The organism is Variovorax sp. GW821-FHT09B05 (genome assembly GCF_059418265.1).
In genome coordinates this window covers 56,518-281,624 of sequence record NZ_JBWKPN010000004.1, presented here as the reverse complement: position 1 = coordinate 281,624, position 225,107 = coordinate 56,518, and the positions used below count along the sequence as shown (strand labels likewise).

The window sequence follows — 225,107 nt, the reverse complement described above, 5'->3', positions numbered from 1 at the left end:
CCGCAGCGCGCCACTTCCTGCGCCACGTTGTCGAGCAGCACCGCGCGCGCCTGCGCCGCGTCCAGCGTCTGCAGGATCGCGACCCCGCCTGCCGTGGTGAACAGCGGCCGACGCGCGCCCGGGTAGAGCACCGAGCCGGTCAGTGGAAGCAGGCCCTGGCGCACGCTGCACACGTGTTCGTTGCCGCTGCGCAGCAGCAGCACCGCGATGCCGCGCATGCGGCGCGCGAAGGCCTCGAGCAGCACTTCGGCGCGGCGCTGGAACAGCAGGTGGTCGGGCAGCGCCAGTCCCAGTTCGTGCATCAGCGGGCCCGGCAGGTAGTGGCGGTCGGCCGCGCGCTGCGTCACCAGCCGCTCCTCGACCATGCAGGCCAGCATGCGGTGCACGGTCGCCTTGTCGAGCTCGCAGGCCACGGCCAGGTCGGACAGCCGCCAGCCGAACTGCGGCCGCGACGCGACCACGCGCATCAGCTTGATCGCGCGGCCCAGGCTGCGCGTGCCGGGTCGTTCGGGGGCGGCGGGCGCGTCGTCCTGGATGATCGGCTGGTCGGTGTCCATCGTCGGTGCTTCCTCGGGCAGATGCGGGGGAGGCCCACCGGACAGGGGCGCGGCGGGCGCGAACCACGCATTCTGCGATGGCGGGATGCGCGCGATCAGCGAAGACACCGCGGCCCGCTCCTCAGTCGCCGCCGAAGCCATAGAGCCGCGCCGGGTTGTCCACGAGGATGCGACCGAAGGTCCGCGCATCCGGCGACCACTGCCGCAACTGCGCGAGCACGCCGGCGTTGTCGACCTCGTGTGGCGCGCTGACCTCGGTGGCCGATCCGGCCGCGCCCGGCTGCGGATGCGGCCAGTCGCTGCCCCACAGCATGCGTTCGGGGTTGCAGCCGATGAAGCGGCGCGCCAGCGCTTCCATGTCGGCATGGCCGGGCATCGTGCTGCAACGGTAGGGCGCCGAGAGCTTGACGTAGGCCCGGCCCTCCTCGACGAGCGCGAGCACCGCGGCCAGCGCAGGCGTGTCGGGGCCGTCCACCGCCTGCGCGCCCGCGTAGTGATCGAGCACCACCGGCACCGGCAGTTCGCGGATCGCCGCGGCGCAATCGGCCAGCAGCGGCAGGCTCGCATAGACCTGCACATGCCAGCCCAGCGGCGCCACGCGTTCGGCCGTGCGCCGAAGCTGCGTGGTGGCGCGGCGGGCATCGCCCTCGCGATCGATCTCGAGGTTGACGCGCACACCACGAACGCCGGCCGCGTCCAGCGACTGCAATTGCGCGTTGGTGGTGGCGTCGTCGATCACCGCCACGCCGCGTGCCCGCGCCGGACCCAACTGCCGCAGCGCCTGCAGCGTCGCAGCGTTGTCGAGTCCGTAGACGCTGGGCTGCACGATCACCACGCGAGCGATGCCGAGCGCGTCGTGCCATTGCGCCAGGGCCTCGATCGATGCCGGCGGCGGCGTGTAGCGGCGCGCGGGCAGCAACGGAAACTCGCGCTCGTCGAGGAAGACGTGCGTGTGGCAGTCGCAGGCGCCGGGCGGAAGCTGCGGCGAAGGCCGCTGTATCGAGGATGTCGTCATGCTGTGGTGACGATAGCCGTCCGTTCCGCGCCCCGGCCGGATCGTGGGCAGCGGAATTTCATGGGTTGAACTTTCGCGCCCCGCCACGAGCGCACGCCGCGGGGGTGCTCGATATTCTGCGCAGGGCCCGGGCAAGCCCGCCGCGGACATCGCAGAACAACGGAGACGACATGCCACCCTTCATTTCGCGCAAGACCTTCCTTCGACGGCTGGCCGGATCGCTCGCGCTGGCCCTCGGGCCCGCTGCGGCGCTGGCTCAGGGTTTTCCCGCCAAGCCCGTGACCCTCGTGGTCCCGTTCGTGGCGGGCAGTCCGACCGACATCGTCGCGCGCGCCTTCGCCAGCGAGTTCTCGCTCGCGCTCAACACGCCGGTGCTGGTGGACAACAAGCCCGGCGCCAACCAGACCATCGCCGGCAGCTACGTGTCGCGCGCGGCGCCCGATGGCTACACCCTGTTCTTCGCCAACCTGCCGGCCGTGGTCGCGCCCTCGCTGCGCGCCAGCCTGCCCTACCAGGGCGTGGGCGACTTCGCGCCGGTGTCCGACGTGCTGACCATCGGCTTCATGCTCGTGACCGCGCCCCATGTGCCGGCCACCACGCTCAAGGAGTTCGTCGCGCTGCTCAAGGCCGATCCGTCGAAGTACTCCTATGGCTCCTCGGGCATCTCGACGCCGATCCACCTGATGGCGGAGATGTTCAACAAGGAGCTCGGCGTCAAGACCCTGCACGTGCCCTACAAGGGCGCCAACCAGGTCCAGCTCGACCTCATGAGCGACCGCGTGACCTACGCCTTCCTGCCGACCGGCACCATGGACTACGTGCGCGCCGGCAAGCTCAAGGCCTTCGGCCTGGCCGCCAGCCAGCGCGACCCGGCCTACCCCGAGCTGCCCACCATGGAGGAGTCGGGCATGCCCGGCTTCAAGGCCACGGTCAACTTCGTGCTCGTCGGCCCGAAGAAGACCCCGCCCCAGGTGTTGGCCAAGCTCAACGCCGCGGCCAACAAGGTCGTGGGCAGCGACGCCTTCTACGGCAAGGTCAAGCCCGTGGGCGGCGTCGAGCTGTCGCGGCCCGCGACCACGGCGCAGGTCGGCGCGCACATCGCGGCGGAGGAGGCGCGCTGGAATGCGCTGATCAAGCGGGCCGACATCCAGCTCGAGTGAAGTCGTGCCGCAGTCTTCAGAGCGTGAGCCCGCCGTCGATAGTGAAGCTTGTGTCGCTCACGTAGAGGGCTTCGTCAGGTGATAGACGCTCGCGTACCGATCAAGGAGGTGCGGGCCGTCACGACGCGCGCTTAGCCGAAGACTTGGCCGACACTCGTGCCGTTAGTGCCTTTTGGGAGGCTCATGTCGTTCATGGCGTGCCCCTTCTCAACGGCCCGCCGCCTCGACGATTACGCGCGTGACCACCTCGGGCTGCGAGGTCATCACCATGTGCGAGGCGCCCTTGACCACCACCGTCTTCTTCGCGTGCGCGCGCTCGGCAATGAAGGCCATCGCGGCCGGTGGAATGTTCTTGTCGCGGTCGCCATAGACGAACTACGAGGGCACCGACTTCCAGGCCGGCGCCTCCGCCGCCTCGTTGAGCGTGATTTCGCCGAGACACAGGCGCTGGTCGAGGCCAGCGTCGCCAGCGCGCGCATGCAGCGCAGTGTGGCCGAGCCGCTGCAGCGCGTTGATGTCGACGGCCTGCTCGACAACCTCGTGCGCGGCTACCGCGACGCCGGCCGCGCCATCGCACTCGACGGCCGCATCGGCCAGCCGGTGGTCGCCTGCCCACTCGCGCTGCGGCGCGTGCTGGCGAACCTGATCGACAACGCGTTGCGTTATGGCAGGGACGTGCGAGTGTGCGCGCACGTCGATGCGCAACGACTGGTGCTGGCGGTGGTGGACTCGGGGCCGGGGATCAAGCCGGCGCGGATCGATGCGGTATTCGCGCCGTGGGTGCGGGGGCGTCAGGGGCAGGAGGACAAGCCTGGGTCTGGGCTTGGGCTGGCTATTGCGCGGCGGTTGGCGCGGTCGATGCAGGGGAGTTGTTATTGCGGAACCGGCGCAGTGGGGGAGGCGCGGTTGACGTTGGTGGTGGCGTGAAGGGGGAGACGAAGCCTAGGCGGAAGGGGTTAATTACCGCGAGGATTGTTGTGGGGGAACGCGATGGTAAGTCCGCTTGAGACTGGGTGCAGCCGTTTGCTTGCGAACTGTGGATGACAGGCTTCGGCCCTTAGCAGACGGCCGAGGTTGCGAACATGCTGTCGGAAACTGACGTGGGTTCGCGAGAGCATGGCCTCGTGCTTGCACTGCATGGCGACCTTGATTCCTTCATACAACGAATCTGTGCGCAAGCAACGAGCGCCTACTTTGAGAGGCGTACGGAGCTGCGGCTGCTGGTCCCTGACTAACCGCCGGTCAAGCGACCGCATGGGCTCGAATATCCTCTAGAAGATTCACCAGCGTCGATACTTTCGTCGACGGGAAAATACCCAGCGGCCCCTGCGAGTTGATATCCGTGAACGGCGACTGAAACAGCCGGTCCGCCTCCATCACCCCGTTCAACGTCAGTTCCTGCACAACCAGCTCAATGAATTCGATCTGATCCGGCGTCGCGGTTGTTCCGCTCAGGAACTCGCTGAAGGCCTGCATCGCCGCCTCACGATCCAGACCAACCAGCGAGCGGATGAAAAGCCCGAGACCCTGGCTTTTCTCTTTCGCCTCGTCGATCAGCGCCTTCGTGCCACCGGCCTCGACCAACATCCTCTCCAGCTCGATCAGGTCGGCGGCCGTCAGCGCTTGATTCCTGCGAAGCCGCTGCAGTGACAAATGCGCCTCGTGTGCCTTCAAGAACTGCCTGGCCTTCTCTTTGAACTTGACCATGTTCAGGCCTGCTGTCACCTGCGGCAGGTCGACCTGGGTCGTTTCGCCGAGTTCATCTTCGAAGTCGGTATAGACGATCTTCTTCTGCCCCTTCGGAATCAGCTTGACCAGCGCGCGTAGTCGGCGCCGAACCGTCTCCAGCATCGGCACGGTCACATCGCCCCACCACTCGTCGCCCGCCACGGCGCTGATGAGCATGATCTCGGCCTTGATCGCCGGGATCGCTACCTGGTCTTCCAGCGCGCTGGCAATGGACTGGATCTTTTCCTTCAGGCTGGCGAAGTCGGGCAACGCCTGCAGGATGGACAACTGCGTGCGCAGCATCAGCATGTCGAAGCGCTTGGCCTCTTCGTCTTCGTCGGCCTGTTGCGACGGCAGATCGGCGACGCGGTGCCCCAGCTCCGCGTGGTCGTCGTCGCTCAGATGCTTCCAGGCCTTTGCCTCGACGTATTTCTCGACGAACTGACGCTGTGGCCGCACGACGAAGTTGTCGATGTTCATTGCGGCAACGCGCGCTCGCAGTAGTTCGGCCGTCTCGTTGCGCAGCTGCTCTTCGGTCGGATGCCCGAAGCCCTTGGGAAGCGCCTCACTGGCCTGCATGCCGTACTTCTGGCGCTTGTCCAGCTCGGCGATCATTCCCAGCCGCGCCTTGAAAAGCCGGGTGCTCAGCGGCTCGCTCGATACGCCATCTGAGGTGGCCGGGTTCTGGCTGAAAAACTCCAGGTTCTGGCAGAAGTCGAAGACGAAGAAGTTCTGCTTGTGCTCGCCCGGGCCGAAGAGGTCTTCGCACAGCCGCGTGCCGCGCCCCAGCATCTGCCAGAACTTGGTCTTGGATCGCACAACCTTGAAGAACACGAGGTTCACCACCTCGGGCACGTCGATGCCGGTGTCCAGCATGTCCACCGACACGGCGATATGAGGCATCTTCTCCTTGGCCGAGAAGTCGTCGATGATGCTCTGCGCGTACTCAGTCTTGTACGTCACGACCCGCGCGAAGTGGCCCTTGTACTGCGGGTAGTTGACGTTGAAGCGGTCGGCGATGAAGTCGGCGTGATCATTGTTCTTGGCGAAGACGATGGTCTTGCCCAGGCGGTCGCCGCCGGCCACCTTCTGGCCCTGCGTCATCAGAACTTCCAGCGCCTTATCGACGGTATCGATGTTGAAGAGCCACTTGTTCAGCTCGGCGGGGTCCACCTCCGTGGGCACGGTGCCGTCCTCGCTCCACTCCTGCGCGTCCCACTCCTCCTTTTCGTCCTCGGAGAGCTCGTCGTACCTGATGCCTTGCCGCTGGAACTTCAGCGGTACCGAGATGGCCACCGGCGGCACCAGGTGCCCATCGGCCACGGCTTCGTCCAGCCCGTAGGCATCGGTCGGCACGCCCGTTTCTAGGTCGAACAGGCCGTAGGTGTTCTTGTCGATCTCGTCTTTGGGCGTGGCCGTCAGGCCCACCAACAGCGAATCGAAGTAGTCGAAGATGGCCCGGTACTTCTGGTAGACCGAGCGGTGCGCTTCGTCGATGACGATCAGGTCGAAGTGGCCCACGCCGAAACGCCGCTGCCCGTCGAACGCCTCGTCGATCAGGCCCATCATCGTGGGGTAGGTCGAAACGAACAGCCGACCCTCGGTGCTCTTGTCGGTCACCAGATTCACCGGCGCCGAATCCGGCAGGTGTGCCTTGAAGGCATTGACGGCCTGGTTGACCAGGGCCACGCGATCGGCCAGGAATAGCACGCGCTTGGCCCAGTTGGCGCGCATCAGCACGTCGGCCAGCGCAATGACCGTGCGCGTCTTGCCGGCGCCGGTGGCCATCACCAAGAGCGACTTGCGGACGTTGTCCAGCTCGAAGCTGGCGCCCACGCGGCGCACGGCCCGCGTCTGGTAGTAACGCTCGATGATTTGCCCGTTCACCACCGTATGGGCCAGGGCCTTGCGGCTGCTGCGGCGCTGTACCAGTAGTTCCAGCTCCTGTTTCTTGTAGAAGCCCTGCACGGCCCGGGGGACGTACATGCGGTCGTCCCAGATCCAGTGTTCGTAGCCATTCGAGTAGAAGATGATGGGCCGCTGCCCGTACATCGCCTCCAGGCAATCGGCGTACAGCTTCGCCTGCTGCTGGCCGACCGTGGCGCTCTTCGTTGTGCGCTTAGCCTCTACCAGCATCAGCGGCTTGCCGTCGTCGCCCCACAGCACATAGTCGACGAAGCCCTTGTTTTGGCCGTTCGGCATGCCGATCACCTCGACCTCGAAGTTCTTCGCCGGGTGCAGCGTCCAGCCGGCTTCCTTCAGCAACAGGTCGATGAAGGCCTTGCGTGTCTCGGCTTCGGAGTAGTCGTGTGTATCGGGCTGCGCGCTGTTCGCCTTCTTGGCGGCCGCTACTTCTTCACGCAGCTTCTGCAGCTCGGCATCCAGCGCCGCCTTGCTGGCCAGCACATCGGTGAGTTTCTGGTCTTTTTCGTGCAGTTGCGCTGCCAGTTTCTGCAGTTGCTCTGCCGTCTGCGGCGTGGCTGCAGCGGCGGGCTTGTGCAGCAGCTCGGTCTTGAAGCTCAAACCCGGCTCGGGCCGCCCACTGCGGCCGTAGGTGCGGGCCAGCCAGTAGCCGAAGTGGAACAACTCCCGCGTGGCCGACAGCGCGTCGGTCGGCGCCACCTTCTTGGTGCTGTGCACCGCCAGATTGCCCAGGTCCTTGATGAGCCGGGCCTTGGTGAACAACGCGTCGCCCACCCCCGTGCGAAAAGTGGGTTCGTAGATCAGCGCGTTCAAGTTGTCCTGGTATGGCAGCTTGAAGGTCTTGTCATGCTTGTAGAGCCAGGTCACAGCCAGTTCCAGCGCCCGCCGCGCGTAGAAGCACGCGGCACGGGCGTCGCTGTGGGCACTGGCCTCGGCTCGGTGAGCCGCTTCGAACACCAGCGGCCATTCGGTCTGCAGGAAGGCGAAGTTGCTCATAGGTGAAGGCTACGAGAGTTGACCGGCGAAGGCTCGGTGCTGGAGGGATGCGAACAGGGCGTCGGATTCGGCCAGCGCGGCGCGGTGGTTGGCTTTGAGAGATTCGACGGCTTGGATTCGGGTGGCGAAGGATTGTTGCAGCGCCAGCGGCGGGACTTGAATCTTCAGCGGCGCTAGGTCTTGCTTGTTCAACTGAGGAACCGAACTGCCGCTTGAAATACTCGCCAAGTCAAAGCGCATGAACCACTGATAGAGGTAGCTCAGATTCAGAAGCGAATGTCGCGGCGCAATCGCCATCAGGTTGGGATCAAGAATTGTTGACCGTGTTGTGATGCGCTTCTTGTTTGTGCTGATCGCGCCACCCCGCTTAGGTACAACGACACTTCCTGCCGGACAAGTTGCTGAGCGAGCACCGTCGGCAGCCGTCCATGACTGGCATCGAGTGATGAACTGCTCGTTCTCAGAAAGGTTCATGTCAGACACCCTCATCAAGAAATGTCCGCCCACTTGTCGCTCGTATGGGGTGCCCGCGGGCAAAGAATTGCCCGCGAAGAAATCTGCGACGCTTCCCAAGGTTTCCACTTGCCAGCGCATCGTGTTCTGAATCGGATCGCCAAACATCTCGATGAAGATGGACTGCTTGAGGCTGTCCAGTTGCGCCAAGGCCTCCCCTCGCTTGGCTCTGATCGCATCGGCTTGGTCGAGGATTGCGGCGATTCGGCGCTGTTCGGGAAGGGGTGGCAGGGGAATCTTCAAGTCCTTAACTAGCGCCTGACTGATGTTCGGTTGCGCACCACCGACGCCCATGGCAATGATGGCTGGGACTTGACTTGCGATCGCTCGGTACAGGTATCGGGTGTCGGCTGCAGTGGCGTCCGGCACGATGTGACACACGGCTTGGTTTGTTGTGGCTTCGACGCCGAGAATGGCAAGCCGGCCCACGGTCGCTCCATACATGGCGAGTAATATCGCGCCCGAAGGTACAAGCTTGACGCTCGTTTCCTTCAGGGCGGCGTCGGTGATGTGCTCCTCCGTTCCAACGATGATGCCTTCACGGAGTTCGCCAGATTTCACCCACGGAATGGCTCCGCCCTCGTAGTAGCGTTCGAGCTGGCTACGCGAAGGTGTGCTGCCACTACCCGTTCGACAAAAGTCCCCGATGCGGGCAGTCGGATAACCAGTCATCTGAGCATCCCCTCAAGCTCCTTCATGCCCGCCTGAATCTCCGCCTCCAGTTCCGCCAGCCTCGCCAGAATCTCCTGGGGCAGGTCATGCTCAACCGCGTCGTGCACTGCCTCCTTGTACCGGTTGATCGACAGATCAAACCCATTGCCCGCAATCTCGGCTACAGGAACGCAAAAGCTCTGGTCCGTTCGCGCCCGGTGCAGCTCGGCATCGTCCTTCAAGCGCCAGCGCGCCAGCACATCCGGCAGATTGTTCTTCGCATGATCGGCCTCGCTCAAGCCCCGCGTCGGGTTCACGCCAAGCAGCTCGTCGACCAGCAGTGGCGCACGCTTGTCGTCCAGGCTCCAGCCATCGGCGCGCATGTCGTAGAACCACACGTAGTCGGTACCTCCGGAATTGGTTTTTGTGAAGAACAGGATCGCGGTGCTGACGCCGGCGTAAGGCTTGAACACACCCGAGGGCAGCGATACCACGGCGTCGAGCTTGTGGCCTTGCACGATCAGGCGGCGCAATTCTTGGTGTGTCTTGCTGCTGCCGAACAGCACGCCGTCGGGCACGATCACCGCCGCCCGGCCGCCGGGCTTGAGCAGGCGGATGAAGAGGGCTAGGAACAGGAGCTCGGTTTTCTTGGTCTTGACAATGGCCAGCAGGTCTTTGGCGGTGTTCTCGTAGTCCAAGCTGCCGGCAAACGGCGGGTTGGCCAGGATCAGCGAGTAGGCCTCTTCATCGTCGGCGTGGTCTTGCGCCAGCGAATCCTTGTAGCGAATGTCAGGGTTGTCCACCCCATGCAGCGCTAGGTTCATGCTGCCAATGCGCAGCATGGTGTTGTCGAAGTCGTAGCCGTGGAACGTGCGGTGGTGGAAGTGATCGCGCAGCGCAGCATCGCGAAAAATCTCGGGGTGCTTGTCGCGCAGGTACTCGCCCGCCACCACGAGGAAGCCGCAGGTGCCAGCGGCCGGGTCGCACATCACGTCTTTCGGCGTGGGCGCGGTCATCTCCACCATGAGCCGGATGATGTGGCGCGGCGTGCGGAACTGCCCGTTCTGACCGGCCGCCGCAATTTTGCCCAGCATGTATTCATAGAGGTCGCCCTTGGTGTCGCGATCGTCCATGGGCACGTGGTCGAGCAGGTCCACCACCTTGGCCAGCAGGGCTGGCGTGGGGATGGTGAAGCGCGCGTCCTTCATGTGGGTGGCGTAGGTGCTGCCATCGCCGCCCAGCGTGCGCAGGAAGGGGAACACGTGTTCGCCCACCACCTGGTGCATTTCCGCCGGGGCGAAGTTCTTGAAGCGCGACCAGCGCAGATCATTGAAGTCGCGGCCTTTGGCATCCTGGCCGGGCGGGAACACATGGTTCTCCATCGGGCGCTTGAGCGCCAGCGCTTTGCCTTCTTCCAAGGTATGCGCATCGTCCAGGCGGCGGATGAAGAGCAGATAGGTGATCTGCTCGATCACCTCCATAGGGTTGGAGATGCCGCCGGTCCAGAAGGCATTCCAGATGGCATCGACTTGGCTGCGGAGTTCGCCGGTGAGCATGCGGGGTTCTAGCTTTCGAAAGTGGGTTCAGATGGTGACGACGACGGGCACGGCCGCCTGCGCAGCCACCTGTTGGGCGATGGGGGTGTAGAGGTCCACGTCGGTCTCCGGTGTGCGGATGGAGACGACGAGGCTGTAGCGGGCGGGCAGGTCGTAGCGCTCTTGCGCCGGGCGCGTGCGCCACCAGCCTTTGGCAGGGTACACAGCGATGAAGCCACGGTTGGCCAGTTCGGCGGCGGTGCCGCGCCAGATGTCTTTGTGCAGCGATCCCCGGTGGCGTTGCCTGTCGCCCAGAAGCCAGTTCGGGTCGCGCGGGTCGATGGGGGCACTGTCGTCGTCCCGCTCAGCCGCCGCGTTGATGCGCGCGACGAAATCGTCGGTCGTCGCGTCGAGCGGGCGCTGCACATCGAAGCGCAGCCGATGTGACGGGTAGTGGAACTTCGACGATGTGCCGCGGGCCGATGGGTTGGGCTCGATGAAGTACGACAGGGTGACGCACAGCTCGACCTGGGTGTCTGGCGGCAGGGCGAGCAGTTGCTCCTTCGGCCAAGGCAGCGCGTGCAGGTTCATGTCGCGGCTGACGACGCCTTTGCCGGTGACCTTCTGGAAAGGGTGCACCATGTCCTCGACGACCAGCGTCAAGGAGTTGCCAGCGCTCCAGAGCGCGCGCTCCAGACTGGGCACGCCCCAACCGCAGTGACGGATCAAATTCACGTAGTCGGCTTTGTTGGCGTGGCCGTGAGCGGGCAGGTAGCCCGCCCGCATGGCGGTGGTCCATTCGGCCGAATGGACGATCAGCGCCCGGATCGTTTCGGGCCGCAACGTTGGATAGGCTGCCATCAGTTGAGCCGCCATGCGTGCGCCGAGTGCTGACGCAGCGCTGGTTGCATTGGTGGTCGTAAACAGGCGTTCCAGAGGCAGGTTGTGCGCCGTGAGAAGGTGGAGACTGGTGACGCCGATGGCACCGAGCGCATCCTTGCCGGCGTTGCCCCCTTCGAAGACCACGTCGGGCTTCAAGGGCCACGCCGAGTGCCAACCGTTCGATGTGCGGGTGTACGGGCTGAGGCCGCCACCCGGCGCAACCGGTACGAGGCCCTGTGCGTCAGGCTCGGTGATGGTGACCTTTTCTGTGCAGGCGCCGACCGTCAGTGCATTCCAGGCCTGGCCCGGGTCGCGAATGCCGCGCGAACCCAGGCTGATGGGGTAGGTGTTCCAGGACTGCGCGTCTTCGGTATTGCCAGCACACAAAACGAAGAGCCGAGGAAACTGGCCGTTGCCGTCGTAGTCACTGGCAAGTCGATCAACGGTCGCAGACCAGGCCGAAGGACGACCTCGGTCGCGGTCATCGTCGGACGTGACTGCCGACGTGAACACCCGCGGTCGATGGGGGGCCGTGACCTCGGGCCGCGAGACCGCCTCAGCAAACAGATAGCCGTGCTGCCGTGAGTCGCCAGGATTCGCGCCCTGCTCTGGCGTGAGCTTTACCGACTCAAGGCGGTGCGCGACCGCTATCGGGCCGTCCGTGGCAAGTGCTGCCGACAGATCACCCAGCGCCACGAGTCCGGCAAGGCCGGTTCCGTGGTTGGCCGTGTCGTCAACGCCCCAGGCAGGATCCACAGTATGCAAGTCTGCGCTGGCGATGAAGCGGGAGAGCAGCGGGTGGCCCCGGTTGACGCCCGAGTCCAGCAGGCACACCCGTGGCGTCGAGTCGTCATCAATCGCGACGGTCAAGCGGGCGAGAGTTTCGTCTGCCCACTCCTGCTGTTCGGGCGGCGTCATGCCGTCGAAGAAGTGGGCTGTTTCCTTGGCGCGGCGCAGCTCTGCCACGCAATTGAGCGTCATGACCGAGGTCGAAAACTGCTGTTCTGAGCCGAACATCAGTACGACGGTGCGCTCTGGGAAGCTGATGTGGTGTCCGCTGACCTGGCACTGGGCCAGCGCCGCCAGCTTTCGGAAGTCCGCGAGCACTGCCTGGCGATCGCCGCGCACGGGCAACCAGACTTCCCACCAGATGGCTTCAGTCGTGTCCTGCGGCAGCAGGGCTGGATCGTCGGTCCACAGTGCGCGGACCTCGGCGCGACGGATGGCCGAGATCGTGTTCAACAGCGCATGGTGATCGAGCGCATCGCCGTTGACCTTCTTGCGTTCGGCAAGATAGTCCTCGACATATTTCTCGAAGTGCGCCAGCTTGCCGTCTGGAACGAAGACATTGGCAGAGGTCGTGTCGCCGTCGACACGCACGCTCAGTACCTCGATCTTTTTCTGCGCGTCCTTACCAAGTTCGAAGCCCAGGCTCTCAAAGGCCAGCGCCGCGTCGGATTGCCCGACAAACTGAACCTGCAGGCCGAGTCCGCTTTCCAGCCCTTGCTCTTGTTGAGCGGCAACGGCCTGCTGAGACAAGGGGGCCAGCGCGCGCAGTTGGGCCTTGAGTGCATTGCCGTGTTGGGCACGGTCGAGTACCGGGACGACGCTCGCCCCTCCGCCAGACGACGGCGCTGTGAACGCCTGCGCGGTTGATGTGTTCGCTAGAACGAGGTGCGGGCGTCTATCGAGTGGCTGATCCGGCATGGACGGACGGGTGCTTCGAGTTTTGTGCCAACCTCGCACTGATCAGGCGGCGTTCCTCTAACGCCCGCCCCAACTCGGCTGATTGCACTTTCGTCTGGTCATGCAGGATCGCGTCTTTGATGGACGCATCGACTGCACGACATATCTCAGCGTGACTCAGGCTTTCGGCCTGCCCTTGCAGCGCTTCCTTTCGGAAGGGCTTGGGCGCGAAATGGCCCAGACGGGACCGTATGAGTTCGACCGCCTGGACTGGCGATGGCAGGTGGTACTCCACCACATCATCGAATCTGCGAAAGAGCGCATAGTCCAGGATTTCCACGTGGTTGGTTGCGGCGATGATCAAGCTGTTCGACATGTCCTGCTCGATCATTTGCAGGAAGCTGTTCAAGACCCTTCGAATCTCGCCCACGTCATTCGCCATCCCGCGCTGTGTACCAATGGCATCGAACTCATCGAAAAAGTAAACGCCACGAATATCCGTGATGGCGTCAAAGACCTGCCGGAGTTTGGACGCGGTCTCGCCCATGAATTTTGTGATGAGCGAATCCAGACGAACCAAGAAAAGGGGAATGCCCAGCTCTCCCGCCAACGCTGCAGCGGTCAACGTCTTGCCGGTCCCCGGCGGCCCAACCAGTAGCAGCTTGCGGCGAGGTGCCAGCCCATGTTCTTTGATTCGGGCAAGTTGGCGCTGTTCCTTGATCACGCGATGGAGCTGGGTCGAAGCTACTTCATCCAGCACCATGTCGCCGAGGCGGTTGGCAGGGTGCGACACCGTCAACAGGCTGGCCAGCTCGCCCCGTGGTTTGGCGACGCTGCCAATTGCGACCAGCTTTCCCGATGCATCCTGGCCGACACGCGCCTTGGCCGCATCGATCATGCCGCGCAGTTCCTGGGCCAGCTTGCCGTGCCCCAGCTTCGCCTCGTGCGCGGCCACCTGCATGGCGATCGACAAGAACTGCCCATCATCGCGACTGATGTGCGACTTGATGAGCGCCTTGAGTTGTTCAGAACTGGCCACGGGAGGTACGGTGTGTGATGCGGAAAGGTAAGGGGGTATTGTGCCCGTTGAATGCGACTTCACCCCCGGCACAGCTCTCAGCCGTGTTGCCTATAGGGCTGGCGTCCCGAACAAGGACGGTGCTCGAAGCAGCTCCTCGATCCGGACCCACACGCCACCACCTCTTCGAGCTCCGTGCCCCCGCATCGCAGAAGCTGCATTTATTGGCGCTTACCGCAACTTCATGCCAAACGGCACCGCACCCCGCCCACTTCTTCCCTAGAGTAGCTGCCCCTCTCACTCACCACCCCACTTAGGGGAGAAGAAAGGCGCAACACACCCAACCACACCGAGACGTTCAAAGACTGCCCGCCCCGCAGCAGGTCGTCATTGCAAAAGCAGCGACGCAAATGCGAGGTATCAAAAGGCGACGGCCAGGGCGTTACTAGCACCCCAGCCGTCTAACCAAGCTCGTGCAACACCCTAGAAAGGACCGCACAAAAATGGCTCCAAGACTATAGCCCGGCGTCGCACGCCGGTATCCCTCAGAGAGAACGTCCAAGCCCCGGCGGATCTCCTCGAAAACACCCTCTCCCAACTCGAAGCGCTTCTGTGGGCCTCCTACGGAAAAGACATCGACTGGTGCAGCGGTGACGGACCGCGCCACCTGGACAACCTGCTCTGGCTCGCGGCGGAACTCGCGCGCAAGGCCGGGGAGCTGTTTCAGTTGAGCGAGATGGCGCGACGTGGCGCGCTCGAGACTGGCGGGTAAGTGCTGGTCTGCGGGCCGCGGTTTCGCGGCCCGCCCTCTCAGGCCTGAACGCCCGAGGCGAGTACCGCCCCGGCATACGACGACAGCATCTGGATCGTCTCCCGCATGTCGCGTTCGGTGGCATCCGGATGGATCGCGCAAATTCGCAGCACGGTTCGATGTCGCAAGCGCGTCGTCAAGACCGTCGCAAAGCCCTCCTGAAGTGCCCGCGATGAAATCTCGCTGTTCAGCGCATCGAGCGCCTCCGGGCTCATGGCCGCATCCGTCATGCGAAAGGTGACGATGCCCAACTGCGCGGGCGACACGATGTCCCAGCGAGGATCCTTCTCGAGCTCGTCCTGAGCCCAGGTCGCCAACCGGCAACCATGCGCAATCGCCTCGCCCATGGCGTCCGACCCCAGCACCTGCAAGGTGAGCCACAGCTTCAGCGCGCGTGCCGGTCTGGTGAGTTCCACGCCGAGGTCCCAGAAATTGATCTGGTCGGCGTCGGTGTCGGCATGCGCATCGAGCAGGTATTCGGGTCGGGTATGGAAGACCTGTGGGAGGTGCTTGCGCTGACGCACGAAGACCATCCCGCAGCCGTAGGTCTGGAACAGCCACTTGTGCGCATCCCAGCTCAGGCTGTCGGCCTCGCCGATTCCGTCGAGCAAACCCCGATGCGATGGCGACAGCGCGGCGGATGCACCGTACGCGCCATCCACGTGCATCCACATGTCGTGTGCATCGCACAGCGCGCGAATCCGTCGCAGTGGATCGATGCTGCCGGTGTTCGTCGTGCCCGCGCTCGCAACCACGGCGAAAGGCCTGAGCCCATCGGATAGGTCCTGCTCGACCGCGGCCGCCAGGGCCGTCATGTCCATGCGGAACGCGGCGTCGGTGGGCATGCGGCGAATCTGATGCGGCAGAAGCCCGAGGATCTTCAGGCCCTTGGCAACGGATGAATGCGTTTGCTCCGAGACGTAGGCAACCCCTTGCAAGCGCTGCGCCGGCTCGAGCTTGAAATCACGCGCCATCGCGAGCGCCGTCAGGTTGGCCATGGAGCCCCCCGACACGAACAGGCCGCCAGCCGAAGGCGGGAGCCCGACCTGCGCTGCCAGCCATTGAATGAGCGCCGCTTCGATGACGCTGGCCCCCGAACTCTGCAGCCAGCTGCCGGCGTGGACATTGTGAACGGCGGTCAAGTAGTCGCCCAGGGCCGACAGCGGCGAAGACGGTCCCGGAATGAAGGCCAGGAACCGGGGATGGTCCATGCGCGCACGCCAGGGGTAGATCTCGTCCAGCATCTGGTCGATCACCTCTTCCAGCGGCCGGGCCCCTGCGGGCACGCCGATCGCGCGAAGCGACTCGGCGCTGGCGTGATCGATCACGTCCACGGGACGTTGCCCACGGGATGAATGGCCGATCGGGCTCATGCGAGACAGGACCCGTGCCCATGCTTCCGGTGTCACCTCTCCGAGCAGGCGGCTGGGTGGGACTCCATCTGATGCTGAGGGAGGAAGGGCGAGGTCCGAAAGTGCAGGCATGTTGTTCACCGAATGATGTTCTGTCTTTGGCTTATTCTCCCGAACATCATTCAGCCGCCCTAGCGCTTTCAGGACCATGGCCAAAAATACGAACCAGCTTCAACCGGAGAGCAAGGCACCCGCCCGCCTGGATGCTGTCGACCGAAGACTGTTAGGGCTTCTCGCGAACGACAGCACGCTCAGCTATGCCGCGCTGGGCGAATTGCTTCATCTGTCGGCGCCCGCGGTGCACGAGCGGGTGAAGCGGCTCAAACGCGACGGGGTGATCCTCGCGACCGTGGCGCGGCTGGATGGCGCGAAGCTGGGGCGGCCACTCTTGTGCTTCGTGCAGGTGATCACCAGCACCGTGAAGCGTGCCCGCCAGATCGCGGCGCTGGAATCGCTTCCCGATATCGAGGAGATCCACATCGTCACCGGCGACAGCGGCCTCCTGTTGAAGGTGCGCACGCGCGATGCGCAGGCCCTGGAAGTGCTGCTGGCGCGCATCCACGAGGTCGAGGGCGTGGAAGGAACGCGCACGCAGATGGCGCTGCGCACGCTGGTCGAACGCGGGCCCAGTCCGGACGCGGCGGATTGAACGCGATGGCGTCCGTCGCCGATGTCGGCCCGCCTACTGGAGCCGCACGGCCTCCACCGTCGTCGCCAGCTCCTGCAGCCGCCGCAGGCAGTCGCCCTCGGGATAGCCGAGCACCTTCCAGCGCGGCACGGCCAGCGGCAGCCGCTCGATCAGGTGGCCCGCATGCTCGGCGAAATGCGGCCACGCGACGATGGTCGGCGTTTCGCCCGCGACCTCGCAGAGAAAGACCAGGTCGGCTTCGGGCAGCCAGGTGTCGACGCCCTTGGGCAACACGGCATAGCTGATCACGGCGCCATCGGAGTCGCGCTGCAGCAGGCTGTGCTTGGCGACGAAGACATCGACGCCCGCCGCCACGTGGGCTTTCTCCAGCACCTCCTGCTGGTCGTTGTAGTCGACCGCTTTTTCCTCGCGCAGCAGCGCCGTGAGCTGCACGCCGGCCTGCCCCGGCGGGGTCCACAGCGACCACGCCTTGTCGCGCAGCCTGAACATCTCGGCGCTCAACGGGCGCGACTGTTCGCGCAGCACCCGGCGCGCGGTGGCGATCATGTTCTCGAGCGCGTCCGCATCGCCGGCACCGCAGACCAGCAGGCAGGTGCGGTTCGGCGCCATCGCCACCGGGTCGCCGTCGAGCGGCAGCTGCCAGGCCAGCTCGTGCAGGAAGATGCGGCCGGCATCGTAGTAGTCGCCGTAGTTCGAGACGTAGAGCCCGGGCGCGAGCTGGCCGAAGGCCGGGGCGGCCTTGTGGCGCAGGTTGTCGACCGCGATCTCGAAGGCCTGCTCGAAGCCGATGCCCCAGCGCTTGAGGTCGTCGGGGCTCACCTGCGCGATCGCATGGTCGCTGTCGATGGCGACGGCCGCGCCGAGCGTCGGCGAGAAGGGGGTCCACACCATGGTGTCCTCGAGCTTCTTCGAGAAGTCGCCATGCGAGATCCGCGCGAGGTCCACGCCGGCGAGACGCCGCAGGATCGGCAGCAGCCGCGGCCGCGCTTCGTCGAAATCGGCGGGCCGGTCGCTGCCGATGCCCGCGACCCCCAGCGCGAAGCGCGCGATCTGCTCGCGGCGCTCCGCCGGCCGGGCCTGGCAGTAGTCGGTGTAGAGGTTGTGCAGGTAGATCGTGCCGCCGTCGGCGCGGCGGATCAGGAACTGCTCGGGATCGAGGACCAGCTTCTCTTCGGGGAGAAGGCGTTGCAGCTCCTGCAGGAGCAATCGGGCGACCTGTTCGGTGCCGGGCTTCCGGTCGAAAAGGCGGCGGATGAATGACAGCATGTTCCCCTCCTGCGAACCAGTATAGGCAGCGCCCATGTCACGCCGGCACATCCTTCCGGGCGAGGGTCGATGCAACGAAACATGTATGATTCATATATGTTTCGTATATACGGCGGCTGAGTACCCATGGCATCCGGCATCCACATCAAGTCCCCCGAAGAGATCGAGAAGGCGCGCCAGGCCGGCCGGCTCGCGGCCGAAGTGCTCGCCATGATCGAGCCGCACGTGGTGCCGGGCGTGAGCACCGAAACGCTCGACCGCATCTGCCACGACTACATCGTGAACGTGCAGGGCCTCGTCCCGGCCAACGTGGGCTACCAGGGGTATCCGAAGACCATCCTCACCTCGGTCAACCAGGTGGTCTGCCACGGCATTCCCTCGCCCGACAAGATCCTGAAGAAGGGCGACATCGTCAACATCGACGTGGCCGTCATCAAGGACGGATGGTTCGGCGACACCAGCCGCATGTACTTCGTCGGCGCGCCCAGCGTGCTCGCGCGCCGGCTGGTGGAAACCACCTACGAAGCGATGCGCGCCGGCATCCTCGCCGTCAGGCCCGGCGCGACACTGGGCGATGTGGGCCATGCGATCCAGTCGGTGGCGCAGCGCGAGCACTTCGGCGTGGTGCGCGAGTTCTGCGGCCACGGCATCGGGCAGGTCTACCACGAGGACCTGCAGGTGCTGCACTACGGACGCCGCGGCGAGGGCCTGCGGCTCGTGCCGGGCATGGTGTTCACCATCGAGCCGATGCTCAACGCGGGCGGGCGCGAGATCCGGCACCTGCCCGATGGGTGGACGGTGGTGACGAAGGATCGGTCGCTGTCGGCTCAGTGGGAACACATGGTGGCCGTGACGCCCGAGGGCCATGAGGTGCTCACGCGCTGGCCCGACGGGACCGGGAGCTACCCACCGGTCTGAGGCGCCTGTCGAGGCGACCCGCAACCGTAGACATCGATGGCGGCCCGGATGCGCGAATCTCCTACTTCCGCCGCGCGCTATGGCTCCCAGTCTGTGCGTCTGTCTCTCAAGGAAACGACGCACATGGCAACCAGCAGCATCCTCGGCGGCGAGCACGCCCCGACCGCCCCCAAGGGCACCGACGCCGACGCCCTCGGCCCCAGCGATTCCAGCGACAGCGGCAGCGATGCCGCGGGCGACGACCGCGCCGTGATCGACGGCGGCGAGGAGCCGGCGACCAACGCGGACATCCTGCCCGACCGCGTGGGCGTCTTTCCGGACGCCGCGACGGAAGTCGCCGACGCCGTCGACGATCCCGAAGCGCTGAATCCCGAAGAACTTGCCGACCAGAACGACGGCGAGGACGACGGCGAGGACGACGACGAAGAGACCGCCTGATGCCGGGCGTTCCCGATGCGGCAGCGCGCCTGAAGCACACGCTGCGCCATGTGTTCGGCCATGCCCGCCTGCGCGCGGGCCAGGCCGAGGTTATCGAGCGTGTGATGGCCGGCCGCTCGACCCTGGTCGTGATGCCCACGGGCGCCGGCAAGTCGCTGTGCTATCAGCTGCCGGCCCTGCTGCTCGAGGGCCGCACACTGGTGGTGTCGCCGCTCATCGCGCTGATGAAGGACCAGTGCGACAAGCTGCAGGAACTGGGCATCGCCGCCGTGCAGGTCAACAGCGCACTGAGCGCCGACGAACTCGAGCGGGCCGAACAGGCGATCGACGACGGCAGCGCGTGCATCGTGCTGGTCACGCCCGAGCGTCTGTCGGACCCCGCGTTCATGCAGCGCCTGTCGGCGCATCCCGTGGCGCTGGTGGCGGTCGACGAGGCGCATTGCATTTCTCAGTGGGGCCACGACTTCCGGCCCGCCTTCCTCGAGATCGGCCCGGCCGTTCGCGCGCTGGGCGGCCCGCCGGTGCTCGCGCTCACGGCCACCGCGGGCGAGGAGGTGGCGGCGGACGTCATGAAGAACCTGGGCATTCCGCGCGCCGGCCTGATCGATACTGGCGCCTACCGCGCCAACCTGCAGTTCGCGGTCGAGCAGATGACGCAGGAGCCGGATCGCCAGCGCCGCATCGTCGAACTGGTGCGCGAGGAGGCCGGCAGCGGCATCGTCTACGCCGCCACGGTGAAGGCCGCGCAGGAGGCTTTCGACGCATTGAAGGCCGCCGATCAATCGGTCGCGCTCTACCACGGCAAGCTCGGCGCGCGCGAGCGCGGCGAGGCGCAGGAAGCGTTCATGGCGGGCAGCGCGCGCGTGATGGTCGCGACCAATGCCTTCGGCATGGGCATCGACAAGCCCGACATCCGCTTCGTCGTGCACTGCCAGATGCCGTCGAGCCTGCATGCCTACTACCAGGAGGCCGGCCGCGCGGGCCGCGACGGCGAGCGCGCACGCTGCGTGCTGCTGTTCCATGCCAAGGACCGGTCGGTGCAGCAGTTCTTTCTCGCGGGCCGTTATCCGCAGCTCGAGGACCTCGACGCCGTGTACCGGCAACTGCTCGCGGAGCCGCCCGCGTCCGAGGGCTGGACCGCCGCGAACCTGCTCGATGCGCTGGAGCGTCCGCGCACGCGCATGCAGGCCGCGATCGCCTTGCTGCGGCAGCAGAAGCTGCTGGCCATCGACCGGCGCGGGCGCATCGCGCTGCGCCAGGCGATGGCCGAGCGTGCCGACTTCGGCGCCATGCTCGACGGCTACAAGGCGCGGCGCGAGCAGGACCGCGAGACCCTCGAACGCATGCTGGCCTATGCGCAGTCGGGCCAGTGCCGCTGGCAGCTGCTGCTCGACGACCTCGATCCCTCGGCCACCGCGAAGCGCTGCGGCACCTGCGACAACTGCCGGCGCATCGCGGCGCACGAGGCCGCGATGGCGCGGCCCATCGTGGTGAGCGAGCAGACCGCGAAGGTCGCGAAGACCGCGACGCGCGAGCGCTTGCCCTTCGCCGAGAGCGATCCCGTGAAGGTCAAGCGCTTCGGCGCTGGCGTCGTCGTGTCGTCGACCGACGGGATGGTCACGGTGGCTTTCGAGGATGGCAGCCGGCGCTGCTTCCATCCCGACTACGTGAGCCGCCGGAGAGCGTCGCGCAAGGCGCCCGCCGCACTCGCGATGCCTGGCGCCGCTAGCTTCGCGGTGCCCGCGCCGGCCTGATCCGCCGCGTGCGGCGCATCGCCAGCGCCATGAACAGCGCGCCGCCGGCGAACATGGCCAGTGGCGATGCCAGCCTGCGCGGCGCGCGACGGACATCCTCGGGCGGCACGCTCCCGGTCGCGCCCTGGCTGTCCGTGCCTGCCTCCGCCTGCCGCGCGGCTTCCTCCGTGGCCGCTTGCGCCTTGCCCGCGGCCACCGAGCCATGTGCATTCGCATAGACCTTGGTGAACTCCGCGCCCAGCAGGAAGATCTGCGCCGCGTAGTAGACCCAGGCCAGCAGCACCACCAGCGAGCCCGCGGCCGCGAAGGATTCGTTGACGCCGCTCTTGCCCAGGTACAGGCCGATCAGCACCTTGCCGATCTCGAACAGCACGGCCGTCACGCCGGCGCCGATCCACACGTCGCGCCAGGCAATGGGCGCGCTCGGCATGAACTTGAAGATCATCGCGAACAGCACGGTGAGGATCGCGAGCGAGACGAGGATGTTGAGGCCCTGCAGCAGCGCCTCCCATCCCGGCAGCAGCGCGGCGCTCCAGCTTCCCAGGGCGGCCAGCGCCGCGCTCACCACGAGCGAGACCATGAGCAGGAACGCGAGGCCGAGGATCAGTCCGAACGACAGCACGCGCGCGCGCAGGATGCCCCACACGCCCTGCGGCTTCGCGCGCTCGGGCACATGCCAGATGCGGTCGAGCGCGCTCTGCAGTTCGGCGAAGACCGTGGTGGCGCCGACCACCAGCACGACGATGCTGATCGCGCCCGCCACCAGCCCGCGCGAGGGTTCGCTGGCGCTGCGGATCAGCCCCTGCACAGCCAGCGCGCCTTCCGCGCCGATAAGGCCCGAGAGCTGCGCCGCGATCTGCCCCTGCACGGCTTCGGCGCCGAACAGCGCGCCGGCCACCGCGATCACGATCACCAGCAATGGCGCCAGCGAGAACATCGTGTAGTACGAGATCGCCGCGCCCATGCTCGGCGCGAAATCGTCGATCCATGCCATCACGGCGTCCTTGCACAGGCTGAGAAGACCGGGCGAGCGGGCGGTGCGGGTCGAGGAAGAGGCCATGGCCGATACCGTGCCCGCGCCCTCGCTCGGCGGCCGTAGGAAACCGGCGGTTCATGGCGTGGGTCGCGCGGGATGCGCGTTGGCTGACAGGGGAGGGCGCGTATCCCCCACCCGGGCGGATGCGGCAAGGCGATTCATTGAAGTCTTCTCTTCACCATTTCAGGAAAGACTTCTTCATGAACCGAATCACCCGAATCCTTTGCGCGAGCAGTTTCGCGCTGGCCGTCGTGCCCGCCCTGGCTCAATCCGGTGGGAGCGGCGGAGGCGGCGGCGGGCCGGGCCTGAACAGCTCGGACAGCGTCGCGACGCAACCGAAGAATGGCGGCACCTCGGCCGCCACCCAGCCTTCCGCGACCAGCCAGGGCAATTCGATGTCCGGTGGCAACCTGAACCCGCAGGGCAAGGCGTCGAACCAGAAGACGCGCCCCGGCACGAGCTCGTCGATGGGTTCGAAGGCGGGCGAGAACCCCAACACGCAAGCCACGGGACAGGGCCGGACGACCAGCCCTCAGTAAGCGGGCGCGGAGGTCACTCAGGCTCGATGCCGGCGGCCTTGATGACTTCGCTCCACCGGCGCGACTCGCTGGCCTGGAACCTCGCGAGTTCCTCGGGCTCCGTGGTCCACGCGGACGCACCCGCTGCCTGCAGGAAGCCTTGGGTCCTGGGCCCGCCGACCGCCGCGGTCAACGCCTCGCGCAGCTTCGACACCACGGGCGCGGGCGTGGCGGCCGGCACATAGGCGGCGAACCAGTAACCGAGGTCGTAGCCCTTGATGCCCGATTCGTCGAAGGTCGGCACGCCGGCAAGCGCTGGCACCCTCTTGGCGGACGAGACGGCGATCGCGCGCAGGCGTCCGCCCTCGATCTGCGGAATGCCGGTCACGGTGTCGACGATCATCATGTCGAGCTGCCCGCCGATGAGGTCGGTCATGGCGCTGGGATTGCTGCGATAGGGCACGTAGAGCAGGTCCGTGCCACTCATCTGCTTGAACATCTCGCCGGCGATGCGGCTCGACGAGTTGCCGGCGCCGAACGAGAGCTTGCCCGGTGCCGCGCGCGCGGCGGCGATGACATCGGCGAGGGTCTTCAGGCGCGAATCCGGGCGCACCACCAGCACCATGCCGCCGCGGCCCAGGCCAGTCACCGGCTTGAAGTCCTTCACGGGGTCGTAGGGCAGCTTCTTGAACAGGTGTGGGTTGGCGACCTGCGTGGTGTTGGTCGTGATCAGCACCGTGTAGCCGTCGCCCGCGGCCCGGGCCACCTCCTGGCTTGCGATGAGCCCGCTCGCGCCGCCCTTGTTCTCGACGACGATCGGCTGCTTGAGGCGTTCCGCGACGGTGGCGCCGACCGCCCGCGCGAGCTGGTCGGTGGCGCTGCCCGCGCCGAAGGGAACGACGAGGACGATCGGCTTGCTCGGATAGGGGGCGGCTTGCGCCCACACGGTGGGCATCGCCATCGTCGCGGCCGCGAGGACGCAGGCCGAACGGACGAGGCGGAAAAGCTGGCTGGCGGTGTTGTTCATCTGCTTGTCTCCTGTCTTGCTCGTTCTCGATGGCTAGCGGGCGCCGCGCTCGTTCGCGAGAAAGCCGCGCACCGCGTTCTTGTGCTCGTCGCCGCACAGCAGGATGGCCTGCATCGAGGCCGCCTGCTCGAGCGCGCCGGACAGCGTCGATTGGCTGGCATCGCGAACGAGTCGCTTGGCCATGCGCATGCCATGCGGCGGGTTGGTCGCGATCCGCTCGGCGAGCTTGCGTGCTCCCTCCTGGAGCTGGCCCGCGCCGAACACCTGGGAAACGACGCCCAGGCGCAGGGCCGTTTGCGCGTCGATGAACTCGCTCGTCAGCGTGAGCTCCATGGCCTTCGACAAGCCGACGAGGCGCGTCAGGAACCAGGCGCCGCCGATGCCCGAAACGAGCCCAAGGCGCAGGAAGCTCTCGGAGAAGCGGGCGTCCTCGCTGCACAGCCGCACATCGCACATGAGCGCCAGGTCGAAGCCCGCGCCGATCGCGAGGCCGTTGACCGCGGCGATGACCGGCACCTCGATGCCGTGGACCGCATGCGTGATGCGATGCAGTCGCTTGAGCAGCCGTTCGCGCACCTGCGTCGTGCTGCCCGCCATCAGGTCGGTGCCGTCGCGCATGTCGTTGACGTTGCCGCCGGTGCAGAAGTTCTTGCCGCTGGCGCACAGGACCACGCAGCGGACCTCCTCGTGCGCATTGACGCGCTCGAGCGCATCGGCGAGCGCCGAGGTCATCGCGAAGTTCAGCGCGTTGCCGGTGGCGGCGGACTGCATGGTGATCGTGAGAACGGGGCCGTCGATGCGCGATGCGACGAGGTCGGAAGGGGAGGAGGTCATGCGGTGAGGCTTCGGGAGGGAGGGGTGGTGATGGCGCCGCAGCGAAGCAGCGCGTCGATTTCTTGCTGGGGGATGCCGTAGGCCGTGAGAACGGCCGCCGAGTGCTGCCCCACGAGCGGCGGCGGTGTGGCGCGTGCGCCCTCACCGCCTGCGTTTCCGATCGCGAATCCGGGCATGCGCACCGGTCCGGCGATCGGATGCTCGATCACGGTTTCGACGCCGCTGCCGCGGTACTGGAGCGAGGACGTGACTTCCGCATAGCCGGCGATCGGCGCGCAGAGGATGTCCACCGCTTCGAGCGTCGAGAGCCAGGCCTCGGTCGGCCGTTGCTGGAACGCCGCGGCCAGTTGCTGGAACAGCGCGTCGCGATGCCCGACCCGCGACACGTTGTCCGCGAACAGCGGGTCCTTCTCGAGCGCGGGCTGGCCGATGGCATGGCAAAGGGCGCTCCAGCGCTCGGGCTGGTAGGCCGCCACCATGATCCAGCCATCGGCGGTCGGAAAGGCTTCGTTCGGTGCCGCATACGGTGCGGCGCTTCCGCTCTGGCCGGGCTCGATGCCGCTGGCCAGGAAGGACGCGAGTCCCACCTGCTGGAGCATCAGCGTGGCGTTGTAGAGGCTGACGTCGATGTGCTGGCCCTCGCGTCCCTGCCGCACCGGAACGAGCGCGCCGAGGATCGCGATGGTCGCGAGGTAGCCGGTCGCCATGTCGGCGATGGGGCTCGGGACTTTCGAAGGCGGCGACCCCGCCGTGCCGAGGGTGCTCATCAGGCCCGCGACCGCCTGGATGATTCCGTCGACGCCGGCCTTGCCACTCGAAGGACCGTGCTGGCCGTAGGCCGAGATCGAGCAATAGACCAGCGAGGGATTGGCCTCGCGCACGCTGTCGAAGTCGAGGCCGAAGCGCTTCATCACGCCGGGCCGGAAGCTCTCGATGACCACGTCCGCGCAAGCCATCATGCGCCGCACGAGGTCGCGGCCTTGCGGTGTCTTGAGGTCGACCGCGAGGCCCTGCTTGTTGCGGTTCACGCTGAGCGAGATCACGCTCTCGCCGTGGATCCAGGGCGGGCCGATGCGCCGTCCCATCTCGCCCTCGGGCGACTCGATCTTGACGACCTCGGCGCCGAGATCGCCGAGCAGCATGCCGCACAACGGACCCGCGACGACGTGCGAGAAATCGAGCACGCGCAGCCCGGCCAAACTGGTTCCCAACATCTGTTCTTGCCTCTTGTTCTCGAAGCCGGCGGTATGCCGGCGCCCACCGTCAAAGGGGTGGTTTCAACGAGGCTCGAGAATAGAAATCGGCTGCCCTGCGGGCAAACGACATTTGCTGCCGAGGCTTTGACTTTTTGTTAAAGCGCCGAGGGCACCGCGGTGCTCGACGCGGCGACCGCGTCCGCCAGCCAGCGCCGGAATGCGGCCAGCTCGACCGACTCGTCGCGCTCGCGGGGCGAGGCGAAGTAGTAGGTGTGGTCGCCGCGATCGAGCGCGAGCCCGAACGGCATCACCAGCCGTCCCTCGGCGAGGTCCTTCTCGACCAGCGCCTTCTGCGCCATGGCCACGCCATGTCCCTCGACCGCCGCCTGGTAGGACAGCAGCGAGGTCTCGTACTTCATGCCCTGGTAGGCGTTGACGCCGGGCGCGCCGGCCGCGCGCAGCCACAGCGCCCAGTCGTCGATGCGCGCGAGCGAATGCAGCAGCGTCTCGGAGACCAGCTCGCGCGGCTCTCGCGGCACGGCGGCGCCCGCGCGCGGCGCCATCACCGGCACGAGTTCGTTCGGCACCAGCTTCTGCACGATCAGCCGCGGCCAGTGGCCGTCGCCGAGTTCGATGCCGGCGTCGATGTCCTCCCGGCTGAAGTCCAGCGGCGCCGCCGATGCGGTCAGCTGGACGTCGATGCCCGGATGCAGCTGATGGAAGCCCGCGAGCCGCGGAATCAGCCAGCGCACCGCGAAGGTGGCCGGCGAGCGGATCCGCAGCACGCGTCGGCGGTAGCCGCCACCCATCGCGGCGTTGGTGGTCTCCCGCAAGGCCATGAAGAGGGGCGTGATCTCCGACAGGTATTTCGCGCCCGCGGGCGTGAGCGACAGGCCGCCATGCTCGCGCCGGAACAGCTGGAAGTTCAGGAACTCCTCGAGCACGCGGATCTGCCTGCTGACGGCCGCCGGTGTCACGAACAGTTCCTCGGCCGCCTTCGAGATGCTCAGGAGGCGCCCCGCGGCCTCGAACATCTTCAGCGGGTTGAGCGGTGGAAGCGGCGTCATGGTCTTCAGTGCGCGGCCACGTACAGCGCATGCGGCGAGGGATCGGGCCGCGCGAACGCCTCGCGCATGCGCGCGGCCTCCTCGGCCGGGCCCCGGCCGAACATGCGCTTGAACTCGCGGCTGAACTGCGAGGGGCTTTCGTAGCCCACCTGCGCGCTGGCATGCGCGGCCGTGACCTGGTGCCGGGCCATGATCAGCCGGGCCTGGTGCAGGCGCGTGGTCTTCAGGTACTGGATCGGCGAGGTCGACGTGACGGCCTTGAAGTGCGCATGGAACGAGGTGGGGCTCATGCCTGCTTCGTCGGCGAGACCGTCGATGTCGAGCTTCTGGTCGAAGCGCGCATGGATGGTGCGGATGGCCTTCGCGATCTTGCCGAAGTGGCCCTGGCGCGTGAGCGAGGCCCGGATGGCGCTGCCCTGCTCGCCGGTGAGAACGCGGAAGTAGATCTCGCGAACCAGGTCGGGGCCGAGGATCGGCGCCTCGAGCGGCGAGTTCATCGCCTCGAGGAAGCGCAGCACGGCACGGGCCAGGCGTTCGTCCATCGGGGTCGACATCAGGCCCTTGGGCGCCGCGCCTTCGGCCAACCCGTGCTCGTCGAGCTTCATCATCAGTTCCGCGGCGACCTGGAAGTCGAGGCGGAAGTAGATCGCCAGCAGCGGCTCCTGCGCCGATGCGTCCGTGTCCATCGAGAAGGGAACGGGCACCGACACGGCCAGGTAGTGCTGCGCGTCGTAGAGATAGACCTCGTCGCCGAGGAAGCCGCGCTTGCGGCCCTGCAGCACGATGACGATGCCGGGCTCGTAGAGCACCGGCGCGCGGGCCAGCGGCCGGTCGGACCGGAGGATCCGGACATCGGGCAGCACGGTCAGGTTGTAGCCTTCGATCGGCGCCAGGGGCTGCACCAGATCGACCATCTGCCGCTGCACAGGGGAGACCTTGGGCGGTGCGTTGCGTGGACGAGCGTCGTTCATGGGAGCCGCGAATCTGCCACAGCCGGGCCGCCGGGTCCACGGCTTCGTAGTTTTAGGCAAGCCATGTGTGCGACTCGGCATATCGCGACCGTGCTGCGATTTCTACGATCGGTGCCTGATCTTCAAGGAGCCGACCATGACCCAGACCACATCCAAAACCTTCCTCATCACGGGCGTCAACTCGGGATTCGGAAAAGCCTTCGCGGCGGCCGCCCTCGCGCAGGGGCACACGGTGCTCGGTACCGTGAGGAATGAAAGCAACAAGGAAGCCTTCGAGCGCAGCGTGCCCGGGCGAGCGCATGCGGTGGTGCTCGACGTCACCGATTTCGACGCGATCGAGCGCTCCGTTCCCCAGCTGCTCGCCGAGCACGGGCCCATCGACGTGCTGGTCAACAACGCGGGCTACGGGCACGAGGGAACGCTCGAGGAGTCCAGCCTGGCCGAGATGCAGCGCCAGTTCGACGTGAACGTCTTCGGCGCGGTCGCGATGATCAAGGCCGTGCTGCCCTCGATGCGCACGCGCCGCCGCGGCCACATCGTCAACATCACCTCGATGGGCGGCTTCATCACCATGCCCGGCATCGCCTACTACTGCGGCAGCAAGTTCGCGCTCGAGGGCATCTCCGAGGTGCTCGGCAAGGAGGTCGCGGGCTTCGGCATCCATGTCACCGCCGTCGCGCCGGGCTCCTTCCGCACCGACTGGGCCGGGCGCTCGATGGTGCGATCGCAGCGCAGCATCGCGGACTACGACGCGCTCTTCGACCCCATCCGCGAGGCCAGGCAGGCCAAGAGCGGGGCGCAAACCGGCGACCCCGCGAAGGCGGCGCAGGCGTTGCTCGCGCTGGTCGAGGCGCCGAATCCGCCGGCGCATCTGCTGCTGGGCACCGACGCACTGGGGCTCGTGCGCGCCAAGCTCGCGGCGATGTCCGGGGAGATCGATGCCTGGGAAGCGGTGACGCGCTCGACCGATCACGCCTGAGGTTCGCGCAGCAGCGCATGCAGCGCCGCGGCCATGTGGGCCTGCATGGCGGCCGCGGCGCCGGCCACGTCGCCCTCGCAGATGCGGGCCACGAGTTCGGCGTGGCCATCCTGCACCTGCTGCAGGCTCTTGCGGGTCTTGCGCCGCTCCATGCCCTGGCGCGACAGCGATTCCAGCGACGCGCGGATCGAGCCGATCATCTGCCACAGCAAGGGGTTGCCGCTGGCGCGCGCGATCTCGACATGCAGCTCGGTGTCGAGCGCCGCATAGGTGGCCGGGTCGCGCAGGCAGCCCTGCATGCGGGTCACCAGCGCCGTCATGCGCTCGATCTGGGCCGGCTGCCGGCGCGCGGCCGCGAGCGCCGCGGACTGGCCTTCCAGCGCCGCGCGCACGGCCATCAGGTCCTCGGTGGAGTTGTCGAGCACCTGCAGCGCGCGCGCGAAGTAGATCGACATCGCGGTGGCGTCGAGGTCGCGCCGGATGATCGGGCTCTTGCCGTTGGCGATGTCGACCACCCCCATGCCCTTGAGCGTGCGCAGCGCCTCGCGCACCACGGGCCGGCTCACGCCGAGGATCTCGGCCAGCCGGCCTTCGCCGGGCAGCGCGGCGCCGGGCGCCAGCCGCGAGCGCTCGATGTAGCCCAGCAGGCTCTGCACGGCCTGCTCCGAGAGCGGCACGCGCTCGAGCTTGTCCAGGACGAAGGGGTGGGCGGTCATCGGCTACCTATCATATAGGGTGAGAGCTTGCGACCCAGGCGGGCGCCTCGTTCAATCAGGGCATTGATCGACTGACTGACCGAACGAACGAGACAAGCATGTGGAAAAACGATGACGAGCTGTTCCAGCTCATGAAGACCAAGCTGTTTCCCGCCGTGGTGGGCGACATCCTCGACACCATGGGGCTGCTGCGGCAGTTCCTGCCGCCCGCCATCCGGCCGGTGGAGCGCTCGATGGTGATCGCGGGCCGCGCGATGCCGGTGCTCGAGACCAACTGCTTCGCGCGCACCGAGCCCGAGGGCAAGACGCCGCTGAGCCGGCAGCCTTTCGGGCTGCTGTTCCAGGCGCTCGACGACCTGAAGCCCCACGAGGTCTATGTCGCGACCGGCTGCGCGCCGCAGTTCGCGCTCTGGGGCGGGCTCATGACGACGCGCGCCCAGCATTTGAAGGCCGCGGGCGCGGTGCTCGACGGCTACTCGCGCGACACCAACGAGGTGCTGGAGCTCGGCCTGCCGGTCTTCTCGCTCGGCGGTTATTCGCAGGACCAGGGCCCGCGCGGCAAGGTCGTCGACTACCGCGTGCCGGTGGAGATCCAGGGCGTGCGCGTTCGTCCGGGCGACATCGTCTTCGGCGACCAGGACGGCGTGCTGATCGTGCCGAAGGAGGCCGAGGTCGAGGCCTTCCGCCGCGCGCTCGAGAAGGCCAGCACCGAGAACGCGGTGCGCACCGCCATCCGCAACGGGATGAGCACGGTCGAGGCCTTCGAGACCTTCGGCGTGATGTGACGAGACCGCCTCGTCCTCTCATCGTGCCCTGCCGACCCATTCACAAGGAGACTCACATGTTCGATTCGATGTCGCGCCGGCAGCTGCTGGCGGTCGCGGCCGGCGCCGCCATGGCCGGCCTGTCCGGCGCCGCCGTGGCGCAAAGCGCCGCGGAAATTCAGAAGAAGGGCCAGCTCACGATCGGGCTGCTCGTGGACTTTCCGCCCTACGGCACCACCAATGCGCAGAACCAGCCCGACGGCTACGACGCCGACGTCGCGCGGCTGCTGGCCAAGGACCTCGGCGTCAAGCTCAACCTCGTGCCCGTCACCGGCCCCAATCGCATCCCGTTCCTGCTGACCAACAAGGTCGACCTGCTCGTGGCTTCGCTCGCGATCACGCCCGAGCGCGCCAAGCAGGTCGACTTCTCGGCGCCCTATGCGACCGCCACCGTGATCCTGTACGGCGCGAAGAAGGTCGACATCAAGAGCGCGGCCGACCTCAAGGGGCGGCGCATCGGCGTGGCGCGCGCGAGCGTGCAGGACGTGGCGCTGACCGCCATGGCGCCCGAGGGCACCGAGATCCGCCGCTTCGACGACGATGCCTCGGGCATGCAGGCGCTGATCTCGGGCCAGGTCGATGCGATCGGCTGCTCCACCACCGTCGCCGCGCAGATCGCCAAGCGCGTGCCGCCCGACACCTACGAGAAGAAGTTCACCGTACGCGAGCAGGTCATGGCCATCGCCATGCGGCCCGGCCAGGCCGAGCTGAAGAAGACGCTCGACGAGTTCGTCGCGCGCAACCGCGCGAATGGCGAGCTCAACAAGCTCTATCAGAAGTGGCTGGGGACGGACTTTCCGGTGATTGCAGCGTCCTGAGATCGTCGGGCCGCCGTCGACCCGGCGGGCGCGGCGCGCGCCGGTTTTGCGGTAGGGTCGAGGCATGAACCCAGCGTCGACCGCGCCCATCCTCGTCGTCAAGAACTTGAGCTTCGCCTACCCCCGTCGGCCCGCGCTCCTGTCCGCCTGGAGCGCCAGCGTCGGCGCCGGGCTGACCCAGCTCTACGGTGGCGACGGGAGCGGAAAGTCGACGGTCCTCCGGCTGCTTGCGGGGAAGCTTCGCGGCGAAGGCCAGCTGGACCTCGCGGGAGCGCGCCTGGACCACGACCCCGACACCTATCGTCGGAACGTGTTCTTCGTCGACCCGGAGACCGACGCCTTCAATGACATCTCGGCGACGCAGTGCACCGCGTCGCTGAGTGCCGGCGATCCAGGCTTCGATGAAGCGAAGTGGCGCGCCCTCGTGGAAGGCTTCTCCCTGACGCCGCACCTCGAGAAGCCGATGTACATGCTCTCCACCGGGTCGAAGCGAAAGGTCTGGCTGGCGGCTGCCCTCGCGTCGGGACGCGCACTCACCTTGCTTGACGAACCCACCGCGGCGCTCGATGCCAACTCGATCCGCTTCCTGTGGCGCACCCTCTCCGAGAGCGCTGGCCGGGACGACCGCGCGATCGTGGTCGCAAGCGCCGAGCGAATCGATGCCGTGCCGCTGTCGGGCTGGATCGAGCTGCCCTCATCGTGAGGCGACGCTCGGTGGTCGATGCAGCCCGAACACCGATCACGCGATTGGCAACCCCACCTTTGGGGGATACGGCAAAGAACATCGTGCCCCGGGCTTTTGCGAAAATCCGCGCATGCTTCTTTCTCCACCGAGCGGTACGGACCGCGTACAGGGCCTCGCGGCGCGGCTTGGCTGCACAGTGGCCGAACACTGCGAGCCCTATGGAAAATCCAAACCCGCCGTGTTGGGCAGCCTCTCCGGGCTCGCGTTGACGCTCAAGGAATTCGGTGGGCGCTGGGACCGGGTGGAACGGGTCTACGTGTTCGCCAACTGGCCCATGCTCGAGGCGGCGCTCGAGTACTGCGTGAGGCACAAGGACGAAGCACGCGTGCCGGTGTGAATGGCACGCGCCCTTGCCGCGCGGGAATGTCGAATCCGATCATGGTCCTGCCTCGGGAGGCCTCGGCAGAGGTCACCAGGAACTCGCGCGCCATCTCGGCGCGACGAGCACGCATCAGTTCTTCGGCGGATCGTTCTCGCGCTCGAAATGGCGCAGCGGCATGGCGGCGATGAAGGCCGCGATCGCCGCATCCGCGTCGGCGGCATCCGCGAGGACCAGCCCCGCATCCGCCGAACCGTCGGGTAGCGCCAGCGGGATCTGAGCCTCGGCCAGCAGGGCTTCCGAGGCGCCGAAGGCCAGGATCGTCTTGCAGTGCCAGTACTGCGCGCGCAGGAACTCGAGCGTGTGGGCATCGGCGTCCAGGGCTTCCACGGCCGCGGCGCCATCGGGCAGGACGAGCGCGTCGAACAGGAAGCCCGGCGAGTTCTCCATCGTGGCGTCCGCTTCGAAGCGCTCGCCCGCGGCACCGCTGTAGGTTCCGAGCCTTGCGGCAACGAGGCGCGGCACTGCACCAGCCTCGACCAGTGCGCTGATCAGCTTCGCGAGCGACGTTCCTTCCACGCCATGCGCGATCAGGACCGCCACCTTGCGCGTGCGGATGCCGCCATCGCCCGGCCGGGCCAGCAGGGACAGCGGCGGCGAGACCTCGACCTCGGGCTGGGGTGGGTTCTCTAGCGCCTTGGGCAGCGGCGCGGGCAATGCCATGCCCAGGTCCTGCGCGAGCCGCGCCGCCAGTTCGGGCGATGCATTCGCGAGGCTGGCGACCACGCGCTCGCGGATCGCGGGCACCGTCACCTTCGACAACTCGAAGCGGAACGCGTTGCCGATGTGGGCTTTCTCGACGTCCGACTGGCTCTCGAAGAACAACCGTGCCTGGGTGTAGTGGTCGGCGAACTTCTCGGGCTTGATGCGCACCTTGTCCGCGCTCTCCTTCGCATCGAGGCGCCGGGCGACGCTGGTGAAACCTTGCGCGGCGCCGGCCTGGAACGGGCAGCCGCCTGCGAGCGAGTTGGGCTCGTAGGCGACACGGCCGCGGTGGATGGCCTGCCGGTGCATGCCGTCGCGCTGGTTGTTGTGCACCTGCGCGATCGGCGCGTTGATCGGCAGCTCGTGGAAGTTCGGTCCGCCCAGGCGGCTGATCTGCGTGTCCACGTAGGAGTGGATCCGGCCCGCCAGCAGGGGGTCGTTGGTGAAGTCCAGCCCGGGCACGATGTGCGCTGTGCAGAAGGCCACCTGCTCCGTCTCGGCGAAGAAGTTGTCGGGGTTGCGGTTGAGCACCATGCGCCCGACGATCTGCACCGGCACCAGTTCCTCGGGGATCAGCTTGGTCGCATCGAGGATGTCGAAGCTGAACTGCTCGGCCTGTTCCTCGGTGAAGATCTGCAGGCCCAGTTCCCACTCCGGGTACTCGCCGGCCTCGATCGCCTCCCACAGGTCGCGGCGATGGAAGTCCGGATCGGCGCCCGAGATCTTCACCGCCTCCTCCCACACCAGCGAGTGGGTGCCGAGCTTGGGCTGCCAGTGGAACTTGACGAGGAAGGACTCGCCCGCGTCGTTGACGAGCCGGAAGGTATGGACCCCGAAGCCCTGCATCATCCGGTAGCTGCGCGGGATCGCGCGGTCCGACATCTGCCACATCAGCATGTGCGTCGACTCGGGCATCAGCGAGACGAAGTCCCAGAAGGTGTCGTGCGCGCTCGCTGCCTGCGGCATCTGGTGATGCGGCTCGGGCTTCACGGCATGGACGAGGTCGGGGAACTTGATCGCGTCCTGGATGAAGAACACCGGCATGTTGTTGCCGACCAGGTCCCAGTTGCCTTCGTCGGTATAGAACTTGACGGCGAAGCCGCGCACGTCGCGCGCCGTGTCCTTGGAGCCGCGTTCGCCCGCCACGGTCGAGAAGCGCACGAACACCGGCGTGATCTTTCCGGCCTCCTTGAAAGGCGCGGCCTTGGTGTACTTCGTGAGCGGCTCGTAGGCTTCGAAGAAGCCGTGCGCGCCCGAGCCACGCGCATGCACGATGCGCTCGGGGATGCGCTCGTGGTCGAAGTGCGTGAGCTTCTCGCGCAGGATGAAGTCCTCGAGCAGCGCGGGACCGCGCGCACCGGCCTTCAGGGAGTTCTGGTTGTCGGCGATCGGCACGCCCTGGTTGGTGGTGAGAACCTGGCCCGAGGAGTCCACCCGCACGCGGTCCAGCGTGTCGACTGTCGCGTTCACGCCCTCGAGCGCGGCACTGCCTGTCTTGGCCGAGGCATTGGCCTCCGAGAGCGTGCTGCCTGTGGGCAAGCGCGATGCCGGTGTGGCGGTCGCGCCGACGGGCGCGGACTGCGCATTGTTCAGGCCATGCTCGAGCGCCTTGTTCGGATTGGCGGGCAGGGCGGCGGCAAGCGCCTGTGCATCGATCATCTTCTGCGCGGGAAGGTCGTCCTTCCCCGCGGCCGCGGGCGCCGGTGCAGCGGGACCGCTGTCCGTGTTGCGTGCCGCCGCGCGCGCAGCATCGAGGTTGGCAACGGAAGGGGTGGCTTTTTTCTTGGACATGGGTCCTCGCTTGGGTTCGGTCGTGGTGGAGCGCGAACTCTGAGGACGGGCGATGCGCTCATTCGTAGGACAAAGGCCCCTTCCACGCCTGTTTGCACCGCACAGCCGATACAGGCTCAAACTTGATCCAGGTTAATGCGCCGTGCCGCGATGCGGGGCACCATCCATGACAAGGAATCTTCCATGCTGACCGAGAACGTATTTCGCAACCGTGCTGCGGAAATCTCCAACGCCGAACGCAGCCTGCTGGAAGGCGCGATCTCCCATACGCAGACCTACACGGCCGGCAGCCTGGTCGTTCGCCAGGGCGTGCCGGTCGACATCAGCACGCTGCTGGTGAAGGGACTCATGACACGCCATGTCGATGCGCCGGATGGCCGGCGCCACCCGGTGGCGCTGCATGTGCCCGGCGACTTCGTCGACCTGCATGCCTACGCCTTGAAGGAACTCGACCACGATGTCGCCGCGTTGACCGACATCACCGTCGCTGTCTTTCGCCACGCTTCGCTGGAAGCCATCCAGGCATCGGAGCCCGGCCTCGCGCGGCGGCTGTGGTTTCTCACGCTGCTGGACGCGGCGATGCACCGGCAGTGGATCTATCGCCTGTCGAGCCTCAACGCGCTGCAGCGCGTGTCGCACTTCCTGTGCGAGACCCATGCCCGCCTGTTGGCGATCGGCGCGGCCGAAGGCCACGCCTTCTCGCTGCCCATGACGCAGGCCGATATCGGCGAGGTCTGCAGCCTCACGAATGTCCATGTGAATCGCGTGTTGCGCGAGCTGCGCGAATCCGGCCTGTGCAATGTCCGCGGGGCCAACGTGCAGATCCTGGATCTGAAGGGCCTGGTCGACAGGGCGCGGTTCGATCCCCAGTATCTGTACCTCAACCCCCAGACCGCGGCACGCGCGGTCGGCCACACCGGGAATCCCCATGACTGATCGCCGCGCGATTCCCGGACCGCGCGAGGACGCCGGCCACGCCACCGCCGAGGATGGCGTGGTGATCCTGGATGGCCCCGATGGGGTGGCCGTGACGATGACGGCGGATGCCGCCGCCTTGACGGCTGAGCGTCTGCACGCGGCCGCGCTGCAGGCGCGAGAGCAGATGGCCGCCGCGAAGCCCGGCGCCGAAGGTCAGCCGCGTGCGTAGAAAGGCATTGAACGAGCGCGAGCTGCGCGTGCTGGCCAGCATGAAGCTGCTTTCATACTTCGGGCAGCAGCAGCTGCCCGCCGAATGCACGTCGAGGGACGACATCGAGCGGCTGCTCGGCCTGCATGCCGCCAGCCTCGTGAAGGCGAGCTTCGACGCGCCGGTGCGGGAGCGTTCGGGCGATGTCTACATCCCGCGCGCGATCGTGTCGGAAGTGACCGCGGAAGGGCATTCGGCCATCGCGCGCGCTCGACGGCAGCAGCCGGAGCATTTCGACGACATGCCGGCACGGCCGCCGCGTGCGAGGCGCGCTTCGAAGGTCGCGAGCGAGGGACCGGGAAGAGGCGGGGAACCGTCGCCGAGCGAGCGAAGTGATCCGGCCGCGCCGGCCGCGATACCGCGCTGAGCTACCAGTTGCGCAGCGAGGCTTCCTGCATGCGCGCGAACGAGCGCCTGGCCGCACCGATCTCCCGCGGTCCTTCGCGTACATCGCCCGCCAGGTCCATGAGCGCGGCCATGCCGTCGGTCAACGCATGGTTCCAATGCCTGCAAGGCCGCTGGCTCGCGAGCAGTTCGCGCCAGGTCAAGGGGTCGTCGCCTTGCTCGAGGAGCACCCAGAAGTAGCGGCCCGGGCCGGGTTCGATCACGTGGACGGAAATGCGCCGCAGCTGGCTCGCTGGCGCGTCGCCGGGTGTCGGTGGGCTGTCGTGTTCTGTGCCGTGGGCGGCATCGGCCATGCGTGTCTCTCGGGTCGTTGGGATGGAGCCGCAACACTTCGGCCTTTCATGGCCACGCGACGTAGGCGCTCCCCGCTTCGTGCCGCAAGGAAGTTGCGTGCTTGCTGCCGATCGGTGCGCACAGGCATGCCGTGGCGCCGACCCAGGCGTGGCCCACCGCATCCAGCCGGCAGGCGTGCTGATCAGCCCAGCAAGGCCGCGCGCACCGCATCGAAGCTCGCGCGGTCGGCGGTGCAGATCAGCCCGCCGTTCCGGTGCGCGGGCCGGTACGCCGAGCCGTCGTGATGCGCCGCGTAGCCGCCCGCTTCGCGATGCAGCAGCCAGCCCGCGGCATGGTCCCAGGGCATGAGCTTGTTGTAGAACAGGGCGTCGATGTCGCCCGCGGCCGCGAGCCGGTACTCGTGCGCGGCGCAGCGGAACCAGTTGGTCATGCCCAGGCGCGACAGCCGCGCGTTGACTTCGCTGCGAAGCGGCTCGGGCAGGAAGTTCGTGCCGACGATGGCTTCCATCTTCTCGATGGGCACGGCGGGCGCCACCTGCAGCAGGTGCTTCGTGCCCGAGGCCGATTCGATCCACGCGCCCTCGCCACGGATCGCGAAGGCCGTGTCGGCGCGCACCGGGTCATGGATCGCCGCCGCGACCACCTCGCCGCGCACGGTCACCGACGCCATCGTGCCGAACAGGGGCAGGCCACTCGCGAAGTTCTTGGTGCCGTCGAGCGGGTCGACGATGAACGCGAGCTCCGCGTCGTCGATGGCATCGAGCAGCGCGGGGTCGCGCGTGCAGGCCTCCTCGCCGATCAGCACGGCCTCGGGATGGCGCGCGCGCAAGGCAGCGAGCACCGCGGCCTCGCAGGCCTCGTCGGCATCGGTCACGATGTCGAAGGACGAGGTCTTGCGCCGGCGGTCGACGCTGTGGAGCGTCTGGAAGCGCGGCATGATTTCCTCGCGCGCGGCGGTCGCGAGCAGCGATCCCAGGAATGCGAGGTCGTCGGAAGTGAAAGGAGAGAGCGGCATATGGCGTGGCCAAGGTGCAATCTGAAGCGGCGGAAGTCGGCTCGATCGGGCAGCTTGCGGGTGAGCAAGCAACTTCGCCCGCCGCTACTCGGAAGAGCAACCCTGACTCGGTAAAAGTTCACCGCTGATGTAGTTGTGCTCCGAAGTAATTGTGGAAAGGTCGGTCATGTGCCGCAGCTCCACGCAAGTTCCGATCAGCATCTGCCCTTCGCCCGTCGCGCGAATCACTTTTCCGTCGCTTGTGCGGATGGTGTAGAGGTGTGAGCGTGTCGCCTTTGGTGTATCGACCGGCAAAGGCAGGATGCCTGAGTAGCCGGTAGCTGTCCTCCGCGCCTGGAGTCCGGCAGCCGTGGGCGTTTGCACCTCCAGAATCCGGCCCTTTGCGACATGACGCGTGTCTGGCTCCTGTGTAGCACAACCGGTCATCAACGAAATCAGCAGTGCCGAGAAAAGAACGTTCTTAGCGCTCGTCATGGAGGTGATGAAAAATCTAAGAGGGAGCGGCTGGAACATTGCATCACTCGCTTTCGCTCGTCTGCTTGAGCTCTATCTGTGCGATCTCGCGCTCGACCATGTCGAGCGATCGTGCAAACCTGTTTTTCTCATACATTCCGCCGTCGAGCATCTCGATGGTGTACCTGAAGAATTGCGCGGTGCCAGGTTGAACCACGACATCGACCGCAACAGGGCGTTTGCTGGAATCGATCCCGCCGTTCTTCAGCTCCACAACATGATGTCCAGGTGCGAGTTCCCGCCGTATGTAGCCGCCATTTCGAAGATTCGCGACCTCCTTGCCGTCGATGACCAGGATCGGCGCCGATGCGCCGGCAACGAAATTGGAAAGTCGGTAGACATAGATCGCCCCCGTGGAACTAGGTGGTGACTTGATCTCGGAGAACTTGGCGCCCGTTGCTCCACAGCCAGCGAGCAAACTCGAAATGAGCAACAGCGTGAAGTGCGGGAGTGCTTTCATGATGGATGTCGAATCGTTGCGGGTTCAGATTTGCCCCGATGTCCACGATCGTGCTGTCCTGGCCAATGCCTTCATCGGGGGGCGTGCGTTCGGAGTCTAAAGTCTATGAGAACGGACGGCACTGCGTTCAGCCCCGCTTGAGCACCGGCAACACCTCGTGCGCGAACAGCCGCATCCCCCGCATCGCCACCGCGCGGTCGAGCACCCCGTTGCCATTGAAGACGCAGCGCAGTTGCCGAATGCCGGTGCGCGCGACGAGGGCCTGTATCTGTTCCATGCACGAAGCCGGATCGCCGACGATCGCCTGCGTGCGCAGTACCTCGGCAGGATCGCGCATTGCCAGGGAGCCAGGGGCCTGCCCGCGCAGGATCGCGAAATGCTCGCGTCGGCGGTGGAGGAGGGGCAGCAGCGCATCGAACTGCTGCCGTGCCTCGGTCGGGGTCGCGCCGATGCAGACGTAGCGCGACAGCGACGAGCGCGCGAGGAATGAAGCACGTCGCTGCGCCACCGCTTCAGCGTCGAGCGAAGCGAAGGCCGCCTCCACATGCGCGAGCTGCGCCGACTCCGGTGGCTCCAGGCTTAGCAGCAGCGGCAGATCCTCGCTGACGGCGAATCGCATCGTCTCTTCGGTCGAACCCGCGATGTACAGCGGCGGTGCCGAGGTCGTGAGGTGGCGGATCTGCTGCGCCTCGAAGCGCCAGGGGCCGTCGCTCGATGACACGCTCTCGCCGCGCAAGGCCGCGATCACGAGGCGGCAGCCGTGCGCGAAGCGCTCGCGCGTCTGCTGCGGATCGATCTCGAGCGCGCGCAGGGTCGATGCGTCGGTGCCGCGCCCCAGGCCCGCATCGAAGCGGCCATCGCTCTGCAACGCCAGCTGTGCGATCTCCTCGGCCAGCAGCAGCGGATGGTGCAGCGGCACCACCAGCGCGGAGATGCCGATGCGCAGGCGCTCGGTGCGCGCGAGCAGCGCGGCGGCCAGCAGCAGCGGCGAGGGATAGGGGCCGCCTTCGGCCAGCAGGCGGAATTCGTGGAACCACGCGCCATCGAAGCCCAGCCGCTCGGCCTCCTCGAAGAGCGCGAAGAACTCGCGCGACGGGCCGAGCGTGGCCTCGCGCGACCAGCCGGCCAGGTCGATGCGCAGTGTGGGCGCGGTCATGGCGCGGGGGCGGCCGTGAAGAAGCGCAGGCCGCCGCTCGAGAAGGCGGCGATGCCCGGGCCATAGGCCTGCGCCAGGCGTTCGTCGCTCAGCACCTCGGCCGGCGTTCCGGTCGCCACCAGCCGGCCCTGGCCGAGCAGCGCGAGCCGGTCGCACCAGGTGCTGGCGACATGCAGGTCGTGCAGCACCACGAGCACGGCGCGCGTGCGGGCGCTGTCGCGCAGCAGGGCCATCAGGCGGTGGTGGTGCGGAATGTCGAGATGGGCCGCGGGCTCGTCGGCCACCAGCAGGCGCGGGTCGTGCGCGAGCGCGCGCGCCACGCCGACGCGGGCGCGCTCGCCACCCGACAGCGAGGCATGGCGGCGGTCGATCAGCGCGTCGAGCTCGAAGCGCGCGACCAGCGCGGGATCGGGCGCGCGGCCCGGGCGCTGCAGCTGCAGCATCTCGCGCACGGTCAGGTCCCAATGGCTCTCGCCGTGCTGCGCGACATAGCCGAGGTGGCGCGCGAGCTCGGCCGGCTTCCATTGATCGAGTGCGCGCCCGAGCAGCGCAATGCGGCCCGCGCGGGGCCGCACCAGCCCGAGCGCGGCGCGCAGCAGCGTGGTCTTGCCCGAGCCGTTGGGGCCGACGATGCCGAACAGGCCGCGTTCGGGGATCGCGAGGTCGATGCCGTCGAGCAGGGTGCGGCCCGAGGCCTGCACCCGCAGGCCGTCGAGGCGCAGGGCATCGGCCGTCATCCGCGCCTCCACAGCAGCAGCGCGAGGAAGAAGGGGCCGCCGATCAGTGCGGTCAGCAGGCCAGCGGGGATCTCGCTCGGAGCCATGGCCGAGCGCGCCAGCGCATCCACCAGCACCATGAGGCCGCCGCCCGCGATGGCGCAGGGAACGGTGAGCCGCGCATGCAGCGGGCCGATCCACCAGCGCATCACGTGCGGCACGATCAGGCCCACGAAGCCGATCAGGCCGCCCCAGCTCACCGCCAGCGCGGTCGCGAGCGAGGCCACGAGCACGGCACGCGCCGAGAAGGAGGCGGCGCGCACGCCCATCGCATGGGCCGTGTCCTCGCCCAGGCCGAGCGCGTCGAGGCCGCGGCCCAGGGCGCGCACCAGCAGCACCAGCACCAGCAGCACAGGCGCGAGCACGGCGATCTCGGTGCTCGTGGGCGTCTGCACGCCGCCGAGCTGCCACGAGATGATGGCGCGCAGGTTGGTCGACTCGTCGCCGAACACGATCACGATAAGGCTGCGCAGCGCGGCCAGGATCGCGGCCAGCCCGACGCCCGCGAGCAGCAGGCGGTTGCTCTGCCAGCCACCGCCGAGCCTGCCGGCCAGCAGCACCAGCCAGCTCGCGCCCCAGGCGCCCGCGAAGGCCAGCACCGGCAGGCTCAGCGCGCTGGGCACCAGCGCCGGCAGCAGCAGCGAGACCGCGGCGCCCACGGCCGCGCCGCTGGCGCTGCCGAGCAGGTAGGGTTCGGCCAGCGGGTTGCGGAACACGCCCTGGAACACCAGGCCCGCCAGCGACAGGCAGGCGCCGACGAAGAAGGCCCCGGCCACGCGCGGCGCGCGCCACACGCGCACCAGTTCGGCCTGCAGGGTGTCGGTGCCCCACCACTGGGTGGGCCAGACCGTGGCGGCGCCCACGCTCAGCGCGAGCACAACGGCCGCGGCCAGCAGCAGGAGCAGCACGAGCCACACCGTGGTCGCCGATGCGCGTCGGCCGTCGCTTGCGTGCCTCATGCGAAGCGCTCCGGATGCAGCGCGCGTGCGTACTGCTCGACGGCCTCGATCTGGCGCGGGCCGGGAATCAGCTTGTGGCCGCGCTCGAGCACGATCACGCGGTTCGTGCGCACGGCGCGCAGCGTGTGCCAGCCGGGGCGCTGGCCGATCAGCGCCGGATCGCGCGGCACCTGCTGCAATGAAATGATCACGTCGGGGTCGCGCGCGAAGATCGCTTCGGCGCTGACCTGGGCCGCGCCCTGGAGTTCGGCGAACACGTTGCGTCCGCCGGCCCAGCCCAGCGCGTCGTTGGCATAGTGGCCCGTGCCCACGGTCTGGAAGGCACCGCGCGCGGCGGCCGCCGTTTCGAAATAGACGCTGCGGCGCGGCGCGCCCTCGAGCCGGCGTTCGATCGCGGCCAGCCGCCCCTGCATGTCCTCTCGCACCCGGCGGGCCTGTTCGTCGGCGCCCGTCGCGCGCCCGAGCAGGTCGATGTTGCGGAACACCGAGGGCAGGTCGGGATGCGCGAGCACCATGCAGGGCAGCTTCGCGCGGTCGAAGGCATCGACCAGCGACAGCGCCGAATGGTGCGAGGGCGTGACCACGAGCAGGTCGGGCTGGAAGGCGGCCACCGCTTCTGCCGAGTAGCCGAGCGCGCCACCGATGCTGGGCTTGGCGCGCGCGTCCTCGGGCCAGCGTACGCGCCCGCCGATGGCCACCACGCGGTCGGCCAGGCCCAGGGCCCAGGCCAGCTCGACGTTGCTCGGGAACACCACGACGATGCGCCGCGGCGCGCGCGGCACGACGACGCGCCGGCCCAGCGCATCGACGAGCTCGCGCGGGAAGCCGCCCGATGGCGCCTCCTCGGCGCCCGCGGGCAGAACGGCCGTCATGCACACCATGCCGAGGATCGCGTCGCGCCGGTTCACGCTCAGAAGGTGTAGCGCGCGCGGGCGAACACCGTCCTCGGCGCACCGGCGTTGCCGGCTTCCTGCGCCGACAGGTCGTCGGCGATGTAGTACTTGTTCGTTAGGTTGTTCACCCCGGCCTGCAGTGTGAGCGAAGGATTGACGCGGTAAGCCACGGCGACGTTGAGCAGCAGGTAGCCGGGCAGCTTCTGCGGATTGACCGCATTGTCGCGGAGGTAGCGGCTGCCCACGTAGCTGGCCGTGCCGGTCACGGCCCAGGCGCCGTGCGCATAGGTCAGGCCCGCGCCCGCGATGTTGTGGGCCGACATGCGCACGCGGTAGCCGCCGAAGTTGGTGCTGCGCGCACCGCTGTCGGTGTAGGTCTGGAAGTCCTTGAGCCGCGCGTCCTGCCAGGTGTAGTGCAGGTAGCCGTTCCAGCGCGGCGAGAGCTGGAACTGCAACTGGGTTTCGATGCCCTTGGTGCGCGAGGTCGCGTTGCTGAAGACGAAGGAGTCGGGGCCGTTGCGGTAGGACCGTTGGCCGTCGATCTTCTCGGCCTCGAACAGGCTGAGCTGGTAGCTCCAGCGGTCGTCCGCCGCGCGGCCCTTCAGGCCCACTTCCTTGCTGCGCGTGATCTCGGGCCGCAGGATGTCGGGCACCACCACGCCGCCGCGCGTGTTGAGCGCCACGGCCTGCGGCCGGAAGCCTTCGCTCCAGTTCGCGAACACGGCGTGCGAGGAGGCATCGCCCTGCAGGAACAGCCAGTCCACGCCGGCGCGCGGGCTGGTGTGGCTGCCTTCCTGCGCCGAGATCACCTGCGTGCCCGTGCGGCCGAGCGTCTGCTCGAAGCGGTCGTGGCGCACGCCCAGCGTGAAGCCGACCGGGCCGTACTCGAAGCGGTCCTGCAGGTAGACGCTGCGCACCTCCTGGTCGAAGCGCGAGGAGGTGATGCTGCCGCGCACGCCGCGCGGATCGTTGCGCACGTTGCTCACGGGGATGTCGTAGAACGGCCCGCGGTAGGTGGGCGCGTTGCTGAAGCTCGGCGAGTCGAGGCCCTGCCAGCCGCGCTCGAGATTGAAGCCGGCCTGGAACTCGTTGCTCCAGCCCTTGCCCGCCATCAGGTGCGTGGCCGCGAGCTCGTGGTAGACGCCGCGGTCGGCGGTGTAGCTCTCGGAATAGCCCTTGCTAACGGCCGCGGGCGGCGGAACGATGGTGATGCCGCCGGCGAAGAAGCGGTTGTAGCGCGCGAAGCTGCTCAGGTGGTTGATCGACCAGCCGGCGCCGAGCTCGAAGCGGTTCTTCCACGAGAACGACTGGTAGTCGCCCGTGACGTAGGAGTCGGGAATGCCGTAGTTGTCGCGCGAGGTGATGCCGAAGATCGGCTTGCCGTTGACCAGCGGCACGATCGAGCCGCGGTCGCCGCGCACGCGCGTGTCGTAGAGCTGGAAGCCGGTGGTCCAGTTGCGCGTGACGGCGAAGTCGCCGCCGACCAGCAGGGCCGACTGCGCGCGGCCGGCATCGCGCTGGAAGCCGTTGTAGTCGCTGTTGGCCACGCCGATGTAGAGGTTGCCGCGCTCGAAGTCCCAGCGGTAGCGCAGGCTGCCGTCGAGGCGGCCGTAGCTGCCGATGGTGGCCGTGAGGCTGCCGCCCGCGCGCTCGGGCTTCATGAAGAACTGCGCCACGCCGCCGATCGCGTTCTTGCCGTAGAGCGCCGAGGCCGGGCCCTTGATGAACTCGAGCCGGTCCACCAGGTCGGGCGCGATCAGCGTGATGTCGGCATTGCCCTGCAGCAGGCGCAGCGGCACGCCGTCCATCAGCACCAGCACGTCCTGCGTGTCGCGCAGGCCGCGGGTCTCGAAGCGCGAGTAGTAGTTGCCCTGCGTGCCGTACTGCAGGCCCGGCACGCTGCGCAGCGTGTCCTCGAGCGTGACGGCGCCCACCGCGTCGAGCTGCGCGCGTTCGACCGAATAGGTGGCGAAGGGCAGCCGCAGCGTGTCGGCTTCCTGGCGCGTGGCGGTGGAGATGGTCTTGCGGTCGCTGACGGTGGTGGGTGGCAGCGAACCGGCGCCCTCGGCGTCCTGCGCCGAAGCGACCGAGGCGAGCAGCATGACGCCGGATCCGATGAGGGCTTGGTGGGGTCTGACGCGGCCGCGCCTGGAGATGTTGCGCACGTGGGCTTCCTTCGGGCCCGCGCTCCCGCGGGCCATGAGAACAAACCGGGCGCCGATGGATGCTGCAAGCGACCGGGTCCGCGCCCACGCGTGACCGGCCCGGCTTGCCTGCACTCCCGCAGCGACCGAACGAGGCGAAGGCCGGTATCCGGGCTTGCGGAGCGCAGCGAGGCATCGAGCGATGCTTCGCTGCCGCGATCCTCGCCTTCCCATGCCGAGGCACAGTGGCCGCCGGTGCCCGCGAAGGCATCGACTGTGAGGACCGCGAATCCGCCGACCGTTGCGGGGGCAGCGCAGGAATGGGGCCCTGGGGGCTCGTCACCTGCTTCCCGTTTAACGCCGGTCGAGGGACCGGCGCACCTTCGCGCACGCCGGCTTGGGTGATGCTTTCGTTTGCATCGGCCGGCGGGGCGGATTATAGGAGCGGGTCTTGCGCCGCCCGGCGCGAAAAGCTCAGGGCGTGGGCGTGTGTGGCAGCCGCACGGTGAACACCACGTAGCCGTCGTCGTGCGAATAGCCGATGCTGCCGCGGTGCGAGCGCACGATGGCCTGCGCGATGTGCAGCCCCAGGCCCAGTCCGCCCTTGTTGCGCTCGTTGGGCACGCTGCGCTGCTTGAAGGCGCTGAACAGGTCGGGCACCAGCGCGGCATCGATCGGCGGCGCGCGGTTGGCCACGCTGAACACCACGTGCGCGTCGACCTGCTCGAGCCGGATGCGCACCGCCTCGCCAGGCAGGCCGTGGTGGCGCGCATTGCTCACCAGGTTGCCGATCAGCTGCGCCATGCGGTCGGGGTCGGCCAGCACGTCCAGCGATCTGGGTGCCTTCAACTCGAGCTGCGAGCCGGGATAGGCGGTGCGCGACTCGTCGACCGCGTCCTCCAGCAGCCGTGCGAGGTCGATCTGCGCCGGCACCACTTGCAGGCCCATGCCGCTTTGCAGGCGCGAGGCATCAAGCACCTGGCCGATCAGCCGCGCCATGCGGCTGCTCGAGGTCTGGATGCGCTGGCCCAGCCGCGCGCCGGCGTTGCTGCCGTCGGGCAGGCTGCGCTCGAGCAGCTTGGCCGCCATCGTGATCGACTGCAGCGGGTCGCGCAGGTCGTGGCCCAGCACCGCCAGCAGCTCGGTGCGGGCCTTGAAGGTGTCGGCCAGCCGCGCCGCGCTGGCGCGGATCAGCTCGTCGCGCAACTGGCGCGCGAAGTCGAGGTCGTTGGCGCCCCAGGGCACGCTGGTGTCGCGCACCGTCTGCTTCCAGACGTCGAAGGAGCCGCGCGGCGTGAGCCGGGGGCCGAGCGAGCCGCTCACGTAGTGCTTCTCGGGCTTGCCGCCCCAGTTGATGGTCTCGATCTGTTCCTTGCGCGCGAGCACCAGCCAGCCGTTGTCGATCGCGTCGAAGCGCAGCGCGAGAAAGCCGCACCACACGCCGCTCAGCGAACGCAGGTTCTCGGGCAGTTGCTCACGCTCGTGCAGCGCCACGATCTCGTCGCCGTTCTTCGACGCGCTGAGCCACTGCATCAGCGCCGCCGCGGCCTCGCGCGGCATGTCGCCTTCCACGTGCAGCCGCGACTGCTCGGCGATCACCGCCGCCTGCGCGTCGAAGGCATCGGCCAGCGGACGCGCCAGGCCGATCAGCGCGCTGAAGGTGTCCTCGGCATGCAGCACGGCCTCGATCAGCGAGCCGCGCAGCTGCGCCGCGCTCGAGGCCCGGCCCGCCTGCTCGCGCGCCAGCAGGCTCTGCACGTTCGAGGCCAGCACCTGCGCGAGCACGTCGCAGGCCATGCGGATCGCGTAGGGCACCTGGTGGGCGCTGCGATGGTGGCAGGCCAGCATGCCCCAGAGCTGGCCGTTGATGACGATCGAGATGCTCATCGACGCGCCCACGCCCATGTTGCGCAGGTACTCGATGTGGATCGGCGACACGCTGCGCAGCGTGCAGTGGCTCATGTCCAGCGGCGGCAGCTGCGGATCGGCCACGTCGAGCCCGACCGGCGCGGACTGCACGTCGGCGATCAGGCGCAGGGTGTTGATCACGTAGAGCCGGCGCGCCTGGGCCGGGATGTCGCTGGCCGGATAGCGGCGGCCCACGAAGGGCTCGAGCGCCTCGTGGCGGCGCTCGGCCACCACCTCGCCGCTGTCGTCGTGGCGGAAGCGGTAGGCCATCACGCGGTCGAAGCCCGTGAGTTGCCGCACCGCCTCCACCGAGAGATTGAGCAGGCCGTCGATCGAGCCCTGGCGCTTGAGCCGGTCCATCGCGCGGTGCGCCTTGAGCGCGAAGTCCGACACCGCGTCCGCCGTGGCGTCGCGGGCCTCGAACTCGGCCACCAGCTCGTAGCCGACGCGGTGCAGGATCAGGTCGAAGCGGCGCTCGCCGAGCGTCACCTCGAGGTTGATCGGCGAGCCCTCGCCGGTATCGACCGCGACGCCGTTGGCCTCGTGCAGCGCCTCGTGCACCAGCGCGTCGCCCATGAAGTGGCCGGCCGACAGCCGTTCGCCCAGGGCGGGCGCCGTGTCGCCGAGCAGCGCGCGGGCATTGGCGCTGACGCGCGTCAGCGTGAGGGTCGAGGCGTCGAACGCGAACAGCGCGCCATGGTGCTGCACCAGGCCCGGGATGTGGATGGGCTCGCTGTCGCAGTTGGCCAGCGTGACGGGCTGCGTGGTCGTGGGTTGGGGCGGCCGTTCCAAGTGGCGGGAGGCGCTTTGCGCGTTGAGGGAGACGAGGGCCACGCTCGGTGCGTGGGCGGATGGAGGGCCGACATGGCATTTTGCCTGACGGCGCGGCGGCGCCAACCGGGCCTTCCCGGGCGAAAATGGCGCCGGGCCTCCCTCCGATGCCCGCACTCCCTGAAAGACAACCTGCATGCAATCTGCCGACGCGGCGACCTTCGACGAGGCCTACTACCGGCGCTACTACTTCGACAAGAAAACGAAGGTGGTCGACCCGCAGCACGCCGAGCGCCTCGCGGCCTTCGTCTGTTCGTACCTCAAGTACCTGCGCGTGCCCGTGCGGCGCGTGCTCGACATGGGCTGCGGCATCGGCCACTGGCGCGATGCCATCGCGTTGCATTTTCCGAAGGCCAGCTACCACGGCGTGGAGTTCAGCGAGTACCTGTGCGAGCGCTACGGCTGGGAGCGGGGCTCGGTGGTCGACTACCGCGCCAGGGAGCGCTTCGACCTCGTGATCTGCCAGGGCGTGCTGGCCTACCTCGAACCCTCCGACCTCAAGACCGCGCTGCGCAACCTGGGGTCGCTGAGTGCGGGCGCGCTCTACCTCGAGGCCGTCACGCAGGAGGACTTCGAGCAGGACGTGGTCGACGAGGACCTCAGCGACCCGCGGCTGTTCCGCCACCGCGCGCAGGTGTACCGGCGCGGGCTGACGCGCGGCTTCAAGGAAATGGGCGGCGGTGTGTGGCTGAGCCGCCAGGCGGAGGTGCCGACCTTCGCGCTGGAGTGCGCCGACGCCTGACCGTCAGCGCGCCGGCTCAGGGCTCGGCGAAGAACTGGCTCGGCGTCTGCCCGAAGTGCTTGCGGAACATGGTCGCGAAGGCCCCGGGACTGTCGTAGCCCAGGCGCAGCGCGATGTCGATGATCTTCTCGCCATCGGCCAGCAGCTCCAGCGCGCGCAGCAGCCGGGCCTGCTGGCGCCACTGGCCGAAGGTCATGCCGGTCTCCTTCATGAACAGGCGCTGGATGGTCTTCACGTCGAGCGACAGCCGCCCGGCCCAGTCGGCCAGGGTGGAGGCATCGTCCAGGCGCTGCTGCAGCCGCTCGCAGATGCGCAGCAGCCGCGGGTCGGCGGGCATCTGCAGGTGCAGCGGCAGCACCGGCAGGCTGCGCAGCTCGTCGAGGATGAAGCGCATCAGCCGGCCGTCGCGGGTGCCGGGCGCATAGGGCTGCTTCACCTCCATCGCCGCGCGGATCAGCTCGCGCAGCAGCGGTGGAATGCCCACGGCCTGCGTCGCGGTCAGGGTCTTCGGCGCCACCTCGGGCTTCACCAGCAGGCTGCGCATGTGGACCTCGCCGACGCAACGGATCTCGTGCGCCATGCCCGCGGCCATCCAGATGGCGCGCGTGGGCGGCACCACCCAGCGGCCGGCCTCGGCCTGCACCACCATCACGCCGCGCAAGGCATAGATGAGCTGGTGCTTGGTGTGCTGGTGCGACCGGATATGCCAGCCGGCGGGGTAGTCGGTGGCGCGGCCCGCGATCGGCGAGGACTCGCCCTCGATCTCGCGCAGCACCTCGGGCAATGACTTGGGACGGCGCGGGAGGTTCATGTCCTTTTTGCGAAAGGTGTTGGTCGGTTGGCGCAAGACAGGCGAGGCGCATCCTCCCATAATTCCGGGGCGCCGGCGGCCCGTTCCTCCCGAACTCGCGCCCCTCGTGCCGGCCGGTCCCGTCTCCCCAGTGTGAAAGTCCCCATGCCGCCTTCCGCGACCGCCCCCCTCGAATCCCAGGCCACGCCAGCGAGCGTTGCCGCCGCCAGCCTCGCGAAGGCCAAGCCCGCCTTCGGCATCCTGGGCGCCATCAGCAGCGCGCACATGGTCAACGACATGATGCAGTCGCTGATCCTCGCGATGTACCCGATCCTCAAGGGCGCGTTCTCGCTGAGCTTCGCGCAGATCGGCCTGATCACGCTGACCTACCAGCTGACGGCCTCGCTGCTGCAGCCGCTGATCGGCCTGTTCACCGACCGGCGCCCGCAGCCCTACTCGCTGCCCATCGGCATGACGGCCACGCTCATCGGCCTCTTGCTGCTGGCCTTCGCGCCCAGCTTCGGCATCGTGCTGCTGGCCGCGGCCTTCGTGGGGCTCGGCTCGTCGATCTTCCATCCGGAGTCCTCGCGCATCGCGCGGCTCGCCTCGGGCGGCCAGCACGGGCTCGCGCAGTCGGTGTTCCAGGTCGGCGGCAACCTCGGCACGGCCATCGGGCCGCTGCTCGCGGCCGCGGTCATCGTGCCCTTCGGCCAGCACAGCGTGGCCTGGTTCGGCCTGGCCGCGCTGCTGGGCATCGGCCTGCTGCTGCAGGTGAGCCGCTGGTATGCCTTCCATCACGTCACGGCCGGCGTGCGCAAGAAGGGCGCGGTCGAGTCGCCCTATCCGCGCCGGGTGGTGCTCGGCGCCATCACGGTGCTGCTGGTGCTGATCTTCTCGAAGTACTTCTACGTCGCGGGCATCAGCAGCTTCTATACCTTCTACCTGATGGACCGCTTCGGCCTCACGGTGCAGAGCGCGCAGCTGCACCTGTTCTTCTTCCTGTTCGCCTCGGCCGTGGGCACGGTGCTCGGCGGGCCGGTCGGCGACCGCATCGGCCGCAAGCCGGTGATCTGGGTGTCGATCCTGGGCGTGGCGCCGTTCGCGCTGCTGCTGCCGCACGCGGACCTGTTCTGGACCACCACGCTGACCATCGTCATCGGGCTGGTGCTGTCCTCGGCCTTCTCGGCCATCCTCGTCTACGCGCAGGAGCTGATGCCGGGCAAGGTCGGCATGGTCTCGGGGCTGTTCTTCGGCTTCGCCTTCGGCATGGGCGGCCTGGGCGCCGCGGTGCTGGGCCTGCTGGCCGACCACACCAGCATCGCCTTCGTCTACCAGGCGATCGCCTACCTGCCGCTGCTCGGCGTGGTCGCGGCGCTGTTGCCCGGAAAATCGCGCAAGTCATAGCTCCCCCTTGTCCGCTGCATGCCCTCCACCCGAACCTTTCGCGGCGCCGACGCGCTGATCGAATGCCTGCGCGCGGCCCGCGTCGCGCGCATCTTCACGCTCTCGGGCAACCATGTCATGCCGGTGTTCGACGCGGCCTTCGGCTCGGGCATCGAACTCGTGCACGTGCGCCACGAGGCCAGCACCGTGCACATGGCCGATGCCTGGTCGCGGGTGTCGGGCGAGGTCGGCATCGCGCTCGTCACCGGCGGTCCAGGCCATGCGAATGCCGTGGCCGCGCTGTACACCGCGCAGATGGCCGAGGCGCCGGTGGTGCTGCTGTCGGGCCATGCGCCGAACGACCAGCTGGGCCAGGGTGCGTTCCAGGAGATGCGTCAGGCCGACATGGCCGAGCCGGTCTGCAAGGCGTCGTGGCGCTGCGCCAGTGCCGACGCGGTGGCGGGCGATGTCGCCAAGGCCATCCGTATCGCGAAGTCGGGGCGGCCCGGCCCGGTGCACCTGAGCCTGCCGAGCGATGTGCTCGAGGGCGCGGCCACCGTGCCCGCTTTCGGTCCGGAAGCCTTCGCGCCCGAGCCGCGGTTGCTGGACCCGGCGCTCGCGACCGAGCTGGCCCGGCAGCTCGCCGAGGCCGAGCGTCCGCTGATCCTCGCGGGCCCGTCCTGCCTCACGCGCGATGGGCGCGCGCTGATCGCCGCGCTGGAGCAGGCCACGGGCGTGCCGGTCGTGGGCATGGAGAGCCCGCGCGGCATCGGCGATGCGAGCCTCGGCGCCTTCGCGCAGCTGCTGGCGCGCGCGGACTGCGTGCTGCTGCTGGGCAAACGACTGGACTTCACGCTGAAGTTCGGCGCCGCGTTGGCCGCCGATGCACGGGTCCACCAGATCGATTCCGATGCCGATGAACTCGCGCGCAGCCGCCGTGCCCTCGGCGAGCGCCTGCGCACCGAAGCGCAGGCCGATGCCTGGCCCGCGATGCAGGCGCTGACCGCGGCCGCGGAGGGCGCCAGGGATCCGTCGTGGCTGCAGGAGGCGCATGCGTGGCTGGCCTATCGTCCCGCCGCATGGAACGACGCGCGCGCCTCGCTGCCGCAGCGCCTGCATCCGGTGCAGATGCTGCGGCCGCTGCAGGCCCTGCTCGACAGCCATCCCGAGTCGGTGCTGGTCTGCGATGGCGGCGAGATCGGCCAGTGGGCCATGGCCTGCCTGAGCGCGCCGCACCGCGTCAACAACGGCGTGGCGGGCGCGATCGGCGCCGGGCTCGCCTATGCGCTCGGCGCGCGCTGCGCGCAGCCCGAGGCGCCGGTGATCGCCGTCATGGGCGACGGCACCGTGGGCTTCCACATCGCCGAGTTCGACACCGCCATCCGCCACCGCCTGCCCTTCGTGGCCGTGGTGGGCAACGATGCGCGCTGGAACGCCGAATACCAGATCCAGCTGCGCGACTACGGGTCCGAGCGGCTGATCGGCTGCGAGCTGCAGCCCACGCGCTACGACGCGGTGGCGCAGGCCTTCGGCGCGCACGGCGAACTCGTCACCGAGGCCGATGCATTGCCCGACGCGGTACGGCGCGCGATCGCGAGCGGCAAGCCCGCCTGCCTCAACGTGATGATCGAGGGATGGCCCGCGCCGCAGATCCGGCGCGAGGCTTGAGGCGGCGCGGGCCACGGGCGCCCGAAGTCATTCGATTGGCGCCGCAGGGATAGTGCGGTCCATTCCAGCGCGATCAAGAATTTCACGGCCTCTGGAAGAAGGCGTGGTCCCCGCTCCGGCTCAGGCGTGGGGTCTTGTGAATTCGAACCGATCACGTTGGAGACACATCTTGACCAAGACAGAGAACCTCGCGCGGTGGATCCGCTCGCTGCTCGTGGCGCTGGCCTGCGGCGCACTCGCCTCGTGGGCCCAGGCGGCCACCGACATTTCCAACACCCTCGTGCGCACCTGCTCGAACCAGCTCGATGGTTCGCAGTACGGGGACGCCGTGCTCGACGGCTTTCGCGGCAGCCGCTTTCCCTCGCCGAAGACCGGCGGCTTCAAGGTCACGTCCGTCCAGCAGGTCTGGCTCGCGCTGCCGGCCTACTGCCTGGTCAAGGGCACGATCCAGCCGACCTCGCCCGGCGGCGTCGACCCGGCCGTGAAGGACCCGAGCTACCGCGTGCGCGACATCAACTACCAGATCTACATCCCGGCGCAGTGGAACGGCAAGTTCGTGCAGCTCGGCGGCGGCGGCTTCGCCTGGAAGTCCGACGTGGTCGCTGCCGGCACGCAGACCAGCCAGCAGTTCGCGCTGCCGCTGCAGGGCGTGGCGCTGGCCAACTACGCCGTGGTGCTCAGCGACGCGGGCGCCGACGGCTCGAACGGCGCCTTCGACCCCGACTTCGTGCGCCCGGGCCGCAACCTCGCCGACGTCGCGAAGCAGGAGATGGTGAAGAACTTCGGGCAGGACTCGATCAAGAAATCGCTCGACGTCGGCCTTTACCTGCTCAAGAAGCTCACCGGCGTGGCGCCCACCGACACCTACTTCGTCGGCATCTCCACCGGCGGCCGGCAGGCGCTCAAGGCCATCGCCAACTGGCCCGATGCCTACGACGGCATCGTCGCGGGCGCGCCGCCGGTCGACGAAACCAACTTGCTGAAGACCTTGCAGGTGCCTGACACCGTCAACGACTGGACGACCAACTGGGCCAGCGCCTCCGCCATGCTCACCAGCCTGTTCGGCCAGGACGTGTCGCCCCAGACCATGAGCGACGGCCTGGGCGCGACCTCGCGCTACCTGGCGGACGTCGCGATCGAATCGGGCGCCGACTACGACGGCTATCACCGGCTGCTCGACCAGCTGGCCCCGGTGTGGAACGTGCGGCCCGACGAGCTCGTGCCCTTCCTGCGCATGTCGGCGCGGCAGAAGAGGGACGGCGGCAAGGGCAAGAAGATCGTGATCTACCAGGGCACCTCCGACTTCCTCGTGCCCTGCACGCAGGCCGGCGAATTCGTCAGGCAGCTGAACGGCCTGCCCGCGGGCGGACAGGTCGCGGCCGCCGACATCCGCAACACCGTGCGCGCCTATTTCGTCGAGGACTACAGCCACGGCTTCTACAACACGAATGCCGTGCTCAAGCGGCTCGGCCTCACGCCCCTGCAGCTGAACTGGAACGCGCTGGCCGATCTCGACCGCTGGGTGCACGACGACCAGGCGCGGGGCGGGGCGCCTTCGCTGGCGCGCAATGCTTCGGGGGAGATTCCTACGGCGCAGGCCTTGAGTGCTTGGAGGTGTGTCGCGGCGCCCTGAGGGGCGTCATCGGCTTACGCAACATTCTTTGACCACTGCGCGCGCAGCGTTGTTCAAAGTTCATGCGCTGAAAGTCAACTTCCTAGGATGTTGCTGGCCCATCGCCCTCCGCGCAGTTCCCTTTGCCACGGTCACTTTCGCGGATTGAAGTGCGAGCGATTGACGGTGCTGTTGTGATAGCAAAGGTTATTGCAATGGCAGAGTTCATCACTGCAGCAGCAGATGGGCCGACCTCGGCCCACCTGCTGTTGCCGCTGCTTCAGCGTAAGCCCGCGGCCATGTCATCGAAACCGAAAGCATGCGCACGCGGCTAGACTTTCGCCATCCGTCAACCGCGAGAATTCGAACCAGCCGCCCAACCGGAAAGAAGACGATGGGGTATGACCTGAACTTGTGTACCGTGAGCGATAGGCAGTTGGACCATTTGAGGATCAATACTTCGCACACGCGCGATTTCATCGACGGCAGGCGCCCGAGGATGGCCGCAACCGGGGAAGTCGATGTCGAGGCCGGATGCGCTTGGCCGGAATCGGCAGCCGCCCGCACGGAGCTGTACTCAAGGGGCGGGCTCTATTTCATCCTCAACGGAACTACAGCCAAGGTTGATGGCGTCACGAACTTTCCCAACGTTGGAGGGCGATACCGCGGAGAGATGCTTGGGCTGGCGGTCGAGCTTGGTGAAGTGGGGCTTGGGCATGCGCACGCGTTTCGGGCCGCACAGGTCGTCGAGCTCAGAGCAGCATTGCGCGACCTGGATGTGGCCACGGTGGAAGCGCGGGCGCGCGCCCACGCTTGCGACGTCGAAAGCGATGAGCAAGAGCTTGCGCGCGATGCCGTCGCAGACGTCAATGCTTTGCGCGAGTTTCTCGACCGCGCCTGCGGCACGCAACTCGGCATGATGTGGTTCTGGGCCTAGAGAGCCTCGCGGCCACGACCAGAAATTCAACCAGTCCCCTTAAACGTACGCTGGCGAAAGCGGACAAAGCCGAGGCCTCACCCCATGCTTTCAATCCGAATTGATCAGTTTGAGTTCGACTATCCAGACGCCGAAGAGAAACTCGAGATTGATGTCTCGAAACGATCAAGGTATCCACACCCGGATGTGAAAGCGTTTGCCGGGTCGACCATCGGTGTTCCAGCCGCCTCGGCGCTACCTGAGGCCGTCCCCTTCTATCGGGTGGTGGAACGAGGAAGCATCAGCGAATATCTCGAGCGTTTCGCCAGGATCGATGTACCCCGACACTGCGACTGGGCCACGCACATCCTTTCCGAGGAGTCATGGGATGAAGTTCATCTCATCATTTGCATGCCGGACGCATTTGTTCGCTATCACTGGTCCACAAGTGCATGAACGAGGAAGATCATTCGTTTGGCCGGTCGCTACAGAATGTGCGGCAGCCCCGGGATATGCGACTGGGAAGCTCCCAACAAAGCCCTGGAAGGCACTCGTGATCGAATCAGTTCGAATTCCCCACGGTCCTAAAAACGGCAGACCCTCATGAACCTCACGGAACACCAACAACGTTTGCTTGATGAAGCTGAGAGCTGGGTGAAACGGCTGCTGGAGACAAATGGCCGTCTCGACGTGTTCGGCATCGCGGAAATGCCCGGCGGAAGGATGTCCGTTGTGCAATCGCCCATCGAGAGTGACGACTGGGAACGGGCACTGAAGCGGACCGTCGCGGAACTGACCGGCCTTGCACTCCGGCGCGAAATCATCGCGAGCGTGGTCATCACTCCTCTGACTGATGACTCCAACGGCGTGGTGATGTTGGATGTCGAAAGCCGTGAGGACGGCCGGCTGACGGTTCGCCTCATGCTGAAGAAAAAAATGTTCGGCGGATGGACTTTGATCGACAGGAAATTCGAGGCGCAAGAGAGGGGTATCTTCAAGATTCAGGAGTCGACACGGGCGAGCAATCCTGATGTTCGGTCCTTCACACGCGACGATCTGAACCTCGTCTATCCCTACATAGTCCCCAAGTCCTGGGTTGACTACGCGGGCAAGGATGCGTTGGTGACATGGGAGTTCTCAGAGGATGTCCGCATGGTCCTTGTCGTGGACAGGTTGGGAACCGTGCAAAACGTCAGGCCTCAAGACCTTGAAAAGGTGCACGAAACGCCGGATAGCCTCTTCGAGATAGCTACGGAGAACTTGTCCAAATCGTTCCAACAGCAAGAGTTCGAGATTGGAGGCGCCACGCTGCTGGACGGGCGTGAGGTTGGCTATTCCCGCGGGAGCTGGATGGCGCCGGCCGGCGGATTGATGTTGAGCGCGCTTTATCAAGGCCTGCAGCAGCAGTTCAAGCAGGACGAATTTGCCGCAATCGCGGTCAATCAACAATTCCTGCTGGCCTTCCCCCTGGACGAAGACACCCTGAATTCGGACTCACTGCGACTGGCTGTCGATGACGAGTGGCGTGCACCGAAACCGATCTCTCAGTCTTGGCTCCTGCTGGACGGGCAGTGGCCTCGCGAGTATCCCTATACGCCGACCTTCGGGCCCAACAAGACCGCAATGCATTGAAAGCGGTAGATCTATTTCAGAACGTGCGGACTATCGACCAGAAGCGGGCATCCATGAACTACTCAAGACTACGCCCTAAATCGGAAAGAGAACTCAGGCAAGAAGAGTTGCTTGCACGGCTTAAACAGCGGGGAGGACCGGAGCCCGGGGTCTGCCTTACGCAGGACGCTCCCCTTGACGAGCAGGTGGCCATTAGAGAGCTGACGCTCGACGCTGAAGGCCGGGTTATCGGCGTCTCAGAGTTCGCGCTCTCTCCGAAGACTGGATCGGGTGAAACCAGCATTGCGGACCCGCTCAAACAAGAGCTTGAGCGCCTGCTGGCCGCGGCGGGCGATGAAGGTGTTGTGTGCGGCGACAACGGTCGCCGAGCCAGTCGAGAGGAACTCGAAGAATGGCTGTTGCTCATCGGCCTGCCAGTGTTCAGCTACTCTCGGGGCTGACGTTTGCTTTGGGCCCGCAGCAGTCCTTGCTAGCATGTCCGGTTTCGGCCAGTTGCTGACCTTGAGCTTCCTGAGCCGAATGACCGCCACTAGCTAAACCAGCCGTTCACGTTCCACAAGCGCGTCGGTCCGCTGTATATCCGAAACCGGTCAATCATGGACAACTCATTGCACCGCCTGCGGCCGTCCTGAGCCTTCGAGCAGTCGGGGCGGTTCACTTATGGATCTGAAAGCTACGGCGTGAGCGTCCAGCCGGCCCACCTTGATTCCTGCGAATAGCAAAGGATGCTCTTCTCCACCTAATTCTTGGTGGAGAAATGGACACTTCCATAGCCCTCAGTGAAGGCCGGCGTCGCCGACGAACGCACAGCGCTGAGTTCAAGGCGCATATCGTGGCCGCCTGCTGCCAGCCCGGCGTGTCGTCGGCTTCAGTGGCGATGGCAAACGGCATCAATGCAAACCTTGTCCGTCGATGGGTCAAGGAAGCCGAGGTCTGCGCGGACATCGAGCTGGGCAGCGCTGCGAGCGAGCCCCAGAAGGCTGGCCCGGCGACGACGCCCACGCCCACGCCCAAGTTCTTGCCTTTGCCGATCCCCACACCGGCGTCACCCGTGAGAGAAGAACGATGGGCCGGACTTGACCTGGACGGCCATCAGCCTACCGGTCGCCAAACCCTCTGCAGTCACGAATTCCAGATTCCCGTCGATGCCGACGTCGCCAGTGCCGGTCTCGCGCCAGATCTGCTGCGCCCGTGCGGCGTAGGTCTGCACTGCGGCGATTCCCGCGCGCTCGTGCGCGTAGTTGGTGCCTGGCTTGGGTAGGAGCATGGGTCTCTCTTTAGATTGGGCGCCCCGGATGTAAGCACGCCGCCAATGGTGCCCGAGAGCCGTGCCACTGGCTCGGATCGTTGACGACCCGGAGTTGTCGAACCAGATCCTGAACGTCACACGCCAGCGCATCACGAACCTGATCGACCTGTCACGCTCGCCGATCCAGGTGGAGGCGCCGGCGGAAGAGGCTTCGGACGAGTCCGTGGAAGAGCCGGCGGAAAAAGCCGCCGCGGCTGAAGCAGCCGACTAGGGCCCGGCGTGCAACGACGCCGGCGCCAGCGTGACCAGACAACAGGAGTCCGCAGACTCCTGTTTTTCATTCCGGCATCGGGACAAAACCTAACCCTGGACGAGGGCATCCCTCCGCACTTTTGGGGATGTGGCGCCCCCTTAAAGCTGAGATACTGACCTTCTCACAAGCGCCCAAGCATGATCCATCGACCTTCCAATCTGAAGGGCCGGATTCAGCCACGGCGAGGCGGTCGTGTGACGGGAGGTCTTCGTGGCAGATATCAGGCTCTCGGTGCTGTACCTCGCTCCGTATGCGCAACTGGTGGCGCCTGCCGTGCAGCATCTCGTCAGGGCTTACCAGCCGTTCGGCGTGAACCTGATCGTGGATCATCCGCCGGAGCTCTTGCCAAACGATCCAATGGATTCGGACGGTTGGCGTGACCTCGTCAACCAGTTGGCACAGCGATCAACGGGTGCAGCCTACGTGGTGTTCTCTGGGATTCCGCCGGGCTTTGACCGAAGCATCAACGGGCAGTTGATGACGCGCGATCGCGGTGTCTGCGCTCTCTTCCTGGGCGCCACCAGTTTCCAGACACCGTCGCCCGATGCTCGGGGCGATCTCGTCGCCCAAGTGCTGATCCATGAGGTGGGTCATGTCATGAACCTTACCCATGGCGACGCGTACAAGTCTGGCGGCTGTTCCGACGCAGTGATGCCCACCACGGACCGTCAAAGTCAGTTGCCTGAAGACGCGTGGCGTGAAGCTATCGAAGACGCAGCTTCACGCGGTGAACTTCCGTTGGTCGCGCCTGTGCCCACGCTCATCTACCCATTCGGAGCGCAATGCCGCGCGTGCCTTCGGGCCGCGGCGAAGGATCCTGCTTGGTGGCCGTGGCGCACGCCGTTCAGGGGCGATTTCAATGCGGGGTCGGAGGACCGCAGCCGGGCATTGACCTTGTCCATCCATAGGCTCGGACGAGGGCGACCGATTCACGCAAGGCACGGGGTGGATTTCACGCTGGAGATTCGCAACAACAGTTCCCAGCCAGTCCCCATGCCTGCGCACGTCGGTCCGGAATTCGGGACCTTGGTCGTCTCGAGCGTCGCAACTGCAGGCGGCGAGGAAGCGTTCTTTGCGCCGGACAACTACCGCTGCAGCAGCGCATTGCAGTCAGTTCTCCCCGGTGCTTCGGTCTTCAGAAGTTTCTCGCTCGTGCCCGGAGCAGATCAAGAATTCCTCGCCAGTGAAGGCGCTCATGTGTTGCGAGTTCGGCTGAGTGGCTCGAATGGCAAAAAGAAGCTCCAGCTGGGCTCCGTCGAGGTTGACATCGAGGTGCAGGGTCCGGGCGACGACCGGGAACCCATCGCAGTTGCGACTCGATTGATCGCAGCCGCCAAAGGCGCGGCCGACTTACCTTCACGCGCAGCCTTTGGACACCTGGACCGGTTGGCCGACCAGTCGAGTGCTGCGTTCCATGCCAAGTACAAGCTGGCCCTGATGCATGGCGGCGAAGAGCGCGCGCGCCTGCTGCGTGAATGCCTGCGCGCAGATGTTCCGGCAGCGATCCGCCACCGAGCGGGAAGACAGCTCGCGATGGACGACCTGAAGGCCGGTCGCATGAAGGCGGGTCCGTCAAAAGCGCTGCAGCGCGCTTTTGATCGGCCGGAAGACGCCGAATTCTTTGAAACCCTTCAACGGATGAGGGACGGATGGAACGCACTTTCACCCTTGACAAGGCGCTGAGCGCCGTTGCAGCGGCAGCGCTGCTTTTCTCGATCGTTGGCTGTACCAGCCTGGTTGGCGGCTCCTACGACTACAGCAAGAACACGGCGAAGCCATTGGAAGGCGTGCCGTTTACGCTGAATAAGCCGGTGCCCAAGGTCACGCACACCATCGCGGCGGACTCGGGCAAGGAGACCTACCAGGTTGGTTTCGATTGGGTCGCCGACAACACGAGGCGTTATACGCTGCAGATCAAGCCCAGCATGCTGGCCAGCGTCGATTTCTCAATGATGTTCGACGCCGGTGGATCGCTGACCGAAGCATCGGCCAAGTCGACCGACCAAACGGGGCAGTTGATCGCCACGGTCGGCAAACTGGCCCTCCTCACCATTGGCGACAAATCGAAGGACGACCCGCAGGCCTATAGCAACGTCTTGAGCCTTGGCGATGACTATGCCGCCAGGACAAACTCCGCAGCCGCCTGGGCACCCATTAAGGCTCAATTCCAGCAGCTCGGAACGACCAGCAAGATCCAGAGTGAATATGTCTATGACGACTCGCCGCAGCTGACCTTTCTGCGCGCCTTCTCAGCGGACCTCAAGATCTACGCGATCAACGCAAAGGGCGGCGCCGCACCTTTGGGCAGGAACACCGGCTACGACATCTTCAAAGCCGTCCTGGACAAGTTCAGGAACGATTTCACCGAAGGCCCAGACAAGAAATTCGCCAAAGAGATCGAGGACGCATTCGCCGCTGGGGACATCAAGAAGCTGAAGGACCAGAAGACGGAGCAGGTCGCAGCGCTGGCGACTCAACGCGCCGCTTTCGCGTCAAGCAAGACGCAGGAAACACAAGACCAGATCACTTCCACTCTTGAAAAGGTGAAGCTGCTGAACTCGGCGATCAAAAACACCCGACCCGAGATCGTGCTGATGGCCGAGTTGGCGGATATATCTCTGTCCGATTGGCAAAAGCGCGTGCTTGCGCCGATCGCCAAGGACATCACTGCGAAGCAGCAGCTATTGCGGGTTGCCGAAGCGTCAAGCCAGCCGCAGGGCGTTCTTGACGCCATGGGCCGCGGTCTCGAGTCCCTCATGCGTAGGAAGGCCTCCGTCCTAGGAGTGCTTCCTGAGTACGACCGCCGCCAGGCCCTAACGAAGCGCCTGGAAGGCGAGAAGACTGCGAAGGACTTGAAGCCTATCCGCGAGGAGCGTGACGCGCTCGACGTCACGATCGCAGCCGCTGAACCCGCAAAGGCAAAGGCAAAGGCCGCAGTCGCGGACGATCCAGCGGCGGCGGCCTACCTCGAAGACGTCCCTGGCACCACGACACCTTCGTCTGATCAGGTTCTCAACAAGCTGGACCGTGAGCTCAAAGGGGTTCGCCCCCGATATGTGATCGTCGTTCGAGACGCTCTTCCGGAGAAGGGGTCGAAGCCGGCGGCAGCCGTCGCTGCAGCTGCGGCCGTTGCCCCAGCGGCCGCCGAGCCTGCAGCATCGCAGCCCAATCCGCGGGCGAACCCGGGAGGAAGTGGTGGCGAGCTCAAGACTCCAGTTGCTCCAGCGCCTCCGCCCAAGGTGAACACCGGCAACGCATCCAACGACAAGAAGGACTGAGCATGAAGCCTCAAACCTCTTTGGCACTCGTACTGGTAGCCGTGTTCGGGCTGGCTGGTTGTTCCACGAAGCCAGTGATTTCCGAGATTGCGCTCAACACCGCAGCCCCGGCTGGCGTCCCGTTCCGTATGACGACCGACAAGGAAGTTCTCGTTTACAGGTTGAACGATGAGGCCGACACCTACACCTTGGTGGCCAAAGGCCAGCAGCGCCTCGCGGACACCACCAAGCTGTTTGTCATCAACTATGAAGGTATGGTTTTCGCGAGCAACTTCCTGAAGGTGTCGCAGAACCCGGACAACACGATGAAGTCGATGCAGGTCACGAGCGTCGACAGCACGGCGTCAACCATCGATGCGGCGTCGAGCGCTATCTCAAGCTTCCGAAACGCCGAGACGGCGCAGAAGAACGCTGCCGTTACCGCCGCCAAGGCCGTAGCTGACGCTGACAAGGCCGTGCGCGATGCGCAGAAGGATCTCGACGGCCTGCCAAGCAGCACGTCCGCCGAAACCAGGGCGCTGTACGAAAAGCTCCTCGAAAGCGCCAAGCAGCAGGCCGCCATGGCGAGAGCAGCCGCAGGCAGCTAATGCCACCAGTGCCGCGGCCACGTGCCGCGCCTTCAGTCTTTCGCGTCGCCTTGGCCCAGACGGTCGAGTGTGAATGCGAGCCTGATTTTTGCCATGCCAACTGTTGGCACAGCAACGCATGCGGCTGCGGAAGGCCGCATGCGGCGCCGACCCAGTTGGCGATGGTCTGTGCGGTCACATCGAACTCACGCGCCAGCTCTGCTCGCGTCCTGCCGGCTCGCGCCAGCTCCACCATCTGCTCCCGGAAGGCCGCCGGATCCGGCGGCCTTGTCTTGCCCATCTCGAACTCCTTGCTTTACAGCGCAAGGTGTCCGTCAAACCGGGGCAACTTCAGTTTCTGCAAAGGCAGTTGCGACGACGGGCTTCAAGCTTGACCCAGCACGCTTTGCAGCGCTTCAGCAGGATGTTGATTTCCAGTCGGAAACAATGTCCGAAGCAACAAAATTGAGAATGTTCGGTGTCTTTACTCGGCAGTTCTGGTGCGCGAGTCCAGCGACCGCTTTTGAGCGATCAGCGTGAGTTCGACCCGACGCAGTGACGCTACATAGCGGCCGTTCAAGTTCCCGGGGCGAGCGTCCGCAAGGGGGCGGCGGATTCAACCGGTCGACGCAACACAATAACCACTGCTGAGGCAGAAGGAGTGTTGCAGATGAAGTATCGGACGCGAACCCACTACACGGACGCCCAGAAGGCATTGATGTGGGAGCGCTGGAAGGAAGGCTGGACTCTGCATCAGATCGGCCATCTGTTCGACCGACCTCACACCTCGATCCACACCATCCTGTCGAAGACCGGTGGCATTCGACCACCGGACCGGCGGCGCAGCGCGAAGGCGCTGACCCCGGCGGAGCGAGAAGAGATCTCTCGTGCTCTAGTGATCGGTGAATCGATGCGCTCGGTGGCCGTCCGACTTGGCAGGGCACCGTCGACCATCAGCCGCGAGATCGGTGGCAACGCAGGGCAAGACTGCTATCGGGCGAGCGTCGCCGACGAAGCAGCCTGGAACCGTGCCCTGCGGCCGAAGCGCTGCAAACTGGTCAAGAATCGGGCGCCGGCTGGCGTCGTGGCAGACCTGCTTCGAATGCGGTGGTCGCCGGAGCAGATCGGCGGTTGGCTCAAGCATACTTATCCGAACGACCCGAGCCTTCATGTGTCACACGAGACCATCTACCGCAGCCTGTTCATTCAAGCGCGTGGCGCGTTGAAGAAGGAACTGCCGGAGCATCTCAGACGCACACGCGGCATGCGACGCTCTCGTTCCTACACACAGAAGACGGCGATCCATGGGCAGATTGCTGATGCCGTGTCGATCAGGGAGCGCCCTGCATCTGTCGAAGATCGGGCGGTGCCTGGCCATTGGGAGAGAGACTTGGTCTTCGGGAGCGGCAACAGCCAAATCGCCACGTTGGTCGAGCGACAGACGCGATACGTGATGCAGGTCAAACTCGAAGGCAAGGATTCGCAGTCGGTCGTCAACGCGCTGATCAAGAACGCACGCAAGTTGCCGCAGGAGCTCTACAAGTCATTGACTTGGGATCGAGGCACGGAGATGCACGGTCACAAGCGATTCACGATGGCCACCGACATCCAGGTCTACTTCTGTGACCCACAGAGCCCCTGGCAACGCGGCAGCAACGAGAACACTAATGGGCTGCTGCGGCAGTACATGCCGAAGGGCATCGACATCTCGGGCTACTCACAGCTCCAACTCAACGCGATCGCGCGACAATTGAACGAGAGGCCGCGCAAGACACTCGGCTTCCACACACCCGCTGAGATGTTCAGCGAATGTGTTGCGTCGACCGGTTGAATCCGCCGCTCGGTTCCGGCCATTGGTCGCATTTTGCCGTGCTCGGCACCAGCGATGCGGCAGCAGTTCGTCAGCCGGTGTCAGGTATGAGAGTGGATGCGCGCCAGCACGCTGCGCAGGCACGCCCACGGGTCCCGGCCATTGAGCTTGGCAGCCCGCACGAAGTTCATCATCGCCGCCGCGCGCCGCAGGCGACTTGTTGTCCACGAACAGCCAGTTCTTCGTGCCGAGTTTCCAGGGCTTGATCTATCGGGCGATCAGGTTATCGTCGATGAATACCGCACCGTCCTGCGAGTGCAGGACTTCCATGGGCCGGCTGACACGACAAGGCCCGAAAAAGATCCGCCCCGGATCGTCTCGGAAGCCGCATCGCCCACGCCCTCAGCGCACATCATCGAACGCCGCATCAATCTCTTCGACGTTCATCGCCGAATAGCTCGCCGCCGAGCCGCCCAGGTCCCACACCGCCTCGCCGCGCTCGACCGCGCGCGCCATCTCTTCCTCCTTGCGCATGCGCGCGAGCGCGGCCTCGACGACCTCGCCGGCCTCGCGGCGCGGCACGCAGACCACGCCGTCGCCATCGGCCATGACGAGGTCGCCCGGCTGCACCAGCACGCCGTCGCAGACCACCGGCGTGTTGACGAAGCCATGGCCGCACTTGTCGGGATGGATCGAGAGGACGTGGGTGGACCAGACCGGCAGGCCCAGCGCCTCGACCGTGTCGGTGTCGCGCACGCAGCCCTGCACCACCACGCCCGCGAGGCCCTTGCGCAGCGCATAGCGTGCCGCCATGTCGCCCCATTGGGCGCCCGAGGTCTCGGCGTCGCAGACCACCACGAGCACGTCGCCGGGCTGCGCGAGGTAGAGCGCGCGGTGCATCATCAGGTTGTCGCCGGGTGCGCAGAAGGCGGTGACGGCGGGGCCCGCGATGCGCGCGCCCTTCTGGATCGGCCGCATGCGGCTGGACATCAGGCCGCCGATGCCGCGCGGCGCGGCCGCTTCGTGCAGGTCGGACACCGTGGCCTCGCGCGCCTTCGCGCACAGGGCCGCTTCCACGCGATTGACGCGCAGGAACACTCTGGAGCTGTTCACGGTCGCTCCCCGTTCAGTGCGGCACGCAGTAGGCGTCGGCCGCGAGACGGAAGGTGGTGCGCTTCATCAGCCGCGGCTGGTTGAGCTGCATCTCGTCGCGACGGTGCATGGTGCAGCCGTTGTCCCACATCATCAGGTCGCCGTTGCGCACCTTGTGGCGGTACACGAGCTCGGCGCTGCCGCCGGCCTCGAACAGGAGCGGCAGCACGCGCGCGTTCTCGGCCTCGCTCAGGCCCTCGATCGCCACCAGCGTGGTCGGGTCGGCATAGAGCGCCTTGCGGCCGGTCAGCGGATGCGTGAGTACCACCGGGTGGAAGGCATCGGGCAGCTTCGCCATCTCCTTGGCCTGCGCGCTTTCCTTGTCCTTGAGCTCGAGCGTGTTCATGATCGCCATGCGCTTGGCATAGCGGTAGGTGCCGGTACGGCCGTCGATCAGCGCGCGCACCTCGGCGGGCAGCCGCTCCCAGGCGCCGTACTGGTCGGCCCAATAGATGTCGCCGCCGCCCTTGGGCACCTCGAGGCCGTAGAGCATGGCGCCGGTGGCGGGCTTGACGCGGAAGGTCTGGTCCGAGTGCCAGTCGACGTCGTCGCCGCCCGCGAAGCCGCCGACGAATCGGCCGTCGGCGTAGCGCAGGGTACTGAAGTAGATGATCTCGTCGTGGTAGGGCGACTGGATGTCCTTGCGGTTGGCGCTCTCGCAGTGGCCGAACTGCTCGGTGAAGCGCACCTGGTCGGCCTCCTCGAGCGACTGGCGCGGGAACACGATCACCGGCGCGTCCTGCCACAGGCGGCGCACCTGCTCGATGGCGTCGGGGTTGGCGAGGATGTCCTCGATGCGTTCGTCGATCTCGATCACGAAATCGGAATGCAGCGGGCGGACCTTGAGTTCTTGCGCGAGCACGGTCATGGGATGTCTCCTGGGTGTGTATGAAAGAAGAAAAGGGGAAAGAGGAGCGGCGCGTCAGTCGGCCTTCATGCCGGCGCTGCGGATGATCTCGGCGTCGGTCTGGCGCTCCGAGCGCAGCCAGGCGACGAGCTGGGCGTAGTCCATCGGCGGCGCGGGCTCGAAGCCGAGCTCGTGCAGGGCCTTGGCGGTCTCGGGCAGCGCGAGGATCTTGCGCATCTCGGCGGCCAGCCGCTCGCGCACCTCCACCGGCGTGCCGCGCGGCGCCATCAATGCGTTCCAGGCCACCACGCTGAAGCCCTCGAGGCCCTGCTCGGCCACCGGCCGGATCTCGGGCAGCGCGGTCATGGCCTTGGCCGAGGTCACGGCCAGCGGCTTGATCCTGCCGAACTGCGCGCGCGAGGCCGCCACCGTGTCGATCAGCACCGGCACCTGGTTGCCCAGCAGCGCGGTCATCGCCTCGCCCGAACCCTTGTACTTGATCGAGAACAGCGGCACGTTCTGGCGCCGGATCATCTCGAGCACCAGCTGCGCCGTGACGCTGGGCAGCGCCACGTCGACCTTGTCGGGCCGGCTGCGCGCGAGCTTGATGAGTTCGGGCAGCGTCTGCACGCCGAGCGAGGGATGCACCGAGATCACCATCGGGATGAAGGCGGTCGCGACGATGGGATCGAAGTCCTTCTCGGCGTCGAAGCCGATGTTGTCGTAGAGCGCTGGGTTCATCGCATGCGTGCCCGAGGCGCCCATGATCAGCGTGTAGCCGTCGGGCGTGGCGCGCGCCGCATAGGCGGTGCCGATGTTGCCGAAGGCGCCGGGACGGTTCTCCACCACCACGCCCTCGTGCAGCGCGGCCGAGAGCTTGGCCGCGAAGTAACGGGTGGCGATGTCGGTGCTCTGGCCGGGCGGGTAGGCCACCACGATCTTGATCGGCCGGTTCGGGTAGCCCTGGGCCAGTGCGCCGGCGGTCAGCGCGAATGCCAGCGGCAGTGCGGCGAGCCGCCGCGCGAGGCGCAAGAGTGAGGTCATCGCTGTCTCCTTCATGGTTGTGAGGTCGCCGCCCTGGGTGGATCGAAGGCGGTGCCGTTGGCCGCCGACATGGCGGGCAGGGGAGGGGATGGGTTCGCGAAGGCCTCGGCGCCCGCGCTGCGCAGATGGCGCGCGTCGAGCGCGTCGAACGAGGCGCAGCCGATCTGCGCGAGCACCATGTCGATCTCGTTGCGCACGATCTGCAGCGCCCGCGCGATGCCGCGCGCGCCGCCCGCGGCCGCGCCGAACAGCGTGGGCCGGCCGAACAGCGCGAAGCGCGCGCCGAGGCAGCGTGCGATCACGATGTCGGAGCCGCGGCGCACGCCGCTGTCGAGCAGCAGCTCCACGCGCTCGCCGACCGCCGCGCGGATCGCGGGCAGCATCTCGAGCGGCGTGGGCGCCACGTCGAGCTGGCGCCCGCCATGGTTCGAGACCACGATCGCATCGACGCCCAGCGCCGCGGCCTGGCGCGCATCGTCGGGATGCAGCAGGCCCTTCACGGCGAGCGGGCCGTTCCAGTCCGCGCGGATGCGCTCGAGCGTGCGCCACGTGATCATCGGCGCCGGTGTCAGCGTGCCGTAGAGGTCGGCGACCTCGGACGCCGAGGCGCCGGCGCGGCCATAGGGCGCCCAGTTGCTCATCATCGGGATGCCGCCGCTGCGCAGGTAGCGCAGCACCCAGGCCGGATGGCCGAGCGCCTCGAGCACCACGCCCGGCGTCATCCGGAAGGGGCGCGAGAAGCCGTTGCGCCGGTTGCGCTCGCGGTTGGAATTCACCGGCACGTCGACCGACACCACCAGTGTGCGCACGCCGGCGTCGCGTGCACGCTCGACGAGATCGGCGTTGATGCGCTCCTCGCGCGTGCCGTAGATCTGGAACCAGACATGCTCGGGCGCGAGCTTCGCGACCGCCTCGACCGAGGCATTGCTCGCGCTCGACAGCAGGAAGGGCACATCGGCCGCGCGCGCGGCCTGCGCGAGCAGCTCGTCGGCACCCGGATGGAACAGCCCGGCCAGCCCGGTGGGCGATATGCCGAAGGGGCTCGCGTAGCGCCGGCCCAGCAGTTCGGTGGACTGGTCGCGCTGCGAGACATCGACGAGGTAGCGCGGTACCAGCTGGAAGCGGCGAAAGGCTTCGCGGTTGCGCCGCATGCAGTCCTCGTCGTCCACGCCGCCGTCGATGAAATCGAAGGCGATCCGCGGCAGCTTGCGCCGTGCCATCGAGCGCAGGTCCTCGAGGTTGACGGCAGTGTCTACGTTCATTGTTTCTCGTCGTGAGTTGTCTCTGCGATCGAGAATATCGAGCGGTCTTTTCGCTGCCCATAGGGCTGGGCAGCGGAGTTTCACAGTCTGAACTTGTAGCGCCGTGCGCCGGTGCTCAAGGCTCGGCGCTCGCGCCCATGTGCCCCATGTGCATGACACCGCCGAGGAATTCGCGCGCATCCTGTTCCGCCGCCGCCGCCACTTCGTCGAGCGCCGCGCGGACTTCGGCCAGCTTCGGCTCGCCGAACTGCTCGGCCAGCCCGGTCAGGCACACCGCGGCCATCGCGCGCCCGTTGTTGGCGCACACCGGCACCGCGAAGGCATGCACGCCGGTGACCACGTCGCCGAGGTTGACGCCGAAGCCATGGCGGCGCGATCGGTCGCGCATCTTCTCGAGCGCGTCGAGGCGGCCGCTGCCGCGCTGCGCGATCTCCTGCTGCATGTTGTCGGCGAGGATGTTCTCGGTCTCGAGCGAGGGCAGGGTCTGCAGGATCGCGACGCCGCCGACCGAGGTGAACAGCGGCCGCCGCGTGCCCGCGTGCACCATCAGGCCGCGCAGCTCGAGCGAGCCCTGGCGCACCGCGCAGACGTACTCGTTGCCGCTGCGCAGGATCAGCCAGGCAATGGCCTCGGTCTGCGTCGCCAGCTTCGCCATGCGGCGCTCGCAGGCCTGCTGGAAGGCCGCGTAGCCGGGCAGCGAGAGGCCGAGCTCATAGAGCATCGGGCCGGGGAAGTAGTGCTTGTCGGTGCTGCGCTGCTGCACGAAGCGTTCGCGCACCAGGCACGAGAGCACGCGGTGCACCGTGCCCTTGTCGACCTCGCAGCGCGCCGCGAGGTCCGACAGCCGCCAGCCGAATTCGCCGCGCGCGGCCAGCTCGCGCAGGATGCGCAGCGCGCGCTCGATGCTCTGCGTGCCGTGGGAGGCGGGGGCCTGGGGGCTGCGCGAACTTTTCACCGCTCGTGTTCCTTCGATGCGCCTGCGCGGCGTTCCGGGCTGGACATCGATCGCGGCGAAGACGCGGATTATTCGCCGCGTGCCGCGTCAACCGGCGAAGAAGCGTTCGCGCACCTGGGGCGGCAACGCGACACCCGCGGCCTCGGCCGCGCGCAGCACGCTCCAAAAATAGCGGTAGCTCGCGCGGTCGTGCAGTTCGCCTTCGTGGCGTATCGGCCCCCACTGCGCCTCGCTCGCCGCCAGCAGGATCGCGCCGGCGCGCTCGGTCTGGCTCGCATCGGGCGCCATGGCCTCGACGATCGGCCGGATCTGCTCGGGATGCACGCTCCACATGCGCAGGAAACCGAACTCGTGCCGCGCGCGGTAGGCGTCGTTGCGCGTGGCCAGCGGATCGCGCAGCGTCAGTGACACGTTGTGCGCGGGAACAAGGCCGTTGGCGAGCGCCGCGGCCACGATGCGCGTCTTGGCGCGCACCAGCAGCGGATGCTCGAACTGGCCCGGGCTGCGCATGGCCTCGAAGCCGATCGCGCCCTGGTGGTCGCTGACGAAATCCATCAGCCCGAAGTCGAGCACCTCCAGGCTTGGCAGCGCCGCGATCTCGAACACGTCGCGCAGCGCGCCATGGGTCTCGACCAGCACATGGACCGGGATGGCGCGCCCGAGGCCGGCTGCCGCGCGGCGCCGCTCGATGTGCTCGAGCATGGCGATGACGTCGCCGGTGCGTTGTGCCTTGGGCAGCGTGAGGTAGGCCAGGCGGTCGCCGGCTTCGCCGACCAGCGTGTCGACGTCGGCGCGCCAGAAGGCCGACGAGGCATCGTGCACGCGCGCGCCGACCCGGCCATGGCGATTGGCATCCGAGGCGATGGCGCGCGCGGCCATCTCGGCGTGGGCCTTCTCCTCGCCCGCCGCGGCGCCGTCCTCGCAGTCGCAGGTCAGGTCGAAGACCGGCCCGAGCTCGGCCTGCAGCTGCAGCGCCTTGTGGATCAGCTTCTCGCTGCCCGCGTAGTGCTCGCAGGGCGCGAGCGCGGGAAGGAGCTTCTCTCCGGAGAACAGCGCGGCGGAGGGATGAACGGGCGTGGGATGCATGGGCACTTGTCGAATGAACGGAGACCGAGTCACAGCGCATGCGCGGCACGCAGCCGCGCCAGCGCCTCGGCATCGAGACCCAGCAGTTCGCCGAGCACTTCCTGCGTATGGGCGCCGAGCGCGCCGCCCAGGTGGCGCAACTGCGGCGGCGTCTTCGACATCCGCGGCACGGCGGCCGGCACCACGAGCTCGCCCACGCGCGGGTCCTGTACCCGCTGCAGGTTGCCGCGTGCCGCGTACTGCGGGTCGGCGAAGATGTCGTCGATCGCCATGATCGGACCGCAGGGCACGCCGGCCGCATCGCAGCGCGCCACCGCCTCGGCCAGTTCGAGCCGGCCGATCCAGCCCGCGATGGCGGCATTGATCTCGGCGCGGCCCGCGAGCCGCTGCGCATTGGTCGCGAAGCGGTCGGGTGCCACGAGGTCGGGCCGTTCCATCAGGTGGGCCAGGCGCTCGAAGATCTTGTCGCTCGAGCAGGCCAGCGCCACCCATTTGCCCTCGGCCGTCTGCCAGTGGCCATGCGGCACCACGTGCGGCACGTCGGCGCCGAGCCGCTGCCGCACCTCGCCGAACTTGCCGTAGGCCGGCACCAGTTCGTCGAGCAGCCGGAAGATCGATTCGTAGAGCGAGACGTCGATGACCTGGCCCTCGCCGGTCTGGTCGGCAACGCGCAGCGCCAGCAGCACGCCGAGCGCACCCCACAGGCCCGAGATGTAGTCGGCCAGCGAGGTCGAGCCCGGCACCACGGGCGGTCCGTCGCTCATGCCCGCGAGGTGCGAGAGCCCGCCGAAGCCGTGCGCCACGCGCGCGAAGCCGCGCTTCTCGCGGTAGGGGCCGGTCTGGCCATAGGCGCTCACGCGCAGCAGCACGATGCGCGGATTGGCTTTGCGCAAGGTCTCGAAGTCCAGCCCCCAGCGCTCCATGGTGCCCGGGCGGAAGTTCTCGAGCACCGCGTCGGACTGCGCCACCAGCCGGAGGAACAGTTCGCGGCCCTCGGGCACGCGCAGGTCCAGCGTCACGAAGCGCTTGTTGCGCGCCTCGCTGAGCCACACCAGGGTGTCACCGCAGTCGGTGGGCGTGCCGAACTTGCGCAGCGGATCGCCGCCCTCGGGCTGCTCGATCTTGATCACGTCGGCGCCGAAGTCCGCGAGGATGGTGCCGCTGAATGGCGCGGCCACGAAGGTCGCGATGTCGAGCACGCGCACGCCGGCCAGGGGGGCGGATGGAGCCTCTGCCATCTCAGCGCCGATCGGCGTTGCCGCCCGTGTGCCGGTCGATCGTGGCCTGGCGCTGCTGCAGCGAGCGCGCGAGCTTGGCATGGGCCAGGTCGATCAGCACGCCCTTCTCGCCGATGGCCCCGTTGCCCTGCGCGGCGGCCGCTTCGAGCGTGCCGAGCACCTTGTCGGCCCAGGCCAGTTGCCCGGCCGAGGGCGAGTAGACCTCGTTGGCGATCGCCACCTGCGAGGGATGGATGGCCCACTTGCCCTCGAAGCCGAGCGCCGCCGAACGCGTGGCCGAGGCGCGGTAGCCCTCGGCATCGCCGAAGTCGGTGAAGGGCCCGTCGATGGCGCGCACGCCATAGGCACGGCAGGCATTGGCGATGCGCGCGAGCGCGAAATGCCACTGGTCGTTCCAGTGCCGGTGGCGCAGGCCCTGCGCGTCGGGGGCGGTGAGCACCGCATAGCGCTCGCTCGGCGTGCCGAACACGAAGTCGTTGGTGCGCATGTCGACCGTGTAGTCGCCGACGCCGAAGATCATCGCCTCGAGCCGGTCGGACGAAGCGGCGATCTCCTCGGCATGCGCGACGCCCTGCGAGGTCTCGATCAGCACCTCGATGCCCACGCGCTTGTCGCGTCCCTTCTCGCGCTCGATCGCCGTCAGCACCTGCGCGACGAACTGCACGTCGAAGGCAGTGCCGGCCTTGGGCAGCAGCACCATGTCCAGCCGCGGGCACTCGCTCACGACGTCGACCAGGTCGCGCAGGGCCCAGGGCGTGTCGAGGCCGTTGATGCGCACGGCCATGCTCTTGCGGCCCCAGTCGAGCGCGTTGAGGGCCTCGACGGCCTGGCGCCGGGCCTGGTCCTTGAAGGCGTCGGCCACCGCGTCCTCGAGGTCGAGGAAGACGACGTCGGCATCGCTCGCGCAGGCCTTGGCGAAGAAGCGCTCCGAGGTGGCGGGCACCGCGAGTTCGGAACGTTGGAGGCGCTGGCGGCGCGGCGGGGTGAGGGTGGCGGACACGAAGGCTCCTGTGGCGGATGAAAGGGTGTGGGGGTGCGGCCGGCCTACTGGTCGACCTTGATGCCGTTGGCGACGATCAGCTCGGTCCACTTCGGGACCTCGGCCTTGACGAAGGCGCCGAAGGCACCGCCGCCGCGCAGGTCGGGCAACGCGCCGCGCTGCGTCATGGCCTCCTGGATCGCGGGGTCGGACATCACGCGGTGGATGCCCTGCTCGGCGGCCGCGACCACGGCCGGCGGCGTGTGCAGCGGCAGCAGGAAGCCGGCCCAGCCCACGGCCTCGACGCCCGGGAAGCCGCTCTCGGCGACGGTCGGCACGTCGGGCAGCTGCGGCACGCGCCTGGCCGAGGTGACGGCGAGCGCCTTGAGCTGCCCGCTGCGCACGTAGGAGATGGCGGCCGAGACCGTGTCCACGCCCAGCGTGACCTGTCCGCCCAGCAGGTCGCTGAGCATCACGCCGCTGCCGCGGTAGGGCACGGCCACCACGTCGATCTGCGCCTTGGCCTTGATCAGTTCGCCCGCGAGGTGCGGCGAGGTGCCCAGGCCGGCCACGCCCCATTTCTCGGCGCCGGGCTTGCGCTTCGCGGACTCGACCAGCTGCCTGAACGAGTCGATGCCGGCCGAGGGATGGGCGAGCACCACCAGCGGCGAGAGGAACAGGCCGTGCACCGGGATGAAATCGGCCAGCGGGTCGTAGGGCAGCTTCTTGCCGTAGAGCCCGGGGTTGATGGCCATCGGCCCGCTGCCGCCGACCGTCAGCGTGTAGCCGTCGGGCGCGGCATTGCGGCCCGCGAGCATGCCGGGGATGCTGGCGCCGCCGCCCTTGTTGTCGATGAACACCTGCTGCGGCCACAGCTTGCCGAGTTCGATCGCCACCATGCGGCCGAACAGGTCGGCCGACTGGCCCGTGGTGTAGGGCACGAGGATGCGCACCGGCTTGCTCGGGTAGCCGGCCTCGGCGCGCGCGCCGCCCGCGTGCATCAGCGGCCAGGCGGCCGCGGCGCCTGCCTGCAGCAGGGTTCTTCTCTTCATGGCTGTCTCCTGTTTTTTTGTCGTCGCTCGTCGTCGGATTCCCGGCGGGTTGCCGGGCGCATTCAGGCCGCGCAGGCCGCCGGCGCGCGCTCGCGCAGTGCGCTGAAGCTGCCGCGGAAATAGATCAGCGGATCGGCGCCGCCATCGCTGTGCACCTCGCGCACCAGTCCGATGAAGACCGAGTGCGTGCCGTGGTCGTGCGCCTGCAGCAGCTCGCAGTCCAGGCTCGCGAGCGCATCGACCATCACCGGCGCGCCGGTCTGCTGCACGGTCCAGTCGCTGCCCTCGAAGCGCTGCTCGCCCTTCAGGCCGGTCATGCCCGCGAAGCGCGCGGCGATGTCGGCCTGGCCGTCGCGCAGCAGGTTCACCGAGAAGGCGCGCGTGCGCTCGATCACCGGGTGCGCGCTCGCGCCGCGGTTGACGCAGATCAGCACGGTGGGCGGCGAATCCGACAGCGAGCAGAAAGCCGTGGCGGTGAGCCCGGTGCGTTCGCCGGGCCGGCCGGTGGCGATGACCACCGGCGCACCCGCGTGATGCTTCATGAGTTGCTTGTAGGCGCTGGCTTCCATGGGGTGCTCCTCGTGTCAGCGGTAGAGATGTTTCCAGTCGCCCGCCGCCGGGCGCGCCAGGCCGAGGTTGTCGCGCAGGGTCGGGCCCTCGTAGTCGTGGTGGAAGACGCCGCGGCGCTGCAGCTCGGGCACCACCAGCCGCACGAAGTCCTCGTAGCTGCCGGGCATGCTGGTGGCCGCGAGCACGAAGCCGTCGCAGGCGCCGGTGCGGAACCATTGCTCCATCTGGTCGGCGACGTCGGTCTTGCTGCCGACGAAGGTGGCGAGCTCGTCGGTGGTGCCGCGGCCGCTGAAGCGCAGGAAGTCCGCGAGCGTCGGCCGCGCCAGGCCGCTCTGCGCGATCACGCGGTCGAGGATGGCGCGCAGGCCGGTGATCGAGCTCAGCTCCTCGTCGGTGAAGGGCTCGTCGGGCCGCTTGGTCGCGAAGTCGAAGTTCAGCACTTCCGACAGCAGCGCGAGGCCGTCGACCGGTTTCACGAGCGCATCGATCGCGGCCTTCTTGTCCTCGGCCTCGGCACGGCTCTCGGCCGCGACCACGTAGACCGCGGGCGCCACCTTGACCTGCGCCGGATCGCGGCCGTGCGCCGCGACCTTGCGCTTGAAGTCGGCGTACGACCTGCGTGCCACGTCGATGTTCGGATAGATCACGAACACCAGCTCGCCCCAGCGCGCCGCGAACTCGCTGCCGCGCCCGCTCTGGCCGGCCTGGATCAGCACCGGATGGCCCTGCGCCGAGCGCGGCACGGTGAAGGGCCCGCGCGACTTGAACCACTTGCCGCTGTGGTCGAGGCGGCGCACCCTGGATGCGTCGGCGAAGCGGCCGTTCGCCTTGTCGTGCAGCACGGCGCCTTCCTGCCAGGTGTCCCAGTGGCCGAGCACCACTTCCAGGAACTCGTCGGCGCGCTCATAGCGCAGGTCGTGCGCGAGGTGCTCCTGCGCGCCGAAGTTCGCGGCCTCCGAGTTGTTGAGCGAGGTCACCACGTTCCAGGCCACGCGGCCCTGCGTCAGCAGGTCGAGCGTGGCGAACACGCGCGCCACGTGGAAGGGCTCGTAGTAGGTGGTGGAGTAGGTGGCGCCCAGGCCCAGGCGCTCGGTGGCCAGGCCCATGGCCGTGACCACCGAGATCGGATCGAGCTTGACCGCGCGCACGCCGTGCTCGACCGTGTCGCGGTGGTCGTCGCCATAGCGGTCGGGCATCGCGAGCCGGTCGTCGAAGAAGGCCATCTGGAACTTGCCGCGCTCCAGCGTGCGCGCGATGTTCTGGTAGTAGGCCGGCGTGCCATAGCCGAGCTCGGTGTCGGGGTGGCGCCACGAGGCGACCAGGTTCGAGCAGTTCTGCGCCTGCAGGAAGGCCACGAGCGTCATCTGGGGTGCGGTCATCGGATCTTGCCTCTCTCGCGACTCGTCGGAGTCATTGGGATGGCTCGAATGCTAGGTTTGACCTCGCACCACAACAACTCAAATAATCTTAGGCATTGTTCAGACTTTTGGAATGACGCAGGATCGCCCCATGAACATCAACTTCAAGCTGATCGGCACCTTCCTTTCGGTGGCGCAGAACGAGAGCTTCCGCAAGGCGGCCGAGGAGACCAACCGCTCGCTGCCCGCGGTCAGCATGCAGGTCAAGCAGCTCGAGGAGCAGCTCGGCGTGGCGCTGTTCCAGCGCACCACGCGCAAGGTGGCGCTGACGCAGGAGGGCGAGCAATTGCTGATCAGCGCGCGCAAGGCGCTGGCCGAGCTCGAGGTCGGGCTCTCGCACATCCAGCATGCGGCCGACGTGCAGCAGGGCCACCTGTCCTTCGCCTGCGTGCCCACGATCGCGAGCACGCGGCTGCCGGCGATCCTCACGGCCTTCGCGAAGAAGTACCCGGGCATCAGCGTGCACGTGCGCGAGCTCGCCAACCAGGACCTGCTGGAGGCGGTGCGACGGCGCGAGGTCGACTTCGCGATCGGGCCGGTGCCGGACAAGAAGGGCGAGCTCGAGTTCGCGCCGATCTTCGTCGACGACTATTGCGCGATGCTGCCGCGCGGCTACCAGGACAACGGTCGCGCGAGCATCTCGCTGCGCGAGCTGTCGAAGCTGCCGCTGCTCAAGCTGTCGAGCTCGACCGCCTTTCGCGACCATGTCGACAACGCGCTCAAGGCCAACGGCCTTTCGCACGAGAGCAACTACGAGTTCATGCAGGTCACGACGCTGGTCGCGATGGCCGAGGCGGGGCTCGGCATCGCGCTGCTGCCGCGCGTGGCGCTGCCGCGGCGCACGCCGCTCAAGGTGGTGCGCATCATCGGCCCGGCGTTGAGCCGCACCATCGCCATCGTGACGATCCGCGGCCATTCGCTCTCGCCCGCGGCGGCGCGGCTGGTGGAGATGTGCAACAAATTGATCGCGGCCGAGTAGCGAGCGGCCGAACATGGACAAACGGTAATGTTCGCGGCGCTCGCGCGCGCCCTATCGTTCCTATGATCCGAAGCGAGGGCGGCCCTGTCACGGGGTCGCCGTTCCGCTCGACATGAATACCGCACCCCGTCCCTCCCTGTCGACCTGCTTGCGGGCCGGTCTGCTGTGCGCGGGCCTGTTGTTCGGGCACGCGGCCGATGCGGCGCGCGGGCCAGCGCCCACCGCCTTCCAGACCAGCACCTACGCGGCCGGGCTCGAGCTGCCCTGGGGCATGGAGTTCATGCCCGACGGCCGGCTGCTGGTGACCGAGCGCGCGGGCCGGTTGCGCATCGTGGATGCGCAGGGCGACAAGGTCTCGATACCGGTGCGCGGCCTGCCGGCCGTCGACCGGCGCAGCCATGGCGGGCTGCTCGACGTCACGATCGATCCGGGCTTCGAGGCCAACCGGCTCATCTACCTGAGCTACACCGAGGTCGATCGCCGCCGCAGCCGCGCCGGGCGCAACGGCATCGCGGTCGCGCGGGCACGGCTCAGCGACGACGGCGCGCGCGTCGAGCAGCTCAAGGTGCTGTTCCGCCAGACGCCGAAGATCGCGATCGGCGAGAACCTCGGCGGGCGGCTCGCGGTCTCGGGCGACGGCCACCTGTTCCTCACGCTCGGCGACCGCTATGCGCCCGAGGACCGCATGCGCGCGCAGTCGCTGGGCTACTACCAGGGCAAGACGGTGCGCATCCGCACCGATGGCGGCATTCCGGCCGACAACCCCTTCGCGCAGCGCGCGGGCGCGCGGCCCGAGATCTGGAGCCTCGGCCATCGCAATCCGCAGGGCGCCTTCGTGCATCCGCGCACGGGCCAGCTCTGGGTGGCGGAGCACGGACCGCAGGGCGGCGACGAGATCAACGTGGTGCGCAAGGGCCGCAACTACGGCTGGCCGCTCGTCAGCTTCGGCTGCGAGTACAACACCTGCGCGCCGATCGGCGAGGGCACCGCCAGGGCCGGCCTCGCGCCGCCGCTCGTGCACTGGGGCCTGCCGGCGATCGCGCCGAGCAACCTGATCCTCTACACCGGCGACCAGTTTCCCGAGTGGAAGGGCAGCGTGCTCGTGGGCGCGCTGGCCGGCAAGGCCGTGTGGCGCATCGAGCTCGCGGGCGAGGACGCCGCGCCGCGCGTGGTGCGGCGCGAGCCGCTGTTCGCCGAGCTCGGCGAGCGCATCCGCGACATCCGCCAGGGGCCCGATGGCGGGCTGTACCTGCTGGTGGATGGGGTGCAGGGCCGCGTGGTGCGCGTCGCGCGCGCCGACGCGAGCCTGTAGCCCCGACAGCGGGCGGCAGCGGGCGGCACAATCGCAGGCGTGATCCATCCCACTCCCCTGTGGCGTTGCCTCATCGTCGAGGACGACGCCGACAACGCCCGCTACATCGCCGAGGGCTTTCGCGCGCTCGGCCACGTGGCGGTGATCAGCCGCGACGGCACCGATGCACTGGCACGCGCCACCAGCGAAGCCTGGGACCTCGTGATCCTCGACCGCATGCTGCCGAACGAGGTCGACGGCCTGTCGATCCTCGCGACCCTGCGCGCGCTCGGCAAGAAGACGCCGGTGCTGGTGCTCAGCGCGCTGAGCGCGCTCGACGAGCGCGTGCGCGGCCTCAAGGCCGGCGGCGACGACTACCTGGCCAAGCCCTTCGCGTTCTCGGAGCTGGCCGCGCGCGCCGAGGCGCTGGTGCGGCGCTCGCGCACCGGGCCCGAGATCCGCACGCTCGAGGTGGCCGACCTCTCCATCGATCTCGCGAGCCGGCAGGTGAAGCGCGCGGGCCGCCCCATCGCGCTGCAGCCACGCGAGTTCCGCCTGCTGGCCTACCTGATGATGCATCCGGGCCAGGTGGTCACGCGCACCATGCTGCTCGAGGCCGTGTGGGACTACCAGTTCGATCCGCAGACCAACGTCATCGACGTGCAGGTGAGCCGGCTGCGCGGCAAGCTCGACGCAGGCGGCGCGCCGACCCTGATCCAGACGGTGCGCGGCGCGGGCTACCGGCTGGCGCCGCCCGAGCCCGAAGCCGCGCCGGCCGCCGCGCCCGCGCGCCGATGATCCCGGCGCTGCGCCAGCTCTGGCGCTCGGTCGGCTTCCGGCTGGCCTTCTACTACGGGCTGCTGGTCGCGATCACCATGCTGGCCTCGCTGGCGATCGTCTACATGCAGACCGTGGGCGTGCTGCAGCAGCGCATGGTGCGCCAGGTGGCGGCCAGCGTGCAGCAGCTGGTGGTGCGCCACGAGGCGCGTGGCCTCGAGGGCGTGGCGGGCGAGATCGGGCATCTGCTGGCCGACGACCGCCATTCCGACAACGAGGTCTACCTGCTGGCGGACCGCGAGGGCCGCAAGCTCGCGGGCAACCTCGACCAGATGCCCTCGAGCGCGCCCGACGCGGGCGACGGCGTGCACCGGCGCGTGCTGCGCGGCGGCCAGGCCGCCATCGCCTACCTCGTGATGCGGCCGCTGCCCGACGGCGCCACGCTGGTGGTGGGGCACGACCTGCGCGACCAGGAGTCGATCGAGTCGCTGGTGGCGAGCGCCAGCGCCGCGGCCGGCATCGTCGCGGTGCTGCTGCTGATCGGCGGCACCTTCGTGTTCCGGCAGGAGCTCGAGCGCAGCGTGGGCGCGGTGCGGCGCACGGCCGCGCGCATCGCGGCCGGCGAGCTGCAGGAGCGTGTCGCGCCTTCGGGCGAGGAGGACGAGTTCGCACTGCTCGAGCAGGACATCAACGCCATGCTCGACCGCATCGAGTCGCTGATGGACGGCGTGCGCCATGTCTCCAACACCATCGCTCACAACCTGCGCACGCCGCTCACGCGCGTGCTGGTGCGGCTGCGCGCGGTGGAGCTGGGCCTGCCGCCCGATGATGCGCAGCGCGGCGCCGTGGCGACCGCGATCCGCGAGCTCGAGGAACTCGCGGTGGTGTTCGAGAAGCTGCTGCAGATCGCCGAAGTGGAGGCGGGCGCGCGGCGCCAGCAGTTCGCGCCGGTGGCGCTGCACGTGATCGCCGACGACGTGGCCGAGCTCTACGAGGCCGTGGCCGAGGTGCAGGGCATCGTGTTGCGGCGCATGCCGTGCGAGGCGGCCACGGCGCTCGGCGACCGCGACCTGCTCGCGGGCGCGGTCGCCAACCTGGTCGACAACGCGCTCAAGTACTGTGGCGCCGGTGCCGTGGTGTGCATCGGCACACAGACCGTGAACGGCCGCGCGCAGCTCTTCGTGCAGGACGACGGCCCGGGCATCCCGGCGGCCGAACGCGAGCGCATCGGTGTGCGTTTCCATCGGCTCGACCGCAGCACGCCCGGCCATGGCCTGGGCCTGGCCAGCGTGCGCGCGGTGATCGCGCTGCACGGCGGGCAGCTCGCGTTCGAGGATGCCGCGCCCGGGCTGCGCGCGCGCATCGACCTGCCCGGCGGCGGCGACTGAGGCGCGCCACATTGCCGAACGGCAATGTTGTGTTCACGCACAGCGCGGGCGCGAATTCCTAGGATCGGCGGCTCGCACTTTCACGTGCCAGCCGCATGGGCCGCGCCGCGGTCCCAGGCAATTCCCAGGAGACATCAACGGTGAGAATCAAGAGTCAGAGAGACTTCTGCTCGGGCGTGCTCTTCAGCGCCTTCGGCGTGGCCTTCGCATGGGGCGCCACGAACTACAACGTCGGCACCGGCGCCCGCATGGGCCCGGGCTACTTCCCGCTGATCGTCGGCATCCTCATCGCCCTGATGGGCGTGCTGATCACGCTCAAGGCGCTGTCGGTGGAGACCGACGACGGCGAGCCGATCGGGCGCATCGCCTGGAAGCCGCTGGTGTTCATCATCAGCGCCAACCTGGTCTTCGGCGTGCTGCTCGGCGGGCTGCCGAGCATCGGCCTGCCGTCGATGGGGCTGATCGTCGCGATCTATGCACTGACCTTCATCGCCAGCCTCGCGGGCGACAACTTCGGCTGGAAGGGCGTGACCCTGCTGGCCACCGTGCTCGCGCTCGGCAGCTACTTGGCCTTCGTGGTCGCGCTCAAGCTGCAGTTCCAGGTCTGGCCGACCTTCATCGCCGGCTGATTTCGCTACAAGAAGAACGAAAAGACAAGACAAGAGAACCATGGACCTGATCACCAACCTCTCGATCGGCTTCGGCGTCGCCTTCACGGCGCAGAACCTGGTCTACGCCTTCGTCGGCTGCCTGCTGGGCACCCTGATCGGCGTGCTGCCCGGCATCGGCCCGGTCGCGACCATCGCGATGCTGCTGCCCGCGACCTATGCGCTGCCACCGGTGTCGGCGCTCATCATGCTGGCCGGTATCTACTACGGCGCGCAGTACGGCGGCTCCACCACCGCGATTCTCGTGAACCTGCCAGGGGAGTCATCCTCGGTGGTGACAGTGATCGACGGCTACCAGATGGCGCGCAAGGGGCGGGCCGGGCCCGCGCTCGCGGCCGCGGGGCTCGGTTCCTTCTTCGCCGGTTGCGTGGGCACGCTGATCCTGGCCGCCTTCGCGCCGCCGCTGACCGAGCTGGCCTTCAAGTTCGGCCCGGCCGAATACTTCTCGCTGATGATCCTGGGCCTGATCGGCGCCGTGGTGCTGGCCTCGGGCTCGCTGCTCAAGGCCATCACCATGATCCTGCTCGGCCTCGCGCTGGGCCTGGTGGGCACCGACGTGAACTCGGGCGTGGCGCGCTACAGCTTCGACATTCCCGAACTCACCGACGGCATCGGTTTCATCGCCATCGCGATGGGCGTGTTCGGCTACGGCGAGATCATCGCCAACCTCGCGGTGCCCGAGCATGAGCGCGAGGTCTTCACCGCCAAGGTCAAGGGCCTGTGGCCCACCAAGGAAGACTTCCGCCGCATGACGCCCGCGGTGCTGCGCGGCACCGCGCTCGGCTCGGCCCTGGGCATCCTGCCCGGCGGCGGTGCGCTGCTGTCGGCCTTCGCGGCCTACACCATCGAGAAGAAGATCAAGCTCAAGAACGGCGAAGTGCCGTTCGGCAAGGGCAACATCCGCGGCGTGGCGGGCCCCGAGTCGGCCAACAACGCCGGTGCGCAGACCTCCTTCATTCCGCTGCTGACGCTGGGCATTCCGCCCAATGCCGTGATGGCGCTGATGGTGGGCGCGATGACGATCCACAACATCCAGCCGGGCCCGCAGGTGATGACCAGCAACCCGGAACTGTTCTGGGGCCTGATCGCCTCGATGTGGATCGGCAACCTGATGCTGATCGTGCTGAACCTGCCGATGATCGGCATCTGGATCAAGCTGCTGACCATTCCCTACAAGTGGCTGTTCCCCTCGATCGTGCTGTTCTGCGCGGTGGGCGTGTACTCGGAGAACAACAACACCTTCGACGTGTGGATGGTCGCGATCTTCGGCATCGTGGGCTACCTCTTCCTCAAGCTCAAGTGCGAGCCCGCGCCGCTGCTGCTGGGCTTCATCCTGGGCCCGATGATGGAAGAGAACCTGCGGCGCGCGCTGCTGCTGTCGCGCGGCGACTGGAGCGTGTTCGTCACGCGGCCGCTGTCGGCCGGGCTGCTCGCGGCGGCGCTGTTGCTGCTGGTGGTGGTGCTGCTGCCTTCGGTGAAGGCGAAGCGCGAAGAGGCGTTCGTCGAGGATTGATCTCTGGAGTGGCGGGGCCGCGCGGCCCCGCCTTTGTGCACTCACTTCGCCGCGATGCACTCCACCTCGATACGCGCATTGAAGGCCAGCGCGGTCGCACCGAAGGCACTGCGCGCCGGATACCGGCCTTCGGCGAAGTAGCCCTTGTAGACCTCGTTGAAGGCCCCCCACTCGCTCATGTCGGCCAGCATGGCGGTGCACTTCACCACGTCGGCCATGGTGTGGCCATGCGCTTCGAGCGTGGTCTTGATGTTCTCCATCACCTGCTTCGACTCGGGACCGATGCCGCCCGGTGGCAGCTTGAGGCTGCCGGGGAGGTTGCCGATCTGGCCCGACAGGTAGAGCGTGCGGCCGACCTGCACGGCCTCGGAGAAGGGCAGGGTGGTGGGCAGCACCTTGCCCGAGTTGAGGTGGCGCGGCGCGACGCTGCAGGCGCTGGTCGCGAGCACGAGGCAGGCCAGCGCGGCGCTGCCGAAGAGGGTGAGGCGTTTCATGGCGTTCCGATCGCGGCGAGGAATCTGGCGATGTCGTTCATGTCGTTGTAGACGGACGGCGAGATGCGCGCATGGTTGGCGCGCAGGGTGATCTCGATCTTTTCGGGCGCGAGCCGGCTCGCGAGCTGCGCGGCATTGGCATAGGCGAAGGTCACGATCGGCGAGCTGCTGTCGGGCGGCGTCACCACCTGGAAGCCCTTGGCGCGCAGGCCGGCCTGCAGCGCGTCGGTCATCGGCTTGCGCCAGGCCTGGATCTTGTCGACGCCCACGCTCTGGATCCAGTCGATGGATGCCGCGCAGGCCGCCTCGATCGAGGAGGCCGGGAACGAGCCGCTGAAGTAGCCCGACACCGAATCGATCTGCACGCTCTCGTAGGGCACGCTGCCGGGCGGGTCGAGCGGATAGACGTGCAGGATCGGCGCCGCGAAGTTGCGCGTCTGGCGGTAGCCGTACCAGGGGCGCTGCAGCTTGGGCAGCAGGCTCTTGCGCACGTAGAGGAAGGCGAAGCCGAAGTCGCCCATCAGCCATTTGTAGGTGCCGCAGCCCGCGAAGTCGACGCCCGCCGCCTTCACGTCCACCGGGACCGCACCGGCCGACTGGATCAGGTCGACGTAGACCAGCGCGCCGCGCGAATGCGCGAGATCACACACGGCCTTGAGGTCGTGCGTGAAGCCGTTGTAGAGCGACACGTGCGAGATCGCCACCAGCCTGGTGCCCGGCGAGATGGCCTTGTCGAGGTCGGCCAGCGCGATGCGATGGTTGGCGTCCATCGGCACCGTGAGCACGTCGAGGCCGCGCAGCCGGTACTGCTCGTACATGTAGAACGAGCCCACGAAGTGCAGCGCGTCGGTGACCACGCGGCCGCCCGATTCGGGCAGGCCGAGCGCGCGCGTCACGAGGTACTCGCCCATCGAGGTGCTGGGCACGTAGGCGATCTCGTCGGCATCGGCATTGATCAGCGCCGCGAACTTCGCGGTGGCAGTCGCGCTGCCGCTCGCGAGCGAGAGCTTGGACTGCGCGTAGGAACTCAGCGCGTCGGTGGCGTACTGGTTCCAGGGGTGGTCGGCCGCGCCGTTGAGGTACACGCGGTCGGCCACGCCGGGGAACAGCGCCTTGGCCGGCAAGGTGGGCGTGTCCCCCGGCGGGGCCGGCGGCGGCGCGGCCGAGGCGAAGGGCAGGAAACCGCCCGACGAACCCGAGCCGCCGCCGCAGGCGACGAGCTGGCTGCCGAGCACGCCCGCGACGGAAGCGCCGCCGAGGGACTTGAGCCAATGGCGGCGGGAGGTGACTGGCGGCGAAGCCGGCAGGGGCGCCGCGGTAGCGGCGGGATGGTTCGAACTCGGCATGATATGAACTCCTTGTTGATGTATCAACGAAATGTTGAATTTCTGGGCGCACCTTGCCCTACAGTTGCCGCGTCGTTTCGGGCGGCCCCCAGGGCCGGCCGGACCTGCAAGACATGTGCCAAAATCAACGCCAGATCAAGTATTCAACAATTTGTTGAAATCATGGATCAGGGCTTTCACTCCCCTTCGACCTTCCTTCGACTTCCGCGTCCATGCCAGCCACCCGCAAGACCGCCGAGATCTCCAGCACCCGTTCGACCGCGCAGCAGCCGCCGGCTCCGCGCGCACGCCAGCGCGCGGCCAAGCCCTCGAAGGCCGCGACGGTGTCGCCGGCCATCGCCGAGGAGCGCCGGCGCATCGTCGAGGTGCTCAAGCCCGTGGTGGAGATGATGGGGCGCATGCTCGGGCCGAACACCGAACTGGTGCTGCACGACCTGACGCAGCCCGATGCCTCGGTGGTGGCGATCGCCAACGGCCACGTGTCGGGCCGCAAGGTCGGCAGCACCATCCTCAGCGGCCCGAAGGACGACCGTGCCTTCGGCGCCGCCTGGTCGGCCGCCACCGACCTCTCGGGCAGCGGCCACTCGGTGGTCAATGTCTATCCCACGCTGACCGGCACCGGCACGCCGCTGAAGTCGGCCACCGTGATCTACCGCGATGCCGACGGCACGCCGTTCGCGGCGCTGTGCATGAACGCCGACCTCACCGTGTTCAAGCTCGCGCACGCCTGGCTCGAGCATGCGGTCCAGGGCGCGCCTACGCCCGCGGCCACGCCCGAGTCGCGCGAGGAATCACCCGACATGGACCTGCTGATGGGCGAGATCATCCGTTCGGCGATCCGCACCTTTGGCAAGCCGGTGCAGCTCATGAACAAGGAGGAGAAGGTGCACGCCGTCGAGGAGATGCTGCGGCGCGGCCTGTTCATCGTGAAGGGCAGCGTGGGCCGCGCGGCGGCGGCGCTCGACATGTCGCGCTTCTCGATCTACAACTACCTCGACGAGATTCGCAAGCGCGAGGGTTTCACGAAGTAGGGCCGAGCACTACGGCGCCACCACCAGCTTCCCCCCACGCACCTGATAGATCGTCACCGTGCCTCGCAGGTTGTCCCCGCGTGCATCGAACGCGATCGGGCCGATCAGGCCGGTGAGCGTCACGCCCGCGAGCTTCGGTCCGTACACCGCGGGATCGGTCGAACCGGCCTTCTTCATCGCTTCCACCAGCACCATCACCGCGTCGTAGGCATAGGGCGCGAACACGATCACGTCGGCGCCGAAGCGCGCCTTGTAGCGCTGATTGAAGGCCGCGAAGGCCGCCATGGCCTCGCGTGGCGCGCCGGCCTGCGAGCAGTAGGCGCCCTCGTTGGCGCCGGCCGCGAGCTTGCTCCATTCGCCGGTGCACACGCCGTCGCCCGCGATGAAGGTCGCGGTCAGGCCCAGCTGCTTCATCTGCCGGTTGACCAGCGCGGCCTGCGCGTCGGCGCCCGCGTAGACGATCACGTCGGGCTTGAGGCCGCGCAGTGTGGTGAGGATGGCCGAGAAGTCGGTCGCGCGGTCGGTGCCGAACTCGCGCTTGAGCACCTTCACCTGCGCCTTGCCGAGGTCGGCCACCACCTGGTCGGCAAGGCCCTGGCCGTAGGCGGTGCGGTCGTCGATCACGGCGGCGGTCTTCGCCTTCAGCGTGCGCGCGACATAGCCGGCGATGCCGTCGGCCTGCTGCACGTCGGTGGCCATGAGCCGCGCGGCGAACCGGTAGCCGGCGCGCGTGTACTGCGGGTTGGTCGCGGCCGGCGCGACCTGCGGGATGCCGGCGTCGTTGTAGACGCGGGCCGCGGGAATGGTGGTGCCCGAGTTGAGGTGACCGACGACGCCGTTGACCTGCAGGTCGGCCAGCTTCTGCGCCACGGTGGTAGCGCTGGCGGGATCGGCCCGGTCGTCCTCGACCACCGCCTCGAAGCGCAGCCGGCGGCCGCCGATCGCGAGGCCCTGCGCATTGAGGTCCTCGATGGCGAGCCGCGCGCCGTTCTCCATGTCCTTGCCGAGATGGGCGATGCCGCCCGTCAGCGGCGCGGCGATGCCGATGCGCACGGGCGCATCCTGCGCCTGCGCGGTGGTGGCGATGGCGACGACGAGGGAGGCGAGGGCGTGGCGTACAGCGGGATTCATGCGCGGCTCCGTGGGGCGGGTGGATCGGGAAGACCAGGAAGGGGCCCCGCCGCGAGGTCGCGAGGCCTCGGTTAGAGTAGGCCGTCCGGACGGAATAAATTTCGCTGTTTCGCCCGGCTGCGTACAGGGCGGGCGGACGAAACATGCGCGAGGCGCGGGTGTTTCGAACGAACCATTTTTCTTTTGCGGGCGATGCCGACATGGCCAGAACCAAATCCGAGAACTTCGACGACATCCGGGCCACGATCCTCGACGTGGCCGCGTCCCTCTTCGCCAAGAACGGCTTTCGCAATACCAACATCATCGACATCGGCGCCGCCTGCAACGCGTCGAAGTCGCGCATGTACCACTACTTCCCCTCGAAGGAAGCGATGCTCGCAGAGATGCTCGGCGAGCACGTGAGTGCGCTGGTGGCGATCGCCTCGGACCTGGTGTCGGCGCCGATCGATCCGCGCGCGCGGCTGCGCAACTACTTCCTCGCCCACCTCAAGTACTACTACGAGCAACGCGACCGCCACACCGTGCTGATCGAGGACGTCTACCACCTGCCCGAGGAGGTGCGCGCCCAGGTGAATGCCAACGAGCAGAAGCTGGTGGGCTTCCTGTGCGCGCTGCTGCGCGAGATCAACGCGCAGAAGTTCAAGGACCGCCAGGCCGCGACCACGCACGCGATGCTGATGTACGGCATGCTGAACTGGACCTACACCTGGTACCAGCCCACCGGGCGCCTGAGCCTCGAAACGCTGGCCGACCAGGCGAGCGACATGTGCCTGCACGGCATCGTGTAGTGCGTGCGCGGCCGCGGGTTCAGCCGGTCGCCGGCTGGCCGTGCAGCGTGCCGAGCCAGTCGGCCAGCGCGGCGATGGCCGGCTCCTGCGCGCGGCGCCTGAGCACGCACAGCGAGATGCGGTCGCCGCTGGGCACGAAGCCCAGCGGGGCCGCGATACGTGCCTGCGCGAGCTCCTCGCGCACCAGCACCGAGGGCGCGATGCCCACGCCGAGACCGGCGATGGTGGCCTGGATCATGTAGATCCACTGGCCGAAGGAACGTCGCGGCCGTAGTCGCGCGGCGTCCAGACCATTGGCCTGCACCCAGATCGTCCAGCCGGCCGGATAGGACTCTGTGCCCAGCAGCGCATGCGACAGCACGTCCCGTGGCCGGGCCAGTGTCTTCGCCTGCGCGGGCGTGCAGATCGGCCCGATGTCGTTGTCGGCCAGCAGGATCTCGCTCACCTCGCGCGGATGTGTCCCGCGGCCGCAGTAGACCAGTGCATCGACGTGCCCGGCGCGCAGCCGGCCGAGGTCGCTGCCGGTCTGCAGATTGAGCACGACCTGCGGATGCCGCGCCTCGAAGTCGTCGAGCCGCGGGATCAGCCACTGCAGCATGAAGCTGCCGGGGCAGGCCAGCGTCAGCGCGGTGGCGGGCCGCTGGCCGCGGATCTCGGCGCAGACCTGGCCGATGTCGTCGAGCGCCCGCGCGGTGCTGGCGAACAGCCGCCGGCCGGCGTCGGTGAGCGTCACGCCCGCGGCATGGCGGTCGAACAGCTTGCAGCCCAGCCACGATTCGATGAGCCGGAGCTGGTGGCTCACCGCGCTGTGCGTGACGTTGAGCCGGTCGGCCGCGCCGACCACGCTGCCGGCCTGCGCGGCCGCGGCGAAGGCGCGCAGAGCGGTCAGCGGAGGGAGTTGCTGGAGGTCCATGGTGTGAATTGATTTCACGGCCAGTGTAGAGAAGGATCGCTGGCGAAGGGGCGCGGAGCGGCTTATCTTGAGCGACTCCCGCTCCATCCCCTGCCCACCGTCAGCCATGTCCTCGAACGCCTCGCCGCGCGGCACCGCCGTCCTTCTTCTCGCGATCGTCATCGGTGCCTGGGGCGTCAACTGGAGCGTCGGCAAGGTGGTGCTGGAACACGTCACGCCGATCTGGGCCACCACGCTGCGCATGGTGCCGGCGTGCATCGTGCTGTGGGTGGTGCTGCCGGCTACGGGCCGGCTGGCCGTGCCAACGCGGCACGACCTGCCGGTGATCCTGAGCGTCGGCCTGCTGCACATGGTGGCCTTCTCGGTGCTGGCCGCGCTGGGCCTGCAGTACCTGAGCGCGGGCCGCTCGGTGGTGCTGGCCTACACCACGCCGCTGTGGGTGCTGCCCGCGGCCCGCTTCTTCCTCGGCGAGGCCTTCACCGCGCGCCGCGCCGCCGGCCTGGGACTCGGCGTGACGGGGCTGCTGGTGCTGCTGCAGCCCGCAGCCGTCGACTGGCGCGATGCCGACGTGGTGCGCGGCCACGGCCTGATCCTGCTGGCCGCGGCCTGCTGGGCCGCCTGCATCGTCTACGGGCGCGCCCATCGGTGGACCACGCCGCCGTTCCAGCTGCTGCCCTGGCAGATGCTGCTGGCGAGCATCGCGCAATTGCTGCTGGCGCTGGCCATCGAGGGCGTGCCGCGCATCGCGTGGTCGATGGAGCTGGTGGCGCTGCTGGGCTACAGCAACCTCATCGGCACCGTGCTGGCCTACTGGGCGATGAACACCGTGAACCGCGACCTGCCGGCTTCCGTGACCTCGATGGGGCTGCTCGGCGTGCCGGTGGTGGGCCTGCTGGCGGCCGACCTCGCGCTGGGCGAAAGGCCCGATGGCGCGCTGCTGCTGGCGACGGGGCTGATCGTGGCGGGCATCGCGATCGGGACTTCGGTGCGGCGCGCACGGTAGCTTTCTGCAAGCGGTCGGCCAACGGTCCGCATCCCCTGCGTCCCCCTTTTTGGCGCGATCGGGTTTGTCGGGCGCTCCCCGCGCTCCTATTCTTTGCGCATGACTCGCCACGACACTTTCTCGGTGTCTCCCCTCGTTCTCGCAAAGTCCGGCCTCCTCATCGAGCGGCTGTGCGAGCGCGCCGGCGTGAAGCCATCGAACGCGTGGAGCACGAGCGAGTTCTTCCGCATCTGGGCCGCGGCGGACGAGGCGTTCGACGATCCGTCCGCGGGACTTCGCTTCGGTGCCGAAGGGATCGCCCGGGGCTATGGCGTGGCCTCGATCGTGGCGCTGCACGCGCCCGACTTTCGCCGCGCGCTGGCGGCCCTCTCGCGCTACAAGCGCCTGACCTGCCCCGAGCTCGTCGAGGTCGAGACCGTGGGCGAGCAGACGACGGTGCGCTATCGCTGGCTGCTGGCGACGAGTGAGGTGCCGCGCCTGCTCGTCGACATGACCATGGCCTCGCTGCGGGAGCTGGCGCGGCATGGCAGCGCCGGACGGATCGCGCCCCTTCGACTGGAACTGGCGCGTCGGCCCCAGCATCAGGCGCTGTTGCGCCGCCACTTCGGATGCCCCATCGTCTTCGGGGCCACGCACGACGCGATGGTGTTCGACCGCACGGCGCTCGACGTGCCCTTCGTCACGGCGGACGGCGGGGCCTTCGCACGAGTGCTCGAGGGCCTCGAGCAGAGGGCGGCCCACGGCGAGGGCCTGTCCCCGCTCGTGGCCGAGACCCGCGTGGCGATCGCGCGCCAGTTGAGCGAAGGCCTGCAACCCGGCATCGCGGCGGTGGCGAGCCGGCTCCACCTCAGCAGTCGCACGCTCCAGCGTCGCCTGGACGAATGCGAGACGAGCTTCCAGCAGCAGCTCGCCGCGGTGAGGCACACCACGGCGACACGGCTGCTCGCCAACACGGTGCTCGATCCGGTGGCCATTGCCATGCTGCTCGGCTTCGTCGAGCCCAATTCGTTCGCCCGCGCGTTTCGCGGCTGGGAGCGGACCACCCCTTCCCGTTGGCGCGAGCGTCAGACCGCCGACCAGGCATGAACCACGAAAGCAACCTCTCATGACCTCCACACGCGTCCTCGTCACAGGTGGCTCCGGCTTCATCGCCGGACACTGCATCCTCCAGCTCCTCGCGCAGGATCATCGCGTGCGGACCACCGTTCGATCGCTCGCCAGGGAGGCCGAGGTGCGGGCGTCGCTCGCGGATGCGGGCATGGTGCACGGCGACAGGCTGAGCTTCGTCGCCGCCGACCTCCTGCGCGACGAAGGTTGGGCGCAGGCCATGGCCGATGTCGACTTCGTTCTGCATGTCGCATCGCCGGTGCAGCCCGGGCACGTGGCGAACGAGGACGACCTGATCGTCCCCGCGCGCGAAGGCACGCTGCGCGTGCTGCGGGCAGCGCGCGACGCGGGCGTCAAGCGCGTCGTCCTCACCTCGGCGTTTCATTCCGTGAGCTGGGGATATCCCCACGACGACCACACGTTCACCGAGAACGACTGGACCGTTCTCGACGGCCCCGGCGTCGATGCCTACGGCAAGAGCAAGACCCTCGCCGAGCGCGCGGCATGGTCCTTCATGGCCGCCGAGGGCGGAGGGCTGGAACTCGCCACCATGCTTCCCGTCGCGGTGATGGGACCGGTGATGGGCAAGGACATCTCCGGGGCCAATCATGTGATCCAGCGCATGCTCGAGGGGGACATGCCGGGTTTCCCGAACCTGTTCATCCCGGTTGTCGACGTGCGCGACGTGGCTGACGCGCACATCCTGGCGATGACCCATCCAGCGGCCGCGGGCGAGCGCTTCCTGCTCTCGAATGGCCAAGCGCTGGCGATGCGGGAGATCGGCGCCATCGTCAAGACGGCGCTCGGCGAAGCGGCCAGACGCGTGCCGACCCGCACGATCCCCGATCTCGTGCTGCGCGCGGTCGCGCTCTTCAATGCCGAGCTTCGCCCCTTCATTCCCGATCTCGGCCACGCCAAGAAGACCTCCAACGAGAAGGCTGGTCAGGTGCTCGGCTGGACACCACGCGATGCCCGCGAGGCCATCGCGGCGGCCGCGAAGAGCATGCAGGCCAGGGGATTGCTCAAGGCCTGAGCTTGCGGCCTGCTTCGGGCGAACGCGTGCCGATCTTCGGCGGCTCGGGCGGAGCCCCGGGCGCGCCGGCCTGCAGCCAGGCGATCTTCGCGTCGACGAGGTGCAGCATCGCGGCGAGTTCCTTCTGCTGCTGGCGTAGCCTCTCGCGCCGCGCGACCATGGCCTGCAGCATGCGGCCGCGGCCGCCGGCACGGCGCTCGTTCATCAGCAACTGGATCTCGGCGAGCGACATGCCCATGGCCTGGCCCGCGCGGATTGCGGCCACCAGCCGCAGGTCGCGTGGCGAGAACTCGAGATAGGGCCGCGTGCCGCCGGCCTGCTGCGAGAACTCTGCGATCCACATGGGGCGGCTCCGGGTGACTTGACTGTGAACTTGGCTTCATAGTTGCAAGCGGCGTGCGTAGATGTCCGTCCTCTTCCGATCGGTGCCAGATTTCCCTCAGTACAAAGATTCTGGAGTTGGCGTCGCGTCCTCGCTTGATTGTCAGCGACGGAGACGCGCCAGCGCTCGAGAAGCGAAAAGACTATCTAGCCGACAGGGGTTGGGGCACCTGGGTCACATTGCCTGAGGTCTGTGGCCAAGCGTATGTGCAGACGGGCGAGGACTTGCTCACGGTCGATGCGATAGTGGGAAGATGCAACGCTTTTGCCGGCGCAATCGAGGGGCTAGAGAGGCTGACCCCAGCGGACTTCCCCGAACAGAGCGCTCGCGGACCCATTTTTGCAGCGATGGCTCGGGACGCTAGGCTTGCAGAAATCGGCACGAAATGCACTTATGCATCAACTCAAGGGCGCGCTCTACGAGCGGCTGTCAGGCGAAGAGCTCAGCGAAAACGCCAAGCGGCTTGCAAGGTACATCGCGAACTACGCATTGTGATTCCGTCTGGCGTCCACTAAGCGGCGAAGCGCTTCCCGCATCGTGTTAGGGATTGGCGCCATCGCTTGTACAGGTGCGGGGTCAAGGAGTGCTCGGCCTACTCCGACGCGTCGCCGCCTTCCTGCATCAGCACCCAGTAGAAGGTCCCAGGACCCGGGTTCGGCAGCGTGGACCAAGATTCGCCGAAGGTGGGTCAGGTCCGCCCCTTTAGGTACTCCCGAACCTCTTCGGCGGAACTGCCCACCGCCTTCAGCGCGTCCGCATTTGGGTTTTGCTGCGGCCAAGTGCTTCGGTCCAGGACTTCACTTCGTGGAGTTCTTTCAAGGAAACCAGCTTCCTGTCGAACCGGGATTTCTTCGCATCGTTATCCATAGAAGTCTCTTATGTCGAAGAACAGCTCGGTTCTCAGACATTCGCGTGGGGTGCCACGTAGGGAAATCTGGCTGACAGCCGAGGCCTGATAACAGCCAAGCCCGCTCCCAACATCCTCCGAATCACCGATCGATCCGTCGCTTGACGCATCAACCTCAGGCCGCCCTCTGCGCTGCCAAAAAGGCCACCGTGTCGGGTGCCCGCATGCTCCGCGCGAGATCAGGTGCCGAAAAGCCTTCCAAGCTCCGAGCATCGATGTCGGCGCCGTGCTTCAGGAGCACCTTCAAGATGTCGAATCGGTTGAACATCGCGGCGAACATGATCGGTGTCTTGCCGCCGGGCGGAGCAAAACCTGGCTGAGCCCCGTGCGCCAGCAGGAGCTCACCGATGGGTTGAAAGCCTTTGAACGCTGCTCCAGCCAGTGGCGTCTGGCTCTTGTCGTTGAATCGATCGGGGTCGGCAGCGGCCCTTAACAACGCCTCCGTAACTTCGGCGTGCCCGTGATACGCGCTAAGCATCAGGAGCGTGTCGCCGTTGTGATTGCTCATGTTGGGCGGAAGCCCCTTCTTCAGCAGACGCTCCACCGTTTCAGCATCGCCGGTGCGCGCCGCGCGCTGCTGCCGGTTCCATCGCCTCCTTGTTTTTGCGATGCGCCGCGATGCATCCATTCGCCTCGTGAGAGAGCTCTGCTTCCCGGGCAATGCATTGCCGGAAGTCAGCCTTCCGGCTGCAATGACAGGATAAGAGTCGTTCATAGGCCGATGAATTCACATCAGCGTATCTAGGATGGTAATTCGCCAACGTGGTCAGCTTGAAGTCAGTGTGTTCATGCCAGGGATTAAATCGATTTCCCTGGACCTATATCTCCGTCGACGGATCGGTGTTGCACCACACAGCCGACCCGCCATCTGCTGCCTGAGACAGTTGTGTGATGGCATTTGATATTGATTTGATTTCGTCATTTCCGTGACATTTCTCGTCGCTAACCTCCTGTACTTGTGTTTGTAAATGTCAAGTTGGCAACCAGATATATGAAAACAGTTGCCCAGGCCGAGTGCATTCTCGGATCGAGAAGAGGAATATCGCGGGCTCATAGTGACCATCTACTTCGCGCGCAATTGCGCGCCATGGTCTTGTCCTTTGGATCCTCTGGCGACGACGCATGCGTTCGTGTGCGAGAACGGGCGTCTTGCTTCAGATCACTTTGGCACGAAGAAAGGGATCGCGCCGAATCGAAGTGCCGAAGCCGTTTGCAGGATAGAGGTGTGCGTGCACGCTGATCTCGCACTGCACATGATGGGCGATCTGTTCTGGGTCGGCCTGATGGTGTGCGGACCTGTGCTGGGCCTGACGATGCTGGTCGGTCTCATCATCAGCATCTTGCAGGTCGTGACGCAGGTGCAAGAAATGTCGCTCACTTTTGTCCCGAAACTTCTGGCTGCCGGTGTAACGCTCTTGATGTTCGGTTCCTGGATGTTGCGGCAGCTCATGCAGTTCGCGACCCAGCTGTGGTCGGCCATTCCAGGGATGTTCTAGTCCAATCTGGCAATGGACATCCTCTCAACTTCCTCATGGATGGCATGGGTTGTGGCGACCCTGCTGCTGTCGCTGCGCGTCGGCGCGGCACTGCTGATGACGCCCGTGTTTTCGCAGGCCAACGTTCCTGTGATGGTGCGAGTTCTAGTGGTGCTGGGGTTGGCCTGTGCGTTGTGCGGTGGTTTGGATGTGGCAGGTGACGGTGACTTTCATCGCTCCTTTCAATTCCTCGCCGATCATCCTGGCGTCCTTGTCCAGTCTGCAAGCACGGAGCTTGCATTGGGCGCCCTGCTCGCGGTCGCTATCCACCTTGCTTTTGCAGCGGTCGCCGTGGCGGGTGGTCTGCTCGATGTCCAGCTCGGCTTTGGGTTGGCGCAAGTCTTCGATCCGGCGTCCGACGCCGCTTCGCCGATTCTCGCCACGGCATTCAATCAAGCTGCGGTTCTGATTTTCTTCCTGGTGAACGGGCACCACGCATTGTTGCGCGCGATTGCCTACAGCCTGGATCGCTTTCCGTTGGGTGCGGCATGGCCTCTTGAGGTCGGGTTGCTGCCAGTGATCAAGCAAGTGGGAGGAATGCTGGGACTGGCATTTTCCTTGGTCGCGCCGGCTGTTTTCTGCGTCCTGCTTGTTGAACTGGCGCTTGGAGTGCTCGCTCGAAATCTTCCGCAGATGAACATGCTCGCGATGGGTATGCCCGTCAAGATTGTGGTCGGATTGCTCGCGTTGACGCTTTGGTTTTCTGGCGTAGGCCCGATCATGGACCGTATTTACCAGTCGATCTACGCGACCTGGGACGCTGCCCTGGAGCCATCTGGCAGTGCGGGGCGATAGTGGCGCAATCCGATCTCGATCGCAATCAGACCGCGACGCCCTACAAGCTGAAGAAGGCGCGGGAACGCGGGCAGGTTGCCAAAAGTCCAGATGTGGTGGCGGCAACGGTGTTCCTGGCCGCGATGATCTTTCTTACTTGGCAAGGGTGGCCGGTGTGGCAGAGCCAATTCCGGCTGGACCGCTTGCTTCTCTCGCAGGCGGGCCGGATTGAGGTCACGACCAGCGTCATAGGCTCGCTCGTCCAGCGCATGTTGTACGAGACGCTGTTGATGGCGGCGCCATTCTTCGTCATGCTGTTGATTGCGGCCATCGTCGGCAATCTCGTCCAGACTGGTCCCGTCCTTTCAGTCCATCCCATCAAGCCCGATTGGGAGCGTCTGAACCCCATGGCCGGTTTCAAGCGCACATTCTCCGTTCGGACGCTGTTTCTGGCAGGCAGGGCGGTCCTGAAGCTGCTGCTGCTTGGATTGGTTGTCTATCTTTCACTCAAGGGCCTGCTGCCGCAGTTCTTTCACCTGGCGGGACTGTCCGCCCACGGGATCGTTCGCACCCTGCTGGATGACTTCGCCTCCGTCGGGCTCAAGCTCGCGGGGATGTTGGTGCTGATCGCCATTGTCGACTTCGTCTACACGCGACGCGAGTTTGCGGGGAAGATGCGCATGAGCAATCGGGAGATGAAGGACGAGGTAAAGCAGCGCGAAGGAGATCCCAGAATCCGTGCTCGCCTGCGTGAATTGCGTCGAGAGATGTTCAAGCGCAGTTTGGCGTTGAGAAAGACCCGTAGCGCCGACGTGCTGATCACGAATCCGACCCATGTGGCGGTGGCTTTGCGTTACGTCCACGGGGAGATGGATGCACCGCAGCTCATCGCCAAGGGGCGCGGATTCATGGCCGCCGCGATGCGTCAGATCGCGGCGCGCCATCGCATTCCCGTGGTGCAAAGTCCAAGTTTGGCGCGTGCCCTCTACGGTGGCCTGGCAATCGGCCAGCATGTGCAGCCAGACCTCTATGCGGCGGTGGCGAGAATCATCGTCTGGGTGTTCGCTCGCCGCGATGCGATGAATCAGTCATCCACTCCTTCGCGCGCCGCCACGTCGGGGAGGATGGCGCGATGAGAAGCTCGTGCCCAGAGGGTAAGCCATGGATCGGCTGAAGCAGTATCTCGGAAAGAACAGCGACATCGCAATGGTCGCGATGGTTCTGGGCGTGCTGGTCGTGCTGTTCGCGCCGATTCCGGCGGGCCTTCTCGATTTCCTGATTCTCACGAACTTCAGCTTCGCATTTCTGGTTCTGTTGCTGACCTTCTACATGGCGCGACCTGTCGAGTTTTCGACATTTCCTTCGCTTCTGCTCATCGCCACTCTGTTCCGGCTGTCGCTGAATGTGGCGGCGACGCGACTGATCCTCTCCGACGGCAGTGCAGGCAAGGTGATCGCCGCCATCGGCTCCTTTGTGGTCGGTGGCAACTATGTCATCGGCCTGATTGTCTTTTTGATTCTCATCGTCGTGCAGTACGTCGTCGTCACGAGCGGCGCCCAGCGCGTGTCGGAAGTCGCCGCACGGTTCACTCTGGACAGCATGCCCGGGCAGCAGATGAGCATCGATGCGGATCTGAACATGGGCTTCATCGATCAGATCGAGGCGCAGAAGCGACGCAAGAACCTGGAAAAGGAGGCGGCGTTCTACGGCGCGATGGACGGCGCGAGCAAGTTCGTGAAGGGTGATGCAGTCGCGGGCATCATCATCATGCTCATCAACATCATCGGGGGTCTGGTGATTGGCGTGATGCAGCACGGGCTCGGTTGGAGCCAGGCGCTACAGACCTACACGCTGCTCACCATCGGCGACGGCATCGTGACGCAAGTGCCCGCGCTCGTGATTGCCGTAGGCACCGGCATCATCGTCACTCGTTCGGCCTCGGATTCGAATTTGAGTGCAGAGGTATTGCGGCAGATCACATCGTTTCCCAAGACTTTGTTGATGGTCGCGACTGTCCTGGGGGGACTGTTGTTGCTGCCTGGGTTGCCGGTGCTGCCCACCTTGGTACTCATCGCGTGCGTGCTGATCGCATCGAGCGTCGCGTATCAGGTCCAGAAAAAGAAGACCGCGGAGGCGCAGGCGTCGGCGGCCTCAGCTGGCGTGACGGCGAAGCCTGCCTCAGCGCTGGACGACGACCCTTACGCGCTGCTGTCCGTTGAGCCGATCGAGGTCCACCTTGGGTCTCATTGGACGTCCCTCGTCAGCCAGCCCGGGAGCATTCTGGTCGAGCGCATCGCCGCTTTTCGCAAGCTTCATGCCCAGGAATTTGGAATGGTGCTGCCGCCCGTGCGCTTCAAGGAGGCGCCGAAGCTGGCACCTGACCGCTACGAGATCGCACTGGACGGCGTGGTCTGCGCCAGAGGCTTGGTGTATTCGGATCGGGTGCTGGCAATCCATCCAGCGGGCGATGTGCGAAGCATTCCGGGCGAGGTGACGCGAGATCCTACCTACGGACTGCCTGCCTTGTGGATCAATGCATCGCAGCGAGACGGGGCGGTTGCGGCCAAATTCACCCTGGTCGATGGGCCGACGGTGTTCATGACCCATCTGACCGAAGTCTTGCGTCGCGAATCCGCAACCCTGCTGAGCCGCGCCGAGACGGAGAAACTGCTGACGAGGGTTCGCCAAGTTCAGCCGGGTTTGGTGGAAGAACTGATTCCGTCGGTGCTGTCCGTCAGCGATGTGCAGAAGGTTCTGCAAAATCTCCTGCGGGAAAAGGTTTCCATCCGTCACGTCGAGGCCATCCTTGAGACGCTTGCAGACGCGGGACGGCAGAGCAAGGATGCCAGCACCCTTACCGAGTTCGTGCGACATCGACTCGGTCATGCGATCTGCCAATCCCTGGTAGGCGAGGCCAACGCCTTGCAGGTGATGACACTCGATCCCGCGATCGAAAGCGAATTTCTCCACAGTCTGCAAATTGCGAGAAGCGGTGAGGGCTCGCCGCGGCCGTTCGTGCTCGACCCCAAGCTCGCCGAGCAGCTCATGGGGCGACTGGTTCAGCAGGCGGAGCGAATGATGAAGAGCAATCTGCTGCCCGTGCTCCTGTGCGCACCCGAGCTTCGCCGGCACGTTCGAAGTCTGTCGGAGCGCGCAATGCCGCACTTGCGGGTTCTCGCGATGACCGAGATTCCCCAGACCATCGAGCTCAAATCCTGGGCCATCGTCGCCCTATGACAGCCGAATCGAGATCGGAATTTCCATGCAACACGTTCTAGCGATCACTCTCGCAGCGATGCATCAGGACATGCAGCGTATGGATCGCGTCGCCCTCAACTTGGCGAATGCATCGACCCCCGGTTACAAGCGGGAGATCGTCGAGGCGCGGCCTTTCGTTGAAGTGCTCGACGATGCTGCGGTGTCAACCGGCGCCTCGGATGTCCGGATGGATGCCGCCGTCCTGAGCGCCGCACCCATGAGCGTCATGTTCGACACGCGACCCGGCACCCTCAAGGCGACCGGTGAGCCCCTCGACGTTGCTTTGACCGGAGACGGGTTCTTTGAAGTGGCGAGCAGCAGCGGTCCTGCCTATACGCGCCAAGGCAATTTCCAGCTGGATGCACGCGGTCGACTGGTCAGCGCACAAGGTGACCCTGTGATGGGGAAGGGTGGGGAGATCTATCTCACGACGCAACACCCGGTGATTGATGGCGCAGGAAACATCACCGAGCCGGACGCAACGACGGGACCGTCCGCCACCGCGCCCGGAACACCGGTGGCGCAGCTCAAGATTGTTCGGTTCGATCGCAGCGGCGATATGCAACACCTTGGCGGTGGTTTGATGGCACCCGGTTCCGGCATGAGCGTTCTTTCCGATGGCGAGGTTCGCCTGCGGCAAGGTGCGGTAGAGAACGCCAATGTCAGTTCGATGCAGGAGATGGTGCAGCTCGTTCAGACGATGCGCCATTTCGAGTCGATGCAGAAGATGGCCCAAGGCTATGACGAAATGGTGGGAACCGCCGTCCACAAGCTGGGGGATTTGTCTTGATCGCCCGCACGCCCGGGCTTGTCTGCCATTTCACCAGGGACCAGGCGAAGCGGGCCGGCAAAAGGAAACCTCATGTTTGATGCACTCTATATCGGTGCGACGGGTATGCAAGCACAGCAGCTCAATGTCGACACGATTGCCAACAACCTGGCCAACGTCAATACGACGGGCTTCAAGAAAGGGCACGTGAGTTTCAACGAGCTCATGTCACTCGAAGCCATGCATGCCGCCGAAGCGTCGTCTGTCCTCGATGGCGCACAGGGGATGGGTCCTTTGGCCTCGTTGCCCTCTCTGGGCGCGGGTGTTGGCATATCCGCCATGGGCAAGCTGTTCGATCTTGGCACGGTGACGCCGACAGGCTCCGCATGGGACTTGGCCATTCAAGGCGATGGTTTCATGCAGGTCACGCTGGCCGATGGGTCGACGGCCTTCTCGCGCGGCGGGACGCTCAAGGTCAACAGCGACGGACTGCTCGCGACGCAATCGGGTGCGCCGCTGAAGCCGGGGATCAGCATTCCAACCGATGCGACAAGCGTCGCCATCGCCGCCGACGGTGTTGTCACAGTCACGGTTCCCCATCAGAGCAAGCCTGTTGATGTCGGCCAGCTTCAGTTGGTCCGTTTCGCCAATCCCACTGCACTCCTCGCCCAGGGCGACAACCTCTATCGTTCCTCCGATGGCTCTGGCGAACCGATGCCTGGCAGCGCGGGGCAGGAGGGAATCGGTACCCTTCAGCAGGGCGCCCTGGAGGGCTCGAACGTCAAGATGGTCGACGAGATGGTAGCGCTCATGGTCGCGCAACGCGCCTATGAAGCGAATGTCAAAGTTGTCCAGGCTTCGGATGAACTGCTTGGCATGGTGAACAACCTGCGCAAGTGATGGCGATGCACCGTGCATGCGTGAGATATCCAGGCTGGCTGCTGCTGGCGGGCTTCCTTTGGGCGTTGCCTTCCTTGGCTGGCGCTGAGGCTCTCACATCGGCATCGGCATCGGCGCAGATGGAATTGCGGCAAGGCGTGAGGATGACCCATCCTGAGGTCACGCTGGGAGACGTGGCGAACATCACCAGCAGCTCGTTGCCAATCTTGCAGCACTTGATGGCTCTGCCGCTTGGACGATTGCCTCAAAATGGGGAAGCGGTCCCGCTGGAGCGAGATACGGTGCTTCGCTGGATTCGCGTCCGCCTCGGGATGGCTGCCGACCAGATTGCCTGGCGCGGGCCTGCAGGCAGTCAGATCCGGCTCGCGACCGTCGATGTGTCGGGCGAGCAGATCGCAGCCGCAGCACAAGGCGCGTTGCGGGCGACGCTTGCCAAGAGCGGCCTGCGAGCGCAGGTGGATGTCAACGAGATTCCGCGGGACCTTCACGTGCCGGGCGGGGCGCTCGAGCTGCGGCCTCGCGCTGCGATAGGTTGGCGCCATGCGGCAAGAGCGGGGATGCTGGATCCGCAGGGCACCGACCCTTCAATGTTGGCCAAGCGCCAGTCAGTGTGGGTGGACCTCTGGGTGGACGGCCGCTTCGTCCGGACGGTACCCGTTGGCCTGGAGGTCAGTGTCTTTGCGCCGGCCTACGTGGCCGTGAACAGCCTCCCTGCGGGGCAAACAGTCGATCTCGCCCGACGCAAGGCGGGGCAATTCACCGTGCAGGACGTGGAGTGGTCGGGCCGCAGCTCCCCGCCCCTCGGGCCATCGATGCCCGAGGAGAGCGAGGCGGCCGCCAACGTTGCGGCAGGCACCGCGAACCCGGAAGACGTGGGCGCCCTCCGATTGCGTCGCCCTCTCGCCGCAGGCAGCCCGCTCACACGGGCGGACGTTGAGAAGCGACCCATGGTCGCACGTGGCGACTACGCCACGCTGCGTGCCTTCCAGGGGATGATCGAGTTGGAAAGCCGCGTTGAAGTAATGCAGGACGGTGTCCTCGGGCAGGCGGTTCGCGTCAGGCTGGCCGGAGCATCTGGCACCGTCGTGGCGCGCGTCACTGCGCCCGGCCAAGTCGAGGTGCGTCAGTGAAGAAGTTTTGGAGACCCGTTCGGTGGGATCGGCGATGGCCGCACCACCCCGCGACAGCTTTGATACTCCTGTTGTCTTTGTCCACCTCCGGCTTGCATGCCGAGAGCCTGTATGACGAGTCTTCCTACAAGGCGCTTGCTGGCGACCACAAGGCGTTTCGTGTCGGCGACTTGCTCACCGTGCAAGTCTACGAACAATCTTCCGCGTCAACCACCACAGACACTTCTACGCAGCGCAGCAACAGCTTGAGCCTGGGATTCGGTTCCACCCAGAGCGCGAGACGTCGTGGCGGTGACCTGGCGCAAGCCGGCAGTTTCGATGGCGGCGGGACCACGCAGCGCGCCAACAAGCTGCTGGTCACGCTGAGCGTCTCGGTGCGCGAGGTGCTTCCCAACGGGGACCTCAAGATCGCGGGAGACCAAGTACTGACGGTGAATGAAGAGCAGCACAAGGTGAATCTGGAAGGGCGCGTGCGTCCGCAGGACGTTTCCAGCGACAACGTGGTGCTGTCCACGCGACTCGCAGACGCTCATATCAATTACATCGGCGACGGTGACCTGTCGGAGCGGCAGAAACGTGCCTGGTGGCGTCACGTCGTCGACTGGATCGGTCTGTGATGGGAGGCCTCGACGTGCTCACCTTGCGCAATCTTGCATGGATCGGCTCGACGCTGCTCTGTATGCTCGCCGCGGGCCCGATACCGGCAGCTGCGCAGGTCACCTCCGCAAGAACCGAGACGGTGCGTGTCAAGGACCTGGGCAAGCTGCAGGGGTGGCGCGAGAACGCACTAACCGGCTATGGGGTCGTGACCGGGCTCGCCGGGACCGGGGACTCTCCAACCAGCGCGACGACCCGGCAAGCACTCTCCAATGTGCTGTCCCAATTCAACCTGAGCGTGCCGGCCTCCCAGATTCAGAGCCGCAACGTTGCCATCGTGATGGTCTCCGCCGAGATGCCTCCGTTCGCGCGCGCGGGTGACACCTTGGATGTGACGGTGGCTTCGGCAGGGGACGCCCGCAGCCTTGTCGGCGGGAGTCTCCTGATTGCGCCGCTGAAAGGCGCGAACGGGCGGGTCTATGCCCTGGCGGAAGGCCCGTTGTCCGTGGGCGGCTATCGCTACGACGCGAATGGCAACGTCGTCCAGAAAAACCATCCTACCGTGGGTTCGGTGCCCAACGGTGCCAGGGTCGAGGTCGGGATCAATGCCCAGATGGTGGGTGCCAATCAGACCGTGACCTTCGTGCTGACCGATCCTGACTATACGACCGCCAACCGCATCGCCATGGCGATCAACACGCAGATCGACGCCGGCCTGGCGCAGGCACGCGACGCCGAGGGCATCGAAGTACGTGTCCCCGAGGGGCAGCGCGACCAACTGGTGAATTTCATCGCCAGGATTGAGAACGTCAACGTGGAGCCGGATCGGCGCGCACGCGTCGTCATCAACGAACGCACCGGCACGGTGGTCGCCGGGGGGGATGTCCGGATCTCAAAGGTCGCGATCTCGCACGGTGACCTCAAGATATCGATTGCCAGCACCAACACCGCCTCCCAGCCCAACGGCCTCTGGGGTGGCGGCGCCGGTGTGCGCACAGCGCTCCTCACCAACACGACAGTCGATGTCAATGAACAGAATGGACCAGGTTTTCTGGGGCCAGACAACAGCACGGTGGCCGATCTCGTCCAGTCGCTGGCCAAGCTCAAGACCAACACCCGCGACGTGATTTCCATCCTGCGAGCCGTGAAGGCCGCAGGCGCGCTGCATGCGGAACTCGTTGTCCAGTAGAGCGCCACATGTTTCAGCCCGACAACCCCCAATCATTCAGGAGCATTGCATGACAGATGGTCTGGAAGCGATCACGACAACCGTGTTGGGCCTCGCGCTGGATGCGGCGAGCCTGCGCCAACAAGCCATCGCGACCAACATCGCCAATGCCAACGTGGCGGACTACGCACCGCTGAGCGTCGATTTCGAGGCCCAGCTGGAGGACGCGCGCAGATCGATGGATGGCCGCGGCGCGCTGGACATGTCTTCCCTGGCAGGCGTGTCGCCGCGCCTGGAGATACAGGCGCGTGATGGCGCTTCTGGGCTGAGCGCGAGGGTGCAGTTGGACATGGAGGTCGCGCACATGGCGCAAAACGGGGTGCAGTACCAGGCCCTGGCCAAGGGACTCCAGCAGCATTACGGAATTCTGTCGATCGCCGTCAACGACGGAAAGAAATAAGACACCAGAGGTATCGAACAATGGACTACTCGAGAGCTTTTGCCATCAGCGCGGCAGGGATGACGGCCGAGCGCACGCGTGTGGACGTAGCCACGCTGAACCTCGCCAACGCCAATACCGTGCAAAGCGCCGAGGCCGGCGGCTATCAGGCGCTGCGCGCACTTGTACGCAGCGTGCCCGGCGTGCTGGTTGCCCCTCAGGATTTTGCCGATCAGATGACGAACGCGGCGGGGGTGGCCAGCGCATCGGTCGCAGCGTCGGGATTGCCTCAGGTCAGTATTGAACCCGACACGACGCCACCCAGGATGGTCTACCAACCGGGCCATCCCATGGCCAACAGCAAGGGCTTTGTGGCCTATGCGAACGTGGACAGCGCGACCGAGATGGTCAACATGATGAGTGCGATGCGTGCCTACGAAGCCAATGTCGCCGCCATGAACATGGCCAAGACGCTGGCACTGCGTGCGCTGGACATCGGGAGCAACTCATGAGCGCCGACTTCACCGCTGCGCTGACGGCCGTCGCCGCGAGCGCTGGGGCGAACTCGGCCGTTGCCATGAGCCCAGGCCCGAGCCTTGGGGCAGTCGGCAGCGCATCAGCGCCATTCGGGCAGCTCGTGAGTCAGGGGTTGTCCGATGTGAACAACGCGCTGCTGGTGTCGCAGACCGATCTTCAGCAACTGGCCATGGGTGACGCTCAGAACCTCCATCAGGTGATGATCCGGCTGGAGGAGAGCCGCTTGTCCTTTCAGCTTCTGATGCAAGTGCGCGGACGCTTGCTGGAGGCCTACCAGGACGTCATGAAGATGCAGGTCTGACAGTGAGCCAGCAGCAACAGCAATGCGGCGACGCCAACCGCGGCGGTAAGCAACGGCGCGCCAAAGCGTCGACAGCGTACGGAGTGCAAGGGCAATGAGACGTTTCTGGGACTATCTGGCGCAACGCTTCGGGGCCGCCGGGCGTCGTGGGCTGGTCGCGGGTGTGGCGGCAATCGTCATGCTGAGTGTCATGGCGGCGGCATGGCTTCTTCGCACGGACTATCAGGTGCTTTTCGCCGGGCTCTCGCCTCAGGACACCGCAGCAATGACGGCAGAACTCGATCGACTCAAGATTCCCTATCTCTTGAGTGGCGAGGGAGAAGCGCCCGCAAGCAACCGCGTGTCGATCCTCGTCGATCGCGACGAGGTCTACAGGACCCGCATCAAGTTGATGGGCAAGGACATACCGCTGCATGGCGCGGTCGGCTTCGAATTGTTCAATAACAGCGATCTGGGGATGACCGAGTTCGCGCAAAAAATCAGCTATCAGCGCGCCCTCCAGGGTGAGCTGACACGAACCATCCTGGCGCTCGACGAAATTCAGGATGCACGCGTATTGCTCGCGCTGCCCGAGCAGGGACTTTTCAAGCAGGCCACCAGCAGGCCGAAGGCCTCTGTCACGCTCACGTTGAAATCGGGGCGCCTCTTGCGAGGCGAGCAAGTTCAAGGCCTACAGCGTCTGGTGTCCGCCGCCGTTCCTGGCATTCTGGCCCAGGACGTGACGATCGTCGACCAGAGCGGCGTGGCGCTCACGCGCTCGATCGAGGACGCTCTCGGCGACGCAGGGCCGGCTCCCAGCACCGCAAGGCTCGATCTCAAGAAGGACACGGAAACGTATCTTTCCCGCAAGGCCGTCCTGGTACTCGAGCGTGCCCTGGGGCAGGGTCTGGCGATGGCCAGCGTGGACGTGACGCTCAATATGGATCGTGTCCAGAGCAATACGGACGAGTTCATCGGTTCACCGAGCAGACCGGGCGCCGCGCCCACGGGGGTGATCACGCGGGAGAAGGACACGTCCCGCGAAATGGGGTCGCCGCTCGGATCGAATGGCACGGGAAATCCCGTGGCGCCGCTGGGCGGCAGCAACCAGCATGAGGTGGAGTACGCCGTCGGACATCGCGTCGAACAGGTGATCAGCCAACCCGGTTCAGTGCGCCGGATCCAGGTCGCAGTTGTGGTGCGCGATGCCTTGTCGCCCGATCAGCAGGAACAATTGCGCAGGATGGTCGCTGCGGCCGTGGGTGCTTCCCTCGAGCGGGGCGACTCCGTCGTGGTGCAGACCGTGGCAGGCTTCGTGGCCTCCGGGCGTCACTCGGACAACTCCGCCGATGCCGAGGCAGCATCGCCTGGGGCTGAGCCGCTCGTGCGGGGCGGGTCGAGCCGTCACGGGGATGCCGTGGATGACATTTCTGGCTGGACCGGGTGGCGTTCAGCGGTGGCGTGGGGGGATGCGCATGCCGGGTTCGTCGCCGTCTTCGTGGCGGCCGTCCTGGGTCTGCTGTTCTGGGGCCTTTGGAGCCTGCGCCGCGGCGTCGCACCCCACAACCCTTCCCCTCTGAGCGAGCGAGAGCGTGAAGAATTGCTCTCCCGTGTGCGTGCCTGGATGCAGGAGCCCGCGGTGCAGCGGCCGTCCACGACGCAACCTGTTGACTCCCCAGTGGGTGTGGTCGGCACCGGGGTGCACCCTGTGCAGGGCACGCGATGAGCCAGGCCCTGTTCATGGCGCCATGGATGCACCCCACGGCGCAGGGCGACGGCGCGCACAAGGCTGCCTTGTTGTTGAACGCGTTGGAGGAGCGCGATCGTGCTTGGTTGCTGGGCGAACTGCCTTCGTCGCAACAGCAGCGATTGCACGACTTGCTGGAAGAGTTAGCCGAGTTGAGCATTCCCGCCGATCGGGACCTCTTGGAGCACGCCCTGTCTGCCCCTGCGCCGAATGTGGCCGGTGCGACCCGAGTCAACCTGGAAGATGCAGACGCCCAGGTATTGGCGCGTGTGCTGGGCGGCGAGCCAGCAGAGCTTGTCGCGGATCTGCTTGCCCAGCGTGATTGGCCCTGGGCCGCTCGGTTCCTGGTCGAACTGAGAGATGTCAAGCGACAGCAGGTCCAGGCTTGCATGGCCCGACGCCGGGCCGCTGCAGCGGACCCCGTCGATGAACCGGTGCCGAAACGCAAGTTCGATCAGCATCTGCTCGCGTTGCTGGAGGTCCGGTTGACCTTTGTGGCTCGTTCAGCGGACTCGATCGAGTCGCGCCCCGATGCGCAGTCGCGACGGCAACCGATCGCCTTTGTCTCAGGGGCGCAGGGCCGGCGACAGCCAGGAGGCGGCTGGTGGCGGCGGCTGCTGCCCCACAACCGATCCGGGGAGATCCTCTGATGACGAGTCTGACAATGTCGACGGCCGAGGATGAAAAGGCGGCCGTATTGCACGGTGTGGTGCTCGGGCCTGAGCCGCGTGAACTGCGAAGAGCGCGCTCACCGGTCGTGCAGGCGCGCGCTGCGGCCGCATCCTCCGATGCATCAACCGAGCATTTGTCGTCGACGGCGAGCTCGGTGCAGCGAAGTGCAGATCCGGAGCGTGCCTCGAACAGCGTCGAGGAGCAGACAAACCACGAGGCCTTGCGCCAAGCCAGGGAGGAGGGCTACCGCAGAGGTTCGCAGGATGCGCATCAGCAGGGCTATCGCGCCGGTTTCGACCAAGGCCACCGAAAGGGGATGGAGGAGGGACGGGTTGCCGGGGAGCAAGAGGTCGCGCGTCAGGCCCAGTCTAGCCTGCAGGACATGAAGGCACGCATGGAGCGTATGGACCAATGGCTGGCGAAGCTGCATGCGCAGTCGATGACGCAGCTCGTTCAGCAGCTGCATTCGATCGAGGATGACATGATTGCCATCGTGCATGCGGCCACCTGCCGCTTGGTGGGTGGCATGGCGCTCGATCCTGCCAACCTTCGCGCGATGGTGCGACAAGCCATCGAGGAATGCTGTGGTGCCGGCGCCGAAGGGTCTGCAGCCGATGTCGTGTCGATCCATGTCCATCCGGATGATCTTGAAGTGCTGCAAACCGACGCGGCCGTCGCGCGCTGGCTGGGGCAACAGGGGGCGCGCGGTGTCCGATGGTTGCCTGAAGCGCGCGTCGAGTTCGGTGGATGCATCGTCCAGGGTGTGCAAGGGAGTCTGGATGCGAGGATCGAGACGCAACTCGCTGCGCTGCGCGGTGTGCTGCTCGCCGGCCGGCAGATGCGCTCCAGTGGCCACGCATCGGTGCCCCCATGACAACTCCGCCAAGTTCAGTCCAAACCGGGTCTGATGGATTGCGCGGGTTGCTGCAGCGCGTCCGCACGTGTGAGTTGACCCAGCGCTCGGGTGTAGTGCGCAGCCTGCGCGGGCTGGCCATTGAGGCCCAGGGGCCGCGCAGCCGTGTGGGAGAACTCTGCGCGATCCTGCCGCCGGGCGTGCCCGTGGTCGCGGGACTGCGAACGCTGTTGATGGGCGGAGCGCCGATGAGCGAACTCGATGCCTTCGGCGACTCCGGCCCGACGATGTTGCTGGCCGAGGTCGTCGCCATTCAGCCCGCACGCGTGACGCTGATGCCTTACGGCAGCATGCAAGGGATTGCGGTCGGCAGCACCGTCTTGGCGCTCGGAAACCATTCCGACATCGAAGTCGGTGACGCATTGCTCGGACGCGTGATCGATGGCCTGGGCCGTCCGCTGGACGATCGGCCCTGGCCCGCCACGACCGCGACAGTCCCCGTGCGCAGCGCGCCCTCCAATCCGATGCGCAGACCGCGCATCGAGCGTGTGCTGGAAACCGGCGTGCGCAGCATCGATGGCTTGCTCACGCTTGGACAGGGGCAGCGCGTGGGCATCTTCGCCGGCTCGGGCGTCGGCAAGAGCACGTTGTTGGGGATGATCGCGCAGCACGTGACCGCGGATGTCAACGTCATTGCCCTCATTGGCGAGCGGGGGCGCGAGGTTCGCGAGTTCATCGAAAGGCAGCTGGGACCCGAAGGCTTGCGGCGCTCGGTCGTCGTGGTTGCCTCCGCAGATCAGCCGGCGCTCGCACGGGTTCGCGCCGCTTATGCGGCGCTCGCGATCGCGGAGTATTTCCGCGAACAAGGCCGCCAGGTCTTGCTCACGATGGACTCCATCACCCGTCTTGCCATGGCGCGCAGGGAGATCGGCCTGTCGGCTGGCGAGCCGCCCACCGCACGTGGCTATCCGCCCTCGGTGTTTGCCGAGTTGCCAGAGCTGTGCGAGCGTTGCGGGACGGCGCCGTCGGGCGGCTCCATCACTGCGTTGTTGACCGTCCTCGTTGAGGGCGACGACCTGAACGAGCCGGTCTCCGACGCGCTGCGCGCGATCCTGGACGGACACATTGTCTTGTCCCGGCACCTGGCGCACCAGGGCCAGTATCCGGCGATCGACATTCTCAAGAGTGCCAGTCGCTTGCTGCCAGACCTCACGCAGGCGCAGGAGCGAGAGATGATCCTTGCCGCGGTCCGCACGCTGGCGCTGCTCGAGCGCAATCGGCAGATGGTCGAACTTGGGGCGTATGAGGCCGGGTCCAACCCGGATCTGGATGCGGCCCTGGCCTGCCAGGCCGAGCTGCAGGCATGGTTGCGCCAGTTCGCGGGAGGTGTCTCCCGCAGCGAGGCCATGCAGCAGCTGCAGCAATGGCACGCAAGGCTCGAGGTGATCCGCAGCAAAGCGGTCCAGCTGCCGGAAGACGGCGCTGGACGACGGCCGCGTCCTTCGGCGGTCTCCGCCGGTACGCGCAGCGACTCCTTGACGTCGACCGTGCCGCCCGCGAAAGCGCCATCAGGCACGCACAGGAGCGCGGCATGAGTGCCGACCTCAGACGCTTCGACTACGCGCTCGATCCGTTGCTGCGCCTGCGACAGTGGCAGCTTGACGAACTTCGCACACGCCTCGGAAGGATTCAGCGCCACATCGCGGAAGCGCAAGAGGAGATGGAGGTCCTGCATGAAGAACTTCACCAACAGGGGCGCCATGCGGCGCAGGCCTTGTTGGCGCATTGTGATCCGACCCGGCATGCACGCAGCCTGCACTGGCTGCGACAACAGCGCGAAAAGATCGCCGTGTCGAGCCAACGGTTGACCGATCTGCAGATGCAGCGCGACGAGCTCATGGTGCGCTCTCGCGAACAGCAACTGAAACTGGAGGCCGTGCAGGCGCACCGCGACGAAGCGGTCGCTGAATTCGTGCGAGCCGATACCGCGCTTACGGCTGCCGCGGCAGACCGGGATTGGTTGGCGCGTCGCACGAGCGACGATATGCACGACACCGCCGCGAACCTCGGAGCGCCGGCATGACGCAGGGCATCCTTTTCCCGTTGATGATGCAATGGCCCGCGGCGCATGGCCACGAGCAGTTCACGCTGCCGCAACCTCGCGACGGTGGCGATGGCCAGTCTCGGCAACTGGACTGGCAGCGCGCACTGGAGCGCGCACAGGAAGGCGGGTTCTCCGCATGGTTCGGTGCCCCGCCACCAATAGCGCCCGAGGCGGTCGGGCCCGCGTCGAGCTCTGCCTGCGCGCCTCCCGATCCAGCCCCTGCGGTCAGGCAACTCGGTGAAAATTCCTCGAGCCCGGCGTGGTCGCGCGTCGCGGGGAACGATGCCACCGCAAAGCAAGCCCACGAGGCTTCTTTGGCGACCTCGTCCACCTTGCGTCCCCAGCGCGATCGCGCCTGCACCGTCGCTTTGTTTGCCCAGGCGGCTGCGCAAGCATTGATGCGAACGGTCGTTCCGACCCATTCGATGGGCGATGTGCTCGGCGGAACGCAGGCCGCGAGCAGTGGTGTCCCGCCAGCACCATGGGCCTCTGCGGACAGTCCCTTTTTTGGCTCGGCTGTGCTGGCCGAGGGGGACGTCGGCGAGGACTCTGAGCCCGACGCCGGCCGCTCCAGCCCATCGGCCGAGCGCCCTGTTGGCATGGCACAGCAGTCGGTCGAAGACGACGCCGTACGGCTCCATGCGGAGTGGTCCGAGCAAGGTGTTCGGGTCTGGCTCGGCACCGATGCCGGTGTTCATCTGCCCCTGGATGCATTGGCGCTGCAGCTGCAACGTGTGCTCGCCGCGAGCGGTGAACGACTGATCGCGCTGATGTGCAACGGGCGACGGGTCTGGGCGCACGACGTTGTCGACGCCGCGGCACGGCGCGTGGCCACGCTTCGTCCCGCAGTGCCGGTTTTCTCTTCCAGTCCCCCTTTTACCAAACCCTATTCACAGGAGGTGTCATGACCATCGGCGCAGTCAGCGGGGCCAGCGGCCCCACCAGCAATTCCGACCTGAGCCTGCAGGATTTCTTGCAGGTGTTGATGACGCAGCTGACCTACCAAGACCCCCTGAAGCCCATGGACAACCAGGAGTTCATGGCTCAGATCGCTCAGTTCACGTCGTTGGAACAGACCCAGCAGGTCAACGCCAACATCCAGGCGATGGTGGTCAACCAGGCGGCGCAGCAATCGATTGGCCTCATCGGTCACACCATCAACATTTCCACCGCGAGCGGACCCGTCTCTGGGGCGGTGACCTCGATCGACCTGACGACCGGCACGCCGCAACTGACGCTCAAGACCAGCGCGGGCACGCTCACCGGGGTCACGCTGGCCCAGATCACTTCCGTCCAGTAACGAGGCTCCAATGATCGATTCCATCATGATTGCGGAGAGTGGTCTGCGCGGCTTCGAGCAGGGGCTGCTCACGATCTCCAACAACACGGCAAACCTCAATACGCCGGGCTTCAAGGCGGCGACCACTCAGTTCGCTGACATGCCCTATGGCAACAACGGGGGTATCGGTAGCGGGTCCTTCGGGCAGGTCGGCCATGGGCTCAGCACGCTGGGCACCACGCTCAGCTTCTCGCAAGGGCAACCGCTGAGCACTGGCAATCCGCTGGACCTGGCGATCGATGGCAACGGGTTCTTCATCCTGAAAGACTCCCGCGGCAATCTCCACTACACCAAGGATGGGCAGTTCAAGTTCGATGACAGCGGGACGCTGGTGTCCACGGCAACGGGCGAGCAGGTGATGATGAGCGACGGTGGAGGCGAACTGCATACCGTATCGCTGACCAGCCTGCAGACCAGCGCGGCACAGGCAACCACCAAGGTCACGCTCAACGGCAATCTGTCCTCGACGGCAACCACCGCCACCGTCGGAAACCTTACCGTGATCGACAAGGCTGGCACGACCCACAAGCTGACGCTCGAATTCGCACCGGTTTCCGGAACGCCCGGTAGCTGGACTGCCACACTGAAGGATGGCGCGACCACCGTGGGAACGGCCAATCTCAAGTTCGAGAACGGCTCGCCCACCGTTGCGACCGGAAAGCTCGCCTTCACATACACCCCGCCCGGCGAGGCACCGATGGCGCTGACGCTCGACATGTCCAGCGGTGTCACCTCCTTCGATACCGGTACAGGTTCGACTTTGACCTTTGCCGGGCAAGATGGCTTCGGGGTCGGCACCTTGAGCCAAGAAACCTTTGACAGCACGGGCACGCTGGTCCTGAGCTATTCGAACGGACAGACGGCGAAGAAAGGCCAGCTGGCACTGGCGCAGTTCAGCTCGCCGGACGACGTGGAAGCGGTCGGCAGCAACGAATTTTCCAGCAGGGGCGGTGCGACCTGGCAGATCGGCGTTGCCGGCTCGGGCCAGTTCGGGCAAATCCATTCCGGCACCATCGAGATGTCGAATGTCGGTCTGTCCCAGGAGTTCAGCAACCTGGTCATCATGCAACGCGGTTACCAGGCCTGCTCGCAGGTGGTGTCGACGGCCAGCGACATGCTCACAGCCCTGTTCGGCATGCTGAACAAGTGAACACGCCCTCTACGATCGTGCCGGGCCGCGACCAGGCTGAACCGCCTCACGGCCCTCCGCCCTCTGCTTTCTTGTCTTTGGCGGCGAGTGAGGCCGCCAGCCCTCTGCGTCACTGGTCGCAGACGCAAAGCGACCAGTTCGCGGGCGCCATCGGCGCCGTCGTCGATGCGTGGACGGCGCAGTGGCCGACGTATGTGACACGACATCCACCAGCGCAGCGGCGGTTGCCGGTGGTTGAGGCAGGAAGCACTGCCGTGACGCGTGACCCTGGATTGCTGTCCGCTCGCTGGAACGCTCTGCGGTTGGAGGGACGCCAGACGCTGTGGTGGACCTTGCTGCCAGAACACTCCGGAGCCCAAGGCATTCCTGCCGGTGCCTTGGAGCGGCGCAGCACGCCGAAGCCGCCAAACCTTGATCCTCGTGCCGTGCTTCTGAAAGAACTGTTCGGTGAGATGGACACCTTGCGCCACGGCCTTGGCGAAGACCGCCTGGCTGATCAGTTGGCGGACGCGGCCTGGCTGGACCTGTGCGAGAGCCTGGGCATTGCCCTTGCCACGACGTCGCCGAATAGGTCTTCGCAGACGGACGGAGACACCCCATGCACGGCCGATGCTGCCACGTCACTGCCGGCGAAGCTGCTGAAACGCTGGGAGGGCTCGTTGTGTGTCGAGTTGCCTTGGTGCGGCGTGCGACTGGTGCTTCTGGCGCCGGGCGGCTGCGTTGCGGCATGGCTCGAGGCACGACGCTTCGCATCGGCCCCGAAGACTTCCAGCGCCGTGTCCGGAACGATAGGGGTCCTGCAGGCACTTGAACGGACGCCGGTCACTCTGACGCTGGATCTGAAGCCCATGGAAATTCCGCTCGGCGCCCTCGCCACGCTGCGCCTGGGCGACATCCTGTGCACTGCGCATGACCTCGATGCGCCGCTGCTCGTCCACCCCAGCATGGCCTTCGGCCAGGAGGGCGAGACGCCGATCTGCGGTGCTTTTTTGGGCCGTCAACGCGCACGGCGCGCCATCGAACTTCTGCCGACAGGCCCAAGTCGGGTCGCCTAGACCACTTCCTTCTCCAATGTATTCCATGACCGATCCTTCCGTTCGAGCTCCCTCGATGGCGACTGCCGTGCAATCGTCGAATCCAATGCCCGTCGCGTCCTCTGCCCCCACCGATGCAGCCGGGGTGCGCGCACAAGCCCTGAGCTTCAGCGAGCTTTCGCACGCGCCGCAGGCTGGAGCTGCGCCCGCAATCCCGGGGTTGGCCGCAGGTGCCGGCACGTCAAATCCGCTGCATCGCGTGAAGGCCAGGCTGACCGTGTGTGTGGGCACGGTCGAGGTGACCGTCGGTGAGCTCATGGCTGCTAAGGCGCAGCAGGTCCTGCGGCTCGATACGACGGTGGATGAGCCGGTGGATGTGCTGCTGGAAGGGCAGGTGGTCGCGCGCGGTGTGCTGGTGGCGGTGGGCGAGCAATTCGGTGTCCGAATCACCGAGTTGCCAAGCCTCCTTGTGCCGTGAGTGCCTTGTTTGGATCGATTCGCCGCTTCGCCGCGGGGAGTAGTGTTGGGGTGCTGATGCATCAAGCCGCGAGCTCGCCCCTTGCTGGCAACGAGTCTGTGCCAGCGGACCGCTCACCGTCCGGGATCGCCACGAGCCTGCCGCTGCGGCGGGACGACACCGCACCGTGGCACGCCGACGGGGTTGGTGTCCCGGGGGCCCTGGTCGTCGTCATGCTGGTTCTCGTATGCGCAGCATGGCTTTTCTTGCGGCGCAATGGTTGGAAGCGTCGAGGCCTCGACATGCTCGCAGCGATCGATGGCGGCGGCGTCACGCAATCGCGTTTCGCCACCCGTTGGTGGCGGCTCGTCGGTCCCCGCAGGACAGTCCAGGCGCTGAGAGTCGGTGAATCCGTGCGGCTCACACCTCGCGCCAGCATTCATGTGGTGCACTGGGACGGGCTGGAGTGGATGCTGGGCTGCACGGACGGCAGCATCATGGTGCTCGGGAAAAAGAGCGATCCGCAGAGGCAGGATTTGCCGGCGTCCGATGCCGAGGTGGGCGCTGGCGCAGCCCGACAAGCATGAAAGGGCATCGAATCTTCAGGTCGCTCGCGATCTGCGTGTTGGGCTTCCTGTGCCTCGTGCCAGGCGCCTGGTCGCAGGCCGCGCGCGCGGCCGCGGCTGCGACGCCCACGCCGTCCACGGAAACCGCGCAGGCGCTGCGCGTCGTGCTGGGCCTCACGGTGCTCGCCATCTTGCCGGCGCTATTGGTCTGCGTGACGTCGTTCCTTCGAACCATCATCGTGCTGTCGATGTTGCGCCATGCGATCGGCATGCAGGAAACGCCACCCAACTCGGCAATGATCGGTCTGGCCCTGTTCTTGACCCTCTTCATCATGTCGCCAGTGCTGCAGAAGATCAATCAGGATGCGTTCCAGCCCTTCATGGAGGGCAAGCAATCCATGGAGGTTGCCTACAAAAATGGGACCGTGCCGTTGAGGGAATTCATGGTACGTCAAACCCGTGAACAGGACCTTGCGTTGATGGTGGAGTTGTCCAAAGCCAAGGCGCCGCAGTCCATGGATGACATCAGCAATGTGCAGCTGGTGCCGGCATTCATGTTGTCGGAATTGCGCGCGGCCTTCCAGATCGGCTTCGTCATTTTCTTGCCGTTCTTGCTCATTGACCTGGTGGTGGCGACGATCCTGATGGCACTGGGCATGATGATGATGCCGCCCGCAACCATCAGCCTGCCGCTCAAGATACTGATGTTCGTGCTGATCGACGGATGGAGCCTGGTGCTCAAGGCCCTTGTCGGATCGTTTCATTGAATCGATGCAATGACTGCGGGCGATCCCTTGTCGCGTGCGCCCTACGGGGCGCCCGAGCTGACTGCGTTGGCAGCCGAGCACGCCACGGTGCGCGGCAAGGCATCGGAACATCTCGACGTCCAGAAGAAGGTTGACCAGCACGAGGCCGAAGCGCTGCTGTGGCAACAGCACATCGAATCGAAGGACCCGCAGGCGCGCGAGGCTCTGATCCTGCTGCATCTTCCGTATGCAAAAGCAGTGGCCGGCGGTCTGTATAGGTTGCATGTCCATCACGAGACGGAGTACGCGGAGTATGTGCAGTGGGCGACTCTGGGGTTGATCGAGGCACTGGACCGATATGATCCCCGACGCGGGGCGCAGTTCAGGACATACGCCTACGCACGGATGCAGGGCGCAATCCGCAACGGCCTGGAGCATGTGAGCGAGCGGCAGGAGCAAATCAGCCTGCATCGCAAGCTCACGGCGGAGCGCCTGGCCGCGCTGCGCAGCAGCCGGGAGCTTGATTCGCCGAGCCTTTCCGCCTCCGAGCTCTTGAGTGGCATGGCGGAAGTCAGCGCCGGCATGATGCTGAGCTTCATGCTTGACGATACGGGCATGCTGCAAGCCGAGGACAGCGCACTGCCGGACGGTTGCTACGAATCTCTGGTTTTCAAGCAAGAGCAACACCGTCTTCGAGGCCTGATCCAAGAACTCACGCCGCGCGAGCAATCTGTTGTTCGTCTGCACTATCTTCAGGGTCTGCCTTTCACGGACGTCGCCCAGTCATTGGGTATTACCAAGGGGCGCGTGTCGCAACTGCATGAGCAGGCGCTAGGGCGCCTGCGCAGGCTGATGATGCCATCGGCCATTCAACCTCCAGAATCAGGATCTGCCACATGACCGATGCTCATCCGCCCGCCGATTCGACCGCCACAGACGCGCGACTGCAGCGTTTGCGGAGCCATCTAGAGTCAGACCCCGAGAACCTGCGTCTTCGCGCCGATATCTTTGACCTAGCCCTCGCACTCGGCGCATTCGACATGGCGGAACAACAGACAACCTGGGTGCTGACGCGGCTTCCCCAGGATTTCGGATGGCGACACCGCATGGCCTTGATCGGGATGGCCAAGGCACGATGGGAGGAAGCGGAGCTGTTGCTGACGAGTCTGATCGACGAGGGGCAGGGCGACCCCATTCTTGCCTATAACCTGGCGTATGTTCATTTTGCGACGGCGAGGTACATCGAAGCGCTTGACAGAGTTCGGCCAATAGTGGCAACGCATGTTGAAACCGTGCCGCAGAGTCTGGTGCTCCTGTTGCGTTGCTTGCATCAAACCGGTGCTATCGAAGAGGCGCTGGAGATCTTCGAGCAGCACACAGCGCGCGCGACTTCAGCGGAGGCTTTTGGCGTCGCAGGCCTGTTGGCCTTGGATGCCAACGATCTGCCACGAACCTTGGCGTGGGCCACGCATGCGCTGAACATGAATGGAAAGCAGCATGAAGCGCTTGTGGCTTTGGGTACTACGCTCCTTGGCGAGAACGATGCCGATGGCGCGTGGGGGTTCTTGTCAGAAGCGTTGACGCAGCGGCCCGACGATGGACGAACGCTGGCTGCATCGGCAATGGCGCAGCTGTTGCGCTCGGATCTAGACGCTGCTCGCGAGCTGTTTGGGCGCGCGGTGAAATTCATGCCCCTGCATCTCGGTACTTGGTTGGGCCTTGGCTGGTGCGATATCGTCCGGAAAGATCTCGATGGGGCTCGGATTGCCTTCGAAGCGGCGTTGGGGTTGGACGGGAATTTTGGAGAAAGCCATGGCGCCATGGCGGTCGTCGAAGCCCTTCAAGGCAGTTCGGGACAGGCCGAATCATCGATTCGACGGGCGCTCAAGTTAGATCCAAGGGGGCTGAGTGCACGATACGCCCAAGCGGTATTGAGTGGCGATGCTGCTGATCCTCGGAAATTCTTGAGCATCGCGAGCGATGCACTGGGTCAGCATCATGATGCAAGAGGACGGTCCTTCGTCGATCTAGTGTCTGCGGGATCTTTTGCGCGGAATACGGCACCGCATGGATAGCTGCATATCTAAGTTTCGGTCATCTGGGTCCGTCATGCGGCTAGATGAGAGTAGGCCGCTGGCCGTTCCATATGGGTGGGAGGCGGACGACATGGGAGCCGTCGGCTTCTGAGTGCTCCATCTTGAAGTTAGCTCTGTCCGTCGCCGCCATCGTTGTGGCGGCAAACTCGGCAACTGCGTAGTGCACAAACGTGATCACACTCCAAGTCATCTACAAAAGAGACCGTATCCTTGCCCACTACCTGACGATGGGCAAGAACAGCGGAGGGCATCTAGTAACCGTTTACCCCGGTGGAAGCTTCATGGGGTATTCATTCGAAGAGCTGGCAACCATGGGTTCGGGGGCGCACGATGTCGAAGCCCTGGCCTCACATGACTTCCAGAACACGGGCCAGCCACCCGTCTATCAATCGCGGTGGCGCTCCGAAGTAGCTCGATTTGAAGAGGTGTTGTTTGGTTACCAAGTTGGCGCCTACACCTCCCTTGAAGTGCTCGCAGTTGCACAACAGGTGAATGCAGTAGCAGCAGCCGATTAGTACGACGGTCCGGCCCTGTGGACGTATGCGGTCGCGGACGTCCGGCGATGAGGCAAGCGCTCGTCAATGCGGCTGTTCAGGTGCGTGGGCAGGCGCTCCAGGACGTCCTTGAGATAGGCATGCGGATTGTGGCTGCACAGGCGAGCCGACTGCGTCAGGCACATCACGATGGCGGCGTGCTGGTCAGCCAGTTCGCTGCCTACGAACAGCCAGGCGCGGCGTCCCATTGTCCATGAGCGGATTCGATTTTCTAAGTGGTTATTGTCCACCGGCAAGTCGCCGCCGACCAGGTTGTGCGTCAGCGCAGTCCAGGCATCTAGGCTGTAGCTCAAGGCCTTGGCCGCCGCCGCGCCGTCGGGCACCCTGGCGCGCTCGAGTTGCAGCCACAAATGCAGTTCGTAAGCGAACAGTCATCCCACTTAGACTTAGTGATTCTCCACGGACTGCAGATTGGATCGACTCCGGCTTCAGGAAGTGGCTGAGGGCCTCTCCGGTCAGTCGACCCGCCCGTAGGCCGGCGCTCACCGATTTAAGAATCGGGCGGGTAGTCATCCAGACTAGGTAGTGGATCCACATCAAGGTACGCAATCAGCGAGGAAACTTGCGCAGTCGGTGCAGCGGGAAGTGGCGCAAAGACTTTCGCGTAGTGCCGCTTCAAAGCTCGATAGCGCGCAGATGGTAGCCGTTTCCAGCACGCGCTAACGGCCTGCGGCGCTAGGGCTAAAAAGAAAGGGACAGCTAGCCTGTCTTTCACAAAGCCCCTTCTTCAAGAACTGGAGATCAACCGTCAGCCCAACGACTGCATCCACAGGAGCAAAGGGATGCCCGCACTGTGCTCATATTTAAGAAACATGCCTTTCCGCAATTCTTTGATGAACATTCAGGCTGGGCTAGGAAGCCGCTCTAGTAATCTTAGCAAATCATCTTTTCTGGGACTTCTCTGAGACTCAAGGTAGTTGTAAATTTCAATAAGCCTTTCTTTTGTTTGCGCAGGCATTTTTACTGAAAGATTGTCAAGCTCTGATGCAGCGACTGAAGCAACCTGCATAAAATCTGAGTAAAGTAGTCTTATTAACAGTTGTTTCGATCGCGGATCATCTAGCAGTCCGGCCGCTTCGGCGCAGCGCTCTTGCCAAAAAGCTGGCTTTGCTAGTAAAACATTTTCAAGCAAAGTCCAATCTAATGCGGAAAATTCGCGTAGCTTTTCCGCCGCCCAATTTACACTTATCTCTTGCCATCCTGATTCCATTTCGCCCAGTAGTTCGTTGAACTCATTATTAATATGACTCATGCTATTTCCTCGGCGGCTGTATTGGCTTCATTCCGGTTGGAAAAGAAGATGTAACGATTCCATTGTCTTTAATTACTTGCCACTGTACACCTTTTAGGGTGTATGTGTGAATGGTAGTTGTGATGCCATTGGCTTCGCGTAGCACCATTCCTGGTGCCTCAGATGCTGCGTTTCCAGCGTTTATTAGATCGGAGTTGCTCCACGAACGAGGTGCGATTGTATGAATGTTAGGCGACTTTGCTTTTGAAAATCCGATTGAGCCGTCTTTTCTGAGAATGGTGCCTTTAAAGTCTGTTACAGAAATAGTGCCGTCGGCATTAACGGCAATATTGGGGTTCATTTGATATAACGGGTTATTCAACACATCGGGAGAGTGCCCGCCGATAAATTCGTTCGTTCCAGGCTTGCCCGATCCGAATAAGACTTTTTTGTCCAACTCCGTGAGTGGTCCAATGAAATCTACATCACCAACCGGGTGAGATCCAGGGGGGTAGGTTCTGGTGAACGCAACAAATTCGGACTCGGTGGCGGGTAGAGAGAACTTGGGTGCTGAAAGGCGCGGCTCAGATACTCCGCCGCCGCTGTATAGCATAGATGCTATTCCCACGTCGCTCATGCCCGGGTTGTTCATGATATCGCTAGGCTGCAACGTACCGCGAGACGATCCTGCTTCGCTTAAAGCAATTTGAGCACTTATAATTGAACGCTGCTCATCGGGGGTGGCATATCCTCTAGCTGAATTGAGTTGGGCGAGCGCACCCAGCAACTGATCGCGTGTCTGAGTGCTGCTATACGCCAAATGTTGTGCGCTATCGGCCAATTCGGCCACATTGGGATGACCGAAATTTTCCGTGAGGTAATCTTCTGCCGCTGACTCAGTTCTAGGGCCTGCACCGTTTGCCATGGCGAGAAGTTGCGTGGGGGTAGGAGTTCCGGCGCCAAATTCCACGTACGCGGAATAGGGATTCAACGGTCCTGCTCCGCTGGCAAGGGCATCCAGTTGGGCTGGCTGAAGCCCCGAGTTCAAAGTAAAAAGGCGAATATAGCCGCCATTGCGATCTTCGCCGCTATCAATTCGATTTTCGACAACGTTGGACGGCTGGATGGTTGGGCCTTGGCCAGTAGGTGTCATCCATTTAACTGCCCCCGCCGCCGCATCGTTATTGAAACCAAAACCGCCGGCAAGCTCAGCAGGGGCTCCAAAGTCATAAATTGGCACTGTTCCATCCGAGCGCATACTGGCATCGACACTGACTGCTGCATTCGAGACTGCGGCTGTTCCAATGCCAAGACCCTGACCGTCACTGTCCATTGGAAAAAATGGGATCGGCTGCACTGAACTAAGTTGGTCGGTATCTGGGTCACCGCTGCTCTGGGTGAGCTCCGCTAAACTACTGCCAAGCTCATTACCAAATGCATCAGTCACGATGCCTTCGACATCAATCCGACCTCCTCGCACGACTGCCGTTGTCAATCTCTCGGCGATTCCGGCCACGGTCCCTCGAACAAGTGACTCGCCGAAAAATCCAAGATCGCTGAAAACCCCCGGTGCGGGCGGGCCTGCTTGACCATCGGGCAGGAATTGAGTGCCGAGCGTCTGATTGGCCGCCGCGCCAACCCCCGCTCCGACGGCTGATGCGGCAACCTCCTTCCAGCTGAAATGACTCTGCACACCCAGCGCGATAGAAGCACCCTGCGTTGCCACATTCGAAATGGCCCCTCGCGCCACGGTCGGTAGAAATTCGCTTCCCGACAACAGGCCTGTTCCGGATGCCACACCGGCTAAACCGCTCGAGACGCCGGCACCGATCGCTCCGATGGCGACTTGGCTCCAACTGAAGCTGTCCTGCGCGCCAATCGCGATTCCAACGGCCTGGCTTGCGATGGAGCCGACTGCGCCGCCGACGGCGCTTGCGGTGAGACTGCCGCCACCGAGCGCACTCAGACCAGCACCGAATGTGGTTGTAGTTGAGGCTCCTTCGACGGCCAACAGTTCTGATGTCGCGCCCGCCGTGTAGATCGTGACCACCACGGCCACGACCGCCATGATGATCTGACCAACACCACCACAGCCATGGTGGCCCGGCGAACCGCCGGCCGGCGTTGGCAACTGAGGCGTGGTCGAACCCACGATCCGACCAGGATCGTAGGGAGCATAAGTGCCGGCGTTGTTGTGCACCCCGCCCACCTTCGTGGGGATGTTGAGGATCTGCCCGACGCGCAGGTCGGCGTCGCCGCTAATGCCGTTGGCATCCGCAATCAGGTACCACAGCGAGCTGTCACCGTAAGCCGACAGCGCAATGTTCTTCAGTGTGTCGCCCGCCTGAACCGGATAGGACCCAGTGGCGGCTGCCGGATAGGAGTTGGTGACCGGCTGATAGGCCAAGTCGAAATCGCCTTTGCCGCCGTTGATCGACGCACCATAGACCGCCAAAACCTCGCCATTGACCACAAGCTGGCGCACGGCCTGTGCCCCTGTCTGTTCGTTCACCAAGGCGTTGCCCTGCGCATCGTTGTGCAGCGTCCTTGTGCTGGTGAGCAGAGGAGGGGTGACAACTTCGACCGTGCCGGTCAAGAAGCCGTTGACGTCATAGGTCAGGGTCGTGGTGCCGGCAGTAACATTGTGGGAGGTGACGTTGTAGGCCTGTACGGCTTCCGCATGTTCGTCGTAGCCGTCTCTTTTCTCCTGCTGCAGGGCATGCGTTTCGATGATGAAACTGCCACCTGCTGCACGCACCACGCGATACCCAAGGAGGTTGCCCGCGGCGTCATAGCCGCTTGCCCCCGGAATGGCCGGCTGATCGAACGGTCCAGGCGTCTGCGAAGGGGCGAACTGCTGGTAGTAGGTCAGCGTCGTGAGGCTGAAATCGGCGTTGTTCAGAACAATCTGCGAGATGACACGACCGGCTGCATCGTAGGTCGTCGTGGTGCTCGTAGTGCCTGGCACGTCGGGATTGCCCTGGGAAAGGGCCGCGACGTATGCAGCAGGCAGCAGGCCGGAGGGACCGGACTGCACCACCCGGCTGGCACCGTCGTAGAGACGCACGTCGAGCGTGATCGCACTGTCCTCGCCCAGTTCGACGACGGAATAGATCGGCGCGTTCGTGCCGGGTTGGACGCCCGTTTGGACCTGCTGATAGGCGCCTGTCGCCACCCTGCTGAGGCGATTCATGCTGTCGTAGTCGTACCACTGCGTCTGGATCGCCGACTTGGTCGCATATGTGAGCTGGACTTCGCCTGGGTGACCTGACGCGTCGTAGTTCTGCACATACTGGGGCACGACCTCGGTTCCCCAGGACTTGTCGGACTTCCGGTTGCCGTTCTTGTCGTACGACAGCAGGTGCCCCTGCGTACTGGTGATGTTGCTTAGATCCTGCGCGTTGTTGTTGTGTGCGCCGTCCGCCATGATCTGGCGGTTCATGCTGTCGTAGGCGTAGTACAGGTTTTGCGTCTGTCCGCCGCTGGCCGTGCTTTGGAAGAGCTTGTTGCCCACGTTGTCGTACTGGATGGAGATGGTCACGCCGTCCGCCGCACTGACGTTTCTCAATCGTCCCAGTCCGTCATAGCCCAGGGTCTGGTTCTGGTAGATGACGCCGTTCTGAACAGTTTTCTCCAGCACGTGCTTACCGGCCTGGTTGTAGGCGTAGTAGGTCTGCTGATTGATACCGGCATCGTCGATCTCGATGAGCTGCCCCGCTCCATCGTAGATGTAGCTCTGGCTCTGGCCGCGAGTGTTGGATTGCGCAATGAGTTCGCGTGCCGCGTTGTACTGAAAGGAGTAGGTCGCACCACCGATATCGGTATGGCCAGTGAGCTCGCCGAAGGCGTCATAACTCCAGGTGGCGAGGGAGCCGTTGGCATCCTGCGACGCAGTCTTGTGGCCCTGGGCATCGAAGGTGGTGCGAGTGATAAAGCCGTCGGCGTCCTGCGTGGCGATCACGTTGCCGCGCAAGTCGTACCGGTACGAGGTCTTTGCACCATTGCCGTCGATCTCCGCAATCTTTCGGCCCGCCGCGTCGTATTGGCTGTACGAGACCAGGTCGGCCTTTCCGCCGGTTGCTCCTGCCACATTGTTGCCATGGTAGATGTCCATGCCGAGGTGGGTCACGGACGTGTTGCGGCCTAGCAGGTCATAGCCATAGTAGGTCTTGTTACCCATGGCATCGACGAGCTCCACTCGGTTGCCGAATGCGTCGTAGCTGTGCGTGACGACACCGCCGTCGGCATGCACTTCGGTGGCCAGTTGTCCGTTCGCGTCCCAGGTCTGGCCATTGACGTGGCCGTTGGCATCGAGGACGGCGACCTGCCTGCCGAGCGCGTCATAGAAGATCTGCGTGACCGGCCCCGAGCCTGTCACGCCATCGGCCGTCGGCTGGACCTGTTTGATGAGTTGATTGTTCTGGTTGTAGGTGTACTGCGTCACATACGACGCGTTGCGTATGTCACTCTCGGTGAGCACGTTGTTCCAGCGATCGTAAGTTCTGTAGATGACCGGCCGGTATGCCACTGCATCCGTGCTGTCCTTGCGCAGTGCCATCGTCTGCGTCAGTACGCGCCCCAGCAGGTCCAGATGGTTGTCAGTGCGCTGAACGCCGCTGTTGCCCAGGAGGTCGGCCGCCTGGGCGCTTGCAACCGTGCCGAGATCTGTGGTGCCGGCGCTCGTCAGCAGCGCGGTCTGTTGGCCCTGCAGGTCATGCAGCGAGATCTTGACGGTGCCGTCGTCGGAATTCGTGCGCCAGATCGCGCCTGAGTTGTCGTACTCGAAGTGTTCCTGGTACTGGGCCGTCGAACCCGTCGAATAGGTTCCCCGTTGAACGATCTCGCCGAAGGCGTTCCAGACCATGCCGATGGTGACGGAACCGCTCTGTGACTGTCCCTGCACAACGATGCCGCCACCGCTGGTCACGCTGGTGGACGCAGGCGTGATCACGGCGGTTTGCCTGCCGAGCGCGTCGTACTGGAAGATCGTGTACAGCACGTGAGACTGGTTGTCCATGTCTCCACCGCCGACGTCCTGCCACGTCTTGACGACCCGGCCGGCAATGTCGTAGGACATGTACTGCGCATGACCCATGGCATCGTCTATCTCGATGGCATTGCCATCGCGATCGTAGTGCGTGTGTGTGACCCGGTCATGGGCCCCCTGGTCGCCGGGGCCCTCGACCCCGATGCCGGTGTAGCCAGTTTCGGTCGCGGTGGTGGCACCCGCGGCGTATTCGATCTTCTCGACCACGTTGCCCAACTGATCGCGCTTGAACACCGTCAGCGGAATCAGGGTCTGCCCGGTAACTGCATCTTTTCTCGCAGGACCGGCAACGGCCTTGATGTGGCCAAGCGCGTCGTAGTACGTGAACGTGCTGTTGCCCAACTCGTCGGTCGTGCGGATATTGTTGCCCAGCGCGTCGTAGGCATAGCTGGTCGTGATGCCGGTCGTGTTTGGATTGGTGCTCGGGCCTGTGCTGAAAATGGCCTGGAGCTGGGTTTGCACGATCTTCCGGTTCTCCTTGTCGTATCCGTAGAGGATCGTGCGATCGTCGATGCTGTACGCCGGAGAGGTATAGCCGGTCAGCGTCACATTGCCAGCGACCTTTGCATGCTGGGTTGCTGCGGTGATGTTTCCCGCAGCGTCGAAGCTTTGCGTCGTGAGATAGCCTAGCGCGTCGATCGACGCGATCTGCTGTCCTCTCTTGTCGTAGTAGTAGGTCGTGTTGGCCCACGTGCCGGAGGGCTGGTCCGCCAGCTTCGATGTGCGGACGACCTGGCCGAACGCATCGTAGGTCGTGGTCGTGACCTCCGATGCCTGATAGCCCTGGCCATTGCCGTTGTTCACCCAGGTCGCAGGTTGAGTGACCTGGATGGCACGTCCCAGGCGGTCGTACGCGGTCGCGATGGTTCGGTCCGATGCGTTGGGGACAAGCGCGTGGCTCACCTGGTCGACGCTCGGGGCGTTTGCCCCGGCCGGGGTCACCGCGCTGTTGAGCGTCGTGGGCTGCGCGTAGCGTGTCAGCGCCACCACATTGCCCAGGGTGTCGCGCTGATAGCCTGTCACATAGCCGAGTGCGTCGATCTCATACTGGACCCGGCCGAGCTGGTCATAGGCCTTGGTACTGATGTTTCCAGCGACATCGACATTGACGATGGCCTCGCCGAAGGCGTTGTACACAACCGAGGAGACCGGAGTTCTCAGGATTTCGGAGCGCGCGCCGTTCGCCCCGCTCGCGCTGTTGTCGGTGTTGACTGTATCGGCTGCGGGGTTGTAGACCGCTACCTGGGGGCAGGTGGTCTGGACCTGGTGCCCTAGCGTGTCATAGGCGTAGGAGGTCGTGCGCGCCAGCGCCGTGCCCGCGGCTTCGGTCCGGCTGGTCAGGCGGCCGAGGGCATCGTAGGTCATGCGGGTGACAACGGACGACGAGTCGTAGTCGACGGGGCTGGCCGCGTGTTCCGCGGTCATGTGGCCCGCCGCGTCGTACTCGTACAGCCAGCCGGTCACCTTCTTGTTGAAGAAAGCGACCTTGTTTCCTACTCCGTCGTAGGAATAGGTCTCCTTGGCTCCCAGGGCGTCGGTCGAAGCCACCAGTTCCCCCGCCGCGTCATAGGCGAAGCTGTGCGTCTGATCCGTTGAGGCGTGGGGCAGGATGGCATTCGCGATGGCGTTGGCACCGGCTCCTGCGACCAGATCGACCGACGGGCGGGTGAACAGCGTGGTGGAACTGATGCGGCCGACGCCGTCGTAACGGGTTTGCGTGACATAGCCGAGCGCATCCACCGCGTAGATCTGCCGGCCGGCCCTGTCGAAGGCCGCGAGCATGGTGCGGTCGGCCGCTGTGTCGGGGTGGAGAAGCGACTGGATATCGCTCGGCTTGGCGAGCGTCGGGATCGCGCCTGTGGATATCGGATGGGCGAACGCGATTCGGGCGATCTCGTTGCCGTTGGCGTTGTAGACACTCTGCGTGGTGTCGCCGAGCGAGTCAACGGTGAACACCCTGCGATCGGCTGCATCGTACGCAAAGTATTCGACGCGATCCGCCGAGTTTTGCGAGACAAGCGTCGTGAGGCTGTCCAGAGATGGAACGTTGCCGCTGGAGGCCGGCGCAGCAATGCGATTGGCGTAGCTCGTGTGGCGAACCACGTTGCCGTTGGCGTCGTAGGTGTTGCGCGTGACGTCTCCCAGCGCGTCGACGGTGAGGGTCAGGCGTCCGGCGCTGTCGTACGCGAAGAGGTCGGTGCGGTCGGCGGCGTTGCCGGGCACGCTGCTCGGCGAAAGCGTGGCCGCGATCTGGGTCGCATAGTGCGTCTGCCGCACCAGACGACCATCGCCGTCGTACTCGTTGTGGGTGACTGCCCCGGAACCGTCTGCGCTCCAGGTCAGGCGATTGGCTGCGTCGTAGAGGGCGCGGGCGTGCGAGTCCCTCAGTGGCTGGGCCACGCGGGCGACGGCGGCGTCAAGTGCCACCTTGGTCGCCGCCGTGCTGGTCGGAACGGCGCTTGCATAGCCGATGCGCTCGAGAACATTGCCATTCGCATCATAACGGATCGCCATGACGGCACCGGTGCCATCGATCGTGTAGATGGGGCGATTCAGCTCGTCGAAGACGGTACGCACATGCGCGTCATGGGCGGGGTCGGACGCGATGTCGGGGACTGTTCCCGGTGTCCAGGCCTGAGGACCGTCGTAGATGTGCGAGAGGTCGATCAGGTTGGCGAACGTGGTACTTTCAATCAGGTTTCCCGCGCCGTCGTAGACATAGCGCTGAACGGCGCCTCGACCGTCGACGGTATCCACGAGTCGACCGTCGCGGTCATAGACGCGATATAGAGCGGCGTCCTGCGTCGGCTCGGACTGGACCGCGGCATCCAGCGACGCCGCATCGAACCAGCCGCCATGGGAGGAGTCGACGTCGATCGGTGTGACGAAGGAGGTCGTCTTTGAAATGCGGCCTTCGGTGTCGTATTCGATCTTCTGTACGCCGCCTTCGGCATCCACTGTGTAGACCAGGCGGCCGTCGATGTAGGCAAATCGGGTCTGATTGCCGGCCGGATCTGTCTGCGAGCGCAGGTTGCCTGCAGCATCGTACGCATAGGTGGTGGTCAGGTTGAGGCCGGCGGGATCCACCCGCATCGAGGTTCGCCTGCCGAGGTTGTCATAGCTGTAGGCAGTGACGGTGCCTGCGGGACTTGTCACGCTCAGGACCTCTCCCGCTGCGTCGTAGGAATAGGTCGTGCGCAGGTTCAGGCCCGCCGGGTCTATCACCTGACTGAGCACCCGGTTCTTCAGGTCATAGGCATAACTGGTGATGCTGCCTTGAGGATCGGTGACGCTGATCTGGTTTCCGCGTGCGTCGTAGGCGTAGGTCGTCTTCAGGTTCAATCCGCCAGGGTCAACGATGCGGGTCAGCACTCGGCCAGCGGCGTCGTAGCTGTAGCGGGTCTGCTTGCCATTGGCGTCCACGGAAACACTCAGAAGCCCCGCGTTGTCGTATTGGTTGGAGCTTCCCGTCAGAGGCGTCTGAACGCCAGTCAGATGACCATCGGCGTCGTAGGTGTAGGTGGTCGTCTTGCCGTTGCCATCGGTGACGCTGTGAACTTGACCCTCACGATTGTTGATCGTCGTGACAACGACGTTCTCGGGTGTTGTCATGACGACCGTGTTGGTGGCGGTGTCGTAGCGGTAGTTCGTGACGGCACCCATTGCATCGGTCTGCGTCAGCACGCGATTGAATGCGTCGTAGCTTGCCGTGCGTCGGGCGCTTGTCGGATCAACGGTGACGATCAGACGACCCAGGCGGTCGTAGTCATAGGTTGTCGTGTCGTGGTTGGGATTCGTTTCGGAGATCTTCCGGCCGAAGGCGTCGTAGGAAGTCGTTCCGAGCACGGTGACGGTGCCTCTGGTGTCGACCTTGTTTTGTACGGCCAAGCCACGCCTGTCGAAGATGGTCTGGTTTTCCAGGACATAGCCCGCGCTTCCATTGCGCCGACTATCTATGGCTTCTCGGAAGGCGTCATAGCTGTAGGACGTGGTGACGCCGAGTGCATCCGTGAGCGTTGCCAACGTACCAGTGCTGTTGTAGGTGTACTTGGTGTGCGAGTCGAGCGTGCTGTTGCGCACGGCGTCGAGAGCGGCGGTGAAAGTCGAATTGACAAGGCCGCCGGCCTTCGTTCCGACCAGTCCTGCCAAGGCAATGCGGCTGCCGTAGCTGACCTGATCAATCAGTTGGCCCAGGGCGCTGTACTGACGCTCGGTGACTTCACCGAGGGCATTCACGGTATCGGTCAGGCGGCCCGCCGCGTCGTAGAAGAACAGGGTGCGGTTCCCGTCAGCATCGGTGGTGCTGGTGCGCCGGCCTGCGGCGTCGTAGGTGTGCGTGATGCCGTACTGCGCCCAGATCGCGTCGATCTGGGCCTGTGTCTGGTTCCCGGTGAGCAGCGCGCTGCCTCGGCCGCTCAGCTCGCCGACGAGATGTCCTTGAACGTCGTAGCGCTGGGTGAGCGTACGCTGATCGGCGGTGCCAAGCGCAGAGGTGCTTCGCAGGAGATGGCCGACGCTGTCGTAGGCGAACTGGGTTACTGTCCCGTCGGGCGTTGTCTGTGAGGTCAGTTGGTTCGCCGCGCTCCAGACTTGCAGCGTCACTTGATCCTTGGACGACGAAGCTGGTCGAACCTGGGTCAGCGAATGAGCGCCAGCCACCGAAACTGCAGGTGTGGCGTAGCGGATGATTTGCGACGTGTTGCCGTTGTTGTCGTAGACAAATTCGCTCAGGAATCCTTCGCCATCGATCTGGCCGACATGCTGGCCCCGCGCGTTGTAGAAGTCGTAGCTGTGGATGTCATGTGCATTGGTCGTCGGCACCAGGCCGCTCAAGCTGCCACTGGCGTGCGCCGCCGCAACGGTGGCAAGGAAGCCTTGTGGATCGGTGAAGTTCGGCACCACGTTGGCATAGCGCACTGTCTCGACGAGCTCGCCGGCGTCGTTGTAGCGGTACTCGGTCAAATAGCCTTCGCCGTCTATGCTCGCGCGCAGCTCGCCGTCGTGACCGTACAGCTGCGTTGCCGTGCGGTCGGTGCCGGCGTCGATGCCGACCTTGATGAGGATATTGCCGGCCGTTGTGACGGTCTGGCTGAATTGCAGCAGGCTCGTGCTGTTGCGATCGTCTCCTGAGTAGGTCGCATAGAAGGTGTGCGTGCCCACAGGAAGGTTGATGTCCGACAGCGTGGCGAGTCCGCTTGCGTCGACGATGGCGGTGCCCAACAGGATGTTGCCGTCGAAGAAGCTGACCTCTCCGCCTGGCGCGTGCCCCGTGACCCGTACGGACAAAGGGCCGTTCTTGCCGACGGAAGACGCAGAGGTCAGCGCCAGCGTTGTGGGTGCTGTCACCACCGTCTGAGAAAGCGAGGCCGTTGTGACGCTGGGGTTGTTGCCGTCCCCGGCATAGACTGCATTCAAGGTGTTCACGCCAACGGGCAGGTTGCTCACGGTCAGCTTTGCAACACCGTTGACCAGGGTCGCCGAGCCGATGAGGACGGTCCCGTTGTAAAAGAAGACAGTGCCTGTCGGCGTGGGCGGCCCCTCGATGTTCCAGACCGTCGCGGTCAGGGTCACCGGTGCGCCGTATGCGACCTGTGCACTCGAGGACGACAGCGTGGCCTTCGTGTCGTGCTGTACGGGATTCTGCTGAATCGTGACCGCCTGCGACTCGGTGCTTCCTGACGCCAGGGCACCGGCACCGCCGCCATAGCTCGCGGAAATCAGAGCCGATCCCAGGGGCAGTGCGGTGGTTGTGAGCGTGGCGATGCCGTTGACGACGGTGGCCGTACCGATGGCGACACCGTGGTTGTAGAACGTGACCGTCCCGGTAGGCGGTGCGCCGGAGTAGCTCACCCCGGGTTGATCGATGGCCCAGTCCGAGTACGGATCGACGGTGGCCGTCAGGGTCACCGGGCTGCCGACCTGAGCCAGGTCCGGAGAAGCGGAGATGCTGGTTTGCGTTTCGGTCTTGGTGACGTCAACGTGGAGACTGACTTTGGCCGCGCCGTTGTGCGTGTCGCCCGAATAGACGACCGTGAGGTCATGCCCGCCGGCCGAGAGCGCCGGGATGAGCCTGCCGTCCGCGTGCGGGTCGGTGAAGCTGAAGATCAGCGTTTGTCCGTCGAAGACGCTGTACGTGCCGGTCGGCGGGGAGGAGTTGCCGTCCATCCGTTCCACGAGCATGGAGAACGGCCAGCCGGATGACATGTTGTGGGCGTCGAGCGAAAGGACGCCGGTGCCGACGACCGGCAGCGTTCCGCCGCCCGAGCCTGTGACCTGGATGGATGGGCCGCTCGAGGAGACATTGCCGAAGTTGTTCGCGTCGCCGGCGTAGCTGACCCTGATGGCGTTGGCGCCTGCGGGCAGTCCGGAAACCGACAGGACTGCGACGCCGTTGACGAGAGTGGCCTTGCCCAGCAGGGTCGTTCCGCTGAAAAAGACCACTTCGCCCGTGGGCGAGGCGCCTGTCAGGCGCGCCGTCAGGGTGACGGTGGTGCTGGAGGTCGCCGTCGTTGCAGAGGCACTGACGGCAAAAGTCGGCGTTGCCTGCACGATCGTTTCAAGCAGGTTGCCGACGCTACCTGCGTTGCTGGTGTCGCCGCTGTAGGAGGCGCTCAATGGGTCGGAACCCAAGGGCAGGTTGCTGACCGTCAGAACGGCTTTTCCGTTGACGACGTTGGCCGTTCCCAGCAGCGTGCTGCCGTTGTAGAAGCTCACGGTCCCGCCGCCGATCACACCCGACCCTGAATCCGAAGTCACCGAAGCGGTCAACGTCACCGGCTGGCCCACGCCCGCGGTCGTACTGGACGCCGCGAGCGTCGTGTGCGTCGGTGCTGCTTGGCTCGACGCCTGCACGGTCACCGAAAGCGGCGAACTGGTGCTCGCCGCGGTCGCGGCATTGCCCGCGTAGCTGACGGTGATGCTCGCCGCTCCCAGGGGCAGAGAGCTTGTCGTGAGCGTGGCGACGCCGTTGACGATGGTTCCTGTTCCGATGGGGACACCATGGTTCAGGAAGGTGACCGTCCCGCTGGGCGGGACGCCTGAATAGATGACGTCTTCGTCCGAGTACCAGTCCGAGTAGGCTTGGATCGTTGCGGTCAGCGTGACAGGCGCGCCCTGGACCGCATTCGATGTCGACGCAATGACCTGGGTCTGCGTCGTGCTCGGTGCGACCACAAGATGCATGGCTCCGGATGCCGCGCCGCCATGCGTGTCGCCGGAATAGATCACCGTGAGGTCGTGAGCTCCGACCGACAAGGTCGGCAGAAGGATGTTCTTTCCACCGTCCAGATTGGTGGTGGTCAGAAGCAGCGTCTGACCGTCAAAAATACTGTAGGTCCCGGTGTTGGGGTAGCTGGTGTCGGCCTGGAAGGCAAAAACCGTGATGGGCCAGCCTCCCGTGGGGGATGGGCCTTGGACGTTGAAGTCGACGAAGCCTGTGTTGATGGGCGGAATCGTTCCATTGCCCGATCCTCCCGCGACATGGATCGTGGGTCCGCTGGCGGAGATGCTGCCGAGATTGTTGGCGTCTCCTGCATAGCCTGCGCTGATGATGTCGGTGCCGAGCGGCAATCCGGATACGACGAGCGTTGCTGTTCCGTTGACCAGCAGCCCTTTGCCCAGGAAGGTGGCGCCGGCAAAGAAGGCGACCTCGCCACCCGGGCTCGAACCGCTGACGTGTGCCGTGAGCGTGACGGAGTCGTTGCGCGTCGCGCTGGTCGCGGAGCTCGTCAGCGTGACGGAGCTCGGTGTCTGCGTTGCCGCGGCGCTGGATGCGTTGGTGTTCGCCGCATGTCCGGTGCCGCCTGTGGAGGAGACCACGACCTGGGTTGCCGTGCTGGTGGACGCGGTGGCGTTCGAATTGCCCGCGTAGCTGGCCGTGATGTTGGCTGTGCCTTGAGGCAGGGCGCTGGTGGTGAGCGTGGCCACGCCGTTGACGACGGTTGCGGTCCCGATAGCCGTGCCGTTGCAGTAGAAGGTCACTACGCCAGCCAATGCGGGGCCCGCGTAGGCAATGCCTTGGCCATTGATGGCCGGAGCATCGGCCGCGACGGTTGCCTTGAGCGTGACCGGGACGCCTGGTTGTGTCGACGAGGGCGAGGCCTCGATCTGCGTGGTTGTCTTCGTGGGACCCACGACGATGTGTGCGGATCCCACCGCCGCATAGGTCTCTGGTCCCTGGGTGTCGCCGGCATAGATGACGGTCAGATCATGCGCACCGGCCGACATCGGGGGGAGATAGATCTCTCCGCCCTGGGGATTTCTGAAGCTGAAGATCAGCGTCTGTCCTTCGAAGACGCTGTAGACACCGGTAGACGGCTCGACGAAGGCAAATGTCTGGATCGGCCAGCCTACCGTGGGCGGCTGACCCTCGGCAAAAAACTCAACGCTGCCCTGGACGACAGACGGAAGATTCCCGCTGGGAGGGGTTCCAGTGACAGGTATGGAGACGATGCCGCCGAGGTTGAACCCATCGCCACCATAGCTCGCACTTGCGACGTTGCCGCCTGGCAGGCTGCTGACCTGCAGCGTCGCGCGTCCGTTGACCAGGCTGGCTTTGCCCAGGTAGGTCGTGCCGCTGAAGAAGGCCACTTCCCCCGTCGGATTCGCGCCCGTGGCCTGGGCGGTCAGCGTGAAGTTCCCCCCTGACGACGTCACCGCCAAGGTCACTGCGGCAGGGATGGGTTGGTCGGGAGGCTGGCTCGAGGCGTGAGTCGGGTCGCCCTGATAGACGGCCTTGTACTGGGAGACCTCCAGCGGCGCGTTAAGCTGCAGCGTCGCTTGGCCATTCACGAGTTGAGCGGTGCCGATGATCGCGTTGCCCTTGTAGAAAGTGACCGTTCCGGTGGGGAAGGTGTCTCCACGTTGCGATCTCACCGTGGCGGTCAGGATCGGAGCGTTGCTCTCACCGCTTGTGTACAGGGTGGTGGTGGTCGGTATCGCCTTGACTTCGATCGACTTTTGCTGTTTCGAGCTGATGTAGCTCAGGTCGCCGGAGTACACCGCGACGAGATTGGCGGTTCCCACAGGCAACCCGCTGTAGACCAGGGTCGCGACGCCGTTGACGACGTCGGCGGTGCCGAGCTCCACATCTCCGTTGTAGAACGTAACCTTTCCAGTCAATCCCGCAGGCGTGGATGCGGATGAGACGGTGGCGGAGAGCGTGATCGGGATGCCATAGTCCGCCGCGCTGCTGGAGGTGCTCAGGCTGAGGCTGGTCGGCGTCGTCGCCACGATCTTGGTGAAGATCTCCGATGTGCTCCCGGCGTTGTTCGCATCGCCCACGTAGATGGCCTGCAACGCATTGGTGCCAACCTTCAAGGCGTTGGTGACCAGGGTTGCCACGCCATTCACGACGACCGCGCTGCCGAGCAATGTCGTGCCGTCGAAAAAACTCACCATGCCGCCGGGTGCATGGCCCTGGACTTTTGCGACCAGCGTCGTCGCGTCGCCGAGTGCGATGGAGGTCGTGTCCGTGCTCAGAACAACCTGCGTGGGAGGATGCACGGGCACCTGTTCGATCAAGGCGTTGGTACCGTCGCCGAGATATCTGGTATCGATCGGGTTTGCCAGCTTGGTGACGGAAGCGATACGCGAAGCACCGTCATAGGTGGTCTGCGTCGCGTAGCCTTGCGCATCGATCTGTAGTACCAGTCGGCCGGCGCTGTCGAAGATCGTCCACGCCTTCTGATCCTGCGCCGAGACGGCAGGCCGGATGTTGTCCAGCGTCAGCCCGGAGCCCCAAAAAGTGAGAGGAGCTCCGTGCGCATCCAGGAGGCGGCTGGTGTCGACCTTGCCCGCGTAGGCGGTGGTGCAGAAAATCTGATTGTTCTGGTTGTAGGCGTACTCGGACAACTCGCCCAGCGAATCGATATCCGCGATTTTTCGGCCGGATGCGTCGTACATGAGCCAGTGGCGCACGCCGGTCGGATCCTGGGTCATCAGCAGATGGCCGTCGCTGTCGTAGAAGTTCGATGTCGTTCCAAGCACCGTCGATCCATTGCTCTGCACGATGCTGACCAGACGTCCGGCGTGGTCGTAGGTCGAGATGGTGGACAGTCCGTTGGCCAACTTGAGTGTGACTTTGCCGTTGGCATCGTCGTAACTCGTCAGCGTGACGTTCGGCGTTGTTCCGTCGAGGGACGGACCGGTCACGGAAACGAGGCGATTGAGACCGTCGTAGAGGTAGTTGGTGGCGCTCGCCGCATTCGGGTCGATGCGCTGGATCAGGTTGCCTCTTTGGTCGTAAACGTAGTGCGTGACCAGGGCGCCTGCCGCCACCCCCAGGCCGGTAGAGGCGATGCTCGCGAAGGTCGTGCTGGTTTGCAACTGGCCACGAAAGTCATACGCGAAGTCGGTACGCAGCGTCTGCGTCAGGTCCTGACTGCCGGACCAGGTCAGCATCTGCGCTTCGGTCGGCGTGGCCGTGAGTCCCAATGCGCCGGTGTCGTAGTGGCCGGCGGCGTAGCTGATGCTGCTGGTGCGAAGGCCGGTGGGGCCGTACCGATACTCGGTGACCTTTCCCTCCGGGCTGATGCTGAAGCGCAGCAGGGTCGGATTCGCGCTTGCGTAAACATAGCGCGTTGTCTCGGGCGCGCTGGCCGCCACCCCTGTCTTGGCGGCTGCCGCATAGACCGTGTGGGTGGCGACCTGATTGGCCGCGTTGTATGTGAAAACTTCGGTATCACCGAGAGGGTCCACGCGGCTCGTCAGGTTGCCGTGGGCGTCGTATTGAAACTGGATGCTGTGGCCCGAGGCATCGGTCAGAGAAGCCACTTCGCCCAGCGCGTTGTACGTGTAGCCTACTTGCGAGAGGCCGGTGCTGTTTCCTGCCGTGACGCCATTGCGGATCAGCGTCAGCTCTCCCTTCGCATCGTAGGTGTACTGGGATGAAGCTCCCAACGCGTCAGTAACGGTCGTGGTGTTCGTGGTCGTGTTGTAGCTGAAGCTGGTCGCCTTCCCGAGGCCGTCGACGACGGAGGCGATCCGGTAGGCGCCGCCCACCTGCACATAGGTGAACGCCATGCTCGTGCCGTCGCTTTGCGTTACGCTGGCAATGCGCGTGCTGGTTCCGTCGTAGGTGTAGGTCGTGACGTAGTTCGTCAGGGTCTCGCTGCCCGTCGGAAGCGTGCCTGCCGGGGCAAGCTTGACACTGACCGAGGTCAGTCGATTCTGCGCATCGTAGGCATAGGTCACTTCGCTGAGCGTCTGCCCCGATTGAAGGGTCGTGCTCAGACCGACGAGGTTGTTGCCCGAGTACGTGTAGCTGACGGCTTCTCCATCCGCGTCCGTGACCTTGGTGAGATGGCTGCCCGTGTACTGGAAGGTCAGCGTGTTGCCGTCGGCGTCCGTCGCCGATTGAATCAAGCCTGTTCCTGTCCCCGCATAGCGCTCGGTCGCGCCGGTGGCGCCGTCGGTCCACGTGAAACTCCCATCCGTGTTGGCCTTGATGGTGCTTTGAACCGCTCCGGCGCTGAACGTCTCCCTATAGGACTGGCTGGCCGCGTCCCACGCATAGCTGGCGATCGAACCGTCGCTGTCCGTCCGCTGGAGCGTGCCCCCGACGTTGACGACAGACTTGTACTGGCCGTTTTGCCATCCGTCGTTGTTCGTGAAATTGGCCGTTCCCTGGCTGTTGTAGGTACGCAGGGACGCGACGCTTGCGCCGACACCCATCAGGAGACCATCCAGATCTCGAAGGATGAGGTTCCCGTTGGAGATGTTGACGAAAGCGCTTTCACCGTTTCGGCCTTGCGCGCCGGTTCCGAATTGGCCGAGCGCGCCCAGCGCCCTCAGGGAGCTCAGGTTGAGACCCAGGCCGTTACCGCTGACGATTGCCACCATGCTTGTCTTCCCGTTGGAAATGCTGCCAAGAGAGACGAAGACCCTGTTCAAAGGGCAGATGGCCGTCAGACCCCGTTCGTCGCTCGCTTGGTGGGGTTGTCCGCGTCTGTGGGCGGATGTTTAGGTGAGTACGGTGCTTTTCTTTTGCTGCGAAGATTTCGCTGACAGCACCCTAAACTTCGACGGGAAACGCGGGATAACCAACGATGGCGGACCTCGGGCGATCGCTGACGATGGTTTTCGGCGATTCTGCCGTCTGGGAAGCTTCCCGAAGGTGCATCACCTTCGCCATGCGCTTGTGGCGTGGGTGAACGTGGCGGTCGGTCTCCTCATGAAGCCCAGTCCTGGAAATGAGTAATGACGGTCCTATGACAATCAACTATCAGCTTGCGATCGACAGGGCACTCGCGGCGATGCACGCGAAGCAGTTTGACGAAGCCAACGCCCTTCTGCGCGAGGCGGCTGCATTGCAACCGGAGTCGTCGATTCCCCATTTCCTCATGGGAGCGAACTTCGCGGAGGTCGGGTTGCTGGACGAGGCTGAGTCCGCCTATGTCCGGTGTCTGTCGCGTGCGTCCAACCATGCGGCGGCGCGCTTTCAGCTAGGGCTGCTCCAGTTGACGGGTGGGCGCGCCGCGGTTGCTGAAGCGACATGGGAGGCTTTGCTGCAGGAGGGCAACGAGCCTTGGCAACAGTTCGTCCTTGGGTTGCAGGCGCTGCAATCAGGACGCAATGAGGATGCCTACCAGTTCATTGAAAGAGGCATCGCGCTGAATACAAGCAACGAGCCGATGAATCGAGATATGCGAGGTGTGCTGCAGCGCCTTCGGCACATGGAAGGCCGCGATCTGCCGCATGCGCTGAAAATGCCTATTGGGGCAAAGGATGGCCAAGTGGAGACCCCGACGCAGGTTGACGTTTCGCATTTCCTGCTGTCTTCATACCGACAATAGCCCACTGTGTGCCATTGGCGTTGCTGGGTGCCGACATATGTATGAGTTCCATTTCCAAAGCCGATCTTTTTCTTCAGTCACTCCGCACCCAGGTGCTGTTGCGTCAGAACAAGGCGCTCGACCTTGGAAACCCCCCGCCTGATGGCCTCCTTGCGGCCAAGCAGGGGCGGCCCGATGTGGCGGTCTATGTCGCGGCGCAGATCCGAGGGATCACACGGGAGGATCCTTGGCGCAGGCACCGCGCATTCCGGGCATTCCTCGAAGCCGGATTGCTTGATTTGTTCGGAGATGGTGCGTTGGCAGACCCCGCGTTTCAAGAACTGCTCGAGCGAACGCATCGCACGTTGGCGACGAGCGGCGAGTTTGCGGGAGCCGTCGATCGGGTGATCGATGCTTTGCTTCTCGAAGCAGATGCGCTTTGTCGATAAGACAAGCTACCATTTCAATAACGAGGCGGCCGGTGTCATCTCTTTGTTTGCCGCATCCGCGCTGCGGTCATCCCCGCTGCGCGATGACCTATGGCCAGCGGCTCGCCCTCGGATTTCATCTGTTCAGCCATTCATCTCACACACATGCTGAACATTACGACGAAAGCTTCCCATGCAGCGAGTGCCGTCTGTAGACGGCGAGGTTCAGTTAACAAGCTGGCGTGTAGATGCCTAGTTTCAGCGTCGGGTTGTAGTTCGCGTGGAAGCTGGCGTGGTCGAAGCGCACCAAGCCCCGCGGCGGATGGTGCAACCTCGAGCGTCCGGGCATCGGCGCGCGAATGTCGCGGTCTGGCCACCACGCGCCGAGCTTTGGAGTTGATTTGCGCAGCCAATAGTTCAGCTCGACAAAGGCCGGATCGTCGGCCTAGAGATCGTGCACGGCACGAAACTGCGCCAGTATGGCGCCTGCGACGGTCGGCTAACCGTCGCCAAAGAGGGCATGCGCCCGCGCATCGGCAAAGACGAAAAGAGGGATGTTCTGCTCGGCTTTCGGCAGGGCACTGAAGTCGCAGAACATCTGGATCGTCGCGTCGTTCCATGCGAACAGATCACAAGCCCGGTCGGACGTACGCCGGATGTGAAAGGCTCGCGACGATCTTTCGAATCATCTGCGGCACCGTCTTGTGCACGAACGTCCTTGCTGGTGCGTGGCCGGCAAGCTGACGATGGATTCGCCCTGAAGTGAGAAGCGCCTCGCGGGTGAAGGCATTCACTGCCGGCCTCTCGAGATTCAAAATGAATGAAAACAAAGAGGGACATCGGACCACCGGGGAGATGCATTCAGAGCGCGATCCGGAATCTCAGTTCGGGCCGCCCGCCCAGTTCGGGCAGGGAGACGAACTCCTCGACCAGCACGCCGCCATTGGCGCGAATCACGTGCTGCGATGCCAGGTTGTCGGGGCTGGCTGTGAGCTCCACGCGGCCCAGTCCCACCGTGCGCGCCTCGGGCAGGATCAGCCGCAATGCCGCCTTGGCATGGCCCCGGCCGGCTTTCCATGGCACCACCCCATAGCCGATGTGGCCCAGGCAGTACGCGGGCAGGCTGTCGGTGCCGGGCTGCCAGCGCAGCTGAATGCTGCCGCAGAATTCGCCGTCCCAGATCCAGCGCCGGTAGCTGGGCAACCGCGGCACCTGCGCGCCTCTGGGCAGCGTGACGGGCGGGCCCTTGGCTTCGCGGTCGACGAGGCTGGCGAGAAAGCGCGCGGGATCGGTCTGGATCTGCGCGAGCTCCTCGCTGCCCGCCTGCGGCCTGAGATTGTTGGGTGACCAGCCGCGCTCGAGGGCGGCCACGTACCCCGGCAGACATGCATGCGAGGGCCAGACGAGTTGGACGGAAGGGGTCACGGCGATCTTTCTGCGCTCCTGCGCGCTTCGGTTCCCCTCTTCATCGGCGCATCGCGCCAGGGGCTGCCGGGCAAGCAACGCCGATTCATTGCGCGGCCGAAACCGTTCCCAAGGGGCGAAGTTGCTCAGCCAGCGAGCGAGTTTTCTCGACCCTGACATTGCCGGTATGCAGCGTCGACTTGCGCTCGATCAGCATGACCTGGCACTCGTCCTCGGCGACCGGGTTGTGTCGAACGCCTTTCGGGACGATGAACATCTCGCCTTCGCCCAGTTCGACCGAGCCGCCTTCGAGCTCGATGCGCAGGCGTCCCTTGAGCACAAGAAAGAGCTCGTCTTCCTCATCGTGGCTGTGCCAGGTCAACGAGCCCTGAAGTTTCGCCACCTTGATGAAGGCATCATCGACTTCGCCGATGACTCGTGGCGACCAGAGCTCCGAAAGCGACGCGGCAATGTTTGCGGGGGACAGAACGTTCAACACGGGAACTCCAGAAAAGGAGCGGGTGCCGCTCCAGGGTTGCGGTATATCCATCTTAGGAGTGGCGTGGCATGCGCGTCCAATACCGGACGCCTATGCTTGCAGACGCACGCCCTATGAAGGCGTCGGCGTCGCGGTGCTCCTGCATGCCCATGGACGATCGGGCCGAGCATGCGTTGCTCATCAGTGCGCGACATCGACGGCATGGCGGACCTTCCGCAAGGCCGTCTCGAGTGCGTCCATCGATATCGATCCGATCGTCAGGCGCAAGGCATTCGGCGCATTCATCGTCGCCGCGAACGGCTCGGCCGTGGTCACGAGTACACCTTCCCGTTCGAGCGCGGCGGCGACGAGGTCTGCGCGTTGTCCCTCCGGCAACTCGAGCCACAGGTAGTAGGACGTGGTGTGCGACGTGATGTCGCAGTCGCGCAGGATCCGGCGCGCGAGCCGCTGCCGGGCGCGCGCGTCCTCTCTCTTTCTTTCCTCGAGCGCGTCGACCGTGCCGGATTCGATCCAGCTGCATCCCAGCGCCACCATCACCGACGGTGTGTTCCAGGTCGACACCCGGATTCCGCGCTCGAGCAGTGCAATCATGTGTGCCGGTGCCGCCACGAACCCGAATCTCAATCCGGATGCGACGCTCTTCGACAGCCCGCATACGTAGATGGTCCGGTGCGGGGCGTGCACGAAGACCGGTTTGGGCGCAGGCTCCGCGAGGAACGCATAGGCTCCGTCCTCGATGATCAGGAAGTCGTGCTTCTCGGCCAGCCCGGCGAGCGCGATCCGATCTTCCTTTGCCATCACGTAGCCGAGCGGGTTGTGGATGGTGGGCATGGTGTACAGGGCACGCACGCGTCGGCGTTTGCAGAGTTTCGACAGCGCGTCCAGATCGAGACCTCGCGATGAGGGCGCGAGCGGCTCCATGTCGAGCTTGAACGCTTGGGCCAGCCGCTTCATTCCGGGATACGTCAAGGAGTCGACGGCGATGACGTTGCCTGGTTCGAGCAAGCTCATCACCGTGATGGCAAGACCCTGCTGCGCGCCGTTGACGATGAGCACCTGCTCCGCCGGCACGCGGATCCCGCGGTTGCGCAGGTGCCTGGCAACGGTGTGGCGCTCGTGCGGACGGCCGCCCTGCGGCGGCGAGTGCAGCAGCGCGTCGAGGTCGCCCGACAAGGCCAGGGAGCGCAAGCCCTCGCGCAGCATTTCCGCCTGCCCCGGCAAGGTCGGGTAGTTGAACGTGAGATCCACCGCGCCGCTGGGCAACGGTTGCTGCTCGAGGCCCAGCCCGCGCGGCAGCGACGTATCGCGCACGAAGGTCCCTCTGCCCGTCTCGCCGATGACCAGGCCGATGGAGCGCAGCTCCGCATAGACCTTCGATGCGGTGGCCAGCGCCACCCCATGCTGCTTCATCAACGCCCGCACCGTGGGCAACTGCGTGCCCGGTGGCAGATGCCCCTCGCGAATCTGCGTGACCAGGTCGTCGACGATCGATTTGTATTGGGACTTGATCATGAGCGTATCTAGAACAATTTTTTGCTCGTACTAGGACAGAAGATTACGCTCGAACGCATGCCTGATCAATCCTCGAAAGAGAAATTAGCGATGCTGAAAGCACCCGAACTCCCCAAGGATCTCCCCGTACCCGTCGACGATGGCGCCTGTGCCCATCTGCTCGGGCGAAAACTGCCCCCCGTGGAGCTCGTCAGTTCTTCCGGCCGTGGCGTCGACATGTCCTCGCTCGCTGGGCTGGTCGTCATCTACATCTATCCGATGTCGGGCGAGGACGATTCGCTGTTGCCCGACGACTGGGATTCGATCCCTGGTGCGCGCGGCTGCACGCCGCAAAGCTGTTCCTTTCGCGATCATCAGGAAGACCTAGCGGCATTCGGTGCGAAGGTGTTCGGCCTGGCCACGCAAAGCCCCGACTATCTGCGTGGCGAGACGCTGCGCATCCATTTGCCCTATGAGCTGCTGAGCGACGAGCAGCTCGAATTCAAGGCGGCCTTGTCGCTGCCGGTGCTGGAGGCGCGCGTGGCAGGAACGCAGGTGCTCAAGCGCGTGACGCTGGTCTGCCGCGACAGTGAGATCGTCCAGGTGTTCTACCCCGTCTTTCCCCCCGACCAGAGCGCGCAGCAGGTCATTGCGTGGCTGTCGGCAACGCAGGCCGGCAAGGCCCATCGCAAGACGCGAGGGTGAAGCGCAGATGGAATCGACAGTGCACAGGTCCGCGGAGGCGGTCCATCACCCCATGCTGTTGGCCGGCTGCTGGGAGGCCGGCTCGCGGATCATGGAGGTAAGAAACCCCGAGGATGGCGCAATCGCCGCGACCGTCCCGCGCGCCTCCGGGCGAGACGCGCAGCGGGCGGTCGAGTCGGCATTCGCCGCGCGTTCGATGGCCCGAGCGCTCCCCGTCCATCGACGCGCGGCGCTGCTGCAGCGGGCCGCGGTCCTGGTGGAGGCCGATGCCGAACGCTTCGCACGCACGATTGCGCTGGAAGGCGTGAAAACCATCCGCGAGGCCCGGCTGGAGGTCGGGCGCTGCGTGGCAACCCTGAGACTGTCCGCCGAAGAGGCGAGCCGCCTGCTGGGGAGCACGATCGCCTTCGATCAACGCCCGGGCAGCGAGCATCGCAGCGGCTACACGGTGCGCGAACCCGTGGGCGTGGTCCTCGCGATCACGCCGTTCAACGATCCTCTCAATCTGGTGGCTCACAAGATCGGGCCCGCGATCGCGGCGGGCAACACGGTGATCCTGAAGCCGCACGAGCGTACGCCGCTGTCGGCGCTGATGCTGGCGCGCACCCTGATGAAAGCGGGCTTGCCCGAAGGCGTGCTCCAGGTGCTGACCGGCACGGGGGAGGAGATCGGCCCGACGCTGATCTCCGCCTCGCAGGTTCGCATGGTGTCGTTCACGGGCGGCCGGGTGGCGGGCGAAAGAATCATCGCCGCTGCGGGGTTCAAGAAACTGAGCCTCGAACTGGGCAGCAATTGCCCGACGATCGTCATGTCCGACGCGGACCTGGACGCTGCGGTCGAGGCCTGCGCGTCGGGCGCCTTCTGGGCCGCGGGCCAGAATTGCCTGCACGTGCAGCGCATCTACGTGCAGAGGTCGCTGCACGCACGGTTCCGCGATGCCCTGGTCGATCGAACGCGGGCGCTGCGCGTTGGCGCGAAGCTCGATGAGACCACGGACATGGGCTGCCTGATCGACCCGGCGGCGGCCTCGCGCGTGGCCGGTGTGCTGGATTCGGCGAGGGCTGCGGGGGCGGTGGTCCTGACCGGTGCAACGCGCGAAGGCAGCTTCATCGCGCCGACGCTGGTCGATCGGCTTCCGGACCATCACCCGCTCGCGACCGAAGAGATCTTCGGTCCCGTGACGGTGCTCGCGGCCTTCGACGGTTTCGACGAGGCGATCCGGCGCGCCAATACCCCCGACTTCGGGCTGCAGGCCGCGATCTTCACGCGCGACATGGATACGGCGCTCAACGCGATCGATCTGCTCGAGGCCGGCGCCGTGATGGTCAACGACAGCAGCGACTACCGGATCGACGCGATGCCCTTCGGCGGCATCAAGGGCTCGGGGCTGGGCCGCGAGGGCGTGCGATCCGCGGCGCTCGACATGACCGAGATCAAGGTCGCCAGCTTCCATCGTCGCCCCGCGCGGAATTGACACCGCGGCGCACCGGCGCGCACTTCTTTCTGCTTCCTTTTCCTTTTCTCTCTTTCTTTTTCGAACAAGGAGTTTTCCATGAACCTCTCTCCCTCCCAACCCGGCCTGACCACACGCCTGCTCACGGCCGACAGCGACCTGTCCGACGACACCAGCGTCTCGCCGCCCCTGCATCAGTCGGTCAACTTCTTCGCGCGCGACATCGATCATCTGCAGGAGATCGCTACGCCACTGGGCGATCGCTACTACACGCGGCGGGGCAATCCCACTTCCGCGAGGCTGGCGAAGGTGATCGCGCAACTCGAGGGCGCGGAAAGCGGCCTGATCACCGCCTCGGGCATGGGTGCGCTCTCCACCGCCGTGCTGGCGCTGGTGAAGGCCGGCGACCACGTGATCGGGCAGGTAAACCACTACATAGGCATCACCAACATCCTGCAGACGCTCCTGCCGTCCTTCGGTGTGGAGACCACCCAGGTGGACCAGCGCTCCGTCGAGGCTTTCGCGGCGTCGATCCGACCCAACACCAGGCTGATCATCCTGGAATCGCCGGTCAATCCGATGATGCACATCACCGACATGCGGGCGGTGTGCGAGCTGGCCAAGGCCCGTGGCATCGTCACGCTCTGCGACAACACCTTCGCGACCCCGCTGAACCAGCGCCCCACGGAGTTCGGCGTCGACGTCGTGATGCACAGCGTGACCAAGTACATCGGCGGCCACCATGACCTGCTGGCCGGCGCCCTGGTCGGGAGGCGCGAGTTGATAGAGCGCATCTGGGACCTGAGCCTGACGACGGGCGCCATCGGCGCACCTTTCAATTCGTGGCTTGCGCTGCGCGGCATCCGTACCCTGGAGTTGCGCATGCGGCAGCACAACGCGAACGGCCAGGCCGTCGCGGAGTTTCTCGAAAAGCACCCCGCGATCGCCAGGATCTACTACCCGGGGCTCTCGACGCATCCGCAGCATGCGCTTGCCCGCAAGCAAATGTCCGGCTATGGCGGGCTCCTGACCTTCGAGCTCAAGGGTGGCTTCGAGGCAGCCGAGCGCTTCATTAAGAAGCTGCGGCTGGTCACTTTCGCGAGCAGCCTGGGCGGCGTGACTTCCACAGTCGTGCAGCCCGCGGCGCTGTTCGGCAAGCAGCTGTCCCAGGAAGCGCTCGAACAGCAGGGAATCATCGGCGGCCTGATCCGTCTCGCCTGCGGCATCGAGAACACCGAGGACCTGCTCGAAGACGTGGCCCAGGCGCTGGGCTGAGTCGGTTCCACGGTACCCCGCCCATGTAGCGCCGCCCGGTTCGGTCGGGCGCGCGGTCCGGCCGCGAGAGCGCTCTCGCAGGCGTAGTTACCGACCCATCCACAGGAGACAATCGAATGAACAGAATCATCCGTTTCGCGGCAGCCTTGCCGCTCGTGCTTGCCGGCTGGATCGCCAGCGCACCCGCTATGGCAGGCAAGACCCTCGACAGCATTCGCGCACGCGGACAGCTGGCGTGTGGCGTGCACACCGGCAGGCCAGGGTTCGCCGCCGCCGATTCAGCCGGGCGATGGCGCGGCCTCGACGTCGACATTTGTCGCGCGGTGGCCGCCGCGACGCTTGGGGACGCCGAAAAGGTGAAATTCGTTCCGCTGACAGCGCAGCAGCGCTTCACGGCATTGCAGTCGGGCGAGATCGACGTGCTGTCGCGCAACACCTCGTTCACGCTGACACGCGATGCGTCGCTGGGCCTGCGCGACACCGCGGTGACCTATTACGACGGACAGGGATTTCTGGTCCCCAGGGCGAGCGGCATCAAGAACGCCAGGCAACTCAAGGGGCAGACGGTCTGCGTGCAGTCGGGCACGACGACGGAGAAGAACCTCACCGACTATTCCAGGGCCAACAACCTGGGCATCAGGCCGGTGGTCTTCGAGAAGGAAGAGGCCGCGACCGCATCCTATTTCTCGGGCCGTTGCATCGCCTTCACCACCGACGCCTCGGGCCTGGCGGCGGTGCGCGCGAAGGTCGCGCCGAAGCCCGAGGAACACGTGCTCCTTCCCGAGCTGATTTCGAAGGAACCCCTGGGGCCGCTGGTGCGGCGCGGCGACGACGAGTGGGCAGCCATCGTGAAATGGGTCATCCATGGGCTGAACGAAGCCGAGGAGTACGGCATCACGCAGGCCGATGTCGAGAAGCTCAAGGCCGGCAGCGAAGACCCCGCGGTCAAACGCATTCTGGGCGCTGGCGACGACACCGGGAAGCTGCTGGGTCTCGACAAGGATTGGATGGTCCGTGTCATCAGGAGCACCGGCAACTACGGCGAAATCTTCGATCGCAACGTGGGCTCGCGATCGCCGCTGGAACTGGCGCGCGGATTCAACAACCCATGGAACAAGGGCGGACTGATGTATGCCTACCCATTGCGCTGAATCTGCCGTGCCAGTCCCGATGTCCTCTGCCGCCCTGCCTTCGAGGCGCGGACGGTGGTCGCCGCGCAGCCGGGCCGTTCGCGGCGTGGCCTGCCAGGTCCTCGCCGTCGCCGGCATCGCGGTGACGGTGTGGGCTCTGATCTCGAACACCTTGCACAACATGCAGGCCCGCGGCATCCAGAGCGGCTTCGACTTCCTGTGGCAGCCGGCTGGTTTCAGCATTGGCGAGAGCCTTCTGCCATTCGATCCGGCCGCTTCGTACTGGAGTGCCTTCTGCGCTGGCCTGCTCAACACGGTGCGTGTCGCGCTCGCGGGCATCGTGGCCGCTACCGTCCTTGGTACCTTGCTCGGGGTGGGGCGCTTTTCCCGCAATGCCTTGGTGCGGGGGCTGTGCGCGGCATATGTGGAGTGCTTTCGCAACATACCGGTGCTGCTGCAACTGCTCATGTGGTATCTCGTATTGACGCAGTTGCTGCCGCCCATCCGGGACGCATGGCAGGCCGGCCCCTTTTTTCTCAGCAAGGGTGGATTGAATTTTCCTAAGCTGCAATGGCAAGCGGGCCACGCCTGGACCCTTGCCGGGGTGGGCGTGGGTGGGGTATTGGTGATCGCGTTTCGCCGCCGGGCCCGGCGACGGTTCGAGACCACGGGCATCGCGCTCGGGACATGGCGGATCTCCATCGCGTTGTGGCTGGCGGCCGCGCTGTCGGGTTGGCTATTGGGCGGGGCGCCGGCCGCGTTGGACGTACCGTCGAAGGGCGAGTTCTCGGTGGAGAACGGCGGTGCGCTCACGCCCGAGTTCCTGGCCATCGTGTTGGGGCTCTCGATCTATACCGCTGCTTTCATCGCCGAGGTGGTTCGCGGGGGTATCGCCTCGGTGCCCTCGGGGCAGGGCGAGGCGGCTGCCGCTCTGGGGTTGGGCCACGCGCTGGGCATCCGGCTAGTGGTCCTGCCCCAGGCCTTGCGGGTGATCGTTCCGCCGCTGACCAGCCAGTACCTGAATCTGACCAAGAACTCGTCGCTGGCGGTGGCCATCGGATATCCCGACATCGTCTCCATCGCCAACACCGCCATGAACCAGACGGGGAGGGCGGTGGAATGTATCGCCATCCTCATGTCGGTCTATCTGGCGCTCTCGTTGATCACCTCGGTGGTGATGGGTCGATACAACGCCCGCGCGGCGATCAAGGAGCGTTGAGATGGCCGACTCCATGAGCCACCCGGCTCCCTTCGAGCCGATCGCCGCACGCCCGGCGCCTTCGTACGTCGACGGGCCGTGGGTCCGGTTGCACGCCAACCTGTTCGCCGACTGGCGCACCGCGGCCGCATCCATCGTGCTGGGTGCCGTGCTGGTCCTTGCCCTGGCGCGTGTCGTCGACTGGGCGCTCCTCGGCGCCGTGTGGGAACCCGATGTCGCCGCCTGCCGTGCCCACCAGGAAATGGGCGCGTGCTGGGGCGTCGTGGCCGAAAAGCACCGCTTCATCGTTTTCGGGCGTTATCCATTCGACGAGCAGTGGCGCCCGTTGGCGGCCACGCTGTGCTTGCTGCTTATGCTGGCCGCAAGTTGCGTCCGCGCGTTCTGGCGGCCCTGGCTCGGCGTGCTCTGGATGCTGTCGCTGGCGATCTTCTTCACGCTGATGCACGGCGGGCTGCCGGGGCTGGCGCGCGTCGAGACCGATCGCTGGGGTGGATTGCCGCTGACCGTCCTGTTGTCGACGCTGTCGGTCATGTTCGCGTTTCCGATCGCGCTGGCGGTCGCGCTGGGCCGGCGCTCCCAGCTGCCCGTGATCCGGAGCCTTTGCACCGTCTATGTCGAGTTGATCCGAGGCGTTCCGTTGATCTCGGTGCTGTTCATGGCCTCGTTCATGTTCCCGTTGTTCATGCCGCAGGGCATGACGATCGATGTGCTGGTACGGGTGGTGGCGGGCATGACGCTGTTTTCCGCCGCCTACCTTGCCGAGGTGGTGCGCGCCGGGCTGCAGTCGATCCCCAAGGGGCAGGCGGAAGCCGCGGCCACGCTCGGACTGTCCTACTGGCAGACCCAGCGCAAGGTCGTGCTGCCGCAGGCGCTGGCCACGGTGGTGCCCAGCATCATGAACACCTTCATTTCCATCTTCAAGGACACCTCGCTGGTGAGCATCGTCGGCCTGTACGACCTGACTGGTGCACTCGATCTCGCCATCAACGGCGATGCCGACTGGCACCCGTTCAAGCTGCAGGGCTATCTCTTCATTGCTCTGGTGTATTTCCTCTTCTGCTTCTCGATGTCGCGGTACAGCCGCTGGGTGGAGCGGCAGATCGGCAAGAGCAGGCGACGTTGAGCGAACCCGGAACGATCAGAGAACGAGCGAGCAAGAACAATGAACGACACCATCATCAGTTTCCAGAAAGTCAACAAGTGGTACGGCACCGACTACCACGTGCTGCGCGACATCGACCTGCAGGTGGACCGCGGCGAGCGCATCGTGCTGTGCGGGCCCTCCGGGTCGGGGAAATCCACCTTGATCCGTTGCATCAATCGGTTGGAGGAGCACCAGCAAGGCCGCCTCGTGGTGGACGACATGGAGTTGACCGACGACGTCAAGGCCATCGACGAGGTCCGCAGGAAGGTCGGCATGGTGTTCCAGCAGTTCAACCTGTTTCCCCACCTCACGGTGCTGGAAAACCTGACGCTCTCGCCGATCTGGGTCGGCAGGCTGCCCCGGAAAGAGGCCGAGGAAAGAGCGATGCAGCAACTCGAGCGCGTGCGCATTGCCGAGCAGGCCCGCAAGTACCCGCTGCAGCTGTCCGGCGGACAGCAGCAGCGCGTCGCCATCGCCCGCGCGCTTTGCCTGACGCCCAAGATCATGCTCTTCGACGAGCCGACCTCTGCGCTCGATCCCGAGATGATCAAGGAGGTGCTGGACGTCATGATCGAACTCGCCGGACAGGGCATCACCATGGTTTGCGTGACGCACGAGATGGCATTCGCCAAGGCGGTGGCTGATCGCGTGATCTTCATGGACCAGGGACAGATCGTCGAGCAGAACAGTCCGCACGAATTCTTCAATCGCCCGCAGAGCGAGCGAAGCCGAAACTTCCTTGAGAAGATCCTTGGACATTGAAGGATCTACCTCGAGAAGATTTGAATCCTCATTGCAAAAATGAAATAAGAAACAACTTGTATGGCTGCGACGCACGCGGAATTCGTGGGAACCTTGATCTTTGTTCTGCTTGGAAACGGGGTTTCCGCGAACGCGGTGCTACGAAAAACCAAAGGAGTGGGAACAAGCTTTGGGTTTGTTGCCCTCGGATGGGCGATGGCGATGTTTGTCGCAGTACTTGTTGCTGCGCCTGCTAGCGGTGCGCACCTAAATCCAGCAGTGACTCTCGCACTGGCATCAGCCGGAAAGTTTCCTTGGGCCGACGTAGGTGGCTATGTGAGGGCGCAGATGTTGGGCGGAGCAGTTGGAGGAGCCCTCGTCTGGGCCTTCTATCGTGACCATTTGACACTGACTAGTGCGAAGGAGGAAAAGCTCTCTGCGTTCTGCACTGCCCCCGCCATCCGTTCTCTTTCGAAGAATCTCTCATCCGAGTTGCTCAGCTCCTTCGTCCTCGTCTACGCCATACTAAATATGGCTGCTGGAGATGTGGGTCTAGGCTCAATCAATGCCTTGCCAGCTGCGCTTTTGGTGCTTTCAATTGTTATTTCCCTGGGCGGGACGACGGGCGCTGCGCTTAGCCCGGCGAGAGACTTTGGACCACGCGTGATGCATGCGTTGCTGCCAATGGGTCCGAAAAGAGACTCAGATTGGACCTATGCATGGATTCCGATTTTGGGGCCCCTTATGGGCGGGCAGGTGGCAGCACTTGCTTTTTCTCTTGGATGGTGAGAGCGGACGCCGCGTCATTTTCGGATGGGACGCCGCAGATCAGCCAAAAAATCTCGTACACCGGGAGCTGCGTGTTGCTTCTGACTGCCATCGCTCAGAGGCAGTCATTTCTGGATTACGCAAAACTTGTTGCCGTCCGGATCTGCTAAGACCAGGTAATCCGCATTGTCTGGATAGCGCCATTGTACCGGGCTGGCGCCGAGGGCGAGCAAACGTTCTGATTCCGCATGTTGATCATCTGCGTACAGATCGAGATGGTGGCGTTGATGCGTCCGCGGGTCCGACGTCACTTTAGTGATTGCGAGCTGTTGTCCTTCTCCAGATCGAGAAACAAGAATAGCCCAGTCCGGGGATGGCTCACGCAGAGGCACGTAATCGAGCGCTGCGCACCAAAATTTGATAGATCGGGCGACGTCTCGTGTACCCCACACAATAGATCCAATTTTCAACATAATTTCCTTTCAACTGCCTAGAGCGAGTTAGAGCATGCGTCCACGCACAAGTATGGCTTGTGTCGAGACTGACGGCGTCGCGGAAATCGGTGTTTAACGCAGGCCAACAACGTCAACGCCTACTCGCCACCTTGGCTCCCTTTCGGTCGGTGATTGAGCAGTGACGGTTGGCGATAGGGCTTCCGTCGCTGTGGTATCGCTAGGGATGGTCTGCAAAAATCCGTGCCGATCCGCGTAGCTTGATCGAACGATGCCCGCGAGGACCGCAAGCATGAAACAGCTTGAATTGGGCCTGAACCTGTCGACCAAGAGGACGCGCAAGTGCGAATTCCTGGAAGAGATGAAGCGCGTGGTGCCGTGGAAGGTGCTGGTGGAGATCAGCGAGCCGCACGGGCCCAAGAGCAAGACGGGCCGGCCGCCGTTTGGCATCGAGACGATGCTGCGCATCCATTACATGCAGCGGTGGTTCGAATTGAGCGACCCGGCGATGGTAGGGGTGCTTCACGACCTGCCGCTGTACCTGGCGTTCGCGGGCCTGAGCAGCGGCACGAGCCGCATCCCCGATGAGGCGACGATCCTGAGGTTTCGCCATCTGCTGGAGAAACACGACCTGACGGTGGACATGCTGCCCGTAGTCAACGACCTGCTGCAGCACCGATGCCTCATGCTGAGATCGGGCGCGGCGGTGGACGCCACGTTGATCTCCGCGCCGAGTTCGACCAAGAACGCTGGCGGCAACCGCGATCCCGAGATGAGGCAGGCCAAGAAAGGCGACAACTGGTACTTCGGGATGAAGGCCCACATTGGCGTGGACATCGCCTCAGGGCTGGTGCAGACGGTGGCCACGACGCCGGCCAGCGTCAACGACCTGAACATGGCTGGTACGCTGCTGCACGGACAGGAGCATGCCGCCTTCGGTGACGCCGGCTACCAGGGCGTGCACAAGCGGCCCGAGGCGGCCGGGACCACGTGGCACGTGGCGATGCGCCCGGGGCTGCGCAGGAAGCTCAACACGTTCATCGAGGCGGACTCCGTGGCCGAGCGGGTGGAGAAGATGAAGGCCAGCATCCGGGCCCAGGTCGAACACCCGTTCCGTGTGCTCAAGCGCCAGTTCGGGTTCACCAAGGTGCGCTATCGGGGACTGCGCAAGAACACGGGGCAGATCATCACGCTGTTCGCGCTGGGCAATCTGTGGATGGCGCGGCGACGACTGCTGGCGGTGGAGGGGTGAGTGCGTCTGGATGGCGTGCCGAGCGGATCGCAAGCCGCCGCGCGAGGCCGCCGATGCGATCGGCTTGGCTGCTTCACGCCCGCGTTGAGGTCGCATTGCGCATTGATCCGATCAATCCCTCTACAACTCACGTTGTGAAGACGTTCCCTGGCGTTGCGGCACGGTGATCGATCGAAGGTTGATGGTTTTGCGTGTCCGGTCCTGCGCGACCCTTACCTATGCAGCATCCCAAGAAAACGCAAGGGCCTCTGCAACCGGCGATGCGATACGAGGCCCCGGCATCGACATGGTGTCTCTGGCGACTGAGGTCGACTGGTTCGGTTGAAAGTCTGACGCCTAACCCGTCGACCACTTGCAGTGGTTGCTTCATCGCAGTGTGGAGTTGATCGGCTTGGTCCGGACATGCGTCGTTGAGGTCAGCTGCACTTTGCGAAGATCCGACACTTCGATCACGTCGGATGGGTCCCAGGCAGGCTACAGGAACGGGTCTCCGTCCGGCATCGACTGCTGCATCGCCGCATAGAACCATTGCACCGTCGCCCTCGGCAGCGTGCCGCTGGGCATTGACAAGACCGAGGAGCACGGTACCACCCATTTCACCGTGGTCGACACAGAGGGCAACGTCGTAGCGATGACGACCACGGTGGAAGGCTCGATAAGCTCGTTCCACATGACCCAGGGCTTTCTGCTGAACAACGAGCTGACCGACTTCGCGGCCAACCCGAACGACGCCGTGGATCCGACCATCAAGGTCGCCAACCGCGTCACGCCCGGCAAGCGTCCGCGCAGCTCGATGGCGCCGACCCTGGTGTTCAAGAAGAACGCCGACGGCAGCATGGGCGAGTTCGTGATGGGCGCCGGCTCGCCGGGCGGCGGCACGATCATCCAGTACGTGGTGAAGACGCTGGTCGGCGCGCTCGACCGGGGCCTCGATGCGCAGCAGGCGACCTCGCTGGTCGACTTCGGCGCCACCAATAGCGTGACCACCAACGTGGGCGGCGAACACCCCGCCATCGACACCTCGAACTCGGGCAACAACGATCCGCTGATCGCCGGCCTGCGCGCGCTGGGCCACACGGTGAACTTCGGCGCCCAGTCCAGCGGCATCAGCACCATCATCCGCACCAACGTCGGTGGCCAGCCGGTGCTCACGGGCGGCGCCGATCTGCGGCGCGAAGGCATCGTGCTCGGCGATAGCTTCCCGCCCTGATCGGGGCCTGAACCGGTGCCATTCGCAGGAATGGCTTGGCTACAGGCGAGCGTAGTCGCCCTCGGCGAAGCTGCGCTTGATCTCGCTTTTCGAGTTCGGGAATTTCTCGCGCAGGAAGGCGATGAACTTGCGGAAGCCCTCGGGCCCGTCGGCCGCGGTCGGGTTGTGCTGCACGTAGCGGTTGCCCACGTACTGGAGCGCGGCCTCGACGTCCTTCTGGTTCAGGCCCTTCTCGTAGAAGGCCAGTACGGCCTGGCGGTTGGCTTCCTGCTGGGCGCCGAGGCCGGGCTTGCCATCGCCCATGGGCGCGCAGGCGGCGAGAAGGAAAGTAGCTGCCGCGGCGAGCGCGGCGAGAGTCATTCGTTGCATGGCTTGGTCCTGATGTGCAAGGAAAAGATCTGGCATCACTGCGGGTGTCGACACGTCAGTCCGACGATCGAATTGGGGATGCATCCATCCGACCCGCGGAACCTGGTAAGAGCTCGCGCTCTTCCATCTCAAAGGGCAACGCCAGCAGCGAGGCCTCGGGCCTGTGGCGATTCATCCGGTCTCGCCGCCACTCAAGGACGGGCTCAACTCGCGGTGTACTTTGTGCAACACAAACGTCAACTTACGCGAAGCCTGAGCTGCAGCCCAGAACGTGTCCACCGTGCCATTGCGCACACGTCCGCAGTAGTTCTGGCCAACAGAGCGAGCAAGAGGAAAGCGGGGGTACAAACGGGGGGTAAAAAAATCGGTTATTCGCCTATGAGTTCTTAAATTTCCCAATGAGCGCCACCATTCTAGGAACTTGACTTCATAGTTATAACAAGCCCATCGACACGCCACCAACCGAGGACTCGCCATGATGAACACCGTACCGCTGCTGCTGCTTCCCGGCCTCATGAACGACGCGCGCGTCTGGGATCCCGTGCGGCGGGCGCTGCCCGTCGGGCGCGATGTCGTCGTGTCGCCGACCGACGGGGCCGACACCGTCGAGGCCCTGGCCGCCACGGCGTTGGCCGCGATGCCCGACGGAAGCTTCGCGCTGGCGGGTTTCTCGCTGGGCGGCTACGTCGCGCTCGAGGTGTGCCGGCAGGCCGGCGCCAGGATCGCGGGCCTCGCCTTGCTCGACACCGGTGCGCGCGCCGATTCCGAGGAGGCCACGCAGAACCGGCAGCGGATGGTGGCGGCGCTGAGCTCGGGCGGCGCGAGCTTCGCCCAGGTGGTCGAGAGCTTCACGCCCCGCGTGATCCATCCGTCGCATGCGCAGGACCGCACGCTGCTCGAGCTGCTCGCCGACATGGCGAGGCAGGTCGGCGGCGAGGGTTTCACGCGGCAGCAGAAGGCCGCGATGCAGCGCCGCGATGCGCGCGAGCTGCTGCCTGCGTTGACGGCGCCGGCCCTGGTCCTGTGCGGCCGCGAGGACCAGATCACGCCGCCGGCACTGAGCGAGGAGATGGCGGGCCTGCTGCCCGGCGATGTCGAGCTCGTCGTGGTGCCGCAGTGCGGCCACATGTCAACGCTGGAACAGCCCGCGGCCGTCGCCGAGGCCTTCCTGCGATGGCTCGCACGCGTCGACGCCGCCGCCTCGCTGGCGCGCGGCGGCTGACGACCACACCCCTTTCGATCGCGCCTTTTCCCGCAGCTTCGGGTAAGCCCTAGCTGCCGCTAGGTCTTCGTCTTCATTTATATTCCGTCTGGAAGGTTAAATAAAGACGCGATGACCGACATCACCAGCACCTGCGGATTCCTAGAGCAGCACTTCGACCGGATCGAGGAGGGCGCGCGCTTCCGCTCGCGCGGCCGCACCCTCACGGAAGCCGACATCCTCCAGTGGTGCGCGCTGACCGGCGACTGGTACGTGCTGCACACAGACGCGCACCATGCCGCGCGCACGCGCTTCGGCCAGCGCATCGCACCCGGCCTGATGCTGCTGGCCTATGCGGCCGGGCTCGGCATCCCGCCCGCGGCGCCGGCGATCGTGGCGAACTACGGCAGCGACGCGCTGCGTTTCACCGCGCCGGCCTTCATCGGCGACACCATCCATCTGGAGGCCGCCGTGCTCGAGAAGACCGTGAAGCGCCCCGGCACCGACGGCGTGCTGCGGCTGCAGTGGAACGTCCACAACCAGAACGGGCTGCTGCTGATGGCCAGCGAGCTGCGCATCCTGATGGCCTTCGAGGGAGCCGCGCGATGAACGGCGCCACCTCCACCGAAGCGGTGCGCCTGACGCTGGAGTCGTCGCTCGCGGTCATCGCGATCGACCGGCCCGCCGCGAAGAACAGCCTGCGCCTCGACGAGATGACGGCGATCGCCGATGCACTCGGCGAGGCCGTGTCGGCCGGTGCGCGCGCGGTGCTGGTGCGCGGCACGCGCCACGCCTTCTGCGCCGGCCGCGACCTCAAGGACACGCACCCGGGCACCGACGACACGCTCGCGATCCTGCGCGAGCGGATCAACCCGGTGCTGGCCGCCATGCGCGACTGTCCGGTGCCGACGATCGCCGCGGTGCAGGGCCCCGCGCTGGGCTTCGGCTTCGGGCTGGCGCTGGCCTGCGACATCGCGCTCGTTGCCGACGATGCGCTGCTCGGCAGCCCGTTCCGCAACATCGGCGCGGTGCTCGACTCGGGCGGCCACCATCACCTGCGCGAACGCGTCGGGCCGCACCGCGCGGCCGAGCTGATCTTCCTGGGTCGCCTGTTCTCGGGGCGCGAAGCCGCGGCCATGGGGCTCGTCAACCGCAGCGTGGCGGCCGAGGCGCTCGACGAGATCGCGCTGCAGATGGGGCGCGAGATCGCGAGCGGCCCGACCGCCGCCTTCGCCGCATCGAAGCGCATCCTGTCGCGCGCGCGGTCCTTCGAGGAGACGCTCGAGCTCGAGGCGATCGCGCAGGCCGAGGCGCTGGCCGGGCCCGATGGCATCGAGGGCATCGGCGCCTTCCAGCAGAAGCGCAAGCCGCGCTTCATCGGACGCTAGGCGATGGACATGACCCAAGCTCCCCACGCTCCCGACACCGCGCGTTCGCCGCGCGCCCGGTTCCTCGCCGCGCTCGCCGAAGGCCGGCTGGCCTACCAGTTCGACCATGGCGCGGGCCGCGCGGTCTTTCCGCCGCAGGCCGTGGGTCCAGGCGGTCGGCCCAGTGAACTCGAATGGCGCACCAGCCGCGGCGAGGGCACGGTCCATGCCTGCACCGAAGTGCAGCGGCGCGACGGTGCCTTCAACATCGCGCTGGTCGATCTCGACGAAGGCTTTCGCATGATGGCCACCGTGGTCGATGCGGCGCCCGGCGCGCTGCGCATCGGCCTGCGCGTGGCCGCGCGCATCGAGCCCTGGAACGACGCGCACCGCGTGGTGTTCGGAGCGCTCGCATGACCGCAACCAATCTGCGCGGCGCGGCCGCGATCGCCGGCATCGGCAGCACCGGCTTCGCGACGATGCCGGCCCTGTCTTCGCCGCTCGACGCGATGGCACTGGCCTCGGTGCGCGCGCTCGACGACGCGGGCCTCTCGCTGGCCGATGTCGACGGCGTGTTCGCGGCCGGCCTGCAGCTGTTCATGCCGACGCTGAGCCTGTGCGAATACCTGGGCCTGCGCCCGCGCTATACCGATTCGACCCAGGTCGGCGGCGGCGCCTTCCTCGCGCACCTCAACCATGCGCGCGCCGCGATCGCGGCCGGCCTGTGCTCGGTAGCGTTGATCGCTTACGGCAGCACGCAGAAATCGGCGGGCGGGCAGTTCGCGACGCACTCCGAACCCAACCCCTACGAAGTGCCCTACGGCTACCCGGGCCCGCTCGCGGCCTATGCGATGGTCGCGCAGCGCCACATGCACGAGTTCGGCACCACGCGCGAACAGCTCGCGCAGGTGGCGGTCAGCGCGCGCGACTGGGCGCGGCTCGACACCGAGGCACCCGATCCCGGGCCGCTGAGCATCGAGGACGTGATCGCGGCGCGGCCGGTGGCGCATCCCTTCACCGTGCGCGACTGCTGCCTCGTGACCGATGGCGGCGGCGCGCTGGTCGTGGTCTCGGCCGAGCGCGCCGCGCAACTGCGGCGCAAGCCGGTCTACCTGCTCGGTGTGGGCGAGGCCGCCACGCACCGCAGCATCGCGCAGATGCCGGACCTGGTGCGCACCGCGGCCAGCGTGTCGTCGGCCACCGCCTATGCGCAGGCCGGCGTGGGCCCGAAGGACATCGACGTGGTGCAGTTCTACGACGCCTTCACGATCATGCCGATCGTCTTCGCCGAGGACACGGGCTTCTGCGCCAAGGGCGAGGGCGGCGCCTTCCTCGATGGCGGCCGCGCCTCGCCGGGCGGCGATTTCCCGATGAACACCAGCGGCGGCGGGCTCTCGCTCGGCCACCCCGGCATGTTCGGCATCTACACCGCGATCGAGTCGGTGGTGCAGCTGCGCGGCGACGCCGGCGCGCGCCAGGTGGCCGGCGCCGAGCTCGCGCTGGCTCATGCGCCGGGCGGCTACATGTCGAGCCAATGCACCGCGATCTTCGGCACCGCCGCCACGCTCTGAACCCACCATGACCCTCCAAGACCTGCAACTGAAACACGCCGGCCGCCTGGCCGATGCGATCGCCGCCGTGGCCCGCCGCGGCTATCACAGCGCCTATCCCGAGGACCCGACGCATCCCGTCTACGCCGACGGTTCGCGCGCAGCCGGCGAGGCTGCCGTGCGCGCGGCCTGGACGCAGCGCGACGGCGCGATCCGAGGCGAGGAGCGCAGCGCCTTCGGCGTGCCCTTCGACACCGCCTATGCCGACGAGCCGGTCGATGCCGTGCTCGCGCGCGCCGAGGCCGCCGCACCGGCCTGGGCCGCGCTCGACCCGGCCGAGCGCGCCGCGGTGGCGCTCGAGATCCTCGAGGCGCTGCAGCAGCGCGCCTTCGAGATGGCCTTCGCCTGCATGCATGCCTGCGGCCAGCCGTTCGCGATGGCCTTCCAGGCCGGCACCGCGCATGCGCTGGACCGCGCGCTCGAGGCCGTGGCCATCGCCGTGCGCGAGATGGGCGCCTATCCGGCGCGCGTGCTCTGGGAGAAGCCCGATGCGCGCCGGCCGCTGCGCGTGGAGAAGACTTTCGAGATCCTGCCGCGCGGCATCGCGGCCGTGATCGGCTGCGCCACCTTCCCGACCTGGAACTCCTACCCCGGCCTGTTCGCGAGCCTGGTCACGGGCAACCCCGTGGTCGTGAAGCCGCATCCCACGGCCGTGCTGCCGCTCGCGCTGTGCGTCGACACGGCGCGCACGGTGCTCGCGGGCCTGGGGCTCGACGCCGACGTGGTGCAGCTGCTGGTCGACACGCGCGCCGCGCCCAAGACCAAGGCACTCGCGCTCGATGCGCGCGTGAAGCTGATCGACTTCACGGGCGGCCCCGAGTTCGGCGACTGGCTCGAAAGCCACGCGCGCCAGGCCCATGTCTTCACCGAGAAGGCGGGCGTCAACGCGGTGCTGATCGAGAGCACCTGCGACTACCCCGGCCTGGTGCGCAACCTCGCGCTCACGCTGAGCCTCTACAGCGCCCAGATGTGCACCACGCCGCAGAGCATCTACCTGCCGCGCGCCGGCATCCGGCTGCAGGACGGCACGGCGAAGACGGTCGAGGATTTCAAGGCCGACCTCGCCGCGGCGGTGGCGAAGCTGGTCGCCGATCCGGTGCGGGCCATCGAACTGCTGGGCGCGATCCAGAGCGATGCCACCGAGGCACGCGCCGTCGAGGCGGCATCGCTCGGCGAGCCGGTGTTCGCCTCGCGCCGGCTCGCGCATCCCGAGCTGCCCGATGCGGTGCTGCGCACGCCGGCCCTGTATGCCGTGCCGCCCAAAGCCCTGGACACCATCGCGCGCGAGCACTTCGGTCCGATCAGCCTGCTGATCGTGACCGAGGACGCCGACGCGGCGCTGCGGCATGCCCACGAGGTCACGCGCTCGCGCGGCGCGATCACCTGGTCGGTGTACTCGTGCGACGAGGCCTTCGTGCGCCGCGCGAAGAACGCGGCCGCCGATGCCGGCGTGCACCTCACGCTCGACATGACCGGCCCGGTGCTGGTGAACCAGTCCGCCGCCTTCAGCGACCTGCATGTGAGCGGCCACAACGCCGCCGGCAACGCCGCGCTGTGCGACACCGCCTTCGTGCTGCCGCGCTTTCGCGTGCTGCAGACGCGCCGCTACCTCGCCGCCTGAAGCGCGACCGCCCCGAGAACAAAGGAGACGCCCCATGACCGAATCCCGCAATGCGCAGGCCGCAGCCGATGCCGCCGACGATTTCCTGTCGCTCGACGAACTGCAGGCGCGCCAGGACGCCAAGCTCGCCGCGCTCGGCCGCCGGCTCGCGGAGTCGCCGCAGTGGCGGGCGCATTTCGCGGCGGCCGGCGCCTCGCCGCTCGACCTGAAGGACCGCGCCGCGCTGCAGGCGCTGCCGCTGCTCGAGAAGAGCCACCTGCGCGCGCTCTATCCGTACCCGCTGCTCACGGTGCCGCTCGAGCAGGTGGTGCGCTTCTGCGCGACCTCGGGCACCACGGGCCTGCCGGTGCTGTTCGGTTTCACGCAAAAGGACTGGGAAGACACGCTGGTGCGCCAGCTCGCGCGCATCTACCGCACGGTGGGCGTGCGCGCGGGCGATCGCGTCTACCAGGGCTACGGCTATGGCCTGTGGATCGGCGGCAGCTCGATGGACGAGGCGCTCAAGGCTTATGGCGCGGTCAACTTCCCCGTCGGCCCGGGCCGCGGCGAGCTGATGGTGCAATGGCTGCGCGACCACCGCCACACGGTCACGACCATGTCGCCGCTGTGGCTGATGACGCTGATCCAGCAGGCGCGCAAGGCCGGCATCGATCCGCGCCGCGACTGGGCGCTGCGCGTGGGGCTGTTCGGCGGCCAGTCGGTGTCGGCCACCTTCCGCAGCGAGATGGAGGCGCTGATGCCCGAGGGCTTCCTGGCGCACAACATCTACGGCACCACCGAGGCCGGCGGTCCGGTGCTCGGCGTTTCCTGCCCGCATTCGCACGGCGACGACGAGATGCACCTGGTCAACGACGACAGCGTGCTCAGCGAGATCCTCGACCCGCAGACCCTGCGCCCGGTGGCGCCGGGCGAGGTCGGCGAGATCGTCTTCACCACGCTCGACAAGGAGGCCTCGCCCGTGCTGCGCTGGCGCACCCGCGACCTGGTGCGCCGCTCGGCCCAGCCCTACCGCTGCGCCTGCGGCCGCCATGCCTATGCGCGCATCGGCCGCATCATCGGCCGCTCGGACGACATGCTCAAGGTGCGCGGCGTGCTGGTCTATCCCTCGCAGATCGAGGACGTGATCGCCGGCGTCGAGGGCCTGGCCAAGGATGCCTGGCAGATCTACATCGACAGCGAGCGCAGCGTGCTCGATCACATGGAAGTAGCCGTGGAGCGCGTGCCCGGCACGGCCTGCACGGGAGACGACCTGGCGCGCGAGGTGCGCGCGCGGCTCAAGGCCCGGCTGGGCCTCACGTGCGAAGTGCGCTGCCACGACGAGGGCGCGCTGCCGCGCTACGAGGCCAAGGCCACGCGCGTGCTGCGGCGCAGCGCCACGGAGGCCAGCCCGGCATGACGCACGCCACGCAAACCACGCCAGGCGCGCTGGCCGGCCTGCGCGTGATCGACCTCTCGCGCGTGCTCGGCGGTCCCTTCTGCACCCAGATGCTGGCCGACCATGGCGCGCAGGTGATCAAGGTCGAGCCGCCGCAGGGCGACGAGACGCGCGACTGGGGCCCGCCCTTCCTCGACGGTGCGGCGTCGTACTTCCTCGGCGTCAACCGCAACAAGCAGGGCGTCGCGCTCGACCTCTCGCTGCCCGAGGGCCGCGCGCTGCTGCTGCGCCTGCTGGCGGACGCCGACGTGCTGGTCGAGAACTTCAAGCCCGGCACGCTCGAGCGCTGGGGCATCGGCTACGAGGACTTCCTGCGCGAACGCTTCCCGCGCCTGGTGCACTGCCGCGTCAGCGGCTTCGGTGCCGACGGCCCGCTGGGCGGCCTGCCGGGCTACGACGCGGTCGCGCAGGCGATGACCGGGCTGATGTCGGTCAACGGCGAACGCGGCGGCGCGCCGCTGCGCATGGGCATCCCGGTGATCGACATCGCGACCGGGCTGCACGCGGTCATCGGCATCCTGATGGCGCTGCGCGAGCGCGAGCTGTCGGGCCGGGGCCAGTCGGTCGAGGCCACGCTGTTCGACACCGGCGTCTCGCTGATGCATCCGCACCTGCCCAACCACTTCCTGTCGGGCCGCGTCGCGGGGCGCAGCGGCAACGCGCATCCCAACATCTGTCCCTACGACGCCTTCGCCACGCGCAGCGTCGGCGTATTCATCGCCGTGGGCAACGACGGCCAGTTCCGCCGCCTGGTCGCGCTGCTGGGCCGCGCCGAGCTGGCCGACGATCCGCGCTTCGCGCACAACAGCGAGCGGCTCGCGAACGCGGCGGCGCTCAAGGCCGAGCTCGAAGCGCTGCTGGCCACGCGCGACGGCGAGGCCATCGCGCAAGAGCTGATGCGCGCGGGCGTGCCCTGCGGCCCGGTGCTCGACGTCGGCGGGGTGCGCGCGCATCCGCATGCGCTGCACCGCGAGCGCTTCGTCGAGGCCGGCGGCCAGATGGGCGTGGCCTCGGCCGTGTCGCTGTCGCGCACGCCGGCCAGCTACCGCACCGCGGCGCCGGCCTTCGGCGCGCACAGCCTCGAGGTGCTGCGCGCCGCCGGACTCGACGAAGACGAGCTCGCCGAAGCCACCCGCGCGGGCGCGATTCCGCACGCGCGTTTTTCCTTTGCCAATTGATATGCCGTCTGGAAGGCGAATCAATGGTCCACCACCCCTCCCATCCGAACACATGACAAGGAGAGATTCCCGATGAACCCGTCCCCCACCCACCAGGACAACGCCCAGGACACCGCCGCGCTCGCGCGCGCGCTGACCTCGCCGCCCGAGCAGGTGCTCGCCATGCCCGATCCACAGACCCTGCTCGCCGAGATCGAGGCCGCGCCCGGCATCGACGGGCCCAACATCTTTCCGCTCGAGTGGCACGTGGAGACGCCCAAGCTCTACGACATCTACGACGCCGCGCGCGATCCGGGCTGGTCGCCGCACACGCTGGCCTGGGACACCTTGCGCGTGGAGGACTACAGCCTCGACCAGCGCTACGCCATGGCCTACTGGTTCTCGCTGCTCGCGGTGTTCGACGGCTCGGGGCCGTCGGTGTTCGCGCGCGCCATGATCCACACCTACGAGAGCAAGGAAGAGGACCCGGTGCGCAAGTGCTTCTTCTCGGTCGTGCGCGACGAGATGAACCACGAGGAAGTCTGTGGCCGCGCCATCAAGCGCCTCACGCCCGGCGGCCCGCTCGGCTACGTGCCCGAGACGCCGCTCGGGCATCTCGCGCGCAACAACATCGAGTGGCTCTACTACAACGGCTCGCGCTACTGGACCGGCTTCAAGAACGGCGTCGACAAGTACCCGCTCGCGATCCTGTTCACCTCCTTCCTGTTCGGCGAGGTGGCCTCGAGCACGCTGTTCCACGGCATGTACCAGCGCACCACCATCCCGGTGTTCAAGGAAGCCTTCAAGCGCATCGGCCAGGACGAGGGCCGCCACCTGGGCATCTGCCTGGCGGTGCTGCAGAAGCTGCTGCCCGTGCTCACCGAGGACGACAAGCAGATGATCAGCATCCAGCTGCGCGCGGGCTTCGTGTTCCTCTCGGGCATCCTGCACGAGCCGCCCGAGCAGTTCTGGAAGCTGCCGCCCACCTTCATCCCCGCGCAGCGCCAGATCGACGAGGTCGCGCGCAGCGCCGGCCTGGGCATCCTCACGCTCGACGAGCGCAAGGCCAACTGGAAGACGGCCGTGCTGCGCATGAAGGCCAACCTCGATCCCTACGGCATCGAATTCCCCGCGCTGCCCGAAGTCGGCATCGAGGGCAAGGAGGTGGTGTTCGATCCCGAGAAGGTGATCCCGATCTTCTAGGCCGCATGACATCGATGAACATGAGCCGAACGATCCTCGTCAACGAGGCCCTGCGCTTCGGCGTGCCCGAGGGAGAGATCATCCTGGACGCCGCGCTGTCGCAGGGCGTGGTGCTGCCGCACCAGTGCCGCGGTGCCTCCTGCGGCATGTGCAAGGCGCGCGTCACGCAGGGCACGGTCGACAACGGCTGGTCGCTGGGCCTCGCGATCTCCGACCAGGAGGTCGCCGAGGGCTTCTGCCTGATGTGCCAGGCGCGGCCGCTCAGTGCCGAGGTGCACCTGCGCACCGTGCAGCCGATTCCGGGCGGCGAGGGCTCGGCCGTGCAGAGCTTCGAGGCGCGCGTGCTGTGCAACACCCCGCTGACGCCGCGCGTGCGGCGGCTGGTGCTGCAGGCGAGCGAACCGGCGCGCTTCGAGGCGCAGGCCGGTGCCTACGTCGAGCTCGCGCTGCCGGGCCTGTCTCCGCACCGGCGCTACAGCCTCGCGACCGTGCCCTCGAGCGCGGGCCTGATCGAGCTGCTGGTGGCGCGCCATCCGGGCGGCGCCGCCAGCGGCCACATCCACGACCTGCTGCAGCCCGGCGACACCGTCGGCGTGACCGGTCCCTACGGCACCTGCCGGCTGCCCGAGGGCGAGGGCCCCGTGCTCGGTCTCGCGGGCGGCACCGGCCTGGCGCCCGTGCTCTCGATCATGGAGGACGCGCTCGCGCATGGCGACACCAGCCCGATGACGCTGCTGTTCTCGGTGCGCGACGACGCCGAGCTGATGCTGATGGACCGCCTCGCGGGGCTGGCCCGCGCGCATCCGAACTTCCGCTATGCGCTGCTGGTGACCGAGGCGCGCAGCCGCTTCTGCACGAAGCAGCAGTACGCGCCCTCGTGGCTGCGCGAGAACCACGACTCGCTGGCCGGCGCCCGCGCGGTGATCGGCGGTTCGCCGGGCTTCGTCGCGGCCTGTTCCGACACCTGCATCGCGCTGGGCATGGAGAGCACGGCGATCTCCGCCGACAGCTTCACGCCGGTGGCGCAGACCTAGCGGGCTTTTCGATTTTTTTCCCGGTACGACAGACACATAAAAGGAGACAACGATGATCGAGATTGCAAAGGCCCGCTTCCGGGCCGCCGCCTTCGGCGCGGCACTGTGCTTCGCGGCGCTCTCGGGCGCGCGGGCCGACATCAACGTGGGCGTGGTGGTCTCGGCCACCGGGCCCGCGGCCTCGGTGGGCGTGACCCAGCAGCGCACGGTGTCGGTGCTGCCCGCCACCGCGGGCGGCGAGAAGGTCAACTACATCCTGCTCGACGACGCGTCCGACACCTCGACCACGGTCAAGAACGTGCGCAAGCTGATCTCCGAATCGGCGATCGACCTGCTGATCGGGCCGAGCCTCACGCCCAACTCGCTGGCCGTGCTCGACATCCTGGTGGAGAGCGGCACGCCGATGATCAGCCTCGCGGGCTCGGGCGCCATCGTCGAGCCGGTGGACGACCGCAAGCGCTGGGCCTTCAAGACGCCGCAGAGCGACACCCACATGGCGACCGCGATCATCAAGCACATGGCCGACAACGGCGTGAAGCGCGTGGCCTTCATCGGCTTCAACGACGCCTACGGCGAAGGCTGGTGGCGCGAGTTCGGCAAGCTCGCCGAGCTGCGCAAGATCGAGGTGGTGGCCAACGAGCGCTACACGCGCACCGACGCCTCGGTCACCGGGCAGGTGCTCAAGCTGCTGGCCTCGCAGCCCGACGCGGTGTTCATCGCGGCCTCGGGCACGCCCGCGGTGCTGCCGCAGGCCACGCTGTTCGACCGCGGCTACCGCGGCAAGGTCTACCAGACCCATGGCGTGGCGAACAACGACTTCCTGCGCGTGGGCGGCGCCAAGCTCGAAGGCACCTTCGTGCCGGCCGGCCCGGTGCTGGTGGCCGAGCAACTGCCCGACAGCCATCCGGCCAAGAAGCCCTCGCTCGAATTCATCCGCAAGTATGAGGCGCTGCCCAACGCGGGCCAGCGCTCCACCTTCGCCGCCTACCTCTGGGATGCGGCGCTGATCCTGCAGGACGCCGCGCCGCGCGCGCTCAAGGGCGCCAAGCCCGGCACGCCCGAATTCCGCAAGGCGCTGCGCGACGCGATCGAGTCCACGCAGGACCTGCATGCCACCAACGGCGTCTACAGCCTCGGGCCCAAGGACCACATCGGCCTGGACCAGCGCAGCCGGGTGATGGTGCGCATCGAGAAGGGCAGCTGGAAGTACATCCCCTGACGCGCGGCGGACACCACTGATCATGGACATGCAGATCTTCGGCCTGCTGGTGCAGGACGGCCTCGCGAGCGGCGCGGTCTACGTGCTGCTGGCGCTGGCGCTCGTGATGGTCTTCACCGTCACGCGCATCGTGTTCGTCCCGCAGGGCGAATTCGTCAGCGCCAGCGTGCTGACCATCGCGGCCTTCCAGCAGGGCCACGCGCCCGGGCTGGCGGTGCCGGTGGCGGCGGTGGCCCTGCTGGCCTGCGGCATGGAAACGGCAGAGCGCCTGCGGCAGCGCAACCTCGCGGGGCTCGGCGGCCGGCTCGCGCTGCTCGGCGCGCTGCCGCTGGCGGCCTGCGCCTTCGCCTGGTTCGGCGTCGATGCGCGCTCGCCGGCCTGGATGCAGACGGCCGCGGCGGTGGCGCTGGTCACGGCGATGGGGCCGCTGATCTACCGCACCGTGTTCCGGCCGATGGGCAATGCCTCGCCGCTGGTGCTGCTGGTGGCGGCGATCGCGCTGCACTTCGTGCTGGTGGCGCTGGGCCTGTACGTGTTCGGACCCGAGGGCTCGCGGCTGCCGGGCTTCGAACTGCCGGCCGGCCTGCTCGCGGGACTGCCGGTGGCGCCGCAGACGCTGGCAGTGGTGGCGGCGAGCGCCGTGCTCGTGGCCGTGTTCTTCGCCTTCTTCGGCCACACGCTGAGCGGCAAGGCGCTGCGCGCCACCGCCGTGTGCCGCGACGGCGCGCGGCTGGTCGGCATCTCGCCCGACCATTCGGGCGAACTGGCGCTGACCATCGCCGCCTTCATCGGCGCGGTCTCGGGCGTGCTGATCGGGCCCTTCACCACCATCTACTACGACTCGGGCTTCCTGCTCGCGCTCAAGGGCTTCGTCGGCGCGATCGTCGGCGGGCTCTCGGGCTACGTCCTCGCCGCCGCGGGCTCGCTCGTGGTGGGCCTGCTCGAGGCCTTCTCGTCCTACGGCGCGAGCGCCGCCAAGGAGATCATCGTGTTCGCATTGATCGTGCCGCTGCTGCTGTGGCGTTCGCTGGCCGACCCGCATTCGCAGGAGGCTTCATGACGCCTCGTTCCTGGGTGCTCGCGGCCGTTGCCGTGGCGGCCGCGGCCGGCGTGGCGCTGTTCGCCTCGAGCTACTACGTCACGCTCGCGAGCTTCGTGCTGCTCTACGCCACGGTGGCGCTCGGGCTCACGCTGATGACCGGCTTCGCGGGCCTGATCTCCTTCGGGCAGGCGGCCTTCGTCGGCATCGGCGCCTACGCGGCCGGCTACCTCGCGGTGGCGCACGGCGTGCCGGGCTGGGCCACGCTGCTGGCCGGCGTCGCGCTCGCCACGCTGTCGGCCGCGGGCATCGGCGCGCTCACGCTCTCGATGGGCGGCCACTACCTGTCGCTGGCCACGCTGGCCTGGGGCGTGGTCGTCTACTACGGGCTGGGCATCATCGAGCCGCTGGGCGGCTTCAACGGCCTCGCGGGCATTCCCGCGCTGAACCTGTTCGGCTTCGACTTCGCGTCCGAGCGCTCGATGTTCTGCCTGATCGCGCTGGGCTTCGCGCTGGCCTTCTGGCTGGTGCGCAACCTGCTCGATTCGCGGCTCGGCCGCGCGGTGCGCGCGCTGCGCGCCGGCGCCGACCTGCCCGAGGCCTTCGGCGCGCATGCGTTCCGGCTCAAGGTCGCCGTGTTCTGCACCGCCGCGGGCCTGGCCGGCATGGCGGGCTGGCTCTACGTCTACATGCAGCGCTTCCTCAATCCCACGCCCTTCGGGCTGCAGATGAGCATCGAGTACCTGTTCATGGCGGTGATGGGCGGCGTGGGCGCGCTGTGGGGCGCGCTCGCGGGCGCCGGCGTGGTGGTGGTGCTCAAGCAGGTGCTGCAGGACGTGCTGCCGGCACTGCTCGGCCGCTCGGGCAACTTCGAGATGGCGGTGTTCGGCGTGCTGATGCTGCTGATCCTCGCGCGCGCCAACGCGGGGCTGTGGCCGCTGCTCGCGCGCTGGACGCGCTTCACGGCCGCCGTGCCACGGCAGCCCGTGCCGCGCGGCGCTCCGGTCGAGCTGCGCGCGCCCGCGCAGCACGCAGCCGCCGCGCCGGGCGAGGTGCTGCTGCGCGTCGACGGGGCCGAGAAGCGCTTCGGCGGGCTGGTCGCGGTCAATCGCGTCTCCTTCGAGGTGCGCGGCGGCGAGATCGTCGCGCTGCTCGGGCCCAACGGCGCCGGCAAGAGCACGCTGTTCAACCTGATCACCGGCCTGCTGCCCGCCAGCGCCGGCGCGATCCTGCTGCGCGGCCAGCGCATCGACGCGCTCGGCGCGCGCCACGTGGCCGCGCGCGGCGTGGCGCGCACCTTCCAGCACGTGAAGCTGGTGGCCGACATGAGCGTGCGCGACAACGCGGCGCTCGGCTGCCACCTGCTCGGGCGCGACGGCTGGCTGCGCGCCATGCTGCGGCTCGATCGCCGCGAGGAGGCCGCGATCGAGGCCATGGCGCTGGCGCAGCTGCGGCGCTGCGGCCTCGAGGATCTGGCGGACGCGCCCGCGGCCAGCCTGCCGCTGGGCAAGCAGCGCATCCTGGAGATCGCGCGCGCCCTGTGCGCCCGCCCGCAGCTGCTGCTGCTCGACGAGCCCGCGGCGGGCCTGCGGCACCAGGAGAAGAAGACCCTGGCCGCGCTGCTCAAGCAGCTGCGCGGCGAGGGCGTGACCGTGCTCATCGTGGACCACGACATGGAATTCATCATGGACATCGCCGACCGCCTGGTCGTGATGCAGTTCGGCCAGAAGATCGCCGAGGGCGAGGCGCAGGCGGTGCGCGACGACCCGCGCGTGCAGCAGGCCTACCTGGGGAGCGCGGCATGACGCTGGAAGCCCGCGCCCTGTGCGCGTTCCATGGCCGCATTCCGGCGCTGCACGAGGTCGACGTGTCGGTGCCGCCCTCGGGCATCGTCACCGTGGTCGGCCCCAACGGCGCCGGCAAGTCCACGCTGCTGGCCGCGCTCATGGGTCGGCTGCCGATGAGCGGCGAGGTGCGGCTCGACGGCACCGACCTGCGCTTCGTCTCGCCCGAGCGCCGCGTGGCCATGGGCCTTTCGCTGGTGCCCGAGCAGCGCGACCTGTTCGGCACCATGAGCGTGGCCGACAACCTCGAGCTCGGCGCCTTCTGCTGGCGCCGCGCGGGCCGGCGCGCGATCGCCGCCGAGATGGAGCGCGTGTATGCGCTGTTCCCGCGCCTGGGCGAGCGGCATGCGCAGCTCGCGCACACGCTCTCGGGCGGCGAGCGGCAGATGCTCGCGCTGGGCCGCGCGCTGATGTCGCGTCCGCGCATCCTGCTGCTCGACGAGCCGAGCCTGGGACTCGCGCCGCTGGTGGTGCGCGACATCTTCGCCACCGTGCGGCGGCTGCAGGCGCAGGGCGTGGCGATCCTGCTGGTCGAGCAGAACGCGCGTGCCGCCTTCGAGGTGGCCGACCATGCCTACGTGCTCGAGATGGGCCGCGTGAGCCTGCAGGGGCCGGCCGCCGAGGTCGCGCGCGACGCGCGGGTCGCCGACAGCTACCTGGGGCGGGCCGCGGCGCCCCCGGCCGCTATCGAATCGATGCCGCCCGAGAAGCTGGCGGCCTGAAGAAGGAGACCCCCGATGAACGAAGATTCCCTCGCGTCGCGCGAGCGCCCCGTCGCCGCCGTGATCCACCAGCTGCGCGAACGCTTCGGCGAGCGCTGCGCGACCGGCCAGGCGGTGCGCGACCAGCACGGCAAGGACGTGTCCTTCCATCCGCTGCATGCGCCCGATGCGGTGGTGTTCGCGGAGTCGACAGAGGAGGTGGCCGCGGTCGCGCGGCTGTGCCACGCGGCCTCGGTGCCGATGATCCCGTTCGGCACCGGCACCTCGTGCGAAGGCGGCGTCGCGGCGCTGCATGGCGGCATCTGCATCGACCTCTCGCGCATGAATGCCGTGCTCGAGATCCACGAGGCCGACTTCGACTGCCGCGTGCAGGCCGGCGTGACGCGCAAGCAGCTCAACGCGGCGCTGCACGGCAGCGGCCTGCATTTCCCGATCGACCCCGGCGCCGATGCATCCATCGGCGGCATGGTGTCGACGCGCGCCTCGGGCACCAACGCCGTGCGCTACGGCACCATGAGCGAGAGCGTGATGTCGCTCGAGGTGGTGCTGCCCGACGGCGAGGTGGTGCGCACCGGCGGGCGCGCGCGCAAGTCGGCCGCGGGCTACGACCTCACGCACCTGTTCACCGGCGCCGAGGGCACGCTGGGCATCGTCACCGAGGTGGGCCTCAGGCTGCATCCGCTGCCCGAACGGATCGCGGCCGCGCGCTGCGGCTTCCCCGACCTGCGCGCGGCCATCGACGCGGTCACCGCGATCATGCAGACCGGCGTGCCGGTGGGCCGCATCGAGTTCCTCGACGCGCAGCAGGTCGAGGCCTGCAACCGCTATGCGAAGCTCGGGCTGCCGGTCATGCCCACCTTGTTCCTCGAGTTCCACGGCGCGCCCGAGAGCGTGGCGCAGCAGGTGCGCGTGGCCGAGGAGCTCGCGGCCGAGCACGGCGGCGTGGGCTTCGCCTGGGCCGACACGCCCGAGGAGCGCAGCCGGCTCTGGCAGGCGCGCCACGACGTGTGGTGGGCCGCGCTCGCGCTGCGCCCCGGCTGCCAGGGCATGCCCACCGATGCCTGCGTGCCGATCTCGCGCCTGAGCGAAGCGGTGCTGGCGGCCCGCGCCGACGTCGAGGAGCTCGGGCTCACCGCGCCCATGTGCGGCCACGTGGGCGACGGCAACTTCCACCTGTGCGTGGTGGTCGATTCCGCCGATGCCGACGAGATGGCGCGCGCCGAGACGCTCAACGCGCGGCTGATGCGCCGCGCCATCGCGATGGGCGGCACCTGCACCGGCGAGCACGGCATCGGCTACGGCAAGCTCGACTTCCTCGAGCTCGAGCGCGGCGCCTCGATGCGCGTGATGGCGGCGATCAAGCAGGCGCTCGATCCGCGCGGGGTCATGAATCCGGGGAAGGTGCTGCGGCGCAGCGCCTGAACCGTTCCCTAGAGCGGCACCCGCGTCAGGTCGAGCCGGGTGTCGTTCTTCACCTCGCGCAGCGCCACCGAGGTCTTGATCTGCCGGATGCCCTCGAGCTTCAGCATGAAGCGGTGCAGGAAGCGGTCGAAGGCCAGCGCGTCGGGCACCACGATCTTGAGGATGTAGTCGCCGTCGCCGGTGGTGACCCAGCATTCGAGGATCTCGGGCGTGGCCTGCACCGCGCGCTCGAAGGCCGCCACCACCGTTTCCGAATGCCGCTCGAGGCTGATCTGCGTGAACATGCAGCCGTGCAGCCCGACCTTGTTGCGGTCGACCAGCGCGACGAAGCGGCGGATGATGCCGCTGTCCTCGAGTTCGCGCAGCCGGCGCCAGCAGGGCGCCGAGGACAGGCCCACCTCGTCGGCCAGTGCCTGCACCGTCATGCGGCCGTCGGCCTGGAGCAGGTCGAGGATGCGGCGCGTGGGTGCATCGGACAGCGGCGTCGAATCGGTCTTTCCCATGGCGGCGTTCTCCGGAATGAAACATGCCGGGTTGTCACCAACGCCGCATGGATCGCAATTATATATGCTGTCCAGACGGATTAATATTTGATCTTCCCCCCGATGGACGGATCCACACCATGCAGACAGAAGAAGCAGCGCCCGCGCTGGAGACAGGCTACCGGCTCGAAGACAACCGCACCGCGCGCGCAGGCCGCGTGTTCCTCACCGGCACGCAGGCGCTGGTGCGCCTGCTGTTCCGCCAGCAGCAGGAGGACAAGGCCCGCGGCTGGAACACCGCCGGCTATGTGAGCGGCTACCGCGGCTCGCCGCTCGCGGGCGTCGATACCGAGCTGTGGCGCGCCAAGGCGGACCTGGCCGAGCACGGCATCCGCTTCCTGCCGGCCATCAACGAGGACCTGGCTGCCACCACGGTGATGGGCACGCAGCAGGTCGGCCTGGACCCCGAGCGCGAGGTCGATGGCGTGTTCGCCATGTGGTACGGCAAGGGGCCGGGCGTGGACCGCGCGGGCGATGCGATCCGCCACGGCAATGCGGCCGGCACCTCGCGCCGCGGCGGCGTGCTGATGGTGGTGGGCGACGACCATGCGGCCACGTCCTCGTCGATTCCCAATGCCAGCGACCTGTCGCTGATGGGCTGGGGCATCCCGATCGTGCATCCGGCCTCGGTCGACGAGTACGAGGCCTTCGGCCTCTGGGGCTGGGCCGCCTCGCGCCATGCCAGCACCTGGGTCGCGTTCAAGGCGATCTCGGAGACGGTCGAGAGCGCGCGCTCGGTCGAGGCCTCCTCGGGCGCGGCGCTCGCATTGCCCGACGCGTCCGAGTTGCCGGACACCTCCGCGCTCGAATACCGCACCAGCGATTTCCTCACGCCGGCCGTCGAGCTGCGGCTGGCTGCCAAGCTCGAGGCCTTCAGTGCCTTCGCGCGCGGCAACCCACTCGATCGCCTGGTGGTGCCGGCGCCCGGCGCCACGGCCGGCATCGTGGCGGTGGGCAAGTCCTTCCACGACCTGATGGAGGTGCTGCAGCGCTGCGGCCTCGGCGTCGACGACCTGCCGGCGCTCGGCCTGCGGCTCTACAAGCCGGGCCTGGTGTTCCCGCTCGATGCCGAGGGCGCCGACCGTTTCTGCGAAGGGCTGTCGCATGTTCTGGTGATCGAGGAGAAGGCCTCGGTGGTCGAGCAGCAGCTCAAGGACCGGGTGTTCAACCGCGCGCGCCGGCCCACGGTCTGCGGCAAGCAGGACCTCGAGGGCCATCCGCTGCTGGCCTGGACCGGCCAGCTCTCGCCCGCGAGCATCGCCGCCGCGCTGCTGAGCTGGCTGCGCGCCGTCGACCATCCATTGGCCGCGCGCATCGACAGCGCGCGCTTCGCCGCGCGCGCGGCGCTGTCGAACGAGGCCGACGGCATGCGGCGGCTGCCGTACTTCTGCTCGGGCTGTCCGCACAACAGCTCGACCAAGGTGCCCGAGGGCAGCCAGGCGCAGGCCGGCGTGGGCTGCCACTACATGGCGAGCTGGATGGACCGCGGCACGGGCGGCCTCACGCAGATGGGCGGCGAGGGCACCGACTGGCTCGGGCGCGGCGCCTTCACGCGCGTGCCGCACGTGTTCCAGAACATGGGCGAGGGCACCTACTTCCATTCAGGCTACCTCGCGATCCGGCAGGCGGTGGCGGGCGGCGCCAACATCACCTACAAGATCCTGTTCAACGACGCGGTGGCGATGACCGGCGGCCAGCCCGTCGACGGCCAGACCAGCGTGCCGCAGATCTGCACCCAGGTCGCGAGCGAAGGTGCCCGCAAGGTGGTGGTGGTGACCGACGAACCGCAGCGCTACCACGGCGTGACACTGGCCGCGGGCGTGCAGGTGCGGCACCGGCGCGAGCTCGACATGGTGCAGCGCGAGCTGCGCGAGATCGCGGGCGTCACGGTGCTGGTCTACGACCAGACCTGCGCGGCCGAGAAGCGCCGCCGTCGCAAGCGCAAGAGCTATCCCGATCCGGCGCGGCGCGTGCTCATCAACCCCGAGGTCTGCGAAGGCTGCGGCGACTGCGGCACGCAGTCGAACTGCCTGTCGGTCGCGCCGCTCGAGACCTCGTTCGGCCGCAAGCGCCAGATCGACCAGTCGAGCTGCAACAAGGACTTCTCGTGCGCCGAGGGCTTCTGCCCCAGCTTCGTGAGCGTGCTCGGCGGCAGCCTGCGCAAGGGCACGGCGGCCGCGCCCGCGCAGGACCCCGAGGCGCTCGCGGCCGCGCTGCCGCTGCCCGCGCTGCCTTCGCTCGCGCAGCCCTTCGACCTGATGATCGCGGGCGTCGGCGGCACCGGCGTCATCACGCTCGGCGCGCTGATCGCGATGGCCGCGCACCTCGAGGGCAAGGGCATCTCGGTGCTCGACTTCACCGCGCTCGCGCAGAAGGGCGGCTCGGTCGTGAGCCACGTGCGCCTGGCCGACACGCCCGATACGCTGCATGCGGTGCGCCTGCTGCCGGGCACCGCGCGCACCCTGATCGCCGCCGACCTGGTGGTGGGCGTGCTGCCCGACGTGCTGGGCGTGATCGGCGAGGGCCGCACGCGCGTGGTGGTCAACACCCACCTGCAGACCCTGGCCGAGTTCACGCGCCAGCCCGACCTGCCGTACCGCGAGGACGCGCTGCTCGCCAAGATCGAGGCCGCCGCGGGTGCCGCGCAAGTCGAGCGCATCGATGCGCACGCCACCGCCAAGGCGCTGCTGGGCGACGCCATCGGCGCCAACATGCTGATGCTCGGCCATGCCTGGCAGCAGGGCGGCGTGCCGGTGAGCCTGGCGGCGCTGATGCGCGCGATCGAGCTCAACGGCGTGGCCGTGGCCGCCAACAAGCGCGCCTTCGCGGCCGGCCGGCTCACGGCCGCCGATCCGCAATGGCGCCAGACGCTGATGGGCGACCGTGGCAGCGTCGTCACGCTGAACCTGCCGCAGACCTTCGAGAAGCTGCTCGACGAGCGCGTGCGCTTCCTCACCGACTACCAGGACGCGCGCTATGCGCGCCGCTACCTCGACACCGTGCGCCGCGTGGAGGCCGCCGAGCGCGCCGTCGCGCCCGGCGCGCGGCGGCCGCGGCTGGCGGAGGCGGTGGCGCGTTCGCTGTTCAAGCTGATGGCCTACAAGGACGAGTACGAGGTCGCGCGGCTGCATGCGCGGCCCGAGTTCCTGCAGAACCTGCGCAGCCAGTTCGAGGGCGACTTCAAGCTGCAATTCCACCTGGCGCCGCCGATCTTCGAGAAGCGCGGTGCCGATGGGAAGGTGCAGAAGCGCAGCTTCGGCGCCTGGATGCTGCCGGTGTTCCGCACGCTCGCGGCGCTGCGCGGCCTGCGCGGCACGCCGCTCGATCCCTTCGGCTGGCTGGCCGAGCGGCGCGAGGAGCGCGCGCTGGTGGTGGAGTACGAAGGGCTCGTCGGGCGCCTGCTCGACGGGCTGACGAACGAGCGCATCGGCAGCGCGGTGGCGGTCGCGGCACTGCCCGAGAAGATCCGCGGCTACGGGCACGTGAAGGCGCGCGGCATCGCCGAGTACCGACGCAACCTGCCCGTGCTGCTGGCGGCGCACGATGCACCGCCGCCCGCGATGCAGCCGCCCGCGCTGAAGACCGCCTGAGCCAGGAGCGCCCGCCATGCCCATCGCTCTCGATTGCCGCTATCGCCCCGGCGGCGCGCGGGACCGCCTGCCGATCCGCGCGGTCCACCTCGACTACATGATCGCGAACCAGGCGCGCGTGCTGCACGGCGGCCCGTCGCTGGCCGACGGCGAGCTGGTCGGCATGTACCTGCTGCTGGCCACCGACGACCCCGCGCAGGCCGACGACTTCCTGGCCGGCGAGCCCTATGCGCGCGCCGGGCTCTTCGCCGAGGTGCGGCGCACGCTCTTCACGGGCTACCTGCCCGAGCCGCGCGAAGGCTTCCTGCAGGAATTGCGGCGCGAGGCATCGCGCGGGGTCTCGGCATCGGACTGAGGCCGCGCGGCGTGCCTGCGCTAAAGTCCCCGGCCATGCCGTCCAAAGAGAGTGCCTCCCCCATGCCCCGCGATGCCGCCAGCGTTCAACCCGACGGCATCCTGCGCCTGAACGACTGGCTGCCCTACCAGTGCTCGGTCATCACGAACCGCGTGAGCGGCATGCTGGCGCGCATGTACTCGGAGGAACTCGGCATCGGCGTGGTCGAGTGGCGCGTGCTCGCCAACCTGGTCGCGTTCTCGCCGATGTCGGCGACCGAGCTGTCGGAGAGCACGGCCATGGACAAGGTCAGCATTACGCGCGCGCTGAACCTGCTCGTGACCAAGAAGCTGGTCTCGCGCCGCGTGGATGCCAAGGACCGCCGCAAGGTCGTGCTGCGCCTCACCAAGACCGGCGCCGACGCCTACGAGCGCGTGATGCCGCTGGCGCGCGCCATCGAGCAGGAGCTGACCAGCGCGCTCACGCCGCAGGAGCTCAAGACCGTGCAGGCGGCGATGCAGGTGCTGGTCGCGCGCGCCAATGCCACGCTGGACGACACGCGCGACTGGCGCGAGCTCGCGCCGGCCGACGCACTGCCGGCCGCCGCGGCCATCTGAATCCCGCGCGGCCGGCACCACGCCTCTCCCCTTGCGATCGATCCGCGCCTCGCGGAGGCACGCGCGCGCCCGCTTGCCGGCGAACCCACGGGCAGAAGCAAGAAATCAATTTCCAAAAGAAACAGTTTCACAATGAAATGAATAGGCCTAGAATCCGGCGCACCCCCTAAAAACAGGAGACAAGCCATGATTCGACGCCGCGACATCCTTGCCGGTTCGGCCTGCGCCACAGCGGGTGCGCTGATACCGGTCTTCCCCCTGGCGGCCGCCGCCGAAACCCCGCCCACGCTGTCGAAGACGGCGCGCATCGTGATGGGCTTTCCCGCGGGCGGCTCGGGCGATTCCATCGCGCGGCTGCTGGCCGAACGCATCAAGGGCAGCTACGCGCCGGTGGTGCTGGTCGAGAACCGCGTGGGCGCGGGCGGACGCCTCGCGATGGACCACGTGAAGGCGGCGGAGGCCGACGGCAGCGCGCTGGTGCTGGCGCCCGCCTCGGTGATGGTGATCTATCCGCACGTCTACAAGCGGCTGTCGTACGACCCGCTCAAGGACTTCGCGCCGGTGTCGACCGTGTGCACCTTCCAGTTCGGCCTGAGCGTGGGGCCGGCGGTGCCGCCCGAGGTGCGCACCGTGCAGCAGTTCGCGCAGTGGTGCAACGCCAATCCCTCGAAGGCCAGCTTCGGCTCGCCGGGCGAGGGCACGATGGCCCATTTCGCGGGCGTGGTGATCGGCAAGGCCGCCGGCATGAACCTCACGCACGTGCCCTACAAGGGCGGCGCGCCCGCCATCCAGGACGTGGTGGGCGGCCAGATCGCGGCCTCGGTCAACGTGCTGAGCGAGCCGCTGCCGTTCGCGAAGGAAGGGCGCATCCGCGTGCTGGCCACCACCGGCTCCGCGCGCTCGCCCTACCTGCCCGAGGCGCCCACCATGCGCGAGGCCGGCTTTCGCGACTTCGACATCCAGGAGTACTTCGCCGTCTGGGCGCCCGCCAAGACGCCGCTCGCCGTCGCGAACGCACTGGCCGCGCAGATCCGCGACGCCGTGGCCACGAAGGAACTGCAGGAGGCCTATGCCGCGCGCGCCTTCCTGCCGAGCGCGGTGACGCCGCGCGAACTCGACGCCATGGTGCGCGCCGACCTCGCCAAATGGGCGCCGATCGTGCAGTCCACCGGTTTTTCCATCGACAGCTGAAGCCAGGAGAATTCAATGACCCAGAAGGAACGTGCAGAGGTGCTCGGCACCGCGTTCATGGAGTTCGCAAGTCCCGACCCGCAGGCGCTGGCCGCCGTGCTCGAGCGCATGGGCTTTCGCACCGTCGCGCGGCACCGCGCGGGGCATGCGCTGCTGATGCGGCAGGCGGGTGTCGAGTTCATCGTCGGCACGCGCCACGATGGGCATGCGATGCGATTCGCCGCCCACCATGGCCCCTCGTGCGCCGGCATGGCCTTTCGCGTGCCCGACAGCGCGCGTGCGATGGCGCTGGCGCGCGAGCGCGGCGCGCAACCGCTCGACGCGGCGGCGACCTCGCTGCTGCCGGACTGCGCGCTGCAGGGCATCGGCGGCAGCGCGCTCTACCTGGTCGACGACGCGGCGCTCGCGGCGCTGCACGCGCAGTTCGAATTCGATCCGGCCGCCGTGCCCGACACCGGCGCGGCCTTCGCGCCCTTCGTGCGCGTCGACCACGTCACGCACTGCGTGCATCCGGGCAACATGCCCCAGTGGGTGGACTTCTACAAGAACATCTTCGGCTTCGAGGAGGTGTTCAAGTTCGTCGCCGGTGACGCCAGCAACGGCTTCGACACGATCGCGGTGCGCGATCCCGCGAGCACCGCCTGCGTGACCGTGGTGTCGCCCATGGGCCGCAGCTCGCAGATCCAGGAGTTCATCGACGAGTACAACGGCGAGGGCATCCAGCACATCGCGCTGTTCAGCGACGACCTCTACACCAGCGTGGAGCGACTGCGCGGTGCCGGCGTGGAGTTCCTGCCCACGCCCGCGGCCTACTACGACGCGCTCGACACGCGGCTGCCGGGCCATGGCGAGGACGTGGCGCGCATGAAGTCGCTGGGCATGCTGCTCGACGGCGCCGCCACCGGCGAGAACCCCGATGCGCGTGCGCGCTTCCTGCTGCAGATCTTCACGCGCAAGATGATCGGGCCGATCTTCTTCGAGGCCATCCAGCGCAAGGGCGACACCTCGTTCGGCGAGGGCAACGCCAAGGCGCTGTTCGAGGCCATCAAGCGCGAGCAGGCCGGCGCGGACGCGCACTGAGACCATGGCCTGGCTCGTCCGTTGCCTCTATCGCCCCGGCGGCGCGCAGGACCGCCTGCCGCTGCGCGCCGACCACATCCGCCACATGCTGGCCTGGCTGCCCCGCACCGTGTTCGGCGCGGCGCTGCTCGACGCCGATGCGCGCGAGCCGACCGGCATGGTGGTCGCGCTGTCGGTCGCCTCGCGCGCCGAGGCGCGGCGCTTCATCGACGCCGAGCCCTACAACCGCGCGGGCCTGTTCGCCACCGTCGAGCTCACGCCGCTGGTCCAGATGACCCCGCCCCACACGCCCGAATTCCTGCAGGCCGAACTGCGCAAGTGCCCGTGAACCGTCCATGAACAAACCCATCGTCCTTCCCGTGCGCGCCGGCATCGCCTCGCGCCAGGCCCACGCGGACATCCCGCCCGGCACCTACGAGCGCGAGATCGGCCGCGAGGGCTTCGGCGGCCAGGCCACGCACATGTACCACCGCCATGCGCCCACGGCCTGGCTGCGCTGGGACGGTCCGCACCGCCCGCGCGCCTACGACCTCAACCAGCTGCCGGCCGCCGCGCAGGGCCTCGACTGCCCGCTCGATGCGCCGCTGGTCGCGGGCAATGCCCACATGCGGCTGCGCTGCTGGAAGCCCTCCGCGCCCATGCGCCACCTGGCGCGCAACGCCGACGGCGACGAGCTGCTGTTCGTCCACGAGGGCGGCGGTGATCTCTACTGCGACTACGGCCACCTGCGCCTGCGCGACGGCGACTACCTGCTGCTGCCGCGCGGCACCGCCTGGCGCTACGAGCCCGCGGCGCCGTCCTTCCTGCTGCTGCTCGAAGCCACGGGCGACAGCTTCTGCCTGCCCGAGCGCGGGCTGCTCGGCGAGCATGCGCTGTTCGATGCCGGCGTGCTCGACGTGCCGCAGCTCGACGAGGCCTTCGTCGCGCAGCAGCACGCCGCGCGGCGCGAATGGGCCGTGCGCATCCAGGCGCGGCACCGCGTGTCCACGCTGACCTATCCGCACGACCCGCTCGACGCGCTGGGCTGGAAGGGCACGCTCGCGCCGGTGCGTCTCAACTGGCGCGACATCCGACCCGTGCTCAGCGCGCGCTACCACCTGCCGCCCTCGGCCCACACCACCTTCCTCACGCAGCGCGTGGCGGTCTGCACCTTCTGCCCGCGGCCGGCCGAGACCGACCCGGGGGCGCTCAAGGTGCCGTTCTTCCATTCGAACGACGACTACGACGAGCTGCTGTTCCTGCACGCGGGCCGCTTCTTCAGCCGCGACGGCATGGGGCCGGGCGCGATGACCTTCCATCCCGCCGGCTTCCCGCACGGGCCGCATCCCGCGGCCTATCGCAACAGCCTGTCGGCACCGCGCACCGAGCTGCACGAGGTCGCCATCAACATCGACGCGCGCGATCCGCTCGACATCGGCCCGGGCATGGCGGCCTTCGAGCGCGCGGAGCATGCCGACTCCTGGCGCGGCTACCTCGATGCGCCCGAAGGCAGGACCGAACAGGTGACCGCATGAGGCTCGCGACGCTGAACAACGGCCGGCGCGACGGCCAGCTCGTGGTGGTGTCGGCCGATGCGCGGCGCTGCCTCGCGGTGCCCGAGGCCGCGCCCACCTTGCAGGCCGCGCTCGACGACTGGGAGCATGCGGCGCCGCTGCTGCGCGCGGCCGCAGCCCGGCTCGACGCCGAGCCCGCGGCGGGCCAGCCGCTCGAACTCGCGGCGCTGCTGGCGCCGCTGCCACGTGCCTACCAGTGGGTCGATGCCAGCGGCTACCTGTCGCACATGGAGCGCGTGCGCCGCGCGCGCGGCGCCGAGATGCCGCCGTCGGCGCGCACCGAGCCCGTCATCTACCAGGGCCTGTCGGACCGCAACCTCGCCTGGTGCGAGGACATCCCCGCCGACCCGGCCTGGGGCGCCGACCTCGAGGGCGAGCTGGCCGTGATCACCGGCGACCTGGGTCCCGCGCCCACGCCCGAGCAGGCGCTGACCCAGGTCCGGCTGCTGGTGCTGGTCAACGACGTTTCGCTGCGCGCGCTGATCCCGGGCGAACTGGCCAAGGGCTTCGGCTTCTTCCACGGCAAGCCCGCGAGCGCCTTCGGCCCCTTCGCCGTCACGCCCGACGAGCTGGGCGCCGACTGGCGCGAGGGCCGCGCCTTCGGCCGCCTGCGCGTCGAGGTCAACGGCCAGGTGCGCGGCGAGCTGCGCACCGGCGATGACCAGGACTTCAGCTTCGTCGACATCCTGCGCTATGCCACCCGCACGCGCGGACTCGGCGCGGGCAGCATCGTCGGCGCCGGCACGGTCTCCAACCGCGATGCATCGCGCGGCGTGGCCTGCATCGTCGAGCAGCGCACGCTGCAGCAGCTCGCGGGGCAGGGGCCCGATGCGCTGGCGCCGTACCTGGTGCCGGGCGACACCGTGGGCCTGTCGTTCCACACCGACGACGGACGCGAGCTGTTCGGCCGCATCGAGCAGAAGGCGGTGGCCGCATGAACGATGCGACCCTGGCCTGCATCGACGACCTGCGCGGCTGGCTCGGCGAGCGGCTGTCCACGGCGCCGGCCGTGCGCGACCAGCACGGCCGCGACACCACCTTCCATCCGGTGATGCCGCCCGACGCGGTCGCGTTTCCGCAGAACGTGGCCGAGGTGCAGCGCATCGTCGCCACCTGCGCCGCGCGGCGCGTGCCGCTCGTCGCCTTCGGCACCGGCACCTCCTGCGAGGGCCACATCGCGGCGCTGCGCGGCGGCATCAGCCTGGACACGCGCGGGCTGGACCGCATCCGTGAGGTCCGCGCGGCCGACATGGACGCGACCGTCGAGGCCGGCGTGACGCGCAAGAGCCTCAACGCGCACCTGCACGGCACCGGCCTGCAATTTCCGGTCGATCCGGGCGCGGACGCATCGATCGGCGGCATGGTGTCCACGCGCGCCTCGGGCACCAACGCCATGCGCTACGGCACCATGCGCGAGAACGTGATGGCGCTCGAGGTGGTGCTGCCCGACGGCGAACTGATCCGCACCGGCACGCGCGCGCGCAAGTCCGCGGCCGGCTACGACCTCACGCGCCTGTTCGTCGGCGCCGAGGGCACGCTCGGCATCGTGACGGCGGCGACCGTGCGCCTGCATCCGCTGCCCGAGCACGTGGCGGCCGCCACCTGTGCCTTCGGCACGTTGCGCGCCGCGGTCGACACCGTGATCGAGACGCTGCAGGGCGGCGTGCAGCTCGGCCGCGTCGAACTGCTCGACGCGCTGCAGGTGGAGGCCGTGAACCGCTACTCGCGGCTCGGCATGGCGGTCGCACCCACGCTGTTCTTCGAATTCCACGGCAGCGAGCCCGAGGTCGCGCACCAGGTGAAGGTGGTGCGCGAGATCGCGGCCTCGCATGGCGGCCAGGACTTCGCGTGGGCGCACCGGCCCGAGGACCGCAGCCGGCTGTGGCAGGCGCGGCACGACATCTGGTGGGCCAACAAGGGCCTGCGCCCCGGCGCCGAAGGCCTGCCCACCGACGTCTGCGTGCCGATCTCCGAGCTGGCCGACCAGATCGAGGCCGCGCAGCAGGACGTGCAGGCCGAAGGGCTGATCGCGCCGATCTGCGGCCATGTCGGCGACGGCAACTTCCACCTGTGCTTCATGGTGGACCCGTCGGACGCCGCCGAGATAGCGCGCGTGAAGGCCGCCTATGCGCGGATGATCCGGCGCGCGCTCGCGGTCGGCGGCACCTGCACCGGCGAGCACGGCATCGGCCACGGCAAGGTCGAGTTCCTGCGCGAGGAGGCCGACGGTGGCTTTCGCGTCATGCAGGCGCTGCGCGCCGCGCTCGATCCGCTCGGCATCCTGAATCCCGGCAAGGTCACCGGGTTCCCCTGACAAGGCGTGAATAAACCTACTGCGCGCCCCGATTTCGCACCTGCGGTCCTCACCGTACAGAGTACGGCTCCGGTCCTCGGCGCGACCTCGGGGCGCTCGCTACGGTTTCTTCACACCTTGTGCGTTCGTCGACCCCCTCAACCCCTGGAGATCTCCCCATGATGAAACGCCCCTTCCGGGTGGCGCTGCTCGCGCTCGTCCTCGCTCCTTTCGCCGCGCTGCCGGCGCACGCCGCCGATGCGCGCGTCAGTGTCACGGCCATCGTCGACCACCCCGCGCTCGATGCGGCGCGCCAGGGCATCGTCGAGGAACTCGCCGCGGCCGGCTACGTGGTCGGCAAGAACCTGCGGCTGGACTACCAGAGCGCGCAGGGCAACACCGCGACCGCGGCCCAGATCGCGCGCAAGTTCGTCGGCGACCGGCCCGACGTGATCGTCGCGATGTCCACGCCCTCGGCGCAGACCGTGGTCGCGGCGACGCGCGAGATCCCGATCGTGTTCAGCGCCGTGACCGATCCGGTCGCCGCGAAGCTGGTCAAGTCGTGGGAGGCCACGGGCGGCAACGTCACGGGCGTGTCCGACCTGCCGCTGCTCGACAAGCACCTGGCCCTGCTGCGCCAGGCGTTGCCGACTGCCAAGCGCATCGGCGTGGTCTACAACCCCGGCGAGGCCAACTCCGTCGCCGCGATCGCGCAGCTGAAGAAGCTCGCGCAGCCGGCCGGCCTGAGCGTGATCGAGGGTGCCGCGCCGCGCACCGTGGACGTGGCGAGCGCGGCCCAGAGCCTGGTGGGCAAGGTCGATGCGATCTACGCGCCGACCGACAACAACGTGACCTCGGCCTTCGAGGCCCTGGCCAAGGTGGCGGACCAGGGCCGGGTGCCGCTGATCGCGGCCGACCCCTCGCTCGCGGCGCGCGGCGCGGCGCTGGGCATCGGCACCAACTACCACGACCTCGGCCGCCAGTCGGGCAAGCTGGTGGTGCGCGTGCTCAAGGGCGAGGCGCCCGGCAGCATCGCCTCGCAGGTGAGCCCGACGCTGGAGCTGTTCGTGAACCAGGCCGCGGCGCGGCGGCAGGGGCTGGCGCTGTCCGATGCGCTGCTCAAGTCCGCGACCCGCGTGATCGACTGAGCGCGGGCCGGAGCATCGATGTCCCTCATCGCTTTCCAGGGCTCGCTCGAGGTGGGCCTGATCTTCGCGCTGGTCGCGCTCGGCGTCTTCATCTCGTTTCGGGTCGTGAACTTTCCCGACCTGACCGTCGACGGCAGCTTCCCGCTCGGCGGCGCGGTGGCCGCGACCCTGCTGGTGGGCGGCTGGCACCCGCTGGCCGCGACGGTGGCCGCCTTCGCCGCGGGCGCGCTCGCGGGCCTCACGACCGGCTGGCTGCACGTCAAGCTCAAGATCATGCAGCTGCTCGCGGGCATCCTCGTGATGATCGCGCTCTATTCGATCAACCTGCGTGTGATGGGCAAGCCCAACGAGCCCTTGCTGGGCGCGTCGACGGTGTTCAACACGCCGCCGCTCGAGGCGCTGCCCGGGCCGTGGACCACCGCGCTGGTGCTGCTGGCCATCACGCTGGCGGTCAAGTTCGCGCTCGACCGCTACTTCGGATCGGAGGCCGGCCTGGCCATGCGCGCCACCGGCGGCAACGCGCGGATGGCGCGCGCGCTGGGCGTGTCGACCGACCGGCTGTCGCTGTTCGCGCTCGCGCTGTCCAACGGCATCGTGGCGCTGGCGGGCGCGCTGTTCGCGCAATCGCAGGGCGGAGCCGACGTGTCGATGGGCATCGGCACCATCGTGATCGGGCTGGCGGCCGTGATCATCGGCGAGACCCTGCTGCCCATGCGCAGCATCGCCTGGGCCACGCTCGGCTGCGTCGTCGGCGCGGTGCTCTATCGCATGCTGGTGGCGCTGGCGCTCAACAGCGACTTCATCGGCCTGAAGGCGCAGGACCTCAACCTCGTCACGGCCGTGCTGGTGACGCTCGCGCTCGTGATGCCGGCCTCGAAGCGTTTCCTGGCGCGGCGGCGCGGCGCCCTCGGCGCATCGAAGAAGAAGGAGGCCGGCGCATGCTGAAGGCACTGGACCTGCGCGTGACCTTCCACGCGGGCACGCCGATGGAGAACCGCGCGCTGCGCGGGCTTGACCTGACGATTCCGCGCGGCGAGTTCGTCACCGTGATCGGCTCGAACGGCGCCGGCAAGTCGACCTTGCTCAATGCGCTCAGCGGCGACCTGCTGGTCGACAGCGGCCGCATCTTCATCGACGAGGTGGAGGTCACGCGCCTGAGCGCCTGGCAGCGCAGCGCGCTCGTGGCGCGCGTGTTCCAGGACCCGATGGCCGGCACCTGCGAGGCGCTGACCATCGAGGAGAACCTCGCGCTGGCCTGGCGGCGCGGCGAGCGGCGCGGGCTGCGCGCGGCGCTGCGGGGCGAACTGCGCGAGCTGTTCCGCGACCGGCTGCGCAGCCTCGACCTGGGGCTCGAGCAGCGGCTCGACGACCGCATGGGATTGCTGTCGGGCGGCCAGCGGCAGGCCGTGAGCCTGCTGATGGCTTCGCTCAAGCCCTCGCGCATCCTGCTGCTCGACGAGCACACGGCCGCGCTCGATCCGAAGACCGCGGCCTTCGTGCTCGCGCTCACGCAGCGGATCGTGGAGGAGCAGCAGCTCACCGCGATGATGGTCACGCACAGCATGCGACAGGCCCTGAGCCATGGCTCGCGCACGCTGATGCTGCACGAGGGCCGCGTCGTGCTCGACGTGAGCGGATCGCAGCGCGCCGGCATGGACGTGCCCGACCTGCTGCAACTGTTCGAGCGCACGCGCGGCGAGGCGGTGGCCGATGACGCGCTGCTGCTCGGATGAACCCTGCGCGCATCGGGCTTTCGCGCGCCGCCGGCACGGCGCATGAAACATGCCGCGGCCTGCGCGCCGAAGGCCAAAGCGCCATTAAATATGCCGGCTGGACGGCTTAATATTTTCGTTCGACCATGACCCACTACCTGCAAGCGCACTGCATCGACGACTTCCGCGAACTGGCCCGGCGCGCGTTGCCGCGCATGGTGTTCGACTACATCGATGGCGGCGCGGGCTCCGAGTCGAGCGTGCGCGGCAACCGCAGCGCCTTCGACCGCGTCCGGCTGCTCGGCTCCGCGCCGGTCGACGTCTCGCAGCGCAGCACCGCGATGCAGCTGTTCGGCCGCGCGTGGACCCTGCCGTTGATCATCGGGCCCACCGGGCTGGCGGGCGCGGCCTGGCCCAGCGCCGATCGCTGCCTGGCGCGGGCCGCGCGCGCCTTCGGCATTCCGTTCGTGATGAGCACGGCCGCCACCGCGACCATGGAAGCCGTGGCCGAGGCGGCGCAGGGCAACGCCTGGTTCCAGCTCTACGTGTTCCGCGACCGCGCGATGAGCGCGCGCCTGATCGACCGGGCGCGCGACCTCGACTTCGCGGCGCTCGAGGTGACCGTGGACAACCCCGTCGCGGGCCGGCGGCTGCGCGACGAGCGCAACGGCTTCAGCCTGCCGCTGCGCTGGACCCCGCGCAAGCTCGCGAGCGTGCTCGCGCGGCCCGGCTGGGCCTGGCGCTCGCTGCGCGCCGGCGCGCCACGGCTCGAGCTGATGGCCGGCGAGCTCGGCCTGCAGGCCACCCACACCATCGCGCAGACCATGCAGGCCCAGCTCGATCCCTCGCTGGGCTGGGACGACATCGCCTGGGTGCGCGAACGCTGGCCCGGCAAGCTGATCGTCAAGGGCCTGCTCGATCCCGCGCAGGGCCGCCGCGCGCAGCAGCTCGGCGTCGATGCCATCGTGATCAGCAACCACGGCGGGCGGCAGCTCGACGGTGCCGTCGCGCCGATCGAGATCCTGCCCGAGTTCGCGAGCGAGACCGGCGGCCGCCTGCCGCTGCTGCTGGACAGCGGCGTGCGCACCGGCAGTGACATCGCGCGCGCGCTCGCGCTCGGCGCCACGGCCGTGCAGATCGGGCGGCCCACGCTCTACGCGGTCGCCTCGGGCGGCGAGCCGGCCGTTGCGAGGGCGCTGGCCCTGCTCAAGGAGGAATTCGAGGTCTGCCAGTGCCTGATGGGCGCCGGCAGCGTGGCGTCGATCGGCGCCCACATGGTGCGCGGGGCCGCGCCCGTGACGCCGCAAAAGGAGACGGCATGACTATCGAACGACTGCACACCGACGAACGCATGAGCCAGGCCGTGGTGCATGGCGGCATCGTCTATCTCTCCGGCCAGGTGGACCTGGTGCAGCCCGCGGCGACCGTGGGCGAACAGATGGCGCGCATCCTGCGGCGCATCGACGCGCTGCTGGCTCAGGCGGGCTCGAACAAGTCGAGGCTGCTGAGCGCCACCATCTGGCTCGCCGACACCGACGGCTTCGCCGAGATGAACCGCGCGTGGACCGACTGGCTGCCGCCAGGATGCGCACCGGCGCGCGCGACCGTGGGTGCGCGGCTCGCGCTGCCCGCGCTGCTGGTCGAGGTGGCCGTGATCGCCGCCACCGGCACCGACTGACATTCCTTCCCTCCCTCGACGCCCATGAGCACAACCCCCGCGCACACCGCCATCAGCCGGCGCCAGACCATCGTCGCCACCACCATTGGCAACGGCCTCGAGATCTTCGACTTCACCGTCTACGGCTTTCTCGCGCTGGTGATCGGCAAGCTGTTCTTTCCCACCTTCAGCGGCTACGGCCAGCTGCTGCTCACGGTCGCGACCTTCGGCGTCGGCTTCATCATGCGGCCGCTGGGCGGCATCGTGATTGGCGCCTATGCCGACCGCGCGGGGCGCAAGAAGGCCATGACCTTGACCATCTTCCTGATGGCGCTCGGCTGCGCGGTGATCGCCTTCACGCCCACCTACGCGAGCATCGGCGTCGCGGCGCCGGTGCTGATCGTGCTGGCGCGGCTGATCCAGGGCTTCTCGGCCGGCGGCGAGGTCGGTGCTTCCACCACGCTGCTGGTGGAGCACGCCACGCCGCGCAACCGCGGCTACATGGCGAGCTGGCAGTTCGCGAGCCAGGGCCTGGGCGTGATGCTCGGCGCGGTGGTGGTGGGCACGCTGACCTTCACGCTGTCGCCGCAGTCCATGGAAAGCTGGGGCTGGCGCGTCCCCTTCTTCATCGGCATGCTGATCGCGCCGGTGGGCATGTACATCCGCCGCCACCTTCACGAGTCGCTCGAGATCGCGCCCGATGCGAGCGCGAAGCCGCGCGAGAGCAGCCTGCGGATCGTCTGCACGCAGCATGGCGGCACGGTGCTCGCGGCCATCCTCACCATGGTGGGCGGCACCACGGCCGCCTACGTGATCACTTTCTACATGCCGACCTACGCGGTGCGCGAGCTGGGGCTCGCGCCTTCGGTGGCGCTGTTCGGCGCGGCGATCACGGGCCTGATCCTGTTCGTGGTGTCGCCGCTGGTCGGTGCGCTGTCGGACCGCGTGGGGCGCAAGCCGCTGATCCTGTGGAGCCGCGTCTTCCTCGTACTGCTGATCTACCCGGGCTTCCTCTGGCTCAACGCCTCGCCCACACCGGCGGTGTTGTTCACCGTGCTCGGCGTGCTGAGCCTGGGCCTCGTGGGCCAGACCGCGCCGAGCATCACGATGCTGCCCGAGATGTTCCCGAAGGCCGTGCGTGCCAGCGGCATGTCGCTGGTCTACAGCGTGGGCGTGGCGCTGTTCGGCGGCTTCGCGCCCTTCATCAGCACCTGGCTGCTCAACGCCACCGGCAGCAAGCTCGCGCCGGCGTGGTACCTGGTCGCGATGACCGCGGTCTCCTTGCTGGGGCTGATCTGGCTGCGCGACCATACGGGCCGCGACATCGACGCGGCGGGTGCGCACGCCTGAAACGCTCGCCTCTTCGAAGTTTTTCATGACCACATCCAATCACAGCAGCGCCGCCACGCGGCATTTCTCGGGCACCTATGTCGAGGCCCGCGCCAAGTTCCTCGAGGCCGCGCGCGCTCGCGGCGCGTCGATCGAATCCTTCGTCAACGAGGCCCACCGCGGCGCCCTCGGCGAGGAACTCGCGACCGACGTCGCACTGCTCGGCGCCGTCGACGCGAAGAAGCTGCTGCTCGTGACCTCGGGCACGCACGGCCCCGAAGGCTTCTGCGGCTCTGGCACGCAGGTCGCGACCCTGCACGACGACGACCTGCTCGCGCGGCTTGAGCAGGCCGGCGTCGCGCTGCTGCTGGTGCATGCCGTCAACCCGCACGGCTTCTCGCACCTGCACCGCACCAACGAGGACAACATCGACCTCAACCGCAACCACATCGACTTCGGCGCGCCGCTGCCGGTGAACGCCGAGTACACCGACGTCGAACCGCTGGTGCTGCCCGCGAGCTGGCCGCCGACGCCGGCCGACGAGGCGGCCGTGGCTGCCTACATCGACCAGCACGGCATGCGCGCCTTTCGCGCCGCCGTCACCAAGGGCCAGTACGTCTCGCCCGACGGCCTGTTCTACGGCGGCACCGCGCCCTCGTGGAGCAACAGGACCATCCGCGCGATCCTGCGCAAGTACGCGGCCTCGGCCACCCACATCGGCTGGATCGACGTGCACACGGGCCTCGGCCCCTACGGCCACGGCGAGAAGGTCTACCCGGGCCGCAACGCGCCCGAGGACCTCGCGCTCGCGCGCGCCTGGTGGGGTGCCGACGTCTTCGCGCTGTTTGGCGAGGACTCCGTGTCCGCGCATGTGTCGGGGCCTGTGGTTTCCGCCGCCTACGACGAATGCCCACGGGCGCGCATCGCGCCCATGGGCCTAGAGTTCGGCACCATTCCCATCGACGACATGCTGTTGCGGCTCAGTGCCGACACCTGGCTGCGCCGCCATCCGGACGCGCCCGAGTCGCAGCGGCGAGAGATTCGCCAGCAGCTGCGCGATGCCTTCTACTGCGACAACGACGAGTGGAAGGGCACGGTGCTGGGGCAGACGCGCGTGGTGCTGCTGCAGACGCTGCAGGGCTTGCGCGAGGCCTGATCGTTCAGGCCGTCCGCAGCCGCTCCAGGTCGGCGATCAACGCCGGCCCCGTCGGCTGCCATCCCAGGGTCTCGCGCGTCCACGCGCTCGACGCGGGCAGGTCCAGCCCCGCGAACATCGCGAGCCAGCCGAAGAAGCCCGGTGCTTCCTCGGGCGCGAGGGAGCGAACCGGCAGTTGCAGCCGTCGCCCGAGCGCCTCGGCGATCTCGCGCATCGCCACGCCTTCCTCGGCCACCGCGTGGTACTTCGCGCCCGGCGCTGCCTTCTCGAGAGCGAGCCTGAAGAGCCGCGCCACGTCGAGCACATGCGCCGCGGGCCAGCGGTTGAGGCCGTCGCCGACATAGGCGCAGGCGCCCTTGTCGCGGTACATCTCGATCAACGGGCTGATCAGGCCCTGGCGCGCCGTGTCGTGCACCTGCGGCAGCCGCACGATCGACACGTTCACGCCATGCGCCTTGCCGGCGGCATGGGCCGCTTCCTCCGAGGCCGCGCGCGGATGCGTGTCGGCGCCCACGGTCGGATGGTCTTCCTTCGCCGGCTGGCCCGCCACCGTGTTGGCGATGCCGGTGCCGGAAGTGACGACCAGCGGGCGATCGGAACCCGCGAGCGCGGCGGCCAGCGCATCGATGACCCGGCGGTCGTCCTCGCAGTTCTGAACGAAGCGCGAGAAGTCGTGGTTGAAGGCCAGGTGGATCACGCCGTCAGCGCGCTCCACGCCGGCGCGCAGGCTGCCGGCGTCCTCCAGGGTGCCGTGCAGCACCTCGGCGCCGGCGGCCTGCAAGGCGGCCGCCTTCTCCTGTGAACGGCTCAGGCCGATCACCCGGTGGCCGGCCGCCACCAGTTCCTTGACGACGGGCAGGCCGATGAAACCGGTCGCGCCGGTGACGAACACTCGCATGGGAAAGATCTCCAGGTTGGGTTGGAGGCCAGTCTCGGACCGCGACCCATCCCGGTAAAGTAGTGACGTTATCGTGGTATGGCGGCTAACAGCATGAGCGCAATGGCAAACGGCAATCCGGCGGACGGCAATGCCCTGGGCAACTACCTGAAGGATCGCCGCGCCCGGCTCGATCCAACGGTCTTCGGCTATTCGCCGGACCGTCGTCGCACGCCCGGCCTGCGCCGCGAGGAGGTCGCGCAGCGCGCCCACATCAGCGCCACCTGGTACACCTGGCTCGAACAGGGCCGCGGCGGCGCGCCCTCGGCCGAGGTGCTCGAGCGCATCGCCCAGGCGCTGGTGCTCACCGAGATCGAGCGCGAGCACCTCTACCTGCTGGGCCTGGGCCGGCCGCCCGAGGTGCGCTATCGCCAGCCCGAGGGCGTCACGCCGCGGCTGCAGCGCGTGCTCGATGCGCTGCATCCCTGTCCCGCGCTGATGCGCACCGCGACCTGGGACGTGGTGGCATGGAACCGCGCCTCGAGCGTGATGCTCGTGGACTACGGCCTGCTGCCGCCCGGGCAGCGCAACATCCTGCGCTTCATCTTCCTCGACCCGCGCGCACGTGCCGCGCAGTACGACTGGCAGAGCGTGGCGCGCTTCGCGCTCGGAGCCTTCCGCGCCGACGCCACCCGCGCCGGCGCCGCGGCGCTGGTGCAGCCGCTGGTCGAGGAGCTCTGCCGGCTGAGCCCCGAGTTCGACGCGATGTGGCGCGACAACGACGTGGTCGGCGTGCACGGCGAGGCGGTCAAGCACATCCGCCATCCGGTGCTCGGGCCACTGGCCTTCGAGTACTCGTCGTTCGCGGTCGATGGGCGGCCGGACCTCAGCCTGGTGGTCTACAACCCGACGACGCCGGGGGATGCGCAGAGGATCGGGGCGTTGGTCTGAAGGGGCGGCTTCATCGCGCGGCTGCCGCGCGAGCCTTCCTGCGCGGCGGCTGCGTGTCCTGCAAGGCCTGCTCGACGGCCTCGCGCACGAAGGCCGTGAAGCTGCGCACCAGGGGCCGGATCATGCTGCGGTGGGGCAGCACCGCGTAGATCGTCTTGGCGCGCAGCGGGTTCCTGGGCAGCACCTCCACGAGCGTGCCGCGCGCCAGGTGCTCGGCCACATGGAAGCGGTAGAAGTTGCCGATGCCCGCGCCCGCCACGCAGGCGCTGCGCAGCGCATCGCCGTTGTCCGATAACAGCACGGCCTGCGGCCGGATCGATTGCCACTGGCCCTTGACCTCCAGGTGCCAGGTTTCGGCGACCTCCGAGAAGCGCGGGCACAGGCAGCGATGCCGCGCGAGATCGTCGACCGAGCGCGGCGTGCCGTGCGACTTCAGGTAGTGGGGCGATGCGCACAGGACCTGCGGGCTCTGGGCCAGCACCAGCTGTGCCTGCTTGGTCGGTAGCTCCTCGCCGATGAACAGCGCGAGATCGACCCGCTCGCGCACGAGATCGGGTACGTTGCTGTTGACCACGAGGTCCACGGTGGCACCGGGATGGCTCTCGAGGAATTTAGGCAGCGCCGGCGCGACGACCGCGGAGGCGAAGGAGGGCGGTGCCGTCACGCGCAGGTGGCCGCCGGCCGCCTGCTCGCCCGCGATGCCGGCCACGGCGCCCTCGAGCTGCTCGAGGATGTCCACGCAGCGCGCGTAGAAGGCCTCGCCCGCATCGGTGACGCTGATGCGTCGCGTGGTGCGGTGAACCAGCGCGGCGCCGGTTGCGCGCTCTAGCAGTTGCAGGTGCTTGGTGACCGAGGAGGGCGCCATGCGCAATTGGCGCGCAGCGGTCGTGAAGCTGTTGGCGTTCACCACCGCCACGAAGCAGCGCAGCGACAGCACGCTGGCCTGGTTCAGGAAGTCGGGCATGGCCGATCATTGCATCGAATCTGGAAAAAGTATCTTCTTTCGTTTCCATATTGTGCGTAGCGACCTCGATGCCGATCATTGCGCCAGCTTCCCCGCGACACCGAAGGAGACAAGAGATTGAACCCACACCGCGCATGCGCGCCCGGCCGATGAGCCGCTCGATCACGCTCACGTTCGACAACGGCCCGGCCTCGGCCGTGACGCCCCACGTGCTGGACGTGCTTGAGCGCCACGGCATCCGCGCGACCTTCTTCGTGCTCGGCCAGAACCTGGGCTCGAAGGAAGGCCGCGCACTCGCCTGCCGGGCGAGGGAGGAAGGCCACTGGATCGGCAACCACACCTACACGCACGATGTCCCGCTTGGCGCGTCGTCGGATCCCTTCGCGCCGCGGCAGGAGATCGGCCGCACGCAGGACCTGATCGGCGAGCTGTCGCATCCCGACAGGCTGTTCCGGCCCTTCGGTGGCGGTGGCGTCCTCGGTCCCCATCTGCTGAGCCGCGAGGCGCTCGCGTTCCTGCGCGAGGGGCGATTCACCTGCGTGCTCTGGAACTCGATCCCGCGCGACTGGGACGACCCCGAAGGCTGGCCGCGGACGGCGCTCGCGCAGGCACGCGAACAGGACTGGACCCTCAGCGTGCTGCACGACTACGAGACCGGCGCGATGACGCGGCTGGAGCCCTACATCGAACAGGCCCTGGCCGAAGGCTTCCGCTTCCGGCAGGAATTCCCGCCGGACTGCGTGCCGCTGGTGCGGGGCGTGCCCGTGCATCCCATGGAGACCTTCGTGTCGAACGGCCAGCCCTCTTCATTTCCCCAGGAGACATGACATGCAGAACGAACCCTCGAAGACCGGCGCGGTCATCGTCACGCCCGAGGAGGCCGAGGCGATCCGTCCCTTCGGCCTCGACATGCAGGTGCTGCTCGGCAGCGAACAGACGGGCGGCAGGCTCTCGGTGATCATGGCCTGCCACCGGCCTGGCGAGGGCCCGCCCGACCATCTGCACTTCACGCAGGAAGAGTGCTTCTTCATCGTCGAAGGCCGCTACGAAGTGACCGCCGGCGACATCACGCGCACGGTCGGCGCCGGCACCATCGTCTATCTGCCGCGTGGCGTCGTTCATCGCTTCCGGAACGTCGGAACCACCACGGCGCGCATGCTCGACTGGAGCATGCCGGGCGGGCAGGACCGCTACTTCAGGGAAATCTCCGCGCTGGCGGGCCCCGGCTTTTTGGGCGAGAAGGTCGCGCTGATCAGCGAGAAGCACGACACCAACTTCCCCGCGCCGCACTGACGCGACCCGCGTCGTCCTGCAGCGATGCCAGGCCTCGCGCCGGCGCCGCGGGGACACGCACGCCCCGAGAAAAGGACCACCGATGATCGTCGAACAACGCACCTACCGCGTGCGCGCGGGCACCGTGCGCGACTACCTCCACACCTACGAGCACGAGGGTGGGCTGGCGCTGCAGCGCCAGCACCTGGGCCGCATGGTCGGCTACTTCCACACCGAGTTCGGACCGCTCAACGAGATCGTCCACCTGTGGGCCTACGACGACCTCGCGGACCGCGACCGGCGCCGCGCCGCCCTGTCGGCTGATCCGCAGTGGCAGGCGTACGCGCCGAAGATCTTCCGCTTCATCGAGACGCAGGAGTCGAAGCTCCTGAAACCCGCGACGTTCAGCCCGAGCTATTGAGCGGCCACCAGAGCCCAGGAGACAGACATGAGCCATTCCCTTTCCGTTCGGCGGCTGCTGATCGTGGGCGTGCTCGCGCTGGCGAGCGTCGCGGCCACCGCCCAGGCGAACTGGCCGACACGGCCCATCCGCATCGTCATCGGCCTGCCCGCCGGCCTGGCCGCGGACGTGATCGCGCGCATGTACGGCGAGAAGCTGTCGAAGGCGCTCGGGCAGCCGGTGGTGGCGGACAACAAGCCCGGCGCCACCGGCAACATCGCGCAGGACACGGTGGCCAAGGCGCCGGCCGACGGCTACACGCTGCTCTACGCGGTCTCGAACTCCTTCGTGAGCAACCCACACGCCTTCGCCCGGCTGCCCTTCGATGTCGACAAGGACTTCGCGCCCGTCGCGCAGACGGTGCGCAACGGCCTGTACCTAGTGACCGCCAAGGACTTCCCGGCCAGGACGCTGCAGGAAGCGATGGCGCTGGCGCGCGCGGCGCCCGGCAGGTACAGCTATGCCTCGTACGGGCTCGGTGGCTTTCCGCACCTGGTCATGGAGCTGGTGCTCGCGCAGGAGAAGGTCGAGATGCTCCACGTGCCCTACAAGGGCGGCGCGCTCACCGACGTGGCGGCCGGCACCGTTCCGCTGGTCTGGGAGCCGGCTGCGAATGCCATTCCCTTCATGAAAGAGGGCCGCGTGCGGGCGCTCGCGGTCTGGGGCTACGGCCAGCGAAACCCCGCGACGCCCGAGGTGCCGAACATTGCCGAGCTCGTGCCCGGTGCCGACGTCGCGAGCTTCCAGGGCTTCTGGGCGCCCGCGAAGACGCCGCGCGAGATCGTCGTTCGCCTGAACGAGGAGATCACCCGGGCGAGCCGCGATCCCGCGCTGATCGAGAAACTGCGGCTCGCCTATGCCGAGCCCGTCGTCTCGACGCCCGAGCAGATGGCGGCGGAGGTCCGGCGCGAGTCGGTGCGCTGGCGCCAGCTGATCCGCGACAAGAACATCCGTCTCGATTGAGCGAAGGGCCCGTCGCCTAGGTCTGCACGTACCCCTGACCCTTCGCGCTTGGCTCCGGCAGCGTCTCGCCCATCATCTCGCGCACGCTTGCCTCGATGGTGTGCGACATCGCATCGAGCGCGAGGTCGTTGGGCTCCACGCCGAAGGGCTCCTCGATCTCCGCGCCGAGCGCTTCGAGCGCGAAGAAGGTGTAGGCGATGAAGGCCACCACCACCGGCGTCATCGCGCCGATCGCATCGACCAGCCCGAAGGGTAGGAGCACGCAATAGAGGTAGATGGTGCGGTGGATGATGACCGCGTAGGTGAACGGGATCGGCGTGCCCGCGATGCGCTCGCAGCCGCCCAGTGCCTCGGTGAGCCGGCCCAGCGGCAGCTCGATGGCCTGCGCGAGCTCGGGCGCGAGCCGGCCCTGCAGGCGCTGCGCCTGCAGCCATTCGCCGACCATCAGCAGCAGCACGGCGGGCTTGAAGCGCACCGTTCGCAGGCGTGCGCAGTCCTCTTCCGGCAGCAGGCGCGCGAGGTCGGCCGAGGCATCGGTGCCGCGCAGCTGATGCCGCAGCGCATGCGCGAAGGCGATGAGCCGGGCGACCGGCAGCGCGATGCCTTCGCGCGAAGGCAGCAGCGTGATCAACTGGCGCACCAGCGTGCGCGTCTCGTTGAGCAACGTGCCCCAGAGCGTGCGCGCCTCCCAGTAGCGCGCGTAGCTCGTGCCGTTGCGAAAGCCCAGGAAGATCGCGAGCGTGAGGCCGATCAGCGAGAAGGGCACGAAGTTCAGCGGCACCTTCCACTGGAACAGCCGGCCATGCAGCACGGTCACGAGGATCGCGAAGCCGGTGGTCCACAGCAGTTGCGGCACGATCGACGACAGCACCGAGCCGTGCCAGACGAACAGCATGCGCAGCCAGTGGGGACGGGGGCGGACGATCATGGGGCGGCCATTATCGCCAGCGCCGCGGCCGGTGCGTCGTCGGCCTACAGGCGGCCCGCGCGGTGTTTGCAAGAATGCATCCGGCGATCTGTTCGTCGACCGATGAATGAACCAGGAGGAAGATACGCATGCAACACCGTCTCTCATGGCCGGTTTCCGGCCTCGCCCTGCTCGGCGCCCTCGTCGCCGTCCAGGCCCACGCACAGAGCGATGCCCAGGTCTATGACAACGCGATCGAGCAGGCGGCGCTCGTGTGTCCGGGCCACTCCGCCGAGCGCACGCGGCCCGGCATCCGCGCCGTGGGCGTCGGTGCCTTGCGTGTGCTCGCGCAGCGCCGCATCACCATGTGCCCCGACCGCCGCCTCGACGCCGCCACGCCGGTGGTCTGGTATGGCCGCGCGGGCGTCTTCGCGTGGAATCCCGAGGTCAAGGAGGCCGTGGCGCTGGTCGCGTCCAAGGTCGATGCGATGACGCGCAAGGACGAGTTCCCGGCCGACACGCTCGTGTGGAAGGCCGACGGCAGCGAGGCCAAGGGCGTGACGGTGCCGATGTTCGAGCGCAGGGCGCGGCCGGCGGGCGGCTGAGGCGCCGCGCGTTCTCGAATCTCACTTCGTGCGGCGCCGGTCGAAGAAGGCCTGCCGCCAGGGCATGACGCGCACCGAGGCGAACAGGCCGCCCTGCGCGAAGGGATCGTCGCCGATGAAGCGTTCCGCGTCCGCGCGGTCGTCGGCGTCCACGATGATCAGCGCGCCGATCGCGCGGCCGTCCTCGTCGAGCACCGCGCCGCCGGCCAGCATGCGCTGCTGCCGCTCGCTCAGGTAGTCGAGGTGCGCCGGCTTGAGCGTCTCGCGCAGCGCCTGCGCGTCGGGCTGGTCGAGCGCGAGGATGACGTAGGGCATGCGGCTCTCCGGCTCAGCTCGGCGTGATGCCGGCCTTGGCGATGATCTCGCCCCAGGTCTTCATCTCGCGCACGATGAAGGCCTGGAATTCCGCCGGCGTGCTGCCCACCGGCTCGGCGCCGTTCACCGTCAGCGCCTCGCGCGTGGCGCGGGTCTGCAGGGCCTTGCGCACCTCGGCGCTCAGGCGTTCCACGATGGCCGCGTCGGTGCCCGCGGGCGCGAGCACACCGGTCCAGGCGCTGACGTCGAAGGGCTTGCCCGTGGCCTCGGCGACGGTGCGCACCTCGGGCAGCGAGGGCGAGCGCCGCGCGGTCGACGCGGCCAGCGCGCGCAGCTTGCCCGACTTCACGAGCGGTGCCGCCGCGACCACGTTCGCGAACATCAGGTCGACGTGGCCGCCCATCAGGTCGGCCAGCGCGGGGCCAGTGCCCTTGTAGGGCACGTGCGTCATCGTCACGCCCGACTGCAGCGCCAGCAGTTCCATCGAGAGGTGGTCGGCCGTGCCGCTGCCGGTGGAGGCGAAGGACAGGCGCTTGGAGCGCGCCGCCGCGAGCGCATCGTCGAAGGACTGGATCGACGAGGTGGACGAGGCCACCATGATGAACGGCGACTGCACCGCGAGGCCGATCGGCGCGAAGGCCTTCGCGGTGTCGAAGGGCATGCTCTTCATCATCCACGGGTTGGTGGCATGCGGCACGCTCGCGACCAGCAGCGTGTAGCCGTCGGGCGCCGCCTTGGCCACCAGCTCCGAACCGATCAAGGTGCTGGCACCGGGCTTGTTGTCGACGAAGAAGGACTGGCCCATCGACTCCGACAGCCCCATCGCGATCGCGCGCGCCACCACGTCGGTGCCGCCGCCCGCGGTGAATGGGACGACCACGCGCACCTGCCGGCTCGGATAGGGCGCCGCGGCGCGCGCCGGCGGCAGGGCTGCAGCGGCGCAGGCGCCGGCCAGGGTGGCGATGAATTCGCGGCGGATCATGGGTGTCTCCAGGGGTGTTCTAGTGCGCGTGCCTCGGGGCTACGCGTTGAAATGCAGCCGCAGGCCCGGCTCGGGCCAGGGCAGCGAGGCGAGCTGCCCGGTGCCCGACAGCGTGACGTAGGCGGTCTGCATGGCCGGCCCGCCGAAGCAGAGGTTGGTGACGTAGCTGTCGGGGAAGACCACCTGCCGCAGCAGCGCACCGTCGGGCGCGATGACCGAGACCGCGCCGGTGATCAGCGTGGCGACGCAGATGTTGCCGCCGGCCTCGAGCGCGAGGCTGTCGAAGCGCTGGAAGCCCGGCAGTCCGCAGACGATGCGCCCGCCATGCGGCGAGGGAAAGGGATGCTTGCGCACCACGCCGGGCTCGACGATGTCGAAGGCCCACAGCCGCGCCGTCTCGGTCTCGGCCACGTAGAGCACGCGCGCGTCGGGCGAGAGGCCGATGCCGTTCGCCGACAGCAGCGGATAGGCCACCTCGACGATGCGCGAGCCGTCGGGCAGCGCGTAGTAGACGCCGCCGTAGTCGCGCAGCCGCGCATGCTTCTTGCCGAAGTCGGTGAAGTAGAAGCCGCCGTGCGCATCGAACACGAGGTCGTTGGGCGACGACAGCCGATGGCCGTCGCAGTGCGTGTAGAGCAGCGTGTGCTCGCCCGTGCGCAGGTCGAAGCGGCGGATGCTGCCGCCCTCGTAGTCGGCCGCGGGCCCGGTCGAGGTGAAGCGGCCCGGCACATAGGCGCTGCCGCCGTTGTCGCAGACATAGAGCGCGCCGTCGGGCCCGATCGCCGCGCCGTTCGGACCACCGCCGCAGTCGGCGACCACGTGGCGCTCGCCATCGGGCGAGATCCGCACGACGAGGCCCGCGCGCATCTCGACCAGCAGCACCGAGCCGTCGCCCAGCGCCACCGGTCCTTCAGGAAATTGCAGACTCTCGGCCAGAATCCTCATGCGTTCCTTCTTGCCGCTGTCGATGCCATGCGGCTCGAAAAGGGCTTGTCTCTCAATGATTCGAGCGCTGAAGATACGTGAGGGGCCGTGGCGGCTCAATCACAATTAACTCATGCGAGAAATGATCAAAAGTCATTGCTCGCGGGCGCGAGCCGGGGCGCTCGGACGGCGCGTTCAGGCGGTGCGGATCCAGCGGCCGGACGTGGGGTCCGGCGTCGCCGCTTCGCCGTTCACCAGCACCTGCTCTTCCGTCAGCCGCGATGCGGTCGAGGGATCGACGTCGAAGCAGATCCCCATCGCGCGGACCAGCGCCTCGTCCTCGAGCGGCAGCTCCCAGGTCAGGAACACCTGCAGGGTGTCGCGCTCCGCGCCGAAGTCCGCCGCATCGAATCCCTTGCCATCGCGCCGGATGACGGCATGCGGCTGGCAGGTGTCGAACAGCATGACCGTGCCGCGCGCGAGCGGAAGGCGCACGCCGGCCGAGGGAAAGTGCACGTCGAGGCCGAGGTCCTCGCCGAGGAAGAAATTGCAGAAGGCCGCGCCGCCGTACTGCGCGCCGTCGTGGTGGTAGCGCGCGCCACGGCAGGCCATCAGTGCCACGTCGGCATCGCCCGGCAGGCCGGGCAGCCCCTGCGTGCGCGCCCAGTCGGCCACCGCCTGCACGCATTGGCCGTACGCGGGCCAGCGCGTTCTCGCGCGTGCCAGCGACAGGGGCTCGACGTCGCCGGGCTCGAGCATCAGTTGGGTGCTCGCGTCGCGCCGCCAGTCGGCCACCAGCCGCGCCGGTGGCTCGGGAATCTCCAGCCTCGACGCGAGCACGACCGGGCTCACGCTGCGGCTGCGCAAGGCATCGCCGCGCCAGAAGTACGAGGTCAGGCGCTCAGGCATGGCGAGATGGGAAGGGACGGGAGCCATCGGCCGGCAGTGTAGGGCTCGATGGATTGAGGGGCCGCCGCCTTCAAGGTCGTTCGGCGCGCCACCAGGCCAGCACGGCGCCGAGCAACACCAACACGGCCAACACCGCGGGCACGGCGGCGATCGCATCGCGGAACGCCTCGACCGCTGCCGCGCCGCCCGAGGCCAGCGCGCCGAACTGCCCGGCCGCCACGGCATTGAGCACCTCGCGCGGCACCGGCTCGCCGATGGCCGCCGCGAGCCGCGGCGCCAGGGCCTGCACCAGCACCGCGCCCGGCACGATGGCGCCGAGCGCATCGCCGAGCAGCCGCAGCACGTTGAAGGCGGCGGATCCGGTGCCGGCCAGCGCGTTCGGCAGGCTGGCCATCGCGAGGTAGTCGAGCAGGCCGTAGAGACAGCCGGCGCCGCTGCCGCAGATCGCGAGCGCCAGCCACTCGAGCGCCGCGGGACGCGAGAGATCGGTCCACGCCAGATACAACAGGCCCAGGCCGGCCGCCATCGCGAGGCAGCCGCCGACCAGCACGGCCCGCGTGCCGATGCGCACGGCCAGGCGCGAGGCGAGGGCCGGCATCACCATCGCGGGCATCAGCAGCGCGAGCAGGGTGCGCCCCGCGCGGTCCGCGTCGTGGCCGCGCGCGGCCTGCTGCTGCAGCGGCACGTAGATGAACATCGCGACCCACACCGTGGTGAACAGCAAGGTCAGCAGGCAGGCGAACACGAAGCCGCGGTTGCGCAGCAGCGCGGGCGGCAGCAGCGGCGCCGGATGCCGGCGCTGCGAGTGCGCGAACAGCGATCCCGCGACCAGCGCGAGCGCCAGGCTGGCGAGCACGGCGCTCGCGCCCCAGCCACGCTCGGCGCCGAGGATGCCTAAGGCCATCGCGGCCGCGATGGTCGTGAAGCCCAGCACGGCTCCCACGAGATCGAAGCGTGCGCCCGCCGGCCGGCCCGCATGGCCGCGGAAATTCCACAGCGCCAGCGCAAGCGCGGCCAGCACCAGCGGCAGATGGATCGCGAGCGCCGCGCGCCAGCCGCCCTGCGCAGCCGCGGCGCCCGACAGCAGCGCACCCAGCGTGAGTCCGACGCCGCCGCAGCTGCCGAGCCAGCCGAAGGCGCGCTTGCGTTCGGCCTCGCCATGGAACACGGCCGTGAGCGCGGCCGGACCGCTGGCCGCGAGCAGCGCGCCGCCGGCGCCCTGCAGGAAGCGCGCGACCAGCAGCCATTCGGTGCGCGTGGCCAGCATGGCCATCAGCGTGAAGGCGCTGAAGATCGCGCCGCCCGCGATGAAGCTGCGGCGCTGGCCGATGCGATCGGCCAGCGCGCCGGCCGGCAGCAGGAAGGCGGCGAAGCTCAGCACGAACAGGTTGAGCACCCATTGCAGCGCGCCGAAGCCGATGCCGAAGGCCGCGCCGATCGGCACCAGCGCCACGCCCGCGGCCGTGATCGACATCGCGATCGCGGCCATCGAGAGGCAGGCCGCGGCCAGGGTGGCGCCGCGCGTGGCGGCATCGGCCGGGGCCGGTGTCGGGGTGGTGAGAATGGAGGTCGGCATCGGCGGGCGGATCGTCAAACCGCGCAGGCTACGCATTCGTGGCGGCGGCCGCGATACCGGCGCTGGCACGCCGCGTTGCAGCCGTGGAACGCGGCGGCGAGCCACGCTCGAGGGAAACGCAAGAAAGGCATCGACAGCATGGTGGAAGACCTCAACGACCTACTCCTGTTCGCCCGCGTGGTCGAGGCGGGCGGCTTCTCGGCGGCCGAGCGCGAGACCGGCACGCCCAAGTCGCGCCTGAGCCGGCGCGTGGGCGCGCTCGAGAAGCAGCTCGGCGTGCGGCTGATCCAGCGCTCGGCGCATCGCTTCCAGGTCACCGACGTGGGCGAGCGCGTCTACCGCCACGCGCGCAGCATGGCCGACGAGGCACAGGCGGTGCGCGCCACCGTCGACGAGACGCTGGGCGAACCCGCGGGGCCGGTGCGCATCAGCGCCTCGCCGGTGTCGGGTGAGCTGCTGCTCGGCGGCTGGCTCGGCGAGTTCAGCCTGCGGCATCCGAAGGTGCGCATCACGCTCGACCTGTCGAACCGCTTCGTCGACCTGCTGGGCGAGCGCATCGACCTCGCGATCCGCTATGCGAGCCAGCCGCTGGCTTCGGCCGACATCGTCGCGCGGCCGATCGGCGTGGGGCGCATGGAACTCGTGGGCGCGCCCTCGCTGCTGGCGGCGCATGGCGAACCCACCGAGCCGGCCGACCTGCATCGCTTTCCCGCGCTGGGCCAGGGCGGCGGGCCCGACAGCGTGCGGCCCTGGGCGCTGGTCGATGGCGACGGCCGGACGCTGCTGCACCATCCGCAGCCGCTCTTGATCAGCGACAACTACCAGGCCCTGCGCGAGGCCGCATTGCGCGGCGCGGGCCTGGTGCAGCTGCCGATCGAGGCCTGCCGCGATGCGCTGGCCGACGGCCGGCTGCGCCGCGTGCTGCCGGCCTGGCCCTCGCTGGCCACGCAGGCCTACGTGCTGTATCCGAGCCGCAAGGGCATGAGCTCCGCGGTGCGCGCGGTGCTGGCCCTGCTCGAGACCAAGTACCGCGAACTCGAGCCACCCGGCGCCGGTTGACGAGGGCGTTTGCCGCCGCTGGCGTTGCAACGGCGGCAACGCCCCGTTGCGCTCGCACGGCTCGTGCAACGCGCCGCGCGGCCCTACCTTCGAAGCTTCCTTGTCATCCCTGTTCGCAGAGAAAGAAGCTTCCCATGAACACACAGAACCAGAAGATCGCCGTCGTCTCCGGCGGCTCGCGCGGCATCGGCGCCGCCGTGGCGCGCCGCCTCGCGCGCGACGGCATCACCGTCGCGCTGCTGCACCGGCGCAATGCCGCCGCGGCCGAGGCCGTGGTGCGCGGCATCGTGGCCGAGGGCGGCCGCGCATCCGCGTTCCAGGCCGACGTCACCGACGAGGCCGCGGCGAACGCCGCCGTGGCCGCCATCGCCGAGGCCTACGGCCACATCGACATCCTCGTGCATGCGGCCGGCACCTTCGTCGCGGCGCCGGTGGGCGAGCTCACGCGCGCGATGTTCGTCGAGCAGATGGACACCCATGCCTGGAGCACCATCGTGCTGACGCAGGCCGTGCTGCCGCACATCCCGAAGGCGGGCGGCGCCATCGTCAACGTGTCGACCGACCTGGTCCACATCCCCGGCGGCGGCACCGCGCTGTACTCCGCGGCCAAGGGCGCGGTCGAGGTGCTGACCAAGGGCTTCGCGATGGAGCTCGGCGCGCGCAACATCCGCGTCAACGCGGTGGCGCCCGCGATCACGCGCACCGACATGACCTCGGGCATCCCGGCCGATCACCTGCGCGAGGAGACCGCGCTCACGCCGCTGGGCCGGCTGGCCGAGCCCGAGGACATCGCCGACGTGGTGGCGTTCCTCGCGTCGAACGATGCGCGCTGGGTGACGGGGCGCACGGTGCTGACGGACGGCGGGCGGATCTAGGCTTCAGCGCTCCAGCAGCAATCGGTCGAGCCTGGGCGACTGCGTGCTGTCCAGCGAGGCCGACCAGGCCTCGAGCTGGTCGAGCACGCGCTTGAGGCGCTGCCCCGCCTCGCTGAGGCCGTACAGCGCATGCGCACCGCCCGCCTTGTCGTCATGCCGCTGCACCAGCCGCGCCGCCGCGAGTTCGGCGAGCCGCTCGCCGAGCACCTTGGCGGACACGCCCGGCAGCCGGCGCGCGAGCTCGCCATGCCGCAGCGGCGCCGCGGCCAGGTGCCAGAGGATCAGCGCGCTCCAGCGATGGCCCAGCAGCGCGAGCCAGTGCTCGACCGGGCATTCGGCGGGCAGGCGCGGCTGCGGTGGCGTCGGGGCGTGGGCGCCGTGGATCGGTTCGACGACGGGTGCGGTTTCCATTTGGTAAGTCTCGCCGGGCAATGCTCGAATGATGCCCGTCATCGAGGAGCATCGACATGCCTGCCGTCACCCATCCCGCCGAACTCAACCCGCGCTTCGCCGCGCTCTACAACGCACGCGACCTGGCGGGCCTGCTGTCGCTCTACGAGCAGGACGCCGCGCATCACAACGCGCAGACCGCCGCGACCGACCATGGCCTCGCGGCCATCGAGGCTTCGCTGCGGGCGCTGCTCGCGCTCGGCGGCACCATGACCTCGGTCAACAACTTCTGCGTGGTCAGCGGCGAGCTCGCGCTGCTGCGCGCGGACTGGACCCTTCGCGCGGCGGACGGCGACGTGATCGCGCAGGGCAGCTCGGCCGAGATCGCGCGGCGGCAGGGCGACGGGGGCTGGAAGAGCGTGATCGATCACGCGGTCGGCGCGAGCCTGGCGCGCGTGGCCTGAGTCGGCACCACCGCGCATCCTCGCATCGATGGCGCGGGCCGCGCATGCATGGCCCGTGCGCCGCAAGGATGTCATCCCCGCTTCATCCGAGCTTCACACGATCCCGTTTTTCACAAGAGGGGATCAGTCTTGAAACGCATTCTGAGCGCGTCCGCATTGGCGGCCGCGATGTTGCTCGCTGCCTGCGGCGGCGGTGGTGGTTCGTCGGTGGCCTTCATTCCGCCGCCCGCATCGGGTGGCGGTGGCGATACCCCCGGCACGCCCACGGCCCAGCCGATGGATCTGACGATCCTGCACATCAACGACCACCACTCGAACCTCGACAGCAAGACCAAGACCTTGCAGCTGCGCAGCGCCAGCGGCGGTGCGAGCGGCCCGGTGCAGGTCGATGCGGGCGGCTTCCCGCGCGTCACGGCCGCGATCGAGGCGCTGGCCGCGAAATCGACCCACGTGCTCAAGCTGCACGCGGGCGATGCGCAGACCGGCACGCTCTATTTCAACCGCGCGGGCGCCGACGGCGAGGCCGACGCCGCGCTGATGAACACCGTCTGCTTCGATGCCTTCACGCTCGGCAACCACGAGTTCGACAAGGGCGACAGCGGGCTGAAGAAGTTCATCGACTTCCTGCACAAGGGCGCGTGCAAGACGCCGGTGCTGAGCGCCAACGTCGACTTCGGCGCGAGCTCCGCGCTCCACCCCTCGCGCGCGCCGGGCTACGTCAACAAGTCCATCGTCGTGCAGCGCGGCGGCCAGTCGATCGGCCTCGTGGGCCTGACGATCGCGGCCAAGACCAAGGCCTCGTCGAGCCCCGACCCCGACACCACCTTCGAGGACGAGGCCGTCGCGGCCCAGCGCGAGATCGATGCACTGAAGGCGCGCGGCGTGAACAAGATCATCGTGATGAGCCACATCGGCTACGAGTACGACAAGACCGTGATCGCCAAGCTCAGCGGCGTGGACGTGGTGGTCGGCGGCGACTCGCACACGCTGGTCGGGCCGGCCGGGCTGACGGCCTATGGCGTGGGCTCGCCCGCGGGGGCCTATCCCACGCGCGCGACCGACAAGGACGGCAAGCCCGTCTGCCTGGTGCAGGCCTGGGAATACAGCCAGGTGGTGGGCGAGCTCAAGGTGTCCTTCGACGCGCAGGGCAACGTGACGAACTGCGTCGGCACGCCGCATGTGCTGATCGGCGACGAGTTCAGGGTCGGCAGTGCCTCCGGCGCGCCGGCCGCCACGCCCGATCAGAAGACGGCGATCCTGGCCGATGTCGCGGCCAGCGGCTTCCTGCGCGTGACCACGCCCAGCGTGGCGGCGGCCGCCGTGCTCAAGCCCTTCAAGGACAAGGTGGACGCGTTCACGAAGAGCGAGGTGGCCCTGGTGCCGACCGAGCTGTGCTCGCGCCGCGTGCCCGGCGGCGTGGGAACGGTCGACTACAGCCGCTCGAGCGTGGCCTGCAATGCGCTGGGCGAGGTCAGCCTGCGCGGCGGCGACATCCAGCAGCTCGTGGCCCAGGCCTATGTCGACGTGGCCAATGCCGAGTACGGCGGTGCCGACATCTCGCTGCAGAGCGGCGGTGGCGTGCGCGTGCCGCTCAACGGCCGCGTGACCGCCGCGAACGTGATCGAGGTGCTGCCCTTCGGCAACATGCTGTTCCGTCTCGACATCACCGGCCAGGAGGTCAAGCGCATGCTCGAGGACGGCATGCAGGCGGTCTACGGTCCCGGCGGCTCGACCGGCCCGTACCCCTACACCGGCAACCTGCGCTTCGACGTGGACGCGACCAAGGCCGAGGGCAGCCGCGTCACCAACATCGAGGTGCGCAATGCCGCGGCCAACACCTGGGGCCCGCTGGACCTGACCAAGACCTACAAGCTCTTCGTGCTGAGCTTCAATGCCACCGGCGGCGACGGCTACAAGACCCTGGCCGCCGTGCCCGCCGCGCGCCGCCTCGACATCGGCGTGCTCGACGCGGACGTGTTCCAGACCTACATCGACCGTCAGGCCAAGGACGTGGGGACGGGGCTGCCGCTGCTGCGCAAGCCCGATGGGGCGCTGTACAGCACGAAGTCGTATGTGAAGCCCTGAGGGGCCGAACCAGCGGGCCGCGGGGTGCGGCTCACCTCCCCAGCTTCGCCGCCAGCGGATGTCCATCCGCTGGCGGCGAATTCGTTTTCAATCCAAGTTGGTGCGAATTCGAACCTTATCCCTACAATTCTCATTACTTTGGTGCATAACCTTGAACTGTTTGTGCATGAGAATGCACTATTTTGGTCAGAACGCACCTTTTTGGAGATAGAGGAATGAAGCACGCCAGCGCCCAAGACTTCCTGGCCCACGTGGCCCAGCGCAATCCCGGGCAGCCCGAATACCTGCAGGCCGTGACGGAGGTCATCCAGAGCCTGTGGCCCTTCATCGCACAGCATCCGCGCTACCAGACGCAGGCCCTGCTGGAGCGGCTGGTGGAACCCGAGCGCGTGATCACCTTCCGTGTCTGCTGGACCGACGACCACGGCGACGTGCAGGTCAACCGCGGCTACCGCATCCAGCACAGCCTGGCCATCGGCCCGTACAAGGGCGGCCTGCGCTTCCATCCGTCCGTGAACCTGTCGATCCTGAAGTTCCTGGCCTTCGAGCAGACCTTCAAGAACGCGCTGACCACGCTGCCGATGGGCGGCGGCAAGGGTGGTTCCGACTTCGATCCCAAGGGGCGCAGCCAGGGCGAGGTCATGCGCTTCTGCCAGGCCTTCGCCACCGAGCTGTTCCGCCATGTGGGCGCCTACACCGACGTGCCCGCGGGCGACATCGGCGTGGGCGGCCGCGAGGTGGGCTACCTCACCGGCATGGTCAAGAAGCTCACCAACCGCGCCGACTGTGTGTTCACCGGCAAGGGCCTCTCGTTCGGCGGCTCGCTGATCCGGCCCGAGGCCACGGGCTACGGCAACGTCTATTTCGCGCAGGAGATGCTGCAGACGCGCGGGCGCAGCTTCGAGGGGCTGCGCGTGTCGGTCTCGGGCGCGGGCAACGTCGCCCAGTACACGATCGAGAAGGCCATGGCGCTCGGGGCCAAGGTGATCACGGTGTCCGACTCCAGTGGCACCGTGGTCGACGAGTCGGGCTTCACTGCCGAGAAGCTCGCGGTGCTGATGGACGTGAAGAACCACCACTACGGCCGCGTGAGCGACTACGCCGAGCGCGTCGGCGCGAAGTTCGTCGCCGGTGCCACGCCGTGGCATGTGCCGGTGGACGTGGCGTTGCCCAGCGCGACCCAGAACGAACTCGACGTCGAGGACGCGAAGACGCTGGTGAAGAACGGCGTGGTCTGCGTGGCCGAGGGCGCGAACATGCCGTCCACCATCGAGGCGGTCAAGGTGTTCGAGGCGGCCGACGTTCTCTATGCGCCGGGCAAGGCCAGCAATGCCGGCGGCGTCGCCACCTCGGGCCTGGAGATGAGCCAGAACGCCGCGCGCCTATCATGGCCGCGCGAGGAGGTCGACGCGCGCCTGCTGCAGATCATGCGCAGCATCCACGAGGCCTGCCTGGCCCACGGGCGCCGCGAGGACGGCCGCGTGAGCTATGTCGATGGCGCGAACGTGGCGGGCTTCGTCAAGGTGGCGGATGCGATGCTGGCGCAGGGTGTGGTTTGAGCGCGTGACCGCGCCCTTTCGTCGTCAGGCCTTCAGGGGCCCGGCGAACCTGTAGCTGCCGAGCAGCAACCCCGACGGCGTCGTCTTGCTGCCGACGAGTTCGAAGGCCCGCGCCGGCAACCCCTGCGCGAAAAGGCGCTTGCCGGTGCCCAGCAGCACCGGATAGACGATCAGCATCATCTCGTCGACCAGCCCGTGCTCGAGCAGCGCCGATGTCAGCGTGGAGCTGCCCCAGAGCACGAGGTCCGGGCCGGCGCTCGACTTGAGGCGGCCAACGCTCTCGGCGATGTCCGGCCCGAGGCCTTCGAACGGACCCCAGGCCAGGCTGTCGGGGCGATGGGTCACGACGTACTTGGTCGCCGCATTCAGGCCGTCCGCCATCGGCCCGCCCAGCGCCTTGGGCCAGTAGTCCGACCACAGGTCGTAGGTGCGACGGCCCAGCAGCAGGTCGAAGCGTTCGCCGTGCGCGGCGAGCACTTCGTCGCGGCCCTCGGGCGTGCGGTAGGGCGCGGTCCAGTCGCCATGCGGGAAGCCGTCCTCGCTGGAGGACTGGATCACGCCGTCTAGCGATACGTGTTCCATGATCTTGAGCTTTCTCATGCGGGTCTCCTTGCTGGGGGTTGGAGATTCAGGGGTAGCCGGAGTTTGACATCCAGGGCCTGCGCACGCTTCTGGGCCGATTCCTGCTGCTGCCTGCAAGAAATGCTCAGAACGAGCGCGTGCCGCCGCCGAAATTCCACGCCGGCGGCCAGCGGTCGATCGTGTCCATCTTTCGCTGCCATGTGTAGCGGTGATTGCCCACCAATTCGGTTTCCAGATGCACGACCGCCGTGATGCCATCGAGGCTTGCAAGCAGCCGCTCGAACTTGACGAGCCATGCCTCCCATTCCAGTTCGATCGCCTTGAACGATGCACCGAAGTGAATGACACGGAAGGTATAGGCCACGCTGACATCCACGCTCGAGGTCATGCTGAACATCGAACGAACGAGGAATGGCCACTCATCCTGCTCGGGGAGTGCCAGGAGTGCGGCCTCGTTGAGGGCGTCTGCGTCCGGTTTGCTCGGTCGCGAATGAAACACTTCGATTGCGCCGTATACGAGAGTCTGGTGGCCCATGGTGTGGATCTCGATCTGTTTCTATGAAGCTGTGGCTCTGGCAAACGATGCTCGTCGGGCATGATGAGCGGACGCGTCTCAACGCGGATGCGCCGCCTTCCAGAACGCCTCGACCGCCGTACCCATCGGCGCGCGTCCGCGGTACAGCCGCACCTGCAGCGGCACGACCCATTCCTCGCCACCGGCCGGCACCAGCGTCCCCGCCGCGATGTCCTCGTCGACCAAGGTCCTCGGCAGCCACGCAATCCCCCGCCCATCGAGCGCCATGGTCCGCAGCACCGAGGCCAGGTGCGCGGTGAACACCACCTTCGGTGCCAGCGCATCGAGCCGGCGGCCCAGCACGGCCTGCGCGATCCGTCCCAGTCCCGATTCCTGGCTGTAGGCAAGCAGCGGCACGGGCGCGGTGGCGCTCTTGCCTAGCACATGCCGCGCGCGGCCCCTGGCACCGGGCGCGCTGACCGGCACCAGCGCATCGGCGCCGACCAGCGTCGACAGCGCTCCCGAGTTATCGAGCGAGTTCGCGGCCTCGGGATGCGCATGGCTCAGCACGAACTGCACCTTGCCCTGCGACAGCAGCAGCTCGCAGCGTGGCAGCAGGTCCGACATGAGCTGCACCGGGCCCAGCGCCACGCGCGATTCGAGCGTGCGCAGCCAGCGCGGCAGGAAGGTGAACGAGAGCGCATGCGTGGCGGCGAGCCGCAGGGTCGCGGCATCGGCTTCGTTCACGGCGCGCGCATCGGCGGGAATGCGGTCGACGCGCGCACGCAGCTCGCGCGCGACCGTGCCGAACCATTCGCCCGCGGGCGTGAGCGTGGCGGGCTGGCCGCTGCGGTCGAACAGCTCGGTGCCCAGCCATTCCTCGAGCGCGCGCACGCGGCGGCTGAAGGCCGGCTGGGTCAGGTGGCGCTCCTCGGCCGCGCGCGAGAAGTTGCCCGTTTCGGCCAGCACCAGGAAGTCGTCGAGCCAGAGGAAATTCATGGCGGTGCTTTCAAGGCATCGAAGTCTAGAAAAAGGGCATTGGCCGGATCGGCGCGGCGCGGCCACCATCGGGTCTTCCTCAGCTCCTGGAGACCTCCCGTGAAGATCGTCGAGATCCGCGAACAGACCATCCCGATCAGTTCGCCCATCCGCAATGCGTACATCGACTTTAGCAAGATGACCCTGAGCCTCGTGGCGGTGATCACCGACGTGGTCCGCGACGGCAAGCCGGTGGTCGGCTACGGCTTCAACTCCAACGGCCGCTACGGCCAGGGCACGCTGATGCGCGAGCGCTTCATTCCGCGCATTCTCGAAGCGCAGCCCGACACGCTGCTCGACGCGAGCGGCCGCAACCTCGATCCGCACAAGGTGTGGGACACGATGTTCAAGAACGAGAAGCCCGGTGGCCATGGCGAGCGCTCGGTCGCCATCGGCACCATCGACATGGCGGTGTGGGACGCGGTGGCGAAGATCGAGGGCAAGCCGCTGTTCCAGCTGCTGGCCGAGCGCTACGGCAACGGCACGCCGAACCCGAAGGTCTTCGTCTACGCGGCCGGCGGCTACTACTACCCGGGCCAGGACCACGGCAAGCTCAAGGACGAGATGCGCAGCTACATCGACCGCGGCTACACGGTGGTCAAGAAGAAGATCGGCGGCGATTCGCTCGACGAGGACCTGCGCCGCATCGACTCGATCCTCGGCGTGCTGCAGGACGGCCAGAAGCTGTGCGTGGACGCGAACGGCCGCTTCGACCTCGACACGGCGATCGCCTATGCCAAGGCGCTGTCGCAGTACGACCTGTTCTGGTACGAGGAAGCCGGCGATCCGCTCGACTTCGAACTGCAGGCCACGCTGCGCAACTACTACGCCAACCCGATGGCCACGGGCGAGAACCTGTTCTCGATGCAGGACGCGCGCAACCTAATCCGTCATGGCGGCATGCGGCCCGACCGCGACTGGCTGCAGTTCGACTGCGCGCTCAGCTACGGCCTGGTCGAGTACCTGCGCACGCTCGACATGCTCAAGCAGCACGGCTGGTCCGCGAGCCGCTGCATCCCGCATGGCGGCCACCAGATGTCGCTCAACATCGCGGCCGGGCTGGGGCTCGGCGGCAACGAGTCCTACCCCGACCTGTTCCAGCCCTTCGGCGGCTTCCCCGACGGCGTGAAGGTGGAGAACGGCCATGTCACGCTGCCGCCGCTGCCGGGCATCGGCTTCGAGGGCAAGGCCGACCTGTACGCGCGGATGCGGGCGCTGTCGGATTGAGTGTCGGACTGAAGGGGCGATCGAGCGCGCGACCCGTGCGTCCGCTATATTCCGCCGGCCCCATCGCGGCCGGCGGGAGCGCAAGCCGTTGCGTCTCGCAACCCCTCAGGAGATCGAAGTGCATCCAAAGTTTTGCGGCCTCGTGGCCATCGTCGTGGCGCTGTCGGGCTGCAGCCTGTGGCCGAAGTCCGGCCCCTCCAAGGATGCGCCGAAGGCCGCGGCACCGAGCGAGACCTACCACTCGGACCGGCCCAAGTCCTTCACCAACACCGCGGGCGTGTCGGTGCCCGAGAACTTGATGCTGCTGTGCCAGTACCGCGTGGGCAAGACACTGGCGGAACAGGACGAGAAGAACCGGCAGTCGACCACGCCGCAGCGGCTCGAGTACGGCACGGGCGCGAGCGCGCCGCTGAAGGCCTGCCTGTCGGCTTACGGCTACCTGGAGCGCTGAGCGCGGGACTCATCCCGCGCCGGGGCGCAGTTCGGCTGGTGCATCCGACAGCTCGCCGACCAGGAAGTCCCTGAAGCTTTCGGCCGCCGGCGACAGTGCGCGGGCCCGCGCGCAGAACAGCGACAGGTGGCGATCCACCGTCGGTGAGGTCAGCGGCCGCGACACCAGGCCGAAGGATTCGAGCATCGGCAGCACGCGGCTGGGCTGGGCCGTGATGCCGAAGCCGCCGCGCACCATGCCGAGCGCGGTGGTGATGAACGACACCTCGTGCGCCGGATGCAGCGCCAGCGCATCCGAGTGCTTGAACAGGTCGGCCTGCAGCCGGTTCGTGAAGTCGGGCGTGAGGCTCACGAACGGATGCTGCAGCGCCTGCGCCCAGGTCACGCGGGCGCGCGCGGCCAGCGCATGGTCGCCCGGGCACACCAGCCGGATGCGATCGCGCATCAGGCTTTGCTGCAGCAATTCGGGCGGCGTCGGGCGCTGCGGCGCGATGCAGAGGTCGGCCTCGCCGCTCACGACCCGCGCGGTGGCCTGCTGGTTCAGCGAATCGAGCACGTAGACCGCGATCGCCGGATACCGGCGGCGGTAGCGATGGATCATTTCAGGCAGCGTCGTCGCCGCATAGAGCGGCGTGCAGGCGATGCGCACCGTGCCGCGCTTCTTCTGCTCGAGGTCCTGCGTGCTCTCGAGCGCGCGCGAGAGATCGTCGAGCACCTGCCGCGCGAGCGGATAGAACTCGCTGCCCGCCAGCGCGAGGGCGGTCGACCGCGTCGTGCGGTCGAACAGGCGCACCCCCACATTGCGTTCGAGATCGCGGATCAAGAGGCTCAGCGCCGAAGGCGTGAGATGGAGCCGGCGCGCCGCCGCGGCAAAGCTGCCGGCATCGGCGATGGCGACGAAGGCGCGCAACTGGCGCAGGGACACGTTTCCGATATTCATAAGACAAGCTCAACAGGGCCTAAAAAAGTCTAGCTTGTCTTAGCAATACCCGCTACCTACGATGCCCTTCATCCGAGACCAACACGAAGCGATTCCACGATGCTGCGATTCGATCCCAACCTGCGGTGGCTGTTCACCGAATACCCGATGCTCGAGCGTTACGAGGCGGCCGCCCGGGCCGGCTTCCGCGGCGTGGAGGTGGCTTTTCCCTACGAGCATCCGGCGCGCGAGATCGCGGCCCGGCTCGAGGCCAACGGGCTTGCGCTGGTGCAGATCCTCTCGCCCTTCGACTGGGACGCCGGCGAGCGCGGCTACGCGGCGCTGCCGGGACTCGAGGCGCGGTTCCGGCAGAGCATCCACACCGCGATCGACTACTCGGCGCAGGTTGGCGGTCCGATGATCCACGTGATGCCCGGCAACATCGGGCCGGACATGGACCGCGCCCGCTGCATGGACCTGCTCAAGGAGAACATCGCCTGGGCCGCCGACCAGGCCCGCGCCAGCGGGCTCACGCTGATCCTCGAGCCCTGCTGCCGCGCGCGCTTTCCCGACTTCCTCTATCACCGCATCGAGGAGGGCGTGGCGGTGGTCGAGGCGCTGGGCCGCGACAACGTGAAGCTGTGCTTCGACACCTTCCACATCCAGACCGAGCAAGGTGCCATCGCCGAACGCCTGAAGGCCGCATGGCCTCACGTCGGGCACATCCAGGTCGGCAGTGTGCCGGGCCGCAACGAACCGGGCACCGGCGAGATCCGTTTCCCCTACCTGTTCGAACTGATCGAGCAGATGGGGTGGGAGGGATGGATCGGCTGCGAGTACGCGCCTTCGGGCCACACGCTCGACACGCTGCAATGGGCCGCCGATCACGGCATCCGCGATCCGCGCACGGCAGCGGCCGCGCACTGAACAACACCACCCACGAGGAGACGACCGCGATGCTCAGCGCCGCCGACAACGACATGCTCACCCGCACCGGGGCCCAGACACCGATGGGCCAGTTCTTCCGCCGCTTCTGGCAGCCCGTGGCGCTGTCGCGCGAGCTGCCGGAGCGCGACGGCGCGCCGATGCGCGTGAACATCATGGGCGAGAGGCTGGTGGCCTTCCGCAACAGCGAGGGCGTGGTCGGACTGGTCGACGCGCGCTGCCCGCACCGCGGTGCGGACCTGTACTTCGGGCGCAACGAGAACTGCGCGATCCGCTGCGTGTTCCATGGCTGGCAGTTCGACCTGCAGGGGCGCCCGGTGGAGCTGCCCAACGTGCCGCCCGGCGCGAGCTACCACCAGACGCTGCGGCTCAAGGCCTACCCGACACGCGAGCACGGCGGCGTGGTCTGGGCCTACATGGGACCCGATCCCTGGGAGCGCGAATTGCCCGAGCTGCCGCAGCTCGAGTTCGCGGCGTTGCCGGAGTCGCACCGCTACGTCACCAAGAAGCTGCAGGAATGCAATTGGGCGCAATCGATCGAGGGCGCGCTCGACACCTCGCACTTCTCGTTCCTGCACATGCCGGCGCCGGGCGTGCCCTCGAACGCGAACCCCGATGCGCCGGCCGACGAGAAGCGCCTGCGCTGGATCCGCGAGGACCCGCTGCCGCTGTTCTCGATCCTCGAGCACGAGGTCGGCTTCGTCGTGGGCGGCGCGCGGCGCGCCGACGATGGCGTGCGCTACTGGCGCAGCGCGCAGTTCGCGCTGCCCTCGCACAGCACCACGCCCTCCACGCTGCCCGGCGAGACCCACTTCGGCTACACCTGGGTGCCGATCGACGACGAGAACTGCTGGATCTACACCTATGCGTGGAACCCGGATCGCCCGCTCGGCGAGGAGGAGGTCGCGAAGTTCAAGGAAGGCCATGGCGTGATCGCGGAGGTGGATGCGGACTTCATCCCGATCCGCAACCGCTCCAACGAATACCTGATCGACCGCGTCCACCAGAAGCACATCAGCTTCACCGGCGTGCGCGGCGTGGCCGAGCAGGACGCGATGATCCAGGACAGCCAGGGCCGCATCGCGGATCGGACGCAGGAACATCTGTCGGCCTCCGATGCCGCCGTGGTGCGTTTTCGCCGCACCGTGCTCACGGGCGCGAAGGCACTGGCGCGCGGCATCGAGCCCGAGGCGCCGCTGCGGCACGCGGCCTACCGTCTGCGCTCGGGAAGCTGGTTCGCTTCCGAGGGCGTGTCCTTCGAGCAGGTGATGCTCGAGCGCTTCGGCGACACCGTCGGCCGCATCGCGGCGGCGCCGGGCGCACCGAGCGCCGAGGAGGCCACCAGCGCGCGCTAGTTTTTTTCCGCTTCCCCGTTACCGACAAGAAATCCTGGAGACAAGACACGATGAACCCGATGAAGAAGTTCCGCTGGCCCGCCGCGCTGGCGCTCGCGGCCTGTGCGCTGGTCGGTGCCGCCACCGTCCATGCGAGCACCTACCCGTCCAAACCCATCAAGCTGATCATTCCCTACGCGGTCGGCGGCTCGACCGACCAGACGGGGCGGCTCATGGCCAAGTCCCTGTCCGAACGGCTCGGGCAGGCCGTGGTGGTCGAGAACCGCGCGGGCGCCGGCGGCACCCTGGGCCAGGACTTCGTGGCCAAGGCATCGGCCGATGGCTACACGCTGCTGTTCAGCGCCGCGGGTCCGCTCACGGTGACGCCGCACACCTATGCGAAGCTGAGCTACGACCCGGTCAAGTCCTTCGAGCCGATCGCGCTGGTGGCCACGCAACCGTTGCTGCTGGCCGTGAAGCCGGGCCTCAAGGCCGACAGCGTGGCCGAGTTGATCGCGCAGGCCAAGGCGAACCCCGGCAAGCTGTCGTACGGATCCTTCGGCAACGGCAGTGCCGCGCACCTGGCCGGGGAGTACTTCAAGACGCTGACCGGCGTGGACATGGTGCACGTGCCCTACAAGGGCAGCGGGCCCGCGCTGGTCGACCTGGTGGCGGGGCAGATCGACCTGATGTTCGACGTCTTCAGCACCTCGGCGCCGCTGGTCAAGGCCGGCAAGCTGCGCGCGCTCGCGATCACTTCCACCGAGCGCTCGCCGCAGTTCCCGCAGGTGCCGACCATGCAGCAGGCCGGCGTCGCGGGCTTCGAGGCCGGCACCTGGTTCGGGCTGCTGGCGCCGGCCGGCACGCCGCGGCCCGTCATCGACAAGCTCTCGGCCGCGGTCAACGCGGCGCTCGGCGAGAAGGAGCTGCAGGAGACGCTGGCCTCGCAGGGCGCGAGCGTGCGCGGCGGCACGCCCGAGCAGTTCAGGAGCTACTTCCTGGCCGAGTACGACAAGTGGGGGCGCATCGTGAAGTCGGCCGGCGTCACGGCCGACTGAGCGCGGCCCTTCTTCCGTTTTTCTTCCACCCGCCCCTCGTCAGGGGGCCGCTTTCCGTCATGAAACTTCTGAGCTATTCCCACCAGGGACGGGCGCGCTGGGGCGCGCTCGTCGATGAACGCATCGTCGACCTGCAGGCCGCGTCGCAGGGGCGCTGCCCCACGCTGCGCAGCGCGCTCGCCCAACTGGACCTGCCCGCGATCGAGGCCTTGGCCAGGAGCGCCGTACCCGACGTCGCGCTCGGCGAGGTGACGCTGCTGCCGGTCGTGCCCGACGCGCCGCGCATCTTCTGCATCGGCCTCAACTACGAGGAGCACCGCGTCGAGGCGCGGCGCGAGAAGACCGGCCAGCCGACCGTGTTCCTGCGCGTGGCGTCCTCCCAGGTCGGCCACGGCCAGCCGATCGTGCTGCCGCGCGAATCCACCTGCCTCGACTACGAGGGCGAGATCGCGATCGTCATCGGCCGCGGCGGCCGGCGCATCCGCGAGCAGGATGCCTGGGCGCACGTGGCCGGCTATGCGCCCTACAACGATGCTTCGGTGCGCGACTGGCAGGCCCACACCACGCAGTGGACGCCGGGCAAGAACTTTCCCGCCACGGGCGGCTTCGGGCCCTGGATGGTCACGCGCGGCGAGATCGCCGATGGCCAGGAACTGGGTCTGGCCACGCGGCTCAACGGCGAGGTGGTGCAGCAGGCGACGACCGCGCAGCTGATCTTCCCGATGCCCACCCTGATCGCCTACATCTCGACCTTCACCGCGCTCGAGCCGGGCGACGTGATCGTGACCGGCACGCCCGGCGGCGTGGGCTTCAAGCGCCAGCCGCCGCTGTACCTGCGCGCGGGCGACGTGGTGGAGATCGAGGTGGACGGCGTGGGCATCCTGTCGAACGCCGTGCAAGCCGAATGACCGACACGCGGCCGATCGAGGCGCGCATCGCCGCGCGCGCGAGCGTGGCGCCGGACATCTGCGCGCTCGAGATCGAGGCGCGCGACGGCACGCCGCTGCCGGCCTTCGATGCCGGCGCGCACATCGACGTGCATGTCGGCGGCTTCGTGCGGCAGTACTCGCTGCTCGGCGCGCCGTGCGCGGCGCCCGCGCGCTATCGCATCGCGGTGCTGAAGACCGCCGCCTCGCGCGGCGGCTCCGAAGCAGTGCACGCCCGGCTGCAGGCGGGCAGCGCGTTGCGGATCTCGATGCCGAGGAACCTGTTCCCGCTGCAGCCGCAAAGCCCATGGTCGCTGCTCGTCGCGGGCGGCATCGGCATCACGCCGCTGCTGAGCATGGCGGCGGTACTGCACGCGGCCGGCTCGCCGTTCGAGCTGCATTACTGCGCGCGCTCGCGCGGCGCCATGGCCTTCGTCGACGAGCTGCTGCGCTCGCCGTTCGCGCACGCAGTGCACTTGCATGCGGACGACGAGGCGGCTTTCGATGCCGCGCGGGTGCTGGCCGGCAGGCCCGCCGACGCGCGGCTCTATGTCTGCGGCCCGCAGGGCTTCATGGACCATGTGCTGCGCACCGCGAAGGCCGCGGGCTGGGACGAGCGCAGGTTGCACCACGAGTCCTTCCAACCGGTGGCGGCGGCTCGAGGCGATCGCGGCTTCGAGCTGGTCGCGGCGCGCAGCGGCAGGCGCATCGCGGTCGCGGCCGGCGAGACGGCGCTGCAGGCGCTGCGGCGCGAAGGCATCGAGATCGCATCGTCCTGCGAACAAGGGGTCTGCGGAAGCTGCCTCACACCGGTGCTCGAGGGCCGGGTCGAGCACCGCGATGCCTTTCTCACGGCGCAGGAACAGGCGCTGCACGACCAGTTCCTGCCGTGCTGTTCACGCGCGCTCGGCGAGGTGTTGACGCTCGATCTCTGAGGCCGTTGCGGGGCCCGGCTTCGAGGGGCGGCGCTTTGGCACGCCATCCTAGAATCGCCGCATGGCATCTCCAGCGGCTTCTTCATGATCGGTTCCGGCGGCAAGCCCACCAGCAGGGACGTCGCGCGGCTCGCGGGGGTGTCGCAGGCGACGGTGTCGCGCGTGTTGCAGAACTCGCCGCTGGTGCAGCCGGCCACGCGCCAGGCGGTGCTCGATGCGATCGCGCAATCGGGCTATGCGCCCAACGCGGCCGCGCGCTGGATGCGCACCAAGCGCACCGGCATCATCGCGCTGGTGGTCGCCAACCTCGCGGTCAATCCGCTCTATCCGGCGATGCTGCAGCTGCTCTCAGCGGCGCTGCGCAAGCGCGGCCTCTCGGCCTCGGTCTACGAGGAAGAAGACTTCAGCGACGCGACCATGCGCGTGATGGTCGAGAGCGGCGTGGACGGCGTCATCACCACCACGGCCACCGAGGCCTCGCTGCCGCTCCTGGAACGCATCGCGCAGAAGGTGCCGCTGGTGCTGCTGCACCGCACCGTGGGCTCCGATGCCTTCGACCAGTTCTCGAGCGACAACCGCGCGAGCGGTGCCTCGACCGCGGGCTTCTTCGTGGACCACGGGCGCATGCGGATCGGCCTGATCTCGGGCCACGACCTGCCGAGCACCTTGCGCGAGCGCGAGCAGGGCTTCGTCGAGGAGCTCGCGCGGCGCGGCGTCGCGCTGAGCCCGGGCGCGGTGGCGCGGGTGCCGAAGTTCTCCTATGCCGCGGGCCAGGACGCGGCGCGCGCGATCCTGCAGTCGGGCCGCGTCGATGCGATCTTCGGCGTCAACGACATCGTGGCGATCGGCGCGCTCGACGGCGTGCGCTCGCAGGGGCTCGCGGTGCCGCGCGATGTCTGGGTCGTGGGCCACGACGACGTGCCGATGGCTGCCTGGGACAGCATCGCGCTCACGACGGTCTCGCAGTCGCGCGAGGCGATGGTGGAGGCCGCCGTCGCGCGGCTGTGCGCGCGGCTCGACAACCAGCAGATGGAGCCGGCACGCGTGGTGCTCCCGCACGCGTTCATCGTGCGGGGCACGGCCGGCTGATCAACGCCTCGCGGCTCAGTCGAGGGTGATGTTGTTCTCGTGGGCCACCTTGCCCCACTTCGCGACTTCGTTCTTCAGGTAGCTCGCGAACTCCTCGGGCGTCGAGCCGACGATGTCGGCGCCCATCGACGTGAGCTTGGCGGCCGTCTCGGGCTGCTTGAGGATCTTCACGATCTCGGTGTTGAGCCGCGCGACGATCTCGGGCGGCAGGTTGGCCGGCCCCATCACGCCGCCCCAGGAGTTGGCCTCGAAGTTCGGGATGCCGCCTTCGGCCACCGTGGGCACGGAGGCCAGCGCCGAGGAGCGCTTGGCACCGGTGACCGCGATCGGCTTGAGCAGCCCGCTCTTGATCTGCGACATGCCGCCGATCACGGTCGGGAAGATCACGCTCACATTGCCCGCGATGGTGTCCTGCAGGCCGGGCGCATCGCCCTTGTAGGGCACGTGGACCATCTTGAAGCTCGCCATCGACTTCATCATCTCGCCCGCGAGATGGTTGGCCGATCCGTTGCCGGCCGAGGCATAGGTCAGCTTGTCGGGGTGCGCCTTGGCATAGGCGATCAGCTCCTTCATCGAGTTGACCGGCATCGTGGGCTGCACCAGCACCACCAGCGGCACCACCGAGGTCAGCGTGATCGGCGTGAAGTCCTTGATCGCGTCGTAGGGCAGCTTGCGGTAGACGGCCGGATTGATCGCGTTGGGCCCGAGGTTGGCCATCAGCAGCGTGTAGCCGTCGGGTGCCGCCTTGGCCACGTACTCGAGCGCGATCAGGCCGTTGGCACCGGGCCGGTTCTCGACCACGAAGGCCTGGCCCAGCGCCTCGGTGAGCTTCACGCTGAGCAGGCGCGCGGTCACGTCCGACGCGCCGCCGGGCGGGTAGGGCACCACGAAGCGCACGGGCTGCTTCGATGGCCAGGCCTGGGCCAGCGCGGCGGCCGACACCACGAGCGAGGCCACGCACAGGCCCGCGGCACGCAACAGGGAACGGGCCTTCATGCGGCCACCGTCGCGGTCGAGGCCGCGGGCAGCGGCAGGTCCAGCGTCGTGGTGCGCCGCAGCTCGCGCCGGTACTTCTTGTCGTCGAAGGGCCGCGCGCGGTGCATGGTGGTGCGGTTGTCCCAGATCACGAAGTCGTGCACCCGCCATTCGTGGCGGTAGATGAACTGCGGCTGCGTCGCGTGCTCGCTGAGGTCGCGCAGGATCAGCCGGCCCTCGGGCACGGCCATGTCGACGATGTGCGAGGCATGCGAGGCGAGGTAGAGCGAGCGCCGCCCGGTGCGCGGCAGGGTGCGCGCCAGCGGATGCACCGCGCCCTTGAGCCGCTGCTTCTCTTCCTCGGAGAACTCGAAGCCCATGATCTGGCGCGAGTAGGCGATCGAATGGAAGACCTGCAGTCCTTCGATGGCGGCCTTGGTCGCGTCGTCGAGCGCGTCGTAGGCGGCGCGCATGTCGGCGAACTCGGTGTCGGCCCGCACGGGCGGCACCACGCGCGCCGACAGCATCGAGTAGCGGCCGGGCGGGTTCTCGAACGAGGCGTCGGTGTGCCACAGCCGGTTGCTGATGGTGCTCATGCGCAGCCGGTGGTCGGCCGGCAGGATCTGGCCGTCGGCGCCGACGTTGGAGATGTCGGTCAGGGCCTCGTTGCCAAAGCGGTTCTTGGCGAGCACGGCGACCGAGGTCTTGCTGTGCAGCGTGCCGTCGAAGCGCTCGGCGAAGGCGAGCTGCTCCTCGTTCTCGAGCGGCTGGTCGCGAAAGACCAGCACCGCGTGCTCGTCCATGCCGGCGCGCAGCTGCGCGAGCGTGTCGGGGTCGGTCAGGGTGCGCAGGCTGATGCCGGTCACCTCGGCGCCCAGCACCGAAGGGAGTTTCTGGATGTGCAGTGTCATGGTGGAGTCGTCTTTGGGTACGTATTCATGAATACGTAGTCATTTTTGGCCGCATGGCCGCTGCGGCGCATCGGGGAAAGCCCGCGGCCCCGTCGAAACCCCGGGTTCAGCCTTCGGCAGCCGCCACTTCCTCGGCCATCCAGTGCTCGAAGTCGCGCACCCGCTGCGGCACCGGCCGGTCGGCGCGCCAGGCCATGAAGTAGCCGCCCTCGGTCGGCAGCCGCAGCGCGAGCGGCGCCACCAGCCGGCCGCTCGCGAGGTCGTCGCGCACGAAGGCCAGCAGGCCCATCATCACGCCCAGCCCTTCGGCCGCGGCCTGATAGGCCATGGCGGCGTTCTCGAACTTGAGGCCGCGATGGATGTCGAGACCGCTCAGCCCCGCGGCCTCGAGCCAGGCCGGCCAGTCCTGCGACCGGTTCAGCGAGCTCAGCAGCGCGTGCTGCGCGAGGTCGGCCGGCTGCGCGAGCGGCGGATCGCGTTGCAGCAGCGCCGGCGCGCACACCGGCAGCAGCGTCTCGCGGAACAGCAGCCGGTAGCCCGGGCCCTCGGGCGGGCTGGGCTCGGAATGGATGCTCACGTCCACGTCGTCGCGCTCGAAGTCGGTCGGCTTGTGCGAGGTGGTGATCTGCACGTCGATGCGCGGATGCTTGGCATGGAAGCGGGCCAGCCGCGGAATCAGCCAGCGGATCGCGAAGGTGGGCGGGAGCTTGATGCGCAGCAGCCACTCGTCGGGGCTCTGCTGCAGCTGCCGCGTGCCGAGCTCGATCTGGTCGAAGGCCACCCGCATGCTCGCGTGGTAGCTCTGACCCGCGGGCGTGAGCCGGATGCCATGGCGGCCGCGCTCGAACAGCTGCACCTCGAGCCAGGCCTCGAGCGTGGCGATGTGGCGGCTCACCGCGCCCTGGGTCACGCAGAGCTCGTGCGCGGCGCGCGTGAAGTTGCCGCAGCGCGCGGCGGCCTCGAAGGCGCGCAAGGCATTGAGCGGCGGCAGGCGGCGTGTCATGGGGTCTGACTTTAGCTCATGCCTGCATGCGTTAATTGTGATTGCCGCGCCTTCCTCTGCAGGCCTAGGATTCGGCCACTACAAGACAGGAGACGCGCAATGATGAAGAAACTGCATGCCTGCACGATGGCCGCGGTGCTGTTCGCGGGCTTCGGCCCCGCGCTGGCGCCAGCCCAGGACGCGGCCGCCAACTACCCCAGCCAGCCGATCAAGCTCATGGTGCCCTGGCCCGCGGGCGGCGGCGTCGACACCACGGCACGCATCGTGTCCGACATGCTGGGCCACCGGCTCGGCCATCCCTTCGTGATCGACAACCGCGCGGGCGCCGGCGGCAACATCGGCACCGAGCTCGCGGCGCGGCAGAAGCCCGATGGCTACAACCTGCTGATGTCCTCGATCAGCCCGAACGCGGTCAATGCCAGTCTCTACAGCAAGCTCGGTTTCGATCCGGTCAAGGACTTCGAGCCGGTGATCTACGTGTCGGCGGTGCCGAACATCCTCGTGGTGCCCGGCGACTCGCCGTTCAAGACCGCCAAGGACGTGATCGACGCCGCGCGCGCCAACCCCGGCAAGCTCAACTACGCCTCGGGCGGCATCGGCTCCTCGCAGCACCTGGCGGCGGTGCAGTTCGCCAGCGCGGCCAAGATCGACATCGTGCACGTGCCCTACAAGGGCACGGCGCCGGCCGAGGCCGACCTCGCGGCGGGCCATGTCTCGCTGATGCTCGACACCACCACCTGCCTGCCCTTCGTCGCCAGCGGCAAGATGCGCGCGCTCGCGGTGGCCTCGAAGAAGCGCAATCCCGCGCTGCCCGACGTGCCCACCTTCGACGAGGTGGGACTGTCCGGCGTCTATGCCTCCTCGTGGTACGGCTTGTCGGCGCCGGCCGGCACGCCCAAGGCCATCATCGCCAAGCTCAATGCCGAGGCCAACGCGGTGCTCAAGTCGCCCGAGTTCCAGAAGCGCATGCTGGCCTTCGGCGCCGAGGTCGGCGGCGGCACGCCCGAGGAGTACGGCCGCTTCATGGCCAGCGAGACCAGGCGCTATGCCGAGATCGTGCGCATCTCGGGCGTGAAGCTCGATTGAACGCCGGCCCTTTCCCTTCTTCCCACGCTCCCGACGATTCCATGTCCGCTTCCCCCGCTCCCCGCACCCTGTTCGACAAGATCTGGGAGCCGCATGTCGTGATGCAGCGCGACGACGGCCAGAGCCTGCTGTACGTCGACCGCCACCTGGTGCAGGACGGCTCCGCGCCGGCCTTCGAAATGCTGCGCCAGCGGCAGCTGCCGGTGCGCCGGCCCGAGCGCGCCTTCGCCACGCCCGACCACTACGTGCCCACCGGCTCGCGCGTGCTGGCCGACATCGCCGATGCCGAGAAGCGCGCGATGGCGCAGGCGCTGCACGACGACAGCGCGGCCGCGGGCATCCGCTTCTTCGGCCTCGACGACATCCGCCAGGGCATCGTGCACGTGGTCGGCCCCGAGCAGGGCCTGAGCCTGCCGGGCAGCGTGATCGTCTGCGGCGACAGCCACACGGCCACGCACGGCGCGCTCGGCGCGCTGGCCTTCGGCATCGGCGCCTCGGAAGTGGCGCACGTGCTGGCCACGCAGACGCTGTGGCAGCGCAAGCCGCGAACGCTGCGCGTGACCATCGACGGCCGGCTCGGCGCGGGCGTGTCGGCCAAGGACATCATCCTGGCCGTGATCGCGCGCATCGGCGCCGCCGGCGGCACCGGCCACGTGATCGAGTACGCGGGCGAGGCGATCCGCGCGCTCTCGATGGCGGGCCGCATGACGGTGTGCAACATGTCGATCGAGGCCGGCGCGCGCGCGGGCATGGTCGCGCCCGACGACACCACCTTCGAATGGCTGGCCGGCCGGCCCGAGGCGCCGCGCGGCGCGGCCTGGGACGCGGCCTTGGCCACCTGGCGCCGGCTGCCGAGCGACGAGGGCGCGGCCTTCGACAGCGAAGTACGGCTTTCGGCCGCCGACATCGCCCCCATGGTCACCTGGGGCAACAGCCCCGAGGACGCACTGCCGATCACCGGCCGCGTGCCCGATCCCGCGCAGGCGCCGAATGCCGAGCGCCGCGAGGCGATGCGACGCACCTTGGACTACATGGGCCTGGCACCGGGCCAGGCGCTGACCGATCTCGCGGTCGACCGCGTCTTCATCGGCTCGTGCACCAACGGCCGCATCGAGGACATGCGCAGCGCCGCCGAGGTGGTGCGCGGCCGGCGCGTGGCCGCGGGCGTGGAAGCCTGGGTCGTGCCCGGCTCGGGGCTCGTGAAGCAGCAGGCCGAGGCCGAGGGTCTCGATGCGGTGTTCCGCGATGCCGGCCTGCAATGGCGCCATGCCGGTTGCTCGATGTGCCTGGGCACCAATGGCGACCAGGTGGCCGCGGGCCAGCGCTGCGCCTCGACCTCGAACCGCAACTTCGTCGGCCGCCAGGGGCCGGGTTCGCGCACCCACCTGATGAGCCCGGCGATGGCCGCGGCCGCCGCCATCACCGGCCGGTTGACCGACGTGCGCGCCATCCCGCCTGCGCGCTGAAGCGCCGCCGCCACGAACCCACGCCCCGAACCCATGGAAGCCTTCATCTCCCTCGACGCGGTCGCCGCGCCGCTCGCGCGCATCAATGTCGACACCGACCAGATCGTGCCCGCGCTCTACCTGCAGAAGCCGCGCTCGGACGACTTCGGCGACTACCTGTTCCACGACGTGCGCCACGATGCCGCGGGCGCGCGGCGAAGCGACTTCGTGCTCAACGATCCCGTGTACGCGCAGGCGCGCATCCTCGTGGCGGGCCGTAACTTCGGCTGCGGCTCCTCGCGCGAGCACGCGGTGTGGGCGCTGCACGACGGCGGCTTTCGCACCGTGATCGCGCCGAGCTTCGGCGACATCTTCTTCTCGAACGCGCTCAAGAACGGCCTCTTGCCCGTGCGCCTGCCCGAGGACACGGTGCAGTCGATGCTGGCCGAACTCGCCGCAGCGCCCGGCGCGCGCCTGCGCGTGGACCTGCGCGCGCAGACCGTCACGCGGCCCGGCGGCGAGGTCGAGTCCTTCGCCATCGATCCCTTCGCGCGGCACTGCCTGCTCGAGGGCCTCGACGAGATCGACTACACGCTGACCCAGCGCGCACGCATCGAGGACTTCGAGCGGCGCCGCGCCGCCGATGCCGCGCTGTCCCATTCCTCCCTCTGACCAGCTAGAAAAGGTTCCCAGACATGAAGATCGCAGTGATGCCGGGCGACGGCATTGGCCCCGAGGTGACCGCCCAGGCATTGAAGGTGCTGAAGGCCGTGGTGGGCACGGCCCAGCCGCTGGAACTCGCGCATGCCGCGATCGGCCAGGCCGGCATCGATAGCGCGGGCGACCCGCTGCCCGCGGCCACCAGCGAGATCGCGCGCAAGGCCGACGCCATCCTGTTCGGCTCGGCCGGCATGCCCGGCGACGAAGCCATTCCGTTCATGATGCGGCCCGGCGCGAGCCTGCTGCGCCTGCGCAAGGAGCTGGGCCTGTTCGCGAACTTCAGGCCGGCCTTCCTGTTCCCCGAGCTGATCGGCGCCTCCACGCTCAAGCCCGAGGTGGTCGAGGGGCTCGACATCCTGATCCTGCGCGAGCTCACGGGCGACGTCTATTTCGGCGAGCCGCGCGGCAGCGGCGTCAATGCGGCGGGCGAGCGCGAGGCCTTCAACACCATGCGCTACTCCGAGCCCGAGGTCGAGCGCATCGCGCACGTGGCCTTCCGCACGGCGCGCGCGCGCAAGGGCCGGCTGTGCTCGGTCGACAAGGCCAACGTGCTCGAGGTGATGCAGCTGTGGCGCGAGGTGGTCACGCGCGTGGGCGCCGAGTATCCCGACGTGGAGCTCACGCACCTGTTCGTCGATGCCGCGGCGATGCAGCTGATGCGCGCGCCCAAGCAGTTCGACGTGATCGTCACCGGCAACATCTTCGGCGACATCCTGTCCGACGCGGCCGCGATGCTCACGGGCTCGATCGGCATGCTGCCCTCGGCCTCGATGGCGGCCGGCAGCTTCGGCCTGTACGAGCCGGTGCACGGCACCGCGCCCGACATCGCCGGTCGCAACCTCGCGAACCCGCTGGCCGCGATCCTGTCGATGGCGATGATGTTGCGTTTCTCGTTCGGCCAGGCGGCGAACGCCGATCGCGTGGAGCAGGCGGTGCGCCGCGTGCTGGCCGACGGCCTGCGCACCGGCGACATCTACCAGGCCGGCAGCACGCGCGTGGGCACCGAGGAAATGGGCGACGCGGTGGTCGCGGCCCTGGGAAAGAACTGAAGGAACCCGATGGAGGGCGGGGCGAAAGCCCTGCCTACCAGAGCTTCCACCAGCGCGGTGGCGGCTTGCGGAGTTCGAGCGGCCGGGTGTCGAGCTCCAGGCCCGCCACCGGCATCGAGGGCAGGCGCCGGCGCAGCGTGCGCTCCAGCTCATGCGCCATGCCGCGTGCCCGCGCGTCGCCGCGCAGGGCGCGACGGCGCCATTCCGCGGCCTCTGCGGCCAGTGCATCCATGTCCATGTTGCTGATCTCCACCATGGCGCGATTGTCCCGCGCCGGCGCGCCGCGCATGTAGGCGCAAGCAGTACGTCGGCGTACGAATGGATACGCAGCGCGGCCTGCATCCCACATCCAGGCAACAAGAAATCCGCCGCTATGTCAAAAGACATTGCGCGCCGCCGCGAATCCGGGCCCAGTCGAAGTTCCGGTCCGCCGATCCCGAGCGTGGGACACGGCCTACGCCAAGACGCGGCATCGCTTGACCGACGCCGCGTCTCTCGCGCGCTGGGCCGGGGGATACGATCCCGAATGCGAAACCAAATACTCAAAGAGGGACGGGAGTCACCGCGTGCATGATCGATGCACGCGGCGATCGGTGGTGGGCCCGGGAACCGTACGAATACCGAGAGGAATCCATGAAGAACGACCATGAAGCGCTGCGCGCGACGCTGCGCGAGGAAGAGAACGACGTCATCGAGGGCTGGCTGAACGAAGCCGGGGTGAACGAGCCGGGCGCGCGCCGCGCGGCCAGGGCCGAGGGCGCCGAGTTGCTGCGCCAGCTCGACGGCGTGCTGGCCGCGGGCGGCGATGCCGAGCGCTTCGAGGCGGCCGAATGGACGCCGCTGCGCGACACGCTGGCCAACCTTTCGCGCACGCGCGCGGCCAAGGGCGAATCGGCCGGCGACACCAGCCTGTTCGTGCTGGCGCTCAAGAAGCCGCTGTTCGCTGCGCTGCAGCGCCGGCTGGCGAAGGATTCCGCCGGCATGGCCTCGGCGCTGTGGGCGCTGTCGGCCGCGGTCGACAAGCTGGCGCAGCACACGGTCACCACCTTCCAGCAGGCGCGCGAGGACATCATCCGCCGCCAGCAGGAGGAGCTGCTCGAACTCTCGACCCCGGTCGTGAAGCTGTGGGAGGGCGTGCTGGCCGTGCCCATGATCGGCGTGCTCGACAGCGGCCGCACGCAGATGGTGATGGAGGCGCTGCTGCAGCGCATCGTCGAGACCGGCTCCGGCATCGCGATCATCGACATCACGGGCGTGCCCACGGTCGACACCCTGGTGGCCCAGCATCTGCTCAAGACCGTGACCGCGATCCGCCTGATGGGCGCCGACTGCATCATCAGCGGCATCCGGCCGCAGATCGCCCAGACCATCGTGCACCTGGGCATCGACCTGCAGGGCGTGCAGACCAAGGCCACGCTGGCCGACGCGCTCTCGCTGGCGCTCAAGCAGGCGGGTTGGCGCGTCGAGCGCACGGCCTGAGCGGAGTCGCCATGGACCGCATTCCCATCCTGCGCATGGGCGACATCCTGCTGGTGACCATCCAGGTCGACATGCAGGACCAGACCGCGCTGCAGCTGCAGGACGACCTGGCCGGCCAGATCGCCAAGACCGGCGCCTCGGGCGTGATGATCGACATCTCCGCGCTCGAGATCGTCGACTCCTTCGTCGGCCGCATGCTGACCAGCATCTCGGGCATCGCCCGCATCCTGTCGGCCACCACGGTGGTGGTCGGCATGCAGCCGGCGGTGGCGATCACGCTGGTCGAACTCGGGCTGTCGCTCGATGGCGTGAAGACGGCGCTCAACGTCGAGCGCGGCATGGAGATGCTGCGCCGCACGCGCCTGGAGAACGCTCTTGGCCGCTGACCCCACGGGCACGTTGCCGCTGCTGTCCGAGCAGAACATCGTGGCCAGCCGGCAGATGGTGCGCGCGCTGTGCCAGGAGCTCAAGCTGTCGCTGGTCGACCAGACCAAGATGATCACGGCCGCCAGCGAGCTGTCGCGCAACGCGCTGATCCACGGCGGTGGCGGGCGCATGCGCTGGGAGTTCGTCGAGCGCAACGGCCGGCGCGGCCTGCTGCTGCACTTCGAGGACGAGGGCCGCGGCATCGAGGACATCGCGCTGGCGCTGACCGATGGCTGGACCAGCGGCACCGGCATGGGCCTGGGGCTGCCCGGCAGCAAGCGGCTGGTGAACGACTTCGAGATCCAATCGGCGCCCGGCGCCGGCACGCGCGTGAGCATCACCAAGTGGAAGTGATCGCGGGCTGGACCCACAAGGCGTTTCCGATCGACGATGCCAGCCGCATCGGCGAGGCGCGGCGGCATGCGGCACAGGCCGTGGCCGAGATGGCCTGGAACGAAGTCGACGCGGGGCGGGTCGCCCTGGTGGTCACCGAGCTCGGCACCAACCTGCTGCGGCATGCGAACAAGGGCCGGCTGCTGATCGCCGCGCGGCCGCAGATGCACGAGCTCGAGATCGTCTCGATCGACCAGGGACCGGGCATCGAGAACCTCGCGCTGTCGATGCAGGACGGCCACTCCTCGGGCAGCACGCCCGGCACCGGCCTCGGCGCGGTGCGGCGGTTGGCCGACGAGTTCGACATCCATTCCTCCGTGCCCGAAGGCACGGTCTGCGTGGCGCGCGTGCGCGAGGCGCGCGGCCGCGGCGCGGGCGAGGCACCGGGTGCGCAGCGGCTGCATATCGGCGCGCTGTGCCTGCCGGCGCCGTTCGAATCCGTCAGCGGCGATGCCTGGGCCGCCACGGTCTCGGACGAGGGCGACGCGTTCTGCGTGCTGCTCGCCGACGGATTGGGCCATGGGCCCGAGGCGGCCAAGGCGGGGCAGGCCGCGGCCGAGGTTTTCGCCGAGACGCCGCGGCGCGACCTGCGCGACACGCTGCAGCAGATCCACCAGCGGCTGCAGACCACGCGCGGCGCGGCCGTGTGCGTGCTGAGCCTCGACACGGAAAGCGGGCGCATCGCCTGGTCCGGCGCCGGCAACATCGTCGGGCGTGTGCTCT

At 67.2% G+C, this 225,107-nt stretch carries 208 protein-coding genes, 5 pseudogenes and 1 riboswitch (2 of these 214 only partly in view); of the genes and pseudogenes, 137 read left to right on the top strand and 76 right to left on the bottom strand.

Annotated features, from left to right (window positions below; translation table 11 throughout):
• On the bottom strand, positions 1–557 hold the 5' portion of the coding sequence (locus AC07RM_RS13040) for an IclR family transcriptional regulator (protein ID WP_495334757.1). It extends 259 nt beyond the left edge of the window; the window shows 557 of its 816 coding nt (coding positions 1–557); its start codon is at positions 555–557; the stop codon falls past the left edge of the window.
• Between the two features lie 121 nt (positions 558–678).
• The gene (locus AC07RM_RS13035; protein WP_495334756.1) at positions 679–1,572 is read right to left on the bottom strand and encodes an amidohydrolase family protein; all 894 of its coding nucleotides are present in this window, start codon (positions 1,570–1,572) and stop codon (positions 679–681) included.
• A gap of 170 nt (positions 1,573–1,742) precedes the next feature.
• On the opposite strand from AC07RM_RS13035, the gene AC07RM_RS13030 reads away from it, so the two are divergent.
• Complete coding sequence (locus AC07RM_RS13030) at positions 1,743–2,732, top strand: Bug family tripartite tricarboxylate transporter substrate binding protein (RefSeq protein WP_495334755.1); 990 nt, start codon at positions 1,743–1,745, stop codon at positions 2,730–2,732.
• Between the two features lie 207 nt (positions 2,733–2,939).
• Here the strand turns inward: AC07RM_RS13030 and AC07RM_RS13025 are convergent, their stop codons facing one another.
• On the bottom strand, positions 2,940–3,065 hold the full coding sequence (locus tag AC07RM_RS13025) for a hypothetical protein (RefSeq protein WP_495334754.1): 126 nt from the start codon (positions 3,063–3,065) through the stop codon (positions 2,940–2,942).
• Between AC07RM_RS13025 and AC07RM_RS13020 the strand changes: the two genes are divergently transcribed.
• Positions 3,039–3,659, top strand: a complete 621-nt coding sequence (locus tag AC07RM_RS13020; RefSeq protein WP_495334753.1) for a sensor histidine kinase — start codon at positions 3,039–3,041, stop codon at positions 3,657–3,659. The genes AC07RM_RS13025 and AC07RM_RS13020 overlap by 27 nt on opposite strands.
• Positions 3,660–3,974: 315 nt before the next feature.
• Here the strand turns inward: AC07RM_RS13020 and AC07RM_RS13015 are convergent, their stop codons facing one another.
• The 6 genes from AC07RM_RS13015 to AC07RM_RS12990 form a co-directional block, all read right to left on the bottom strand.
• Positions 3,975–7,379: a DEAD/DEAH box helicase family protein gene (locus AC07RM_RS13015; RefSeq protein WP_495334752.1), complete on the bottom strand. Its 3,405-nt coding sequence runs from the start codon at positions 7,377–7,379 to the stop codon at positions 3,975–3,977.
• Between the two features lie 9 nt (positions 7,380–7,388).
• Positions 7,389–8,564 (bottom strand): restriction endonuclease subunit S, encoded by a 1,176-nt coding sequence (locus AC07RM_RS13010; RefSeq protein ID WP_495334751.1) that lies wholly within the window; start codon positions 8,562–8,564, stop codon positions 7,389–7,391.
• A complete protein-coding gene (locus tag AC07RM_RS13005; protein ID WP_495334750.1) occupies positions 8,561–10,099 on the bottom strand; it encodes a type I restriction-modification system subunit M in 1,539 nt (512 codons plus the stop codon). The genes AC07RM_RS13010 and AC07RM_RS13005 overlap by 4 nt, the downstream gene beginning before the upstream one ends.
• A gap of 27 nt (positions 10,100–10,126) precedes the next feature.
• A complete protein-coding gene (locus AC07RM_RS13000; protein ID WP_495334749.1) occupies positions 10,127–12,667 on the bottom strand; it encodes a S8 family peptidase in 2,541 nt (846 codons plus the stop codon).
• Positions 12,645–13,685, bottom strand: coding sequence for an AAA family ATPase (locus AC07RM_RS12995; RefSeq protein ID WP_495334748.1), 1,041 nt, complete (start codon positions 13,683–13,685; stop codon positions 12,645–12,647). The genes AC07RM_RS13000 and AC07RM_RS12995 overlap by 23 nt, the downstream gene beginning before the upstream one ends.
• Before the next feature lie 789 nt (positions 13,686–14,474).
• On the bottom strand, positions 14,475–15,809 hold the full coding sequence (locus AC07RM_RS12990) for a pyridoxal phosphate-dependent decarboxylase family protein (protein WP_495334747.1): 1,335 nt from the start codon (positions 15,807–15,809) through the stop codon (positions 14,475–14,477).
• 226 nt (positions 15,810–16,035) lie between these two features.
• Here AC07RM_RS12990 and AC07RM_RS12985 point away from each other — a divergent pair, with 226 nt between their 5' ends.
• Complete coding sequence (locus AC07RM_RS12985; protein WP_495334746.1) at positions 16,036–16,536, top strand: Lrp/AsnC family transcriptional regulator; 501 nt, start codon at positions 16,036–16,038, stop codon at positions 16,534–16,536.
• A 33-nt stretch (positions 16,537–16,569) separates the two neighbouring features.
• Here AC07RM_RS12985 and AC07RM_RS12980 read toward each other — a convergent pair whose 3' ends face one another.
• On the bottom strand, positions 16,570–17,802 hold the full coding sequence (locus AC07RM_RS12980) for a DUF1444 domain-containing protein (protein ID WP_495334745.1): 1,233 nt from the start codon (positions 17,800–17,802) through the stop codon (positions 16,570–16,572).
• Positions 17,803–17,928: 126 nt separating this feature from the next.
• Between AC07RM_RS12980 and map the strand changes: the two genes are divergently transcribed.
• From map to AC07RM_RS12965, 3 genes are all read left to right on the top strand, one after another.
• Positions 17,929–18,720 carry a type I methionyl aminopeptidase gene (gene map / locus AC07RM_RS12975; protein ID WP_495334744.1) on the top strand — a complete coding sequence of 264 codons (792 nt, stop codon included), beginning with the start codon at positions 17,929–17,931 and terminating at the stop codon, positions 18,718–18,720.
• Positions 18,721–18,843: 123 nt separating this feature from the next.
• Positions 18,844–19,158, top strand: a complete 315-nt coding sequence (locus AC07RM_RS12970; RefSeq protein ID WP_495334743.1) for a hypothetical protein — start codon at positions 18,844–18,846, stop codon at positions 19,156–19,158.
• Positions 19,158–20,912 (top strand): RecQ family ATP-dependent DNA helicase, encoded by a 1,755-nt coding sequence (locus AC07RM_RS12965; protein ID WP_495334742.1) that lies wholly within the window; start codon positions 19,158–19,160, stop codon positions 20,910–20,912. Before AC07RM_RS12970 ends, AC07RM_RS12965 begins: the two co-directional genes overlap by 1 nt.
• Here AC07RM_RS12965 and AC07RM_RS12960 read toward each other — a convergent pair.
• On the bottom strand, positions 20,884–21,972 hold the full coding sequence (locus tag AC07RM_RS12960) for a YihY/virulence factor BrkB family protein (protein ID WP_495334741.1): 1,089 nt from the start codon (positions 21,970–21,972) through the stop codon (positions 20,884–20,886). The two genes, AC07RM_RS12965 and AC07RM_RS12960, sit on opposite strands and share 29 nt — an antisense overlap.
• A gap of 176 nt (positions 21,973–22,148) precedes the next feature.
• Here AC07RM_RS12960 and AC07RM_RS12955 point away from each other — a divergent pair, with 176 nt between their 5' ends.
• Complete coding sequence (locus tag AC07RM_RS12955) at positions 22,149–22,487, top strand: hypothetical protein (RefSeq protein ID WP_495334740.1); 339 nt, start codon at positions 22,149–22,151, stop codon at positions 22,485–22,487.
• Between the two features lie 13 nt (positions 22,488–22,500).
• On the opposite strand, the gene AC07RM_RS12950 is transcribed toward AC07RM_RS12955, so the two are convergent.
• The 5 genes from AC07RM_RS12950 to AC07RM_RS12930 form a co-directional block, all read right to left on the bottom strand.
• Positions 22,501–23,493, bottom strand: coding sequence for a Bug family tripartite tricarboxylate transporter substrate binding protein (locus AC07RM_RS12950; protein ID WP_495334739.1), 993 nt, complete (start codon positions 23,491–23,493; stop codon positions 22,501–22,503).
• Between the two features lie 33 nt (positions 23,494–23,526).
• A complete protein-coding gene (locus AC07RM_RS12945; RefSeq protein WP_495334738.1) occupies positions 23,527–24,327 on the bottom strand; it encodes an enoyl-CoA hydratase-related protein in 801 nt (266 codons plus the stop codon).
• Positions 24,324–25,541 (bottom strand): CaiB/BaiF CoA transferase family protein, encoded by a 1,218-nt coding sequence (locus tag AC07RM_RS12940; protein ID WP_495334737.1) that lies wholly within the window; start codon positions 25,539–25,541, stop codon positions 24,324–24,326. The genes AC07RM_RS12945 and AC07RM_RS12940 overlap by 4 nt, the downstream gene beginning before the upstream one ends.
• Before the next feature lie 137 nt (positions 25,542–25,678).
• Entirely contained in the window at positions 25,679–26,590 is a 912-nt protein-coding gene (gene gcvA, locus AC07RM_RS12935; RefSeq protein ID WP_495334736.1) for a transcriptional regulator GcvA, read from the bottom strand.
• Positions 26,591–26,595: 5 nt separating this feature from the next.
• Positions 26,596–27,561, bottom strand: coding sequence for an AraC family transcriptional regulator (locus tag AC07RM_RS12930; protein WP_495334735.1), 966 nt, complete (start codon positions 27,559–27,561; stop codon positions 26,596–26,598).
• 136 nt (positions 27,562–27,697) lie between these two features.
• On the opposite strand from AC07RM_RS12930, the gene AC07RM_RS12925 reads away from it, so the two are divergent.
• Entirely contained in the window at positions 27,698–28,540 is an 843-nt protein-coding gene (locus AC07RM_RS12925; RefSeq protein WP_495334734.1) for an oxidoreductase, read from the top strand.
• Here AC07RM_RS12925 and AC07RM_RS12920 read toward each other — a convergent pair.
• The gene (locus AC07RM_RS12920) at positions 28,531–29,256 is read right to left on the bottom strand and encodes a FadR/GntR family transcriptional regulator (protein ID WP_203207964.1); all 726 of its coding nucleotides are present in this window, start codon (positions 29,254–29,256) and stop codon (positions 28,531–28,533) included. The two genes, AC07RM_RS12925 and AC07RM_RS12920, sit on opposite strands and share 10 nt — an antisense overlap.
• A gap of 98 nt (positions 29,257–29,354) precedes the next feature.
• Here AC07RM_RS12920 and AC07RM_RS12915 point away from each other — a divergent pair, with 98 nt between their 5' ends.
• From AC07RM_RS12915 to AC07RM_RS12900, 4 genes are all read left to right on the top strand, one after another.
• Positions 29,355–30,041 (top strand): RraA family protein, encoded by a 687-nt coding sequence (locus AC07RM_RS12915; RefSeq protein WP_495334733.1) that lies wholly within the window; start codon positions 29,355–29,357, stop codon positions 30,039–30,041.
• 56 nt (positions 30,042–30,097) lie between these two features.
• Complete coding sequence (locus AC07RM_RS12910) at positions 30,098–30,898, top strand: transporter substrate-binding domain-containing protein (protein ID WP_093352892.1); 801 nt, start codon at positions 30,098–30,100, stop codon at positions 30,896–30,898.
• Positions 30,899–30,962: 64 nt separating this feature from the next.
• Positions 30,963–31,601, top strand: coding sequence for an ABC transporter ATP-binding protein (locus AC07RM_RS12905; RefSeq protein WP_495334732.1), 639 nt, complete (start codon positions 30,963–30,965; stop codon positions 31,599–31,601).
• A 220-nt stretch (positions 31,602–31,821) separates the two neighbouring features.
• Positions 31,822–31,980 carry a hypothetical protein gene (locus AC07RM_RS12900; RefSeq protein WP_177239534.1) on the top strand — a complete coding sequence of 53 codons (159 nt, stop codon included), beginning with the start codon at positions 31,822–31,824 and terminating at the stop codon, positions 31,978–31,980.
• A gap of 114 nt (positions 31,981–32,094) precedes the next feature.
• Here the strand turns inward: AC07RM_RS12900 and AC07RM_RS12895 are convergent, their stop codons facing one another.
• A complete protein-coding gene (locus AC07RM_RS12895) occupies positions 32,095–34,518 on the bottom strand; it encodes a catalase (protein ID WP_495334731.1) in 2,424 nt (807 codons plus the stop codon).
• Positions 34,519–34,701: 183 nt separating this feature from the next.
• Between AC07RM_RS12895 and AC07RM_RS12890 the strand changes: the two genes are divergently transcribed.
• From AC07RM_RS12890 to AC07RM_RS12880, 3 genes are read left to right on the top strand one after another with little or no spacing between them, the layout of a single operon-like run.
• Positions 34,702–35,454 carry a Crp/Fnr family transcriptional regulator gene (locus AC07RM_RS12890; protein ID WP_495334730.1) on the top strand — a complete coding sequence of 251 codons (753 nt, stop codon included), beginning with the start codon at positions 34,702–34,704 and terminating at the stop codon, positions 35,452–35,454.
• Complete coding sequence (locus AC07RM_RS12885) at positions 35,447–35,665, top strand: hypothetical protein (RefSeq protein WP_093352900.1); 219 nt, start codon at positions 35,447–35,449, stop codon at positions 35,663–35,665. The genes AC07RM_RS12890 and AC07RM_RS12885 overlap by 8 nt, the downstream gene beginning before the upstream one ends.
• Positions 35,666–35,672: 7 nt before the next feature.
• Positions 35,673–36,071: a hypothetical protein gene (locus tag AC07RM_RS12880; protein WP_495334729.1), complete on the top strand. Its 399-nt coding sequence runs from the start codon at positions 35,673–35,675 to the stop codon at positions 36,069–36,071.
• A 1-nt stretch (position 36,072) separates the two neighbouring features.
• On the opposite strand, the gene AC07RM_RS12875 is transcribed toward AC07RM_RS12880, so the two are convergent.
• The 10 genes from AC07RM_RS12875 to AC07RM_RS12830 all read right to left on the bottom strand — a co-directional run bounded on the left by AC07RM_RS12875 (position 36,073) and on the right by AC07RM_RS12830 (position 47,019).
• The gene (locus AC07RM_RS12875) at positions 36,073–36,402 is read right to left on the bottom strand and encodes a hypothetical protein (RefSeq protein WP_495334728.1); all 330 of its coding nucleotides are present in this window, start codon (positions 36,400–36,402) and stop codon (positions 36,073–36,075) included.
• A 182-nt stretch (positions 36,403–36,584) separates the two neighbouring features.
• The gene (locus tag AC07RM_RS12870; protein WP_495334727.1) at positions 36,585–37,418 is read right to left on the bottom strand and encodes an inositol monophosphatase family protein; all 834 of its coding nucleotides are present in this window, start codon (positions 37,416–37,418) and stop codon (positions 36,585–36,587) included.
• A gap of 84 nt (positions 37,419–37,502) precedes the next feature.
• Positions 37,503–37,931, bottom strand: coding sequence for a hypothetical protein (locus AC07RM_RS12865; protein WP_495334726.1), 429 nt, complete (start codon positions 37,929–37,931; stop codon positions 37,503–37,505).
• Between the two features lie 4 nt (positions 37,932–37,935).
• Positions 37,936–38,391: a DUF2846 domain-containing protein gene (locus AC07RM_RS12860; RefSeq protein WP_093352907.1), complete on the bottom strand. Its 456-nt coding sequence runs from the start codon at positions 38,389–38,391 to the stop codon at positions 37,936–37,938.
• Positions 38,392–38,518: 127 nt separating this feature from the next.
• Positions 38,519–39,547, bottom strand: coding sequence for an LLM class flavin-dependent oxidoreductase (locus tag AC07RM_RS12855; protein ID WP_495334725.1), 1,029 nt, complete (start codon positions 39,545–39,547; stop codon positions 38,519–38,521).
• On the bottom strand, positions 39,544–40,284 hold the full coding sequence (locus AC07RM_RS12850; RefSeq protein ID WP_495334724.1) for an ABC transporter ATP-binding protein: 741 nt from the start codon (positions 40,282–40,284) through the stop codon (positions 39,544–39,546). The genes AC07RM_RS12855 and AC07RM_RS12850 overlap by 4 nt, the downstream gene beginning before the upstream one ends.
• A complete protein-coding gene (locus AC07RM_RS12845) occupies positions 40,281–41,282 on the bottom strand; it encodes a FecCD family ABC transporter permease (protein WP_495334723.1) in 1,002 nt (333 codons plus the stop codon). The genes AC07RM_RS12850 and AC07RM_RS12845 overlap by 4 nt, the downstream gene beginning before the upstream one ends.
• Entirely contained in the window at positions 41,279–42,190 is a 912-nt protein-coding gene (locus AC07RM_RS12840; protein ID WP_495334722.1) for an ABC transporter substrate-binding protein, read from the bottom strand. The genes AC07RM_RS12845 and AC07RM_RS12840 overlap by 4 nt, the downstream gene beginning before the upstream one ends.
• A gap of 2 nt (positions 42,191–42,192) precedes the next feature.
• Complete coding sequence (locus AC07RM_RS12835) at positions 42,193–44,277, bottom strand: TonB-dependent siderophore receptor (RefSeq protein WP_495334721.1); 2,085 nt, start codon at positions 44,275–44,277, stop codon at positions 42,193–42,195.
• A 186-nt stretch (positions 44,278–44,463) separates the two neighbouring features.
• Positions 44,464–44,719, bottom strand: a riboswitch (cobalamin riboswitch).
• 74 nt (positions 44,720–44,793) lie between these two features.
• Positions 44,794–47,019 carry an ATP-binding protein gene (locus AC07RM_RS12830; RefSeq protein ID WP_495334720.1) on the bottom strand — a complete coding sequence of 742 codons (2,226 nt, stop codon included), beginning with the start codon at positions 47,017–47,019 and terminating at the stop codon, positions 44,794–44,796.
• Between the two features lie 175 nt (positions 47,020–47,194).
• Here AC07RM_RS12830 and AC07RM_RS12825 point away from each other — a divergent pair, with 175 nt between their 5' ends.
• Positions 47,195–47,800, top strand: coding sequence for a class I SAM-dependent methyltransferase (locus AC07RM_RS12825; protein ID WP_490876492.1), 606 nt, complete (start codon positions 47,195–47,197; stop codon positions 47,798–47,800).
• A 16-nt stretch (positions 47,801–47,816) separates the two neighbouring features.
• Here the strand turns inward: AC07RM_RS12825 and AC07RM_RS12820 are convergent, their stop codons facing one another.
• Positions 47,817–48,611 (bottom strand): AraC family transcriptional regulator, encoded by a 795-nt coding sequence (locus AC07RM_RS12820; RefSeq protein ID WP_208508216.1) that lies wholly within the window; start codon positions 48,609–48,611, stop codon positions 47,817–47,819.
• A 144-nt stretch (positions 48,612–48,755) separates the two neighbouring features.
• Between AC07RM_RS12820 and AC07RM_RS12815 the strand changes: the two genes are divergently transcribed.
• From AC07RM_RS12815 to AC07RM_RS12780, 8 genes and pseudogenes are all read left to right on the top strand, one after another.
• Positions 48,756–49,994, top strand: a complete 1,239-nt coding sequence (locus AC07RM_RS12815; RefSeq protein WP_495334719.1) for an MFS transporter — start codon at positions 48,756–48,758, stop codon at positions 49,992–49,994.
• An 18-nt stretch (positions 49,995–50,012) separates the two neighbouring features.
• The gene (locus AC07RM_RS12810; RefSeq protein WP_495334718.1) at positions 50,013–51,641 is read left to right on the top strand and encodes a thiamine pyrophosphate-binding protein; all 1,629 of its coding nucleotides are present in this window, start codon (positions 50,013–50,015) and stop codon (positions 51,639–51,641) included.
• A gap of 169 nt (positions 51,642–51,810) precedes the next feature.
• Positions 51,811–53,274, top strand: coding sequence for a tannase/feruloyl esterase family alpha/beta hydrolase (locus AC07RM_RS12805; RefSeq protein WP_495334717.1), 1,464 nt, complete (start codon positions 51,811–51,813; stop codon positions 53,272–53,274).
• Positions 53,275–53,647: 373 nt separating this feature from the next.
• Positions 53,648–54,190 (top strand): hypothetical protein, encoded by a 543-nt coding sequence (locus tag AC07RM_RS12800; RefSeq protein WP_296779443.1) that lies wholly within the window; start codon positions 53,648–53,650, stop codon positions 54,188–54,190.
• 84 nt (positions 54,191–54,274) lie between these two features.
• Entirely contained in the window at positions 54,275–54,625 is a 351-nt protein-coding gene (locus AC07RM_RS12795; RefSeq protein ID WP_495334716.1) for a hypothetical protein, read from the top strand.
• 147 nt (positions 54,626–54,772) lie between these two features.
• Positions 54,773–55,801, top strand: a complete 1,029-nt coding sequence (locus tag AC07RM_RS12790; RefSeq protein WP_495334715.1) for a hypothetical protein — start codon at positions 54,773–54,775, stop codon at positions 55,799–55,801.
• A 53-nt stretch (positions 55,802–55,854) separates the two neighbouring features.
• The gene (locus tag AC07RM_RS12785) at positions 55,855–56,241 is read left to right on the top strand and encodes a hypothetical protein (RefSeq protein WP_495334714.1); all 387 of its coding nucleotides are present in this window, start codon (positions 55,855–55,857) and stop codon (positions 56,239–56,241) included.
• Positions 56,242–56,558: 317 nt separating this feature from the next.
• Positions 56,559–56,720, top strand: a pseudogene (locus AC07RM_RS12780) (transposase); the annotation flags it as partial.
• Between the two features lie 126 nt (positions 56,721–56,846).
• Here the strand turns inward: AC07RM_RS12780 and AC07RM_RS12775 are convergent.
• Entirely contained in the window at positions 56,847–57,068 is a 222-nt protein-coding gene (locus AC07RM_RS12775; protein ID WP_495334713.1) for a DUF4365 domain-containing protein, read from the bottom strand.
• Between the two features lie 94 nt (positions 57,069–57,162).
• Between AC07RM_RS12775 and AC07RM_RS12770 the strand changes: the two genes are divergently transcribed.
• The 4 genes from AC07RM_RS12770 (at position 57,163) to AC07RM_RS12755 (ending at position 61,228) form a co-directional block, all read left to right on the top strand.
• The gene (locus AC07RM_RS12770) at positions 57,163–57,321 is read left to right on the top strand and encodes a hypothetical protein (protein WP_495334712.1); all 159 of its coding nucleotides are present in this window, start codon (positions 57,163–57,165) and stop codon (positions 57,319–57,321) included.
• Positions 57,322–57,573: 252 nt separating this feature from the next.
• Entirely contained in the window at positions 57,574–59,046 is a 1,473-nt protein-coding gene (locus AC07RM_RS12765; RefSeq protein WP_495334711.1) for a hypothetical protein, read from the top strand.
• Positions 59,013–60,641: a hypothetical protein gene (locus AC07RM_RS12760; RefSeq protein WP_495334710.1), complete on the top strand. Its 1,629-nt coding sequence runs from the start codon at positions 59,013–59,015 to the stop codon at positions 60,639–60,641. The genes AC07RM_RS12765 and AC07RM_RS12760 overlap by 34 nt, the downstream gene beginning before the upstream one ends.
• A gap of 2 nt (positions 60,642–60,643) precedes the next feature.
• Positions 60,644–61,228, top strand: a complete 585-nt coding sequence (locus AC07RM_RS12755; protein ID WP_495334709.1) for a hypothetical protein — start codon at positions 60,644–60,646, stop codon at positions 61,226–61,228.
• A gap of 133 nt (positions 61,229–61,361) precedes the next feature.
• On the opposite strand, the pseudogene AC07RM_RS12750 reads toward AC07RM_RS12755, so the two are convergent.
• A pseudogene (locus tag AC07RM_RS12750) lies at positions 61,362–61,508 on the bottom strand (transposase); the annotation flags it as partial.
• Positions 61,509–61,877: 369 nt separating this feature from the next.
• On the opposite strand from AC07RM_RS12750, the gene AC07RM_RS12745 reads away from it, so the two are divergent.
• Positions 61,878–63,038: an IS30 family transposase gene (locus AC07RM_RS12745; RefSeq protein ID WP_495334708.1), complete on the top strand. Its 1,161-nt coding sequence runs from the start codon at positions 61,878–61,880 to the stop codon at positions 63,036–63,038.
• Between the two features lie 381 nt (positions 63,039–63,419).
• Here AC07RM_RS12745 and AC07RM_RS12740 read toward each other — a convergent pair whose 3' ends face one another.
• The 11 genes from AC07RM_RS12740 to AC07RM_RS12690 form a co-directional block, all read right to left on the bottom strand.
• A complete protein-coding gene (locus AC07RM_RS12740) occupies positions 63,420–64,130 on the bottom strand; it encodes a 4-carboxy-4-hydroxy-2-oxoadipate aldolase/oxaloacetate decarboxylase (protein WP_495334707.1) in 711 nt (236 codons plus the stop codon).
• 13 nt (positions 64,131–64,143) lie between these two features.
• Entirely contained in the window at positions 64,144–65,037 is an 894-nt protein-coding gene (locus tag AC07RM_RS12735; RefSeq protein WP_495334706.1) for a TauD/TfdA dioxygenase family protein, read from the bottom strand.
• 54 nt (positions 65,038–65,091) lie between these two features.
• The gene (locus AC07RM_RS12730) at positions 65,092–66,060 is read right to left on the bottom strand and encodes a Bug family tripartite tricarboxylate transporter substrate binding protein (protein WP_495334705.1); all 969 of its coding nucleotides are present in this window, start codon (positions 66,058–66,060) and stop codon (positions 65,092–65,094) included.
• Positions 66,061–66,071: 11 nt separating this feature from the next.
• Positions 66,072–67,322 (bottom strand): alpha-hydroxy acid oxidase, encoded by a 1,251-nt coding sequence (locus AC07RM_RS12725; protein ID WP_495334704.1) that lies wholly within the window; start codon positions 67,320–67,322, stop codon positions 66,072–66,074.
• A 115-nt stretch (positions 67,323–67,437) separates the two neighbouring features.
• Positions 67,438–68,277, bottom strand: a complete 840-nt coding sequence (locus AC07RM_RS12720; protein ID WP_495334703.1) for an IclR family transcriptional regulator — start codon at positions 68,275–68,277, stop codon at positions 67,438–67,440.
• 87 nt (positions 68,278–68,364) lie between these two features.
• Positions 68,365–69,363, bottom strand: coding sequence for an HpcH/HpaI aldolase/citrate lyase family protein (locus AC07RM_RS12715; protein ID WP_495334702.1), 999 nt, complete (start codon positions 69,361–69,363; stop codon positions 68,365–68,367).
• A gap of 29 nt (positions 69,364–69,392) precedes the next feature.
• Positions 69,393–70,601, bottom strand: a complete 1,209-nt coding sequence (locus AC07RM_RS12710) for a CaiB/BaiF CoA transferase family protein (protein WP_495334701.1) — start codon at positions 70,599–70,601, stop codon at positions 69,393–69,395.
• Between the two features lies 1 nt (position 70,602).
• Positions 70,603–71,601, bottom strand: a complete 999-nt coding sequence (locus AC07RM_RS12705) for an HpcH/HpaI aldolase/citrate lyase family protein (protein ID WP_495334700.1) — start codon at positions 71,599–71,601, stop codon at positions 70,603–70,605.
• A 44-nt stretch (positions 71,602–71,645) separates the two neighbouring features.
• Positions 71,646–72,632, bottom strand: coding sequence for a Bug family tripartite tricarboxylate transporter substrate binding protein (locus tag AC07RM_RS12700; RefSeq protein WP_495334699.1), 987 nt, complete (start codon positions 72,630–72,632; stop codon positions 71,646–71,648).
• Between the two features lie 62 nt (positions 72,633–72,694).
• Complete coding sequence (locus AC07RM_RS12695) at positions 72,695–73,201, bottom strand: flavin reductase family protein (protein ID WP_495334698.1); 507 nt, start codon at positions 73,199–73,201, stop codon at positions 72,695–72,697.
• A 15-nt stretch (positions 73,202–73,216) separates the two neighbouring features.
• Entirely contained in the window at positions 73,217–74,581 is a 1,365-nt protein-coding gene (locus tag AC07RM_RS12690; protein WP_495334697.1) for an LLM class flavin-dependent oxidoreductase, read from the bottom strand.
• Positions 74,582–74,711: 130 nt separating this feature from the next.
• Here AC07RM_RS12690 and AC07RM_RS12685 point away from each other — a divergent pair, with 130 nt between their 5' ends.
• From AC07RM_RS12685 to AC07RM_RS12660, 6 genes are all read left to right on the top strand, one after another.
• Positions 74,712–75,599 carry a LysR family transcriptional regulator gene (locus AC07RM_RS12685; RefSeq protein ID WP_495334696.1) on the top strand — a complete coding sequence of 296 codons (888 nt, stop codon included), beginning with the start codon at positions 74,712–74,714 and terminating at the stop codon, positions 75,597–75,599.
• Between the two features lie 112 nt (positions 75,600–75,711).
• Positions 75,712–76,911 carry a PQQ-dependent sugar dehydrogenase gene (locus AC07RM_RS12680; RefSeq protein WP_495334695.1) on the top strand — a complete coding sequence of 400 codons (1,200 nt, stop codon included), beginning with the start codon at positions 75,712–75,714 and terminating at the stop codon, positions 76,909–76,911.
• A 57-nt stretch (positions 76,912–76,968) separates the two neighbouring features.
• A complete protein-coding gene (locus AC07RM_RS12675; protein ID WP_208514190.1) occupies positions 76,969–77,688 on the top strand; it encodes a response regulator transcription factor in 720 nt (239 codons plus the stop codon).
• A complete protein-coding gene (locus AC07RM_RS12670) occupies positions 77,685–79,055 on the top strand; it encodes a sensor histidine kinase (protein WP_495334694.1) in 1,371 nt (456 codons plus the stop codon). The genes AC07RM_RS12675 and AC07RM_RS12670 overlap by 4 nt, the downstream gene beginning before the upstream one ends.
• Before the next feature lie 140 nt (positions 79,056–79,195).
• Complete coding sequence (locus AC07RM_RS12665) at positions 79,196–79,684, top strand: tripartite tricarboxylate transporter TctB family protein (protein ID WP_093352976.1); 489 nt, start codon at positions 79,196–79,198, stop codon at positions 79,682–79,684.
• 40 nt (positions 79,685–79,724) lie between these two features.
• The gene (locus AC07RM_RS12660) at positions 79,725–81,236 is read left to right on the top strand and encodes a tripartite tricarboxylate transporter permease (protein ID WP_093352978.1); all 1,512 of its coding nucleotides are present in this window, start codon (positions 79,725–79,727) and stop codon (positions 81,234–81,236) included.
• Between the two features lie 41 nt (positions 81,237–81,277).
• Here the strand turns inward: AC07RM_RS12660 and AC07RM_RS12655 are convergent, their stop codons facing one another.
• Together AC07RM_RS12655 and AC07RM_RS12650 are read right to left on the bottom strand one after the other, a co-directional pair.
• On the bottom strand, positions 81,278–81,730 hold the full coding sequence (locus AC07RM_RS12655) for a RidA family protein (protein WP_495334693.1): 453 nt from the start codon (positions 81,728–81,730) through the stop codon (positions 81,278–81,280).
• Positions 81,727–83,076, bottom strand: a complete 1,350-nt coding sequence (locus tag AC07RM_RS12650) for an aminotransferase class V-fold PLP-dependent enzyme (protein WP_495334692.1) — start codon at positions 83,074–83,076, stop codon at positions 81,727–81,729. Before AC07RM_RS12650 ends, AC07RM_RS12655 begins: the two co-directional genes overlap by 4 nt.
• Before the next feature lie 212 nt (positions 83,077–83,288).
• Here AC07RM_RS12650 and AC07RM_RS12645 point away from each other — a divergent pair, with 212 nt between their 5' ends.
• On the top strand, positions 83,289–84,107 hold the full coding sequence (locus AC07RM_RS12645; RefSeq protein WP_495334691.1) for a helix-turn-helix transcriptional regulator: 819 nt from the start codon (positions 83,289–83,291) through the stop codon (positions 84,105–84,107).
• A 9-nt stretch (positions 84,108–84,116) separates the two neighbouring features.
• Here the strand turns inward: AC07RM_RS12645 and AC07RM_RS12640 are convergent, their stop codons facing one another.
• Entirely contained in the window at positions 84,117–85,238 is a 1,122-nt protein-coding gene (locus tag AC07RM_RS12640) for a branched-chain amino acid ABC transporter substrate-binding protein (RefSeq protein WP_495334690.1), read from the bottom strand.
• 200 nt (positions 85,239–85,438) lie between these two features.
• On the opposite strand from AC07RM_RS12640, the gene AC07RM_RS12635 reads away from it, so the two are divergent.
• Entirely contained in the window at positions 85,439–86,026 is a 588-nt protein-coding gene (locus tag AC07RM_RS12635; protein WP_093352991.1) for a TetR/AcrR family transcriptional regulator, read from the top strand.
• A gap of 19 nt (positions 86,027–86,045) precedes the next feature.
• Here AC07RM_RS12635 and AC07RM_RS12630 read toward each other — a convergent pair whose 3' ends face one another.
• Positions 86,046–86,939: a LysR substrate-binding domain-containing protein gene (locus AC07RM_RS12630; protein ID WP_495334689.1), complete on the bottom strand. Its 894-nt coding sequence runs from the start codon at positions 86,937–86,939 to the stop codon at positions 86,046–86,048.
• Between the two features lie 106 nt (positions 86,940–87,045).
• Between AC07RM_RS12630 and AC07RM_RS12625 the strand changes: the two genes are divergently transcribed.
• The 3 genes from AC07RM_RS12625 to AC07RM_RS12615 all read left to right on the top strand — a co-directional run bounded on the left by AC07RM_RS12625 (position 87,046) and on the right by AC07RM_RS12615 (position 90,082).
• Positions 87,046–87,942, top strand: a complete 897-nt coding sequence (locus AC07RM_RS12625; RefSeq protein ID WP_495334688.1) for a DMT family transporter — start codon at positions 87,046–87,048, stop codon at positions 87,940–87,942.
• Between the two features lie 99 nt (positions 87,943–88,041).
• Entirely contained in the window at positions 88,042–89,028 is a 987-nt protein-coding gene (locus AC07RM_RS12620) for an AraC family transcriptional regulator (protein ID WP_495334687.1), read from the top strand.
• Positions 89,029–89,047: 19 nt separating this feature from the next.
• Positions 89,048–90,082 (top strand): SDR family oxidoreductase, encoded by a 1,035-nt coding sequence (locus AC07RM_RS12615; RefSeq protein WP_495334686.1) that lies wholly within the window; start codon positions 89,048–89,050, stop codon positions 90,080–90,082.
• On the opposite strand, the gene AC07RM_RS12610 is transcribed toward AC07RM_RS12615, so the two are convergent.
• Together AC07RM_RS12610 and AC07RM_RS12605 are read right to left on the bottom strand one after the other, a co-directional pair.
• Entirely contained in the window at positions 90,072–90,425 is a 354-nt protein-coding gene (locus AC07RM_RS12610; RefSeq protein WP_495334685.1) for a helix-turn-helix domain-containing protein, read from the bottom strand. The genes AC07RM_RS12615 and AC07RM_RS12610 overlap by 11 nt on opposite strands.
• 1,061 nt (positions 90,426–91,486) lie before the next feature.
• Positions 91,487–91,999, bottom strand: coding sequence for an ankyrin repeat domain-containing protein (locus AC07RM_RS12605; RefSeq protein ID WP_495334684.1), 513 nt, complete (start codon positions 91,997–91,999; stop codon positions 91,487–91,489).
• Positions 92,000–92,426: 427 nt separating this feature from the next.
• On the opposite strand from AC07RM_RS12605, the gene AC07RM_RS12600 reads away from it, so the two are divergent.
• The 27 genes from AC07RM_RS12600 to AC07RM_RS12470 all read left to right on the top strand — a co-directional run bounded on the left by AC07RM_RS12600 (position 92,427) and on the right by AC07RM_RS12470 (position 116,037).
• Positions 92,427–92,867, top strand: a complete 441-nt coding sequence (locus tag AC07RM_RS12600) for a flagellar biosynthetic protein FliQ (protein ID WP_495334683.1) — start codon at positions 92,427–92,429, stop codon at positions 92,865–92,867.
• 12 nt (positions 92,868–92,879) lie between these two features.
• Positions 92,880–93,701, top strand: a complete 822-nt coding sequence (locus AC07RM_RS12595) for a flagellar biosynthetic protein FliR (protein WP_495334682.1) — start codon at positions 92,880–92,882, stop codon at positions 93,699–93,701.
• Positions 93,701–94,816, top strand: coding sequence for an EscU/YscU/HrcU family type III secretion system export apparatus switch protein (locus tag AC07RM_RS12590; RefSeq protein ID WP_495334681.1), 1,116 nt, complete (start codon positions 93,701–93,703; stop codon positions 94,814–94,816). The genes AC07RM_RS12595 and AC07RM_RS12590 overlap by 1 nt, the downstream gene beginning before the upstream one ends.
• A 25-nt stretch (positions 94,817–94,841) precedes the next feature.
• Positions 94,842–96,917 (top strand): flagellar biosynthesis protein FlhA, encoded by a 2,076-nt coding sequence (locus AC07RM_RS12585; RefSeq protein ID WP_495334680.1) that lies wholly within the window; start codon positions 94,842–94,844, stop codon positions 96,915–96,917.
• A 25-nt stretch (positions 96,918–96,942) separates the two neighbouring features.
• Positions 96,943–97,728, top strand: a complete 786-nt coding sequence (locus tag AC07RM_RS12580; protein WP_495334679.1) for a flagellar hook-basal body protein — start codon at positions 96,943–96,945, stop codon at positions 97,726–97,728.
• A gap of 72 nt (positions 97,729–97,800) precedes the next feature.
• Positions 97,801–98,607, top strand: a complete 807-nt coding sequence (gene flgG, locus AC07RM_RS12575) for a flagellar basal-body rod protein FlgG (protein WP_495334678.1) — start codon at positions 97,801–97,803, stop codon at positions 98,605–98,607.
• Between the two features lie 143 nt (positions 98,608–98,750).
• The gene (gene flgA / locus AC07RM_RS12570) at positions 98,751–99,737 is read left to right on the top strand and encodes a flagellar basal body P-ring formation chaperone FlgA (RefSeq protein WP_495334677.1); all 987 of its coding nucleotides are present in this window, start codon (positions 98,751–98,753) and stop codon (positions 99,735–99,737) included.
• Between the two features lie 71 nt (positions 99,738–99,808).
• The gene (locus AC07RM_RS12565; protein WP_495334676.1) at positions 99,809–100,354 is read left to right on the top strand and encodes a flagellar basal body L-ring protein FlgH; all 546 of its coding nucleotides are present in this window, start codon (positions 99,809–99,811) and stop codon (positions 100,352–100,354) included.
• 14 nt (positions 100,355–100,368) lie between these two features.
• Positions 100,369–101,523, top strand: coding sequence for a flagellar basal body P-ring protein FlgI (locus tag AC07RM_RS12560; protein WP_495334675.1), 1,155 nt, complete (start codon positions 100,369–100,371; stop codon positions 101,521–101,523).
• A 49-nt stretch (positions 101,524–101,572) separates the two neighbouring features.
• Positions 101,573–101,962, top strand: coding sequence for a flagellar basal body rod protein FlgB (locus AC07RM_RS12555; protein WP_495334674.1), 390 nt, complete (start codon positions 101,573–101,575; stop codon positions 101,960–101,962).
• A 20-nt stretch (positions 101,963–101,982) separates the two neighbouring features.
• Complete coding sequence (flgC, locus tag AC07RM_RS12550; protein WP_495334673.1) at positions 101,983–102,453, top strand: flagellar basal body rod protein FlgC; 471 nt, start codon at positions 101,983–101,985, stop codon at positions 102,451–102,453.
• On the top strand, positions 102,450–102,779 hold the full coding sequence (gene fliE / locus AC07RM_RS12545) for a flagellar hook-basal body complex protein FliE (RefSeq protein ID WP_495334672.1): 330 nt from the start codon (positions 102,450–102,452) through the stop codon (positions 102,777–102,779). Before flgC ends, fliE begins: the two co-directional genes overlap by 4 nt.
• 94 nt (positions 102,780–102,873) lie before the next feature.
• Entirely contained in the window at positions 102,874–104,484 is a 1,611-nt protein-coding gene (fliF, locus tag AC07RM_RS12540; protein ID WP_495334671.1) for a flagellar basal-body MS-ring/collar protein FliF, read from the top strand.
• Positions 104,481–105,155 carry a hypothetical protein gene (locus AC07RM_RS12535; RefSeq protein ID WP_495334670.1) on the top strand — a complete coding sequence of 225 codons (675 nt, stop codon included), beginning with the start codon at positions 104,481–104,483 and terminating at the stop codon, positions 105,153–105,155. Before fliF ends, AC07RM_RS12535 begins: the two co-directional genes overlap by 4 nt.
• On the top strand, positions 105,155–106,051 hold the full coding sequence (locus AC07RM_RS12530; protein ID WP_495334669.1) for a FliH/SctL family protein: 897 nt from the start codon (positions 105,155–105,157) through the stop codon (positions 106,049–106,051). The genes AC07RM_RS12535 and AC07RM_RS12530 overlap by 1 nt, the downstream gene beginning before the upstream one ends.
• The gene (locus AC07RM_RS12525; RefSeq protein WP_495334668.1) at positions 106,048–107,625 is read left to right on the top strand and encodes a FliI/YscN family ATPase; all 1,578 of its coding nucleotides are present in this window, start codon (positions 106,048–106,050) and stop codon (positions 107,623–107,625) included. Before AC07RM_RS12530 ends, AC07RM_RS12525 begins: the two co-directional genes overlap by 4 nt.
• Positions 107,622–108,113 (top strand): hypothetical protein, encoded by a 492-nt coding sequence (locus tag AC07RM_RS12520; protein ID WP_495334667.1) that lies wholly within the window; start codon positions 107,622–107,624, stop codon positions 108,111–108,113. The genes AC07RM_RS12525 and AC07RM_RS12520 overlap by 4 nt, the downstream gene beginning before the upstream one ends.
• Positions 108,110–109,042 carry a hypothetical protein gene (locus AC07RM_RS12515; protein WP_495334666.1) on the top strand — a complete coding sequence of 311 codons (933 nt, stop codon included), beginning with the start codon at positions 108,110–108,112 and terminating at the stop codon, positions 109,040–109,042. Before AC07RM_RS12520 ends, AC07RM_RS12515 begins: the two co-directional genes overlap by 4 nt.
• Entirely contained in the window at positions 109,039–109,434 is a 396-nt protein-coding gene (locus AC07RM_RS12510; RefSeq protein WP_495334665.1) for a flagellar hook capping FlgD N-terminal domain-containing protein, read from the top strand. Before AC07RM_RS12515 ends, AC07RM_RS12510 begins: the two co-directional genes overlap by 4 nt.
• Positions 109,435–109,444: 10 nt before the next feature.
• On the top strand, positions 109,445–110,623 hold the full coding sequence (locus AC07RM_RS12505) for a flagellar hook protein FlgE (RefSeq protein ID WP_495334664.1): 1,179 nt from the start codon (positions 109,445–109,447) through the stop codon (positions 110,621–110,623).
• Between the two features lie 254 nt (positions 110,624–110,877).
• Positions 110,878–111,678, top strand: a complete 801-nt coding sequence (locus AC07RM_RS12500; RefSeq protein WP_495334663.1) for a hypothetical protein — start codon at positions 110,878–110,880, stop codon at positions 111,676–111,678.
• Positions 111,679–111,703: 25 nt separating this feature from the next.
• Positions 111,704–112,135, top strand: coding sequence for a FliM/FliN family flagellar motor switch protein (locus tag AC07RM_RS12495; protein ID WP_495334662.1), 432 nt, complete (start codon positions 111,704–111,706; stop codon positions 112,133–112,135).
• 281 nt (positions 112,136–112,416) lie between these two features.
• On the top strand, positions 112,417–112,701 hold the full coding sequence (locus AC07RM_RS12490; RefSeq protein WP_495334661.1) for a flagellar biosynthetic protein FliO: 285 nt from the start codon (positions 112,417–112,419) through the stop codon (positions 112,699–112,701).
• 35 nt (positions 112,702–112,736) lie between these two features.
• Positions 112,737–113,447, top strand: a complete 711-nt coding sequence (fliP, locus tag AC07RM_RS12485; protein ID WP_495334660.1) for a flagellar type III secretion system pore protein FliP — start codon at positions 112,737–112,739, stop codon at positions 113,445–113,447.
• Between the two features lie 9 nt (positions 113,448–113,456).
• The gene (locus AC07RM_RS12480) at positions 113,457–114,326 is read left to right on the top strand and encodes a sigma-70 family RNA polymerase sigma factor (protein WP_495334659.1); all 870 of its coding nucleotides are present in this window, start codon (positions 113,457–113,459) and stop codon (positions 114,324–114,326) included.
• Positions 114,323–115,501 carry a tetratricopeptide repeat protein gene (locus AC07RM_RS12475; RefSeq protein ID WP_495334658.1) on the top strand — a complete coding sequence of 393 codons (1,179 nt, stop codon included), beginning with the start codon at positions 114,323–114,325 and terminating at the stop codon, positions 115,499–115,501. The genes AC07RM_RS12480 and AC07RM_RS12475 overlap by 4 nt, the downstream gene beginning before the upstream one ends.
• A gap of 191 nt (positions 115,502–115,692) precedes the next feature.
• Positions 115,693–116,037, top strand: coding sequence for a hypothetical protein (locus tag AC07RM_RS12470; RefSeq protein WP_495334657.1), 345 nt, complete (start codon positions 115,693–115,695; stop codon positions 116,035–116,037).
• On the opposite strand, the gene AC07RM_RS12465 is transcribed toward AC07RM_RS12470, so the two are convergent.
• From AC07RM_RS12465 to AC07RM_RS12455, 3 genes are all read right to left on the bottom strand, one after another.
• Complete coding sequence (locus tag AC07RM_RS12465; protein ID WP_495334656.1) at positions 116,034–116,426, bottom strand: IS66 family transposase; 393 nt, start codon at positions 116,424–116,426, stop codon at positions 116,034–116,036. The two genes, AC07RM_RS12470 and AC07RM_RS12465, sit on opposite strands and share 4 nt — an antisense overlap.
• 491 nt (positions 116,427–116,917) lie before the next feature.
• Positions 116,918–117,328 (bottom strand): hypothetical protein, encoded by a 411-nt coding sequence (locus AC07RM_RS12460; RefSeq protein ID WP_495334655.1) that lies wholly within the window; start codon positions 117,326–117,328, stop codon positions 116,918–116,920.
• A gap of 1 nt (position 117,329) precedes the next feature.
• Entirely contained in the window at positions 117,330–134,195 is a 16,866-nt protein-coding gene (locus AC07RM_RS12455; RefSeq protein WP_495334654.1) for an Ig-like domain repeat protein, read from the bottom strand.
• 368 nt (positions 134,196–134,563) lie between these two features.
• On the opposite strand from AC07RM_RS12455, the gene AC07RM_RS12450 reads away from it, so the two are divergent.
• Positions 134,564–135,148, top strand: a complete 585-nt coding sequence (locus AC07RM_RS12450) for a hypothetical protein (RefSeq protein ID WP_495334653.1) — start codon at positions 134,564–134,566, stop codon at positions 135,146–135,148.
• A gap of 41 nt (positions 135,149–135,189) precedes the next feature.
• On the top strand, positions 135,190–135,576 hold the full coding sequence (locus AC07RM_RS12445) for a hypothetical protein (RefSeq protein ID WP_495334652.1): 387 nt from the start codon (positions 135,190–135,192) through the stop codon (positions 135,574–135,576).
• A gap of 208 nt (positions 135,577–135,784) precedes the next feature.
• On the opposite strand, the pseudogene AC07RM_RS12440 reads toward AC07RM_RS12445, so the two are convergent.
• From AC07RM_RS12440 to AC07RM_RS12420, 5 genes and pseudogenes are all read right to left on the bottom strand, one after another.
• Positions 135,785–136,153, bottom strand: a pseudogene (locus AC07RM_RS12440) (MmyB family transcriptional regulator).
• A 31-nt stretch (positions 136,154–136,184) separates the two neighbouring features.
• The gene (locus AC07RM_RS12435) at positions 136,185–136,349 is read right to left on the bottom strand and encodes a hypothetical protein (protein WP_495334651.1); all 165 of its coding nucleotides are present in this window, start codon (positions 136,347–136,349) and stop codon (positions 136,185–136,187) included.
• A 67-nt stretch (positions 136,350–136,416) separates the two neighbouring features.
• Positions 136,417–136,980, bottom strand: a complete 564-nt coding sequence (locus tag AC07RM_RS12430) for a GNAT family N-acetyltransferase (protein WP_495334650.1) — start codon at positions 136,978–136,980, stop codon at positions 136,417–136,419.
• 85 nt (positions 136,981–137,065) lie between these two features.
• Positions 137,066–137,455, bottom strand: coding sequence for a cupin domain-containing protein (locus AC07RM_RS12425; RefSeq protein ID WP_495334649.1), 390 nt, complete (start codon positions 137,453–137,455; stop codon positions 137,066–137,068).
• 183 nt (positions 137,456–137,638) lie between these two features.
• Positions 137,639–138,970 carry an aminotransferase-like domain-containing protein gene (locus tag AC07RM_RS12420; RefSeq protein ID WP_495334648.1) on the bottom strand — a complete coding sequence of 444 codons (1,332 nt, stop codon included), beginning with the start codon at positions 138,968–138,970 and terminating at the stop codon, positions 137,639–137,641.
• Between the two features lie 57 nt (positions 138,971–139,027).
• Between AC07RM_RS12420 and AC07RM_RS12415 the strand changes: the two genes are divergently transcribed.
• From AC07RM_RS12415 to AC07RM_RS12380, 8 genes are all read left to right on the top strand, one after another.
• Positions 139,028–139,654: a peroxiredoxin gene (locus AC07RM_RS12415; RefSeq protein ID WP_495334647.1), complete on the top strand. Its 627-nt coding sequence runs from the start codon at positions 139,028–139,030 to the stop codon at positions 139,652–139,654.
• Between the two features lie 52 nt (positions 139,655–139,706).
• Positions 139,707–141,128 (top strand): aldehyde dehydrogenase family protein, encoded by a 1,422-nt coding sequence (locus AC07RM_RS12410; RefSeq protein ID WP_495334646.1) that lies wholly within the window; start codon positions 139,707–139,709, stop codon positions 141,126–141,128.
• A gap of 78 nt (positions 141,129–141,206) precedes the next feature.
• The gene (locus tag AC07RM_RS12405; RefSeq protein WP_495334645.1) at positions 141,207–142,382 is read left to right on the top strand and encodes a trans-sulfuration enzyme family protein; all 1,176 of its coding nucleotides are present in this window, start codon (positions 141,207–141,209) and stop codon (positions 142,380–142,382) included.
• A gap of 116 nt (positions 142,383–142,498) precedes the next feature.
• Positions 142,499–143,533, top strand: a complete 1,035-nt coding sequence (locus AC07RM_RS12400) for an amino acid ABC transporter substrate-binding protein (protein WP_495334644.1) — start codon at positions 142,499–142,501, stop codon at positions 143,531–143,533.
• Between the two features lie 85 nt (positions 143,534–143,618).
• Positions 143,619–144,731, top strand: a complete 1,113-nt coding sequence (locus AC07RM_RS12395) for an amino acid ABC transporter permease (protein WP_495334643.1) — start codon at positions 143,619–143,621, stop codon at positions 144,729–144,731.
• Between the two features lies 1 nt (position 144,732).
• Positions 144,733–145,854, top strand: a complete 1,122-nt coding sequence (locus AC07RM_RS12390) for an amino acid ABC transporter permease (RefSeq protein ID WP_495334642.1) — start codon at positions 144,733–144,735, stop codon at positions 145,852–145,854.
• Between the two features lie 39 nt (positions 145,855–145,893).
• Positions 145,894–146,637, top strand: coding sequence for an amino acid ABC transporter ATP-binding protein (locus AC07RM_RS12385; RefSeq protein ID WP_495334641.1), 744 nt, complete (start codon positions 145,894–145,896; stop codon positions 146,635–146,637).
• A 60-nt stretch (positions 146,638–146,697) separates the two neighbouring features.
• Positions 146,698–147,405 (top strand): MIP/aquaporin family protein, encoded by a 708-nt coding sequence (locus AC07RM_RS12380; RefSeq protein ID WP_495334640.1) that lies wholly within the window; start codon positions 146,698–146,700, stop codon positions 147,403–147,405.
• Positions 147,406–147,509: 104 nt separating this feature from the next.
• On the opposite strand, the gene AC07RM_RS12375 is transcribed toward AC07RM_RS12380, so the two are convergent.
• A complete protein-coding gene (locus AC07RM_RS12375) occupies positions 147,510–147,857 on the bottom strand; it encodes a VOC family protein (protein ID WP_495334639.1) in 348 nt (115 codons plus the stop codon).
• 271 nt (positions 147,858–148,128) lie between these two features.
• Between AC07RM_RS12375 and AC07RM_RS12370 the strand changes: the two genes are divergently transcribed.
• Both AC07RM_RS12370 and AC07RM_RS12365 read left to right on the top strand, forming a co-directional pair.
• Positions 148,129–149,088 (top strand): IS5 family transposase, encoded by a 960-nt coding sequence (locus AC07RM_RS12370; protein WP_495334638.1) that lies wholly within the window; start codon positions 148,129–148,131, stop codon positions 149,086–149,088.
• 541 nt (positions 149,089–149,629) lie between these two features.
• A pseudogene (locus tag AC07RM_RS12365) lies at positions 149,630–150,298 on the top strand (gamma-glutamyltransferase); the annotation flags it as partial.
• 42 nt (positions 150,299–150,340) lie between these two features.
• On the opposite strand, the pseudogene AC07RM_RS12360 reads toward AC07RM_RS12365, so the two are convergent.
• Positions 150,341–150,667, bottom strand: a pseudogene (locus tag AC07RM_RS12360) (nuclear transport factor 2 family protein); the annotation flags it as partial.
• A gap of 475 nt (positions 150,668–151,142) precedes the next feature.
• On the opposite strand from AC07RM_RS12360, the gene AC07RM_RS12355 reads away from it, so the two are divergent.
• The 15 genes from AC07RM_RS12355 (at position 151,143) to AC07RM_RS12285 (ending at position 167,541) form a co-directional block, all read left to right on the top strand.
• A complete protein-coding gene (locus tag AC07RM_RS12355; protein ID WP_495334637.1) occupies positions 151,143–151,889 on the top strand; it encodes an alpha/beta fold hydrolase in 747 nt (248 codons plus the stop codon).
• A gap of 111 nt (positions 151,890–152,000) precedes the next feature.
• Positions 152,001–152,477, top strand: coding sequence for a MaoC/PaaZ C-terminal domain-containing protein (locus AC07RM_RS12350; protein WP_495334636.1), 477 nt, complete (start codon positions 152,001–152,003; stop codon positions 152,475–152,477).
• Complete coding sequence (locus AC07RM_RS12345; protein ID WP_495334635.1) at positions 152,474–153,256, top strand: enoyl-CoA hydratase/isomerase family protein; 783 nt, start codon at positions 152,474–152,476, stop codon at positions 153,254–153,256. The genes AC07RM_RS12350 and AC07RM_RS12345 overlap by 4 nt, the downstream gene beginning before the upstream one ends.
• Positions 153,257–153,265: 9 nt before the next feature.
• The gene (locus AC07RM_RS12340; protein ID WP_495334634.1) at positions 153,266–153,652 is read left to right on the top strand and encodes a Zn-ribbon domain-containing OB-fold protein; all 387 of its coding nucleotides are present in this window, start codon (positions 153,266–153,268) and stop codon (positions 153,650–153,652) included.
• Positions 153,649–154,806: an acetyl-CoA acetyltransferase gene (locus AC07RM_RS12335; RefSeq protein WP_479668948.1), complete on the top strand. Its 1,158-nt coding sequence runs from the start codon at positions 153,649–153,651 to the stop codon at positions 154,804–154,806. The genes AC07RM_RS12340 and AC07RM_RS12335 overlap by 4 nt, the downstream gene beginning before the upstream one ends.
• A gap of 7 nt (positions 154,807–154,813) precedes the next feature.
• Entirely contained in the window at positions 154,814–156,466 is a 1,653-nt protein-coding gene (gene paaN, locus AC07RM_RS12330) for a phenylacetic acid degradation protein PaaN (protein ID WP_495334633.1), read from the top strand.
• A 34-nt stretch (positions 156,467–156,500) separates the two neighbouring features.
• Positions 156,501–157,862 (top strand): phenylacetate--CoA ligase family protein, encoded by a 1,362-nt coding sequence (locus AC07RM_RS12325; protein ID WP_495334632.1) that lies wholly within the window; start codon positions 156,501–156,503, stop codon positions 157,860–157,862.
• Entirely contained in the window at positions 157,859–159,079 is a 1,221-nt protein-coding gene (locus tag AC07RM_RS12320) for a CaiB/BaiF CoA transferase family protein (protein WP_495334631.1), read from the top strand. Before AC07RM_RS12325 ends, AC07RM_RS12320 begins: the two co-directional genes overlap by 4 nt.
• A gap of 72 nt (positions 159,080–159,151) precedes the next feature.
• Positions 159,152–160,261: a hypothetical protein gene (locus AC07RM_RS12315; protein WP_398491939.1), complete on the top strand. Its 1,110-nt coding sequence runs from the start codon at positions 159,152–159,154 to the stop codon at positions 160,259–160,261.
• A gap of 20 nt (positions 160,262–160,281) precedes the next feature.
• Positions 160,282–161,295, top strand: a complete 1,014-nt coding sequence (locus AC07RM_RS12310) for a 2Fe-2S iron-sulfur cluster-binding protein (RefSeq protein WP_398491940.1) — start codon at positions 160,282–160,284, stop codon at positions 161,293–161,295.
• A 52-nt stretch (positions 161,296–161,347) separates the two neighbouring features.
• Positions 161,348–162,514: an ABC transporter substrate-binding protein gene (locus tag AC07RM_RS12305; RefSeq protein ID WP_057589766.1), complete on the top strand. Its 1,167-nt coding sequence runs from the start codon at positions 161,348–161,350 to the stop codon at positions 162,512–162,514.
• 22 nt (positions 162,515–162,536) lie between these two features.
• Positions 162,537–163,574: a branched-chain amino acid ABC transporter permease gene (locus tag AC07RM_RS12300; protein WP_495334630.1), complete on the top strand. Its 1,038-nt coding sequence runs from the start codon at positions 162,537–162,539 to the stop codon at positions 163,572–163,574.
• Positions 163,571–165,358, top strand: coding sequence for a branched-chain amino acid ABC transporter ATP-binding protein/permease (locus tag AC07RM_RS12295; RefSeq protein WP_495334629.1), 1,788 nt, complete (start codon positions 163,571–163,573; stop codon positions 165,356–165,358). The genes AC07RM_RS12300 and AC07RM_RS12295 overlap by 4 nt, the downstream gene beginning before the upstream one ends.
• Complete coding sequence (locus AC07RM_RS12290) at positions 165,355–166,119, top strand: ABC transporter ATP-binding protein (protein ID WP_495334628.1); 765 nt, start codon at positions 165,355–165,357, stop codon at positions 166,117–166,119. The genes AC07RM_RS12295 and AC07RM_RS12290 overlap by 4 nt, the downstream gene beginning before the upstream one ends.
• A gap of 15 nt (positions 166,120–166,134) precedes the next feature.
• Positions 166,135–167,541 (top strand): FAD-binding oxidoreductase, encoded by a 1,407-nt coding sequence (locus AC07RM_RS12285; RefSeq protein ID WP_495334627.1) that lies wholly within the window; start codon positions 166,135–166,137, stop codon positions 167,539–167,541.
• 8 nt (positions 167,542–167,549) lie between these two features.
• On the opposite strand, the gene AC07RM_RS12280 is transcribed toward AC07RM_RS12285, so the two are convergent.
• Positions 167,550–168,044 (bottom strand): Lrp/AsnC family transcriptional regulator, encoded by a 495-nt coding sequence (locus tag AC07RM_RS12280; RefSeq protein WP_057589770.1) that lies wholly within the window; start codon positions 168,042–168,044, stop codon positions 167,550–167,552.
• 119 nt (positions 168,045–168,163) lie between these two features.
• Here AC07RM_RS12280 and AC07RM_RS12275 point away from each other — a divergent pair, with 119 nt between their 5' ends.
• The 16 genes from AC07RM_RS12275 to AC07RM_RS12200 all read left to right on the top strand — a co-directional run bounded on the left by AC07RM_RS12275 (position 168,164) and on the right by AC07RM_RS12200 (position 185,743).
• Positions 168,164–171,673 carry an indolepyruvate ferredoxin oxidoreductase family protein gene (locus AC07RM_RS12275; protein ID WP_495334626.1) on the top strand — a complete coding sequence of 1,170 codons (3,510 nt, stop codon included), beginning with the start codon at positions 168,164–168,166 and terminating at the stop codon, positions 171,671–171,673.
• Positions 171,674–171,689: 16 nt separating this feature from the next.
• On the top strand, positions 171,690–172,028 hold the full coding sequence (locus tag AC07RM_RS12270) for a YciI family protein (protein WP_495334625.1): 339 nt from the start codon (positions 171,690–171,692) through the stop codon (positions 172,026–172,028).
• Between the two features lie 62 nt (positions 172,029–172,090).
• On the top strand, positions 172,091–172,624 hold the full coding sequence (locus AC07RM_RS12265; RefSeq protein ID WP_495334624.1) for a MarR family winged helix-turn-helix transcriptional regulator: 534 nt from the start codon (positions 172,091–172,093) through the stop codon (positions 172,622–172,624).
• 186 nt (positions 172,625–172,810) lie between these two features.
• Positions 172,811–173,815, top strand: a complete 1,005-nt coding sequence (locus AC07RM_RS12260) for a tripartite tricarboxylate transporter substrate-binding protein (protein WP_495334623.1) — start codon at positions 172,811–172,813, stop codon at positions 173,813–173,815.
• A 15-nt stretch (positions 173,816–173,830) separates the two neighbouring features.
• The gene (hppD, locus tag AC07RM_RS12255) at positions 173,831–174,895 is read left to right on the top strand and encodes a 4-hydroxyphenylpyruvate dioxygenase (protein ID WP_398491958.1); all 1,065 of its coding nucleotides are present in this window, start codon (positions 173,831–173,833) and stop codon (positions 174,893–174,895) included.
• A 4-nt stretch (positions 174,896–174,899) separates the two neighbouring features.
• Positions 174,900–175,223, top strand: a complete 324-nt coding sequence (locus tag AC07RM_RS12250) for a YciI family protein (RefSeq protein ID WP_495334622.1) — start codon at positions 174,900–174,902, stop codon at positions 175,221–175,223.
• 7 nt (positions 175,224–175,230) lie between these two features.
• A complete protein-coding gene (locus AC07RM_RS12245) occupies positions 175,231–176,409 on the top strand; it encodes a homogentisate 1,2-dioxygenase (RefSeq protein WP_495334621.1) in 1,179 nt (392 codons plus the stop codon).
• A complete protein-coding gene (locus AC07RM_RS12240; protein ID WP_495334620.1) occupies positions 176,406–177,386 on the top strand; it encodes a fumarylacetoacetate hydrolase family protein in 981 nt (326 codons plus the stop codon). Before AC07RM_RS12245 ends, AC07RM_RS12240 begins: the two co-directional genes overlap by 4 nt.
• Complete coding sequence (locus tag AC07RM_RS12235) at positions 177,383–178,762, top strand: FAD-binding oxidoreductase (protein WP_495334619.1); 1,380 nt, start codon at positions 177,383–177,385, stop codon at positions 178,760–178,762. Before AC07RM_RS12240 ends, AC07RM_RS12235 begins: the two co-directional genes overlap by 4 nt.
• 161 nt (positions 178,763–178,923) lie before the next feature.
• Positions 178,924–179,889, top strand: a complete 966-nt coding sequence (locus AC07RM_RS12230; RefSeq protein ID WP_495334969.1) for an ABC transporter substrate-binding protein — start codon at positions 178,924–178,926, stop codon at positions 179,887–179,889.
• A gap of 18 nt (positions 179,890–179,907) precedes the next feature.
• Positions 179,908–180,834: an ABC transporter permease gene (locus tag AC07RM_RS12225; protein ID WP_495334618.1), complete on the top strand. Its 927-nt coding sequence runs from the start codon at positions 179,908–179,910 to the stop codon at positions 180,832–180,834.
• On the top strand, positions 180,828–181,622 hold the full coding sequence (locus tag AC07RM_RS12220; protein WP_495334617.1) for an ABC transporter ATP-binding protein: 795 nt from the start codon (positions 180,828–180,830) through the stop codon (positions 181,620–181,622). Before AC07RM_RS12225 ends, AC07RM_RS12220 begins: the two co-directional genes overlap by 7 nt.
• A gap of 125 nt (positions 181,623–181,747) precedes the next feature.
• Positions 181,748–182,923, top strand: a complete 1,176-nt coding sequence (locus tag AC07RM_RS12215) for an alpha-hydroxy acid oxidase (RefSeq protein ID WP_495334616.1) — start codon at positions 181,748–181,750, stop codon at positions 182,921–182,923.
• Positions 182,920–183,279, top strand: a complete 360-nt coding sequence (locus AC07RM_RS12210; RefSeq protein ID WP_495334615.1) for a RidA family protein — start codon at positions 182,920–182,922, stop codon at positions 183,277–183,279. The genes AC07RM_RS12215 and AC07RM_RS12210 overlap by 4 nt, the downstream gene beginning before the upstream one ends.
• Before the next feature lie 24 nt (positions 183,280–183,303).
• Complete coding sequence (locus AC07RM_RS12205; protein ID WP_495320472.1) at positions 183,304–184,608, top strand: MFS transporter; 1,305 nt, start codon at positions 183,304–183,306, stop codon at positions 184,606–184,608.
• 25 nt (positions 184,609–184,633) lie between these two features.
• A complete protein-coding gene (locus AC07RM_RS12200) occupies positions 184,634–185,743 on the top strand; it encodes a M14 family metallopeptidase (protein WP_495334614.1) in 1,110 nt (369 codons plus the stop codon).
• A gap of 4 nt (positions 185,744–185,747) precedes the next feature.
• Here the strand turns inward: AC07RM_RS12200 and AC07RM_RS12195 are convergent, their stop codons facing one another.
• Positions 185,748–186,641: an SDR family oxidoreductase gene (locus AC07RM_RS12195; RefSeq protein WP_495334613.1), complete on the bottom strand. Its 894-nt coding sequence runs from the start codon at positions 186,639–186,641 to the stop codon at positions 185,748–185,750.
• 93 nt (positions 186,642–186,734) lie between these two features.
• Here AC07RM_RS12195 and AC07RM_RS12190 point away from each other — a divergent pair, with 93 nt between their 5' ends.
• On the top strand, positions 186,735–187,571 hold the full coding sequence (locus tag AC07RM_RS12190) for a helix-turn-helix transcriptional regulator (RefSeq protein ID WP_495334612.1): 837 nt from the start codon (positions 186,735–186,737) through the stop codon (positions 187,569–187,571).
• 10 nt (positions 187,572–187,581) lie between these two features.
• Here the strand turns inward: AC07RM_RS12190 and AC07RM_RS12185 are convergent, their stop codons facing one another.
• Positions 187,582–188,535, bottom strand: coding sequence for a LysR family transcriptional regulator (locus AC07RM_RS12185; RefSeq protein ID WP_093353091.1), 954 nt, complete (start codon positions 188,533–188,535; stop codon positions 187,582–187,584).
• A gap of 149 nt (positions 188,536–188,684) precedes the next feature.
• Here AC07RM_RS12185 and AC07RM_RS12180 point away from each other — a divergent pair, with 149 nt between their 5' ends.
• From AC07RM_RS12180 to AC07RM_RS12165, 4 genes are all read left to right on the top strand, one after another.
• Positions 188,685–189,362, top strand: a complete 678-nt coding sequence (locus AC07RM_RS12180; protein ID WP_495334611.1) for a polysaccharide deacetylase family protein — start codon at positions 188,685–188,687, stop codon at positions 189,360–189,362.
• 1 nt (position 189,363) lies between these two features.
• The gene (locus tag AC07RM_RS12175; protein WP_495334610.1) at positions 189,364–189,828 is read left to right on the top strand and encodes a cupin domain-containing protein; all 465 of its coding nucleotides are present in this window, start codon (positions 189,364–189,366) and stop codon (positions 189,826–189,828) included.
• A gap of 82 nt (positions 189,829–189,910) precedes the next feature.
• The gene (locus tag AC07RM_RS12170; RefSeq protein ID WP_398491980.1) at positions 189,911–190,228 is read left to right on the top strand and encodes an NIPSNAP family protein; all 318 of its coding nucleotides are present in this window, start codon (positions 189,911–189,913) and stop codon (positions 190,226–190,228) included.
• Positions 190,229–190,255: 27 nt separating this feature from the next.
• A complete protein-coding gene (locus AC07RM_RS12165) occupies positions 190,256–191,230 on the top strand; it encodes a Bug family tripartite tricarboxylate transporter substrate binding protein (RefSeq protein ID WP_495334609.1) in 975 nt (324 codons plus the stop codon).
• A gap of 16 nt (positions 191,231–191,246) precedes the next feature.
• On the opposite strand, the gene AC07RM_RS12160 is transcribed toward AC07RM_RS12165, so the two are convergent.
• Complete coding sequence (locus tag AC07RM_RS12160) at positions 191,247–192,158, bottom strand: bestrophin family protein (RefSeq protein WP_495334608.1); 912 nt, start codon at positions 192,156–192,158, stop codon at positions 191,247–191,249.
• Positions 192,159–192,286: 128 nt separating this feature from the next.
• On the opposite strand from AC07RM_RS12160, the gene AC07RM_RS12155 reads away from it, so the two are divergent.
• On the top strand, positions 192,287–192,742 hold the full coding sequence (locus AC07RM_RS12155) for a hypothetical protein (RefSeq protein WP_495334607.1): 456 nt from the start codon (positions 192,287–192,289) through the stop codon (positions 192,740–192,742).
• 21 nt (positions 192,743–192,763) lie between these two features.
• On the opposite strand, the gene AC07RM_RS12150 is transcribed toward AC07RM_RS12155, so the two are convergent.
• The 5 genes from AC07RM_RS12150 to AC07RM_RS12130 form a co-directional block, all read right to left on the bottom strand.
• Positions 192,764–193,057 carry a YciI family protein gene (locus AC07RM_RS12150; protein ID WP_398491987.1) on the bottom strand — a complete coding sequence of 98 codons (294 nt, stop codon included), beginning with the start codon at positions 193,055–193,057 and terminating at the stop codon, positions 192,764–192,766.
• Between the two features lie 13 nt (positions 193,058–193,070).
• Positions 193,071–194,039: a tripartite tricarboxylate transporter substrate binding protein gene (locus AC07RM_RS12145; RefSeq protein ID WP_495334606.1), complete on the bottom strand. Its 969-nt coding sequence runs from the start codon at positions 194,037–194,039 to the stop codon at positions 193,071–193,073.
• A 39-nt stretch (positions 194,040–194,078) separates the two neighbouring features.
• On the bottom strand, positions 194,079–194,984 hold the full coding sequence (locus AC07RM_RS12140) for an SMP-30/gluconolactonase/LRE family protein (RefSeq protein ID WP_495334605.1): 906 nt from the start codon (positions 194,982–194,984) through the stop codon (positions 194,079–194,081).
• Between the two features lie 174 nt (positions 194,985–195,158).
• Positions 195,159–195,872, bottom strand: coding sequence for a hypothetical protein (locus AC07RM_RS12135; RefSeq protein ID WP_495334604.1), 714 nt, complete (start codon positions 195,870–195,872; stop codon positions 195,159–195,161).
• Positions 195,873–195,942: 70 nt separating this feature from the next.
• The gene (locus AC07RM_RS12130) at positions 195,943–197,448 is read right to left on the bottom strand and encodes an MFS transporter (protein ID WP_495334603.1); all 1,506 of its coding nucleotides are present in this window, start codon (positions 197,446–197,448) and stop codon (positions 195,943–195,945) included.
• A gap of 138 nt (positions 197,449–197,586) precedes the next feature.
• Here AC07RM_RS12130 and AC07RM_RS12125 point away from each other — a divergent pair, with 138 nt between their 5' ends.
• Both AC07RM_RS12125 and AC07RM_RS12120 read left to right on the top strand, forming a co-directional pair.
• Positions 197,587–198,507, top strand: coding sequence for a LysR substrate-binding domain-containing protein (locus AC07RM_RS12125; RefSeq protein ID WP_495334602.1), 921 nt, complete (start codon positions 197,587–197,589; stop codon positions 198,505–198,507).
• Between the two features lie 134 nt (positions 198,508–198,641).
• Positions 198,642–199,382: an SDR family NAD(P)-dependent oxidoreductase gene (locus AC07RM_RS12120; RefSeq protein WP_495334601.1), complete on the top strand. Its 741-nt coding sequence runs from the start codon at positions 198,642–198,644 to the stop codon at positions 199,380–199,382.
• Between the two features lie 3 nt (positions 199,383–199,385).
• On the opposite strand, the gene AC07RM_RS12115 is transcribed toward AC07RM_RS12120, so the two are convergent.
• Positions 199,386–199,793, bottom strand: coding sequence for a winged helix-turn-helix transcriptional regulator (locus AC07RM_RS12115; protein ID WP_495334600.1), 408 nt, complete (start codon positions 199,791–199,793; stop codon positions 199,386–199,388).
• Positions 199,794–199,849: 56 nt separating this feature from the next.
• Here AC07RM_RS12115 and AC07RM_RS12110 point away from each other — a divergent pair, with 56 nt between their 5' ends.
• From AC07RM_RS12110 to gdhA, 3 genes are all read left to right on the top strand, one after another.
• Positions 199,850–200,236 carry a YybH family protein gene (locus AC07RM_RS12110; protein WP_495334599.1) on the top strand — a complete coding sequence of 129 codons (387 nt, stop codon included), beginning with the start codon at positions 199,850–199,852 and terminating at the stop codon, positions 200,234–200,236.
• A gap of 168 nt (positions 200,237–200,404) precedes the next feature.
• Positions 200,405–202,321 carry a bifunctional metallophosphatase/5'-nucleotidase gene (locus tag AC07RM_RS12105; RefSeq protein WP_495334968.1) on the top strand — a complete coding sequence of 639 codons (1,917 nt, stop codon included), beginning with the start codon at positions 200,405–200,407 and terminating at the stop codon, positions 202,319–202,321.
• A 215-nt stretch (positions 202,322–202,536) separates the two neighbouring features.
• Positions 202,537–203,880 (top strand): NADP-specific glutamate dehydrogenase, encoded by a 1,344-nt coding sequence (gdhA, locus tag AC07RM_RS12100; protein WP_093353132.1) that lies wholly within the window; start codon positions 202,537–202,539, stop codon positions 203,878–203,880.
• A gap of 24 nt (positions 203,881–203,904) precedes the next feature.
• Here the strand turns inward: gdhA and AC07RM_RS12095 are convergent, their stop codons facing one another.
• The 3 genes from AC07RM_RS12095 to AC07RM_RS12085 form a co-directional block, all read right to left on the bottom strand.
• Complete coding sequence (locus AC07RM_RS12095; RefSeq protein ID WP_495334598.1) at positions 203,905–204,480, bottom strand: dihydrofolate reductase family protein; 576 nt, start codon at positions 204,478–204,480, stop codon at positions 203,905–203,907.
• A 106-nt stretch (positions 204,481–204,586) separates the two neighbouring features.
• Complete coding sequence (locus AC07RM_RS12090; RefSeq protein ID WP_495334597.1) at positions 204,587–204,997, bottom strand: hypothetical protein; 411 nt, start codon at positions 204,995–204,997, stop codon at positions 204,587–204,589.
• Between the two features lie 78 nt (positions 204,998–205,075).
• A complete protein-coding gene (locus tag AC07RM_RS12085; RefSeq protein ID WP_495334596.1) occupies positions 205,076–205,975 on the bottom strand; it encodes a LysR family transcriptional regulator in 900 nt (299 codons plus the stop codon).
• 99 nt (positions 205,976–206,074) lie between these two features.
• Here AC07RM_RS12085 and AC07RM_RS12080 point away from each other — a divergent pair, with 99 nt between their 5' ends.
• Both AC07RM_RS12080 and AC07RM_RS12075 read left to right on the top strand, forming a co-directional pair.
• Positions 206,075–207,241: a mandelate racemase/muconate lactonizing enzyme family protein gene (locus tag AC07RM_RS12080; RefSeq protein ID WP_296787245.1), complete on the top strand. Its 1,167-nt coding sequence runs from the start codon at positions 206,075–206,077 to the stop codon at positions 207,239–207,241.
• Between the two features lie 118 nt (positions 207,242–207,359).
• A complete protein-coding gene (locus tag AC07RM_RS12075) occupies positions 207,360–207,692 on the top strand; it encodes a hypothetical protein (RefSeq protein WP_143129319.1) in 333 nt (110 codons plus the stop codon).
• A gap of 9 nt (positions 207,693–207,701) precedes the next feature.
• On the opposite strand, the gene AC07RM_RS12070 is transcribed toward AC07RM_RS12075, so the two are convergent.
• A complete protein-coding gene (locus tag AC07RM_RS12070; RefSeq protein ID WP_431513619.1) occupies positions 207,702–208,631 on the bottom strand; it encodes a LysR family transcriptional regulator in 930 nt (309 codons plus the stop codon).
• A 99-nt stretch (positions 208,632–208,730) separates the two neighbouring features.
• On the opposite strand from AC07RM_RS12070, the gene AC07RM_RS12065 reads away from it, so the two are divergent.
• The 6 genes from AC07RM_RS12065 (at position 208,731) to AC07RM_RS12040 (ending at position 214,897) form a co-directional block, all read left to right on the top strand.
• Positions 208,731–209,537 (top strand): hydroxypyruvate isomerase family protein, encoded by an 807-nt coding sequence (locus tag AC07RM_RS12065; RefSeq protein WP_495334595.1) that lies wholly within the window; start codon positions 208,731–208,733, stop codon positions 209,535–209,537.
• Between the two features lie 29 nt (positions 209,538–209,566).
• The gene (locus tag AC07RM_RS12060) at positions 209,567–210,910 is read left to right on the top strand and encodes a Rieske 2Fe-2S domain-containing protein (protein ID WP_495334594.1); all 1,344 of its coding nucleotides are present in this window, start codon (positions 209,567–209,569) and stop codon (positions 210,908–210,910) included.
• Positions 210,911–210,960: 50 nt separating this feature from the next.
• Positions 210,961–211,947, top strand: a complete 987-nt coding sequence (locus AC07RM_RS12055) for a Bug family tripartite tricarboxylate transporter substrate binding protein (protein ID WP_281081719.1) — start codon at positions 210,961–210,963, stop codon at positions 211,945–211,947.
• Positions 211,948–212,006: 59 nt separating this feature from the next.
• Positions 212,007–212,855: a fumarylacetoacetate hydrolase family protein gene (locus AC07RM_RS12050; protein ID WP_495334593.1), complete on the top strand. Its 849-nt coding sequence runs from the start codon at positions 212,007–212,009 to the stop codon at positions 212,853–212,855.
• Positions 212,852–213,808, top strand: a complete 957-nt coding sequence (locus AC07RM_RS12045; RefSeq protein WP_495334592.1) for a PDR/VanB family oxidoreductase — start codon at positions 212,852–212,854, stop codon at positions 213,806–213,808. Before AC07RM_RS12050 ends, AC07RM_RS12045 begins: the two co-directional genes overlap by 4 nt.
• A gap of 84 nt (positions 213,809–213,892) precedes the next feature.
• Positions 213,893–214,897 carry a LacI family DNA-binding transcriptional regulator gene (locus AC07RM_RS12040; protein ID WP_495334591.1) on the top strand — a complete coding sequence of 335 codons (1,005 nt, stop codon included), beginning with the start codon at positions 213,893–213,895 and terminating at the stop codon, positions 214,895–214,897.
• 15 nt (positions 214,898–214,912) lie between these two features.
• Here AC07RM_RS12040 and AC07RM_RS12035 read toward each other — a convergent pair whose 3' ends face one another.
• From AC07RM_RS12035 to gcvA (AC07RM_RS12025), 3 genes are all read right to left on the bottom strand, one after another.
• Entirely contained in the window at positions 214,913–215,893 is a 981-nt protein-coding gene (locus AC07RM_RS12035; protein ID WP_296787259.1) for a Bug family tripartite tricarboxylate transporter substrate binding protein, read from the bottom strand.
• Positions 215,890–216,783 carry a TauD/TfdA dioxygenase family protein gene (locus tag AC07RM_RS12030; protein WP_093353170.1) on the bottom strand — a complete coding sequence of 298 codons (894 nt, stop codon included), beginning with the start codon at positions 216,781–216,783 and terminating at the stop codon, positions 215,890–215,892. Before AC07RM_RS12030 ends, AC07RM_RS12035 begins: the two co-directional genes overlap by 4 nt.
• A gap of 106 nt (positions 216,784–216,889) precedes the next feature.
• The gene (gene gcvA, locus AC07RM_RS12025) at positions 216,890–217,786 is read right to left on the bottom strand and encodes a transcriptional regulator GcvA (protein WP_495334590.1); all 897 of its coding nucleotides are present in this window, start codon (positions 217,784–217,786) and stop codon (positions 216,890–216,892) included.
• Between the two features lie 99 nt (positions 217,787–217,885).
• Here gcvA (AC07RM_RS12025) and AC07RM_RS12020 point away from each other — a divergent pair, with 99 nt between their 5' ends.
• Genes AC07RM_RS12020 through leuB form a run of 4 tightly spaced genes read left to right on the top strand, consistent with a single transcriptional unit; the run spans position 217,886 to position 222,086 of the window.
• The gene (locus AC07RM_RS12020) at positions 217,886–218,872 is read left to right on the top strand and encodes a Bug family tripartite tricarboxylate transporter substrate binding protein (protein ID WP_093353175.1); all 987 of its coding nucleotides are present in this window, start codon (positions 217,886–217,888) and stop codon (positions 218,870–218,872) included.
• 41 nt (positions 218,873–218,913) lie between these two features.
• A complete protein-coding gene (leuC, locus tag AC07RM_RS12015) occupies positions 218,914–220,338 on the top strand; it encodes a 3-isopropylmalate dehydratase large subunit (protein ID WP_495334589.1) in 1,425 nt (474 codons plus the stop codon).
• A gap of 33 nt (positions 220,339–220,371) precedes the next feature.
• Positions 220,372–220,989, top strand: a complete 618-nt coding sequence (leuD, locus tag AC07RM_RS12010) for a 3-isopropylmalate dehydratase small subunit (RefSeq protein WP_495334588.1) — start codon at positions 220,372–220,374, stop codon at positions 220,987–220,989.
• Between the two features lie 23 nt (positions 220,990–221,012).
• Complete coding sequence (leuB, locus tag AC07RM_RS12005) at positions 221,013–222,086, top strand: 3-isopropylmalate dehydrogenase (protein WP_490877922.1); 1,074 nt, start codon at positions 221,013–221,015, stop codon at positions 222,084–222,086.
• 34 nt (positions 222,087–222,120) lie between these two features.
• Here leuB and AC07RM_RS12000 read toward each other — a convergent pair whose 3' ends face one another.
• Positions 222,121–222,342, bottom strand: a complete 222-nt coding sequence (locus tag AC07RM_RS12000) for a hypothetical protein (RefSeq protein ID WP_143129320.1) — start codon at positions 222,340–222,342, stop codon at positions 222,121–222,123.
• Between the two features lie 377 nt (positions 222,343–222,719).
• Between AC07RM_RS12000 and AC07RM_RS11995 the strand changes: the two genes are divergently transcribed.
• The 4 genes in view from AC07RM_RS11995 to AC07RM_RS11980 are tightly spaced (at most 11 nt apart) and all read left to right on the top strand, a layout consistent with a single transcriptional unit that may run on beyond the window.
• Entirely contained in the window at positions 222,720–223,565 is an 846-nt protein-coding gene (locus tag AC07RM_RS11995) for an STAS domain-containing protein (protein WP_398492747.1), read from the top strand.
• 11 nt (positions 223,566–223,576) lie between these two features.
• Entirely contained in the window at positions 223,577–223,951 is a 375-nt protein-coding gene (locus AC07RM_RS11990) for an STAS domain-containing protein (RefSeq protein ID WP_398492745.1), read from the top strand.
• Positions 223,941–224,345 (top strand): anti-sigma regulatory factor, encoded by a 405-nt coding sequence (locus AC07RM_RS11985; protein WP_495334587.1) that lies wholly within the window; start codon positions 223,941–223,943, stop codon positions 224,343–224,345. The genes AC07RM_RS11990 and AC07RM_RS11985 overlap by 11 nt, the downstream gene beginning before the upstream one ends.
• On the top strand, positions 224,336–225,107 hold the 5' portion of the coding sequence (locus tag AC07RM_RS11980; protein ID WP_495334586.1) for an ATP-binding protein. Its footprint extends 260 nt past the window's final position; 772 of the gene's 1,032 nt are visible here — the first part of the coding sequence; it begins with the start codon at positions 224,336–224,338; its stop codon lies beyond the right edge, outside the window. Before AC07RM_RS11985 ends, AC07RM_RS11980 begins: the two co-directional genes overlap by 10 nt.

What these genes read in the sequence shown, in the direction of transcription:
- AC07RM_RS12185 (WP_093353091.1), bottom strand. Translation starts at nt 188,535, where the DNA reads ATGCCCGACTTCCTGAACCAGGCCAGCGTGCTGTCGCTGCGCTGCTTC.
- AC07RM_RS12670 (WP_495334694.1), top strand. Translation starts at nt 77,685, where the DNA reads ATGATCCCGGCGCTGCGCCAGCTCTGGCGCTCGGTCGGCTTCCGGCTG.
- AC07RM_RS12580 (WP_495334679.1), top strand. Translation starts at nt 96,943, where the DNA reads ATGCAACACGTTCTAGCGATCACTCTCGCAGCGATGCATCAGGACATG.
- AC07RM_RS12290 (WP_495334628.1), top strand. Translation starts at nt 165,355, where the DNA reads ATGACGCTGGAAGCCCGCGCCCTGTGCGCGTTCCATGGCCGCATTCCG.
- AC07RM_RS12645 (WP_495334691.1), top strand. Translation starts at nt 83,289, where the DNA reads ATGCCAGCCACCCGCAAGACCGCCGAGATCTCCAGCACCCGTTCGACC.
- AC07RM_RS12695 (WP_495334698.1), bottom strand. Translation starts at nt 73,201, where the DNA reads ATGGAAGCCAGCGCCTACAAGCAACTCATGAAGCATCACGCGGGTGCG.
- AC07RM_RS12260 (WP_495334623.1), top strand. Translation starts at nt 172,811, where the DNA reads ATGATTCGACGCCGCGACATCCTTGCCGGTTCGGCCTGCGCCACAGCG.
- AC07RM_RS12095 (WP_495334598.1), bottom strand. Translation starts at nt 204,480, where the DNA reads ATGAGAAAGCTCAAGATCATGGAACACGTATCGCTAGACGGCGTGATC.
- AC07RM_RS12710 (WP_495334701.1), bottom strand. Translation starts at nt 70,601, where the DNA reads ATGGCAGAGGCTCCATCCGCCCCCCTGGCCGGCGTGCGCGTGCTCGAC.
- AC07RM_RS12890 (WP_495334730.1), top strand. Translation starts at nt 34,702, where the DNA reads ATGCTGACCGAGAACGTATTTCGCAACCGTGCTGCGGAAATCTCCAAC.
- leuD (WP_495334588.1), top strand. Translation starts at nt 220,372, where the DNA reads ATGGAAGCCTTCATCTCCCTCGACGCGGTCGCCGCGCCGCTCGCGCGC.
- AC07RM_RS12875 (WP_495334728.1), bottom strand. Translation starts at nt 36,402, where the DNA reads ATGGCCGATGCCGCCCACGGCACAGAACACGACAGCCCACCGACACCC.
- AC07RM_RS12055 (WP_281081719.1), top strand. Translation starts at nt 210,961, where the DNA reads ATGAACCCGATGAAGAAGTTCCGCTGGCCCGCCGCGCTGGCGCTCGCG.
- AC07RM_RS12170 (WP_398491980.1), top strand. Translation starts at nt 189,911, where the DNA reads ATGATCGTCGAACAACGCACCTACCGCGTGCGCGCGGGCACCGTGCGC.
- fliF (WP_495334671.1), top strand. Translation starts at nt 102,874, where the DNA reads ATGAGACGTTTCTGGGACTATCTGGCGCAACGCTTCGGGGCCGCCGGG.
- AC07RM_RS12920 (WP_203207964.1), bottom strand. Translation starts at nt 29,256, where the DNA reads ATGACCGCCCACCCCTTCGTCCTGGACAAGCTCGAGCGCGTGCCGCTC.
- AC07RM_RS12725 (WP_495334704.1), bottom strand. Translation starts at nt 67,322, where the DNA reads ATGAACGTAGACACTGCCGTCAACCTCGAGGACCTGCGCTCGATGGCA.
- AC07RM_RS12420 (WP_495334648.1), bottom strand. Translation starts at nt 138,970, where the DNA reads ATGATCAAGTCCCAATACAAATCGATCGTCGACGACCTGGTCACGCAG.
- AC07RM_RS12085 (WP_495334596.1), bottom strand. Translation starts at nt 205,975, where the DNA reads ATGAATTTCCTCTGGCTCGACGACTTCCTGGTGCTGGCCGAAACGGGC.
- AC07RM_RS12835 (WP_495334721.1), bottom strand. Translation starts at nt 44,277, where the DNA reads ATGCTGCTCGCCTCGGTCGCTTCGGCGCAGGACGCCGAGGGCGCCGGT.
- AC07RM_RS12815 (WP_495334719.1), top strand. Translation starts at nt 48,756, where the DNA reads ATGCCGCCTTCCGCGACCGCCCCCCTCGAATCCCAGGCCACGCCAGCG.
- AC07RM_RS12000 (WP_143129320.1), bottom strand. Translation starts at nt 222,342, where the DNA reads ATGGTGGAGATCAGCAACATGGACATGGATGCACTGGCCGCAGAGGCC.
- flgA (WP_495334677.1), top strand. Translation starts at nt 98,751, where the DNA reads ATGACCCATCCTGAGGTCACGCTGGGAGACGTGGCGAACATCACCAGC.
- AC07RM_RS12265 (WP_495334624.1), top strand. Translation starts at nt 172,091, where the DNA reads ATGCCCCGCGATGCCGCCAGCGTTCAACCCGACGGCATCCTGCGCCTG.
- AC07RM_RS12945 (WP_495334738.1), bottom strand. Translation starts at nt 24,327, where the DNA reads ATGACCTCCTCCCCTTCCGACCTCGTCGCATCGCGCATCGACGGCCCC.
- AC07RM_RS12530 (WP_495334669.1), top strand. Translation starts at nt 105,155, where the DNA reads ATGACGAGTCTGACAATGTCGACGGCCGAGGATGAAAAGGCGGCCGTA.
- AC07RM_RS12445 (WP_495334652.1), top strand. Translation starts at nt 135,190, where the DNA reads ATGAGTTCCATTTCCAAAGCCGATCTTTTTCTTCAGTCACTCCGCACC.
- AC07RM_RS12680 (WP_495334695.1), top strand. Translation starts at nt 75,712, where the DNA reads ATGAATACCGCACCCCGTCCCTCCCTGTCGACCTGCTTGCGGGCCGGT.
- AC07RM_RS12965 (WP_495334742.1), top strand. Translation starts at nt 19,158, where the DNA reads ATGCCGGGCGTTCCCGATGCGGCAGCGCGCCTGAAGCACACGCTGCGC.
- AC07RM_RS12865 (WP_495334726.1), bottom strand. Translation starts at nt 37,931, where the DNA reads ATGTTCCAGCCGCTCCCTCTTAGATTTTTCATCACCTCCATGACGAGC.
- AC07RM_RS12660 (WP_093352978.1), top strand. Translation starts at nt 79,725, where the DNA reads ATGGACCTGATCACCAACCTCTCGATCGGCTTCGGCGTCGCCTTCACG.
- AC07RM_RS12345 (WP_495334635.1), top strand. Translation starts at nt 152,474, where the DNA reads ATGAACGGCGCCACCTCCACCGAAGCGGTGCGCCTGACGCTGGAGTCG.
- AC07RM_RS12735 (WP_495334706.1), bottom strand. Translation starts at nt 65,037, where the DNA reads ATGACCGTGCTCGCGCAAGAACTCAAGGTCCGCCCGCTGCATTCCGAT.
- AC07RM_RS12155 (WP_495334607.1), top strand. Translation starts at nt 192,287, where the DNA reads ATGCAACACCGTCTCTCATGGCCGGTTTCCGGCCTCGCCCTGCTCGGC.
- AC07RM_RS12690 (WP_495334697.1), bottom strand. Translation starts at nt 74,581, where the DNA reads ATGACCGCACCCCAGATGACGCTCGTGGCCTTCCTGCAGGCGCAGAAC.
- AC07RM_RS12775 (WP_495334713.1), bottom strand. Translation starts at nt 57,068, where the DNA reads ATGCTCCTACCCAAGCCAGGCACCAACTACGCGCACGAGCGCGCGGGA.
- AC07RM_RS13005 (WP_495334750.1), bottom strand. Translation starts at nt 10,099, where the DNA reads ATGCTCACCGGCGAACTCCGCAGCCAAGTCGATGCCATCTGGAATGCC.
- AC07RM_RS12285 (WP_495334627.1), top strand. Translation starts at nt 166,135, where the DNA reads ATGAACGAAGATTCCCTCGCGTCGCGCGAGCGCCCCGTCGCCGCCGTG.
- AC07RM_RS12655 (WP_495334693.1), bottom strand. Translation starts at nt 81,730, where the DNA reads ATGAAACGCCTCACCCTCTTCGGCAGCGCCGCGCTGGCCTGCCTCGTG.
- AC07RM_RS12870 (WP_495334727.1), bottom strand. Translation starts at nt 37,418, where the DNA reads ATGCCGCTCTCTCCTTTCACTTCCGACGACCTCGCATTCCTGGGATCG.
- AC07RM_RS12250 (WP_495334622.1), top strand. Translation starts at nt 174,900, where the DNA reads ATGGCCTGGCTCGTCCGTTGCCTCTATCGCCCCGGCGGCGCGCAGGAC.
- AC07RM_RS12520 (WP_495334667.1), top strand. Translation starts at nt 107,622, where the DNA reads ATGAGTGCCGACCTCAGACGCTTCGACTACGCGCTCGATCCGTTGCTG.
- AC07RM_RS12225 (WP_495334618.1), top strand. Translation starts at nt 179,908, where the DNA reads ATGTCCCTCATCGCTTTCCAGGGCTCGCTCGAGGTGGGCCTGATCTTC.
- AC07RM_RS12490 (WP_495334661.1), top strand. Translation starts at nt 112,417, where the DNA reads ATGCTCGCAGCGATCGATGGCGGCGGCGTCACGCAATCGCGTTTCGCC.
- AC07RM_RS12220 (WP_495334617.1), top strand. Translation starts at nt 180,828, where the DNA reads ATGCTGAAGGCACTGGACCTGCGCGTGACCTTCCACGCGGGCACGCCG.
- AC07RM_RS12950 (WP_495334739.1), bottom strand. Translation starts at nt 23,493, where the DNA reads ATGAACAACACCGCCAGCCAGCTTTTCCGCCTCGTCCGTTCGGCCTGC.
- AC07RM_RS12320 (WP_495334631.1), top strand. Translation starts at nt 157,859, where the DNA reads ATGACGCACGCCACGCAAACCACGCCAGGCGCGCTGGCCGGCCTGCGC.
- AC07RM_RS12955 (WP_495334740.1), top strand. Translation starts at nt 22,149, where the DNA reads ATGAACCGAATCACCCGAATCCTTTGCGCGAGCAGTTTCGCGCTGGCC.
- AC07RM_RS12855 (WP_495334725.1), bottom strand. Translation starts at nt 39,547, where the DNA reads ATGACCGCGCCCACACTGCGCATCGACCTGGCCGGCTGGTCGCGCGAG.
- AC07RM_RS12375 (WP_495334639.1), bottom strand. Translation starts at nt 147,857, where the DNA reads ATGTTGAAAATTGGATCTATTGTGTGGGGTACACGAGACGTCGCCCGA.
- AC07RM_RS12035 (WP_296787259.1), bottom strand. Translation starts at nt 215,893, where the DNA reads ATGAAGGCCCGTTCCCTGTTGCGTGCCGCGGGCCTGTGCGTGGCCTCG.
- flgC (WP_495334673.1), top strand. Translation starts at nt 101,983, where the DNA reads ATGGACTACTCGAGAGCTTTTGCCATCAGCGCGGCAGGGATGACGGCC.
- AC07RM_RS12985 (WP_495334746.1), top strand. Translation starts at nt 16,036, where the DNA reads ATGGCCAAAAATACGAACCAGCTTCAACCGGAGAGCAAGGCACCCGCC.
- AC07RM_RS12175 (WP_495334610.1), top strand. Translation starts at nt 189,364, where the DNA reads ATGCAGAACGAACCCTCGAAGACCGGCGCGGTCATCGTCACGCCCGAG.
- AC07RM_RS12885 (WP_093352900.1), top strand. Translation starts at nt 35,447, where the DNA reads ATGACTGATCGCCGCGCGATTCCCGGACCGCGCGAGGACGCCGGCCAC.
- AC07RM_RS12340 (WP_495334634.1), top strand. Translation starts at nt 153,266, where the DNA reads ATGACCCAAGCTCCCCACGCTCCCGACACCGCGCGTTCGCCGCGCGCC.
- AC07RM_RS12150 (WP_398491987.1), bottom strand. Translation starts at nt 193,057, where the DNA reads ATGCCCTACGTCATCCTCGCGCTCGACCAGCCCGACGCGCAGGCGCTG.
- AC07RM_RS12790 (WP_495334715.1), top strand. Translation starts at nt 54,773, where the DNA reads ATGAACCTCACGGAACACCAACAACGTTTGCTTGATGAAGCTGAGAGC.
- AC07RM_RS12730 (WP_495334705.1), bottom strand. Translation starts at nt 66,060, where the DNA reads ATGACCTCACTCTTGCGCCTCGCGCGGCGGCTCGCCGCACTGCCGCTG.
- AC07RM_RS12325 (WP_495334632.1), top strand. Translation starts at nt 156,501, where the DNA reads ATGACCGAATCCCGCAATGCGCAGGCCGCAGCCGATGCCGCCGACGAT.
- AC07RM_RS13010 (WP_495334751.1), bottom strand. Translation starts at nt 8,564, where the DNA reads ATGACTGGTTATCCGACTGCCCGCATCGGGGACTTTTGTCGAACGGGT.
- AC07RM_RS12925 (WP_495334734.1), top strand. Translation starts at nt 27,698, where the DNA reads ATGACCCAGACCACATCCAAAACCTTCCTCATCACGGGCGTCAACTCG.
- AC07RM_RS12610 (WP_495334685.1), bottom strand. Translation starts at nt 90,425, where the DNA reads ATGTGGATCGCAGAGTTCTCGCAGCAGGCCGGCGGCACGCGGCCCTAT.
- AC07RM_RS12745 (WP_495334708.1), top strand. Translation starts at nt 61,878, where the DNA reads ATGAAGTATCGGACGCGAACCCACTACACGGACGCCCAGAAGGCATTG.
- AC07RM_RS12240 (WP_495334620.1), top strand. Translation starts at nt 176,406, where the DNA reads ATGAGGCTCGCGACGCTGAACAACGGCCGGCGCGACGGCCAGCTCGTG.
- AC07RM_RS12715 (WP_495334702.1), bottom strand. Translation starts at nt 69,363, where the DNA reads ATGCATCCCACGCCCGTTCATCCCTCCGCCGCGCTGTTCTCCGGAGAG.
- AC07RM_RS12475 (WP_495334658.1), top strand. Translation starts at nt 114,323, where the DNA reads ATGACCGATGCTCATCCGCCCGCCGATTCGACCGCCACAGACGCGCGA.
- AC07RM_RS12110 (WP_495334599.1), top strand. Translation starts at nt 199,850, where the DNA reads ATGCCTGCCGTCACCCATCCCGCCGAACTCAACCCGCGCTTCGCCGCG.
- AC07RM_RS12495 (WP_495334662.1), top strand. Translation starts at nt 111,704, where the DNA reads ATGACCGATCCTTCCGTTCGAGCTCCCTCGATGGCGACTGCCGTGCAA.
- AC07RM_RS12800 (WP_296779443.1), top strand. Translation starts at nt 53,648, where the DNA reads ATGGGGTATGACCTGAACTTGTGTACCGTGAGCGATAGGCAGTTGGAC.
- AC07RM_RS12850 (WP_495334724.1), bottom strand. Translation starts at nt 40,284, where the DNA reads ATGACGGCCGATGCCCTGCGCCTCGACGGCCTGCGGGTGCAGGCCTCG.
- AC07RM_RS12620 (WP_495334687.1), top strand. Translation starts at nt 88,042, where the DNA reads ATGACTCGCCACGACACTTTCTCGGTGTCTCCCCTCGTTCTCGCAAAG.
- AC07RM_RS12205 (WP_495320472.1), top strand. Translation starts at nt 183,304, where the DNA reads ATGAGCACAACCCCCGCGCACACCGCCATCAGCCGGCGCCAGACCATC.
- paaN (WP_495334633.1), top strand. Translation starts at nt 154,814, where the DNA reads ATGACCCTCCAAGACCTGCAACTGAAACACGCCGGCCGCCTGGCCGAT.
- AC07RM_RS11990 (WP_398492745.1), top strand. Translation starts at nt 223,577, where the DNA reads ATGGACCGCATTCCCATCCTGCGCATGGGCGACATCCTGCTGGTGACC.
- AC07RM_RS12140 (WP_495334605.1), bottom strand. Translation starts at nt 194,984, where the DNA reads ATGAGGATTCTGGCCGAGAGTCTGCAATTTCCTGAAGGACCGGTGGCG.
- AC07RM_RS12905 (WP_495334732.1), top strand. Translation starts at nt 30,963, where the DNA reads ATGAACCCAGCGTCGACCGCGCCCATCCTCGTCGTCAAGAACTTGAGC.
- AC07RM_RS12380 (WP_495334640.1), top strand. Translation starts at nt 146,698, where the DNA reads ATGGCTGCGACGCACGCGGAATTCGTGGGAACCTTGATCTTTGTTCTG.
- map (WP_495334744.1), top strand. Translation starts at nt 17,929, where the DNA reads ATGGCATCCGGCATCCACATCAAGTCCCCCGAAGAGATCGAGAAGGCG.
- AC07RM_RS12165 (WP_495334609.1), top strand. Translation starts at nt 190,256, where the DNA reads ATGAGCCATTCCCTTTCCGTTCGGCGGCTGCTGATCGTGGGCGTGCTC.
- AC07RM_RS12685 (WP_495334696.1), top strand. Translation starts at nt 74,712, where the DNA reads ATGAACATCAACTTCAAGCTGATCGGCACCTTCCTTTCGGTGGCGCAG.
- fliE (WP_495334672.1), top strand. Translation starts at nt 102,450, where the DNA reads ATGAGCGCCGACTTCACCGCTGCGCTGACGGCCGTCGCCGCGAGCGCT.
- AC07RM_RS12315 (WP_398491939.1), top strand. Translation starts at nt 159,152, where the DNA reads ATGAACCCGTCCCCCACCCACCAGGACAACGCCCAGGACACCGCCGCG.
- AC07RM_RS12595 (WP_495334682.1), top strand. Translation starts at nt 92,880, where the DNA reads ATGGACATCCTCTCAACTTCCTCATGGATGGCATGGGTTGTGGCGACC.
- AC07RM_RS12795 (WP_495334716.1), top strand. Translation starts at nt 54,275, where the DNA reads ATGCTTTCAATCCGAATTGATCAGTTTGAGTTCGACTATCCAGACGCC.
- AC07RM_RS12940 (WP_495334737.1), bottom strand. Translation starts at nt 25,541, where the DNA reads ATGTTGGGAACCAGTTTGGCCGGGCTGCGCGTGCTCGATTTCTCGCAC.
- AC07RM_RS12535 (WP_495334670.1), top strand. Translation starts at nt 104,481, where the DNA reads ATGAGCCAGGCCCTGTTCATGGCGCCATGGATGCACCCCACGGCGCAG.
- AC07RM_RS13000 (WP_495334749.1), bottom strand. Translation starts at nt 12,667, where the DNA reads ATGCCGGATCAGCCACTCGATAGACGCCCGCACCTCGTTCTAGCGAAC.
- AC07RM_RS13035 (WP_495334756.1), bottom strand. Translation starts at nt 1,572, where the DNA reads ATGACGACATCCTCGATACAGCGGCCTTCGCCGCAGCTTCCGCCCGGC.
- AC07RM_RS12915 (WP_495334733.1), top strand. Translation starts at nt 29,355, where the DNA reads ATGTGGAAAAACGATGACGAGCTGTTCCAGCTCATGAAGACCAAGCTG.
- AC07RM_RS12105 (WP_495334968.1), top strand. Translation starts at nt 200,405, where the DNA reads ATGTTGCTCGCTGCCTGCGGCGGCGGTGGTGGTTCGTCGGTGGCCTTC.
- AC07RM_RS13025 (WP_495334754.1), bottom strand. Translation starts at nt 3,065, where the DNA reads ATGGCCTTCATTGCCGAGCGCGCGCACGCGAAGAAGACGGTGGTGGTC.
- AC07RM_RS12415 (WP_495334647.1), top strand. Translation starts at nt 139,028, where the DNA reads ATGCCTGATCAATCCTCGAAAGAGAAATTAGCGATGCTGAAAGCACCC.
- AC07RM_RS12455 (WP_495334654.1), bottom strand. Translation starts at nt 134,195, where the DNA reads ATGGTGGCAATCGTCAGCGGTAACGGCCTGGGTCTCAACCTGAGCTCC.
- AC07RM_RS12405 (WP_495334645.1), top strand. Translation starts at nt 141,207, where the DNA reads ATGAACCTCTCTCCCTCCCAACCCGGCCTGACCACACGCCTGCTCACG.
- AC07RM_RS12930 (WP_495334735.1), bottom strand. Translation starts at nt 27,561, where the DNA reads ATGAACGACGCTCGTCCACGCAACGCACCGCCCAAGGTCTCCCCTGTG.
- AC07RM_RS12980 (WP_495334745.1), bottom strand. Translation starts at nt 17,802, where the DNA reads ATGCTGTCATTCATCCGCCGCCTTTTCGACCGGAAGCCCGGCACCGAA.
- AC07RM_RS12180 (WP_495334611.1), top strand. Translation starts at nt 188,685, where the DNA reads ATGAGCCGCTCGATCACGCTCACGTTCGACAACGGCCCGGCCTCGGCC.
- AC07RM_RS12305 (WP_057589766.1), top strand. Translation starts at nt 161,348, where the DNA reads ATGATCGAGATTGCAAAGGCCCGCTTCCGGGCCGCCGCCTTCGGCGCG.
- AC07RM_RS12555 (WP_495334674.1), top strand. Translation starts at nt 101,573, where the DNA reads ATGACAGATGGTCTGGAAGCGATCACGACAACCGTGTTGGGCCTCGCG.
- AC07RM_RS12355 (WP_495334637.1), top strand. Translation starts at nt 151,143, where the DNA reads ATGATGAACACCGTACCGCTGCTGCTGCTTCCCGGCCTCATGAACGAC.
- AC07RM_RS12300 (WP_495334630.1), top strand. Translation starts at nt 162,537, where the DNA reads ATGGACATGCAGATCTTCGGCCTGCTGGTGCAGGACGGCCTCGCGAGC.
- AC07RM_RS13030 (WP_495334755.1), top strand. Translation starts at nt 1,743, where the DNA reads ATGCCACCCTTCATTTCGCGCAAGACCTTCCTTCGACGGCTGGCCGGA.
- flgG (WP_495334678.1), top strand. Translation starts at nt 97,801, where the DNA reads ATGTTTGATGCACTCTATATCGGTGCGACGGGTATGCAAGCACAGCAG.
- AC07RM_RS12515 (WP_495334666.1), top strand. Translation starts at nt 108,110, where the DNA reads ATGACGCAGGGCATCCTTTTCCCGTTGATGATGCAATGGCCCGCGGCG.
- AC07RM_RS12045 (WP_495334592.1), top strand. Translation starts at nt 212,852, where the DNA reads ATGACCGACACGCGGCCGATCGAGGCGCGCATCGCCGCGCGCGCGAGC.
- AC07RM_RS12195 (WP_495334613.1), bottom strand. Translation starts at nt 186,641, where the DNA reads ATGCGAGTGTTCGTCACCGGCGCGACCGGTTTCATCGGCCTGCCCGTC.
- gcvA (WP_495334590.1), bottom strand. Translation starts at nt 217,786, where the DNA reads ATGACACGCCGCCTGCCGCCGCTCAATGCCTTGCGCGCCTTCGAGGCC.
- AC07RM_RS12270 (WP_495334625.1), top strand. Translation starts at nt 171,690, where the DNA reads ATGCCCATCGCTCTCGATTGCCGCTATCGCCCCGGCGGCGCGCGGGAC.
- AC07RM_RS12050 (WP_495334593.1), top strand. Translation starts at nt 212,007, where the DNA reads ATGAAACTTCTGAGCTATTCCCACCAGGGACGGGCGCGCTGGGGCGCG.
- AC07RM_RS12210 (WP_495334615.1), top strand. Translation starts at nt 182,920, where the DNA reads ATGACTATCGAACGACTGCACACCGACGAACGCATGAGCCAGGCCGTG.
- AC07RM_RS12635 (WP_093352991.1), top strand. Translation starts at nt 85,439, where the DNA reads ATGGCCAGAACCAAATCCGAGAACTTCGACGACATCCGGGCCACGATC.
- AC07RM_RS12115 (WP_495334600.1), bottom strand. Translation starts at nt 199,793, where the DNA reads ATGGAAACCGCACCCGTCGTCGAACCGATCCACGGCGCCCACGCCCCG.
- AC07RM_RS12070 (WP_431513619.1), bottom strand. Translation starts at nt 208,631, where the DNA reads ATGAATATCGGAAACGTGTCCCTGCGCCAGTTGCGCGCCTTCGTCGCC.
- AC07RM_RS12145 (WP_495334606.1), bottom strand. Translation starts at nt 194,039, where the DNA reads ATGATCCGCCGCGAATTCATCGCCACCCTGGCCGGCGCCTGCGCCGCT.
- AC07RM_RS12120 (WP_495334601.1), top strand. Translation starts at nt 198,642, where the DNA reads ATGAACACACAGAACCAGAAGATCGCCGTCGTCTCCGGCGGCTCGCGC.
- AC07RM_RS12040 (WP_495334591.1), top strand. Translation starts at nt 213,893, where the DNA reads ATGATCGGTTCCGGCGGCAAGCCCACCAGCAGGGACGTCGCGCGGCTC.
- AC07RM_RS12845 (WP_495334723.1), bottom strand. Translation starts at nt 41,282, where the DNA reads ATGAGGCACGCAAGCGACGGCCGACGCGCATCGGCGACCACGGTGTGG.
- AC07RM_RS12215 (WP_495334616.1), top strand. Translation starts at nt 181,748, where the DNA reads ATGACCCACTACCTGCAAGCGCACTGCATCGACGACTTCCGCGAACTG.
- AC07RM_RS12525 (WP_495334668.1), top strand. Translation starts at nt 106,048, where the DNA reads ATGACAACTCCGCCAAGTTCAGTCCAAACCGGGTCTGATGGATTGCGC.
- AC07RM_RS12090 (WP_495334597.1), bottom strand. Translation starts at nt 204,997, where the DNA reads ATGGGCCACCAGACTCTCGTATACGGCGCAATCGAAGTGTTTCATTCG.
- AC07RM_RS12895 (WP_495334731.1), bottom strand. Translation starts at nt 34,518, where the DNA reads ATGTCCAAGAAAAAAGCCACCCCTTCCGTTGCCAACCTCGATGCTGCG.
- AC07RM_RS12625 (WP_495334688.1), top strand. Translation starts at nt 87,046, where the DNA reads ATGTCCTCGAACGCCTCGCCGCGCGGCACCGCCGTCCTTCTTCTCGCG.
- AC07RM_RS12585 (WP_495334680.1), top strand. Translation starts at nt 94,842, where the DNA reads ATGGATCGGCTGAAGCAGTATCTCGGAAAGAACAGCGACATCGCAATG.
- leuB (WP_490877922.1), top strand. Translation starts at nt 221,013, where the DNA reads ATGAAGATCGCAGTGATGCCGGGCGACGGCATTGGCCCCGAGGTGACC.
- AC07RM_RS12135 (WP_495334604.1), bottom strand. Translation starts at nt 195,872, where the DNA reads ATGCCTGAGCGCCTGACCTCGTACTTCTGGCGCGGCGATGCCTTGCGC.
- AC07RM_RS12400 (WP_495334644.1), top strand. Translation starts at nt 142,499, where the DNA reads ATGAACAGAATCATCCGTTTCGCGGCAGCCTTGCCGCTCGTGCTTGCC.
- AC07RM_RS12820 (WP_208508216.1), bottom strand. Translation starts at nt 48,611, where the DNA reads ATGAACCTCCCGCGCCGTCCCAAGTCATTGCCCGAGGTGCTGCGCGAG.
- leuC (WP_495334589.1), top strand. Translation starts at nt 218,914, where the DNA reads ATGTCCGCTTCCCCCGCTCCCCGCACCCTGTTCGACAAGATCTGGGAG.
- AC07RM_RS12065 (WP_495334595.1), top strand. Translation starts at nt 208,731, where the DNA reads ATGCTGCGATTCGATCCCAACCTGCGGTGGCTGTTCACCGAATACCCG.
- AC07RM_RS12020 (WP_093353175.1), top strand. Translation starts at nt 217,886, where the DNA reads ATGATGAAGAAACTGCATGCCTGCACGATGGCCGCGGTGCTGTTCGCG.
- AC07RM_RS12505 (WP_495334664.1), top strand. Translation starts at nt 109,445, where the DNA reads ATGATCGATTCCATCATGATTGCGGAGAGTGGTCTGCGCGGCTTCGAG.
- AC07RM_RS12230 (WP_495334969.1), top strand. Translation starts at nt 178,924, where the DNA reads ATGAAACGCCCCTTCCGGGTGGCGCTGCTCGCGCTCGTCCTCGCTCCT.
- AC07RM_RS12410 (WP_495334646.1), top strand. Translation starts at nt 139,707, where the DNA reads ATGCTGTTGGCCGGCTGCTGGGAGGCCGGCTCGCGGATCATGGAGGTA.
- AC07RM_RS12160 (WP_495334608.1), bottom strand. Translation starts at nt 192,158, where the DNA reads ATGATCGTCCGCCCCCGTCCCCACTGGCTGCGCATGCTGTTCGTCTGG.
- AC07RM_RS12310 (WP_398491940.1), top strand. Translation starts at nt 160,282, where the DNA reads ATGAGCCGAACGATCCTCGTCAACGAGGCCCTGCGCTTCGGCGTGCCC.
- AC07RM_RS11995 (WP_398492747.1), top strand. Translation starts at nt 222,720, where the DNA reads ATGAAGAACGACCATGAAGCGCTGCGCGCGACGCTGCGCGAGGAAGAG.
- AC07RM_RS12450 (WP_495334653.1), top strand. Translation starts at nt 134,564, where the DNA reads ATGACAATCAACTATCAGCTTGCGATCGACAGGGCACTCGCGGCGATG.
- AC07RM_RS12755 (WP_495334709.1), top strand. Translation starts at nt 60,644, where the DNA reads ATGAAGCCTCAAACCTCTTTGGCACTCGTACTGGTAGCCGTGTTCGGG.
- AC07RM_RS12825 (WP_490876492.1), top strand. Translation starts at nt 47,195, where the DNA reads ATGCAATCTGCCGACGCGGCGACCTTCGACGAGGCCTACTACCGGCGC.
- AC07RM_RS12650 (WP_495334692.1), bottom strand. Translation starts at nt 83,076, where the DNA reads ATGCCGAGTTCGAACCATCCCGCCGCTACCGCGGCGCCCCTGCCGGCT.
- AC07RM_RS12640 (WP_495334690.1), bottom strand. Translation starts at nt 85,238, where the DNA reads ATGAATCCCGCTGTACGCCACGCCCTCGCCTCCCTCGTCGTCGCCATC.
- hppD (WP_398491958.1), top strand. Translation starts at nt 173,831, where the DNA reads ATGACCCAGAAGGAACGTGCAGAGGTGCTCGGCACCGCGTTCATGGAG.
- AC07RM_RS12235 (WP_495334619.1), top strand. Translation starts at nt 177,383, where the DNA reads ATGAACGATGCGACCCTGGCCTGCATCGACGACCTGCGCGGCTGGCTC.
- AC07RM_RS13015 (WP_495334752.1), bottom strand. Translation starts at nt 7,379, where the DNA reads ATGAGCAACTTCGCCTTCCTGCAGACCGAATGGCCGCTGGTGTTCGAA.
- AC07RM_RS12860 (WP_093352907.1), bottom strand. Translation starts at nt 38,391, where the DNA reads ATGAAAGCACTCCCGCACTTCACGCTGTTGCTCATTTCGAGTTTGCTC.
- AC07RM_RS12370 (WP_495334638.1), top strand. Translation starts at nt 148,129, where the DNA reads ATGAAACAGCTTGAATTGGGCCTGAACCTGTCGACCAAGAGGACGCGC.
- AC07RM_RS12335 (WP_479668948.1), top strand. Translation starts at nt 153,649, where the DNA reads ATGACCGCAACCAATCTGCGCGGCGCGGCCGCGATCGCCGGCATCGGC.
- AC07RM_RS12700 (WP_495334699.1), bottom strand. Translation starts at nt 72,632, where the DNA reads ATGAAGAGAAGAACCCTGCTGCAGGCAGGCGCCGCGGCCGCCTGGCCG.
- AC07RM_RS12960 (WP_495334741.1), bottom strand. Translation starts at nt 21,972, where the DNA reads ATGGCCTCTTCCTCGACCCGCACCGCCCGCTCGCCCGGTCTTCTCAGC.
- AC07RM_RS12295 (WP_495334629.1), top strand. Translation starts at nt 163,571, where the DNA reads ATGACGCCTCGTTCCTGGGTGCTCGCGGCCGTTGCCGTGGCGGCCGCG.
- AC07RM_RS12785 (WP_495334714.1), top strand. Translation starts at nt 55,855, where the DNA reads ATGAACTACTCAAGACTACGCCCTAAATCGGAAAGAGAACTCAGGCAA.
- AC07RM_RS12630 (WP_495334689.1), bottom strand. Translation starts at nt 86,939, where the DNA reads ATGGACCTCCAGCAACTCCCTCCGCTGACCGCTCTGCGCGCCTTCGCC.
- AC07RM_RS12030 (WP_093353170.1), bottom strand. Translation starts at nt 216,783, where the DNA reads ATGACACTGCACATCCAGAAACTCCCTTCGGTGCTGGGCGCCGAGGTG.
- AC07RM_RS12970 (WP_495334743.1), top strand. Translation starts at nt 18,844, where the DNA reads ATGGCAACCAGCAGCATCCTCGGCGGCGAGCACGCCCCGACCGCCCCC.
- AC07RM_RS12460 (WP_495334655.1), bottom strand. Translation starts at nt 117,328, where the DNA reads ATGAGTCATATTAATAATGAGTTCAACGAACTACTGGGCGAAATGGAA.
- AC07RM_RS12190 (WP_495334612.1), top strand. Translation starts at nt 186,735, where the DNA reads ATGAGCGCAATGGCAAACGGCAATCCGGCGGACGGCAATGCCCTGGGC.
- AC07RM_RS12480 (WP_495334659.1), top strand. Translation starts at nt 113,457, where the DNA reads ATGACTGCGGGCGATCCCTTGTCGCGTGCGCCCTACGGGGCGCCCGAG.
- AC07RM_RS12280 (WP_057589770.1), bottom strand. Translation starts at nt 168,044, where the DNA reads ATGGGAAAGACCGATTCGACGCCGCTGTCCGATGCACCCACGCGCCGC.
- AC07RM_RS12605 (WP_495334684.1), bottom strand. Translation starts at nt 91,999, where the DNA reads ATGGATGCATCGCGGCGCATCGCAAAAACAAGGAGGCGATGGAACCGG.
- AC07RM_RS12910 (WP_093352892.1), top strand. Translation starts at nt 30,098, where the DNA reads ATGTTCGATTCGATGTCGCGCCGGCAGCTGCTGGCGGTCGCGGCCGGC.
- AC07RM_RS12125 (WP_495334602.1), top strand. Translation starts at nt 197,587, where the DNA reads ATGGTGGAAGACCTCAACGACCTACTCCTGTTCGCCCGCGTGGTCGAG.
- AC07RM_RS12060 (WP_495334594.1), top strand. Translation starts at nt 209,567, where the DNA reads ATGCTCAGCGCCGCCGACAACGACATGCTCACCCGCACCGGGGCCCAG.
- AC07RM_RS12510 (WP_495334665.1), top strand. Translation starts at nt 109,039, where the DNA reads ATGACCATCGGCGCAGTCAGCGGGGCCAGCGGCCCCACCAGCAATTCC.
- AC07RM_RS12245 (WP_495334621.1), top strand. Translation starts at nt 175,231, where the DNA reads ATGAACAAACCCATCGTCCTTCCCGTGCGCGCCGGCATCGCCTCGCGC.
- AC07RM_RS12275 (WP_495334626.1), top strand. Translation starts at nt 168,164, where the DNA reads ATGCAGACAGAAGAAGCAGCGCCCGCGCTGGAGACAGGCTACCGGCTC.
- gcvA (WP_495334736.1), bottom strand. Translation starts at nt 26,590, where the DNA reads ATGACGCCGCTTCCACCGCTCAACCCGCTGAAGATGTTCGAGGCCGCG.
- AC07RM_RS12200 (WP_495334614.1), top strand. Translation starts at nt 184,634, where the DNA reads ATGACCACATCCAATCACAGCAGCGCCGCCACGCGGCATTTCTCGGGC.
- AC07RM_RS12615 (WP_495334686.1), top strand. Translation starts at nt 89,048, where the DNA reads ATGACCTCCACACGCGTCCTCGTCACAGGTGGCTCCGGCTTCATCGCC.
- AC07RM_RS12385 (WP_495334641.1), top strand. Translation starts at nt 145,894, where the DNA reads ATGAACGACACCATCATCAGTTTCCAGAAAGTCAACAAGTGGTACGGC.
- AC07RM_RS12810 (WP_495334718.1), top strand. Translation starts at nt 50,013, where the DNA reads ATGCCCTCCACCCGAACCTTTCGCGGCGCCGACGCGCTGATCGAATGC.
- AC07RM_RS12130 (WP_495334603.1), bottom strand. Translation starts at nt 197,448, where the DNA reads ATGCCGACCTCCATTCTCACCACCCCGACACCGGCCCCGGCCGATGCC.
- AC07RM_RS12350 (WP_495334636.1), top strand. Translation starts at nt 152,001, where the DNA reads ATGACCGACATCACCAGCACCTGCGGATTCCTAGAGCAGCACTTCGAC.
- AC07RM_RS12390 (WP_495334642.1), top strand. Translation starts at nt 144,733, where the DNA reads ATGGCCGACTCCATGAGCCACCCGGCTCCCTTCGAGCCGATCGCCGCA.
- gdhA (WP_093353132.1), top strand. Translation starts at nt 202,537, where the DNA reads ATGAAGCACGCCAGCGCCCAAGACTTCCTGGCCCACGTGGCCCAGCGC.
- AC07RM_RS12760 (WP_495334710.1), top strand. Translation starts at nt 59,013, where the DNA reads ATGGAACGCACTTTCACCCTTGACAAGGCGCTGAGCGCCGTTGCAGCG.